Here is a 228,507-nt window from a genome sequence, read left to right as displayed (position 1 = left end):
AGGTGCGCCCGGGCGACGACCTGGCGGGGATGATCGCCGCGGCGGCGAGCGGCGGCGCGGGCACCGAGCTCGCCGACGGCGACGTGGTGGTCGTGACCCAGAAGGTGGTCTCCAAGGCCGAGGGGATGCTCGTCGAGGTCGACCCCGACGACCCGCTGTCGCACAAGCCGCTGGTCGAGCGCGAATCGGTCCGGGTGCTGCGGCGTCGCGGCGACCTCGTCATCAGCGAGACGGCACACGGGTTCATCTGCGCCAACGCGGGGATCGACCTGTCCAACGTCGATCGGGGCTTTGCCGCCCTGTTGCCCAGGGACTCCGACTGGTCGGCCCGGCGCATCCGCGACGGTCTGCGGGCCAGGGCGGGCGTCGAGGTGGCGGTGATCGTGTCCGACACCTTCGGTCGGCCGTGGCGACGGGGGCTGACCGATGTGGCGATCGGCGTGTCGGGCATCCACGCCGTGGTCGATCTGCGCGGCACCGAGGACACCCGAGGACGCGAGCTGGCGGTCACCGAGGTGTGCGTCGCCGACGAGATCGCCGGCGCCGCCGACATGGTGATGGGCAAGGCCTCGGACATCGCCGCGGCGGTGGTCCGCGGCGTCGACCCCGCGTGGTTCGGCGACGGGCACGTGGGGCGACAGGTCTTGCGCCACCCCAGTGAGGACCTCTTCCGGTAGGCCGTGGGCTGGCTCGACGCGCTCTTGCTCATCGGCGGTGGTCTCGTCGCGGGCGCGGTCAACTCGCTGGCGGGCGGCGGCTCGCTGCTCACCGTCCCCCTCCTGGTCTTCACCGGCACGCCGGGCACGATGGCCAACGGGTCGAACCGCATCGGCGTGCTCACCTCGAACATCGCCGCAACCTTGGAGTTCCGCCGCCAGGGGATCCGGTCACTGCCGAACCTGGTGCCGATCCTGACCGCCTCACTGGCCGGCTCGCTCATCGGTGCGGCCCTGGTCAGCCAGCTCGACGACTCGAGCTTCGAGCAGATCTTCGGGTTCTTGATGCTGCCGCTGCTCCTGTTGTCGTTGTACCGACCGAAGGTCGGGCGGGCACGCGAACCGTGGTCCCCGCCGGTCACCGTCGCGGTGTTCTTCGGCATCGGCGTCTACGCAGGGGCGTTCCAGGCGGGCGTCGGGCTCCTGCTCACCGCGGCGCTGCTGGCCAGCGGGTTCGACGTGGTGCGAGCCAACGCGATCAAGGTCATCGTCATCCTGGCGGCTACCGCGATGGTCCTGCCGGTGTTCATCATCTCCGGCGACGTGGCATGGGCCCCCGGCCTCGTCCTCGCCGCCGGGTTCGCCGCTGGCGGCACCCTCGGCGCGCACCTCACCATCCACCGCGGCGAGGTCCTCGTGCGGCCCATCATGGTGATCGCCGTGGTGGCATCGGCCACCAAGCTGCTCGGACTGTGGGGGTGAGCGAACCGCCGGAGCGAGCGCCGGCCGGAGAGGTATCAGCCTCGGTCGACCATCTCGGCCAGGCCGTCGGACAAGGGGGTCCAGGACGACCACCCCAGGTGGATGCGGGCCCGTCCGGGATCGAGGGCGAACCTCAGGGGCCCATCGGGCCCGCCCGTCGGAACGACCGGCACCGGTGCCTGCCCCAGCGCCTCGCCCACCGCCTCCACCAGCGCCTCGATCGAGGTCTCGACACCGGTCCCGATGTTGGCCACCAGCCCGCTTCCCTTGTCGGCGGCCCGGATGAAGGCGTCGACCACGTCGTCGACGTAGACGAGGTCGCAGGTCCGGGTGCCGTCGACGGCGACCTCGACCGGCTCGGCGGCGGCGACCGCCGGCGAGCACCTCAGCGACCAGGCCGTGACGCTGGCGCGGCCCGTACACCTCGGCCAGCACCAGGGTCGTGAACTCGAGGTCGTGACGCTCGCGGTAGGCGACCAGGTAGTCGACCACCGCCTTCTTGGCCACGCCGTGGGGAGTCAGCGGTTGCTGAGGGTGCTTCTCGCGGAGCGGGAGCTGGGCGCCGGTGGCAGGGGCATAGATGCCGGACCCACTCGAGGCGAACACCACCTTGCGGGTGCCGGCCCGGCGGGCACCCTCCAACACGTTGACCGAACCGCCGACGTTGATCTCGGCATCCGCGACCGCCTGGTCGAACGATCCGGTGTCGGCACGGGCAGCCAGGTGGAAGACCACCTCCGGCTCGCGCCGCACCATCAGGTCGGACACGCCCGGATCGCGGACGTCGACCTGGTGGATCGTGAGTCGGCCGGTGCGCGATGCCCGGGCATCGGCGAGGTTGCCGAGCGAGCCCGAGGACAGGTCGTCGATGACGTCGACGTGGTGTCCCCCGTCGACGAGGCGTTCGACCAGGTGCGATCCGATGAAGCCCGCGCCGCCGGTGACGAGCAGCCTCACGACGTCGCGGCGGGCACCCGCGCCTCGTGCAGGACGGCTCCGGGGTCGACCTCGACATCGCTGCCGATGACCGACAGGCCGTTGATCGTGGCGCCGGCACCGACCACCGAGCCGGGTCCGATGATCGACTCGCGCACCTGGGCCCCTTCCTCGACCCGGGCCCCCGGCAGGACCAGGGACCGATCGAGGGTGACCCCCGATCGAACGACCGCGCCGTCGCCCACCCACGAACTGGTGACCGTCGCCGCCGGGTCGACCCGTGCGCTCGGCGAGATGGCGGGATCGGCGCCGGCGGTTCCGTCGAGGTAGGCGAGGCTGATCTGGAGGTAGGTGTCGGGCGTTCCCGCGTCGACCCAGCGACCAGCGCGCTCGAGCGCGTAGAGGGTGCCGTCGGCCACCATGGCGGGGAAGACCTCGCGCTCGATCGAGACCTTGCGCCCGGGCTCGATGCGGGCCAGGACCGAGGGCTCGAGCACGTAGGTGCCCCCGTTGATCCAGTTGGTCGGGGCCTCGCCACGGGGCGGCTTCTCGATGAAGGCCTGGACTCGACCCTCGGCGTCGATGGGGACGACGCCGTAGCGGGACGGGTCGTCGACGGGGGTGAGGTGGATGGTGCCCTCGGCCCCGCGGGAGTGGTGGAAGGCGATCAGCTCGGTGATGTCGAGGTCGTTGAGCACGTCGGCGTTGCAGGCCAGGAAGGTCTCGTCGATGCCGGCCTGGGCGGCGGCGAACCCGATGGCGCCCGCGGTGTCGAGCGGTTCCGGCTCGACGGCATAGACCAGCTCGACCCCGGCGCAGGTGCCGTCGGGGTAGGCCTCGGTGAACCCGTCGGCCTTGTAGCCGAGGGCGAGCACCGCCCGGCTGATCCCGTGTGACGACAGGTGGGTGAGGACCCGTTCCAGCATGGTGGGCCCCGCCACCGGAAGCATCTGCTTGGGCGTGTGGAGGGTGAGCGGGCGCAACCGGGTGCCGAAGCCGCCGACGAGCAGCACCGCGGTCGTGACGGGGCGATCAGTCATGACCCGCCACGGTAGCCCCACCTCGACCGGCCACCCGGCGGTGGGCGGCGACGGTCGCCCGGGCGTTGCGCTCGGGGCTGAAGGCGTCGGCCCGCCGCCGTCCCCGCTCCCCCAACTCGACCCGCAGCGCCTCGTCGCCGAGGAGACGGTCGAGCGCGTCGGCCCACGCATCGACCGCGGCCGGTGGGACGAGCAGGCCACCATCGGCGACGACCTCGGGGATGGCGGTCGCGTCGGCCGCGACCAGGGGCCGACCGAGGCTCATCGCCTCGACCAGCGGCACCCCGAACCCCTCGTAGCGGGAGGGGAACGCCACCACCGTGGCCTCCTCGAGCAGGGTGACCACCTCGGGGAAGGTCACCCGGCCGAGGCGCTTCACCCGGTGGGACAGCCCGAGCGCCGCGATCTCGGTCATCACCTGCTGCTCGGCTGGACCGACACCACCGCTGAGCACGAGCGACACGTCCGGATGGTCTGCCGCCAGCCGGGACATGGCCCGCACGAGGGTGCGGTGATCCTTGTGCGGATAGGTGATGGCGGCGTAGAAGATGAATGGGCCGTCGATCCCGTGTCGTGCTCGCACCTCAGATGCCGGCGCCGGCGGCGGCAGCGGGGGCACCCCGTGATGCACGGTCTGGACCAACGCCGGATCGACCTCGAAGCGGTCGAGCACCGTCCGCCGCACCCAGTCGCTGGGGGTGAGTACGAGCCCTGCCCTGGCCACCGACCGAGGCACGGCCCAGGCCAGCCACGCCCGCTTGAGGGGGTGGAAGTTCTCGGGGTGGTCGAAGGGCTGCAGATCGTGGATCGACAGCACCGACGCGGGTCCCGGGACCAGGGGCATGGTGCCGCCCATGTGGTGCATGGCGTCGACCCCGCGCCGGCGGACACGCTCGGCGAGCCAGGTCTGTTCGGCCCCCACCCGCATTCCCTTGAGGCGGCCCGACAGCGGGAGCGTCTCGATCTCGTAGGACCCGGCCAGCTCGGGATGGGCCTCGACGAAGGGGGCGAGGGCGAACAGCACGTGGTGCAGGTCGTCGGGCGGATCGTCGGCGATGGCGTGCAGGGTGGTGGTCGTGGAGGTCTCCGAGCCTCCGACCACGCCGGGGACGAGCCACAGCAGGTTGATGCCCACGGTGGTGGTCACACCAGCTCCCGATAGGCATCGAGGGTGAGCCCGGCGGTGCGTGCCCACGTGTAGGCCGAGGCGACAGCCCGTCCCTGCTCACCCAACGCCGTGGCCGCCGTCGGATCGTCCAGGACGGAACCGATGGCGGCGGCGATGGCATCGGGGTCGCGAGGCTCGATCGCCACTCCCCCGCCGTCGACGAGCAGCTCCTCGGTGGCGGTTCCGGCCGAGGTCACCACGGGCGTGCCCTGGGCCATGGCCTCGAGCACCGGGAGCCCGAACCCTTCGAGCAGGCTCGGATAGGCGAACACCTCGGCCGCGGCGTAGATCGCGGGAAGGTCGTCGGCCGGCACGAACCCGAGGGGCTGCACCCGGTCGCCCAGCGCCTCGATCCGGCTGCCGAGATCGTCTCCCCACCCGGTCGGTCCGACGAGCACCAGGGGCGGGCCGTCGTCGGCCATCCTGGCGACGGCATCGAGCAGGGTGACCAGATTCTTGCGCGGCTCCATCGTGCCGACGAAGAGCACGAACCGGTCCGGCAGCCGGTACTCGGCCCGGACTCGTGCCACGGCGCCGTCGTCGACCGGCGGCGCGTCCACCCCCAACGGAACGAGGCGGAGGCGCTCGGGGTCGAAGCCGTTGGTGACACAGTCGTCGAGGGTCGCCCGGCTCGAGCACAGGACCAGGTCGGCGCGCTCGCGGGTGTGTTCGATGGCGGCGCGCATGAAGCTCACACCGCGGCGGGTGAAGTGCGACCGGTCGTGGAGCACGGCCAGGTCGTGCACGGTGACCACGAGCGGCACGGTGCGCGGCGGCACAGCGACTCCGGTGGCGTGGATCAGGTCCACCGGGCCGGTCGCCTCCTCGACGTGGGGCCACCCCAGGTGGTGCCAGCCCTCGTACATCAACAAGCGGGGGATGCGCAGCTGCTCGACGGGGATCGGTGGGACCCACGGCTCGGGCGGTGGCGCGCGGTGGCGGGCTGACACCCCGATCAGATCCACCTCACCGGAGGCGTCGACGGCGCGCACCGACTCGATGGCGGCGCGCGCCGTGCCTCCGGGCACGCGGTGCCAGCACTGCTCGAGGGTGACCGCCACTCGCATGGCCCGAGTCTGGCACGGTCCTACACTCTGGCCCCATGTCCCTCAAGGTCCTCGTCACCGGCAGCGCCGGTCTCATCGGTTCCGAAGCGGTCACGTTCTTCGATCGGATGGGCGCGAAGGTCGACGGGGTCGACAACAACATGCGGGCCGACTTCTTCGGGCCGCAGGGTGACGTCACCTGGAACCGGCAGCGCCTCGAGGCCACCTGCACCAACTACACCCACCACACCCTCGACATTCGCGACCGCTCCGAGGTCGACTCGCTGATCGCCCGGCTCGCGCCCGAGGTGATCATCCACACCGCCGCCCAGCCCAGCCACGATCTCGCCGCGTCACGACCCTTCGACGACTTCGACGTGAACGCGGGTGGCACCCTGGCCCTGCTCGAGGCCACCCGCCTGCACGCGCCCGACGCCGTGTTCATCCACATGAGCACCAACAAGGTCTACGGCGACAACCCCAACCGCATCCCCCTCGTCGAGCTCGACACCCGGTTCGACTACGATCCCGATGCCCGGGTGGTCGGCCTCACCGGCGAGGGGATCACCGAGGAGCTCTCGCTCGACCACACCACCCACTCGCTGTTCGGCGTGTCCAAGGTGTCCTCGGACCTCATGGTCCAGGAGTACGGCCGCTACTTCGGGATGAACACCGCCGCGTTCCGGGGCGGCTGTCTCACCGGACCCCACCACTCGGGGGTCGAGCTGCACGGCTTCCTCAGCTACCTGGTCACCCAGGCCCTCGCCGAGGGCGACTACACCATGATCGGCCACAAGGGGAAGCAGGTCCGCGACCAGCTTCACTCCCACGACGTGGTCAGCGCCTTCTGGGCCTTCGCCCAGCAACCCCGGCAGGGCGAGGCCTACAACCTGGGCGGCGGGCGCCACAACGCGGCCAGCAACCTCGAGTGCGTCGAGCTGATCGCCCAGGCCAGCGGAGGCAAACGACCCAAGCTCTCGTTCCGGGACGAGGCGCGCATCGGCGACCACATCGTCTACTACACCGACCAGGCGAAGTTCCGATCGCACTACCCCGACTGGACCCAGGATTATTCGCTCGACGCGATCATCGACCAGATGGTCCACGCGGTCCGCCGGGCCTGATCGCGCCCAGCCGCTCATGCGCCTCACGATCATCAACCAGTTCTTCCCTCCCGACCTGGCACCCACCGCTCACCTCGCCGCGTCGCTCGCCCACCACCGGGCCGAGCTGGGCGACGAGGTCACCGTCATCACCGGGCGATCGAGCTATGTCACCTCGGGTGGCACCGCCAACGGCACCGATGCCGACCACCCGGTCCGGGTCATCAGGGTGGCGACACCCGGCGGCGGCAAGTCGAGCGTGGTCACCCGCCTCGCCGGCTACCTGGGCTTCCACGTGGGGGCGCTGGTTCGGCTGATCGGGCTCCCCCGCCAGGACGTCATCGTCTCGCTCACCACCCCGCCCTACATCGTGGCCGGACCGATGCTGGCCCGGGTGTTCAGCCGGCGCACCCGGGTGATCCTCTGGAGCATGGATGTGTATCCCGACGCAGCCGAGCGCTTCGACCAGGTCGACCCTGCCGGCGCCGTCTCCCACCTGCTGCGGCGTGTCAACCGGTGGATCTACCCGCGTCTCGACCACCTGGTCGCCCTCGACGAACCGATGGCCGAGCTCCTCGTCGACCAGTACGGCAGCAGGGGCAAACCGCTCACGTCGGTGATCCCCAACTGGGAGCCGTCGTCGATGTTCCCGGCCGACGCCACCGTCGAGCCGTGGGCGGGCTATCGCGAGGCCGACCTGGCCGGACGCTCGGTCGTGGCCTACATCGGCAACACCGGCACCGGGCACCGGTTCGACACGGTGGTCGCGGCGGCAGCCCACCTCGATGCCGAGCGTGATGCGTTCCTCTTCGTCGGCGGCGGGGTGAGGTGGGCCGAGCTGGAGGCCGCGGCCATTCCCTTGTCGACCGGTCACGGGGCGCCACTGGTGCTGCACGGCTACCTCGACAAGTCCGAGATACCCGGTGTGCTGGCCGGTGCACGCGCCACGCTCATCACCCTCGACGACGACGCCCTCGGTGTCATGAGCCCCTCGAAGCTCCACGCCAGCCTCGGCATGGGACGGCCCGTGATCTACGTGGGTCCGCCGCGCTCCAACGTCGACGCCGCCATCGAGCGCTTCGACTGCGGGTTCTCGCTCCGCCACGGCGACGTCGACGGGCTGGTCGACGCGGTGCGTCGCCTCCGGGACGACGACTCGCTGCACGCCCGTCTCTCGGCCAACGCCCGGCGCGCCTTCGACGAGGCCCACTCCGACACCGTGGCCCTCCCCCGGTTCGACGGGCTGATCGACCGCTCCTGAACGATCAGGCCTGGCCCAACCGGCGGGCGAACCCCTCGGCGGTGCGAGCGAGCCCGTCGCGCAGGGCGGTCTTGGGCTCCCACCCCAGCACGTCACGGGCAAGGGTGATGTCGGGCCGGCGCTGGACCGGGTCGTCGACCGGCAGCGACTCGAAGACGATCTCGCTGTCGCTGTTGACGACCTCTCGAACCAGCTCGGCCAGCTCGAGGACGGTGAACTCGTCGGGATTGCCGATGTTCATGGGGCCGACGTGGTCGGAGTCGGCCAGTCGGATGAGGCCCTCGACCTCGTCGTCCACGTAGCAGAAGCTGCGGGTCTGGGTGCCCTCGCCGTAGATGGTGAGCGGCCGGCCCTGCAACGCCTGGACGAGGAAGTTCGACACCACGCGACCGTCCTCGAGTCGCATGGCCGGGCCGTAGGTGTTGAAGATGCGGGCGATGCGCACGTCGATGTCGTGGTGGCGGTGGTAGGCCATGGTCATGGCCTCGGCGAAGCGCTTGGCCTCGTCGTACACCCCACGTGGGCCGACCGGGTTGACGTTGCCCCAGTAGGTCTCGGGCTGGGGATGGACCAGGGGATCGCCGTAGACCTCGCTGGTGGAGGCCAGGAAGTAGCGGGCTCCCTTCGCCCTCGCCAGTCCCAACGTGTTGTGGGTGCCGAGACCACCGACCTTCATGATCTGGATGGGCAGCTCACCGAAGTCCTTGGGCGACGCCGGGCTGGCCAGGTGCATCACCATGTCGACCGGACCGTCGATCTCGAAGTGCCTCGATACGTCGTGGCGCACGAACTCGAGCCCTCCCCGGCCCCCCAGTGCGGCGACGTTGTCGTGGGATCCGGTGATGAGGTTGTCGACACACACCACCTCGTCGCCCCGGTCGAGCAGGCGGCGCATGAGGGTGGAGCCGAGCAGACCGGCCCCGCCGGTGACGACCACCCTGGCCATCAGCTGCGGCCGATGCCGTCGTAGGTGAAGCCCCGTCGCTTCAGCGCAGCCGAGTCGAGCAGGTTGCGCCCGTCGACGACCCGGGGTGCGGTCAACAGGTCGGCCACCTTGTCGAAGTCGAGCCAGCGGAACTCGTCCCACTCGGTCAGCACCGCCAGCACGTCTGCTCCGTCGCACGCGGCGTACGGGTCGTCGACCACGGTGATGCCGTCGAGCTGGCGGTGCACCGCGGGGTCGTAGCCCACGATGGTGGCGCCACGGTCCCGCAGCCGGCCGATGATCTCGAGCGACGGGGACTCGCGCAGATCGTCGGTGCGGGCCTTGAACGTGAGCCCCCACACCGCCACCGTCGTGTCGTCGAGGCTCCCGCCGACCAGGCGCTCGATCTTGTCGACCACGCGCTCGAACTGCTCGTCGTTGACCGCCAGCACGCCCTTGAGCAGGTGGAAGTCGTACCCCGCCTCGTCGGCGATGTGGGCCAATGCCCGCGTGTCCTTGGGGAAACAGCTTCCGCCCCAACCGGGGCCGGGCTGGAGGAAGTCCTGGCCGATGCGCTTGTCGTAGCCGATGCCCAACATCACGTCGGCGACATCGGCGCCCACGGCCTCGCAGATCGCGGCCACGGCGTTCACGAACGAGAGCTTGGTGGCCAGGAAGGCGTTGGCGGCGTACTTGATCGTCTCGGCCGAGGCGGGGTCGGTGACCATGATCGGTGCCGGGATGCCCATGTAGAGCGACGCCACACGGATGGCCGCCGCCTGGTGGTCGCTGCCGATCACGACCCGGTCGGGCTTCATGAAGTCGTTGACCGCCGACCCTTCGCGGAGGAACTCGGGATTGGACACCACGAACACGTCGCTGCGGCCCAGCGCCCGTTCGACGACCCGCGTCGATCCGACCGGCACCGTCGACTTGTTGACCACGATCGACTCGGGTTGCAGCACGGGACCGATCTCGGCCGCTGCCGCCTCGATGAACGACAGGTCGGCCGACCCGTCGAGCCCCTGGGGTGTCGGCACGCAGAGGTAGGAGAACTCGCACTCGGCTGCTGCCTTGGCGGCCCCGACGACGAACGAGAGCCGGCCCGCCTTGACGTTCTCGTGGACCAGGCGCTCGAGGCCGTCCTCGACGATCGGGATCTCGCCGTCGTTGAGGCGGCGGATCTTGTCCTCGTCGATGTCGGCGCACACCACCGTGTGCCCCAGAGCGGCGAACGCGGCTCCCGTGGTGAGGCCCACATAGCCCGTTCCGATGACTGCGATGGTTGCCGACATGGGCGCCAAGGTTAGTGCCGCATCAGCACCGGGGAGGCGGAGAGGACTCGTCGGCCGGAGCCTCATCATCGGTGCTGGGAGGAGCGGTCGACGGTGTCGTGGTGGAACTGCTCGACGACGTGCTCGTCGAAGCGGTGCCGCCGCTCCCGGACGACCCCTCTGAATCGCTCTGATCGTCGGGCTCGATGACGCCACGGAAGTCGGTGCCGGTGACCAGCTCGATGGGGACGAACGACAGCGAGCGGTCTTCCACCAGTCGTGGTGAGGTGACCAGGTACCGGGCGAGGAGCTCGGCCGAGGCACGCTGCCCGGGGTGATGGCGGATCTCGGTCCGCGAGATGGTGTCGCCTCTGAGGTTGTCGGTCATCGGGACCCCGAAGCCTGCGGCCCGCAACGACTCGGCCACGTCCCACGCCTGGTCGGGGGCGCCGCTGCCGTTGAGGACCCGGAGCCGCACCGTCTCGGGTGTCGGGTCCAGCCCCTGCTCGCCGCGGAACAGGTCGAGGACGGGGTCGGCTTCGGCTTCGTGCAACACCAGTGCCGACTGTCCCCGGATCATCTGGTCCGACACGTACCCCTGGAGGCTGTAGCTGTTGAGTTCCTCGGGGTTGAACAGGCGGAAGGCGGATGCGATGTCGACGATCTGGCCGGTGGTGAGCTGATCGTCGAGGACGAGGGCGCCGTCGACCGCGTTCAGCAGGGCGTTGAGGGTGACGGGGTTGCGGGCGCCGCGGTCGATCGCCCGGCTGAGCGCTCGGCGCATGAACTCCTGCTGGCGCTGCATTCGCCCGAAATCGGCCTGGCGGTCCGGGACCCAGCGGCCGTCGATCCGGTTCTCGTAGTGGCGGGCACGGGAGTACGCCAGCGCCTGGGCCGGGTCGAGCAGCTGGCATCCGGCTTCGGGCACGAACAGGCCACTGCCCTGGTCGCGGGCGGGGTGCGGGAAGTACACCTCCACCCCGCCGATGGCCGAGACCACCTGCTGGAACCCGGCGAAGTCGACGGCCACGAAGTGGTTCACAGGGATGCCGAGGTAGTCGTCGATCGTCTCGATCAGCGCGCTCGCTCCACCGACCGAGTAGGCGGTGTTGATCTTGTTGGACTGGTCGGTTCCCGCGATCGGCACCCACAGGTCGCGGGGGATCGACAGCAGCGCGGCGTCGTTGGCGGCAGGGTCGATCCGCAGGATCATGATGCTGTCGGTCAGGTCATTGGACTCCGGCCGGCCCTCGAGCACCGGATCATCCGGGTCGAGCCCTTCGGCGGTGTCGGTCCCGACCAACAGCACGTTCATGGCGCCCTCGCCCGAGGAGGCCTCGACCTCGGCCAGCACCCCCGACAGCGCCATCCGCGGGAACCTGCCGGCCTTCTCGTAGCCGTAGCCCAGCAGCGCTGCCGCCCCGAGGGCGACGAGCACCAGGGCCACGTTGACGGCGAGGAGCAGGCGTTGGGGCCATGTTCGTCGCCCGCGCACCCGTGATGGGCTTGACCGCACCGGTCCAGCGTACCAACGAGACCCGCGGCCGCTCACCGCGGCGGCTCCTAGGATCGGGCCATGACCAACTCGACCGACAAGGTGTGGATCAACGGGCAGGTGCTCCCCACCGACGAGGCCAGGATCTCACCGTTCGACCACGGGATGACCGTGGGCGACGGCGTGTTCGAGACGCTCAAGATCGTCGGGACCGTGCCGTTCGCGATGAGCCGCCACCTGCGCCGTCTCGAGCGCTCGGCCACCGCGCTCGGGCTCGAGGTCCCCGACGCCGATCTGGTGCGCGCCGCTGCCGCCGAGGTGATCGAGGCCAACGGCGTCGACGGCGGACGCCTTCGCATCACCCTCACGGGCGGACCCGGGCCGATGGGTTCGAACCGGGGCGACGAGGGCACCACCCTGCTGCTGGCCGTGAGCGAGCTGGCTCACAGCGAGCAGGGCACCGACGTCATGACCGTCGAGTGGACCCGCAACGAGCGCGGAGCCCTCACCGGGTTGAAGACCACGTCCTATGCCGAGAACGTGATGGCCCTGGCCCGTGCCGCCGCGGCGGATGCCAGCGAGGCCATCTTCGCCAACACCGCCGGCAACCTCTGCGAGGGCACCGGGACCAACATCTTCGTCGGGATCGAAGGGCGGCTCGTCACCCCACCGCTGTCGGCCGGTCCCCTGGCCGGCATCACCCGCGACCTCGTCCTCGAGGTCACCGACGCCGTCGAGGAGGACCTGCCCCTCGATGTGCTCTTCGACGCCGACGAGGCGTTCCTCACCTCGTCGACCCGCGACGTGCAGGCCATCGCCTCGGTCGACGGCATCGGGCTGCGCGAGTGCCCCGGGCCGCTCACCGAGGCCGCCGCCGCGGCGCTGTCCGAGCTGATGCGCAGCGACCTCGACCCCTGATCCGGGGCGGTTCAGGTGGCGGGGCGAAGGTGAACGACGTCGCCCGCGGCGACCGGGACCAGCTCGCCGGCAAGCTCGACCAGCAGATGTCCGTCGGGGGTGAGGTCGCTCGCCTGACCGGTGAGCGCCCCCGACGAGAGCTCGACCCGGACCATCCGGCCGAGGGTGCACGACAGGTGGCGGTAGCGGAGCAGCAGCGCCTCGCTCCCCTCGGCGGTGCCGAGCTGGGAGAGCATGGTCTCGAGGCCGCGCAGGTGGGCGACCAACAACTCCTCCCGATCGATCTCGCGACCCGCGTGGTGGTTGAGCGAGGTGGCGATGGAGGCCAGCTCGTCGGGCAGCGCGTCGGGCCAGTTGACGTTGAGCCCCATGCCGACGACCACCGCCGCGACCCCGTCGGCCTTGAGGCTCGACTCGGCGAGGATGCCGGCCACCTTGCGCTCCTCGCCGTCGGATCCCTCGACCATGAGGTCGTTGGGCCACTTGAGGCGGGGCCGCACACCGGCAACGGTGTCGCAAGCGTCGGACGCGGCCATTGCGGTGGCCAGCGAGATCAGCTGCAGCATCGCCACGGGGATGTCGGGACGCAGCAGGATCGAGCACAGCAGCGACGAACCCGGCGGCGCCTCCCAGCTGCGTCCCATCCGGCCACGGCCCGCCGTCTGATGATCGGCCACCAGCACCACCCCGTCGGCGGCACCCTCGGCCGCCAGCGCCAGCAGGTCGGCGTTGGTCGAGCCGGTGGATCCGACCCACCGCAGATCGGCGAACCGAGAACTTTCGAGCGCTCTTTTGGCGTGATCCCCCGGCATAGCTGTAACCATATGGAGGTGCTGTCCAAGATCCTCATCGCCAATCGTGGCGAGATCGCTGTCCGTGTCATCCGTGCCTGCCGTGAGCTCGGCATCGCGACGGTGGCCGTGTACTCCGAGCTCGACCGCGACGCCCTACACGTCCGCCTCGCCGACGAGGCCTACGCCCTCGGAGGCCAGACCGCCACCGAGAGCTACCTCAACACCGAGGCCATCCTCGACGCCATCGAGCGCAGCGGAGCCGACGGGGTGCACCCCGGTTACGGGTTCTTCTCCGAGAACGCCGACTTCGCCCGAGCCATCATCGAGTCCGGCACCACTGCCTGGATCGGCCCGCCGCCCGAGGCCATCGAGGTCATGGGCGACAAGATCTCGGCTCGGCTCGCCGCCGAGAAGGTCGGCGTCGCCGGGGTGCCCGGTACCACCGAGCTGATCACCGAACCGGAGCAGGTTCGGACCTTCGGCACCGAGTCCGGGTGGCCGGTCGCCATCAAGGCTGCCTACGGCGGTGGCGGGCGAGGCATGAAGGTCGTTCGCGGCCCCGACGAGGTCGAGGATGCCCTCGAGTCGGCCAAACGCGAGGCGCTCGCCTACTTCGGTCGCGACGAGTGCTACATGGAGCGGTACCTGACCTGGCCCCGCCACATCGAGATGCAGGTCATCGCCGACACCCACGGCAACTGCGTGTGGATCGGCGAGCGTGACTGCTCGGCCCAGCGGCGCCACCAGAAGCTGGTCGAGGAGTCTCCCGCCCCCGCCTTTCCCCCCGAGATCCGCCAGGCCATGGGCGAGGCCGCGGTCAAGGTCGCCGAGGGCTGCAACTACGTCAACGCCGGCACCGTCGAGTTCCTCTACCAGGACGGCGAGTTCTTCTACCTCGAGATGAACACCCGGCTCCAGGTCGAGCACCCCGTCACCGAGCTGGTGTCAGGCATCGATCTGGTTCGCGAACAGATCCGGGTCGCCTCCGGCGAACCGTTGAGCTTCAGCCAGGCCGACATCGACCTGCGGGGTCACGCCATCGAGTGCCGCATCAACGCCGAGGATCCCACCGGCGGCGCCTTCTCGCCCTCGCCGGGACGCATCACCGCGCTGACGGTCCCCCAGGGGTTCGGGGTTCGCTGGGACGGCGGATACGAGGCCGGCGACGAGATCAGCCAGTACTACGACAACCTCATCGGCAAGCTCGTCGTGTGGGGCTCGGACCGCGAGACGGCACGGCTGCGCATGCTGCGGGCCCTCTCGGAGCTGAACGTTGGAGGCGTGGCCACCACCACCCCCGCGCACGTGGCCATCTTGTCCCACGACGACTTCGCGACGACTGAGCACTCGACCAAGTGGGTCGAGGAGGTCCTCGACCTGTCCGCCACGGCGGCACCGCCAACCCCGGCACCGACCGAGGGTGAGGAGCCCCCCGAGCCCAAGGTGCGCCGCGACGTCGACGTCGAGGTCAACGGCCGACGCTTCTCGGTGGCGGTGTTCGTCCCCGAGAGCCAGATGGCAGCGCCCGGCCGCCTCTGGGAGCCAAGAAGGCCGGGTCCCGGCCCAAGCGGACAGCCAGCGCCCACGGCGGTGGCGGCGCGGCCGACGCGGGCAAGGTCACCGTCCCCATGCAGGGCACGATCGTGAAGGTGCTGGTCGAACAGGGCCAGGAGGTGGAGATCGGCCAGCCGGTCATCGTCCTCGAGGCCATGAAGATGGAGAACAACATCACCGCCGAGAAGGCGGGCACGATCAGCGCCGTGAAGGTCGCCGTCGGCGACTCGGTCGGCGCCGGCGACATCGTCATCGAGATCGACTGACCCCGCCACCGGGTCAGCCCACCAGGCCCTGCAACGCCTCGTCGATCGGGGTGTCGCCGCCGACCACCTCGAAGGTGTGGCCGATGGTGGCCGGCTCGTCGAGCACGGCAGCCAGCACGTGGGCCACGTCGGCTCGGCTGATCTCGGCCCGCTCCACGTGGCGGGCGAGTTGCACCCGGCCGGTGGGCGGATCGTCGGTCAGCCGTCCCGGCCGCACGATCGTGTGGTCGAGGCCCGACCCGCGCAGGGCCTCGTCGGCGTGGGCCTTGGCCCGCAGGTAGACGCTGAAGACGGCATCGTCCTGTGGTGGCTCGTCGGTGCCCATGGCGCTGACCATGACGTAGCGGGCGACACCGTTGCGGCGACACGCCTCGATGGTGCGCACCGCACCACCGAGGTCGACGGTCTCCTTGCGCTCGGCTCCCGACCCCGGTCCCGCCCCGGCGGCGAACACGAGGGCGTCGGCTCCGGCCACCGCGGAGTCGAGCTCGTCGTCGCCCGCTGTCTCGAGGTCGCACTCCACCGGCTCGGCACCGTCGGCCTCGAGGTCGGGCGTGTGACCGGGGTTGCGGATGAGGCCACGGACGCGGTGGCCGTCGCCCGCGAGGCGACGGGTGAGGAGTCTGGCGATCTGTCCGTGCCCACCGGCGATGACGACGTCCATCGTGTGGCGAACGAGGGTCAGCGGTTGCGGACGACGAGGGTGTTCGCGAAGCGGTCGTGGAAGCCCTGGTACCTCGGGTTGGTGACCGCGGAGAAGTACACGATCAACAGGACCGCGAGCTGCAGTCCGGCGATGGGCAGCAGCAGCGCGATGGCGGGGAGGAGCCAGCGGACCAGCGATTTGCTCGGTGGCGGCGCCTGGTCGACCTCTGTGCTGCGGATGCGCAACCCGAGCATGAGCTTGCCGACGGTGCGACCCCCGCTGGCGGTGCCGGTGACCTCGTAGAGGGCCCACACCACCAGCAGGATCAGGATGGCCAGCGTGGGGTTCTGGGAGACCACCTCGTCGTCGACCACCTCGATGAGGCCCGAGACCTGGGCGACCAGCGACCCGGCGAGGCCGACGATGAAGAGGTCGATGACTCGGGCGAGGCCGCGGGCCCAGATGGGGGCGAGAGATCCGGGCCCCGACTCGGGGAGCTCGTCGATCTCCCACTCGGCGTCGTCGGCGGGCGGGTCGTCGGACCAGGTGTCGTCGGGTTCGGGAACATCGGGGTGATCGTCGGTGGCCATGTCCGCCCGAGGCTACCGGGCGTGCGGGTCACGACGTCCAACCACGAGACGATGTAACCGAAGGCCGCCCCAACCGACAAGATGATCGAAGAACCACACACCCACGACCCGACAGAGGCATCCACCCCATGAGCAACACCCCCCGACATCGTTGGTTCATCGCCGTGCTCGCGGCCCTGATGATGCTCCTCGCCGCGTGCGGCAACGACGACGATCCCGCAGCGGTGGGTGCCGGCGACGACGGCACCAGCGAGGCCGACACTGACGACGCCCCCGACACCGACGACGACGAGGACACCGACGACACGACCACCACCACGGCCGAGCCGACGACGACCACCACCGAACCCGAGGTGGCCAGCGGCGCCGAGTGCGTGATCGGCACCTGGGTGAGCGACAACGATGCCTTCGCCGAGACCATGGAGTCGATGGCCGAGGGCCAGATGACCGTCGAGAGCGTGACCGGCCCCGTCACCATCGAGCTCCGTGCCGATGGAAGCGTCACCACCACCTACGACCAGTGGACGATCAACGCCGTGATGACGAACCCATCGGGCGAGGCCACGATCGTCCGCGACGGCGTCGATCACGGCACCTACACCGCCGGCGACGACGGCAGCTTCTCCATGACCGAGGTCGAATCGAACTCCACGGTCGAGGCCACGGCCACGGTGGGCGGCCAGACCATGACCATGCCACCGGTCGAGGGCATGCAGACCGACCTGATGGGCGGCGCCGGCACCTTCGAGTGCGAGGGTGACCGGATGAGCATCCAGGTCGAGGGTGGAACAGCCTGGATGGACCGCGTCGGCTGAGATTCGAGCCGGCCGCCGACCGGACGTAGCATCGAGCCATGAGCGAACAGCCGAGTGTGGACGACTGGGAGGCCCTCGCGGCCAAGGAGCTGCGCGGTCGCGAGCTCGACGAGCTGACCTGGCAGACACCCGAGGGCATCCCGGTCAAGCCGCTCTACACCGGCTCCGACACCGCTGGGCTCGACCACGTCGACACCCTGCCGGGCTTCGAGCCGTTCGTGCGTGGCGTGCGGGCCACGATGTACACCAACCGACCGTGGACCCTCCGCCAGTACGCCGGGTTCTCCACCGCCGAGGAGTCCAACGCCTTCTATCGCCGCAACCTGGCAGCCGGCCAGCAGGGCGTGTCGGTGGCGTTCGACCTGGCCACGCACCGGGGGTACGACTCCGACCACGAGCGGGTGGTGGGCGACGTCGGCAAGGCCGGGGTGGCGATCGACTCGGTGGAGGACATGAAGATCCTCTTCGACGGCATCCCGCTCGACCAGATGAGTGTGTCGATGACCATGAACGGCGCGGTGCTGCCGGTGCTGGCCTCCTACATCGTCGCCGGCGAGGAGCAGGGGGTCGACCACGCCCAGCTCTCGGGGACCATCCAGAACGACATCCTCAAAGAGTTCATGGTCCGCAACACCTACATCTACCCGCCCGAACCCAGCATGCGGATCGTCGCCGACATCATCGGCTACACGGCCGAGCACATGCCCCGGTTCAACTCGATCTCGATCTCGGGCTACCACATGCAGGAGGCCGGGGCGACGGCGGACCAGGAGCTGGCCTTCACCATCGCCGACGGCATGGAGTACGTCCGGACCGCACAGGCCCGCGGGCTCGACGTCGACGCCTTCGCTCCCCGTCTGAGCTTCTTCTTCGCCATCGGCATGAACTTCTTCATGGAGGTGGCCAAGCTTCGGGCGGCCCGGCTGCTGTGGTCCCGGGTGATGTCCGAGTTCGATCCGCAGAACCCGGCGTCGCTCATGCTGCGGACCCACTGTCAGACCTCGGGGGTGTCGCTCACCGAGCAGGATCCGTACAACAACGTGATCCGCACCACCATCGAGGCCATGGCGGGCGTGCTCGGCGGCACCCAGAGCCTGCACACCAACGCCTTCGACGAGGCGCTGGGGCTGCCGACCGACTTCTCGGCCCGCATCGCCCGCAACACCCAGCTCGTCATCGCCGAGGAGTCCGGGATCCCCAACGTGGTCGATCCCCTGGGCGGCTCGTACTACATCGAGGCCCTCACCAACGATCTCGCCGACAAGGCATGGGCGCTCATCGAAGAGGTCGAGGAGCTGGGCGGGATGACCAGGGCCGTCGAGTCGGGCATGCCCAAGCTGCGCATCGAGGAGTCGTCCGCCCGCCGCCAGGCCCGCATCGACCGGGGCGAGGAGGTCGTGGTCGGGGTGAACAGGTACCGACCCGAGAACCCCGAGATGGTCGACGTGCTCGACATCGACAACACCGACGTGCGCCGCCAGCAGCTCGCCAAGCTCGAGAAGGTGCGGGCCACCCGCGACGACGATGCGTGCCGGGCCGCACTGGAACGCCTCACCGAGGGAGCACGGGGCGACGCCAACCTGCTGGCCCTGTGCGTCGAGGCGGCACGGGCCCGGGCCACCGTGGGTGAGATGTCCGACGCCATGGAGTCGGTGTTCGGGCGCCACCGTGCCGAGATCCGTAGCATCTCGGGTGTGTACGGGTCGGCCTACAACGACGACGACGAGGGCTTCACCGCGGTGCAGGCCGACATCGAGGGCTTCGCCACCGACCAGGGCCGCCGGCCCCGCATGATGGTGGTCAAGATGGGCCAGGACGGCCACGACCGCGGCGCCAAGGTGATCGCCACCGCGTTCGCCGACCTCGGCTTCGACGTCGACGTCGGCCCGCTGTTCCAGACCCCCGCCGAGGCCGCCCGCGACGCGGTCGAGAACGACGTGCACGTCATCGGCGTGTCGAGCCAGGCAGCGGGGCACAAGACCCTGGTGCCACAGCTCATCGACGAGCTGAACACGCTCGGTGCGTCCAACGTCCTGGTCGTCTGCGGCGGGGTGATCCCTCCCCAGGACTACGACATGCTCCGGGCCGCCGGTGTCGCCGCGGTGTTCGGTCCCGGCACCAACATCCCCGAGGCGGCCCGCGAGGTCATCCGCCTCATCCGCGAGCAGCCCTCGGCAGCCTGAGTGGGCGAGACCGTCGACCACCTGGCCGGGGAGATCGTGGCGGGCGACCGGCGGGCCCTGGCGCGGGCCATCACGCTGGTCGAATCCACCCGCCCCGACCACCGCGACCGGGCCATCGCCCTGCTCGACGCGCTGCTCCCCCACACGGGCGACGCCACACGCGTGGGCATCAGCGGCAGCCCCGGGGTGGGCAAGTCGACCTTCATCGAGGTGTTGGGGCTGCACGTGGTCGGCCTCGATCACCGGCTGGCGGTGCTGGCCGTCGACCCGTCGAGCCGCCGTTCGGGCGGGTCGATCCTGGGCGACAAGACCCGCATGGTCGACCTGGTTCGCCACGATGCCGCGTTCATCCGCCCCTCCCCCGCCGGAGCCACCCTCGGCGGGGTGGCTCGCCGCACCCGCGAGGCGATGCTGCTGTGCGAGGCCGCCGGCTTCGGGGTGGTCTTCGTCGAGACGGTGGGGGTCGGCCAGTCCGAGACCGCGGTGTCCGACCTGGTCGATGAGTTCCTCCTGCTGGTGGCCCCCGGAGGCGGCGACGACCTGCAGGGCATCAAGCGGGGGATCATGGAGCTGGCCGACCTGGTGGTGGTCAACAAGGCCGACGGCGAGCTCGCCGACGCCGCCAACCGCACCGCCGCCGACTACCGCAACGCCCTCGGGCTCATGCGCCCCCGATGGGACGGCGAGGCGCCCGCGGTGCTCACCGCGTCGGCTCTGGCCAACCACGGGATCGCCGAGGTGTGGGATGCCATCGTGGCGCTGGCCGGCGAGGCCGAGGCCGCGAGCGAACGCACCCGGCGTCGTGCCCGGCAGGCGACCGCGTGGATGTGGGACGAGGTCCGCCAGGAGCTGCACGACCGGCTGCTGGGTGACCCCCGGGTGGCCGCGGCCGTCGAGGCCGCCGAGGCGGCGGTGTCGCGGGGCGAGCTCACCCCGGCCGCCGGTGCCCGCCAGATCCTCGGTCAAGCCGGCATCTGACCGGCAGTAGTCTGTGACGCTGCCCGACCCACCGACGAGATGGCGCCCATGAGCTCGGCCGAGGACCCCGACCTCCGCAACGACATCGAACTGATCGACGAGGTCGCGCGCCGATCGGGCGCCGAGGTCGGCTCGGCGGCCGCCCACCCCCCGATGGGGTCGCTCGGGGTGGCCCAGCAGGGCCTCGACGCCGCCCGCCCGTTCCTGATGATGGGCACCCAGCTTCCTCCCGAGGCCCGGTTGCGGTCGCTGAAGCGGTTGCTGCTGGCGGTGAGCCGGCCGGTGAGCAGCCACCAGGTGCAGTTCAACCTGGGCATGTTCCAGGCCGTCGAAGAGCTGCTGCTGGAACGCGAGCGATCCGCCGCCCGGCTCCAGGCGGCCCTCGCCACCTCCGATGTGACCATCTCCGAACAGGCGGCCGCGATCGACGAGCTGCGCGAAGAGGTCGCGGTGCTGCGCGGCCAGATCGACCGCCTGGCCAGGATCGCCCGCGACGCCGGCTCCGACGACGACGGTGGCGGGGGTGGAGGAGCCCGCGGCAACCAACTCAGCCGCGAGCTCGACGCCAGCCACGACCGGCTGTACCGCGACCTCGAAGCCACCTTTCGTGGCTCGGCGGAGCAGATCCGCGACCTGGTGTCGGCCTACCTGGACGATGTGGCGACCGCCTGTGAGTCGGCCCCGCTGCTCGACATCGGCAGCGGCCGGGGCGAGTGGCTCGACGTGCTGGCCTCACGCGGGATCGAGGCCTACGGCATCGAGATCAACGAGGCGTTCGTGGCCGACTGCAGCGCCCGGGGTCTCGACGTCCGCCGGGGCGACGCGCTGGCCCACCTCCACGACCTGCCCGATGCATCGCTCGGGGCGGTCACCGCCTTCCACGTGGCCGAGCACCTCGATCTCGACACCCTGATCGACCTCATCGACGCCGCGCTGCGGGTCCTGCGACCGGGTGGGGTGCTGCTGCTCGAGACCCCGAACCCCACCAACGTGTCGGTCGGCGCCGCGTCGTTCTACCTCGATCCCACCCACCTGAAGCCGTTGCACCCCCAGTTCCTGGAGTTCCTCGTGGCCAACCGGGGGTTCTCCGAGGTCGAGGTCCGCTACGTGCATCCGTCCGAGCACCGGCCGCTCCCCCACTGGCCCGACGGGGCTTCGTCCGACGACGCCGAAGCCGGGGAGGTCGACGAGTCGCTCGGTCACCTCAACTGGGCGTTGTTCGGTCCACTCGACTACGCGATCGTCGCCCGCCGAGCCGGTGGGTCCGACCGGTGACCGCCGGGTTGCACATCGCCCTGGCCAAGCCCGACTTCGGTGTCCACGGCGGGTTCGAGCGGGTGGTCGACCGGGTCGTCGCCGGCTTGGAGCTCGACGGGCACCGGGTCGAGCGCGTCGGGGTGACCCGGCCCGCCCGGCCCGTCCCCCTCCGGGGCCTCGAGGTCGACCTGCGGCAGTGGGAGCGCAACGCCGAGTTCTGCTCCTACGCCGCCATGCTCGAAGGGTTCGAGCAGCTCGACGCCTCCCGGTACGACCTGGTGATCTCCACCCAGCCGCCGTCGTTCGCCGTGGGCCACGACCGTCACCTCTCGGTGTTCTTCCACCACCAGCGGGTCTGCTACGACCTGGCCGACATCTACGTCGAGGCGGGGTTCGCCGACCCCTTGGTGCACCGGCACATGGTCGCCGCGGTGCGGGCCATGGACCGCCCCCACCTCGCCGGGGTCACCGGCTTCCTCGCCGGGTCCGAGGTCGTCGCCGGGCGCATCCGCCGGTTCCAGGACCGTGACGCGATCGGCATCTTCCACGCCGGCGTCGAGGCCCCCGGCGAACCGGCACCGATCCCCGACCAGCCGGCGGCGCTCTGCATCAGCCGCCAGGAGTTCCCCAAGCGCACCGAGCTGTTCGTGCAGGCCGCGCACCTGCTCGGACGGTCGGGGTCGACCGTCGACGCGCACCTCGTCGGCGGTGGCGGCCGGCTCGGCTGGGTCGACGAGCTCGACCGTCGCCTCGCCGCCGCCCCCGATCCCGGCGCCTTCAGCCCAGCCGATCTGTGGTGCAACCCGGGGATCCCCTCGGGGGCCGGGGGCCCCGATCCGGCAGCGGTGCGTCGACTCACCGTCTGGGGTCGGGTCGACGACGACCGGCTGCGCTCGCTGATGGCCGCCTCGACCTGCACCGTGGCCCCCGCGCTCGACGAGGACTACGGCCTCACCGCCATCGAGTCGATGCTGGCGGGCCGACCGGTGATCGTGTGCGAGGACGGCGGCGGCCTCACCGAGCTGGTGCGCGACGGTGTCGATGGTCTGGTGGTAGCCCCCACCGGGGAGGCCATCGCCGCCGCGGTCGACCAGCTCTGCTCGGACCCCGACTCAGCGGCGGAGATGGGTGCGGCGGGCCGCTCCGCCGCGCTGGCCTACAACTGGGACCGTGCCCTCGACGAGGTGCGGGACGCGATCGCGAAGGTGGCGGCGTGAAGATCACCGTCGTCGCTCCGCAACCCGTGCCGCCCAACTGGGGCGGGGCCGAGCGCGCCACCGAGGGGCTGGTCCACCACCTGGCCGAGCACGCCGGGCACGAGGCCGAGCTGGTGCGCCTCCCCGTGCCCGAGTCGACCCTCCACGAGGTGATCGACGGCTACCGGCGCTTCTCCCGGCTCGACCTGTCGGGCTCCGACGCCGTCATCTCGTGCAAGTACCCGGCGTGGATCACCCCCCACGAGCATCACCGGCTGCTCATGTTCCACCCCCTGCGCGGCCTGTACGACACCTACCGGACCTTCCGCCTGCCCTACACCGTCGACACCGGCGAGCGGGCCGTCCGCCGCCTGGTCGAGCTTGCCGAGGGCGAACCGGACCGCGACCGCCTCGACGAGCTGTTCGGAGCCTACGACGACGCCGTCGCCCAGCTCGGTGCCGATCATCCCTGCTTCTCGCTTCCCGGACCCCTGGCCCGCACGCTGGTCCACCACCTCGATCTGGTGGCGCTGGTGCCCGACTCGATCGAACGCCACCTCACGTTGTCGAGCACGGTGGCTGCCCGTCCGGGGTATCTGCCCCACGGGGTGATGCCGCTGGTCGCGCACCTGCCTTCGGACCTGCCCACCGTCGAGCGTCACGACCCGGTCCACCTCGTCACCGCCAGCCGCCTCGACGGCCCGAAACGCCTCGACCTGTTGATCGCCGCCTTCCGCCGGACCGACGTCGAGGTCCCGCTGGTGATCGCCGGCACCGGACCCCAGGAGACGGCGTTGCGCGACATGGCCGAGGGCGACGAGCGGATCCGCTTCGCCGGCTTCGTCTCCGACGACGAGCTGGCCGAGCTCTACGGCCGTGCCATCGCGGTGCCGTTCGTACCGCTCGACGAGGACCTGGGCCTCATCACCCTCGAGGCGATGGCGGCGGGCGCACCGGTGATCACCTGCACCGACTCGGGTGGGCCCACCGAGCTGGTGGCCGACGGCGCCACCGGGTGGGTGGTGCCGCCGACGGTCGATGCGCTGGCCGCGGCCATCGAGGAGGCGGTCGCCGATCCCGAGCGCACCACCGACCTCGGTGCTCGTGGCCGGCGTCGGGGACGCCTGGTGTCGTGGGACCGGGTCGCCCGACGCCTGCTCGACGGCCTCGAGGAGCCCGCGCCGCCGGCAACCGCCCCACCGGTTGCGCCGTCGACCACGGCGGCGCCGGGCGGGACCCGCCCCAAGGTGGTCGTCGCCACCACCTTCGCCCTCGAGCCGGCGCTGGGGGGCGGCCAGATCCGGGCGAGGAACCTCTACCAGGCGCTCAACGAGTTCGCCGACGTCGAGGTCGTGTGTCTGGCCCCCGCCGACGCCCGCTCGGGCTCGCGGGAGCTGGCGCCGGGCTTCGTCGAGACCGTTGTGCCCCGCTCGTGGGAGCACCAGCGCCGGGAGAACACCTCGTCCCAGGATCTCGGCGTCCCCACCGGCGACGTGATGATCGGCGAGCTGATCGAGTGGACCCCCGCCTACCCCGAGGCGCTGGCACGCGCTGCAGCGGGCGCCGATGCCCTGGTGCTGGCCGAGCCCTACCAGCTTCCCTCGGTCCGGGCCGCCGGCATCGACCTGCCGATCGTCTACGACGCCTACAACGTCGAGGCCGGCTTGAAGCGCTCGGTGTTCCCGCCCACCGCCAAAGGGCGAGAGCTGCTGGCGGCGGTGGAAGACGTCGAGGCGGCGGCGATGCGGGCGGCCACGCTGGTGGTGGCCTGCTCCCCGCAGGACGCCACCGAGCTCGCTGAGCGGTACCCGGACGGGACCGAGCGCAAGGTGCTGGTGGTCGGCAACGGCGTCGACCCCGACCAGACCCCGTTCACCGCGCCTGCTGCCCGCCGGCGGGTCAACCGGGCCTGGCTCGACCGCTTCGCCGCCTTCGCCGATGCGAACCGTCCCCACACCGACACCATGGGGGTGTTCATCGGCAGCCACCATCCGCCCAACCTCGACGCGGTCGATCTGCTGTGCGACGTCGCCGCCGAGCGGCCGCATCTGGTCGTGCTGCTGTGCGGCAGCCACACCCTCGCCCTCTACGGTCGCCGCCTGCCGCCCAACGTGGTCTCGATGGGGGTGGTCACCGCGCCGGTGAAGGCGGCGCTGCTGCGGGCGGCCGACGTGGCCTTCAACCCCATGCGGATCGGGTCGGGCACCAACCTGAAGATCCTCGAGTATCTGGCCGCCGGGGCACCGGTGCTGTCGACACCGTTCGGGGCGCGGGGGCTCGAGGTCGTCGACGGTGAACATCTCGTGCTGGCCGAACCGGGCGACTGGCCCTCCGCGCTCGATCGGATGATGGCCGACACCGACGGGTTGGAGCATCGGGCCCGAGCCGGGCGCGCCCTGATCGAGCAGCGCTACAGCTGGAGCGCGCTGGGGCGGAGCTTCGCCGACGCGGTCGCTCCCCTGGTGGGGGTCGAGGGTCGCTCACCGACCTGAGGTGCCGGACCCGGGGCCCGCCCGAGCCGCGGCGTCCCACCTTGCGCCGACAACAACCAGCGGTCAGGGGCCGACGGGACCGGCGGTCAGGGTGGTGGTCCGCTCGACGGTCTCGTCGGGGCGGCGGGTGAGGGTCTGTTCCACCTCGGGCCCCGATGCCTCGGCCTCGACCGTGGGGGCCACCCCCACCAGACCGAGCGCCTGGGGGCTGCGAGCCACGGCGTAGAGGTCGCGGCCCTCGGCCGACCACTGCTCGGCCAGCCTCTGCCAGCCGTCGGGTCCGATGCCGACCGGGACGACGCTGGTGGGGACACCGCACCAGGCCCGCAACGCGAGGGGTGCGGTGAGACCGAGGTTGTCTTCGGGGATGACGCCGATGGCGGCATCGTCGCCGACCTCCGCACAGATCGAGGAGACGGCGTCGGCGAGGCCGGGGTGGGGCCTGGCGTCGCGGATCGGCCAGGTGGCCAGGGCAGGCGGCAGCACCAACACGACGGAGGCGACGGCCGTCGCGACCGTCGCCCGTGCCGGCACCGGGGCGAGCCTGGTGGCGGCGTCGATGACCCACCCAGCCAGCAGCACCAGCAGGGGCAGGGTGACGACCAGGTAGCGGCGCATGGCCCAGAGGTGATCGGGGCTGATCGACGGGCGCCACAGGTAGAGCACGGTCACCCCGAACCCCGCCGCCACCAGCAGGGTCACCGCCGACGGCTCGAACCGGCGCCCCGCCCGCCACAGCACGAGGGCGATGCCGACGAACCCGAGGGCGACGGCGACCGGGCCCAGGTACCAGCTCAGCCACTCGATGGAGTGCTCGGCGTAGCGCAGGGTGGGGTCGACGACCGAGCCCTCCCGGGCCTGGATGGCGGCGATGAAGTCCGAGTCGTCCCCCCGCACGGTGCTGATGGCGGGCCGCACCAACCACCCGAGCACCGCCCCCAGGCCCACCAGCACCGCGGCGGTCGCGCCCAGCGGGGCGTTCCAGCGGTCGCGGGCGCGGACCCACCACGGCGGTGCCCGGTCGGCCAGCACGACACCGGCGACGGCGAGCATCGCCACCACGACCAGCGTGCCGAGCAGCGCCAGCAGTTCGGGGGTCAGGCGCTCGAGGTAGGAGGGGCTGCGCAGGGCGAGGTCGACGAGCCCGAGCGAGATCGAGACCGCGGCTCCGGCGGCGACCGCGGCGGCGGTCCTCACCATCTCCCGACGGTCGGAGCCGGGCGCGGTCCGCAGCGCCAGCGCGAGCCACATCGGGATCAGCACCAGCAGACCCACGCCGTCGATGCGGGCCTGGAAGGTGGCACCCAGGAGCAGTCCGGCCACCGCGCCGGTGGCGAGGGCCCGGCTCGGGCGCGACAACCTTGGCCGCGACAACGTTGGCCGCGGCGACGCCGGGGACATCGCGTCGAGCAGCAGACCGAGACCGGCGAAGAGCAGGATCTGGGTGAGGGGCTCGGAGTAGGCGTCGCGGCTGAAGAACACCTGGACCGGGCTCACCGCCAGGGCAGCGATCGCGGCAGTCGCGGTCCAGGGGCGCAGCATCCGGGTGGCGAAGCTCCACACCGCGGCCAGGGCCACCGCGCCCAGCAGCGCGGGGACGATCAGCAGTCCGGTGGTCCCGCCGATCCAGTGGCCCCATGCGAGCAGCACCGGCAGCAGGTGGCTGAACTGTGGGGCCCGGGCCGAGCCGGCACGGTCGTCGACGGGGTGGAAGCCGAGGTCGGTGCGCTCCGCGGTCTCGTGGCGGGAGAACGGGTCGTCGGGGGTGGTGACGAGCAGCTGACCCTCGTCGGCCAGCCAGCGGCCGGTCGTGACATAGACCCCCGGGTCGCGGTCGGCGAGCAGGTGCTCGCCGTGGGATGCCACGTTGCTCACCGTCACCAGGCCGATGACCACCAGCGCGGCGGCCGCCGCCAGTCGGGCACTGGTGCCGGACCGGTCTCGGCTCCGGCCTCGGCCGACGGAGGTCTCGGTGGGGGTCCGAACGGCGAGGATCAGCGCGGTGCTCGCCACCACCGCGGCCACGGTGGCCGGCAGTGGGCGGAACCACCCGATGACGGCCAGCACCAGCCCGCTGGACGCGGTGCCGGCGATGGCGAGGACCACCGTGGCCACGGCCCGTCGCAGCCCCGACACCGGGGTCTGGCCATCATCGGTGGCGTTGGGCATCGCAGGCTGGTCGGTGGGCGCGGGCTCGGTCGTGATGGGCCGAGGCTAGTGTCCGCGACCGTGCGCGGAGCCTGTCCATGACCACCAACTCGAAGCATGCGGCCCGGATCTCGACGGTCATCGGCGCGCTCGTCGCGCTCGGCGGGGCGGTGTTCGTCGCCACCCGCATCGCCGGCCAGTGGCCCGAGGCCCGAGAGGCGCTGCGGGGCGCGGCGTGGGGCTGGCTGGTCCCCGCCACCCTCGCCGCCGCCGCGGGCATGACCTGGTTCGCCACCTCGTGGAGGTCCTGCATCCGGGCCCTCGGCGACGACGCCCCCATCCGGACCGTCATCGGCTGGTACTACCTCGGCCAGCTGGGCAAGTACCTGCCGGGGGGCCTGTGGCCACTGCTGGGACGCGGCGAGATGGCCACCCGCAGCGGTCTGGCCCGACCGGTCGCCTACAACAGCGTCGCCCTGTCGATGGCGGTGACCTACCTGGCCGCGGCGGTGGCGGTGGTGGTCCTGTTGCCGGTGAACGCGTCGGCGGGCGAAGGTGGCACCTGGTGGCTGCTGGCGGCGGTCCCGGTGGGCGCCGCGGCGCTGCACCCCAGCGTGCTCGGCCGCCTGCTGCGGATCGCCGAGCGGGTGCTGGGCGACGGCGCCCACCCCCGCATCCCCGCGTGGACGGTCTCGATCCGTCTCATCGCCCGCCACCTGCCGGGGTGGGCGGCGATCGGGCTGGCCACCTGGCTGGTGGCACTGGCCTTCGACCCCGACGCGCCGCTGGTGCCGGTGGTGGCGGCGGGCATCTTCTCGTGGATCGTGGGGTTCGTGGCCATCCCGGTGCCGGGCGGGATCGGTGTTCGGGAGGCCGCGTTCGTGGCCGCGGCCGGGTCGCTGGCCCCGCCGGTGGCGGCCACCGTCGCGGTGGTCTCGCGACTGCTGTTCATGGTGGTCGATGCTGGTGGGGCGGCGGTGGCAGCCGGACCGCTGCGGCCACGAACCGCGGCCCGGGCGGACCTGCGAGCGGACCGCGACGCGGAGGTCAGCGAAAGCCCTTCATCAGCTCCTTCGGCACCTCGCGGCGACGACCGGTGAGGCTCTTGATGCGCAGCACCCGAACGGCGAACCAGCGGATGTAGCGCATGAGGTGGCGGTGCAGCTCGACGGTGGCCTTGCGGACGTACAGGTACCGGTAGCGGCCGGCGCGCTGCAGCGCGAGCTTGCGCACCAGCTCGCGGTGGAACTTGGCGACCTGACGCCGGGGGGCGAGCTGGGCGGCGGGGCGGTTGGGGCCCTGGAGGTCGGGGGTGTGCACGCCGAGCTCGCGGAGGTGGTCGGCGTAGGCGTAGGCGACGTCGCCGTAGACGACGGGCCGCTTCTGGGACTCCTCGACCTCGGCGGTGGTGACGTCGGCGATGACGATCCGCTCGTCGGCGGCGAGTCGGCGGACGGTGGCCTCGGCCTCGGCGTTGCGGCAGGTGAGGAGGCTGATGCCGGTCTTGGAGGTGACCGTCGCCGGGAGCCAGGCGTCGCCGACGACGATGTCGGCGAGGAAGTTGCTGTGGTTGATGCACACGTGGCAGCGGGGCAGGTTGAACGAGCGGTCGAAGGCCACCTGGTAGCCGAAGTCGACCCGGCGGCCGATGGCGTGCTCCTCGTCGCCGGTGCGGATGCGGAGCTTGCCGATGGGACCTTCGCCCCGGTAGGCGATGTCGGTGATCTCGTCGAAGGGGATCTTCTTGAAGTGGCTGATGGCCCGCAGGGCGTGGTGGCTGTACTGCCAGCCGCACAGCAGGCCGACGGTGAACGCGATGCGGTCGCGCAGGTGGGGGGCGTGGGTGAAGACGTACTGGTAGATGCCCTCGAGCTGGCACGGGATGGCCACCACCACGTAGCGGCCCTCGTTGGCCTCGAGCAGGCGAAGGGTCTCGGGCTGGGACAGGTTGTGGTAGATCGAGCCGGGCAGCTCGTCGACACCGTCGGGGTCGGTGACGAGGCGGGGTTGGAAGTCGAGCCCGGCGACGTGGCCGAGGGCGATGACCCCGTCGATGTCGTCGCGGTCCAACAGCTCGAGCAGCAGCTCCTTGATGAGACCGCCCGACGAGGCCCGGCGGTTGCGTTCGAGGTCGGTGCTCTGGGCCAGCATCACGGCCTCGACCACCCCGAACTCGGTCTGCTCGGCGCCGGGGAACAGCTTCTCCTGCAGGCCCGCGTAGTCGACCGCGACCGCGGGGCACACCGCCGCCGCCTCCGGCCCGCCCACCGATTCGGGTTCGAAGATCTGCTTGGTGGGGTGCAGGGTGACCTTGACGGTGGGGTCGGCCAGCTCGCAGGCGCCGCAGCCGATGCACATCGACGAGGCGATGACGCCGCTGAGGTCGTGACGGATGGTGGTCAAGGGGTGCGCTCCTGGACGGGGGCGTCGGGGCTGGTCGGTGGCGGTCGGCGGGGGCGGGAGGTGGTGGCCAGCACCGCTTCGATCTCGTCGAGGTTGCGGGTGGCCGAGGCGACCACCGCAGGCAGGCCGGCGGCGATCGCGTCGGCCCGCTCACCGTGTTCGTCGCGCACCCGCTCGACGCGTTCGGCGATGCCGGCGGCGGTGAGGTCGGCGTAGTCGATGACGACGTCGTGCTGGCCGAAGCGGTCGAGCACCTCGCCGTACTTGTGGCTCCAGCCGACGACCACCACCGGGGTGGCGACGGCCAGGGCCGAGACCATGGCGTGGAACCGGGAGGTGACGAGCAGGTCGCAGCGGGCGATGACGGCCCGCAGCTCGGTTGGCAACAGGTCGAGGTCGACGAAGGTGACCCGGTCGGGGTCGGACACGCGGTCGAGCACGGCCTGGCAGACGGGGCGGTCGTCGAGGCGGGTGGGCAGTGGAGCGGTGCTGGTGGAGTGGGCGAACAGGGCGACGCGGTGATCGCCGACGTCGACGAGCCGGTCGACGAAGGCGGCCAGCTCGCCGACGTAGTCGATGTCGTTGGCGACGCAGAACCCGTCGACCACGGCGCTGGGGGCCACGCCGATCCACGGGTGGTCGCCGTCGGGCAGCAGCTCGGCGGCGCGGGCGGTGGCGGACTCGGGGACCGCCATGAGGAAGGCGAGGTCGTCGGCGGGGGTGTGGGCGATGCCGAACCGGTCGAGGTGGGCGGCGGTCTGGTCGCCACGGGACACGATCGAGTCGATGCGGGGCAGGGCCAACCGGGCGAGCACCCGGTTGAGCGGTGTGCGGAACGGACCCATGGCCTGGGAGGCCTTCACCTGGGGCCGGCCCAACAGCCACGGCACCAGGTTGAGCAGGAAGCCGTAGACACCGAAGGTGACATGGCGCGAGTCGGAGTAGGAGATGCCCGACACGTCGACCACGAGGTCGGCCCGCCGCAGCGATGCCAACGCCGGTGGTCGGCACACCCACCCCCAGGGGAGCCGGGCGAGGCGCAGCACGGCGGCGACCAGGGCCAGGGGAACGACGATCGTGGCCAGCTCGGGTGCCCGCAGCGACACTGCACGGGCCGGGCTCTTCGCCCGGGCCAGCGCGTCGGCGTCGGGTCCGGGGTAGGTGGACAGCACGTCGATCTCGACGTCGTCGAGGCGCGCCGGCAGCTGGTCGACCAGGGCCTGCACCATCGACGCCGCGCCCTTGTTCGCCGAGTAGGCCGCGCCGAGCGTGGCGATCCGCAAGGTCATGGGTGGGTCATCCTACCCCTCGGTGGCGACCCCTCCGGTGCGTGCGCGCTCGGGCCAGGGGTTCTACCCTCCTGTGGTCCCCCGCCCCGAGAGGTCGCCGTGAGTGTCGAGGTCTCTGTCCTGCTGCCCGCCTACAACGAGCGCGACAACCTCCGCGAGCTGATCCCCCGCATCCGTGAGGTGCTCGACCGGATCGACCGCACGTGGGAGATCGTGGTGGTCGACGACGGCAGCACCGACGACACCGCGACCGCGGTGGCGGACTTCGACGATCCCGGAATCCGTGCCGTGCGACTGCGGCGGAACTCGGGCAAGTCCGCCGCCCTCAGCGCCGGGTTCTCCCGTCTCGACGGCGACGTGGTCGTGTTGATGGATGCCGACGGTCAGGACGATCCCGACGAGATCCCCCGTCTGCTCGACGCCCTCGACGGCGGCCTCGACCTGGTCACGGGGCGCCGGGCCCGGCGCAACGACCGGTTCGTCAAGCGCAACACGTCCAAGGTCTACAACTGGGCCACCTCCAAGGTCAGCGGCGTCCCCGGACGTGACTTCAACAGCGGGTTCAAGGCCATGACCCGCGACGTCGCGGTGTCGCTGGAGATCTACGGCGAGCTGCACCGCTACATCCCGGTGCTCGCCCACTGGAACGGGTTCGTGGTCGGCGAGGTCGACGTCGAGCACCACGCCCGCCGACACGGGCGCTCGAAGTTCGGTCGGGCCCGGTTCTGGCGGGGGTTCCTCGACCTGGTCACCGTCAAGTTCCTCACCACCTACACCGCCCGCCCGTTCCACCTCTTCGGCGGGCTGGGGGTGCTGGTCGGCGCAGCCGGCGCCGCGCTGCTCGGGTGGATGCTGGTGCTGCGGATCCAGGGCGAAGCGATCGGTGGCCGGCCGGCACTGCTCACCGGCGTGCTGTTCGTGGTGATCGCGGTGCAGATGGTGTTCTTCGGGCTGCTGGCCGAGCTGATCGTGCACCTCCGGCGCCGCACCCACCTCGACTCTCCCGTCGAGGTGGCCAGGCCCCACGAGTTGGCACCCGACGACCCCGCGGCCTGACCGGCGCCGGGCACCTCACGAACGCGGCTCAGGAGGGCGGCTCGACCTCGAGCGCGTCTCGGGCGGCGGCCACCAGCTCGTCGCGGTCGTAGCCGCTGGTGGCCACCCAGTCGCGCAGGTCGAAGAACACGTAGCGCCCGCTCATCTGCGGGTCACCGACCAGCTCCATCAGTTCTGCCACCAGGGCGTCGCCGTCGTCGGCGAAGCCGGCCCGGTCGACCCAGATGCCGTCGAAGCCCATGCCGGCGATGACCGGAAGGGCGTCGGGCACGGCCATGGCACCCACCGTCTGCTGCCAGTCGGCCTCGGGGCGTCCCTTCACCGCGCCGTAGCTCCAGCGCAGCGACTCGGACTGGAGGTAGCCGGCGAGGTGGTCGTAGTCGACCATGCCGTGCACGGGTGGGTGCTCGGGGAACGGGATCACCGGGTACTGGAAGAGCGCGGCATCGTCGGGGAGCTGGGACTCGATCTCGCGGACGAAGCCGCGGAGCTGTTCGGTCTCGGCGGTGATCGCCTCGTAGTCGGGGCGGGTGACCCGGGCGGTGTCCCACAGGTTGAGCACCAGCAGGGACCCGAGCAGCGCCCACGCGACGACGCGGCCACCGGGACGGGGGCGGGTCCGCAGCCAGGCGACGGCCCGTTCGAGTCCGACGGCCACGATCACCAGCGAGAAGAAGGCGATGAGCACCACGATGCGGTTCCACACCCGGATCTGGGAGAAGCCGGCGATGGCGAGGACGACCGACAGGCCGCCGAGGGTGCCGAACAGCACGGCGATCATCGCGCTGGTGGCCGACACGCCGAGCAGTTGACGCCGGTCGTCGGGGGGTCGGGGGCGACGGACCAGCCCCCAGCCGAGGGCGATCACACCGGCAGCGACGAACCCGGCGGCGCCGAGCAGCCCGAGTGACTGGCCGTTCTCGCTCGGGACGGGGCTGCGGTCGATCGTGAGGCGCCCGTACTCCCCGAGGGTGTCCGAACGGTGGTTGAACTCGGGCAGCAGCACCCGGCTGAGCTTCAACCCGTAGTACTCGCTCTCGGTGACCAGTCGACGGACGCCGTCGTCGTTGGTGCCCTCCGATGCCCAGTGCAGGAACGAGGGAGCGGTCTGGACGGCGAAGACCGCGATCGTGGCCGCGACCACCGCGCCGGCGGCGGCCAGGGGTACCCAGTCGCGTTGGCGGAGGGCGACGACGATGCCGAGCGACGCCAGCACCGAGGCGCCGAAGGCGACCATCATCGTCTCCCAGGACCCGACGACCACGACGAGGATGCCGGCGGCGGCCACCATCCCTGTCCGCAGGTTGTTCCGCAGGCGGGGGTGACCGCGGGGGGTTCTGGCGTCGGGGTCGCGCAGGAACGAGCGGCGGGCGCTGGCGCACCACACGATGAGCAGCGCCATCAGCGCCACGTTGGGATAGACCGAGCGCCACAGGTGCTGTTGGTGGTGGGCGAAGTGGAAGGGAAGGAAGGTGAAGGCGACCGCCACCAGGGCGGCCACCGGCCACGAGAACCCGAGGTGGCGCAACACCAGGTGCGCAACCACCGCCGTGAGCCCGAACCCCACCAGGTAGTAGACGTTGATGGTGAGGCCCACGTCGTTGCCGAGGATCGTGCCCAGCACCTTGAGCGCCAGGAACTGGAGCTGCTCGCCGCCGTGGGGCAGATCGAGGTAGGTGCCGCCGAAGGGGGCGCCCAGGTCGGGGTTGCGGTGCCACCAGCCGTGCTCGAGGGTGTTGCGGACATAGACCTGCACCAGGCGGGCGTCGTTGGTGAGGTAGAACGGCAGCCGCAGGCTGGCCTGCCAGGCCCGGTACAGGTAGATGGCGATGGCGCTGCAGAAGGCGAACAGCCCGGCACTCTCGAGGGCGAGCCACCGTCCCCGGTCGTGCCACCAGCTCCTGGCCCGCTCGGCGGTGCCGCCACGGGGCGACGAGGGTTGCGGTGCTGCGCTCGTCGGACCCGATCGGTCGGGGCTGGAGGGCTCGGTCGAGGTCACGAGGAGGCGCGGGTGCAGCGAGCGGTTCGCTGCGGAGGCTCTACGATAGGCCGGTCCTGCTCGCTCGTCGCAAACGTCTGAGGTCCATGGTCACCCCACTCGAGGACGCTCCGCTGGTCGACGTGTCGACCCGCCCCAGTCTCCCGGCCCGGGTCAGGGCGCTGTGGCGGTCGCGCGAGCTGCTGGCGAACCTGGTCCGCAAGGAGCTCAAGGTCCGCTACAAGGACAGCGTCCTGGGATTTCTGTGGACGTTGCTGAACCCGTTGCTGTACCTGGTGGTGTTCTCGCTCGTGTTCGCCGAGATCATCCGGGTCGACGTGCCGGTCTTCGGGGTCTTCCTGCTGAGCGGGCTGCTCGCCTGGAACCTGCTCAGCGCCGGGGTCAGCGGTGGGGCGGCGTCGATCGTGGCCAACGCCCCGCTGGTGCAGAAGGTGCGCTTCAGCCGCGAGGTGCTGCCCATCGCGGTGGTCGGCGCGGCGGTGGTGAACTTCGGCCTGCAGCTCGTGGTCCTGGTGGCGGGCATGGCCGTGCTGCGTCATCCGCCCGACCTCGCCTACCTGCCGGTGCTGGCGGCGGCCTTCGTGGTGCTGGTGCTGTTGACCACCTCGCTGGCGATCGGGCTCAGCGCCATCAACGTGTCGCTGCGCGACACCGGTCACTTCGTCGAGCTCGGTCTGCTCGCCTGGTTCTGGATGTCGGCCATCGTCTATCCGTACCACCTGGTGGCCGACCGGTTGGGTGATCTCGAGTGGCTCACCCTGCTCAACCCCATGGTTCCGGTCGTCACCGCGTTCCAGCGCACGCTCTACAACCCCGATGCCGCGGGGGTGGTCCCCATCGACGTGAGCGCCTGGTGGTACCTCGCCCGCCTCGGGGTGGTGGTGGTCATCTCGCTGGTGATCCTGGCGGTGTCGGTGTGGGCCTTCGCCCGCCTCGAAGACGACTTCGCCGAGGAGATCTGATGGGTTCGGTCACCATCGAGGTGGATTCGGTCTCCAAGGAGTTCGCCCTCCGCTCCGACCGCTCGAAGTCGCTGAAGGAGCGTTTCATCGGCCGGTCGGGCCCGGTCGAGCGGTTCCTCGCGCTCGACGACGTGTCGTTCTCGGTGGTCGAGGGCGAGACGGTGGGGCTGCTGGGCCACAACGGTTCGGGCAAGTCGACGCTGCTCAAGTGCGTGGCCGGAACCCTGCGGCCCTCGTCGGGCACCATCCGCACCCGTGGCCGGCTGGCGGCGCTGCTCGAGCTGGGGGCCGGGTTCCATCCCGACCTCACCGGCCGCGAGAACATCTACCTCAACGGTTCGATCCTCGGCCTGTCGGCTCGCGAGGTCGACCGGGTCTTCGACGACATCGTCGACTTCAGCGAGCTGGCGCCGTTCATCGACAGCCAGGTCAAGCACTACTCGTCGGGCATGTACGCCCGGCTGGGCTTCGCGGTGGCGACCAACATCGAACCCGACGTGTTGCTCGTCGACGAGGTCCTGGCGGTGGGCGACGAGGCGTTCCAACGCAAGTGCCTCGACCGCATCCGACGGTTCCAGCGCGAGGGGCGCACGATCCTGTTGGTGAGCCACGCCGCCGACGTGATGCGCGAGGTGTGCGACCGGGTGGCGGTGCTCGACGGCGGGTCGCTGGTGACCGTCTCCGACCCGGGCGAGGCGATCCGGGCCTTCCGCGACGCGCTGCGACTCAGAGGGGTCGAGGCCGCCGCCGACCAACCCGCCCGGCCGGGTGAGCACCTGGTCACCCGCGAGGTGTCGTTCACCGAGGTCGCGGTCGAGTACCCCGACGGTGGCGACCACGCCGAACCCGGTGGCCGGGTGCTGGTCCGCGCCGGCTACCACGCCACCCGTCCGGTCGACGACGCGGTGTTCGCGCTCGAGATCTACAACGATCGTGGGCAGCGGCTCACCGGGGTGAACACCGACATCCTCGACGTGGCGATCGACCGGCTCGACGGCGACGGCGAGGTCGTGTTCGAGCTGACCGATGTCCCGCTGCTCGACGGGTCCTATCCGGTCAGCCTGGGGATCCACACCCACGACGGTGGCACCGAGTACGACCACCGCGACCAGCTCGAGCGCATCGCGGTGGTGAACCCCACCCGCGTCCAGGGCCGCGTCTGGTTCCCGCTGCAGGTGACCCACCGGCCCGGCACCCCACGGGGGTGACCCACCGGCCGCGGTCGGTCGGCCATACTGTGTGGGCGGGCGGAGTGCCCCCTCCGGGGTCGTACGCGTTCATCTCTCCCGAGGCACACCATGACCGCTGAACCCTCCTCCCGCCCCGCCGCCGGCACCTCCCGTCGTGCCTTCATCACCGGTGCAGGCACCTCGCTGGCCTGGGTCGCCATCGGGGGCGTCGGCCTCCCCTTCGCCCGCCAGACCCGACCCGGACTCGACGTCGAGTCCATGGCCCTCACCGACGGTGTCACCCCCTTCGCCACCAACGGCACCACACCGATCACGGTCGGTCCCGGGTGGACCACCGCGGTCGACCTGCCGCTGCCCGGCCCGATGATCACCGTGGGCTGGGACGGCGCCAACGACGCCGAGCTACGGATCCGGGGACGGGGCCCCGACGGCTGGTCGCCGTGGGTCCACGCCGTGGCCAACCCCGAGGAGGCCCCCGACCCCGGGTCGGGCGAGGGAAACGGTCGGGCCGGCGTCGGACCCATCTGGGTGGGCGACGGCACCGAGACCGTCGAGATCGAGCTGGTGCGGGGGCAGATGCACTCGGTGCGCCTCGACACCCTGCGCCCCCGCGACCCGTCGCCGGGCTGGTTCGGCCTCGCCGCCGCGGTCGCGGCGCCAGCCGGGCCCGGCATCGTCCGCCGCAGCACCTGGGGCGCGGGCGACTGGGCATCGGAGAACGGCAACTGCGGTCCCGGCCCCCGTCACGCCGACCGGCTCGAACGCCTCATCGTGCACCACACGGTGAACGTGAACGACTACTCGGCGTCGGAGGCCCCGTCGCTCATCCGGGGCATCTACCACCACCACGTCAACAACAACGGCTGGTGCGACATCGCCTACAACTACCTCATCGACCGCTTCGGCACCATCTACGAGGGCCGCACCGGCAGCCTCGACGGGCCGGTCATCGGCGGTCATGCCGCGGGGTTCAACACCGGCAGCGTCGGCATCGCCCTGCTGGGCCAGCACCACCCGGGGGCCAGCCCCCCTGCGGCCACGGTCTCCACCGCCCAGCGCCAGGCCCTCCGCCGGCTGATGGCCTGGATCTGCGGCGAGTACGGCCTCGATGCACGCGCGGCACGCTCGGCGGTGAGCCTGGGGTCGAGCCGCTACCCGGAAGACACCAGAGCGTGGCTGTCGACGGTGTCGGGCCACCGCGACGTGAGCGCCACGTCGTGTCCCGGCGACCACGTGCAGACCCAGCTCGCCTCGCTCCGCGACCAGGTCCAGCACGACGTGATCCACAGCATGCCGTTCCCGCTGCCCAAGTGGCGGCCCGCTCCCGACGAACCGGCGCTGTTCACCCTCGACGCCTACGGCGGCCTGCATCCCGCGGGCGGCCAGGGCGTGCTGCATCCCCGGCAACGCAACTACTGGTCGGGCTGGGAGGTCGCCCGCAGCGCGGTGCGCATGGATGTGGGCGGCTACATCCTCGATGCCTACGGCGGCCTGCACGGCTTCGGGCGGACGCCCGCGGTGCAGCCGTCGTTCTACCGGCCCGGCCACGCCGTCTGTGTCGATGTGGCCCGCGGTCCCGACGACTTCACCGGCTGGGTGCTCGACTGGTCGGGCGGGCTGCACCCCTTCGGCAACGTCCCCGCGGTCGCCCCGTCGGCCACCTGGCCGTTTCGCAACGTCGCCCGGGCCGTGGAGACGATCCGGGCGGGCACCGGCGGCTACGTGCTCGACGCCTTCGGTGCGCTGCATCGCTTCGGCAACGTCCCGGTGCTCGAGGGGTCCGAGCCCCGCTGGCCCAACTGGGACATGGCCCGCGACTTCTGCCTGCGACCCGACGGCACCAGCGGGTGGATCCTCGACGCCTGGGGTGGCCTCCACAGCTTCGGCGGTGCACCGCGGCACTCGTCGCCGGCCTATGAGCGCGACGTCGACCACGCCCGCAGCGTCGTGGCCTCACCCGACGGCAACGGCGGGTGGGTCATGGACCGCGACGGGTTCATCCACGCCTTCGGCGACGCGCCCACGCCGTATCACCGCTCGACCTGGCGCGGCGTCGGCATCGGCCGCGCCATGATCATCCGCCGCGACCGTCCGACCCTCACCGAGACCCAGCCCGAGGCAGAGCCAGACGAGGTGATCCGCAACCAGTAGCCCGTTCTGCCGGCGTGGCTCACCGCGCCCCACCAAACCATGTTCTGCCGGCAGGAAACGACCTCAGGGGGCCGATGGTGCCGGCAGATCCGGCGGGACCGCCCCGCCGTCGAGGCGGGACCGCAGGGCGTCGACCTCGGAGCGCAGCTCGGCGATCTCCTCGACCTGTTCGGCGACGGTGACCTCGAGGGTGGCGAGGCTGGCCCGCAGGCTGCCCACCGCTCGGGTGGCGGCGTCGGCTTCGGCGACGCCGCCGAGGTCGAGCCTGCCGGCCACCCACCTGATGCGCACCACCAGCGGGCGCAGGACGCTGCGGGCGACCGCCGCCAGCTTCCGCTTCGGGCCGCCGCCGTCGGCTGCGGTCACGCGCAGTTCCCGGTGAGGCGCTTGTACTCGGAGGTGTCGGAGAAGACCAGCATGAGCCGGCCCCGCGAGATCGCGCCGGACTCGAGTCGTGGCATCCAGTGCTCACGGCCTTCGCGGTCGGCGGGACGGTTCATGACGCTGGTGTAGACCCGGTCGAGGAAGTCGGCGTCGGAGAGCTCGCCGTAGAGGCGGTTGAACTCCGACGAGGCGGCGAAGTGGCTCGAGATGCGTTCGAGGCCCCAGCCCCGCTCGCGCCGGTCGGCCCAGAAGGCCATGCCGGCGCTGTCGTAGGCACGACCGAAGTAGGCGGTGTAGAGGCGCTGCACCGAACCGAGGCCCTCGGCGGGACAGGACACCGAGCCAGGAGACGGCGACGGGCTCGGGGCGGGTGCGGCCACGACCTGGCCGAGGACGAACCAGTCGGAGTAGAGGCCGGCGTTGCGGCGGAACTGGTTGCCGCTGATCTCGACGTTGCCGCCGCTGAACTCCAGCCGGACCCGGTCGACGCGGCCACCGTCGGGGCCGAGCCCGTTGCGGGACAGCACCGTCACCGCCTGCAGCGACCCCTTGCCGTAGCGGGACTCGAGGGTGCTGACCGGCACGTTGAGGGTCCAGGTGTGGCGGGGCGACACCTTGTCGCCTTCATCGGGCACGGCGGGGAACCAGCCACGCGAGCCGGTGGCCCCCTGGGACTTGGTGTGTCCGCCGGTGGAGGCGGAGTACTGGGAGTAGATGGGTTCGCCGCCGCGGACTCGGATCTCGCCCGCGGTGCTGGCCACGGCCTGGTTGGTGTTGGCGTGCTCGAGGACGGCGGTGGAGCCGTTCTTGCGCTCGGCTCGGCCGCCGTAGACGTGACACGAGGTGGTGTCGCAGGTACGGGCGTAGCTCCAGCGGTTCTCGGCGATGGTGTAGGTGCGGGCGGCCACCGCCTGGGCCCGCAGCGCGTGGATGCCGCCGGGCACGTCGCCCCAGCTGGCGGGGGCCTCGCGGGGCACCACGCCCCGCAGGTAGGACTCGAGGGCCACGGCGTTGACGGTGCGCTGGACGCCGCCAGGGTCGGCCACGGCGCGGATGTCGCCGCGGTACCAACGCATGTTGGACCCACCGGTGCACACGGCGAGGGTCTGGTCGAGGCTGGGGTTGGTGACCTGTGGGGCCTTGATGTGGATCTCGGAGCTGGCGATCTCGAGGCCGTCGACCCGGGTCCAGGGGCCGGCGCAGCTGGGCGCGTGCTCGACGTAGAACCGGTTGGGGGCGAAGCGGCGGAAGCGCATGGCCTTGTCGCGCTGTTGGACCGACTGGCCTTCCTTGGTGGTGATGGTCATGTTGCCCTGGGCCAGATAGGCCGAGGTGTAGCCGTCGGTGTGGGCTTCGAGGCGCACAGTGATGAGCTGGTTGCCGACCGAGCCGGCGGTGGTCTGGCCGTAGAAGTGGTTGAGGATCTGGGTGTAGCTCCACCCGTGGTCGCGGGCGTAGCCGTAGGCGCCCCACTGGCCGAGCCCCACGCCGTGGCCCCAGCCCCTGCCGTCGATGGCCAGGGCGGTGGTGGTGCCGCCGGTGCTGAAGGTGGTGACCTCGCCGTCGGGGGCGGGCGGGGTGTCGGGGATCTCGACGTGGTCGCCGGGGGCGTACTCGGTTTGGGCGCCGGCGGGGCCTGCGGCCACGAGGGTGGCACCCAGCAACGAGAGCAGTCCGGCCACCAGGAGCACGGGGCGCGCGAGGGCGGCGCTGGTGCGGGGAGCCGGGCGGGTCGAAGAGTTCTGCACTGGACAACCTCAAGGTCGGTTAACTGCCGGAGCGGCCTGCGGCCATCTCCACCCGCGCCCTACATGGCCGACACTACTCTGTCATGTCGGCAGTGTGGGGCACACACTTGAGACTTCCGTGGCTGCACCCGTAGCGCACCGGGCAGGCGGGTAGTGTGCCGCCATGCGGCGTCGCACAGCCAGAGCAGCCGCGGCTGCGGCCGCGCTGGTGGCAACCACCTTCGGGGTGGCCGTCGGCGTCGACCTCGGGATGGCCCCGGCACCGCTCCTGGCCCAGCCCACGGTCCAGTCGGGCGACCCCTCCCCCGCCGCCGAGCCGGTGCCCGAGGGCTCGGGCGGGGTCGAGCCGCTGGCCGCCGACGGGTCCGAGCCGGGGGTGGCGTTGCCCCAGCGGGGTTCGGTGTACCGGCTGTACCGGGCGTTCTTCCTCCGCGAACCCGACCTGGCGGGCCTGATCCACTGGGAGACCCGCCACCACCTGGCGGGGGTCGACCTGTGGCGGGTCGCGGAGCGCTTCGCCACCTCGTCGGAGTTCCGGGGCCGCTACGGCGAGCTGACCGACGCCGGGTTCGTCGACCTGGTGTACCACAACGTGTTCGACCGGCCGCCCGACGGTGGCGGCGAGGTCTACTGGCTGGACCGGCTGGCGGGGGGTCTTGGCCGGGGGGCGATGATGGTCGGGTTCTCCGAGTCGACCGAGATGCAGCGCCGCACCCGGTCGGTGGCGGGGCATCTGGTCGCCCCTGCACCGGCGCCACCGGTCGACCCGCTCCCCGACCACGACGACTGGTTGGGCTGGCTCAACCTGCACCGCGACGGCGCCGGGCTCGGCACACTGGCCGAGAACCCGTTGTGGAGCCAGGGGGCCGAGGCCCACGCCCGCTATGCGATCCGCAACCAGGAGCTCACCCACGACCAGGATCCGTTGCTGCCGCTGTCGTCCCCCGAGGGCCAGGCCGCGGCCGAGGCGTCCAACCTGTTCGGCGGGCTGGCGCCGCTGACCAACCAGCAGACCATCTCGGGGTGGTTGAACAGCCCGGGACACGCGGCGTGGATGCTCAACCCCGACTGGTTGGCCACCGGCTTCGGTGAGCACCACCAGCCGACCGAGCCCGGTCCGCTGCGGTGGGTGGCGGTGCTCGACGTGCTGCGGGGCACCGCCGAACCGGCCCAGGTGCCCGACCTGGTGCAGTTCCCCGGGCACGGCCAGACCGTGCACCACCGTCCCAACCACCTGTATGTGATCTTCCCGGTCCCGGTGACCGGCCCCTACGAGGCCGAGGTGCTCGTCGACGGTCAGACGATCCCCGCCGACGCCGAGCGGGTCCAGTTCGGCAACTATCCGGCCAGCACGGTGGCGATCTCGCTCGACCGGCACGTGCCCTCGGGGTCGACGGTGGTGGCCGAGGTGAGCGCCGCGTCCCAGGACACGGCGTGGACCTTCGACGTCGGGGCGACACCGCCCACCGCGCCCACGGTCAGCTCCACGACCACCCCGTCGGGGCTGATCGCCCTACGCCTGGGTCCCGGCGACGACCTCGGCCACGACGACCAGCCCGTGCACCGGGTGGTCGAGCTGTGGCAGGAGGGGGAGCTGGTCGAGCGGGCGGTGGCCGACGCCGACACCGAGCTGGTGTTCCTCCACGGCGGCCCACCGGCGCCGGGGCTCGAGATCCGCACCTGGGCCACCAACGGGGTGGGAACGAGCCCACAGCGGGTCTTCGCCTACTGATCGGCGTCGGGTGGGGGCCGGGCCGAGACGGCCAGGGCCATGACGGCCAGGGCGGGCAGGCCGATGAGGCGGTCGACCGCCGAGCCGATGACCCCGACCGAGGCGGCCAGGCCCACCAGCGGGGCGATGGCGCCGGCCAGAAGCTCGCGGACGCCGAGCCCGCCGGGGAGGATCCCGATGAGCGAGGCGAGGATCCCGGCGACGGCCAGGGCGATGGCCTGGCGGGGTTCGATGGCGAAACCCAGGGCGTGGACGACCAGCAGGTAGCGCCCGGCCCCCACCGCCACCGAGGCGACCTCGACGGCCACCAGGGCGAGCACGGGGCCGACGGGCAGACCGCGGGTGAGGGTCCAGGCCGCCACCGCGGCCCCGGCGACGACGACCACGCCGAGCAGCGTGGCGGTCAGCGCCGCAGCCCGGTGGTCGCCGTCGAGTTGCAGGATCCCGGCGGCGAGCAGGGCGACCCCGACCCACACCGCGCCGGCGACGGCGGTGGCCCACACGGCCCGGCCGGTGGTGGCCCCGCGGCGGCGCAGCGCCTGGGCCCGCACCGCGACCGCTCCGGGGAGGGGCAACAGGTTGGCGGCCGAGGCGAGGATGGCGATGCGGGTGGCTTCGACGGTGCCGACCCGGTAGCCGACGAGGCGGGCGGTGACGGCGTACTCGGCGCCGTTGACCAGGGCGGTGAGCGGCGCGGCGGCCACCACCCCCACCGCGATCAGCCACCAGCGGGGATCCTGGTCGAGGTCGGGTAGGGCGCTCCAGCCGATGAGCGCGGCGGCGACGAACGCGGCCGCGGCCACCAGGTAGAGCACGCGGTGGCCTCCGGCCCTGCGGGCGGTGAGCGCCCGGGTGGCGAGGTCGCGCCACCGGCGGCTCACGGGTGGGTGGTGTGGCCCTCGGCGACCAGGCGCCCGGTGGTGCGACCGAGGAAGGTGGCCATCTGGGCGCGGGTGACCGCCCGGTTGGGGGCGTAGAGGCCGTCGCCGACCCCGAGGGCGATGCCGGCCGCGGTGACCCGGGCGATGGCCGGCTCGTGGGTCGACCCGTCGGTGTCGGTGTAGGTGTGCTCGGCGGTGGGCAGCGGGGTGGTGGCGCGGTAGGTGGCGGTGCGGTCGAGGAAGGTGGCCATCTGAGCGCGGGTGACGGGGTCAGCGGGACCGTAGGTGCCGTCGTCGCGCCCGGCGACGATCCCGGCGGCGGCGAGGCGGTTGATGGCCCCTTCGTGGTCGGCTCCGTCGTCGTCGCCGAAGGCGTCGGGGACCGCGCCCCGGCGGGAGGGGACCCGGCCGTCGGTGGTGGTGATGAGGCGGTCGAGGAAGGTGGCCATCTGGGCGCGGGTGACCGCCCGGTTGGGGGCGTAGAGGCCGTCGCCGACGCCGAGGGCGATGCTCCATGCGGCCACGCAGCCGATGGCGTCGCCGTGGGGGGCGTCGGGGTCGACGTCGTCGAAGCCGGGGGTGGCGAGTCCGGCGGGGCACGCCTGGTCGAGCAGGATGGCGGCCCGTTCGGCGGGGTCGAGACCGGCGAGGGGGATCACCTCGCCGGCGGCGGTGACGGCGTCGAGGGGCTGGACGAGGCCGTGTCCGAACGACTGGTCGGACCCGGTGGGGCCGAGGTCGAGGGCGCTGCGGTAGAGACGGTCGCGCAGCCCGGTCGCCGAGTCGGCGGGATAGCGGGCCCACACCAGCGCGGCGGTGCCGGTGGCGACCGCGGCGGCCATGGAGGTGCCGGACTCCGCGGAGTAGGCCCCGCCGGGGGTGGTGCCGTGGATGTCGACGCCGGGGGCGGCGAGGTCGACCCATGTGGCCTGGGTGGAGAAGGTGGCCCGCTCGTCGAGCCAGGGGTCGCTTCGGGTGGGGCTCGAGGTGGCGGCGATGGCGACGGTCTCGGGCCAGGCTGCGGGGAACACCGGGGCGTTGAGCGTGCCGCCGCAGACGCCGCTGCCGCTGGAGCCGCAGTTGCCCACGGCGGCGAGCACGGCCACGTCGTGGTCGACGGCGTGCTGCACTGCGGCCTGCACGACCGGGTCCTCGCTGGTGGTGCCGAGGCTGAGGTTGATGATGTCGGCGCCCTGGGACACCGCCCACAGGATGCCGGCGGCGAGTTGGGTGTTGGTGCCCTGGCCGGAGTCGTCGAGGACCCGCACCGGCAGGATCGACACGCCGGGCGACATGCCGGCGATGCCGATGTTGTTGTCGGCGACGGCGGCGATGATGCCGGTGACGTGGGTGCCGTGGCCGAGGCCGTCGCTGACGTCGGAGTCGACGGGGGCGACGGGCTCGCCGGCGACGGGGACGAAGCCGACGAAGTTGCCGCCGGTGCGGATCTGTCCGGCCAGGTCGGGGTGGTCGCGGTCGACGCCGCTGTCGACCACGGCGATCAGGATCGGGGAGCCGTTGTCCTGGCGGCGCCCGTCGGCGTGGGTCCACACCGACTCGGCCCCGACCCGGTCGAGCGACCACTGGATGGGCCGCATGATGTCGTTGCTCATCTCGGTGAGGGCCTGGTACGTGACCTCGGGCCCCTGGGCGAGCGTGCCGGGTCGGCCGTTGGGGGTGTGTTCGATCGTGGCGGTGCCGTCGGGGCCGGCGACGAGGGCCACCACCGGACCGGTCTCGGCGGGCGGGGGGCCGGACTGGGCGGTGGCCGGGGCCGACGCGGCGACGGTGGCCAGCACCAGCAGGAGCGCGGTGGTGGCGGCGAGGGCAGTCGTGCGGCGGGTGGGACGGTCGGGGTCAGCCAACGGGCACTCCCAGCGCTCGGGTGAGGAAGCTGGCGAGCTGGCCTCGGGTGACGGTCAGCTCGGGGGCGAAGGTGCCGTCGGCGCGCCCGGTGGAGATGCCGGCGTCCATGATCGCTCCGATGCTGTGGTAATGGGGGTGACTGATGTCCACGTCGGGTACATCGGCGGGCTGGGGGTCCAAGCTGAGGGCTCGCAGCAGGAAGGTGGCCATCTGGCCCCGGTTGACCGCCGCGTCGGGCCCGAAGGTGCCGTCGGCGCGCCCGGAGGTGATGCCGGCGGCGACCACGGCGCCGATGCTGGCGTTGTGGGGGTGGTCGGCGGGCACGTCGTCGAAGTCGGCGGGGGTGGGGGTCAGGCCGAGGGCCCGGGTGAGCACGGTGGCCATCTGGGCCCGGGTGATGGGCTGGTTGGGCCCGTAGGTGCCGTCGGTGCGTCCGGAGGCGATGCCGCGCTCGGCGAGGGCGATGATGGCGTCGGCGTGGGGGGTGCCGACCAGGTCGGAGAAGGTGACGATGCCGGTGACCGAGCCGATCCAGGCGTGCACCGCGCCGGTGGTGAGGTACACCGCGGGGGTCTCGGCGCACCGCAGGGCGGTGCCGAAGCTGACGATGCCGACCTGGCGGGCCCGGCCACGGTCGTCGGTGGTGACGAGCGGACCGCCGCTGTCGCCGGTGCAGGCGTCGGCCGGGGCGTCCTCGTCGGGGGCGGCGGTGCAGCGCATGGTGGCGGGGTCGTAGACGCCGGGGTAGTCGCCCTCGCAGCGCTCGTGGGTCTGGATCGGTCACCGAGGCGGCCTGCAGCCGGGTGGGGAAGCTGGTGGTGGCGGCGTCGAGCGCACCCCAGCCGTAGACGGTGGCGGTGGTGCCGGCGGCGAGCAGGTGGCGCTGGTGGGGCCGGGCGAGGGTGATGGTCGATGCCACGGCGTCGGTGCCGGCCACCCGCAGGAGGGCGGCGTCGACCGGGGCCCGGCACTCGAAGGCTTCGCGGCCTTCGAGGGGTCCGCACTCGGCGGAATCGGGGTGGACCAGCACCTCGTCGACCGCCAGCTCGACCAGCTCGGGGGCGTCGAGGTCGGTGCTGCCGGCGCCGATGGCCACCTGGGCGGGGGCGAGCGCATCCCCGGTGGCGGGGTCGACCACGCAGTGCGAGGCGGTGAGGACCCACCCGGGGGCGACGAGGGTGCCGCCGCACACCTGACGGTCATAGGCGCTGGCCTGCCCGGCGCGCATGACGGCCACGACCCAGGGGGCGGTGTCGGGTTCGGCGTCGGTGCCGCCGACCACCTGGGCGGTGACGGTGTCGCGGTCGGCGTCGGTGGTGGCGGCCGGGGCGACCGCCGCGGTCGCCAGCACCACCAACAGCGCGACCACGGCCGCGGTCAGTGTCCTGGCCAGGGGTCGCATCGACCAATGGTCCCACGATCGGGTCCGGGGTGGCAGGGCGGGGGCGGTCATGGCAGTGCGGTGACCCCTCCGGCGACGAGCTCGGCCATGGACCGGGCGAGGAAGGTGGCCATCTGGTCGCGGCGGACCGGGCTGGCCGGGTCGTAGGCGACGGCGGTGACCCCGGCGGCGATGCCGGCCTGGGCGATGCCGTTGATGTTGCGCTCGTGGGTGTCGAGCGAGTCGTCCTCGAAGAAGTCGGCGTCGGCGGGCAGCGGGGTGCCGAGGCGGTGCTCCCAGGTGCGGGCGATGAACGACGCCATCTGGGCCCGGGTGACGGGGGCGTCGGGGCGGTAGAGGCCGTCGGAGAACCCGCCGACGATGCCCATGGCGGCCAGCCGGTTGATGTTGGGGGCGTGGGAGTGGCCGGCGGCGTCGGGGAAGGCGGCGGGCGCGGTGTCGGGGACGGTGGCCCCGGAGGCTTCGAGGAACCGGACGAGGAAGGTGGCCATCTGGCCGCGGGTGACCACCCCGGTCGGTGCGTAGCGCAGGGGCGTGACCCCCTGGGTGATCTGCCACCAGGCGACGCAGTTGACCGCGGGGGCATGCGGGTTGGCGGTGCCGAGGTCGTCGAAGGTGCTGGCGGGCACCACCGGGTCGGGGCAGGCGGGGTCGATGCTGCGGGCCGCGGCGGTGGAGATGTTGCGCCCCCACTCCGACAGCACGACCACGGCGCCGCCGACGGCCCGTTCACCGCCGGTGGGCCGGTTGCGGACCTGGCCGGCGATCACCATCGTCGAGGAGGCGCCGCCGTCGAGCATGACGCCTTCGATGGCGCCGAGGCGGGCCAGCAGCCGGGCGGCTTCGGGCAGGTTGATGCCGACGCTGTAGCCGGGCCGGTCGCCGTCGACGGTGACGAGCAGCACCTCGCCGGCGGGGGTCCAGCCGATGATGGTGCGGGGCCGGCGGCCTTGGGTGGCCGGCGCGGGGTCTTCCCACGGGAAGTGGTAGCGGCCGTTGCGCAGCAGCACCGGCGAGCCGCCGATGGCGTGGTGGGTGGGGCCGATGTCGACGGTGAGGATCGCCGAGGCGAGCCCGGCGGCGCCGTGGGCCCACATCAGCTCGAGGTCGTGGGTGCGGTCGCCCCTGGCGGCGATGACGACGTGGCCGGCCGGGATGGGGCTGTCGCCGTCGGTGCTGCGGTCGACGATCTCGAGTGGGGCCTGGCCCACCGGATGGTCGGCGCCGTCGGCGAGGCGGGCGGTGACCTCCAGGGTGCCGGCCGGGGTGCCGGTGCTGGGGCCGTAGCGGCTGGTGTAGAGCGCGGTGCCACCGTCGCGGATGCTGCGGTTGATCCGGTCGAGGGTGAGGTCGACCTCGGCGCCGGTCTGGACCCGCACGGTCCAGGTGAGCTCGTCGGTGGTGACGGCGCTGAAGCGGCGGCCGCCGTCGATGAGCACGGCGCCGTGGGTGATGTCGCCGATGCCGAAGCGCAGCTCGCCGCCGGTGACGACGGGCCCGGCGGGGAGCCCGTCGGCGAGGTGGTAGTAGTCGCCGTTGATCGCGGCGACGCAGCGGACCCGGCGACACATCGAGGTGGTGGTCTCGCGGGTGGGGGTGCGGGCCTGGTGGTCCGACGCGGTGACGATCTCGAGGCGGGCCAGCACCGAGGGGGCGAGGCGCAGGGCGTGGACCTCGGCCTGGGGCGAGCCGCGCTGCAGGCGCAGGTACTCGATCCCGGGGGTGGGTTCGGAGCGCGAGGTGACGTGGTAGCCGGTGGCGTGGGGGACCGGGTCGGCGTAGGGCTCGAGCTCGTCGGCGGCGACCGGGGCGAGGGGTGCTCCGGCGGCGACGAGGGCGATGGTGAGGGCCGCGGCGAGGCCGAGGGTGGCGGCCCGGCGGCGAGATCTGGGGGTGGGGGTCATGGTGGGCACGTTCCTCCGTGGAGACACCAGCGGTGCCGGTCGATGGGGAGGTGGCTGCGCCGGGTCGCCGGCCCGCTGCGATCCCGACGCGAGGAGCGGGGGCCAGCTCGTGGCCAGCCCCCGCTCCTCGAGGGTGTTGCTATGCGGTGAAGGTCAGACCTTCACGTTGGTAGCGGTTCCCTTACGGGTTGGTGATGAGGACGAGATCGCCGTCCTGCGGATGCCGTGACGGGATCGGTCTCAAGCTGACCGTCATCCTCGACCATGACAGTGACCGAGGCGCCAGCATCGATCGCGCCTGCGATCTCATCAACCGACGTGATGACGCCGTCGACAAGGATGCCCGCATCAGGCATGGAAACCTCGACCGTGACGACGTCGCCATCGACGAGGATGTCGAAGGATCCGGCGGCTCCACCCAGAGTGCCGTTGGAGGCAGTGCCACCGACGTAGGTGCCGGTGATCGAGCCGGCCTCGGCTTCGTCATCCTCGTCGGCTTCGACGACGGTGAAGGCGAAGTCCTCGACGCCACTAGACCGGGTGTAGGTCACCCGCACGTAGTCGTCTGTGCCCAGGCCGTCGATCGCGTCGTCGAGCCAGGTACCGATGCCTGCCAGGTTGTAGGGGGTCCCGTCGGCGCTGAAGCGCTGGGTCCCGGCAGTGTATTCACCGGAGTCCAACTGGAATGGGCTGGCGCCGGCCAAGTCGTTGCCGACGTTCCACTCGTTGGTCTCGATCGTCATGAGGATCGGATCATCTGTGGCGTCGACCACGTCGGCGCCGCCGCTGATGTCTCCGTTCTGGAGCCGGTAGATGACGTCGGTGTCAGCGTCGCCATCGTCATAGTTCTCGACGGTGAGAGTGTCGCCGAAGCTGATGTTCGCCTCGAACACTGCATAGGTCACCGTGTTGTTGCCGACGCGGTAGACCGGAGCGTCCGCAGCATCGCCGCTGGTGTTGTTGTCCAGCTCAAGCACGGTGGTGCCGGAGGTGTTGTCGTCTGGATCAGCGAGGAATCCCATCTCGACACCCGAATAGGGCTCGATCAGGTTGGTCGTCGGGCCGGTGAGGTCGAGGCCGTAACCGACGGTGAAGCCCGCCGCCAGGACGTCCTGCGGGGTGACGTCGTGGGTGTCGGCGTCCTCGTTGTAGGTGACCATCGCACCAAGCTGGGCGGAGGCGCCGAAGACGGTCTCCGTCGCGGGCACACCGGTCACCATGAAGGTGGGATCGTCGCCGACCTCAACCTCGACGACCTCGTCGCCGGTCGAGAAGATGTAGTTCGGATTCCCTGCGCCAGGCGTGGGATCGTAGGCCTCGATGATGACGCCGCTGACATCGGCGCCGGGGACCTCGAAGCCGTTGTCGACCAGGTGGCGGACGATGAACGCTGCCATCTGCTGGCGGGACACGAAGCCCGACGGCACGTAGTTGCCGGAGGCATCACCCTGGGAGATGCCGACCGAGCCGATGCCGTTGACGGCGAGGCGAGCCTCGGCGTCGAGGGTCGAGATGTCGGGGAACAGGTCGTCGCCGGTGAAGCCGTCGCTGTAGGCGAACCCGGTCAGCTCCTCCTGGAACCGATCGATGAACAGCGCCATCTGGCTACGACGGATGCGGTCCTGGGGCGAGAACTCGGTGGCCGAGGTGCCCTGGACGATGCCGGCGTTGGCCAGCGCGTTGATGGCGTCGACGAAGTCGGCGTCGAGACCGGCGAGGTCGGTGAACCCGGCATCGCTGGTGTCCCAGGTCAGGCCGGCAGCGGTGCCGACGCGGTAGTAGAACAGCGCCATCTGGCTCCGACGCACCTGCACCGCAGGCGAGTAGGTGGTGGCGGTGGTGCCGGTGGTGACTCCGAAGGCGGCGAGACAATCGATCTCGGTCTCGAAGCCGGTACCGGCGGTATCGGTGAACCCGGCATCAGGTGCGTCATCGCAGGTGCTGATGTCGGGGGCGGGTGCCGGCTGCGCACCAGCGGGGCCGGCGAGCGGCACCAGCGTGAGGGCGAGCATGGCCGCCATCACGATCGCGATGCGGCGCCGCAGTGACGTCGCAAATGAGTGTTGACTCAAAGCATTTCTCCTCGTTGTGGTGGGAAACCGGCAAGGGGCTCCGATGTCGGCCGGATCGGCCTGGTCGATGAGCCCTGCCCATCTGACTGCAACGGGAAACACCCGAGCACAGTCGGTGCGAACGTTACAGACCTGCGACAACCAGGATCAAGGACCCTGGCGTCACGGGACCGTCACGCTCGCCGCTCGCCCCACCCGCAGGTGAGGCTCACACGTCCGTAACCGTCACCGGATCGCAACGGGGTACCACCTCGGCCGGAATTTCTCTCGGACGGTTTCAGGGCGCTGAGGTCCAGAGCTCGAAGCGCTCGACCCCGCCGTCGCGGCGGTAGTGGAGCGACAGCCCGTCCGTCGACCAGCTCGCCGATCGTCGAGCCGCCGGTGCCGTTCACCAGGAAGTCCTCGATGTCGGTGTAGTCGTAGGCCGTGCCGTCGACGCTGAACTCCTGTTCACCGGCGTCGTAGGCGGCCTGGCTGAGCACGAACGCGTCACCGCCGGCGAGGTCGTTGCCGCCAACGAACTCGCCGTGGTCGACCTGCACCGCGATCTGGACCCCCGGGTCCGGGGCACCGATGTTCGCCTCGTCGCCGATGAACGCCCTGCTGCTGTGGTTGTTGAGGGTGGCGATGCGCTCACCGCCCTCGTCACCGATGGCCAGGGTGTCGCCGAAGTTGATCTCGTCCAGGAACTCGGACTCGGTGACCGTCGTGGACGCCACCCGGTAGGTGTCGACGTCGCCCCAGCCGAGGTCGGCCGAATCCACCAGCGTGATGCCCGACACCAGCTCGACCAGGCTCGCCTCGATCGGCGACGCCGTCAGGTCCAGGTCGGGGCCGACCACGAACCCGTGGAGGGCGAGCTCCTCGTCGTCGCGAGGGACCACGTCGTGGCTGTCGCTCGCCCCCTCGTGGACGATCTGGTGGCCGAGCCCGGTCGTGCTCGACGACAGCGCGGCCTCGAAGGCGGCCTCGGTCGCCGGTTCCCCGTCGATGAAGAACGCGTCGCCGGGTTCGATGTCGACCTCGACCAGCTTGTTCCAGTCGGAGAAGACATAGCCGCTGCCCGAGGTGTACGCGACGAGGACGCCCCCGACCGGGGCGCCGGGCGCCGCCAGATCGTTCTCGGCCAGGTGGCGGACGATGAACGCCGCCATCTGCTGGCGGGACACGAACCCCGACGGCACGTAGTCGCCGTCGCCGTCACCCTGGGAGATGCCGACCGAACCGATGCCGTTGACCGCCGCCCGGGCCTCGGCGCCCAGGGTCGAGATGTCGGGGAACAGGTCGTCGCCCGCGAAGCCGTCGCTGTAGGCGACGCTCGTCGCGTGCTGCTGGAAGCGGTCGATGAACAACGCCATCTGGCTGCGACGGATGCGGTCCTGGGGCGAGAACTCGGTGGCCGAGGTGCCGTTGACGATGCCGGCGTTGGCCAGCGCGTTGATGGCGTCGACGAACTCGGCGTCGAGTCCGTCGAGGTCGCCGAACCCGGCATCGCTGGTGTCCCAGGGCAGGCCGAACTCGTCACCGACCCGGTGGTAGAACAGCGCCATCTGGCTCCGGCGCACCTGCACCGCAGGCGAGTAGGTGGTGGCGGTGGTGCCGGAGGTGACACCGAAGGCGGCAAGGCAGTCGATGACCGCCTCGAACCCGGTGCCCCCGGTGTCGGTGAAGCCCGCCGATCCCACGTGACCGCAGGCCGGCTCAGTGTCGGGCGGCGCCGCAGGGTCGGCCCCGACCGGCGCGACCCCCACCACCGATGCCGACAGCGACACGACGGCGACCAGGGCCGCCACGATCGGCGCCGTCGTTCTCCGGGCTCGATACCCGCTCATCGTCCCGCTCCCTCACGCGCGTGTCGATGCCCCACCCACGCTAGTGCGCGAGTGGGGGCCGGCCTCGTGGCCGGCCCCCACTCGTGCTCGTGGTCGACCGGGGACCGATCGATCCCCGAGAGTGGCTACGGGTTGGTGATGAGGACGAGATCGCCGTCGGCGTAGACGTCGACCTGCGTCGCGGTGTCGCTGATCTGGCTGTCGTCCTCGACCGAGATGGTCACCGACGCACCCGCATCGACGTCTGTCGGCACTTCGTTGACGGCAGTGATGACACCGTCGACGAGGATGGCGGCCTCGGGCGAGCTCGCGATCACGTCGTAGACATCACCGTCGACCAGGACCTGGAAGTCCACCGAGGTGCCACCGGCAGATCCCGGATAGACGGCGCTGCCAGCGACGAAGGTGCCACTGATGCTGCCGGGCTCGACGGCGGGATCCTCGGCGTCGACCACGGTGAAGACGAACTGCTCGACCCCGCCGGAGCGGCTGTAGGTCAAGCGGATGAAGTCATCGCCCTCGAGGTCGTCGAGTGCCCCGGTGAGCCAGGCGTCGATGCCGTCGTGGTCGTAGGGCGCGCCCTCGGCGGTGAAGCGCTGCTCGCCATCCACGTAGCCCGTGTCGGTCAGGGTGAACCAGGTGTCGGACGTGTCGGGCTCGTTGCCGATGGGCGTCACGCCAGCGGGGCTGACGGCGGCGTACTCGACCCGACCGTCGGTGTCGACGCGGATCTCGATGTCGTTGCTACCGAGACCGGTGATGTAGTCGCCCGTGTCGGCGAAGCCGCCGACGATGCTGTCGTTCTGGAGCCGGTAGATGACCGCCTCATCGGCGTCGTTGTAGTTCTCGACGGTGAGAACGTCGCCGAAGCTGATCTCGGCGGCGAAGGCGTCGTAGTCGGCGACGGTCTGGTTGCCGACCCGATAGATCGGATCGTCCGCGGAATCACCGCTGGTGTTGCGGTCGAGGTCGAGCGAGTCTCCGAAGTCGGTCGGGTCGGTGGGGTCGGTGTTGAACTCCAACGTCGCGCCGGAGTAGGGCTCGATCAGGTTGGTCGAGCCACCACCACCGGCGTGCAGCTCCTCGCCGACGACGAACCCGGCGGTGAGCACGTCCTGCGGGCTGACGTCGTGCGTGTCGGCATCCTCGTTCCAGGTGATCATGTCGCCCACGCCAGCGCTGCCGGCGAACACGGCGGCAGTGGCCGAGACGCCGTCGAGGAAGAACTCGGGATCAGCCCCGACCTCGGCGGTGACGATCTCGTCGCCGGTGGAGATGATGTACTCGTCACCGGTCGCCGCGGCATCGCCGGGACCGAAGTCGTTGGCCTCGATGATCACACCGCTGACGTCGGCGCCGGGGACCTCGAGGCCGTTCTCGGCCAGGTGGCGGACGATGAACGCCGCCATCTGCTGGCGGGACACGAACCCCGACGGCACATAGTTGCCGGAGGCGTCACCCTGGGAGATGCCGACCGAACCGATGCCGTTGACCGCCAGGCGAGCCTCGGCGCTCAGGGTGTCGATGTCGGGGAACAGATCGGAGCCGGTGAAGCCGTCGCTGTAGCCGAACCCGGTCAGCTCCTCCTGGAACCGATCGATGAACAGCGCCATCTGGCTGCGACGGATCCGGTCCTGGGGCGAGAACTCGGTGGCCGAGGTGCCCTGGACGATGCCGGCGTTGGCCAGCGCGTTGACGGCGTCGACGAAGTCGGGCTCGAGACCGGCAAGGTCACCGAACCCGGCATCGCTGGTGTCCCAGGTCAGACCGGCGGCGACGCCGACCCGGTAGTAGAACAGCGCCATCTGGCTGCGGCGCACCTGCACCGCAGGCGAGTAGGTGGTGGCGGTGGTGCCGGTGGTGACACCGAAGCCGGCGAGACAGTCGATCTCGGTCTCGAAACCGGTACCGGCGGTATCGGTGAACCCGGCGCTCTCAGCGTCGGCGCACGCCGCGCTGATGTCGGGGGCGGGTGCCGGCTGCGCACCAGCGGGGCCGGCGAGCGGCACCAGGGCGACGGCGAGCATGGCCGCCATCACCATCGCCGTGCGGCGCCGCCAACGCGCCATCGGGGATCCGTCACTCACTGGACAACTGCTCCTCACTCGAAGATCGTGCGATCACCACGCCCACGACGTGGCTCCCCTACAAGTACCGGACACCTGCCCGAACACCAACGCGGGCACCGCGACGCGTTCAGAACGAGAAGTCGAAGTGCTCGACCCCGCCGGTGCGGTAGTACTCGACCGAGAGGCCGTCATCGATGAGCTCGCCGATCGTCTGGCCCCCGTACCCGTTGACCAGCAGATCCTCGATGTCGTCATAGTCGAAGAGACTGCCGTCCACCGTGTACTCCTGGACACCATCGTCATAGCCGTCGCGGGTCAGCACGAACGAGTCGTCGGCGACCAGGTCGTTGCCCCCGACGAAGGCGCCGAAGTCCACCTGGAACCCGATCTCGACCCCTGGATCGAGGAATCCGATGTTCGTCTCGTCGCCGATGGGCCCCGATACCGCGCCGTTGTTGATCCAGACGGTCCGGTCGCCGCCGACGTAGGCGATCGACACGGTGTCGCCGAAGCTGACCTCGTCGCGGAACTCCGACTCGGTGGCGTCCACCGAGTCCACCCGGTAGGCGTCGATGTCGTCCCAGCCGACCTCAGCCGAGTCCACCATCGTCACCCCCGAGACCGGCTCGTCGATGCTCGCCTCGATCGGCACGACGTTCAGGAAGAGGTCCGAACCGACCACGAACCCGTGGGCGGCCAGCATGTCGTCGTCGAGTGGGGTCACGTCGTGCTCGCCGGTCGCCGAATCGTGGTCCATGACGTGGCCGAGACCCGTCGTGCTCGAGGCGAGCGCCGTCTCGAAGTCGGCCTCCGACACCACCCCGCCCGAGATCGAGAAGGTGTCGCCCGGTTCGATGTCGACGTCGACGAGCTGGTCGCCGTCGGAGACCGTGTAGCTGTCACCGGAGTCGTAGTCGACGAGATTCCCCGAGACCGCGGAACCCGGCGCTGTCAGCCCGATCTCGGCCAGGTGACGCACGACGAACGCCGCCATCTGCTGGCGGGACACAAAGCCCGACGGCCCGTAGCTGCCCGCGCCGTCACCCTGGGTGATGCCGACCGAACCGATCCCGTTGACTGCGCCACGGGCCTCGGCGCCAAGCGACCCGATGTCGTCGAACAGGTCGGACCCGGAGAAACCGTCGCTGTAGGCATACCCGGTCGCGCGGTCCTGGAACCGGTCGATGAACAGCGCCATCTGGCTGCGGCGGATGCGATCCTGGGGCGAGAACTCGCCCGGCGAGGTCCCCTGGACGATCCCCTCGTTGGCCATGGCGTTGATCGCGTCGACGAACGCCGGGTCGAGCCCGTCCAGGTCGCTGAAGCCCGCGTCGCTGGTGTCAAAGACCAGTCCGAGCTCGTCACCGACCCGGTGGTAGAACAGCGCCATCTGGCTTCGGCGCACCTGCACCGCCGGCGAGTACTCGGTGCCCGAGGTGCCGGTGGTGACACCGAAGGCGGCGAGACAGTCGATGACGTCCTCGAACCCGGTGCCCCCGATGTCGGTGAACCCCGCCGAGCCCACGTGCCCGCACGACGGCTCGATGTCGGGCGGCGGCGCCGGCTGCGCACCAGCGGGGCCGGCGAGCGGCACCAGGGCGACGGCGAGCATGGCCGCCATCACCATCGCCGTGCGGCGCCGCCAACGCGCCATCGGGGATCCGTCACTCACTGGACAACTGCTCCTCACTCGAAGATCGTTCGATCACCACGCCCAGGACGTGGCTTCCCCACGGCTACCGGACACCTGCCCGAACACCAACGCGGGTACCGTCGGCGCATCGCCGTCGACGCCAACGCCACCAGAACCGACCACCGACCTCACCAGCCGCGGAGCACCGCCCGATGCGGGTGACCGTCGCGGCCTGGGCCGGTTCGACCAACCTCGGCGACGAGCTCATCCTCGCCGCGCTCGTCGCCCGGTTGCGCGACCACGGTCACGAGCCCGTCGTGCTCTCGGTCGACCCGGCGGCGACCGAATCGACCCACGGGGTGGATGCCGTGGACGCCCACCGGCCCGACGCCCTCGGCGCGCTGCGCCACAGCGAGGCGGTGGTGTTCGGCGGCGGCGGCCTGCTCCAGGACCGCACCAGCGACCTCAACCTCCCCTACCACCTCGCCCGCCTGCTGGCCGCACCCCGCACGATCCCCGCCGTCGGTGTCGGCCTCGGCGCCGGACCCCTCCACACCCACCTCGGCCGCACGCTCGTGCGCCGGGTGCTCCCCCGCCTCGACGCGGTCGCGGTGCGCGACGCGCCCAGCGCCACCGTTCTGCGCGGCCTCGGCCTCCCCCACCCCCGCCTGGGCGCCGACCTGGCCCTCGGCCTCGGACCGCCCACGGGCCCACCCCAGGGGCGACTGGTGGTGTCGCTGCGCCCCTGGACCTCGACCCGGCGCCGCCTGCCCGTGCACCTCCGCCGCCAACAGACACCCGAGCGCGTCATCGACGCCGTGGCCGCCGGGGTCGACGCCGCCGCGGCCAGCACCGGCCTGGCGGTGCACTTCGTGGCCCTCGACCCGGTCCGCGACCACCCACTCCACCAGGCCGTCGCCGCCCGCATGCGCGCACCCGCCACCCTGGCCCGACCCGACGTGCACACCGTGCTCGACGAGATCGCCACCGGCGAGGTGGTCATCGCCATGCGCTACCACGCCGCCATCGGCGCGGTGCTGGCCGGCCGCCCGCTGGTCGCCCTCTCCTATGACCCGAAGGTCGCCGCCCTGACCGGCGAGCTGGGAGCCGGCGCCCGGACACTCGCCTGGGACGACCCCGCCCTGGCCACCGCGCTCCCCGACGCCGCCGCCGCGGTCGCCGGCCACCACGACCAGGTGGCCACGACCCGCCGGCGTCTCCAGGCCCGCCAGCGGGTCAACGACGAGGTGCTCGACCTGCTCCATCCAGCTCGGCCACCAGCTCGTCGACGATCTGATCCGACGGGCTGACCTCGCCGCGCGACCGGGGCGGGCGCCGGTGGCGGTCGGGATCGGCCACGAACCGGGCAGCCACCCCGGGATCGAGGTTCGACAGCACCACGTTGTCGCCCACCCCGTCGGAGCGTTCGGTGCGGCGCCGCCACAACAGCGTGGGCACCCCCAACAGCGCGCACTCCTCCTGGATCGAGCCGCCGTCGGTGATCACCAGCGGAGCGGCCCGCAGCATCTCGACGAACTCGCCGTGGGGCGCCAGATCGACCAGCTCGACCCCGGCGTCGCGCAACGCAACGTCGTGTCCGCCAGACCGCAGCGTGGCCCAGGTGGGGCCGTGCACCACGAAGCGGACGGGACGGTCCGCGGCCAGCCCGACCACCAGCTCGACGAGGGCCTCGACGGTGGCGGCGCGATGGAGGTTCTCGACCCGGTGCATGGTGACGATCGCCGGACCCGACCCCGCTTCGCCGCCGGATGCGGCAGGCGACCGCGTCGGCCGAGGTGTTGCCCGCCAGTGGCACCACCCGACCCCGCACCCCCCGCATGGCCGCCAGGTTGGCGACCGCGGTGTCGTCGGGGGCGAACAGCAGGCCCGACAGCCGCATGACCACCAGCCGCACCGCCTCCTCGGGGAACGGGTCGAACACGCTGCCCGACCGCAGACCGGCCTCGAGGTGGGCCACGGTCAGCCCCGCCCGGCGGGCCAGCAAGGTGGACAGCAGGGTCGAGGGGGTGTCGCCGTGCACCACGCAGATGCCGCCGTCGCCGCCGAAGACCTCGTCGCGCACCCGGCGACCCGACACCAGGCGGGTGGCCATGCGCGCCGCCCAAATCATCGCCTGGGGGATGGAGGTGATGTCACGGTCGCCGCCCAGCAGCAGGTCGGGGTCGCGCACCCCCAGCTCGGAGCGAAGTCCCGCACTGAGCGCGCCATGCTGGCCCGAGTCGATCAACCGGTAGGGCACACCCCGCGCGTCGAGGCGGGCCAGCACCGGCGCGGTCTTGATGTACTGGGCCTTGGTGCCGATGAAGACGTGCAGCCGGCCACCGCCAGCGGTCACGGCTCGGTGGTGTCCGACGTCTCTTCGTCGTCGCCCGAACCCGAGTCGTCGCCCGGTGGCGGCGGCGGGGGCGGCAGCACCTGACCGTGGCCGTCGCCGTCGTTGCCGGTGCCGTCGTCGACCAGGCACTCGCCGGTGGCGGGATCGACCTCGACGCCGTCGGAGCACTCGTCGGCCGGAGGCGGCGGCAGCACCGGCTCGGCGTCGGGGTCGGTGGGCAGCTCGGGCTTGAGCTCGGGGCCGGTGTAGTAGTCGTAGTCGTCGGCCGGCTGGGTGACCGGAGGATCGGTCGGGTCGGGCGCCTCGGTCGGGTCGGGCGCGTCGGTCGGGTCGGGCGCCTCGGTGACCGGAGGCTCGGTGGGAGCAGGAGCGTCGGTGGTGGAGGGCGCCTCGGCCGGCACGGACTCTCCGGTCGTGTTGACCACCACGGCCCGTCCCACCCCGGCTCCGTGATCGAAGCCAGGATCGGGGTCGGCGAACGGGCCCGTGATGTGGTGGAGCAACCCACCGCGGTCGGCGACGTTCATCGGCAGCGGGTCGGCGGCCAGCGGCGCCACGTTGGCGACCATGACCACCGAGGCCACCACCGCCGCCTTGGCCCGGTTCGACACCCGGGGCCGCATGGCGACCACGTTGTCGGCGCGAGGTGAAACAGCCGCCCCGGCGGCGGTGGCCGCCGCCGCGACCGTGGCCGCCTGGCGAGCAGCGGGAACCGGACCCAATGCCAGCTCGGCCGACAGCTCGCGGACCACATCATGCTCGGCACCCTCGCCCCGGCCCTGGCGCGCGCCGTCGACGAGTCGGTCGAGGTCAGCGTCGGTGAGGTGGTCGAGGTTCATCGATGATCCTGCTCGGTCGTTCGCAAGTTGTTACCGACGCGCGAAGCCGCAGGGGTACGTGCCGACGTACCCAATTTGTGGTCGCGGGCACGGATCGCGGCCGCGAGCCCTCGGCGCTGCAACGCCTTGACCGCCCCCGCGGGCTTGTCGAGGGCCTCGGCCACCTCGTCGATGGTGAGTCCGTCGACCAGGCGCAGGCGCAACACCGCCCGTTGGTCGCCGGTGAGCGAATCGATGAGACCGAGGGCGTCGTCGACCATGAGCCGGCTCATGACCTCGGCCTCGACGTCGTGGCCGTGCGAGGCGCCATCGAGGTCGGCGTCTTCGACCGGATCGACCGGGCGGCGGGCGAACCGGCGACGCTCGTCGATCACCCGGTTGTGGGCCACCATGAACATCCACGACCGGAACTGGGCGGCGGTGCCCTCGAAGGCGTGCAGTCGCCGGGCGACGTCGACGAACACCTCGCCGAGCAGGTCGTCGGGCTCGCGGCCGCCCTTGGAGAAGAGATAGCCACGGAGCGGACCGGCGAAGGTGCGGTAGAGCTCGGACCAGGCGCGCTCGTCGCCCGCCTTGGCCCCAGCCAGCACCTCGTCGAAACCCGCCTCGTCGTGACTCACCTGCACAGTCTGCCTCACTTGGGGACCTGGGAGTGGTGAGACGCCCGTCCCCGTCGGGAGCCGGTCCTGCCCCAGAACCATCGGCAGCCTACCCCACCGTCTGGAGTCCCAACCCCAGCGGGGCGAGGAGATGTCAAGCGGTGAGCCGGCGGAACTCCGAGGACTCGGAGAACTCGACCATGAGATCGCCGCGGCTGAGGCCACCACCCATGCGGTTCAGCCAGTACTGGTAGCCACCGGCGTCAGGTGAGCGGTCCATCACGTTGCGGTAGACCAGGTCGATGAAGCCCCGGTTGTCGAGGTGGCCGTAGGTGTTGTTGAACTCCGAGGAGTCGACGAAGCGGTCGGCGATCCCGCCGAGGGCGAACCCTGCCGACACCCGGTCGGTCCAGTAGGTGTGGCCACCGGTCTCGGGCTCACGCTCGAAGAAGGCCAGGTACAGACGCCGGACCTGGGCCGAGGCGACCGAGTAGCTCACCGGGGTGGTGCTCGAGGCGACGGCACCGCTCTCGGGAGCCTTGGCGAAGCGGAAGGTCACATAGATCCGGCTGCCCTCGTAGACGACCCCGACACCGAGGTAGTTGAAGTCGCCGACGATGTTGTCGAAGTGCGCCGGGCTGGCCACGAACATGTCGTGGAGGCGCTCGACCTCGGGGCCGTAGCCCACGTTCTCGCCCGCCCGTCGCCAATCCGGAAGGCGGGCGGCGGTGTCGGCGGCGAGGGTGGTCGTGTGGAAGATCTCGCCCTGGGCCGCCATCACCGACGACCAGTTGCGGGCATCGGCTCGGAGACCGCTGTGGGAGGTCAACGGGGCCAGCCCGCGATCGGACCGCTCGGTGTTGAGCAGCTGCAGGAACTGGGTCTCGGCGGTGGCCGGGTCGGCCGGGCGGTCCTGCGCCTCGACCGGAGCGATCCCGATGGCGGCGACCATCAGCACGGCGACGACACTCGCAAGCAGGCGGACGCCGAGGCGTCCAGTGGTGGTTCCCGCCCGGGTCTCGTCGTGTGTGCGGTCTTCGGTCATCGTGTCCTCCGTTGGATCTACTGGAGGTATCGACACACCGACGACGCCGACTTGAGGACGATGAGACCAACGGCCCCCCTTTCCGGGCCGATGTGACCGATGACCGCGCGTTCAGGCCGTGGAGGGGGCCGAGCTCGCCTGCTGCTCGCGCAGGCGGACCGCCAGCAGCACCGCCAGCAGCACCGCCACCGTGACCGTTCCGGCGACCAGGCCCAGCTCGACCCGCAGGTACAGGTCGCTTCCGGCCGCAGTCACGAGGGCGAACACCGCGACCCCGGCCGCCCAGCCCAGGGCCATGCGGGCCGGAGACGCCAGCGCGATGAGCGACTGGCCGAGCGCCACGGCCAACATGAACACCGCGCTGCTCAACGCCAGCAGGCCCAGATCGCGGTTGCCGAGCACGAACCCCTCACCGAAGGTCAGCCGCACCACGGTCGGCCCGATCGACCACGCCACCAGCGTGGCCACCACCCCCAGACCGCCGACCGCCACCAACAGCTTGCGCAGCGCGGCATGGAAGTCGTCCCAGCGGTGGCCACCGGCGAGCAACGCCAGCTTGGGCAGCAGCGCCGCCTGCACCGCCTGGAACAGGAACAGCGGCACGCGGGCGATCAGCAGCCCGGCGAGGAACCGGCCCGCCTCGGCGGTCTGGCCGTCGGTGGCCAGGATCTCGATGGCGAGGGGCCCCGCGTTGAGCAGCAGGGCGGTGAGCATCGACCCCGCGAGCAGCGCCCCGAGCGACGCCGTCAGCTCGCCGGTGCGGGCCCGTGGTCCGGGGCTGACCAGGCCACGCTGGCGGGCCAAGGCCACCGCCACCGCGATGAACGGCACCAGCCCCACGGTGAGGCCGTAGGGGCCGGCCGTGGCGACCCCGAGGGCGAGGAACCCGACGCCGACCGCCACCCGCAGCGCCCCTTCGGTGGCGAAGTAGGTGGCGTAGCCGTCGAAGCGGCCCTCGCCGGCCAGCACCCCGCGCACCAGATGGGCGATGCAGTAGCCGACCAGCGCGAGGACGAACCCGGCGAGCAGCAACGCCTGCTCGTCGAAGAACAGGTCGTAGATCCACGGGGTGGCGGCCAGGGTGGCAACGCTCACCACGATCAGCAGCGCGCCACCGAGGACCGCGGCCTGGCGAATGACCGCCGACGCCCCCTCGCCGCGTGCCCGGCGGGCGGCGACGGTGCGGCTCACCTCCTGCTCGACGGGAAGGAACAGGCCCGGCGCGGCCAGGAACACCGCCGCCCACAGCACCGCCAGCGCGCTGAACCGCTCCTCGCCCAACCCGCGCGCGGCGAGCACGGTGAAGGCGTAGGCGCCGATGCCGTTGGCCAGCAGCCCGATGCCCACCGAGAAGGTGCCCTCGGGCAGCGGGTTGACGCGGCGGAAACGCTCGAGGAGCGACCCCGCTGACGCATCGGTGGACATGGCCGGCGAGACTAATGGGGGTCGACTAGACCCGCCGGCGCCCCCGACCGCGAGTGACGGGCCGGACGCTCGGCTCGGCTCGGCCGGACCGCTCAGCTCAGGCGGAGGCTCCGACCGGCGCCTGGACGGGGTGCGGAGCGCACAGCTCGTCGTACTCGGCGATGACCAGCTGGTCGGGGTCGACCGAGCACGCCGGGCAGTTGGGGTCGCGGCGCACCTTGAAGGTGCGGAACGACTGCTCGAGCGAGTCGTAGGCCAGGAGGCGCCCGACGAGCGGATCGCCGATGTCGAGGATGATCTTGATGGCCTCGAGCGCCTGGATCGAACCGATGATGCCGGGCAGCACGCCCAACACCCCGGCCTCGGCGCACGACGGCGCCAGCTCGGCCGGAGGCGGCTCGGGGAGCATGCAGCGGTAGCACGGCCCGTCGTGGGGGGCGAACACCGTGACCTGGCCCTCGAACCGGAAGATCGAGCCGTGCACCACGGTGGTGCCGGTCTTCAGCGACGCATCGTTCAGCAGGTAGCGAACGGGGAAGTTGTCGGCACCGTCGATGACGATGTCGTACTGGGACAAGATGTCGACCACGTTGGACGCGTCGAGCCGGGTGTCGTGGGCGATGACGTCGACGTCGGGATTGAGCAGGGTGAGGGTCTTCTTGGCCGAGTCGACCTTGCGCTCGCCGATGCGATCCATGTTGTGCAGGATCTGGCGCTGCAGGTTCGACTGGTCGACCACGTCCATGTCGACGATGCCGATCGTTCCGACGCCCGCAGCCGCCAGGTACATGGCCGCCGGTGAACCGAGGCCGCCCGCGCCGAGCAGCAGCACCTTGGCGCCGAGCAGCTTGAGCTGGCCCTCCTCGCCGACCTCGGGCAGGGTGAGGTGACGCTGGTAGTGGTTGCGCTGCTCGGGGGTGAGCACCTGAGGCGTGACCCACGCGCGGCCCTCGTCCTTCCAGCGGTTGAACCCGCCCATCATCGACGAGACCTCGGTGTAGCCCAGCTCTTCCATGGTCTTGGCGGCGAAGGCCGACCGGGTGCCGCCCGCGCAGTAGATGACCACCGGGGTGTCCTTGTCGGCGATGCGGTGCTCGATGTTGCTCTCGAGCTGGCCGCGGGGGATGTGGGTGGCCCCAGGGATGGCACCCTGCTCGTGCTCGTCGGGCTCGCGGACGTCCAACAGGACGGTGCCCGGGACGGCCCGTTCGAGCTCGGCGGTCTCGGTGTCGACCTCGCGGATCTGGGCCTTGGTCTGGTTCAACAGCTCACGGAAACTCGGCATGGGACAAAGCCTACCGAACAAGTCAGGAATCGGAAACCCGGTCGAGGATGCGGCGCACACGCCGGGCCAGCTCCGCGGGGGCGAAGGGCTTGGCCAGGAACTCGACCTCGGCGGTCGGGACCCCGTGGCGGATCACCGAGTTCTCGGTGTAGCCCGACACGTACAGCACCGCCAGGCCCGGCATCATCTCGTCGGCAGCCACGGCCAGGTCGTGGCCGCTCCCGCCGGGCATCACCACATCGGTCACCAGCAACCGGACCGGTTCGTCGCCGGCACGCAACACCTCGAGGGCCTCGTCCATGTCCGCGGCGGTCTGCACCCGGTAGCCGTGTTCGCGGAGCACCCGGGCGGTGAAGGCCCGCACGCTGTCGTTGTCGTCGACGACCAGCACCGCCTCGTCGCCGCCGATCCCTTCTGCGTGGTCGCCGTCGTCGATCAGCGCCGGGTCGGGCACAACATGCTCGGAGAGCGGAAGGTAGATCCGCACGGTGGTCCCGACCCCCGGTTCGCTGTAGAGCGACACGTGCCCACCGACCTGCATGACCATGCCGTGGACCGACGCCAGACCAAGACCGGTGCCGACACCGGGCGGTTTGGTGGTGAAGAACGGCTCGACCGACCGGGCCAGCACCTCGGGATCCATGCCGATGCCGTCGTCGGAGACCGACACCACCCCGAACCACCCGGGCCCGAGGTCGGGCACCTGGTCGGTGTAGGACTCGGCGAGCTCGGCGGCGGCGATCTCGACGACGAGGTGCCCACCACCGGGCATGGCCTCGACGGCGTTGGCGACCACCCCGGTGAGGGCCTGGTGGAACTCGGCCCGGTCGGCTTCCACCAGGACCGGCTCGGGGCGCCACGACATCGCCAGCTCGACCTCGTCGGGCAGCACCCGACGGATGAGGGGCTCGAGCGAACCGATCAGCTCGTTGAGGTCGACCACCCGCGGCCGGATGATCTGGCGGCGCGAGAAGGTGAGGAGCTGACGGGTGAGCTCGCCCGCGCGCTCCCCCGCATCGCGGATGGCCTCGACGTCGACCCGGTTGGGATGGTCGTCACCCAGATCGTCTGCCAGCAGCGCGCAGTGACCGGCGATGACGGTGAGCAGGTTGTTGAAGTCGTGGGCGATGCCGCCGGCGAGGGTCGCAACACTCTCGACCCGTTGGGCCTGCGACAGGCGCTCCTGGAGCTTGCGCTGGGGGCCGATGTCCTGGAAGAAGACGGTGACGCCCTCGTCGCTGGGATAGGCCCGCACCGCGTACCAGGTGTCGAGCGGTTCCGGGTAGTAGGTGTCGAAGGTGACCGGCACCTGCTCGTCGGCCACCCGCCGGTAGTTGGTCTCGAACTCGGATCCGATCGCGGCGGGGAACGCCTCCCACACCACCCGGTCCAGCAGCTCCTCGCGCTCGTGGCCGAGCACCCGACAGGCCTCGTCGTTGACATAGGCGAAGCGCCAGTCGTGGTCGAGCACGAAGAAGGCGTCGCTGATCGACTCGAGCGTGGCCTCGAGGCGCCGGCGGGCGCGCTGCTCGGCCGCCTCCAGCGCGAGCTGTTCGGTGATGTCGCGAAAGCGCACCGCCAGGTGGTCGCCCACCCGGTTGGCCCGCAGCGCATACGTGCCGCCGAACTGGGGCGACTCCGAGGTGAACTCGACGGTCTGCACCCGGTCGTCGCCCGCGTGGAACACGTCGATGTACCAGTCGAGCAGGCCCGAGGCGCGGTTCTCGGGAATGACCTCGACCAGGCCCCGGTCCCGCCACTGCGACTCGTCACCGAACCCGATCGTGCGGGCACCCGACGGGTTGAGATAGCGGATGAGGAGCTCGTCGATGCTCCCGGCGTCGTCGACGCGAGGCTCGAGGATCATCACGCCGTCGTTGGCGGTGTCGCCGAGCTGCCGGAAGACCTCGGCCACGACGGCAGGCCACTCACCCATCGACGTGCTGACCGATCGGTGCCGGGCGGCCCAGGTGGTACCCCTGACCCAGGTTGATGCCCATGGCCCGCAAGGTGTCGAGCTCGTCGGCGGTCTCGATGCCCTCGGCCACGACGTGGCCGCCGAAGCTCTCGGCGAACCCGGCGATGCCCAGCAGCAGCGCCTGACGGGCGGGGTCGGTGTGGATGGCGCTGATCCACCCGCGGTCTACCTTGACGAAGTGGGGTCGCAGCGCCAGCACGTGGCGGAGGCTGGCCCAGCCCGAACCGGCGTCGTCGACCGACATCCGAACCCCCGGGCCCAGGTTCGCCACGGCCTCGCGCACCAACTCGTAGTCGTCGACACGCTCGTGCTCGGTCACCTCGAGCACCAGGGGCCGCTCGCCCGCCAGACGGACCACCGAGGTGAGGTCGTGGCGGGTGAGCAGCTCGGCCGACACGTTCACCGACAGGTAGCGACCGGGTGCCAACCGGGAGGCCTCCGAGACCGCGGCGTGCAGTGTGGCCAGCTCGAGCTCGATGCCGAGCCCGACACGGATGGCCTCGGCGAAGCGGAGGTCGGGACGGGCACCGTCGGCGAAGCGGGTGAGCGCCTCGTACCCACGCACCTCGCCCGAGGTGAGATCGACGATGGGCTGGTAGACGGGGTGGAAGGCGACCTCGGTGATCACGCTCTGAAGCTCAGCCAGCGCCGCCGCGGTGTCGCCGGACTCGAGGCTGGGCATGAGCACCCGTTCGACCACCGGCGCCAGATCGATCGCCGAGCTGAGGATCCCCCGCAGATCCTCGGTGCGGTCGCGACCGGGGTCGGTGCCCAGCGCCAGCGCCGCGCTGGTCGTCCCGGAGGCGCCGGTGAGCCCCGCCACCACCGCAGCACCGGGAGTCTCGCCGACCAGGTCGCAGCCGGACTCCCCGTCGAGGAACCCGGCCCCGCCGGCCAGCACCTGCGCCAGCTCGGCCGCAGCCCGTGGCTCGACCGGCTGCCCCGGCTGGCGCACCGCAACCCCGTTGTGGTCGAGGCCGGCCAGGAACCGTGCCGAGCCGCCGGGCGCCATGCTGAGGACCGTCGCCGCGCTGACGCCCGGAAGGCGCACCAGCATGCTCGCCACCTCGGTCGCGATGTGCGACGGTGAGCCGCCGGCACCGATGCCGGCGATCGACCCGGCCAGCCGGGCCCGCTCGTGCAACGACTCCTCGACGTGCGAGCGCCACGCATCGCGCCCCCGCAGGTGGGACTGCACCCGCGCCACCAGCTCGTCGAGGTCGACCGGCTTGGCGATGAAGTCGTCGGCGCCCGCTTCGAGCCCCGACACGCGGCGGTCGGGGTCGGAGTGGCCGGTGACGAGCAGGACCGGCAGCGTCGCGGTGTCTGGCACCGCACGGAGCCGGGCCAGCACCGTCGTGCCCGACAGGTCGGGGAGCCCGTCGTCGAGCAGGACGACATCGATGTCGTGACGGTCGATCGTCTCGAGCGCCGTCTGGCCGGTGTCGGCCTCCATGACCTCGAATCCACGCCGTTCGAGCGCGCGAACGAACATGCGCCGAATCGCGGGGTCGTCGTCGACGACGAGGATCGTCGGTTCGTCGACTGAGTTCACGCGCGGTCCTTGCAGAGGGGGTTCTGACGGCGCAGCGCCGACAACATACCCCGTCGCCCACGGCGGAGCGCGGACACGGCTAGCCGTCCAACGCCCCGTGGACGGCGTGCAGCAGCGCATCGTTGCTGAACGGCTTCGGCAACCAGGTGACTCCGTGGCGGTCGCCCGCCCCGTCCATCCCGTCGGCGCCGATCCCACCGCTGGCCACCACGATGGGAAGGTGCTCGTCACGACCACGCATGGCGTCGAGCAACGCCTCGCCCGAGGTGCCGGGGACGTTGAGGTCGGTGAGCACCGCATCGACCGAGTTCGCACCGAGCAGCTCGAGGGCCTCGTCACCGTCGCTCGCCATCAGCACCTCGTATCCCGCCCCCTCGACGACCCGACACACCAGGCGGGCCACCATGGCCTCGTCCTCGACGACGAGCACCGTGGCCACACCGCCCTCGGCCCGGGTCGGCGACGGGGGCCGACCGTTCGAGCGGCCGTCGACGACCACGCCATCGGCGCCATCGACAAGCGGGTGCTCATCGACGATCGCGACCGGCAGGAAGACGTCGAACACGGTGCCCTCGGCCGAGGTGTCGACATCGATGAAGCCACCGTGGGCCTGGACGACCGCCAGCGAGGTGGGAAGACCGAGTCCGGTCCCCTCCCCCGGCGGCTTGGTGGTGAAGAACGGATCGAACAGCTCGTCGACGTGCTGGGGATCGATGCCGGTGCCGGTGTCGGCGACGCGGACCCGCACGTAGGGTCCCTCGTGCTCGGCATCGTCGGGTGGCGCCGCCGGTGAACGCACGTGCTGCGACACCTCGACCACCTCGGACGCCACGCTCAGCCAACCGCCGTCGGGCATGGCATCGCGTGCGTTGACGAACAGGTTCAACAGGACCTGCTGGAGCTGGGTGTGGTCACCGACCACGTTGACCTGCTCGACGGCGGTCGCGACGTCGATGCGGATGGTCGCCGGAAACGTCTCGCGCACCATCGACAGGACCGAGTCGACCAGGGGACCGACCTCGACCTGCTCGCGCCGACCGCCGCCGCCCCGAGCGAAGGTCAGGATCTGCCGGCACATCCGGGTGGCCAACTGGGTGCTGGTGCGGATCTGGGCCACCGCCTGTCGATTCGACCCGTCGAGCTCGGGCTCGAGCTGGTCGGCCAACAACAGGATGGGGGTCAGCACGTTTCCCAGGTTGTGGGCGATGCCGCTGGCGAGGCTCCCGAGCCCTTCGAGGCGCTGGGCCCGAAGCTCACGGTCCTCGACCCGACGCTTGGCTGTGATGTCGGTGATGCCACCGACCATGCGCACCGGCGCGCCCGCGTCGTCGCGAACGACGGTGCCGCGATCGTGCACCCAAATCACCGTGCCGTCACGGTGCAGCATGCGGTACTCGCAGGACCAGGGCGAGTCGACGCGCACGGCTCGGTCCAGCTCGGCGACGACCCGGTCGACGTCGTCGGGGTGGATCAACTCCACCCACGCGTCGATCGTGGGCTCCAGCTCGTCGAGCGGGTAGCCGAAGGTGGTCGACATCCCCTCGCTCCACCACAGGTCGCCACCGACCAGGTCCCAGTCCCACAGCGCGTCGTTGGTGGCGTTGCACAGGAGCCGGAACCGTTCGCCGTCGACTGCCGGGGCAAGCTCGTCGGGATCGTGGATGGTCATCGAGCCTCCTGCTGGCACGAGTGCGAACGGAACAGCACCATTCGTCTCACCGGCAAGGCTAGCGGCAGGCGCCGCCGGGACGTGGCCGATGTCACAAACGTCGCTCAGCCTGCCCCGCGGCCGACGATGGTGGGGAGCACCTCGCTGATCGAGCCCCGGATCGCAGCGTCTGCCACCTGGTCGAAGGCGGTCTCGGAGCCGTTCACGATCACGACCTCGGCCCCGGCCGACTTGGCGACGGGGACGACCTCGGCGATGGGATACACGGTCAGGGTGCTGCCCACGGCCAGCATCACCTCGCACTCCTGGGCCGCGACCTCGGCCCTGGCCAGCGCCCGCTGGTCGAGCGACTGACCGAAGCTGACCGTGGCCGACTTGAGGATGCCGCCACAGCTTCGGCACTCGGGATCGTCCTCACCCGCACGCACCCGGTCGAGCGCACGCTGCATGGGTGCCCGCTCGTCGCAGGACAAACACATCACCTCGTGCAGGGTCCCGTGGATCTCCACCACGCGGTCGGCGCTGTTGCCCGCCTTCTGGTGCAGCCCGTCGACGTTCTGGGTGATGAGGGTGTGCAACCGGCCCTGGGCCTCGAGGTCGGCGAGCGCGAGGTGCCCGGCATTGGGCTCGGCGCCGAAGGAGCGGTTCTCGAGCCGCGAACGCCACGCCCGCCGGCGCACGTCGGGGTCGGAGAGGTAGTGCTGCAACGTGGCCAGCTTCTCGGCCTCGGGGTTCTTGGTCCACACGCCCTGCGGGCCGCGGAAGTCGGGGATGCCGCTGTCGGTGGAGATTCCGGCGCCGGTGAGCACCGTCACCGAGGTGGCCCCGCTCAGGATCCGGCGGGCCCGCTCGACCGCATCGGTGTCGGGGACGAGGTCGCTCATGCCCGCAAGCCTAGCGACGAGCGGCTCCGCATCCCGGTGGGGCTCCGGGCGATGGGAGCCCCTTCAGGCCCACCCGCCGGCGAAGGCCACGAACTGGCCGGTCGCGAACCGGCTGCGGCCGTCGGGGTCTTCGGCCCGGCTCGCACGCAGGAACGCCGGGAAGTCGATGAAGTTGGTGCCGACCGCGTTGACCTGCACGTTGCGGTCGGCGACCTCGGCGGCGACGTTGCGCACCAACATGTTGGCCCCGGCTCGAGCCGACGAGTAGAGCGGGGCGCCCGGGGTCGGTCTGGCTCCGGTAGCGCTGGTGAACACCAGGACCTGGCCGTCGCCCTGCCCGACCATGACCGGGGCGTGCCCGCGGCCGAGCAGCTCGGCCATGTTGGCGTAGTAGAAGCGGTTGCGGGACTCGGCGCGTGCTCGAGGCGCTGCAGGGGCTCCTCGGTGCGGCGGAAGGCGCGCTGGCCGTAGTCGAGGTGGCGCATCCACGAGACGACCCAGCCCGCGCCCTGCTCGATGCTGGCGCCCCGCAACTTGGGGAACCGGTCGAACAGCCCGTCGTACGTGGAGGACGAAGGGGACGTCGGCCTCGGCCAGGGTGTCCCAGACCGGATCGAGCGCCGGGCGGGTGGGGGCGATCCCATCACCGGGCCCCGCGGCCACACGCCGGGCGGGGTGCCACCGACTCCCTTGACACAGGTGAGTACATGAAAGACACTGAAACATACCGACGCTTTCTCCCCGACCTGTCCCGTAACGCCTCAGGAGGCCCGCCGTGCCCGTTCCCGCCAACGCCCAGCCCTTCGACACCCCGACCCTGCAGGTCAGGCCCTGGACCGATCCCGTCGTCGACGAGCTGGGGTTCGATCTCCGCTCGCACTACGTCGAGCGCTACTGGCTGAGCGTGCTCGGCCCCTCGACCACCTTCCTCCTGCGCCGCGTCGCTGCCGGGTTCGACATCGACCCCGACGGCTTCGAGCTCGACCTCGCCGAGACCGCTTGCGGGTTGGGTCTGGCCGCCAGGGGCGGGCGCAACTCACCCTTCATGCGGGCCCTGGCGCGCTCCACCAAGTTCGGACTCGCCCGCCTGCACCACGACACCTTCGACGTCCGCCGCCGCGTCCCACCGCTCAACCTGGGCCAGCTCGCCCGCCTCCCGGAGTCGCTCCAAGCAGAGCACGCGGCCTGGCAGGCCAGCACCATGTCGTCGGGCTCACCCGCCGAAGCCCAGCAACGTGCCCGCCGTCTCGCCCTCGGGCTGCTCGCGAGCGGCGAGGCGCTCGACACCATCGAGCACCGGCTCCACCAGTGCCGGTTCCACCCCGCCATGGCCCACGACGCCCTGCGGTGGGCGGTCGAGCGCCACGACCAGGGCGATGCCGCCTGAGCCCAGGCCTGGCTCGCCTGCCCGGCTCGTGTGCCTTTAAGGATGCTTTCAACGCCCGGTCGACCATGGGCCCATGGTCGACCGAACCGACACCATCGCCTCGAGCACCGCCGATGTCCTCGCCGCTCGCGACGGAGACCGCGACGCCTTCGCCCGACTCGTCACCAGCCACATGGGGCTGCTGCACACCGTCGTGCGCGACCACGTGCACGCTCCCGACGACGTCGCCGACTGCGTGCAGGAGACCACTACTTTCGGGGCGATGTCCACGGGACCCCCGCCGAACGGTGCCAGGAGGCCCTCGACCGGCTGCCCCCGGGCGACAGCGCGCTGCGGGCCCGACTGCTGGCCGACCTGTCGGCCCGGTTGGACACCTCGACCCTGACCGGAGAGAGCCGGCGGCTGGCGACCCAGGCCGTCGACATGGCACGACGCCTCGGCGATCCGGTCGCACTCGGCTACGCCCTCATCGCTCAACAGGCGACAGACCTCGGCCCCCGTACCCTGGCCCGCCGCACCGCGACCGCACGCGAGATCCTGGTGCTCGCCCGGCGCGCCGGCGATCCGACCCTGGCGGTCCAGGGGCGATTCCTGCTGCTCAACGCCCTGCTCGAACGCGGCGACATCCGCGGCCTCGACGCCGGCATCACCGAGTCGCCCGAGGCCGCGGGTCACCTCGTCGACCGCAACCACGCCCGGTTCGCGCTGTGGCTCGCCTGCAGTCGTGCCCTCCTCGCGGGCGACGCCGACCGCGCCGAAGAGGTCGCCGAGCGGTACCTGGCCCTGGCCATCGACCACGGCGAGCCCTACGCCCCACGGGTGTTCGGCGGTCAGCTGGGCGCGATCCGCTGGCTCCAGGGCCGAGTGCTCGAGCTCGAACAGGTGTATGAGGACCAGGCTCGGGCCAATCCCGACGAGGCGATGTGGGCGGCCGTGCTCGCCTCCCTCCGGTCGAGCGACGGTCGATTCGACGCCGCACGCGAGGCGCTGGCAGCGATCGGCGACCTCGGCACCGTGCCCGACGGGATGCACTGGCTCGTGACCATGGCCCTCGGCGCCGCGGTGTGGGGACCGGTCGCGCGCCCCCTGGGCCTGCTGGCCCTGCGCCTCGGCCACACCGAGGAAGCGCTGTCCCACCTCGCCCACGCGATCGAGGTCAGCGCCCGCATCGGCTCGCGTCCCCGGCTCGTCGAAGCCAAACTCGAGCTGGCAGCGGCACTGCTGGAGACCGGAAGGGCCGACGATCACCGGATCGCCGATCTGGTCGCCGAGGCCCGGGCCGACGCCGACGAGCTCGGGCTCACCCAGTTCCTCGAACGGGCCGAGCACCTCATGACCGAGGTCGGGCGCCCATCCTCCCGGGGGGCTCCTTCCCCGCCCCCGCAGCGCCCCACGATCTCGGTACTCGGCACCTTCGAGGTGGCCTCGGCCGACGGGCGGGTGGCGAAGTGGTCGTCCCGCAAGGCGCGGGAGCTGTTGAAGATCCTCGTCGCCCGCCGGGGTACCCCGATCCATCGGGAGGTGCTCATGGACCTGCTCTGGGCCGGTGTCGAGCCCGAGGCGTTGGGAAACCGGCTGTCGGTCGCCCTTTCTACCGTGCGACGGACCGTCGACCCCGACCGGTCGCTCCCACCGGGGGCGTTCATCGCCGCCGACCGCTCGGTGGTGTGGCTGCGACTCGACCGCGTCGACGTCGACGCCGAGCGCTACCTCGGCCTCGCCCACGAGGCCCTCACCGCCCACGCCACCGATCGGGCCGACGCCGCCGATCTGCTGGCGGACGCCGCAGCCGCCCACCGCGGGCCGGCGCTGCCCGACGAGCCCTACGCCGAGTGGGCGTCGGCGCTGCAGAGCGAGGTGACCTTCACCCAGCTTCGGGTGCTCAAGGCGCTGGCCGACCAAGCGCTCGCCGCCGGCGACGATCTGGTGGCCGCCGACGCACTCCAGCGCCTCATCGAGAGCGACCCCCTCGACCACGCCACCCACACGAGTCTGGTCACGGTGCTCGAACGCATCGGGGCGGCAAGCCTGGCCGCCTCCGAACGCCGGCGCTACGACGCGACCCGAACCTCACCCTGACCTCATGGGGGCCACCTCGCCCCAGGCCAGAGGGCCTATGGCTTGGTCAGCTTCTGGACGAACTTGAGGATCTCGATGTGCTTCTTGGTGTCCTGGATCATCAGATCGACCAACAGGGCCAGGAACGGCCATGTCTTGTCCTGCTGCAGCGCCTTCTTGAGCTGACGGAGCTCCTTCGCGTCCTCCCGTTCGAAGGCGAGGAGGCGCTTGGTCTCCTGATGGATTCGGCGATCGGGGTACCGGGCGGCGCTGGGAACGCTCGGCTCGACGTCGACATCCCACACGAAGCTCTGCACCGTGTTGAGCATCTCATCGATCGTGCGGTGGTGGCGCCGCTCGTCCTCGAGGATCAGTCGCATCAGGTAGGCGTGCCCACCGTCCTCGGTCTCCTCCGCCAGGCGCGCATAGCTCGCGAGCGCCTCGCCCTCACGGGGACCGTGCGACTTCAGCATCGAGATCACCCGGTGCTCCAGGTCGTGATCGGGGCCACGATGGCTGTCGGATCGATCGGCGTGGGGCTCCGTGTACATCATCTGTCTCCTCGACTCATGTTGTGACCCCCATCTCAGCATTGCACACCGCATGCCGACAGGGCCGAACGTCCCGTATCCCTGGCGATCGAGCTAGTTGACGGGTTCGAAGCTGTCGAGCAGGTCGAGGAGCAGGCGCACCCCGAAGCCGGTGCCGCCCGGGGTCAGCTCACCCTTGTCGTCGTCGCCGAACGCCGGACCGGCGATGTCGACGTGTGCCCACGGGATGCCCTCGCCCACGAACTCACGCAGGAACAGACCCGCGACGAGCGCGCCGCCGTAGCGTCCGGCGCCGATGTTCTTCAGGTCGGCCACCGTGGAGTCGAGCTGGGGCCGGTAGTCGTCGGGAAGCGGCAGCGACCACACTCGTTCGCCGGTGCGTGCGCTCGCCGCCTCGACCTGGGCGACCCACCCGTCGTGGTTGCCCATCAACCCGGCGATCCCTTTCCCCAACGCAACCATCTGGGCCCCGGTGAGCGTGGCGACGTCGACGATGGCGTCCGGGTCGGCTTCCGAGGCCAGGCACAGCGCGTCGGCCAGCACCAGGCGGCCCTCGGCGTCGGTGTTGAGGACCTCGACGGTGGTTCCGTTGCGGATGGTGAGCACGTCACCGGGCCGCGTGGCATCGGGGCCGGTCATGTTGTCGGTGAGCGGCAGGTAGCCCACCACCTCGACCTGAGGGGCCACGGCGTTGATGGCGGCGAAGGTGCCGAGCACCGCGGCCGCTCCTGCCATGTCGTCCTTCATGGTCGACATGCCGTCAGCGGTCTTGATCGAGAGCCCGCCGGAGTCGAAGGTGATGCCCTTGCCGACCAGGGCCACGGTGCCCCGCGCCGTGCCCGTGGGCGTGTAGGTGAGGGTGATGAACCGCGGCCGCTGCTCGGAACCCCGGTTGACGCCGAGCAGTCCACCCAGCTTCGCGTCGGCGATCGCCCGCTCGTCCATCACCGAGATCTTCAGCTTCTCGCGCCGGGCCATGGCCCGTGCCGCCTTGGCCATCTCGACCGGGGTCATCGTTCCCCCCGGTTCGTTGACCAGGTCGCGGGCCCAGCACACCGCCTCGGCGATCGCCGCTCCCCTGGCCACCGCGTCGCTGACCTTCTTTCCGCCGAGGCCAACGACGGCGACCTTGGTGAGCGCGGAGGGAGCCGGCGCAGCCTGATAGGACCGGAAGCGGTAGCTGGCCAGGGCGACACCCTCGACCACCGCCTGGGCGGTGGCGACCCGCAGCGCATCGTCGTCGACCCCGCCCAGGATGTCGATCGCCGCCGACTCGTGGCGGCTCGCCGCCCTGGCGAGGGCCGCCCCCGCCGCACGTGCCGCCTCGGTGTCCATCTCGCCAGAGGGACCCAGCCCGAGCAGCACCAGGGTCCTGCCGTCGGGGCCGGGCACGACCGTCGACTGGCCACGTCCGCCCGTGAAGCCCCTCGCCTCGAGGTAGCTCGCCGGGACATCGACCCCAGCCTCGGCGAGGGTCTCGAACGCCCCCTCGTGGACACCGACCCCGAGCGCATCGATGCGGCGGGGACGAGACCGGGCATGGGTGAAGGTGATGGTCACGAAGGCAAATTCCTTTCCAGGGTGTCAGGGGTCGAGCGTGGACCGGCTGGTGAGCGACTCGCCCTCCTGCCAGCGGGCCATGGCCCACAACAGGTCGGAGAGCCGGTTCAGGTACGGCACGACCTGCGAATCGTCGGCGCAGGCCGACATGGTGACCCGCTCGGCCCGCCGCACGACGGTGCGGGCCAGATCGAGCTGGGCGGCGACGACGTTCCCACCGGGGATGACGAACTCGGTCGGCATCTCGAAGCGGTCGGAGATGTCGTCGATCCGCACCTCGAGGGCGTGCACCATCTCGGCGGTGACCCGAGTGGTGCCGTCAGTGAGCTTGTGGTGGTTCGCAGGGGCGGTGGCCACCTCGGCCATGAGCACGTACAGATCGCGCCCGAGCCGCACCAGCATCTGGTCGAGCTCGCTGTCGGGTTCGACCTGGGCGCGGGCGACGCCGAGCACCGCCTGGGCCTCGTCGACGGTGCCGTAGGCGGCGGGCAGCTCGGAGTCCTTGCGCACCCGGCCCCCGTAGAGGAGCCCGGTGGTGCCGTCATCGCCGGCTTTCGTGTAGATCTTCACGAGCGTCGAGGCTACCGGCCACGGTTTCGCCCCGGACGCACGATCGACGATCCCAATTGCCAATACCAGAATCTGGTTATAGTCTCAGCTCGAAGAGCCATCCGGCAGCGACCCGCCCGCGTTCGCGCCACCACATCCGCACACAGAGGGGGCCCGATGACCACCGACACCGCCCAGGAGACGGCGACCTCACCAGCACGCCTCGAGTGGCGTGTACCCGACGACCTGCCTGAGCAGGCACGCGCGGGTCTGATGGGCCCCGGTGCGCCCTTCGAGATGGCCCAGCAAGTCGTCGCTGGATACGGGCGCACCGTGTTCCCGAACGCGCCCCGCACGCTTCGTCAGCTCTTCGAGACAACCGTCGCCCGCCAACCCGATGCACCCATGCTGGTCGACGCCGCGACCGGTCGCTCGTGGACCGCGACCGAAGTGCGAGACGAGGTCGACGCCATGGCCCGCTACCTCGCCCGGGAGCACGGCGTCAGTCACGGCGATCGGGTCGGCATCGTGGCCGCCAACTCGCCGGAGTACGGCTTCGTGATGCTCGCCACGCTCTCCCTCGGCGCGATCATCACCAGTCTCAACGGCTGGTGGACCGGCCCGGAGATCGTCTATGGCATCCAGCTCACGTCACCGAAGGTGGTGCTCGGCGACGAGCGCCGCCTCGAGCGACTCGCTGGCGAGACCGAGATCTCCGAGGTCCCTACCGTGCTGTTGACCGCGGCCCACGCCGCCGCCGAAGCCCTCGATGCCGCCGACGTAGACCCGGTGAACGACGCCGACCCCGACGACCCTGCGGTGATCCTCTTCACCAGCGGCACCACCGGGCGACCCAAGGGCGCCACCCTCTCGCACCGCAACATCGTCCACTTCGGCTGGATGAACATGCTGAGCGGAGCAGTGGAGATGATGCGCAACCCATCCCCTTCCGACGACCAGCCCGCCACCCCTCCCGCGTCGATCCTCGCCAGCCCCATGTTCCACGTGTCGGGGATGCTCGGCATGCTCATGACCGCAGCTGGGATGGGCGTCAAGAGCGTGTTCCCCCCGCCAGGGCGCTGGAGCTCCACCGAGCACATCCGCCTCACAGCGAAGCACCGCATCACCACCTGGTCGGGCGTGCCCACCCAGTGGTGGCGCATCCTGCATGACCCAGAGCTCGAAGAGCACGACCTCACCTGTGTCACCAACGCGGGCGGCGGAGGAGCGGTCTTCCCCCCAGAGCTGGTCCGGGAGTTCCAGGAGAAGATGCCCTGGGCCACCCTCGGCAACGGCTACGGAATGAGCGAGACCGTGGGGGCCGGCACCCGCATCGGCGGAGAGCTGATGATCCAGCACCCAGACTCGGTCGGTCCGGCCAATCCGACGATGGAGATCGAGATCCGCGACGGCCTCAGCAATCCTCTTCCCGAGGGTGCGGTAGGCGAGATCCACCTACGAGGCACCCCCGTGTTCCTCGGATACTGGGACAACGGCGAGGCCACCCGAGCCTGCATGGACGGCGAAGGCTGGTATGCCAGCGGCGACTACGGACGGATCGAGAAGGGATTGCTGTATCTCGAGAGCCGCATGCGAGACATGATCCTGCGGGGTGGGGAGAACATCTACCCCATCGAGATCGAGAACCGGCTCGTCGAGCACCCTGACATCGACGACGCCGCGGTGATCGGTGTCGACCACGTCGAACTCGGCCAGGAGGTCAAAGCCTTCGTCCTGTTGCGCGACGGCGCTTCGATGGCAGCCAACGACGTGAAGCAGTGGGTGGCCGAGGGCCTCGCTGCGTTCAAGGTGCCAGCCCACGTCGAGTTCCGAGACTCGCTGCCCTACACCGAGACCGGCAAGGTATTGAAGCACGAGCTCGAGGCCGAGGAGCGCGCCCAGAAGAGCTGAGCGACCATCCGGGCCGGCGAGCCAATGCGTGCGGGGCCTCCGGAAACGCCAGTTACCCTGACGCCAATGGGATTCCTTGACGTCGCACGCGAACGGGTACTCGTCTACGACGGCGGGTTCGGCACCTACATGCAAGCCCAGGCGCTCACCGCCGACGACTTCGGCGGCGAGGCGCTCGAGGGCTGCAACGAGATGCTGGTGCTCACCCGCCCCGACCTGGTGGCCAAGATGCACGACGACTACTTCGCCGTCGGGGTCGACGTGGTCGAGACCGCAACCTTCGGGGCCTTCGCCATCCCCCTCGCCGAGTACGACGCCGGCGATCAGGCCCACGAGATCAACATCGCCGCCGCCCGCATCGCTCGGGAGGTGGCCGACCGCCACTCCACCCCCGATCACCCCCGGTTCGTGGCCGGCTCCATCGGTCCGGGCACCAAGATGCCCACCCTCGGCCACATCCCCTTCGCCGAGCTCCGCGACGCCTACGAGATCCAGTGCCGGGGGCTGCTCGAAGGTGGCGTCGACGTCTTGTTGATCGAGACCCAGTACGACCTGCTCGGCGCCAAGGCCGCCATCATCGCCGCCCGACGGGCCATGGCCGCCACCGGCGTCGAGGTGCCGCTGCAGGTCCAGGTCACCATCGAAGCGACCGGTCGCATGCTGGTCGGCACCGAGATCGGCGCCGCGCTCACGACCCTCGACGCCATGGACGTCGACGTCATCGGCATCAACTGCGCCACCGGCCCCGCCGAGATGAACGAGCACCTACGCCACCTGTCCCAGCACAGCGTCCGTCCCATCTCGGTGCTCCCCAACGCCGGCATGCCCTCGGTCGTCGACGGCGAGATGCACTACGACCTCACCCCGACCAGCTCGCCGAGCACCACGCCTGGTTCATCTCCGAGCTGGGGGTCAACATCGTCGGCGGGTGCTGCGGCACCACCCCCGAGCACCTGCGGGCGGTGGTCGAGCGCGTCCGCGGGCTCGAGCCCGCGCCTCGCGACCCCGTCGACGACCCGGGCCTGGCCTCCATCTACACCCACATGCCCTACGACCAGTCGCCGTCGTTCCTCGTCGTGGGCGAGCGCACCAACGCCAACGGTTCGAAGAAGTTCCGCGAGGCGCTGCTCGATGCCGACTGGGACACCACGGTCGCCATGGCGGTCGAGCAGGTGAAGGAGGGCAGCCACGTCATCGACGTCTGCGTCGACTACGTGGGGCGCGACGGCGTGGTCGACATGGACGAGATCGCCAGCCGGTTCGCCACCCAGTCCACCGTGCCGATCATGGTCGACTCCACCGAGCCGCCGGTGGTCGAGGCCGCCCTGAAGTGGATCGGCGGCAAGCCCATCCTCAACTCGGTCAACCTCGAAGACGGTGCCGAGCCCGGCACCCGACTCGCCCGGTTCCTCGAGCTGGCCAAGGAGTACGGGGCGGCGGTGGTGTGCACCTGCATCGACGAGGAGGGCCAGGCCCGCGACCGCGACTGGAAGCTGCGGGCCGCCCGCTCGATCTACGACCTCGCCACCGAGCGCTACGGCATCGCCCCCAGCGACCTCATGTTCGACCCGCTGGCACTCACCCTCGCCACCGGCATCGAGGAGAGTCGCAAGGACGGCCTCGAGACCCTCGAGGGCATCCGCCTCATCAAGTCCGAACTGCCGGGCGTCCACACGGTGCTCGGGTTGTCCAACATCTCGTTCGGGCTCAAGCCCGCCGCCCGCCACGTGCTCAACTCGGTCTACCTGCACGAGTGCCAGGAGGCGGGGCTCGACGCCGCCATCGTCCACGCGGCCCGCATCATGCCGCTCAACAAGATCCCCCAGGAACAGATCGATGTCTGCCTCGACCTGATCTATGACCGTCGCACCGCCGACTACGACCCGCTCGAGGCGCTCATGGCCGCGTTCGAGAATGTGTCGGCCGCCGCGGTCGAGAAGGAGGACCGGTCCGGCTGGCCCGTCGACCAGCGGCTGAAGCAGCGGATCATCGACGGCGAACGCACCGGCCTCACCGAGGAGCTCGACGAGGCCCTCGCCTCGGGCATGACAGCGCTCGCCATCGTCAACGACGTGCTCCTCGAGGGCATGAAGGTCGTCGGCGAGCTGTTCGGCTCCGGCGAGATGCAGCTTCCGTTCGTGCTCAAGTCCGCCGAGACCATGAAGGCCGCGGTGGCCCACCTCGAACCCCACATGGAAAAGCGCGAGGACGATTCCGGCAAGGGCCGCATCGTGCTGGCCACCGTCTCGGGCGACGTCCACGACATCGGCAAGAACCTGGTCGACATCATCCTCACCAACAACGGCTACGAGGTGCACAACCTCGGCACCAAGGTGGCCATCGGCGACATGGTGTCCACCGCACAAGACATCATGGCCGACGCCATCGGCATGAGCGGGCTGCTGGTCAAGAGCACCCTCATCATGCGCGACAACCTGGAGGAGCTGAACCAGCGCGGCCTGGCCGAGATCCCCGTGCTGCTCGGTGGCGCCGCGCTGACCCGCACCTACGTCGAGAGCGACCTGCGAGGTGTGTACGACGGTCGCCTCTTCTACGGCAAGGACGCCTTCGAGGGCCTGCGGGTGATGGACCGCCTCCTCGAGATCCGCAAGGGCGGACTCGACGATCCCGAGTTCGGACACGAGCCGCCCTCCAGGGTGCTGCCCAAGCGCGAGAAGACCGAGATCGACCCTTCGACCATCCCCGCCCGCTCCCCCGAGGTCGCCACCGACAACCCGATCTTCACACCACCGTTCCTCGGGTCCAAGGTCATCAAGGGCATCGCCATCGACGACATCGCCACCTACATCAACGAGACGGCGCTGTTCCGCAACCAGTGGCAGTTCCGTCCCCAAGGCGGCGAGTCCGACGACGAGTTCAAGGCCAGCATCCGCCCGGTGCTGCGCGAGCAGCTGGCCGCGGCCAAGGCCGACGGCATCCTCGTCCCCCAGGTCGTCTACGGCTACTTCGCGGCCAACGGCGACGGCAACGACCTCGTGATCTGGAAGGACGAGTCGCGCACCAGCGAGTGGGTGCGGTTCTCCTATCCCCGTCAGCAGACCGAGCCGTGGCTGTGCATCGCCGACATGGTGCGGCCGATCGACTCCGGCGAGACCGACTACGTGGCGTTCCACATCGTGACCATGGGCGAGGCGGTCTCGGAGCGCACCGCCGAGCTGTTCGAGGCCAACGAGTACCAGGAGTACCTGCTGGTGCACGGACTCGGGGTCGAGATGGCCGAGGCCCTCGCCGAGCTGTGGCACCGCCGCATCCGCGAGGAGTGGGGCTTCGCCGACGAGGACGGTCCCACCCTCCAGGGCCTGTTCCGCCAGCAGTACCGAGGTGGCCGCTACTCGTGGGGCTACCCCGCGTGCCCTGACCTCGAGGACAACATGGCGGTGGCCGAGCTGTTGGGCGCCGACCGCCTCGGCATCGAGGTCAGCGCCGAGACCGGCTACCAGTACCAGCCCGAGCAGACCACGTCCGCGGTCATCTTCCACCACCCCCGGGCCAAGTACTTCATCGCCAGGTAACGTCACTCGGCGATGAGTTCCCGGCTCGGGGGAGGTCTCAACAGCCATGGACGACACCTCACCCATCCTGCTGGTCGGCACCCGCAAGGGCGCATGGTTGCTGTCGGGTGACGCCGACCGCGACACGTGACCAGTACCGACCCGATGTTCCCCAACACCGTTCGGCTGCACCCGGCAATGCCCGACCGTCTCTACCAGCAGAACCACTGCGGCATCTACCGGCTCGACCGGTCGTCGGACGCCTGGATCCCGCATCGGCGAGAACGCGCCCCGGAGAGTTCGGCGACATCGAGTTCCCCATCGAGGTGCACCCCGCGACCCCGACACCGCATGGGTGTTTCCCATGGACGGCACCGAGGTGTGGCGCCGCGACGAGCTGCTGACCGATCTCGACCGCCGGTACCCGGGGATCCGGTTCCGGATGGTCGACGAGCAGGGTCGACTCCGACCGCACATGTCGATCTTTTCGGCGACGAACGCTGCCGCGACCTGTCGAGCCGACGGCGTCGACGAGGTGGTGATCATGCAGGCCCTGTCCAGTGGCTGAGGGCACGGCCGCCGACGCGTGATGGGGAGAGGCACTCCCCAAGGACGAGATCCTAGTTTCAGCAAGTAGAAGGACGGCCCTTGCCACACACCGGACGAGGTGACTAGAATCTGATTCTGTTGGGTCGGGGCACGGGAACCAGACCGGTTCCCAACGTGAACGCACCCCGCGACATGAAAGAGGACGGCCATGGCTACCCACGTGGACTTTGAGTACTTCGACTGCGACAACCACTTCTACGAGCCGCTCGACGCCTTCACCCGGCACATCGAGCCCGAGTTCAAGAAGCGCACGATGCAATGGGCCGAGAGCGATGGCAAGACTCGTCTTCTCGTCGCCGAGAAGGTCAACCGCTTCATCCCCAATCCCACGTTCGACCCGATCTCCAAACCGGGCGCGCTGGATGAGTACTTCCGGGGCCGCAATCCCAAGGGCTCCGACACCCGTGAGCTCTTCGGCGAGCTCGATCGAATGGAAGACCATCCCGAGTACCGCGATCGCGAGGCCAGGCTCCGGTTGATGGACGAACAGGGCATGCAGGGAGCGATCTTCCTCCCCACTCTCGGTGTGGGCATGGAGCAACCCCTGCTCCACGACCCCGAGGCCCTGGTTGCAGCGTTCCGGGCTTTCAACCGTTGGATGGACGAGGACTGGGGCTTCGCCTACCAGGAGCGCATCTTCGCCGCCCCGCTGCTCACCCTCGTCGACCCTGAGGCCGCGGTCGCCGAGCTCGAGTGGGCGCTCGAACAAGATGCCCGCTTCGTCCTGATGCTGCCCGGGCCTGCCATGACCCCTGCCGGTGGCAGGTCCCCGGCCGGACCCGAGTACGACCGCCTCTGGCAGCTGCTCAACGACTCGGGCGTCACGGTGGTCCTACACGGTGGCGACAGCTGGTACAGCAGCTACATCCGAGATTGGGGCGAGACACGGGAGATGGAGGCCTTCCGGCAGAACCCGTTCCGGTCGCTGGTGTCGAGCAACGCCATCCAGGACACCATGGCCAACTACCTGGCCCAGGGCCTGTTCGAGCGGTTCCCGAACCTGCGGATCGCCTCGATCGAGACCGGATCGGACTGGGTCTTCCACCTGTACGAGAAGCTCACCAAGTCATACGGGCAAACCCCTCAGGCTTATCCGGAGGATCCGCGCGAGACCTTCAAGCGTCACGTCTCGGTGTCGCCGTTCTACGAGGACCAGCTCGACCGGCTCCGCGACCTGATCGGTTCCGAACGCATCCTCATGGGGTCGGACTATCCCCATGCCGAGGGCCTGGCTGAACCCTCTTCCTACATCAAGGATCTGCGGAACTTCAGCTTCCCAGAAGACGAGTGTCAGATGATCATGCGCGACAACGGGATCGCGTTGTCCCAACGGCGTCCCGTCTGACACGACGTCCCCTTCGCCTCGGGTTCAGGGGTGATCGCTTCCCCCACTCACCTCTGAACCCGAGGATGAATCAGGTGCAGCCAGCGAACTCTGAAGGAAACATGGCGACCTCGAACGACCAGCCCACATCGTCGCATGGCTGGGAGGAGTCTCTCGAGGACCTCGACCGGCGTCGGTCGGCGGCTCGGGCCATGGGCGGCCCAGAACGGCTCGAGCGCCACCATGCAGCCGGCAAGCTCGACGCCCGGGCCCGCGTGTGCGAACTGCTCGACCCCGGCACCTTTCGAGAGATCGGAACCCTCGTCGGTGGCGACGTGCCCGCCGACGGGTTCGTGGCAGGAACCGGCACGATCGACGCTCGGCCTGTCATGGTGGGAGCCGAAGACTTCACCACACTGGCGGGCACCATCGCTGGGGGCAGCAATGCAAAGCGGTACCGCATCGCTGAGCTGGCCGTGCAGGAACGAGTGCCGCTGATCATGATGCTCGAGGGCGCCGGGTTCCGACCCACGGACGCGGGTCACGGACGTTCGCCCACCGACCTCGTGATGCAAGCGCAGTGCTCGGGCAAGGTCCCCGTCATCACTGCCGTGATGGGTGCCTCCGCAGGACATGGAGCCTTGGTCGCGCCCATGTCGGACTTCACCATCATGACCCAGCAGGCCTCCATCTTCACCGCTGGGCCGCCGGTGGTGCTCGAGGCCACCGGCGAGCAGATCGACAAGCTCGACCTCGGTGGTCCATCGGTCGCCATCCCGAGCGGTCTGATCCATGCACTCGCCAATGACGATTTCGACGTCCTCGACATCATCGCCCAATACCTCGCCTACTTCCCCTCGAGCGCTTGGTCCTATCCACCCGACTCGGATACTGGCGACACCGAGGAACGAGAGCTTCCGGAGCTGCTGCAGATCATCCCGCGCGACAACCGAAGCGCCTATGACATGAAGCGGGCGATTGAAGCGGTCTTCGACGGCCAGTCGTGGATGGAGGTGCAGGCAGGGTTCGGCGACTCTTTGATCTGCGCCCTGGCGCACCTCGGGGGCCACCCCGTCGCGGTGGTCGCAAACCAACCGCTGATCCTCGCGGGAGCACTCGACAGCGACGCGGCCGACAAGGCCGCCCACTTCATCTCGGTGGCCGACGCCTTCCACCTGCCGATCGTGTTCCTTTCAGACAACCCTGGGATGCTCCCCGGGTCTCGCTCCGAACGAGAGGGGATCCTGCGAAGCGGAGCGCGGATGTACGCCGCGCAGACGCTGGCGGACACCATCAAACTGCACGTGACCTTCCGCAAGGCCTACGGCTTCGGCTCCATGGTGATGGCGATGGGAGCCTTTGAAGGCCAGACCGCCTCGTTCGCCTTCCCCGGTGCGACGCTGGGCGCGATGAGCGCAGCTGCCAGCGGGCGGGCGATGGGTGCCGAGGTCGAGCAAGCTACGGCACTCCGCCAAGCCGAGCTCGAGGCGTCCTACGCCTCGGCCAGCCGTCTCGGCTTCGACGAGCTGATCGATCCACGGGAGACGCGGAACGCGCTGCTCGGTGCCCTGGACCTGGCACTCGCCCGCAGGCAAGCGCCGACCCAGCCGCTCCGTCGTACCGCGATCACCCCATGAGCACAGGTGGACCAGCGCAACCAGCCACCGGGGCGGACCCCCCGCAATGAGTCCACCCCGGTGCTCGGTTCGTCGAGGTTCAGTCCTCAATTCCGAGCACGCGCAGCGCGTTGCCCCGCAGGAACTTGGGCCAGACCTCATCCTTGAACGGCACGTCGTCGAGCTCGGTCGTGATGCGTTCCAGAGAGAGCCCCATGGGGAAGTACCCGGCGTAGATGATCTTGTCCGCGCCTCTCGTGTTGGCATAGTCGATGATCGCCTTGGGGTAGTGCTTGGGGGCGAAGGCGCTGGTCGAATAGTGCAGCCCCGGCCACTTGAGCATCAGCTTGACAGCCAGGTCCTGCCACGGCTCGCAACCGTGTCGGGTCACGAAGATCAGATCGGGGAAGTCGTACATCACCTCGTCGATCAGCTCGACGTGCTGAGGCGCCATGCGTAGACGGGGTCCGGGCACCCCCGCGCAGCAGAAGATGGGTATGCCCAACTCCACGCATTTGGCGTAGATCGGGTACATCTTCTTGTCGTTGATCGGCACCTGCGGAAACGTTCCGGCGGGGAAGGCCCCGATGGCCCGTATCCCATACTCCTCGTGGAGGCGGACCAGATCTCGGATCCCCTCCATCCCCTGGTTCGGGTCACAGCTTGCCGAGGGGATGAAGCGGTCCGGATAGCGCTTGAGTGCCTCACCGCCGGTGCTGTCCTCGGTCGAGACGCCGATGAGCCCCTTCTCGATCCCCCACCGGTCCATCTGCTCGAGGGTGTAGCCGATGGGATCGTCTGCTCCATCCAGCTTGTCCTGAGGTACGTCTTTGAACATGTACTGCGCAGGGAAGCTGAAGCTCTCCTTGGATTCACGGTCCTTGGTCTGCTGTGTGATGAACGCGTATTGCTGGCTGGGGTCAGCGGCAGGGAACCCGATCATCGTGTCGACGATCCCCACCCCGCTCGGCTTGGCCATGCGGTGATTCCTCCTTGATGTCACTTGGGTTGTCAGATCTCGGCACTGGAGCCGAACGATCCGTCGAAGTTCACGAACTGGCCCGGCGCGAGCATCCACCTCGACTCCTGGACCCTTGCCCATCCGAGGAATGGGGCTCCTCGCCCCGAAGCCCAGAGCCGATTCCAAAAACTTACATCGGATTCTAGTTCTGGTCAAGCAAAAGTGACGAGCCGACTTCCGATACGGAAACCGAGCTCTGTACTGGCGCGCCGAGGCCACCAGGTCTCAGACACTTGCTCAGCTCGTGGCCGCAACCCGGCGAACCCGAGGTCAGTCTGGTGCGTGCACCATCCGAGGTGGCGGGCCGAGGACCAGATCGATCGCCCGCTGCATCCGCTCTCGGGCCCCGGTCATCGACAGCTGGCCGAGGGTCCAGAAGCGTCCAACCTCATCGAGCACCGCGTTGATGACCTCCGTCACGGCAGTGACATCGTCGGGATGAAGTCCCTCGAGCGCCTCCCTGAACGTACCGGTGGTGCGCTTGGCGAACTCCGCGTAGACCATCTGAGCATAGATGTCGGAGGTCGTCTGGAGCTGCATCACCACACCGAAGAACTGGGGCCAACGCTCGAACGAGCTCAGCACACGGTTCATCATGTCGCTCAGCCGCTCTTTTGGGTTCGAACCTCTCAAGGGCCGCCGCTTCACCCGATCGCCGAGCTGGCCGCTCCAGTCGACCAGGACCGCCGCGAACAGGTGCTCCTTGGAGGCGAAATACCGATAGACGGTACCGAGCGCCACCGACGCCTCGTCGGCGACATCGCGCATCTGGATCTTCTCGTAGGGCCGCTCCTCGAGGAGGTGGAGCGCCGCCTGGACGATCCGGCGCCGACGGGCCTGCTGACTGGGGATCAGGTTGTCGGGATCAGGCGGTGGGTTCTCGGCTCGGCCATCCACCACTTCCAGGTCATTGCGCACGCTGCTTCTCCACCTTCCGACAGATCCGAACTCGTACCCGATCCTGCGGCGGTTCCAAACTTAGTTGAGCTGGCCGCTACTTCGGCGGATCCTTCAATCCAGGGGAGAGAAGCGGCACAGCCCTTCACCAGCCTCCAGCGCAACCCGACGACCGATGAGGCCATCGTCCTCGAACGACCGCATGAGACTGGCATCGTCGGGTCCGATCGCCACGAACCGGCTCCGATCATTCTCGAAGCGCCCGAGCGCGATGGCCCGCTCGGGCCCACCATCACGAGCGTGTACCACAGTGAACGTCTCGACCACACCCGTGCCGGAGCGGGTCACCGGCTCCATCGGCGCCCGCTCGAACCCGCGTGCGAAGCGACCCGAACGCGTGCTCGACGGTTGGCCACCCTCGAATGGCAGGCCGGACCACACGCTCGCCGCGTGCTTGGTCAGGTAGAACCCGTTGCCGGTGATGAGGGCCTTTGCGTCAGGGCGCTCCCGCAGGCGCTGGTGCATGGTGGCCAGCGAGTGCAGCGGGTAGGCCGATCCTGGCCCACCGGCATAGGGAAGCCCACCAGTGATGGTGAAGTTGCGCGGATCATCCAGTTCCAGATCGAGCATGCGACAGGCCATCTCGACCGCCGAAGGGAAGCACGAGTAGAAGTCGAAGAGGTCGATCTCATCGAGGTCGACCTCTGCGTTGGCGAGGGCACCAGCGTGGCTGTCGAGCATCGACGGGCACGCCGAGAAGTCGGGACGAGTGCTGACGTAGTAGGCCTCTTCCTGGGCGTGATTGCCGCCCCACCAGTGGACCCACCGTTCCTCGGGGATCCCGAGGGCCCGGGCCCGTTCGACCGAGACCATCACCAGGGCCGCGGCCTGATCGGTGTTGAGAATGGCGTTGAGGTACTTGGTGTAGGGGAACGACACCATCCGGTTCGACGGCTTCGGGGTGATCAGCTCCTCGGGGCTGCGCTCGATGGGAAACCAGGCGTAGGGATTGGCGGCAGCAACGCGGGTGAAACGGGAGAAGAGCTCGCCCACCAGCTTCATGTGCTCGTCGATGCCTCGCCCGAAGTGATGCGCCAGCGCGTTCTCGAAGAGTGGGTACATCTGGGGCGGCAAGGACAGGCCGATCGATGCCTCCGAGGTCCTGATCCCCGACATCGCCTCCATCTGGGTCGCCGCGTCGGAGCGCGGTGGCGAGAAGAGGTGCGGACTGCCCTCGGTGTCGTGGGTCCAGTCGATCGTGAGCCCCCGGCGGGCGGCCAGCTCGAGGGTCCGCATGTTGTTGGCCCCGCAGAGCACCGCCACGTCGGACTCACCGTTGACGATCCGCTGGGCCATCCAGTTGATGGCCCGCACGCCGACCTCCCCCCCGTTGCCGGTGTCGACCAACTCGGAGGGAGCCATCCCCAGCCGTGCGGCGAGGGCTCCTGGCGCGTTCTGCGCCTCCCACCCCGCCGGGGGGATGAGTCCTAGGGTGTCGACGGCCGCGAGCGCCGCGAGACCGGCATCGTTCGCGGCGTCGCGCACCACCTGCTCGAGCACATCGATCGGAGCAGGGGCCAGCTCGGGATCCGGGTCGCGGTCGAGCCACTGGGAAGCACCCACCAACACCGGCCGGCGCGAATGTTCGGTCATGGTCCCTCCATCTGTGATCGGTCGCCCGCTGTCAGCGAGTACCGCTCGCCGATCTGGCGACTTCACGGAATGGCCGGTCCTTGTCGACGCGGATGTCACCAGGGAGCCCGAGCACGCGCTCACCAATCACGTTCCGTTGCACCTGGTCGGTACCACCGCCGATGCGGCTGGCCCAGTGACCCAGGAAGTAGTCGTGCCAGCGCTGGACATCCTGATCGCCCTCCGCGAGCATGCCCCAGCTCTGCTGGATCGCCATGGCGAGATTGGCGTAGCGGGCGGAGTTGACCGAGTAGGCAAGTTTCATGACCGAGGTCTCGGGACCCGGGGGCAGACCCTGGCTGAGCGCGGTGCGAGCCCGCATCCCCAGGTAGGACATGATCCGCAGGTGGGTGTAAGCCCGCGCGAGCTCCTGCCGCACGAGACGGTCGTTGGTGCGCCCCCGCCGCTGGGCGGTCGAGTGGAGGTCGGCGAACAGATCATTGCCCCCACCGCCTCCACCGATCAGGGATCGTTCGTTGGTCAGGGTGGTCATGGTGACGCGCCATCCGTCGTCGACCTCGCCGATGACCTGGCCAGCAGGAACCCGCACGTCGGTGAGGAACACCTCGTTGAAGTGCGCGGCTCCAGTGATCTGACGCAGGGGCCGCACCTCGATGCCGGGGGTGCTCATGTCCACGACGAAGTAGGTGATGCCTCGATGCTTCGGAGCATCGGGATTGGTGCGAGCGAGAAGGATGCCCCAGTCGCTGTAGTGGGCCCCGGAGGTCCACACCTTCTGTCCGTTCACGACGAACTCGTCTCCGTCGCGCTCGGCACGGGTCGCGAGCCCCGCCAGGTCCGAGCCGGCACCCGGTTCAGAGAAGAGCTGGCACCACACCTCATCACCGCGCAACATGGGATCGAGGAATCGCTGCTTCTGTGCCTCGGTGCCGTGGGAGATCAAGGTCGGGCCAGCCATGCCGATCCCCACGGCGAAGATGCCAGCAGGCGCAGCGACCTTGGCCTCCTCCTCGGCAAAGATCGCGGCCTCGATCGGGTTTCCCCCACGGCCGCCGAACTCCTTGGGCCAAGTGATTCCCGCCCAACCCGCGTCGTACAGAGTGCGCTGCCAATCCTTGGCCCGCTTGACGTGCTCGGCCTCGTCGTCGGAGAAGGCGTCACTCAAGCCTCCTGTAAGCGATCCCTCAGCTTCCGGCTCTGGAGCGTTCGCTTCGAGCCAGGCACGCACCTCGGCCCGAAAGCGGGCCTCCTCGGGATTCTCGTTGAAGTCCATGACACCCCCCAAGCGACCTGCGTCGCTGGTTCGATCGACAGTTGGGCATATTGCTGGCGAGCTGCGCCCCCCGATGAGGGAGTCGTGCGCCCTTCCTCGAGAGAAGTATAGTCAGAATACGATTCTACTTCAATGTCATGGTCGGCTTCGGGCTCGCCATGTTGCTCACCTCCCCTTGGGGCGGTTGTGATCGCGGACCGCTACTCCAAGCGAGCGATCCTGTCCTGGTGCACGTTCGCTCTCCTCACCACTTCTGCATGGATCGGCGCGGCGATCGTGCTCGGGTGGATCGCCTACTGGATGCTGGTGGTCGCCAGCAGCATCCAGGCGGCAGCCTTCGCCTACGGACCGGCCCGCATGGCCCTGACCGCCGACCTCGTCGACAAGGAGTCGCTCAACAACGCCATCGTCCTCGGACGGATGAGCATGGAGAGCACCCGCATCGCCGGCCCAGCAGCCGCAGGCGTGCTCATCAGCGTGGCCCGGTTCGGTGCCGGTGCCGTGTTGCTGGCCGGCGCGGCCCTCTGCGCGGTCAGCATCGCGCTGACGCTGCGCCTCCCCCGCCCTCGTTCCCGAACCAGCGGGATGACGCCATCTGCACTGAGCGAAGGTCGCCGCCGGTCTCGCCACCGTGCGCGCCAGGGAACGCTCAGGCTAGGGCCACCGTGATGCTCGGCTACAGCGGCTTCGGCCTCGCAGCACTGTCCATTGGAATGCTCGCCGATGCCATCGGCCTTCCCGCCACCATGCTCGGGATGGGCACGGTGATCGTCGTGACGATGTGCGGCTTCGCGATGGGCCACCGGACTGTTTCGGCGCGAAGTGCGGTGAGCGCTGCCGAGATCGGAGCGACAGGCTGGTGGCGGGCCCGTCAAGCGCCACCGCGCACCGAGCCGTCCCGCTGAGCGAGGAACGGCGCGGTGAAGAGCACCTGACCGGTCAGCTCGGGCTCGCACGTCACCAGCAGGCGCGTGGCCCTGGCCATGAGATCAGGCGGCTCGGCACCGGGCGAACCGGGATCGATCACTCCCCGGGCCACTGCACCTGGAGTGGCGACACCAGCGACAGGCGAGAGCGAGTTGACCACGATGCCTTCGCCCCGCAGTTCTGTAGCCGCACCGGTCGTGAGTCGGTCGAGCGCCGCCTTGGTGAGACCATAGGCAGTGAGCGGCAGGGAGGAAGGCCCATCACCGGTGTCGGGCACCTTGGCGGTGACTGACGAGACGTTGACGATCCATCCACGGCCGCGCTCCCGCATGAGCCGGACGGCTTGGCTGAGCAGCTCGAAGGGCGCCGCCACGTTGAGCTCGAGAAGCAGGTTCAACCGCTTGGGAAACAGATCGCTCACCGGCTCGTAGTAGGCGACGGCGGCGTTGTTGACCAGCGCCTCCACCGGCCCCATCGATGCCTCGATGCGATCGATCAGACCGGCCCGTTGGTCGGGTGCAGCGAGGTCCGCGACCACTACTTCGGCCTGCCCACCGAGGGCCCGTATGGATGCCACCGTCTCGGCGAGGGAACCATCTGCGCGCTCGGTCGACTCTGCGGTCCTGGCAACCGCGGCAACACTGAACCCGGCATCAGCTAGCTCGAGCGCGATGGCGGCACCGATGCCGCGGCTGGCACCGGTCACCACAGCAACTCCCCGGTCGACGGGGGACTCCCCTTGCGAAGGGTGGTGCTCGGTTCTCATCCTCGGCTCTCCGGTTGGGGACGAACCCGCATCGCCGCATCGGCTTCGCTGCCGTCGAGCACCACGTACCGGACACCGGTGCGCTCGATCGACAGGTCATCGACCACCCCCAGGAGCTGGTCCACCTCCGGGATGGCACCACCCGAGGGAGCGAAGCAGAGGTGGTCGACACCCGGCCCCTCGAGATGTCGGACACCCATGTCGAGGAAGAGCAGCCGTCGACCGCGCTCCCAGGTCATGATGGACCAGCCACGTCCGGACGCCAGGCGGGTGCCTGAGACCGTGCGTCCGAAGAACGCGGTGGCGAGGTCCAGGTCGGGCACCGCCAACGCGACCCAGACCAGTTCCATGGGCTCGCCGGTGGGCAGTGGGATGTCGGGCGGATGGGACTGGGCCTCGTCGTAGCGTTCGTCGCTCTCGATCGCCTGCACAAGGGTTCCGAAGCCGCTCACCTTGGGATGAACGAACGCCTCCCTTCGCCCAGGAAGGTCGAGATGGTCCGGCATGACCTCGAGTCCGAGGAGGTCGCAACCCGCGATGAAGTCGTCCAGATCGGGAACGTGCCAGGTGAGGTGGTGGGCACCAGGACCCTGCCGTTCCAGGAACCGCTCGACGAACCCCTCGACCTCTCCCGGCTGGAGCAGCTCCACCTTCATGTCATCGACGAAGGCGAACTGGCAGGGCGCGAAATCACCTGCGGCCCCTCCCCGACACCAGCGACCGCCGAGACGGTCGACCAGCATGGAGAACCCGTCTCTCCAGCTATCGACCACGATCGCCACGTGATCGAAGAGGGGTCGCTCAACCACTTCCCACCTCCTAGAATCAAAACTGTATTCTGACTCTAGCCCGTGCCATGAGCGGATGGAGCGATGAGACCTCGGGTGATTCAGGTCGTCTTGACGATCAGCACCGAGCACGGGGCATGGTGGGCGACGGCGCTGCCCACGCTGCCGAGCAGGCGCCCCGGCCCCTGCATGCGCACGTTGCCAACCACGATGAGGTCGGCGTCGAGACGCTCGGCCTCCGCGATCAACACGTCGGCGGGCTTCCCCTCGAACACGCCGACGGTGTAGTCGACCTTGTCGGACAGGGTCACCATGAAGTTGCGCACCGCCTCCTCGGCCTGGTCGAGGGTGCGGATCTCCCAGTGATCGGTTCCGATGTCGACCACGGTTGTGGCGTCTTCGTCGATGGCGGTGACGATGTGCATCGATGCACCCGTCTGGGCTGCGAGCTCGGCCGCCTCGCGAACCACTTGGCGAGCCGTGTCGACGTCGGCGAACCCGACGACCATCTGATGCATGCTGGCTTCCTCCTGCCACATCGACGGGACCTCGCCGCAGCCTACGCCGCTTCGAGCCGTCGCGTGCCGATCAGGGCGCGAGGATCGCCCGGGCCACCAGATCCTGGCCGAAGGCGGTCAAGATCGCGAGGTACAGCAGGCCGGTGGCGGCCATGACCGCCGAGTACTGCCGCTCGCGCAGCGCCGCCCTGGTCACCAACACCAAACCGATGGTGGTCGCCGCGCACGCCACCCAGAACCACGACAGCAACCCGTTGTAGCCGTCGTCGATGTCGCCGGCGACGGCCGACATCATGCCGGTGGGCCAGAGGAAGGCCACCAGGTGCACCGGCCAGATCCCCGCGGTCCACCAGACCAGCTCGAGCAGCGGGCCGCGAGCCAACCCCGGCTGCACCAGGTACCAGTGGCCGAGAAGCATGGCGTCGGACACCGCGCCGAGGAAGGCCGCCCCCGCGACGATCCGAGCGATCGACAGGGCGACCGGTTCGCCGGCAGCAACGCCACCGGCGACCAGGCCGACCAGGCCGATGGCAGGCGCGACGAGGTCGAGCATCGGCGGGAACTCGGGTGCCTCCGCGTCCTTGTCGGCTTCGGCCCGTTCGATGCCGGTCATGGTCGCGACCCGTGCCGATCGCTGCTCGGCGAGCTGACGCTGACCCGATACCCCGGCCGTGCGGCGCTGCACCGACACCACCAGCGCGACGCCGGTCGCCAGAACGACAAGGGCCGACGAGATGTCCCGCACGGGGGCGTCACCGCCGAAGCGCACACCGATGCCCAGCGCGGCGAGGGCCATCAGCCCATAGGTGCTCCGCATCAACCAGCCGTACCCGATGCCCACCTCGCGGCGGCGGGTGGTGATCCAGAGGAAGAAGAGGCCCCCCACCGCCCACTGCAACAAGACGGTGGCCGCGTCGAGTGCGATCACCGCGCCCGCACCACCCGAGGCGTCATGCCTCCACCACGGCGAGGTCGTGGCTGGCCTGGTTCAACGCCGTGGGACCATCGGGAGCGGCCACCACGATGTCCTCGATCCGGGCACCCCATCGTTCGGGTACATAGATCCCCGGCTCGATCGAGAACGCGTTGCCGGCCACCAGCGGCGCCTCGTTGCCGTCGACCAGGTACGGATCTTCGTGCTCCTCGACACCGATGCCGTGGCCGAGCCGGTGGATGAAGTAGCCGTCGTACCCGCCGGCGGCGATGAGGTCGCGGGCGACGGCGTCGACCGCGCCGGCAGGGGTGCCCACCGTGGCGGCCTCCACCGCCTTGGCCTGGGCGGCCTGCAACACCGAGTACAGCTCGGCGAACTGGGGCGGGGGTTCGCCGGTGAACACGCACCGGGAGATGTCGGAGCAGTAGCCGACCCCGTCGTCTTCGACAAGAGTGCCGCCGAAGTCGCAGAGGATGCCCTCGCCCGGGCCGATGACCCGCGACCCGGGGTGGTGGTGGGGGCTGGACGCGTTGTCGCCCGCGGCCACGATGGCGAAGTTCACCCGCTCGTGGCCCTCGTCGATGATGCGGCGCCCCAGCTCGGCGGAGATCTCGGCCTCGGTGCGACCGATGAGGGGGATGTCGCCGCCCGCCAGCGCGACGGCCACCCGATCGACCGCTTCGGCCGCTCGGCGCAGCGCGTCGACCTCGGCGGGCTCCTTCACCGCCCGCAGCGGGCCGATCACCTCGCTGGCCCGCCGCCACGCGGCCTGTGGCATCAGCGGCAACAGCTCGACCAGGAACCGCGCCCAGGTCTGATCGCCGACAGCGACGGTGCGGGCGGGTCCGGCCAGGCGGGCGGTGGCCTCGATCGGGTCGTCGGTCTCGTCCCAGCCGACCACGGTGAACACCTCGGGCCGCTCGACCACCCGCGGCACCTCCAAGCGGGGAACGAGCATGGTCGGCTGGCCGTCCACGGGCACCACCAGCATGGTGAGCCGTTCGAGGGGCATGGCGTGGTAGCCGGTGAGCCACGGAAGGTCGGCGCCCACCGACAGCATCAGGACATCGACGCCCTGGTCGATCATCGCCGACCGCACCCGGTCGAGTCGATTGGCGAACATCGCGTCGGCGCGCTGGCTGACCATCCCACCAGCGTAGATGGCGGCGCCACCCACCGGGACCGGCGGCACCGGCGCCCGTCGGAGTACCCCTTGGGGTATCATGGGCGGATGGAGCTCACCACCTCGCCCCGACCGATCGAACCGGTCGATCTCGAGAAGCGGGGCCGCCTGTGGCTGTTGGTGTCCTTCCTCGCCTGCCCGTGCCACCTTCCGCTCACCCTCGGCATCCTCGCCGTCGTGCTCGGAGGCACCGCAGTGGGGGCTGTGCTCCGCGACCACGCGGTACTCGCCGGAATCATCATCGCCTCGGTCTGGGTCGCCGGCACCGGACGGGGCCTGTGGCTCATCCGGCAGGCCGAGCGCAACGACGGCGCCTGCACGGTCCCCTCGCGCCGGACCTGACCCGTCGCCCACCCGAGGTCGGGTAGGTTCCGGCCACCGATGGACCCGACCGCGCCGCCACCTGCCCCACGCGCTCCACAGCTCCACGGCTGGCTCGATGCCCCCGTGCTCAGCCTGGCGTTGGTGGCCGCCGCCGCGGGGTTCGGACAGTTCGGAGTGGTCGCTGCGCTGGCCGACGTGGCCGCCGAGTTCGGCACCGTCACCGACGGCGACGACCTCTCCCTGGCCGAGCAGGCGGGACTCTCGGGCACCGTGCTCGGTATCGGTCTGGCCATCATCCGGTCGGCGTCGATCCTCAGCCTCCCCCTCGCCGGGATCGCCGACCGCGCCGGGAGGCGTCGCACCCTGATCGGCTTCGCCGCCGTCGGCCTCTCGATCGTCGGATTGGCGGCGCTCAGCCCCGGCTACTGGTGGTTCGTCGCCCTCTTCGCGCTGAGCCGCCCACTCCTCACCGCCGCCAACGCCGTGGCCGCAACCAGCGCGGCGGAACAGACCAGCTCCGAGCACCGCACCCGTGCCATCGCCCTGCTGGCTGCGGGGTTCGGGATCGGTGCCGGCCTGTTCGCGGTGCTCCGCGGCCTCCTCGGCGACGACGTCAGCTTCCGGCCGGTGTTCGCCCTGGCCCTGGTGGCCATGGTGCTGGTGGTCGCGGCCAGCCGCTGGGTCAGCGAACCGGACCGCTTCCAGATCGCCACGGTCGAGGCCGAACATGCCCTGCCGGTGCTGGGTGCGGTGCAACGTCGGTTCCGTGGGCGCCTGCTGCCGGTGCTCGGCGTGGGCTTCGGCATCGCCGTGGTGACCGGACCGGCCAACAGCTTCGTGTTCCTCTACGCCGAGGGCATCCTGGAACTGTCGACGGTGGTGACCGCCGGACTGGTCGTGGGTGCCGGGTTCACCGGTCTGGCGGGCCTCTTGCTCGGCCGGTGGGGGGCCGACCGGTACGGTCGGAGACCGACCGCCGGCGTGGGACTGGTCGGTGTGGCGGTGGCGGGCATGGTCACCTACAGCGGCACCGCGCCCGCAGCAGCAGGTGGCTACCTCCTCGCGGTGCTCGCCGGATCGGTGTTCGCCCCCGCCGCGGGGGCCCTGCACGCCGAGCTGTTCCCCACCTCGATCCGGGCGACCGTCGCCGGCTGGACCGTGGCCGCCGGGGTGTCGGGCGCGGTCGTGGGACTGCTGGCCTTCGGGGCGATCGCCGACCGGTTCGACCGGTTCGATCTCGCCGCGGTGGTCGTCTTCGTGCCCGCCGCGCTCATGGCCGGGCTGCTCGCCCTGCTCCCCGAGACCCGAGGCCACGAACTGGAAGACACCGCCGACCGCCGGTGAGCGACGGTGGTGCTGCCCAGGCCAGGGGCGATCTCGAGGGTCAGGCCTCGGCCAGGTGCGCCTCGACGCTCAACCCGGCGCTGGCGGCCGCAGCCTTGGCGTGGTGGCTCGACCGGGTGAGCGGGGTGGCCTCGACGTGGGCGATGCCCAGACGCTCGCCCTCGACCGCCAGGGCGTCGAACTCGTCGGGGGTCCACCACCGGGCCACCGGCAGGTGGTTGGCGGTGGGTCGCAGGTACTGGCCGGCGGTGACGATGTCGACGCCGACCGCCGCCAGATCGGCGAGGGTGGCGACGACCTCGTCGAAGGTCTCGCCCATGCCCAGCACCAGGCCCGACTTGGTGGTGAACCCGGCAGCCTTCGCCCGGGCGAGCACGGCCAGGCTGCGGGCGTAGGACGCCGAGGGGCGGGCCACCCGCTGGAGTCGGGGGACGGTCTCGACGTTGTGGTTGACCACGTCGGGCCGGGCATCGAGGACGATCTGCAACGAGGCGGGGTCGCCCTTGAGGTCGGAGATGAGCACCTCGACGATGGCCTCGGGCCGCCGGGACCGAATCGCCCCGATCGTGGCCGCGAACTGGCCCGCTCCTCCGTCGTCGAGATCGTCGCGGGCGACGGTGGTGAGCACCACGTAGTCGAGGCCCATGCGCTCGACCGCCTCGGCGACGTGCTCGGGCTCGGACGGGTCCGGCGGCGCGGGCTTGCGGGTGTCGACCAGGCAGAACCCGCAGGCCCGGGTGCAGCGCTCGCCGTTGATCATGAAGGTGGCGGTGCCGTCGTCCCAACACTCGTAGATGTTGGGACAGCCCGCCTCCTCGCACACGGTCACCAGGTCGAGCTCGCGCATGGTGGACTTGAGCCGCAGGTAGTCGGGACTGGTGCGCAGCTGGACCCGCATCCAGTCGGGCTTGCGCTCGTCGATGGCCACCCGGTCGGTGACCCCGGCCTCGGCGAGGCGGCCCGACAGTCGCACCGACGTCTCGGGGGGCCCGCTCCCGGCACCCCGACTGAACGGCGTGAGGTCCTCGGGCCGCTCGCGCCACACCACGTCGGCGCGCTCCCAGCCGCTGCTCCCCCACCGTTCGACGGCGCGGGGCACGAGGGCCTCGACCACGTCGCGAAGCTCGCCGTCGAAGCCTTCCTCCGCCAGCGACGTGACCTCCATGGCGTCGAGCCCACAGGGGACGATGTGGTCGAACATGGCCATGTCGGGGTTGATGTTGAGCGCGAACCCGTGCATCGACCGACCACGTGAGAGTCGCACCCCGATGGCCGCCACCTTGCGAGGACGGTCGGAGTCGGGACCGAACCAGATCCCGGGATAGCCCGGCAGCCGGCCCACGTCGGCAAAGCCGAGGTCGGTGAGGGTGTCGATCAGGAGCTGTTCGACCGAGGTGACGTAAGCGACGGTGTCGGCCATACCCCCACCCCGCACGCCGGGAACCGACACGATGGGGTACCCGACCAGCTGGCCGGGCCCGTGATAGGTGACGTCGCCGCCCCGGTCGGCATCGACCAGCTCGGCGCCCACCGTGGCCGGATCGACCAGCACGTGTGAACGATCGGCGCGGGCCCCGAGGGTGTAGACGTGGGGGTGTTCGAGTAGCAGCAGGTGATCGTCGGACGATCGCTCGAACAGCCCGTGCTGGAGCGCGTGGGCGTCGCGGTAGGCGACCCGCCCGAGCCAGCGGACCCGCAGCACTACAGCTCGGCCTCCCAGTCGCGGGTCTGGATGACCTCGCGCACGCGGTCGAGGAACGCGGCCACGTAGGCGCCGTCGAAAGCCCGGTGGTCCCAGGCCAAGGCGAGCACGCCCACCGAGTGGATGGCGATCGACTCGTCGCCGTGCTCGTCGGTGACCACCACCGGCTTGCGGCTGATGCCGTCGGTGGAGAGGATCGCCACCTGGGGCTGGTTGATGATCGGGAACTGCATCATCGTGCCGTACTGGCCGGGGTTGGTGATGGTGATGGTCCCGCCCGCCAGATCGTCGGGCGAGAGCTGCTTGGAACGGGTCCGGTTGGCGAGATCGACGATCTCTCGGGCGATGGCCCGCAGCCGCTTGGTCTCGGCGTCGCGCAGCACCGGGGCCAGCAGACCCTCGAAGTCGATGTCGACCGCGATCCCCAGGTTCACGTAGTCGTGGACGATCAGTTCGCCCTCGCCGACCGAGGCGTTGACGTGGGGAAAGTCGCGGATGGCATCGACCAGGGCCCGGGCGATGAAGGGCAGGTAGGTGAGCGAGTAGCCCTCCTGGGCCTTCCACTCGGCGCCGTGGGCCCGACGCATCCGCTCGACCGACTCGAAGTCGACCTCGACGGCGGTGAGCACGTGCGGTGAGGTCGCCTTGGACATCACCATGTGCTCGCCGGTGCGCTTTCGGATGTTGTTGAGCGGCACCGAGACGTCGCGCTCACCGGTGCGGACCAACGGCCTGGGCGCCGCCCGCGACGGGGCCGCAGCGGCGGGCGCGGGTGCCGATGCGGCGGCAGGCGCGGTGTCGGAAGGGGTGGCGGGGGTGGGCTCGCCGGTGCGGGCGGTGCCGTTCTCGATCGCCTTCTGCACATCGGAGCGGGTGATGCGGCCCCCCGGTCCGGTGCCCTCGACCTGGGAGGGGTCGATCTGGTGCTCGTTGACCAGGCGACGAACCACCGGCGACAACAGCAGGCCGTCGCCCGAGGGCTTGGTCGCGGGCGCAGGTGCCGGTGCTGGTGCCGGTGCCGGTGCCGGTGCTGCTGGCTCGGGCTCTTCGGCTGGAGCAGGCTCGGGCTCGGCCTCGGCGGTGTCGCCGGCGGGTTCGGGCTCGGCCTCGGCGGTGTCGCCGGCGGGAGCGGAACCGTCCGGCGGCGCATCGCTGAGCACCGCCAGCACGGTGCCGACATCGACGGTCTCGCCCTCGGGCACCTTGATCTCGGCCAGGTAGCCGGCCTCGGGGGACGGCACCTCGGAGTCGACCTTGTCGGTCGAGACCTCGAAGAGCACCTCGTCGACCGCGACCTGCTCGCCGACCTGCTTGAACCACTTGGTGATGGTGCCCTCGGTGACGGTCTCACCGAGCTGGGGCATCGTGACCTCGGACATGGGGGGAGAGTCCTCCGGTTGAGGGTTCGGGGGCTAGTGCAGCGAGCGACCGGTGAGCGACATCATCGTCTCGCCGAACGCCTCGCCGAGCGTGGGGTGGGGCTGGATGAAGTGGGCGACCTCGGCGACGGTGGCCTCCCAGTTGACCGACAGGTACGCCTGGCCGAGCAGCTCGGTGGCCCAGGGGCCGACCAGGTGCACGCCGAGGACCTGGCCGCCGGTGCCGTCATCGTTCTTCTCGGCGATGACCTTCACCATGCCCTCGGCCTCGCCGACGATCATCGCCCGACCGTTGCCTCCGAAGCGATGCTTGGCCACCACCACGTCGTGGCCGGCCTCCTTGGCGGCATCCTCGGAGAGTCCGGAGAAGGCGACCTCGGGGTGGCAGTAGATGCACCACGGCACCCGGTCGTAGTCGATGGGCTGGGGATCCTCGCCGAGGATGTCGCGGATGGCGACCATGCCCTCGGCGAAGCCGATGTGGGCGAGCTGGGGGGTGGCGATGAGGTCGCCGACCGCCCACACGCCCTCGACCGAGGTGCGGCAGTTCTCGTCGACCTCGACGAAGCCACGATCCGACACCGACACCTCGGTCTGGTCGAGTCCCAACAAGTCGGGATACGGGCGCCGTCCGACCGAGACGACGACCAGGTCGGCGTCGACCGACTCGCCGTCGCCGAACTCGACGCTGGTGCCCGACTCGCCCGGGGTGTGGCCGGTGACCTTGACATCGGTGCGGACCTCGACCTTGCGCTTCTTGAACGAGCGCTCGACCACCTTGGTGATGTCGGAGTCGAGACCGGGCAGGATCTTGGGCAGCGCCTCGAGCACGGTGACCTTCGAACCCAGATCGGACAGCAGGGATGCGAACTCGCACCCGATGGCGCCGCCACCGATCACGACCGCCCTCTCGGGAAGGTCGCGGATCTCGAGCACCTCGTCGGAGGTCACGACCAACTCGCCGTCGATGTCGAAGCCGGGGATGGTGCGCGGCACCGAGCCGGCAGCGAGGATCACCGAGTCGCCGGTGATGGCGACATCGCCCGACTCGCCACCGCTGACCTGCACGGTGCGATGGTCGGCATCGAGGCTGCCGGTGCCGTCGAACAGGGTGACGGAGCGGTTCTCGAGCAACCCGACGAGCCCGCCGGCCAGCTTGTCGACGATCCCCTGCTTGCGGTCCTGGGTGACACCAAGGTCCACCCCCGACGACTCGGCGAGCACACCGAAGTCCTTGGCGTGGTCGGTGGTTCGCAGCACCGTCGCGGTCTCGAGCAGCGCCTTGGCCGGGATGCAGCCGACGTGCAGACAGGTGCCGCCGATCTTGTTGCGCTCGATCATCGCGATGTTCAGTCCCGCCGACGCGCCATAGAGCGCCGAGGCGTAACCACCGGGGCCCCCGCCGATGATCACCACATCGAAGTGCTCCGACCCGGTGCCGGACTCGGGGTTCTCGTTCTCAGCCGTAGGGACCACCTCCAACGATGCGTTCGACCGTGGAGCCTACCGCCGAACCTTCCCGCTCTGACCGGGTGCGCCGGACCACTCGACCCCCTGGCACCGATCTGTGAAGAGTTTCCGACCTGGGTGGCGCTTTTCGCTTCACAGAAAGGTGTCGGCGACGGATCGACTAGCCCTATCCCCGCTGCTGCTGTTGCTGTTGCTGGGCGAGCTGCCACTGCGGGCCGACCGCCGCGACCCGGCGAATCTCCACCGCGGCATCGACGCCGTGCTCGGCCGTACCGGCGACAGTGCCCCGCAGCGGGGGCACGTCGTCGTAGTCGCGGCCGTGACCGATCTTGACGTGGCGCAACCCGACCTCGCGCTGGTTGGTCGGGTCGAGCGCCAACCACCCGAACCCCGGGATCGCCGCCTCGAACCAGGCGTGGGTCGCCACCTCGACCACCTCGGCGTCGGCGTCGGCCCCGGTAGCATCGTCGGCGGCGAAGAAGTACCCCGACACATACCGTGCGGGCACACCGACCGTCCGGCACAGCGCCACCGCCAGGTGTGCGAAGTCCTGGCACACGCCCTGGCCCGCGGCGAGGATCTCCTCGACGTCGACGCCGATGGCGGTCGACCCGGACGTGTAGGTGATCGATGCCCCGGCCAAGCGGTGCAGGGCCAGCACCAGGCTCACGACGTCGGTGCCCACGTAGTCGCGCTGGCGGGCCGCCGCGGCGGCGACGGCGTCGCCCCAATGGGTGTGGCCGGACGGTTGCAGGTACTCCCAGTGGGTGTCGACGAACTGCTCGTCGGCCAACGCATCGAGCCGGGGGGCGGTGGTGACCATCGGGCCCTGGCTGGTCTCGACCGCGGCTTCGGCCACGACCTCGAGCGACAGGTGCGGGGCCCTGATGCCGAAGGCGTCGACGCGGGTGCCCCAGTAGTCGAACGACGACGCCACCCGAGCCGACGGGTTGGTGGTGACGCGGTAGCCGATGAGCTGCTGACGGTCGTCCGAGGTGGGGCAGGCCCGCAGCTCGTTCTGGGACTCGCGCACCAACCCCTCGTAGGTGAAGGTGGAGCGGTAGCGGATGTCGAACCTCATGATCGACCTCCGGTGGGAACCGGCCCGGTGGGCACGAAGGGCGCGAACTCGTGCGAGTTGCGGAAGTACTCGGTGGCGACCGACTCGCCCACCCACCGGATGCCGCCTTCGACATCGACCAGGTAGAGCCGCAGGTCGCTCTGGAGCAGCTCGTGGATGTCGGTGAACTCGAGTCCGGCGCGGATCCGACCCAGCAGCCGTTGGGGTCGGGTGATCCGGCCGAACTGGGCGCCGAGGATGTCGAGCTCGGCTTCGGCCTGGCGCAACGAGAAGAACACGCTGCGGGGAAACACCGGCGACAACAGGAGGAACTCGATGACGTCGGTGGGGTCCTGCGAGCCGCGATAGGCCTTGCGGAACGCCTCGGCCGCCGACGCCGACTTGAGGGCGGCGAGCCACTGGTGGAACGACACGTCGCTCAGGTTCTGATAGCGGATGGCGAGGAGCCGGCACATCATCTGGGCTCGTTCGAGGTACCGGCCGATGGTCACGAACCGCCAGCCGTCGTCGCGGGCCATGGTGTCGGCCAGCACCCCGGTGATGGTCTGGCACCGTTGCTTGACCATCTCGTAGAGGTCGTAGGGCTGCTCGGTTAGGTCGGTGGCCACGTCTCGGGAGTGCAAGGCGAGGTAGAACGAGTTGAGCGACTGCCACAGCTCGGTGGGGATCAGCTCGCGCACGCTGCGGGCGTTCTCGCGAGCCCGCTCGATGCACGCGACCACGCTGTCGGCATTGGAGCGCTGGACCATCACGAACCGGTTGACCGCCTCGGAGGTGGCGGGCCGGCCGAGCTCGTCGAACGATGATTCCGAGCGCAGCACCTGGAGCAGGTCGCGCCAGGCCCGCTCGGACTCCCACGCCGCCGACTCGAGCAGGCTGTGGTAGGTGACGTCGAGCATCCGCGTCGAGTACTCGGCCCGCTCGAGATGGCGGCCGAGCCAGAACAGGCTCTCGGCGTGGCGGGACAGCATCATGGCTGAACACCTCCGGGGGTGTGCTCGGTCTGGTCGCCGTCGACCCCAACCGCCGGCATCTGGGTGGTCTCACGCCGATCGTCGCCCTCGACCCGTTCGAGCTCGGCACCCTCGGCCCGATCGCCGGGCCGCTTCAGGTCGCGGTCGGGGGCCAGGACCCAGGTGTCCTTCGATCCGCCACCCTGGGACGAGTTGACCACCAGCGAGCCGCGCCGCAACGCCACCCGGGTGAGCCCGCCGGGGATGACTTCGATCTTCTCGCCCGAGATGACGAAGGGCCGTAGATCGACGTGACGACCTTCGAGGTGATCGTCGATGAGCGTCGGGTGCCGCGACAGCGACACCACCTCCTGGGCGATGTACCCGCGGGGGTCGGCTTCGAGCTTGTGACGGAACGCCTCGATCTCGGCGTCGGAGGCGGCGGGACCGATGAGCATGCCGTAGCCGCCCGACTCGGCGACCGGCTTCACGACCAGGTCGCCGAGACGGTCGAGCACCTCGGCCCGGTGGTCGGGCTCGTCGAGCAGGTAGGTGGGAACACTGGCGAGGATGGGGTCCTCGCCGAGGTAGTAGCGGATGATCTCGGGCACGAAGGCGTAGATGGCCTTGTCGTCGGCGACGCCGTTCCCCGCGGCGTTGGCGATGGTGACGGTGCCGGCCCTGGCCGCGGCCATGAGCCCCGGCACCCCGAGCTGGGAGTCGGGGCGGAACACCACCGGATCGAGGAAGTCGTCATCGATGCGTCGGTAGATCACGTCGACCCGGCGCAGGCCGTGGGTGGTGCGCATCGAGACCACGTGGTCGTCGACCACGAGGTCGCGGCCCTCGACCAGCTCGACGCCCATCTGGCGGGCCAGGAAGGCGTGCTCGAAGTAGGCCGAGTTGTAGACACCGGGGGTGAGCACGACCACGGTGGGATCGTCACCCGCGGCGGGGGGCGCAACGTGCCGCAGCGCCCCGAGCAGCATCGCGCCGTAGTGGTCGACCGACCTCACCCGATGATCGGTGAAGGCCAGCGACAGCACACGGGTCATCGCCGCCCGGTTCTCGAGCACGTAGGAGATGCCGCTGGGATTGCGAAGGTTGTCCTCGAGCACCCGGTAGGTGCCATCGGCGTCGCGCACCAGGTCGATGCCGGCCACGACACACCGCGACGAGTGGGGGACGGCGAGGCCCGCGGCCTGGCGCTCGAACCCGTCGGAGGAGAGCACCATCCAGCGCGGGACGATGCCGTCGCGGATGATGGCCTGCTCGCCGACGTAGAGGTCGTCGAGGAACCGGTTGAGCGCGTCGACGCGCTGCACCAGACCGCGCTCGACCTCGGCCCACTCGTCGGGCGGGATGATCCGGGGGATGAGATCCATGGGGAAGGTCCGCTCGACGTCTTCCTCCTCGCCGTAGACGGTGAAGGTGATGCCCTGGGTTCGAAAGGCGGCATCGCGGAGCCGCTCGCGACGAGCCAGCTCGTCGGCGCTGAAGAGGCCGAGGCGCGCCACCAGTGCCCGGTAGTGCGGGCGAACCTCGCCGTCGGCGGTGAAGACCTCGTCGAAGAAGCCATCGTGGTCGTATCCGGCGAACAGTCCCCCGGTCATGGCCTCACCGTATCCACCGGCTGTGAACGCAACGTTTCGCCGCGCATCAGGTCGCGATCAGCACCTGGATGGTGAACGCCACCAGGATGGCGAGCCCGCACAACAGGGCGGCAACGATGAGACGGCGGGTGCTCATGGCTGCCAGGTTAGGACGCCGGTGTGACCCCGGCGTCGGGCAGGCTGGGGTCGCGTCGATTCAGCGCCGCCGACGTCGGCGGATGAACCCTGCGACCTCGGTGAGCACCAGGGTCACCAGCGCGGTGGCGAGGAGGATCAGCCACATCGGGGCGGTCACCTCCCAGAGATAGATGCTCACCGGCTGGTCGTCGGTGTTCTGGAAGATGAACACCGCCAACAGCACCGCCACCAGGGTGAGGCCCACGAGGCCGGCGCTGATCTGGAGCCCACCATCGTTCTCTTCATCTGCCACTGCGTCGTCCTCCCCGCTCGGTCACCACCGAGACCGTAGCCGTTCGTCCCCGGCCCCGATCGTGTCTCGGGGCCGAGCTGGCGGCAGACTGTCAGCACCGACCAGCAGAGGAGCCCAGATGGACGTCGTGATCTCAGGGGCCAGCGGCCTGGTCGGCACCGCGTTGCAGGCCGGCCTGCGCGAGCGGGGCCATACCCCCATCCCCCTCGTCCGCCGCGAGGTGCGCGACGGCGAGCGAGCCATCGAATGGGATCCCGACGGCGGCACGATCGACCACCGGAGCCTCGACGGGGTCGACGCGGTGGTGCACCTGGCCGGCGAGAACATCGGCGCCCGGCGCTGGACCGACGAGCAGAAGGCCAGGATCTTGAACAGCCGGACCCGTGGCACCACGTTGTTGGCCGAGGCGCTGGTCGGCCTCGACCAGCGGCCGGGCGTGTTCATCAGCGCGTCGGCGATCGGCTACTACGGCGATCGAGGCGACGAGGTGCTCACCGAGGCGAGCGGCCCGGGCGACGACTTCGTCGCCGAGGTCTGTGTGAAGTGGGAAGCGTCGTCGCAGCTGGCCGCGGCCGCCGGGATCCGCACCGTCAACACCCGGACCGGTGTCGTTCTGGCCACCGAGGAAGGCGCACTCGCCCGCCAGCTGCTCCCCTTCAAGCTCGGCGTCGGTGGCCGGTTGGGTTCGGGGCGTCAGTGGCAGAGCTGGGTCTCCCTCGCCGACGAGGTCGGCGCCATCTGTCACCTGCTCGAGGCCGACGTCGAGGGCCCGGTCAACCTCACCGCCCCGAACCCGGTCACCAACGGCGAGTTCACCAAGACCCTCGGTCGGGTGCTCAGACGACCGACGCTGTTGCCCATCCCGATCTTCGCCCCCGCACTGCTGTACGGACGGGAGCTGGTCGAGACCCTGCTGCTGGTGAGCCAGCGGGCTATCCCCAGCGTGCTCGAAGCCAGCGGCTACGAGTTCACCCACGCCAGCCTCGAGCCGGCGCTGCGCGACATCCTCGACCGGCCCGCCTGATCCATCCACCCAGGAGTCCAGATGCCAGAGCCTGAAGTGCGCGAACAACGTGTGGTGTCGGTCAGCCGCCTCATTCCGGCGCCGGCACGCGACATCTTCTCCATCCTCTCGGATGCGTCGAGGCATGCCCTGATCGACGGGTCGGGAACGGTGCGCGGCACGCGTGATGCCAAACCCGAACCGCTCGAGCTCGGCGCGAAGTTCGGCATGCGGATGAAGATGGGGGTGCCGTACCCGATCACCAACACCGTCGTGGAGTACGAGCAGGACCGACTGATCGCCTGGCGACACTTCGGTCGTCACATATGGCGCTACGAGCTCACGCCCGTCGAGGGCGGCACCGAGGTGGTCGAGAGCTTCGACTGGTCAAAGGCGCTGTGGCCGAAGGGAATCGAACTGGCCGGCTACCCGACGAAACACCCGCCAGCGATGGAGCGCACCCTCGAGCGCCTCGAAGAGGTGGTGTCCACCTCGTCGACCGGCTGACCTTGGCTGGAGCAATCGGAGACGGGCGGCGACGGATGCGCCGCCCGGCCTGATCACTTGGGCTGGAAGCGAAGCCCTCCGTCGACCCGCACCAGCTCGGCGTTCATGTAGTCGTTGGTGAGCAGCTCGAGCGCCATCGACGCGAACTCCTCGGCCGAACCCAAACGGTCGGGGAACAGGACGTCGCGCTTGAGCTTGGACTTGAACTCGTCCGAGCCCGGCCCCGACCCGTAGATCGGGGTGTCGATCAGGCCGGGGGCGATGCAGTTCACCCGGATGCCGGCCACCGAGAGGTCGCGCGCCATCGGCAGGGTCATGCCGATCACGCCGCCCTTGGAGGCCGAGTAGGACACCTGGCCGATCTGGCCCTCGATGCCCGCCACCGAGGTGACGGTGACGATCGCTCCCCGCTGGCCGTCGGCGTCGATGGGCTCGGTCTGGGACATGGCGGTGGCGGCCAGCCGGGCGGTGTTGAACGTGCCGACGAGGTTGACCGACAGGACCTTGTTGAACGCACCGAGGTCGTGGGCCGACTCGTAGGTGCCGTCGCGCCCGATGGTGCGGCTGGCGAACCCGATGCCGGCGGCGGTGACCACCGCACGCAGCGGGCCGAGCTCCTTGGCCGCTTCGACAGCAGCGATGACCTGATCGGTGTCGGCCACGTCGGCCTGGGCGAAGACGCCACCGATGTCGTTGGCGACCGCCTCACCCGCCTCGGCGTTCATGTCGACGATCACCACTCGTGCGCCCCGGTCGGCGAGACGCCGGGCCGTGGACTCACCGAGTCCGGATGCGCCGCCGGTGACCAGTGCTGATGCTCCGTTCAGATCCATGGCCGCAGGCTAGCCAGGCGCACCCCGGCGCTGTCACATCCGGCCCCGCTGTCTCGTCAGTTCGTCATACCCCGACACACAGGACAGGAGACGTGAGATGGAGCGCCATGACGTGGCGGTCATCGGCGGTGGGCTCGCCGGCTGGGCCGCAGCAGCGACCGCAGCTCGGGCGGGATCGACGGTGGTCGTGGTCGACCGCGACGGCGTCGGAGGCAGGGCCGCAACCGACCGCGTGGGGCGGTTCCTCTTCAACCGGGGGGCGCACGCGCTGTACGACCGCGGCCCGGGAGCGGCCGTCCTTCGCTCACTCGGGATCGAGCCCCGGGGTGGTCGGCCACCGGTGCGCGGCTGGCACGCGAGGGGGGCGTTCGTCGTCCACGTGATGCGGTACCTCCGAAGCGACGAGACATCGAGCCCCGACCGAGGTCGCCGCGCGCTCGAGGAGCACCTCGGGCTCGCAGGGGTGGCTCCAGAGACGATCGCCGAGGCCCGCTACCTCCACCGGATGACGGTCACCTCGTCCATGCCGGTGCCCGAGAACGGCGGGATGGCGGGCCGACCGTCCATCACCTCCACCGGCGACGACCGGATCCTGGTCGCCGGCGACTGGATCGGCCCGGAGGGCAACCTGGCCGATGCGTCGCTGACCAGCGGGGCAGCGGCCGGCCACCTCGCCGCGCGCCGTGCTTCCCCAACGGTGGCGAGCTGACGGTGCCCGAGCGAGCAACACTTGGCTCCATGGACTCACCAGAGGTCCTCTTCGCCTCCGAGCGTGCCCGTCTCGTCGGCCTCGCCTACCGCATCCTCGGCTCCCGGCTCGACGCCGAGGACGTGGTCCAAGAGGCGTGGTTCCGTCTGCAGCGGTCGGACCTAGAGTCCGGCCTGGTCGTGCTCGTTCGACCGGCAGCCGTTCCTCGCGGCGTCGTTCACGGTGGTCGACGGCCAGGTCAGCCGCGTGCACCTGATGCGCAACCCCTCGAAGCTGGCCGCGCTGGCTCTCGAGGGGGAGCTGGCCTAGCCGTAGAGCTTGGTGTCGAGCTCGCGGACCCTGGCGGCGAGGGCGGTCGCCACCTTCACCGCGATGGCGGGGATGGCCATCATCAGGCCCTTGAACTCGCGGGGGTCGAGGACCAACAGCTTCATCGGGGAGTCGGCGGTGACGGTGGCGCTGCGCAACCCCTTGTCGAGCAGCGACATCTCGCCGATGGTGTCGCCGGGACCGAGGTGGGCCACCTCCTTGCCGTCGACGGTGACCGTGGCCTCGCCCTCGACCACGATGAACGCCTCGCGCCCGGTCTCGCCCTGGCGCACCAGCACGGTGCCGGCATCGACGGTGTGCTCGGTGGTGGCCTTGGAGATCTCGACCAGCTCCTTGTGGTCGGCACCGGCGAACAGCGAGACCTTGCCGAGGTGTTCCAGGTAATCAGCCATGGCAGCGGAGGCTACTCGGCGCTCGAACCTGCGTCATCCGGGCCGACGCGCCGGCGCCCCGGCGCTGGGCCGGGGCACCGACTGTGGGTGATGTGCTCAGGTGCCAGGCTGGGACACCGCGGGCTGGGTGCCGAGGTTCACTCCTCGTCCTCGACGACCGGGTGGACGTGCACCTTCTCGGCAAGGGTCGGGATGACCAGGGAGGCCATGGCCACACCGAGCCCGCCGACGGCGACGCCCATCACCACGATCATCAGACCCAGGCCGATCACCAGATTGCCGACCTCGAACGCCATGACCGAGGTGTAGAGGCTGGTGCGCAGGTTGGCGGCGTTGAGCGCGGTGCCTCGGGCCGGGTCGTCGCGATCCATCTCCGCGTAGGTCAGTCCGCCGGTCGCCTCCATCGCGTGCACTTGGATGATGTCGGCCATCGCCTGGGCGGTGTCGATGTCCTTGACCTGGGTGTTGGGGATCCGAGCATCGCCAGGGGTGACGATGTTCTGGGCCTGCAGCTCTTCTCTGACCTGATCCTTGGCGTCGAGGCCGCGGTAGACGGTGTAGAGACCGGCCGCGCCGAACACGACACCGAGCACGATGAGAGCGATCGGAAATGCCTTCTTCATCATTGGGGGTTCACCTCGTTCCAAGTGAGCCGAATCTCGGCTTGCACTTGGAGGCCATTCTGTTCACAGTTGTACCAATCCGTCCCGGGGCCTTGTCCTCGAATGGTGGAGGACGAAGGTCCCGTCTGTCTCGGGAACCCTTGCCCGCGACCGTCAGCTCAGCCAGGTGCGCACCAGGTCGCGCAGGGGGTCGAGCCCGCTGCCCTTGGTGGCGCTCACCCACACCACATCGCCCGGGTCGAGGTCGCACCGCTCGGCCAGCTCGCGTTGACGCTTGCCGCGGACCGAGGCCTTGACCTTGTCGGCCTTGGTGGCGATGACGGTGTGGGGCAACCCATGGGACCGCAGCCAGTCGAGCATCTGGCGGTCGAGCTTGGTGGGACCGATCTCGCCGTCGATGAGCACCATGATCATGTCGAGCTGCTCACGCTCGACCAGGTAGCGCTCCATCATCTGCTGCCACTTGGCCTGCACCGCCTTGGGGGCCGAGGCATAGCCGTAGCCGGGACAGTCGACCAGGGCGGTGCCGTCGTCGAGCGCGAACACGTTGAGCAGGCGGGTGCGTCCCGGGCTCTTGGAGGTCTGAGCCAGGTTCTTGCGGTTGGCCAAGGCGTTGAGCAGCGAGGACTTGCCGACGTTCGACCGCCCGACCACGGCCACCTCGGCGCGGGTGTCGGGGAGCTGGTCGATCCGCGGGGCGGAGGTCACGAACTGCAGCCGCAGCGGCGCGCTCACCCGATCAGCCTCCCGTCGAACGCCAGCGGTCGAGCTGGCGGCGCTCGCGCTTGGTAGGTCGGCCCGCACCCCGGTCGCGCACCAGCGTGGGGGTGCGGTCGGTCTCGGGCACCGGCGGCGAGTGGTCGAGGTAGCAGCCGGCGGCGACCGAGGCACCGACCCGCTTGTCGATCACCTCGACCACCTCGACCACACGATCACGGCCGTGGATCCGGGCCGAGACGGTGTCGCCCACCCTGACCGGCGAGGCGGGCTTGGCCGGCCGGTCGTTGAGCTGGACATGGCCGCCGCGGCACAAGGTGGTGGCGTCGGAGCGGGTCTTGCACAGACGGATGGCCCACAGCCAGCGGTCGATGCGGGTGGACTCCATGGCCCCGATAGTACGTTCGGGGCATGCTGAGCCTCGACCGGCACGGCGACCACGTGATCCTGGCCGACGCGGCGTCGCTTCTCCCCGCCCTCGCCGACGAGAGCTTCCAGCTCATCTACATCGACCCGCCGTTCAACACCGGCACGGCGCAGCAGCGCTCGACGTTGCGGACCGAACGCTCCGCCAGCGGCGACCGCGTCGGGTTCGGGGGACACAGCTACGCCACCACCGAGCTCTCGCGCATCGGGTATCTCGACGCCTACGACGACTACCTCGGGTTCATCGGGCCACTGCTCGAGCACGCCCACCGACTGCTGCGCCGAGACGGCACCCTCTACCTCCACCTCGACCAGCGGGAGGCGCACTACTGCAAGGTCGCACTCGACTCGATCTTCGGCCGCCAGAACTTCCTCAACGAGGTGATCTGGGCCTACGACTACGGGGGCCGGGCCAAGGACCGTTGGCCCCAGAAGCACGACACGCTCCTCGTCTATGTGAAGGAGCGCGGCGCCCACCACTTCGACCAGGACGCGATCGAACGGATCCCCTACATGGCGCCCGGGCTCGTCAGCACCGACAAGCGCGAGCGGGGCAAGCTCCCCACCGACGTGTGGTGGCACACCATCGTCCCCACCAACGGCAACGAGAAGACCGGCTACCCGAACCAGAAGCCCGAGGGGATCCTCCGCCGAGTCATCTCGGCATCGTCAGCCCCTGGCGAGCCGGTGCTCGACTTCTTCGCCGGCTCCGGCACCACCGGTGCCGTCGCCCGTGAGCTCGGTCGGCGTTTCGTCCTCGTGGACCAGAACCCCGAGGCGATCGACGTGATGCGCAAACGCTTGGGCAGCGACACGGTCCGCTACCTCGACGCTGATGGTTCCGAGCTCGAGCTGCCGATCGCCTGACCCCGGCTCGACGAGGACGAGCGAGGCAGGCCTCAGGTGGCCGGTCAACGGCGAATGACGGTGACCGTGCACCGAGGTCCTGGAGCGCGAGCAAGTCGACCATCAGCGGTGACGAGCGGCGCCTCCAGCGCCTCCGCGACCGCGACGTAGGTGGCGTCGTAGGCACCGACGTTGTCGCGCAGCTCCCACATGCGAGCGAGCAGACCCGTGACACCAACACGCTCGATGCCGAGGCGCCGCCACACCTCGACGGCTCGAGTGGCATCGGTCGCGTTGACCTCGCCCCGCAAGACCTGGGCGCGGAGCGCCTGGACCACCTCCGAGTCGGCCAGGTGAGGACAGACGACCGAGGCCTCACGGAGCATCGCTCTGGCGTCGCCATCGTTGAGCAGACCGAGCACTGCCGCCGAGGCGTCGATCACGATCACCGCTCGCCGCGACCAGCCTCGACATCGCCGACGGTGACCGCCGCATCCACACCCAGGTCGGGAAGGTCCGCAAGCAGGGCGGGATTGTCGGCCCGGCGGGCGACGACGGCCAGCTCGCGGGTCGCGAACGCGGAGACCGACAGCCCCTCACGGGCAGCCAATCGTTCGAGCCGCTCGCCGACCTCATCCGGGACGTTTCGAAGGTAGAGGATCTTCATGTCGCAAAACGCTAGCGCGCTCGCTGCACTTTGCAATCACACTGGCTCGCGAACACGAACCGGTCGAGCCGAGCAGGCTCCCCGTCTCGGGTGCCCTGAACTCGGATGGCTCACCGACCGAGACCACGATCCACAGCAGCAGTGCACCGCTGAGGACGATCCCCCCGATGACGAGGCCGACGAAGCGAGCCAACCAACCGCTGTTGCGTCGCCGGTGGTCGCTCCGTGTCGAGTCAGCTGGCTCCTCGCGCGGCCGGTCGGAGTCTCCACCAGGGTCCTCGACGATGGTGTCGGCCACAAACCTTTGTCAACATGGTTCGCCAGAGCCGGTGACGGACCGGCTGTGCTCAACCGAACGTCTCTACCGACACACCCAGGAGGCGGTAGGTGCTCAGCGCGCGTCGATCCCGGCTTGCGAGCGGAACGCCCGCCGACAGCGCAGCAAGGGCGACCAACCCGTCGTAGGTGGCTCCGCCTGCGACGCCGGCACCGGCAAGGACGGCTGGGGCCGAGCGAACCGACTTGGCATCGAGGAGCGCCGCCGGCTCGAATCGCTCCCGCAGGAGACGGACAGCGTCCGCCGGGGCGACACGTGCGTCGCCCGGTAGCCGAGTGAGGACCGCGTACGTCTCGTGCAAGGCATGCCCGGCGAGCGCGGCCGACCGATCGCCGAGCGACGCACCGACAGCTCGGTGAGCGACATGCGAGGTCACGAGCAACGGGACAGCCACGCTGGTGTCCAGGACCACCTCGGTCATCGACGGCCGGCGTCGACCAGCGCCAACACGTCGTCATCGGTGACAGGTGTTTCCGCGACGGCAACGAGGCGCCCATCGCGATCCTCGAGTCGAGCAGTACGGCTCACTGGAGTGATGTGCAGCCCGTCCCCGTATTCGCTGACATCGACCTTCATGCCTGGCGTGAGCCGCAGCCTGTCTCGCAAGGCCTTGGGGACCACGATCCGACCGACCTCGTCAACGGTAGCTTCCATTGGGATGAGCCTACCAGCCTGCTCCCAGTTGGCGTAGAGCCGCACGACTCGTTCGGACGGTCAGAGATCGCCAGACCGCACTGATGGGCCCCACCCGCCGCCGCCGGGCGTCAGCATTCGCAGCACGTCGCCAGTCGCGAGGCGGAGCGTGCACTTGTCGGGCAGGCGCTCGGCTCGGGCCTCGTCACCCCCAGGCAGTAGCCAGTTCTCCCCCACCGCACCGGGCTCGCCCCCAGCGAGACCCCACGGCTGGCTGACACGGCGCTCGGTGATCAGGCTCACGGTCACGTCCTCCAGCATCTGCAGATCGCGCTCGATGCCCTCCCCGCCCGGAGACCATCCGGTACCGCCGCTCCCCCGGCGCAGTCGATAGCGCAGCACTCTCATGGGGAACGCCCGTTCCAGTGCCTCGATCGGTGTGTTCTTCGTATTTGTCATGCACGTATGAATTCCCGACTGGCCAGGCACGCCCACCACCGACTGGTGTCCTTCGTCGACAGCGTTGGTCATGCACGTGTGAATTCCCGACTGGCCAGGAACTCCCGCCACCAATCAGCAGTCAACTTGATCTGCGTCGGCCATTGCGGTGTGGATCCAGGTACTACCTGCAGCTGAACCAGCCATGGCTCGACGCACGCGTCGACTGAGTGCAATGCGTGAGGCGGACACTTGTCTACGGCCAGGGTCAGCGGCTCACGCCACTGTGTCGGGCATCATCGACGTGGCCATGCGGCTGCGAGCTGGAGCGAGCGATGACGGATTCGGACGACAAACGACTGGTGCGGCCCACGCTCCGATGTCTGGTCGACGACCTTGCGCTGGAGGTAGGGCCGGACGAGCTTCGAGTGGCGCTTCGGACGGTCGTCGAGGACATGGGCGCCGACCCCACGCATCTCCTACCTTGCTCCCTGGTGGACGCGGAGCACCCTGTCCTCGACAAGGCGAACCTGATCGCCAGCGACGACGCGGCACCTCGAGAGCGGATCGTGGCCATCACAGACCGTCACGTGATCAAGGTGAAGACCGGCGACCGCCGTGCCGCGCTGTGGCAAGACGACGACGGTATCTGGTGGCTCCTCGCCGCCGGTCGGCGCAAGGACGACGGGTCCGGTGACTTCTACCGGGATCTCGAGCGGTTCGCGACGGACTCGTCGCCCATCGCCCCAACCGAGGCCGACGAACGCTACCGCCGACTCGAAGAGGCCTACGAGGTCGAGTGTGGAGTCGAACGGGAGGCGCACGGCCAGGTCCTGGGTGCTCTCCTTGCCGCCGCCCGATCCCGTGGATCAACGGTCGACGCCGAGGTGTTTGGTGCCACGCTGTCGATGAGAGTCATGCCCGACGAGGGCGGCATGGCCGTGCTGGAGCTGAGCTGGGAGTTCGCTCAGTTCGAACACCAGGATCGCTTTCCCATGGACGTGCTTGCCATGGTGCCCGGACGCGAGAGCATCGATGACTGGGACTACCTCCCGCCGCGCAGGAATGACGACTCACCGCACTCCTGGTTCACCTATGTGACCGAGGAGTGGGTCGAGCACATGGCCACCTCCGCCGAGCTCGACGATCTGCTGACCAACGGCGACGCCTGGACACCGGTCAACCCATTGAGCGACGGCTCCGAGCACTTCAGCCACCTCGCGAAGGGGTCCACAGTGACCTTGGCGTACGCGACCGGCATCGAGATCGTCGCCATCTGCGGTGCCAGCGTCGTTGCCCACCGGGACTACGAGAAGTTCCCCATTTGTCCGAGTTGCCAGGAGAACCTCGACCTACTCCGACGTCTCAAGGGCTCATCCGAGTCCTGACCTGCCAGGACTACTGGAGGCCGGCTGCGCGTGCGGCTCGGGCGCGACGACGATCGTCGGCGGTGGCCACAGCCTCACGGGCCTGCGTCTTGGCTCGGCCCCGTTCGGTCAAGATGCGCATGACCTCGTCGGCAGGGACACGCACTGCGTTGCCAACGGGGAAGCTCTCGATGCGGCCTTCTTCGCAGAGGCGTGTCAGATGGGTGCGTGACACGCCGAGCAGCTTCGCTGCCTCGTTCGAGGTCAGGGGCTTGCCGGTGGCGACTGCCGCGACGGATTCGCCACGCGAGTAGGCAGCAACCGCAAACAGAAGCTGGGCTCGTACGGCCTCAGGGAGCGACTCAAGATCGATCTTGCCGCTGGTCGCAGCATCCTCGGCGACGTGACGAAGCTTCTCGCGCTCGTCATCAGCAAGGTCGGCGGGGTCGACAACGTTCACGGGTGAGTTTCGCATGAGTCCGTTCTCCTGGGGCAGGACTTAATAAATGCCACAAGTGACATACCTGCGTCAAGAGCTACGATACAAGCCGTGCCTGGATATCCCCAGGTCGAATGTCACACCCCGCCCGCATACTGACACCCGAGGCAAACCACACGCCTGTAATCCGATGACCGCCTGAAGGACCTGCTGATGTCCAAGATTCATGACCTGCTCGATCAGATCCGCGACGACGTCGCTCCGAGCGACACCACTCTGAACACTGCCCGCGAGCACCGGGACGCTGTCTTGTCTTCAGCCGGGTCCTTCGACGGAGCGCTTCGCACCTATCGCTCCGGCTCGATCGCCCACGGAACGGCCAACGACGACACTGATGCCGACTGTGGGGTCGTGCTCGACAGGCGAGTCTGGAGTGCGCTCGGACCGGACGGCGACGACGACGGCCCAGGCCACGCTGTGGAGCAGGTCCGCAGCAAGGTTCGCTCCGACCTCAACGACGACGGATGGGATGTGTCGACGCGGCTGACGAAGCGAGCGATCGAAGTGAAGTTCCCTGACGGGCCGAGCGTCGACCTCATCGTCGGGCTCACCCGGAAGAACGCTGTCGGTCTCTGGATCCCGAACCTCCATGCGGGCAGCTGGGATGCCTCTCATCCTGAACGGCACACCGAGCTGCTCACCGACGGCCCGAAGGCGCTCCGGGTGACCCGGGCACGAGCGATTCGCTTGGCCAAGACGTGGAACAAGCAGCCGACGCAGCCGGGCCTGTGCAGCTTCAACCTCGAGGCACTCGCTCTCTCGGCCGTCGAGTCCGGCATGGGTGTCCCGGAGGCCCTTCATGCCATCGCCGACTACGGGGCGACCGACCTGGCCAAGCGCCTCACGCCCGACCCGGCCGATGTGTCGCCGCCAATCAAGCTGCTCATCGATCGAGCCATCGTGGTCAGCCGGCTGACCGCTCTCGCTTCCTCATTGGCCAAGGCGCTCGAATCGGACGACGACGACGAGGTGCAGGACCTCATCGCCGCTGCCTTTCCGAACTACCTGGAGCCGGCCGACCGCCAGTCCCAGGCATCGATCTCCGCTTCACTCCGAGGCGGAAACGAAGGTGCTCGCTACACGGCGAGCGGGATCGCCGTAGGTGCTGGCAGCCAGGTCAAGACCACTCGGTCGTTCGGGGGATGAGGAAGCGCTACCACGGGCCGTGGTTCGGTAACGACACCGAACGGGCTCGGTTCGAACTGGCCGCACGAGCACGTCGCCTGCCCTTCCATCGGCATCGTAGCGGCGAGGGCATCGAGTACATCGTTCCAATCGTCCTCGGCCACTTCGAGGATCGGACGGCGACAATCAGCTTTCGGGCCGATGCTCCGACCTTCGTCCGCGTCGAGGTCGACGGCCCCAACGAGTCCCCGCATCGCTACCCGGACGACCATCTGTGCATGTGGCATCCCGATGATGCCGAGACGAACCGGTGGGTGTTCGGCGACGGGCTGGGCGACCTCATCGACCACATCGCCCTCCACCTCTACAGAGAAGCCCATTGGCGAGAGACCGGCGAGTGGTTGGGTCCCGAAGCGGCGCACAGCCCGAAGGTCGCAGCATGAACCCGGCGTACGTCCCGGCCCTCATCGCAGGTGGGTTCGCGCTCCTCGTTGCTCTCCTCAGCCCAGCATTCACCGCTGCGGCGGAACGACGACTGCGCAAGCGTGAGGTACTGGCGAAGGCCGTAGGTGCCCTCGCCTCCTACCGCGAGTACCCCTACGTCATCCGCCGCCGGGACGAGTCCAACCCAGAAGCGGAGCGACGTCGGATCTCGACCGAGGTAATGGCAATCCAACGCGAACTGACCGAGGCCTCGATCTGGATCGGGGCCGAAGCCCCGAAGCTCTACGACGGGTATCGGACCGCCGTCGAAGACCACCGTCGAATTGCTGGCAGGCTGATGAACGAAGCGTGGGGCCAACCCGCAATGTCCGACGACGCTGGAATGAACATCGCTGACCTTCACGACGAGCTTGCGCCGCTGCGCGACCACGATGCCTTCCTCGCTGAGCTGATCCGTGACGAGGTGACCTTCAGGTGGAACCCGTTCCGGTAGCCCTCCCCCAGCCGCCTCCGCCCGGCGTCAGCATTCGCAGCACGTCGCCAGTCGCGAGGCGGAGCGTGCACTTGTCGGGGAGGCGCTCGGCTCGGGCCTCGTCACCCCCAGGCAGCAGCCAGTTCTCCCCCACCGCACCTGGCTCGCCCCCAGCGAGACCCCACGGCTGGCTGACACGGCGCTCGGTGATCAGGCTCACGGTCACATCCTCCAGCATCTGCAGATCGCGCTCGATGCCCTCCCCGCCCGGAGACCATCCGGTACCGCCGCTTCCCCGGCGCAGTCGATAGCGCAGCACTCTCATGGGGAACGCCCGTTCCAGTGCCTCGATCGGTGTGTTCTTCGTATTAGTCATCGCGGTGTGGACACCGCTCATCCCCGGACCCGACGGGCCACCACCCTGGCCGCCGCCGACGGTCTCGTAGTACACCCACCCGGCGCCGCCGATCAGCACGTTGTTCATCGTTCCCTGCGAGGCTGCCGGGACCCGGTCGGGCACCACCTGGGCGAGCGCGCCGAAGCACACATCGGCCACCCGCTGGCTGACCTCCACGTTGCCGGCCCCGACCGCCGCTGGTGAGAGCGCGGCCACGATGCTGCCTGCGACGGTGACCACCTCGACCGCTCGGAACGCTCCCCCGTTCGCGGGAATCGTGGGATCGAGAACCGCCCGGAGCGCGAACGCCACCGACGACACGGTCACAGCTTCGACGGCGTTGACGTTTCCCCGTCGCTGAGGATCGGTCCCGGTGAAGTCGAAGCGCACCCGGTCGCCGACCACCTCCACGGCGACCACGATGCGGGCGGGCCTCTGCTGGTCGGCAGCGGCCCCGGTCGAGTCGACGACGTCGCTGAACCTCCACGTGCCGTCGGGCAGCTCGGCCAGCGCCGCCCGCATCCGCCGTTCGCCGTAGTCGATCACCTCGTCGAGCGGAGCGTCGGCGAACCGCGCCAGGCGCTCGACGCCCAAGACGTTGGCCCCCACCTGGGCGTCCAGATCGCCGGCCCGCTCCATGGGAGTCCGCGAGTTGGCCAGCAGCAGACCACGCAGACCCTCGTCGAGGCGAGTGGGCGGGATGCGCAACCCCTCCTGGTAGATCTCGGTGGCATCGGCGGGGATCGACCCGGGGGCCGAACCTCCGACATCGGCGTGATGGGCACGGTTGGCGGCGAAACCGACCAGGCGCCCGTCCACGAAGCAGGGGGCCACCACGGTGATGTCGTTGAGATGGGTCCCACCCGCGAACGGATCGTTGAGCACGATCTGGTCCCCGGGTGAGAGCTGATCGCCGAACGCGTCGATCGCCGCCTGCACACTCGCCGGCATCGAGCCCAGGTGGACGGGGATGTGCTCGGCCTGGACCAGCAGCGCGCCGTCGGCGGTGAAGAGGGCGGCCGAGCAGTCGGCCCGCTCCTTGATGTTGGGGCTGAACGCCGATCGACGCAGCACCGCGCCCATCTCCTCGGCCACGCCGGTGAGGCGCGAGATCAGGACCTGGAGCGCCGCGGGATCGAGCGTCACCGCGACCGCCGGGTCAGCACCAGCGCACCGTCGAGTCCTGGCTCGGCCTGCCAGCGGTCCGGGACCCACGTCGTGGAGTCGGGATCGGCGATGGTGGCCGGTCCCACGACGATGTGTGCGGGCCGCTCCACCGGTGCCAGGTCCTCGATCGACACCGGGGAGGGACGGACTGCGGTGGCCCTGATGGCGATCACCTCGACCGGATCACCGGCACGGCTGTAGCCGTTGCGACGCCGGTGTTCGTCCTCGAACGCGTCGACCGACGCCACGGTGATCTCGTGGCTCTGGCCCAGGTAGCGACAGTCGACCGTCGTGGTGGCGACCGCCCCCTGGCCCACCAGCGCGGTGGCCTCGGCCGCCAGCGCATCCAATGCCTCGTCCAGGCCGGCATGGCCGGTCGGGGTCGGCCACGACTGCACCAGATCACGTTGAACGGGCGAGGTCAGGATGCCCACCGCCGACAGCACGCCGGCCCGCGCCGGGACGATCACGGTGGCGATGCCCAACGCATCGGCCAGCTCGGCCGCGTGGAGCGGACCTGCCCCACCGAAGGCAACCAAGGCGAGCGAACGGGGGTCGACCCCCCGTTCGACGGTGGCCGCACGCAAGGCGCGCTCCATGTTGGCGTTCACCACCGCCAGCACCCCCTCGGCGCCGACACCCGCTCGCTCGAGCGCCTCCGCTGCTCGCCGATCGTCGAGGCTGATGCCGCCGAAGGTCGCCCCAGCGGGGATGCGCCCCGCGGCCACGTTGGCGTCGGTGACGGTGGGCTCATCACCACCTCGGCCATAGCAGGCGGGGCCGGGGCGGGCGCCTGCGCTGCGGGGGCCGACCACCAGCGCGCCCCCGGGGTCGATCGACGCGATGGACCCGCCCCCGGCGCCGATGGTGAACACGTCGAGCGCGGGAAACCGCACCGTGAAGCCCGCGACCTCCCGCTGGGCCGCGGGGGCGGGTGCCCCGTCGAGCACGAGGCACACGTCGGTGCTGGTCCCGCCCATGTCGAGGGTCACCGCGTCGGCGAATCCGTGGGCCGCCGCGACCGCGGCACCCGCCCGCACCCCGCCCGCAGGCCCGGACAGCAGCAACGAGGCGGGGAGCTCGCTCGCAGTGCGGGCCGGGACCAGCCCACCCGCCGAGGTCATGACCATCACCTCGTGGGCGGTGCCGGCCAGATCGGTGAGGTACTCGCGCAGGATCGGACGCAGCGCGGCGTTCACGACCGTGGTGACCGTGCGCTCGTACTCGCGGACCTCCGGCGACACGTCGTGGGAGCAGCACACGTCGCGACCGCCTGCGCCGAGCAGTTCCGCGACCACGTCCTCGTGTCCGGGTTCGAGGTCGGCGTGGAGGAAGCAGATCGCCACCGCATCCGCATCGATCACGGCCGGCACGTCACCCAACTGCACCGGCTCCAGCTCGGTTCCATCGGCCGCCATCCGCCCGCGCACCTCGAACCGCAATGCGCGAGCGACGAGGGGCACCGGCCGTCGCACCGTCGGGTCATAGAGCGAGGGGCGGTCCTGGCGGGCGATCTCGATCACGTCGGCCAGGCCGACGGTGGTGACCAGCGCGACCGACGCAACCCGGCCCTCGAGGAGCGCGTTGGTGGCAACGGTGGTGCCGTGGGCAAGGGTCAGGTCGTCGGAGGAACCGAGCTCGGCCACACCCTCGGCCACGGCGACGCCGGGGTCCTGAGGGGTCGACAGGACCTTCGCGATGCGACCGTCGGCGGCGACCAGATCGGTGAAGGTACCGCCGGTGTCCGAACCGATCCGCATGGCGGTCACGGTAGCTGGGACCTGCACCCGGATCCCCCGGCCACCCATCCCCCCGAGAATGAGCCGATCGACCCGCTGCACCGCCCCACCGATCGCTCTAGCATTGCGGTCGACGGCGGGGCCGACCCCCGTCGGGATGCCACGAACCAGATGCCCGAAGACGAGCTCTCGCCTCGATCCGCCCGGCGGATCCGTGCCTTCGGGCGACGTCGCGCCCGGAATGAGGCGGACGACTCGGTCCAGATGGACGACGACACCGGTCACGCCTGGTGGGCCCAACGGGACACCCTCGACAACCTGGTCGACCCGAAGCCCCATGGCCAGGCCGCCCGGGCGCGACGTCTGGCCGACGCCGCCTTCGCCCCGGAGGGCTCCACCGCCCCTCGCCGGCCACCATCACCGTCCTCCGATCCGACCCGCCCCAACCCACCACGGTCCAGCTGGGCTCCCGAGGACGTCTTTGCGTGGGCGGCTCCGCCGGAACCCGAGCCGGTCGACCAGAACGGGCACACCCCCTGGGATGTCCTCGGCCTGACATCGGATGCATCGTGGCCCGAGGTCGCCCGGCGCCACCGCCAGCTGGCCAAGCAGCACCATCCCGACCGCCACGGCAGCAGCGACCTGACCGCCCGTGCCCGTGCCGAGAGCACGATGTCGCAGATCAACGCCGCGTTCAGCGACCTCCGTCGGATCTACCGACTGACCAACGACCTCTGAGCAGATCCCCGCTGCATATCTTGACCCGGATTGGGGTATCACTGATGGGTGACTCGCGATCCTGCATCTGATCCGGGTGCCGGCGATCTGCCCCTTGGCACCCATCCGCTGCCGTTCATGCTCCTCCTGGCCATCGTGGCCGTCGCCGCGGTGGTGGCCAGCACCTCGTTGGCGGGCCTGGTCGGGGCCGGAATCCTGGAAGGAGGCCCGACCCTGGTCGAGGTGCCCGACCTCGTCGGCGACGACGAGCAGCAGGCGCGCACGGAGCTGCAGGAAGCAGGGCTGGTCCCGGTGATCATCACCGCCCAGAACGTGCAGGTCCCACCCGGCGAGGTCACCGCCCAGGAACCATCGGCCGGTGAGAGCGTCCCGAACGGAACCTCGGTCGAGGTGAGAGTCAGCGTCGGCGACGAGTTTGCCCGCGCCCCCGACCTGCGCGGCTCACCCAGCCACGAGCTGTTCCTGCTCCTCGCTGCCTACGGGCTGTCGGTCGGCGAGGTCAGCTACCAGCAGAGCGACGCCGCCGCCGACGAGGTGCTCAGCCAGGATCCCGCTCCCGGCAAGCTGATCGAGCGCGGCAGCACCATCGACGTCGTGCTGTCCACGGGTCCGCCGATGATCGACATCCCCGACGTGCGGCGCGAGCCTGAACGAGACGCGGTCCGGATCCTCGAGGACGCCGGGTTCGAGGTCCACATCCTCGACCGCTACTCCGGTTGGGTCAGCAGGGGCAGCGCGGTGTCGACCGAACCCGAAGCCGACGAACAGGCACCGCGCGGCTCACGGCTCATCCTCTACATCTCCCGCGGCGCGCCCCCCACCACCACCACGTCGACGACGACCCCGCCGTCGACGACCACGACCGCACCTCCGACCACGTCGACGACCTCCACCACCACCCCCGGCGAATCCGACCCCTCGAACCCGGCCGACGAGATCATCACCCCCGGCGGATCCGGCTCCTCGAGCCCGGCCGACGAGATCATCGTCCCCTGACGGTGAGCGCCTGAGTCCCTCTCACGCCGGTTCCAGGTACCACACCTCGGCACCCAGATGGTCCTCGAGGCTCGACGCCAGCCGCGACAAGCTCGGGTCCTGGCGGTCCCAGACGAGGATCGCCGACGCGACGTTGCGGGCCAGCCAGGCGTCGCGACGAGCCAGCGATGCACCGGCCGCCTGGGCCGTCGCGGGGACCTTCCGTTCGAGGGTGACGGTCTCGGCGGCAGCCTCGAGCAGTTCGGCGAAGTGCCGGCGAGCAGCAGGTGGCCAACGTGAGTCCGGGTCGGGGTGGGGAAGCACGGCCACCAGGGGGAGGCCGACCTCGATCGCCGCTTCGGCACCGAGCTGTTCGGCTCCCAGACGCAGGCCCGACACCACGACCAGGTCGGGATCGAGCTCACGGCGGGCCGCGAGGATCTCCGCCAGCGAGTGCCGGACCCCCCGAGCGACGGGGTTGTCGTCGTAGCCCCCGAGCGCAGGAGGCCGGTGGCCGAACACCGCCACGCCGTGCTCGGCGATCGCCAGGTCGGGCAGGCGGTGGTCGCGCCGCGCCCCCGCGAGGGGGGCCCCGGCGGCCCCGGTCGCGTCGGTGGGCAGCTTCGACACGTCGGGCAGGGTCGCCCCCGACCGCCCCCGCTGCTCGGCGGCGGCGGCCACCGCCAACCGGTCGGCCATGTCGTTGAGCGGATCGCCGCCGTGGCCCTTCACCCACCGGAAGCTGACATCGCCCCGCTCGAGGACGAGGTCGATGAACGGCTCCCACAGGTCCCGGTTGGCGACCGGCTCCTTCTTCGAGTTGGTCCACCCCCGCCGCAGCCAACCCTCCCACCACCGGTCGCGGAAGCAGTTCACGACATAGGTCGAGTCCGACACGATCTCGATCGGACCCTTCGCCGCCCGCACGGCTTCGAACGCGGCGGTGATCTCCATGCGCTGGTTCGTGGAGCGCCGCTCTGCGCCGCTGGCCCAGGGGCCATCGGGTCGGACCCACGCCCACCCTCCCGGTCCGGGGTTCCCGCTGCAGGCACCGTCGGTGTAGGCCACGAGCGTCATCGCCGACGAGCATGCCACAGGCCGCGATGCCCGCCGTCGGTGTGCGTGCAGGCTCGGTATGGTGAACGGACCTGCGCTTCGCGACCCCCGAGTGAAGGATGCCCCAGCAGTGATCATCGACGGCTTCGTCCACCAGCTCCCAGACATCGACCCCACCGAGACCGAAGAGTGGTTGGACTCGCTCGACGCGGTCGTCGGGACCCGCGGATCCTCACGCGCCCGCTACCTGCTCTCCAAGTTGCTCGTCCGTGCCCGAGAGCTGCAGGTCGGGGTGCCGGCCAGCGTCTCGACCCCCTACGTCAACACCATCCCCAGCGAGGAAGAACCGTGGTTCCCCGGCGACGAGGACGTCGAACGTCGCATCCGGCGCTTCATCCGGTGGAACGCGGCCGTCATGGTCATCAAGGCCAACGAGGCCGCCGACGGGATCGGTGGCCACCTGTCCACCTTCGCCTCGTCGGCGTCGCTCTACGAGGTGGGGTTCAACCACTTCTTCCGGGGCAAGGACAGCGGCCTCGCCGGCGACCAGGTGTACATCCAGGGCCACGCCGCTCCGGGCATCTACGCGCGGGCGTACCTCGAGGGCCGCCTCACCGAGTCCGAGCTCGACCGGTTCCGCCGCGAGATCGGCGGGGGCGGCCTGTCGAGCTACCCCCACCCCCGGCTGATGCCCAACTTCTGGGAGTTCCCCACCGTGTCGATGGGGCTGGGTCCCATCAACTCGATCTACCAGGCGCGGTTCAACCGCTACCTGCATCACCGCCGGGTCGACGACACCAGCCAGAGCCGGGTGTGGTGCTTCCTCGGCGACGGTGAGGTCGACGAGCCCGAGACCCTCGGATCGATCTCGCTCGCCGCGCGTGAGCGCCTCGACAACCTGGTGTGGGTCGTCAACTGCAACCTCCAGCGCCTCGACGGTCCGGTGCGGGGCAACGGCAAGATCATCCAGGAGCTCGAAGCGATCTTCCGGGGTGCGGGCTGGAACGTCATCAAGGTCGTGTGGGGCTCGCGCTGGGACGAGCTGCTCGCCCGCGACGTCGACGGCGTGCTGCTCAACAAGATGAACGACACCGTCGACGGCGAGTTCCAACGCTATGCCGTCGAGTCCGGCGCATACATCCGCGAGCACTTCTTCGGTCCCGATCCCCGGCTGCGCCAGCTCGTCGACCACCTCTCCGACGAGGATCTGCGGGCGCTGCCCCGCGGGGGCCACGACCACCGCAAGCTCTACGCGGCGTACCGCATGGCGACCGAGCAGGAGGGTGCCCCCACCGTCATCCTCGCCAAGACCGTCAAGGGCTGGACCCTCGGTCCCGACGTCGAGGGTCGCAACGCCACCCACCAGATCAAGAAGATGACGATGCAGCAGTTGCGGAACCTGCGCGACCGGCTGCATCTCCACGACGACATCGCCGAGGATGCTCTGGCCGACGACGCCGATCCGCCCTATGTGCGCTTCGACACCGACTCGGTCGAGTACCAGTACCTGATGGACCGTCGCAAGGCGTTCGACGGCCCCGTGCCCCAACGGGTGGTGCGCGAGCGTCGGGCCCTCACCATGGCCACCGACGGTCCGTTCGAGGAGCTCTACTCGGGATCCGGCGACCAGGAGGTGTCCACCACCACCGCCTTCACCCGGGTGCTCCGCAACCTCATGCGCGACGGCGAGTTCGGGCCCCGGGTGGTGCCGATCATCCCCGACGAGGCACGCACCTTCGGCATGGACGCCATGTTCCGCGAGTTCAAGATCTACGCCTCGCAGGGCCAGCTCTACGAACCGGTCGACGCCCAGTTGCTGCTGTCCTACACCGAGGGCCAGGACGGCCAGATCCTCGAGGAGGGCATCACCGAAGCCGGCTCGATGGCCAGCTTCACCGCCGCCGGCACCTCGTACTCGGTGCACGGCGTACCGATGGTGCCGTTCTTCACCTTCTACTCGATGTTCGGGTTCCAGCGGGTGGGCGACCTCATCTGGGCCGCGGCCGACGCCCGGGCCAAGGGCTTCCTCTGCGGCGCGACCGCGGGCCGCACCACGCTGTTGGGCGAGGGTCTGCAGCACCAGGACGGTCACAGCCACGTGCTGGCCGCGACGGTCCCCACCATCCGGGCCTATGACCCCGCGTTCGCCTACGAGATGGCGGTCATCGTCCGCGAGGGCATCGCCCGCATGTACGGCGACGGTGAGGAGGTCATGTACTACCTCACCCTCTACAACGAGAACTACCAGATGCCCGAGCGGCCCGACGGCGTCGACGACGGCATCATCGAGGGCCTCTACCGGTGGGCACCGGCACCCGAAGGCGCCGAACACGGCGCCGCCATCCTGTTCTCGGGCAGCATGCAGGGTGGCGCCCGAGCAGCCCAGGCCGAGCTGGCCGAGCACTACGGGGTCGGCGCCGAGCTGTGGAGTGCCACGAGCTACAAGGGCCTCCGCGACCAGGCGATGAGCACCGAGCGGTGGAACCGGCTCCATCCCGGCGAGCAGGGACGCATCCCCCGGGTGACCGAGCTGCTCGGCGAGGGATCGGGTCCGGTGGTGGCGGTCACCGACCACATGACCCTCGTCCCCGACCAGATCGGTCGCTGGGTGCCGCGCACCTTCGTACCCCTCGGCACCGACGGGTTCGGCCGCAGCGACACCCGCGAGGCCATGCGCCGCTTCTTCGAGATCGACACCGGCCACATCGTGGTGGCGACGCTGTGGGGTCTCGCACGCGACGGTGTCATCGAAGCTGAACTGGTCGACGATGCCATCCGCCGCTATGACATCGACCCTGACGCCACCGATCCCAAGGTGACCTGGCCCGAGGACTGATCCCCACCATGTCGACGCCCACCATCCCCATCACCGGAGATCCCGACTCCGATTCACTGCTCGTGACCGACCCGCTCGCACTGGTCATCGGGATGCTCCTCGACCAGCAGGTCTCGATGGAGCTGGCCTTCTCCGGGCCCGCCAAGTTGCGCGACCGTCTGGGCGAGCGGTTCACCGCCGAGGCCATCGCCACCATGGACCCCGACGAGTTCGAGGCGGTGTGCCGACAGAAGCCGGCGATCCACCGGTTCCCGGCGTCGATGGCCGGCCGGATCCAGGATCTGTGTGCCCATCTGGTCGAGCACTACGGCGGCGACGCGGCCAAGGTGTGGTCGCGCACCCGCACCGGCGCCGGCCTCCACGAACGGGTCTCGGCGCTTCCCGGCTTCGGCGAGGAGAAGACCAAGATCTTCATCGCGGTGCTGGCCAAGCGGCTGGGCAAGCGGCCGGCCGGGTGGGAGGAGGTGGCCGCCCCGTTCTCCGACGCCGTGCCCCGCTCGGTCGCCGACGTCGACTCGGCCGAGTCGCTGCAGAAGGTGCGCGAGTGGAAGAAGGCACAGAAGGCCAAGGGCAGGTCCAAACAGGACTGACCCCCTCCGTTTGCCGATCCACCGGTTCGGGTACATGTTCGCCCATGGGACGTCCACAAGAACCTGAACTGCAGCGCAGCGGCAACACCCCGCTCGACCCCGATCACATGCAGACCGAGGTGTCGACCCAGCCGACGGCGCCCCGCGACGAGCCCGGCAGTGGTCCGGTACCCGCCGAGAACCAGCCTGGCCACCATCCCGCCGACGAGCAGGACAAGCCAGACCTCGACGAGTTCGCCGAAGCGCTGGGGGTGCACGACGACACCGACGGCTCCGAAGCCGGCCTACCCGCCCAGCTCCGCTCGGTCGTGTCGAGCGCCCGTGACCTCGCCGAACCCGTGGCCCAGAAGGTCCAGACCAAGGTGACGAAGGCGACCCAGACACTCGACGAGTGGCGCCATCTGGTCGAGCGGGTCGACCAGCTCGAGCGCGAGGTGGCCGACCTGCGCGATCAGGTGGAGCGCGGCAAGGCATAGGGCCCCTTCAGCCGCTCACGGGCTGGCTCGCTCCGACGCAAGGGGGGCCACGGCCGCGCCGGCCGCCGAGACCAGGGCGCGAGGCTCGGCGCTGAACACGTGGCGAGGTGTTCCGGCTGCGGCCCACACCACGTCGTGGCCCAACAGGTCCTCGTCGCAGAACACCCGCAGGGGTGCGAGGTGGCCGACCGGCGGGACCCCGCCGATCGGGTAGCCCGTCGCCGCCCGTACGGTGTCGGCCCCCACCCGCCCCACCTCGATGCCGCCAGCCGCAGCAGCCAGCTTGTCCTCGTCGAGCCGGTTCGCTCCGCTCACCAGGGCGAGCACGACCTCGTCGTCGACCGAGAACACCAGCGACTTCACGATCTGGCCGACCGAGGCCCCGATGGCCGTTGCCGCGTCGTCGGCGGTGCGGGTGCCCTCGGGGAACTCGCGGATCTCGACCTCGAGTCCGAGGGCGCGCGCGGCGTGGGCGACCCGGTCGGCGTTGGGGTGGCTCATGGTGCACCTTGGAGGTGTCGTTGACGGTCGAGCCAGCCGAGCAGCACGGCGATGGCTCGTGGGTCGTGGCGAAGCTGGTGGCCCGCACCCTGGATGATGCGCAGGTCGGCCGCGCCGTGCGCGTCTCCGGTGACACGGGCGTCGAACACCGGAACCGACTCGTCCTCGGATCCGTGCACGAGCAGCAGTGCCCGTGGTGCGAGCTCCGCTGCCGACGCCACCGCTCGGATCCGGCGCAGGTCACGTGACCACTGCTCGATCGAGGGCGGGTAGTTCGACGTGGTGATGGCGTCCTGTTCGCGGGCGTGATCGAGCAAGCGGCGAGGGTGGCTGGCCCAGTCGTCGAAGTCGGCGGGGGCGGCCATGGCCGCCACTCCGGCGATACGTTCGTCGATCGCCGCCGCGCAGATGCACAGCGCTCCCCCGGTGCCGAACCCGACCGCCCACACCTGGTCGACCCGTGGGTGCTGGTGCAGCTGTTCGAACGCGCCGAGGGTGTCGCGGAGCCACCCGCCGAGCGAGAAGTCTCCCTGGGAGGTGCCACACCCCCGGTAGGTGAAGCACAGCGCGGCCCAGCCCATCTCGTTGGCCAGGCGGTCGGCCAGCTCGGGGTAGGTCCTGGCCGAGTTGGCGCCACCGCCGGTGCCGGCGGGGAACCCGTGGCAGATCACCACCCCGGGCAGCGCACGGGTGCCGCTCCCGGGCGGGAGCGCGAGGTGGCCCACCAGCTCGTTGCCGTCGACGGTGAAGCGGTGTTCGGTCACGCGTCGGCGGTCTGGCGCCCTTCCTGGTGACCGCGCCAGAGGCGGTAGCCCCGGTTGCGGGCCTCGGCGAGGGTGTCGGGTCCGAAGCAGATGTAGCGCCGGGACCTCATCAGTTCGTCGATCTGGTCGGGATCGACATCGTCGGCGTCGAGGTCGTAGACGACCTGTGACCGCTTGTCGCCGACGAACCGGTGGTCCTCGAAGCGAGTGGGGCGTTCCATGCCGTCAGCTTAGAAGCCCACGACCGGCGTGGTGGCCGGCGCGCGAGAAGGGGAGGCCCGCAGGCCTCCCCTTCCCACTTCGTACTGGATGAACCCGGACGACGTTTGCTACCAGGCGGGACCAGTTCCCGGCCGTCGGCTCCGAGGGTGGATGGCGGAGATTCGCCAGGGGTCCAGCGGGCCGTCTAGCGGCCAGCCACCTCCGAGGTCCCAGAAATCATGTGACTACTCAGCTGGACCACCTCCTTTCTTCGGTACCCGACACAGTAGCGAACGCGGCGCCACGAGTGCGATCACCTTTTCGGTGAGCCTCCAGGATCGTCGGGGCCCTCGACGGGACCACCCACCGCGCCGATGGCCTCGAAGTAGGCCAGTTGGGCCTCGATCACGGCGTCGACCGCGGCGCGACTGATGGCGAAGCCGACCAGAGCCGCCCGCTCGAGGACGTAGTCGGTTGCGGTGTCGGGATCGATCACCGCCGCGGGAGACTCGACGACGGCATCACCTGCGGTGGTGGCGACACCATGGGAGTGCAGGTAGTCGTGGAAGAGCCGCAACACCCGGCTCACGTCGCCGTAGCTCAGCTCGGCGGTGAGATCGGTGGGCAGGGCCTCGGCCACGAAGTCGAGCGATTGCTCGGGTTCGTAGACGGCCCGCTCGGGCGTCCGTGCCAGGTTGGAGGTGACCTGGCCGACCGCCACCGCCGCGATGGCGAACACGATCGCGCCCCCGATCACGATGATGGCCACGGTCAGCACGGGGGCGATCGTACCGGCTCACCCCACCCCCGGACGCCGGTGGCGCAGCCACGAGGACTGCGCCACCGGGTCCGGCCCGAGCCAAAGGAGCCGTCTGTCAGATGCCGATGCGCTGGGCGAGCAGCTCGCGGTGGTAGGCCGGATCGCCGAAGAGCAGCTCGGAGGACTTGGCCCGCTTGAAGTAGAGGTGGGCCGGGTGCTCCCAGGTGAAGCCGATGCCACCGTGGATCTGGATGTTCTCGGCCGAGGCGTGGAAGTAGGCCTCGGAGCAGTAGGCCTTGGCCAAGCTGGCGACGGCGGGAAGCTCGTCGTTGAGCTCGGAGGCGCACCAGCCGGCGTAGTAGGCGGCCGAGCGGGCCGACTCGACCTCGAGGAGCATGTCGGCGCACTTGTGCTTGATGGCCTGGAACGAACCGATGGGCCGGCCGAACTGCACGCGGTCCTTGGCGTACTGGACCGCCATGTCGAGGCACTCCTGAGCGCCGCCGACCTGCTCGGCGGCGAGGGCCACCGCGGCGAGGTCGAGGATCTGGGCGATGGCGTCCCAGCCCAGGTCGTCGGCCGACACGAGGGTGGCCGGGGTGTTGTCGAAGGTGAGCTTGGCCTGCTTGCGGGTCTGGTCCATGGTGGCCAGCGGGGTGCGGGTGAGGCCCGAGGCGTCGCCGTCGACGGCGTAGATGCCGAGGCCCTTGCCGGTCTTGGCGACGACGAGGATGAGGTTGGCGGTGTGGCCGTCGAGGACGAACATCTTCTCGCCGGTGAGGGTGTCGCCGGAGGCTTCGAGGGTGATGCCCTCCTCGTCCCACCGGCCGTTGCTCTCGGTGAGGGCGAGGGTGGCGATGGTCTCGCCCGCGGCGATGCCGGGCAGGTGGGACTTCTTGGCGTCGTCGGTGCCGGCCTGGAGGAGCGCGTTGGTCGCGAGGGCGACGGTGGAGAAGTAGGGGGCGCACAGCAGCCGCTTGCCCATCTCCTCGAGCACGACGATGAGCTCGACGTAGCTGTAGCCCTGGCCGCCGTGCTCCTCGGGGATGATGAGGCCCTGCAGGCCCATCTCCTGGCCCATCTGGGTCCAGACCTTGGGGTCGTAGCCGTCCTCGGTCTCCATCAGCTCTCGAACGGTGGCCTCGGGAGACTTGTTCTCGAGCCACTGCCGGGTGATGCGCCGGAGCTCTTCCTGCTCCTCGCTGAATGCGAAGTTCACGTGCTCCCCCTTCTGGGATCTGTCGTGCCGGGCGATCTCCCGGTTCGGTGCACAAGCTACAGAGCTCGGCCACCGTGTGCCACCCAAGTTGTGTACACCGGTGCTACGCTCCAGCACCGTGGACGCCGCTGCCGAACACGCCCGCGATCGCATCGCCATCCGCGAGCTCCGCAACCAGGTGGCGGCGGTGGTGCGCCGTGCCGGTGCGGGCGAACGCATCGTGATCACCGTCGACGGCCGACCCGTCGCCCAGCTCGGCCCGCTCAGCACCGACGACACACCGACCCTCGACGATCTCGTCGCCGCGGGGCTGGCCCGGGCGCCGCGGCGCCACGACCGCCCCGAACCACCCGAGCCGATCGACCCGCCGATCGACGCCCGCACCGGCACGGTGCTCGAAGAGCTGCGGGGCAGCTGAGCGATGACGCTCGCCGTCGATGCATCGGCGCTGATCAAGCGGTACCTGCGCGAACCGGGGCGTGACCTGGTGCTCGACGCGATGGCCCAGGATCCGGTGTGGTGCGCGTCGGCCATGGCCCGGACCGAGGCCATGGTGGCGCTGCACCGCGTGGCGATGGGGCGCCATCAGCAGCGGCAGCTGTGGGCGGCGCTGCGCGAGGACTGGGATGGGTTCGTGGTGGTGCCGGTCGACGAGCAGTGCCTGGCTCGGGCCGTCGAGATCGGCGCCGCCTACGGCGTCCGCAGCGTCGACTCGGTGCACCTGGCCGCGGCCGACCGCCTCCCCCGCCCGGTGCGCTACCTCACCTTCGACCGCCAGCAGATCCCCGCCGCGGCGTCGCTCGGCCTCGAGGTCATCTCCCCCGTCAGTCCCTGACGCCCGGCCGCGACGACCCCGGTCCCTGCTCCCATGCTGCGCGGTTCACGCGCCCATGGGCGCGTGGACCGTCAGGAGGGAGGCTTCGCGAGGAGGCGTCGGCTTCGGGGCCCGGTCGGGGCACACTGAGTGACATGAGCGACACCCTGCACTGGTCCGACGAGCGGGCCGAGATCCACAAGGTCGTCGTCGGCCCCATGGACAACAACGTGTTCGTGCTGCGCTGCACCGAGACCGGCGACGCGGTGCTGCTCGACGCCGCCAACGAGCACGACCTGTTGCTCGACCTCTGTCGGCGGCTGAACGTGCGCACCGTCCTGGAGACCCACGGGCACTGGGACCACATCCAGGCCGTCCCCGCGGTTCGCGACGCCGGCTACCTGGTCGGGGTCACCGCCGAGGACTCGTCGATGCTCGACTCCTACGACTACATCCTCGAGCCCGAGTCCCAGCTGCAGGTGGGACGGTTGCGACTCGAGACGATCTTCACCCCCGGCCACACGCCGGGTTCGATGTCGTTCAAGCTGGTCGACTCGCCCGTGCTGTTCAGCGGCGACACCTTGTTCCCCGGCGGTCCGGGCAACACCAGCTTCCCCGGTGGCGACTTCGACACCATCATCACCTCGATCGACGAGAAGCTCCTCTCCCGGCTCGACCCAGACGTCATCGTCATGCCCGGCCACGGCGACGACACCACGATCGGCGACGAGCGCCCCCACCTCCAGGAGTGGGTCGACCGTGGCTGGTGACGGTCGATCGCCGGGCTCTGCCCTTCCCGCCGACGAGCGCCCGGTCGACCACACCCCGGTCCACACCGCGGACCTGCCGGCCACACCGATCCGCGACCGCAACATCCCCGCCGAGGCGTGGATCGAGGCCCCCGACGAACTGCTCCACCTGGGCGACGACATCGACCAGCCCCTCATCACCTACAAGCGCCGGCTGGGCGACTGGCTGCTGTGGCGCGCCGGCCCCGCCGCCAGGGCCGACGCCCGCTACCTGGTCGTCGATGCCCGTGACCTCTCGCGGACCTACTCGTTCCGGCTCCACCCCGACGGCACCGGCGAGGGGGCCGGCCCCAGCGGAGCGACCCACACCCGCTTCCGCTCCTGGAAGGAAGACCTCCGCGATCACGACTGACTCACCCGGGATTAGCACTATGCAGGTAGTGCAAATTCGATGGTGTGCCTAGAATCGAGCCCATGGCTGCTCCCCTGTTCGAGATCGAGGACCTCCACGTCACCGTCGACGATCAAGAGATCCTGCGCGGCGTCAACCTCTCGGTCGGTGCCGGCGAGGTGCACGCCCTCATGGGTCCCAACGGCTCGGGCAAGTCCACCTTGGCCAACGTGCTGCTGGGCAGTCCCGACTTCGAGATCACCAAGGGCTCGATCCGCTTCAAGGGCGACGACATCACCGACTGGAGCCCCGACGTGCGGGGCAAGGCCGGTATCTTCCTGGCCTTCCAGTATCCCCAGGAGATCGCGGGGGTGTCGGTCATCAACTTCTTGCGTCAGGCCCTGTCGGCCCGCAAGGGCATCGATCTGTCGGTGCTCGAGCTGCGCCTGGCGATCATGGAGTGGATGGAGCGCCTCGACATGGATCCGTCCTTCGCCGACCGCTACCTCAACGAGGGGTTCTCCGGTGGCGAGAAGAAGCGCAACGAGATCCTGCAGATGGCCATCCTCGAGCCTGAGTTCGCGGTCTTGGACGAGACCGACTCGGGGCTCGACATCGACGCCTTGAAGGTGGTGGCCAACGGGGTGCAGGAAGTCCGCACCGACCGGCCCGACCTCGGCGTGCTGGCCATCACCCACTACCAGCGCCTCCTCGACCACCTCGCCCCCGACCGGGTGCACATCCTGGTCGAGGGTCGTGTCGTCGAATCCGGCGGACCCGATCTGGCCTCACGGCTCGAGGCCGAGGGCTACGAGGCCTTCCGGTGAGCGTGCTCGACGTGGCCAAGATCAAGGCCGACTTCCCGATCCTGGAGCGCGAGGTCAACGGGCGGCGTCTGGTCTATCTCGACTCGGCCGCCTCGTCCCAGAAGCCTCGGCAGGTGCTCGAGGCCATGGACACCTACTACGAGACCACCCACGCCAACGTGCACCGGGGTGTGTACCAGATCGCGGCCGACGCCACCCACCAGTTCGAAGGGGCGCGGGCGGCCCTCGCCCGCTTCATCGGTGCCGACTCTCCCCACGAGATCGTCTTCACCAAGAACGTGACCGAGGCCATCAACCTGGTGGCTCACTCCTGGGGGCGAGCCAACCTCGCCGAAGGCGATGCCGTGCTGCTCAGCGAGATCGAGCACCACGCCAACATCGTGCCGTGGCTGCAGCTCCAGGCCGAGCGCGGCATCGAGCTTCGATACCTTCCCGTCGGCGACGACTACGAGCTCGACCTCAGCGACCTCGATCGCCTCATCGACGGCGTGAAGCTGGTCGGCATCACGGCCATGTCCAACGTGTTGGGCACGATCCCACCGTTGCGGCGCATCATCGACGCCGCTCACGGTGCCGGTGCGCTGGTCCTCGTCGATGGTGCCCAATGGGTGCCACACCTGCCGACCGACGTCGGCGAGCTCGGCTGCGACTTCTTCGGGTTCACCGGCCACAAAATGCTGGGCCCCACCGGCATCGGTGGCCTCTGGGCCCGGGCCGAGCTGCTCGAAGCCATGCCGCCGTTCATGGGCGGCGGAGAGATGATCCGCGACGTCCGCCTCGACGGCTTCACGCCCAACGAAGTGCCCTGGCGCTTCGAGGCGGGCACACCTCCCATCGCCGAGGCCATCGGCCTGCACGCCGCGGTCGACTACCTCGACCAGCTGGGCATGGACGCCATCCGCCAGCACGAGGTCGGGCTCACCGCCTACGCCATGCGAACCCTCGGTGACCGCTTCGGCGACGACCTCACCATCCACGGACCGCCCGAACCCGCCTCGCGCGGCGGCGTCCTGTCGTTCGCGTTCAGCGATCTGCACCCCCACGACATCTCCCAGGTGCTCGACCAGGAAGCCGTGTGCGTGCGTGCCGGCCACCACTGCGCCAAGCCACTCATGCGTAGGATGGGCGTCGGCGCCACCGCGCGGGCGTCGCTCTACCTCTACAACGACGAGTCCGATGTCGACGCCCTCGGCGATGCGCTCGAATCGGCATCGGACTTCTTCTCCATCTGACCCGACATGACCATCGACCGCACCCTGGACTGCTGATGCCCGGCCTCGAAGACCTCTACCGCGAGATCATCCTCGACCACTACCGCAGCCCCCGCAACCGCGGCGAGCTCGAATCGCCCCCTGCCCACCGGGCCGAGGGCTTCAACCCGTTGTGCGGCGACGAGATCGTGGTCACCCTGCTCCTCGACGACGGGGTGGTGTCCGACGTCAAGATCGGCGGCCAGGGCTGTTCCATCAGCCAGTCGTCAGCCTCGATGATGAGCGCCGCGGTGAAGGGCAAGACGGTGTCCGAGGCGCGCGACCTGATCAAGGCGTTCAAGGCCATGATGTCGATCCACGAGCAGGAGCTCGACGCCGACGCCGAGCCCGAGGAGACCTTCGGCGACGGCGAGCCCGGCACCGAGCTCGGCGACCTCGAGGCACTGCGCGGGGTGGTGAAGTTCCCGGTGCGCATCAAGTGCGCCACGCTGTCCTGGAACACCCTGGCCAACGCCCTCGACGAGGCAGAGGAGTAGGGCGTCAGGGGCCCCAGTCGGGGAAGCTGTCGCTGTCCCCATCGGTGAGCCGCGCGACGTCGCCGGTGTCGACCTCGACCAGGTAGACGTTCGTTCGGGTTCTGACCTCGCCAGTGTCGTCACGGTCGCTGTCGAAGGCGACGTGGCGCCCGTCGGGAGACCATGTCGGGAACTGGTCGTTGCCAGGACCACTGGTCAAGGCGGTGACCTCACCGGTGTCGATGTCGAGCACGAACAGGTCGTAGGCGCCTTCGCCGCCATCGCGATCGGACTGGAAGACGAGTTGCTGGCCATCCGGCGACCAGTCAGCGCTCTTGTCGTTCTCCGGCCCGTCGAGCAGAGCACGGCGGTTGTCGCCGTCGGCGTCCATGATCCACAGGTCCCAGTCGTCTGAACCAGAGCGTGTGCTGTAGACCGCCGAGGTGCCATCCGGCGACCACACCGGCCCCCCGTTGCTCCGGTTCTCCTCGGTGATCTGACGAGCCGAAGACCCGTCGGGGTCGGCGAAGTAGATGTGCATCTCTCCACTGGCGTCGCTCGCGAAGCTGAGTGTCGAGCCGTCGGGGGTCAGGCTCGGGCCGGAGTTGTAGGTACGGCTGCCAAGGAGGTGAGTCACCTCGTCGGTGTCCAGATCGAACCGGTACAGGCCGTAGCTCCTCAACCCGGTCGGCGAGTCGGGTCCGGCGACTCGATCGGATTGGAACAGCACCGCGGTGGCGTCGGGGACGAACGTCGGGTCCCGGTCCCATCTCTCGTCGGTCGTGAGCTGACGCGGGTCGTCGCTGCCCGCCTCGAGGAGCCACAGATCGAGGTTGCCGGAGCGGTCGGAGCTGAACACCAGCCGTCCGCTCGGAACCTCCACCACCGGCGTGGCCTCGTGTTCGTCACCGCCATCGCTCCGGGGCTTCGAGGAAAGGCCGGGCTTGTCGCCATCCGAACCATCGCCGTCCGCATCATTCGCGGCTGCACCGTCTGCCTCCGCTCCAGCGTCTGTCATGGTGGCGAAGAAGTCGTCGGACCGAGACTTGCTCGCCACCGATGAGTCATCGCCCCCGCAGGCACCACAGGCGACAGCGATCGACACGGCGATCATCGTCACACCGGTTCTGAGCCGCACGACGGCCCTCCTTCGCCCAAGACCTTGCGTGCGACTCTACGCGATGTGGTGTCTCCAGGTCGGCCCGAGCGAACCTTGGGTTCCGATCAGCCCACGACGCGGTCGGCCGCGGCCGCCCAGTCGAGGTCGCGCTGGGTGATCCCACCGGCGTCGTGGCTCGACAGGTTCACCGTGACCGTGTTGTAGGTGTTGGCCCAGTCGGGGTGGTGGTCGGCCTTCTCGGAGACGAGGGCCATGTGGGCCATGAACCCGAAGGCCTCCTTGAAGTCGGAGAACCGGAACTGCTTGTGGATCGCAGCTCCGTCGCGCTCCCAGCCATCGAGGTCGGCCAGAGCGGCGTCGACCGCAGCATCGTCGAGTGGTTCGGGCATGGTCGAACCTCACAGAGGTAGGGGTCAGGCCAACGGATCGGCAAAGGGATCCGCGAACGGATCACTACCCGCCTTGGCCGCCGATGACTCATCCTCGCCCTCGGGCAGGTAGGCGGCGTAGCCGGTCTCCTCGAGCTCGCCCGCCAGCTCGGGGCCACCCTCGGCGACGATGCGACCCTTGACCAGGATGTGCACCCGGTCGGGTTTGAGCTCGTGCAGCAGACGGCTGTAGTGGGTGATGGCCAGCACACCGAGGTTGCGCTCCTTGGTGGCGGCCTCGATGCGACGACTGACGATCTGCAGCGCGTCGACGTCGAGCCCCGAGTCGAGCTCGTCGAGGATGGCGAACGTGGGGTCGAGCACACCCATCTGCAGGGTCTCGTTGCGCTTCTTCTCTCCGCCGGAGAGGTCGACGTTGAGCGGCCGGGACAGGAACCGCTCGTCGAACCCGATGCGTTCGGCCTCGGCGACCATGGCGGCCCGCACCTCGGTGGAGGGGCGCCCCGCCGCGACCAACGACTCGTACATGACATCTTCGAGGGCGACGCCCGGCACCTCGGTGGGGTATTGCATGGCGAGGAACAGCCCGGCCCTGGCCCGCTTCCATGCCGGCATCGCCAGCAGGTCGGCGCCGTCGATGGTGACCGAGCCGGCGGTGACCTCGTAGCCGGGCCGACCGGCGATGACATGGGACAGGGTGGACTTACCCGACCCGTTGGGACCCATGACCGCATGGACCTCGCCGGAGCGGACGACCAGGTCGATGCCGTTGAGGATGTCGAGGCCGGCCACCGAGGCGCAGAGGCCCTCGATGCGCAGCTCGTGGATCTCGTCGGTCATGGTCGGGCCTCCAGGTAGACATCGCCGTCGGACACCGACACCTCGTACACCGGCGTGGGCTTGGTGGCGGGCAGGGAGGTGGGCTCGCCGGTGGTGAGCGAGAAGGCACTGCCGTGCTTCCAGCACTCGAGGGTCATCTCGTCGGCATCGACATCGCCCTCGGACAGCGAGACGTTCTGATGGGTGCAACGGTCGCCGATGGCATAGACATCGTCGTCGATGCGGACCAATGCGACGGCGGTCCCGTCGAACTCGACGCGGTGGGTGCCCCCGGGCTCGATGTCGTCGAGGGCGCAGACACGGGTGGCGGTCACTGCTGCACCTCCTCGACCCAGGTGTGCTCGCTCAGGGCGGCGACGATCCGCTCGCGGATGAACGGTTCGGCAGCCCGGACCGGGAGGCCATCGATCACCTCGTCGAAGAACCCGCCGACGATGAGGCGTTCGGCGACCTGAGGCGGGACTCCACGACTCTGCAGGTAGAACTCCTGCTCTTCGTCGATGGGTCCCACCGTGGAGGCGTGGCTGCACCGCACGTCGTTGTTCTCGATCTGGAGGTTGGGGACCGACTCGGCCCAGGCGTCGGGTGACAGCTTGACGTTGCGGTTGGTCTGAAAGGCGTTCGTGCCGGTGGCGTGGGGTCGAACCTGGATGAGACCGGTGTAGACCGCCTTGGAGCGATCGTCGAGCGCGCCCTTGAACAACAGGTTGCTGGTGGTGTCGGGGGCGGTGTGGTCCTGGAAGGTGCGGAAGTCGAGGGTCTGGTCGCCGGTGCCGAAGTAGACGGCGAAGAGGTCGCCGGTGGAGCCCCGGCCGGCGAGCCGACAGTCGGTGCGGAGCCGGGCGTAGTCGCCACCGAACGCCGCGGTGAAGGAGCGGAGGGTGGCCTGGGCTCCCACGACCGACGATTGGCTGCCGATCTGCCAGGTGCGGTCGCCCAGCACCTGCACGTTGCAGTAGCCGACCCGGGCGGCATCGCCGACGGTGAGCTCGGTGAGCGGCACCGACAGCGCCTCGACACCATCGGGTGATCCGACCCAGTCGAGCACCTGCACCTCGCTGTCGGCGCCAGTCGAGACGATGGTGCGGGGCACCACCAGCAGGCCGGGCTCGTCGATCCACTGCACCACCACGATGGGGGCGTCGAGCGCAACCCCCGCGGGGACCGACACGACCACCGGCTGGACGCTGAAGGCGTCGTTGAGCGCGGCAAAGGCGTCGGCCTCGGCGGGGGCGGCACCGAAGGCAGCCGGATCGAGGTCGACCTGGTCGAGGCCGCCGACGGCGACTCCCTTGGCCACCCACCGCTCGTCGAGCTCGGCTGCGACCACATGGCCGTTGTGCACCACCACCGACCCGGCACGGTCCGTGACCCGGTCCAGCACCTCGACCACCGGCGACGGCAGCCCGCCCGTCGGGGCGTCGGTGCCGAGGTGGAACCGGTCGAGGTCGACCTCGTCGACACGGCTGTAGCGCCACACCTCCTCGTCGGGGGTGGGCAGCTCGGCGGCGACGAAACGCTCGGCGGCGGCGATGCGGCGCTCGCGGAGCCAATCGGGACCGTCGAGGGATGCGGCCTGGTCAGGGGTCAAGGTGCTCACTGAGGGGTCACGCTCCAGCGGGGAAGGGTGGCGAGACGGGTGGGGCTAGTCGCCGCGGGGACGACGGAAGATGCGCCGCCACAGCGGCTGGCTACGGGTCCGTTCGGCCTCGACCTCGTCGAGGATGTCGGGCGCAGCCGCGTTGACGATGTCCTGGGCGGCACCCAACAGATCGGCGATGCTCTCGTCCTCGCCCAGGCTGTCGGGCGCATCGGGGGTCGGTGGGACGACGAGGCTGCCGTGGCGCCAGTCGACGTCGGCCAACCTCGGCGTGTACTTCGGACAGTGCTCGGGGCACCGCCAGGGAGCCTCGGGCGCCAGGTTGAGATCGCACTTCCTGACCGTGTCACCGGTGGGATAGGTGCGGGACTCGAAGTACTTGCAGTCCTGTCGCATGGGCATGGCGGTACCTGGAACAGAGGTGGGTGATCGGCACTACCCGACCGATCCCTCCATCTGGAGCTCGATGAGGCGGCTCCACTCGACCGCGTACTCCATGGGAAGGGTGCGGGTGACCGGTTCGACGAAGCCGTTGACGATCATACCCATCGCCTGCTCCTCGGAGAGACCGCGGCTCATGAGGTAGAAGAGCTGCTCGTCGGCGACACGCGACACGGTGGCCTCGTGACCGATGACCGCGTCCTTGGACCCGACCTCCATGTAGGGGTAGGTGTCGGAGATGGAGTGCTCGTCGAGCAGCAGCGCGTCGCACTGCACGTAGCTCTTGGAGCCGTAGGCGTCGTCGTCGACGTGGACCAAGCCGCGGTAGCTGGTGCGGCCACCGTCCTTGGAGATCGACTTGGAGATGATCTTCGATGTGGTCTCCGGAGCGGCGTGGACCATCTTCGCCCCGGCGTCCTGGTGCATGCCCTGGCCGGCGTAGGCCACCGACAGGACCTCGCCCGAGGCCTTCGGACCCACCATGTAGACCGCCGGGTACTTCATGGTGAGGCGGCTGCCGATGTTGCCGTCGATCCATTCCATGTGGCCCTCGGCCTCGACCTTGGCCCGCTTGGTGACCAGGTTGAACACGTTGTTCGACCAGTTCTGGATCGTGGTGTAGGTGACTCGCGCTGACGGCTTCACGATGATCTCGACCACCGCCGAGTGCAGCGAGTCGGTGGTGTAGGTGGGCGCCGAGCAACCCTCGATGTAGTGCACCTTGGAGCCCTCGTCGGCGATGATGAGGGTGCGCTCGAACTGACCCATGTTCTCGGCGTTGATCCGGAAGTAGGCCTGCAGCGGCATCTCGACCTCGACCCCGGGCGGCACGTAGATGAACGACCCGCCGGACCACACCGCGGTGTTGAGCGCAGCGAACTTGTTGTCGTTCTTGGGGATGACGGTGCCGAAGTAGGCCCGCACGATCTCGGGGTACTCGCGCAGCGCGGTGTCCATGTCGCAGAAGATGACGCCCTGCTGCTCGAGATCCTCACGGTTGCGGTGGTAGACGACCTCGGACTCGTACTGGGCGGTGACGCCCGCGAGGTACTTGCGCTCGGCCTCGGGGATGCCCAGCTTCTCGTAGGTCTCCTTCACCGAGTCGGGCAGCTCGTCCCAGGCGTCGACCTGATGGTCGGTGGGCTTGATGTAGTAGAAGATGTCGTCGAAGTAGATCTCGGACATGTCGCCGCCCCAGTTGGGCATCGGCCGCTTCAGGAAGTGGGCATAGGACTTCAGCCGGTTCTGACGCATCCAGTCCGGCTCCCCCTTCATCCACGACATCTCCTGGATGATGTCCTCGTTGAGGCCCCGCTTGGGCTTGAAGACGTAGTCTTCGGCGTCGCTCCAACCGAGCTTGTAGCGCCCGAGGTCGACTGCGAGATCTGTGGTGGCCATCGGGAGTCTCTCCGTGGTGACGGCGGCGGGAATTTCTCCTACGCCGATAGTAACAACTCCGACCGCAGACTCCACGCCCCGATCGCACCTCCGAGGACGAAATCTCGAGGTTGCCATCGAATCGGGCCCCGAACTGCCGACCGAGGGGAGGAGGACCGAGCCTGGCCACGACCGGGGCAGTGTGATGCAGTCGGGACACCACCCAACACCCGAGGGCGGCGAGCACACGCCCCAACCGGCGCGCCCGAGCCCCTCCCTGCTGCACCGTGCCGACCTCGCGATGTACGAGGCCAAGCGCAGTGGTCGCTGACGTGCCGGTGGACGGCCACCCCCTGATCGACCTCGCCCCGGTGGGACTGTCCTACTCCGACGGGGCGGGCCGGGTCCTCTACGCGAACCGGCGGTGGCGAGAGATCTCCGGATGCTGGGATCGGTTCCCCATCGCTCTCGAGCGGGTCCAGGCGCTCATCCACCCCGACGACCGACCGGTCGCAGCGGCTGCGCTCACCACCCTCGCAGAAGGCGACGAGGCGACGGTGCGGATCCGGCTCGCCGACACACGGGACCGGGCGCTCGCCCTCACCGTTCGCAGCCTGGACCAGCCGATGGAAGACGGGATCCGGTTCGTCAGCACCCTGAGCGACGTCAGCGAGCTCACCACCGTGATCGAGGAGCTGCAACGCAGCGAATCCCGCTTCCGGTCGGTCACCTCGGCCCTGCCCATCGGGGTCTTCCGCACCGATCGTGACGGCACCCTGTTCTGGGCCAACCGCCGGATGGAGGAGATCGCGGGGTACGAGATCGGCGAGAGCACCGGGCAGTCGGTCTTCCGATTCGTCCACCCCGAAGATCAGGAGGTGGTGTACACGCGGGCCCAGGAGGCACTGCTCCGGCGCGAGCCGTTCGAATCCACCCACCGGATGCTGACCCGCGACGGAACCCTGCGGTGGGTGATGGCACGATCCCAACCGATCGCCGCCCCGGACGGGCGGATCCTCGAACACGTCGGATCGATCGAGGACATCACCGAGCTCCACCTCCGCTCCGAAGGTCTCGCTCACCGCGCCGCCCACGACCCGCTGACTGGACTACCCAACCGCCACAGTCTCGAACGGATCACCCGCGACCTGTGCGAGCGCAGTCCGGGACGCAGCGACATCGGGGCGGTGTTCATCGACCTCGACGACTTCAAGGCCGTGAACGACACCTACGGCCACCAGGCAGGCGACCACGTGCTCGTGGCGGTGGCACAGCGTGTGGCTTCGGTCATCCGGGCCGAGGACGTCGTGGGACGCTACGGCGGCGACGAGTTCGTGGTGATCTGTCCCCGGCTCACCGATCCCGCGGTGCTGACCGCTGTCGCTCAGCGGGTCACTCACGCCATCGCCGACACCGCGATCGTCGATGACGCCCACGAGTACCGTGTCGGCGCCAGCGTCGGCACCAGCCTGGGGCCCGGCGAGGACACGGCCGAGCAGTTTCTGCATCGTGCCGACCTCGCCATGTACAAGGCCAAGCGCAGCGGTCGCTGACATGCCGGTAGAAGACGACCCCCTGGTCTACCTCGCGCCGGTGGGGCATCCACCCAGACTCAGCCGACGGTGAGGGTGCCCTCCATGCCGGCGTCGAAGTGTCCATCGATGGCGCAGATCACCTGGTACGTGCCGGCATCCTCGACGGTGAACGACTCGGTCACCGACTCACCGGCCGGGATCGCCTCGACCTCGAACAGGACCTTGTCCTCGGCGAAGTCGTCCTCGGACTCGATGTCCTCACCCTCCTTGAGCACTGCCCACTCGTGCTCGACGGAGCCGGAGTTGGTGAACTCGATGGTGAACTCCTCACCTGCGGACACCGACCAGGCGTCCGGATCGAACTTGAACTCCGTCGCCTCGGTCTCGATCTCCGTCGAGGTCGCGGCGTCGTCGTCGCCGCCACATGCACCGAGCAACAGGGCAGTGGCGCCGACCGCGACCACAACACCCTTCCTCCAATGGATCATGGATGCTTTCCCTTCGTTGTCGATTCCCCACGGTATCTCTCCAAGGGGCGGCTGAATTGGATCGAAGGCCACTTCGCCTCACTCCGCGCTGCTGGACAGGCCCCCGACCCAGGTGGCATAGAGACCCGCGTAGTGGCCACCGGCGGCCACCAGCTCGTCGTGGGTGCCGAGCTCGCGCAGGGTCCCCTCGGTGACCACGCCCACCCGATCGGCTCGCTCGGAGGTGGACAGGCGGTGGGCGATGACGATGACCGTGCGACCTCGCATCAGCACCTCCATGGCCTGCTCGACGAGCGCTTCGGTGCCGGGGTCGAGGCTGGAGGTGGCCTCGTCGAGCACCAGCACCGCCGGGTCGACCAGGGCTGCCCGCGCCAGGGACACGAGCTGCTTCTCACCCGCGGACAGACGTGAGCCGCGTTCGTTGACCTCGGTGTCGAGACCCTCGGGGAAGGCCTCGAACCGCTCGCGGACACCGAGCGCCTCCAGGGCGGCCAGCACCTCGGCGCCGCTCGCCTCGGGCCGCGCGAGCCGCACGTTGTCGAGCACCGTGCCGTGGAACAGGAACCCCTCCTGGGGTACCACCACGATCTGCTCGCGCAGCGACCGCAGCGTCGCGTCGCGCAGGTCGACCCCGCCCATGCGGATCGAGCCGCCGACCGGATCGTACATGCGGGCGATGAGCTTGGCGAGGGTCGACTTGCCGGCACCGGTCGGGCCCACCAGGGCCAGGCGCTCGCCGGCGGAGATGGTGAGGTCGACGTCGGCGAGGACCTCTTCGCCGTCGGGGCTGTAGCGGAACGACACGCCATCGACCTCGATGTCGCCGCGCTCGGGCAGGTCGATCGCACCGGGCCGTTCCTCGACGTCGACGTCGGTGTCGAGGAGCTGGAACAGCTTCTGCAGCGCGGCCCCCGACGATTGGAGCTGGTTGAACAGCTGGCTGAGCTGCTGGATCGGCTCGAACAGGTTCGACAATGTGAGGACGAAGAACGCCACCACGCCGATGGTGACGATGTCCTCGGTGACCATCCAGCCACCGACACCCAACGCGATGGCGGTGGTGAAGTAGCCGGCGAACTCGATGATCGGCACGTACCAGGCCTGAACCTTGACCGACTCCATGTGAGCGTCGTAGAGCTCGCGGTTGTCGGAGGCGAAGCGCCCGGCCTCGACCTCTTGACGGCCGTAGGCCTGGATGACCCGGACCCCGGCGATGCCCTCCTGGAGGCGCGAGAGGGTGTTGCCGATCCGGTCACGGACGGTCAGGTACGCCCGGTTGGAGTCGCGCTGGAACTTCACGCTGGCGATCACCACGAACGGGACGGCGACAACACAGACCAGCATCAGCTGCCACGAGGTGACGGTCAGCCACACCAGGGCGATGCCGAGCAACATGATCGCCGACACGAAGTGGAGCAGGCCCACCTGCACCAGCTCCTGCATGGCGTCGACGTCAGAGGTCATGCGGGAGATGATCACGCCCGCCTTCTCGCGGTCGTAGAACGGCATCGAGAGGCGCTGCAGGTGAGCGAACACCCGCACGCGGATGTCGCGCAGGAAGCTCTCGCCCACCGTGGCCAGGCTCACGATCGCATTGCGTTGGGCCAGGTAGTGGACGATGGCCACCAGGACATAGAGCACGATCGCCGTGTTGAGCACCCCGGTGTCGCGCGGGGTGATCCCGGAGTCGATCGCCCAGCCGACCAGGCGAGGCCCGAGCAGGATGCAGGTGGTGTAGGTGCCGATCAGCGCGATCGCGATCCACAGCCGCCGCCGATAGGGGCCCATCATCGCCAGGGCCCGGCGGATCACGTGCTTGGCCTGCTCGGCGTCGAGCTTGTCGGCCTCGTCGATGCCTGCGGGAACGCCCCTCACTGCTGGGGCTCCCCGGTCAGCTCGCCAGGTGCCTCGATGGCGGCGAGGACCTCGCGGTAGCGCGCGCTGGAGCGGAGGAGCTCGTCGTGGGACCCCTCGGCGATGATGCGGCCACCGTCGAGGAGCACGACCCGATCGGCCAGGGCGATGGTGGCAGGACGGTGGGCGATCACGACCGTGGTGCGCCCGGCCATCACCTCGCCGAGGGCGTCGCGGATCTCGTGCTCCTTGGTGGGATCGACCGAGGAGGTGGCGTCGTCGAGGATCAGCACCCGGGGGTCGGCGAGGATCGCCCGGGCGATGGCGATGCGTTGGCGCTGGCCCCCGGACAGCGAGAAGCCCCGCTCGCCGATCTCGGTGAGGTACCCGAAGGGAAGCTCGGTGATGAAGTCGTGGGCACCCGACAGGCGCGCCGCCCGCTCGATCTGCTCCTCGGGAGCATCGGGGTCGGCGAAGGCGATGTTGGCGGCGATGGTGTCGGAGAACAGGAAGGTCTCCTCGAAGACGATGCCAACGGCGCGTCGCAGCTCGGCCAGCGGCACGTCGCGGACGTCGACGCCGTCGATGAGGACACAACCCTCCTCGACGTCGTAGAAGCGGGGGATGAGCCGGGCGATGGTGCTCTTGCCGGCACCCGTTGGCCCGACCAGCGCCACCGACTCCCCCGCCTCGATCTGCAGGTCGAGCCCGTCGAGCACCCGTTCACCGCTCGCGTACGAGAACCCGACCCGGTCGAAGGTCACGGCACCGAGATGGGGCCCGGCCGAGGGCAACGAGGTCGGATGGGCGGGATCGACGATGCGCGGGGCGGTGGAGAGCACCTCGGCCACGCGGGCACCCGCGGCTGCGGCCCGCTGGGCCTGGGCGATGATCATCCCCAACATCCGCAACGGCTGGATCAGCAGCACGACATAGAGGTTGAACTGCAGCAGGGTTCCGATGGTGAGATCGCCGTTGAGCACCTGGTGGCCGCCATAGGCGAGCACGGCGATGAGGCCGACGTTGGGCATCAGCTCGATCGCGGGGAGGTACCTGGCCCGCACCCTCGACGCGTCCATCGCCGCGTCGAAGACATCGCCGGCCTCGGTCCCCAGCCGCTGGGACTGGGCCCGCTCGGCACCGAAGCCCTTCACGACCCGTATCCCCTGCACGGTCTCGTCGACGACCGAGGCCAGCTGCGCCGACTCCTCCTGGATGCGCATGACGTTGGGGAACAGGTTGGTGGAGAACTTGCGACCGAGGATGTTCACCAGCGGCAACGCCCCCAGGGCGAACAGGGTGAGGATCGGGTCGATGACGAAGAGGATCACGGTCACCGCGCTGACGGTGAGGGCATTGGAGATCGTGATGGGGATCATCACGACGACCTGCTGGACCTGTTGCAGGTCGGTGTTGCCCCGGCTCATCAGCTGACCGGCCTGGGTGTGGTCGTGGTAGGCGAAGTGCAGCCGCTGGATGTGGGCGTACACCTGGTCGCGCAGCGCCGCCTCGGTGCGGCGAGCCTCGCGGAACGCCTGGTACCGCCGCGCCCCGGCGAAGACGGCCGAGGTCCCCCCGGCCACCAGCACCATCAGCGCCCAGAAGCGGATCTGGTCCAAGTCGGGAGGTTCGGCTTCGATGCCCCGGTCGACGCCCTGCTGGACCACCCACGGGACCGTCACCTTGCCGATGGTCCAGAAGACCCCGATGACCACGCCGAGGGCGATGCCCCGCTTCTGGATCCTGACCCGCTCGGCGAGCAGCGACCACCCCGCTCGGGTGGTCAGTGGTTCCGCGGTCGTGATGAGTTCGTCCCCTCGTTGATCGTCCGCCCCGGCAGCAATTGCTTCCAGAGTCTAATGATCAGGCCCCGGGCACGAACAATCGAGTTCGTGCCGGCCGCCGATGCCCTCGGGCCGGGCCGGGTTGGCGCTCAGCCGAGCAGCGCTGGGGAGAGCCGCCGCCAGGCGTCCATCGGCAACGCGGTCGCATCGCTGTCGATCACCTGGATGCACACGTGGTCGGCCCCGGCCTCGTGGTGGGCCCGGACCCGCTCGCCGATGGCATCGACATCGCCCCATGCCACGATGGCGTCCACGAGACGATCGCTGCCACCACCGGCGAGGTCGTCTTCGGTGAACCCCATCCGCAACAGATTCCTCGCGTAGTTGGGAAGCTGGAGGTAGCCGGCCATGTGTGAGCGGGCGAGGGTGCGGGCCGTGTCGGCATCGGTCTCGAGCAACACGGCCTGTTCCGGAGCGAGCACGGGCCCCGGTCCCAGGTGTTCGCGGGCGAAGGCCGTGTGCTCGACGGGCACAAAGTACGGGTGCGCACCGAGTGCGCGTTCGCGCGCCAGATCGAGCATCCGAGGTCCGAGCGCGGCCAGCATCCGCGACGGCGGCACCGCCGGCTGGGCGGCGAAGAACACCGCCTCGTCCATGGCGTCGAGGTAGGCGCGCATCCGCTCGAGCGGTCGGTCCCACCGCTGGCCCAGCATCTGGTCGACCGACGGTGCATGGCTCACGCCCAACCCCATCAGGAAGCGCCCGCCGTAGGCCTCGTTCAGGGTCCTCCACCCCGCGGCCGCAGCCATGGGGTGACGCATCCAGATGCTGGCGATGCCGGTGGCGATGATCGCCCGTTCGGTCGCCGAGAGGAGCAGCGCGGCGTTGGCCAGCGCTTCGCGCCCGACCGCCTCGGGCACCCAGATCGTGCCGTAGCCCAGCGACTCGAGCTCGGCGACCGCCTCCGCGCTCTCCGACGCGGGCTGCAGGTCGAGCGCAAAGGTCCAGATCCCCACCCGTCCGAGTTCCATGGTGTGACGGTACCCCGCCACGGTCGATCCGCCGGTACGGTGGTCCCGTGGTGACACCGCCTGCCGACACCGGGGGCCTGGCCGGGGTCGGGCTGGAGCGGACCTGGCTCGACGGGTCGGCCTGGGTCGATCTGGCACGGGGTTGGCTGGCCGAGCCCGATGAGGTGTACGAAGCGGTCCGCGAGTCGGTGCCCTGGCGCCAGGGCCGGCTCTGGCGCTACGAACGGTGGGTCGATGAGCCGCGCCTGGGAGGTCGCTTCGCCGAGGGGACCCAGGTCCACCCGGCGATCGCCGCCACCCAGCGCACCCTGCAGCACCACTATCGGGTCCAGTTCGGCCGGCCGGGACTGGCCTACTACCGCCATGGTGACGACATGATGGCGTTCCACCGCGACCGCGACATGCGGTGGCTCGACGACACCGTGATCGCGCTGTTGGTGCTCGGCGCCCGACGGCCGTTCCACCTCCGACCACGACCCAACCGGTGGGACCACGAGGCAGCGGCGAAGGGCGCCATCGTCGACCTCTCCCCCGGCCGAGGCGACCTCATCGTCATGGGCGGGGCCTGCCAGGCCCGCTGGGAGCACTCGGTGCCCGCCGCCCTCGGTGTGGCCGACGGCCGGATCTCGGTGCAGTGGCGGTGGACCTCGCGCCGTGGTCGCCCCGAGATCGGCAGCTCGTACCGGGCCCCGCGCGTCTACAGCCGCTGACCTTCGCCAGCCGATCCGTTCCGTGAAGCGAATCCAACCCATGCGGTTGGAAACCCTTCACAGTTCGGCGACGGGTGGACGTGCTCAGTCGAGACGTCGCAGGTCGGCGGCGTAGCGCGTGGCGCGAGCGACGTAGGACTCGACGCCACGGCTGATCTGGCTCGGCTCGACCGAGTCGGGGCGGATCTTGGCCGGGACGCCGAGCGCCATGGCACCTGCCGGCACCTCCATGTCGTTGGGGACCACCGCGTTGGCGCCGACGAGCGCGCCCGAGCGGACGATCGCCCGGTGCAGCACGACCGATCCGGAACCCACCAGCGCACCGTCTTCGATCGTGCACCCCTCGAGGTGGACGATGTGGCCGATCACACAGTCCGAGCCGACCCTGGTCGGAGCCTCGGCGGTGGTGTGGAGCACCGAGTTGTCCTGGATCGAGGTGCGGTCGCCGATGACGATGCCCCCGTCGTCGCCACGCAGCACCGCCCCGGGCCACACCGACGACTCGGCCCCGATGGTGACATCGCCGATCACCACGGCCTCGGGATGGACATAGGCGGTCGGGTCGATCCGGGGTTCCTGGGCGCCGAGGGCGTAGAGGGCCATGGGTCAGTCCACCGGACGGAACGAGCCGTAGCCACCCCGAAAGAACACCAGGGGATCGGCCTCGCGCTCGATCGACAGGTCGACGACCCTGCCGATGACGATCCAGTGATCGCCCGAATCGACGGTCTGCTCGGTGACGCAATCGACCCAGCCGATCACGTTGTCGAGCAGCGGTGACCCAGTGCTCGCCGGCCGCCAGGCGACGTCGGTGAACTTGTCGTAGATGCGACTGGCGAAGTGGTTGCTCACCCCGGCCTGGTCGTCGGCCAGGAAGTTCACCGCGAAGCAGTTGGCGGGAGCGATCCGCGGCCACGAGCTCGAACCCTTGTCGGCACACAGCCCGACCAACGGCGGGTCGAGCGACACCGAGAAGAACGACCCCACCGTCATGCCCGTCGGCTCGCCGTCGGGGGCAGCGGTCACGACGGTCACCCCGGTGGGGAAGTTGCCGAAGGCGCGGCGCAGGTCGAGTGGGTCGAACGACACGGGATCGTCGGTGGTCACGGACAACGGCTCCGATCAGCTGAGTGAGATGGTGAGGCCCTCGTAGGCCGAGACGACCTCGAGGTCGGGCGCAGCCAGTCTGCGCGCGGCACCCAGGAGGCAGTCGAGCCAGCCGTCGTCGTGCATGGGATCGTGGTGGAACAGCGCCAGGCGGCGGGCACCGCACTGGTTCGCGACGTGCACCGCGTAGTCGACGGTGCAGTGGCCCCAGTCGCACTTGGCGGCGTACTCATCGGCGGTGTACTGGGCATCGTGGATCAACAGGTCGACGTCGCGGCACAGGTCGAGCACGCCCTGGTCGACCTCGAAGGACTGGCCGTCGGGCTGCTGGTGATCGCTGACGTAGGCGACCGACGCCCCCGCCCAGTCGAGCCGGTAGCCGTTGGTGACTCCCACATGGGGAACCGGCGCGGCGGTGATGGTGGCGTCACCGACCGAGACGGTGCCGGAGGCGAAGTCGTGGAACGAGATGTCGCCCTTGAGGTCGGCGATGGTGACCGGGAAGTACGGCGGACGCATGAACCCCGCGAACGACTCGCTGAGGCTGGTTCCCGGCTCGGCCCGAGGACCGTAGATGTCGAGCATGCCACCGGAGCGGAGGGTGGGGAGGAAGAACGGCAGGCCCTGGACGTGGTCCCAGTGCAGGTGGGTGACGAAGGCCGAACCTCGGAAATCGACGTCGGCGGCCACGGTCTCGCCGTAGGCACGCAAGCCGGTTCCGATGTCGAAGATGATCGGTTGCGACCCGTGCTCGGCGTCGCGCCCGCCACCGGGCCGGTCGACCACGATGCAGGCGGTGTTGCCGCCATAGCGCGCGTTCGCGGGACTCGGACACGGTGTGGATCCACGTACTCCGAAGAACGTCACATTGACCACAGACTCCCCCTTCGGGGGCGAGCGTAACGGAACGTCCCGCCCGGGCTCACAACGTGTGACTGAAGTCTCAGTCTCCGCGGGTCGGGCCGCTCCCCTAGAGTCGCGCACCATGACGATCAGCCACGGTCAGGTGTCGGCCAACGGGGTCAACTTCGCCTATCTCGACGCGGGCGAGGGACCCCTCGCTCTGTGCCTGCACGGTTTCCCCGACTGTGCGTGGACGTGGCGCCACCTCCTTCCCGAGCTGGCCGAAGCGGGCTACCGGGCGGTGGCTCCGTTCATGCGCGGGTACGCACCCACCTCGGTCCCCGACGACGGCGTCTACCAGACCGGCGCGCTGGCTGCCGACGCCTGTGCCCTGCACGAGGCGCTCGGGGGCGATGCCGATTCGGTGATCATCGGCCACGACTGGGGTGCGGTGGCCACCTACGGGGCTGCGAGCCTCGAACCCGATCGCTGGTCCAAGGTGGTCGGTGCGGCGGTTCCCCCGGGGGGAGCGCTGGCCAACGCCTTCCTCGACTACGACCAGCTGCGGTTGTCCTGGTACATGTTCTTCTTCCAGCACGGTTTGGCCGACGTGGTCGTTCCCATGAACGACCTGGCCTTCATCGACCGGCTCTGGGCCGACTGGTCACCGGGCTACGACGCGTCCGACGACCTCCCCCGGGTCAAAGACGCCATGCGCGATCCCGCGAACCTCGCTGCCGCGCTCGGCTACTACCGGGCGACCCTCGGCGATGGGCCACGGTCGCCCACCTACGACGCCGCCCAGCAAGCCACCGGCCAGATGCCGTCACAGCCCACCCTCTACCTTCACGGGCTCGACGACGGCTGCATCGCCCCCAGCGTGGCCGAGGGGATCCAGGGGTCCCTCGCCGGCTCGGACTCACAGGTGGTGGTGGTCGAGCGTGCGGGGCACTTCCTGCACCTCGAACGTCCTGAGCTGGCCAACGGGGTGATCCTGGAGTTCCTCGGCGAGACCTGACCGACAGCGCGGAGCGACCGACGGCGCCCGGGGTTCGGGGTCCACCGCCGGTCAGGGGAGGCGAAGCGCGCCGTCGGCGTCGCGCTCGATCAAACCATCGGCGACCAGGGATCGGGCGACTCGTTCCGCTCTGGCCGGGTCCGAGGGGAGCCCGGCGGCGCCGCCGACGTCACCGGCAGACACCGTGCCACCGGCGACCGCCGCCAGGAGGCGACCGCGGGCCTGGCGGTCCGAACCGGCGAAGGGGGCCTGGCGGCCGCTCACCAGCGCCGAGCCGCTGGCCGGGTCCGGGGGCGGGTTGCCGGCAGAGCGCCAGGCGCAGCACGGCTCGGCCGGGCACTCGTCGCACCGGGGCTCCCTCGGGCGACACACGGTCGATCCCAGCTGCATCAGCGTCTGGTTCCACCACCAGCCGTGCCCGTCCGGGACCGCGGCCGCCGATGCCGCTCGCGCCTCGGTCGCGGTCAGTCGACGTCCGTGCCAACGGGCGAGGACCCTGGCGATGTTGGTGTCGACCACCCCAACGTCGTGCTCGAACGCGAACGCCAGCACCGCGCTCGCCGTGTACGGGCCGACACCGGGCAACGCCAGCAACGCCTCGTGATCCTCGGGAACCGCTCCCCCGTGCCGGCCGACGATCACCCCGGCGGCCCGATGCAGGTGCCGGGCCCGGCGCGGGTAGCCGAGGCCGGACCACAGCTCGACCACCTCACCGAGGCGTGCGGTCGCACAGGATGCGGGATCGGGCCAACGGGCCAGGAACGATGCCCATTTCGGGACGACGCGGGCGACCTGGGTCTGCTGGGCCATCACCTCCGACACCAACACCGCCCACGGGTCACGGGTCCGCCGCCATGGCAGGTCGCTGAGGTGCCGGTGACCCCAGTCGATGACCCGTTGCTGGTCGGGGGTCACCTGGCCACCGCCGGAGACGTCACTCCCAGATGTCGTCACCGTAGGGCCGCTGGCGCGCGGGAGCGTGCTCACGCTTCCAGACCATCACCTTGCGGCGGAAGTAGCAGACCTCTTCGCCCCGCTGGTTGAGGCCCTTGGTCTCGACGCTGACGATCCCGCGGTCGGGCTTGGAGGACGACTCCTTCACCTCCAGCACCCTCGTCTCGGCATAGATGGTGTCGCCGTGGAACGTCGGCTTCTTGTGCGACAGGGTCTCGACCTCGAGGTTGGCGATCGCCGCGCCGCTCACATCAGGAACGCTCATGCCCAGCACCAGCGAGTAGACGAGGTTACCGACCACCACGTTCTTTCCGTGCACCGTCTCGTTCTCGGCGAACCAGGAGTTGGTGTGCAGCGGGTGATGGTTCATCGTGATCATGCAGAACAGGTGATCGTCGGCCTCGGTGATCGTCTTGCCCGGCCAGTGACGGTAGATGTCGCCCACCTGGAAGTCCTCGAGGTAGCGGCCGAACGGGCGGTCATGGGTCGTCACGGGTGTTCCTCCGAGGCAGGGATGGCCGGCGGGCGCCGCCGACCCCATGGTGTGCGGTCGCCCCGATCGTAGGGATGCGGCTCCCCCCATCACCAAGTCCCACCGCCCGGATATGAGCCCGCCGCTACCGATCGGTACTGTTGGGCCCCATGACCACGCCTGATCTGGATGCCGCTGCCGCTGCCATCGATGCCGCCGACCGAGTCGTCGCCGCCGCCACCACGAGGCTCGCCAACGGGTCGGTCGACGACGACCAGGTGCTGGCCTACGACCTCGCCCATGCCGCATCGGCGATGGCGACGGGTCGGGCCATGCTCGACTACGGCAACAACGGCGAGCTGGAGGCCAAACTGACCTGTGCCTTCGTCGCCGACGCCGTGGCCGACCTGGCCACCAAGGTCTTCGGGCGCGAAGCGTTGTGGGGTGTCGAACCCGATGCGCTCGACACCACCCGGGAGCTGGTCGGCACCTACCGCGACCCCGAGTTCCTGGCCGGCCTGGCCGGCCAGGCCGGTCCCCGCCACCTCGACGACGACTTCGAGATGGTCCAGGACACGTTCCGACGCTTCGCCGAGAACGAGATCCGCCCGGTCGCCGAGCACATCCACCGTCACAACGAGGACATCCCCGAACGGATCATCGCGGGGCTGGCCGAGATGGGCGGCTTCGCCATGTCGGTGCCCGAGGCCTACGGCGGCTTCGCCAGCGGCACCGAGAGCGACTACATGGGCATGGTCGTGGCCACCGAGGAGCTCTCACGCGGTTCGCTCGGTGCCGGCGGGTCCTTGATCACCCGCCCCGAGATCCTCACCCGAGCCCTCGAAGCCGGCGGGACCGAGGCCCAGAAGGAGTACTGGCTGCCCAAGCTGGCCTCGGCCGAGGCGATGGCCGCGGTGGCGGTCACCGAGCCGGACTACGGCTCCGACGTGGCCAACATCAAGGTCACCGCCGCCAAGACCGATGGCGGGTGGCTGGTCAACGGGGTGAAGACCTGGTGCACCTTCGGGGCCCGTGCCGACGTGCTCATGTTGCTGGCCCGCACCGACACCGACCGGTCGAAGACCCACAAGGGCCTCACGCTGTTCTGCGTGCCCAAGGAGCGCGGCGACGGTCACGGCTTCGAGCTCACCCAGGAGGCCGGGGCCGACGGGGGCGCACCCGGGGGCGCGAAGATGGAGGGCCGTCCGATCGACACGATCGGCTACCGGGGCATGCACTCCTATGAGATCGCGTTCGACAACTGGTTCGTGTCCGACGACAACCAGGTCGGGGGCGAGGACGGTCTTGGCCGCGGCTTCTACTACCAGATGTCGGGGTTCGAGAACGGTCGACTTCAGACCGCGGCCCGCGCCGTTGGCGTCATGCAGGCCGCCTACGAGGAGGCGGTCCGCTACGCCGAGGACCGCAAGGTGTTCGGCCAGCCCATCTCCGAGTACCAGCTCACCCAAACCAAGCTCGCCCGCATGGCCTTCACGATCCAGGCCGCACGTCAGTTCTCGTACCTCGTCGCCAACCTGATGGCCAAGGGCGAGGGTTCGCTCGAGGCATCGATGGTCAAGGCCTATGTGTGTCGGGCCGCCGAGTGGGTCACCCGCGAGGCCATGCAGATCCACGGCGGCTTCGGCTACGCCGAGGAGTACCCGGTCAGCCGGTACTTCGTCGATGCGAGGGTGCTGTCGATCTTCGAGGGTGCCGACGAGACGCTCTGCCTGAAGGTGATCGCCCGCAAGCTCGTCGCCCAGCACACCGGCTGAGCAAGAGGTCGGATCGGCGCTGGCCCGGTCTCCTCAGAGCTGGGTGAACAGCTCCGGCGCGATCGGGCAGTCGGTGCGCGCGAGCGCGTCGGCCACGGGCTCGGGGCCCTGCGGGCCGGCCACCTGATCGACCAGCTCGAGTGGCACCACCTCATCGTCGGCGTCCCACGGATCGTCCACCTCCACCCTCGACACGAGGGCGTCCCACATCCGTCGCGGCAGGAGCCGGCCGGCGCCACCCACGAGCCACACGGGTACCCCTGCGTGGCGGGCCGTGGCCGCCGCGGCCCGCGACCCCGCCACCCCGAGGAAGGCGTCGGGGCCGATCGCCGATGCCTCCAACAACACCAGGTCGGAGTCGGCCGCGGCAGCGCCGAGCCCGATCGAGGGGACGTCGACCGCGTCGATGTCGCTCAGGATCAACCGGTGCACCAGCCCGGACCCCTCGCCCAGCGCGTCGACCACCAGTGCCACGACATCGCCACGTCGGATCAGGGCCTCGGCAACGGTGTCGGGCCAGCCCAACAGGCAGACGGTGGCATCGTCGGGCAGGGCGTACGACAGCTCGCGGGCCGTGCGATCGGCGTCCATCTCCTCGACCGCCGCCCACGCTTCGCGGAGCGGATCGGGAGCGGTCAGCACCCGGGCCGCGAGCCACCACATCGGACCCGAGGAGGGCTGGCGGGCGACCACCCGGCGACAGGCCGTGATCAGCCCCGAGGGGTCCGAACCGAAGGATCCGAGCGCGGCTGCGGTCTCGCGGACCAGCAGCGCGTGGGGCGCGCCTGAGGCCCTGGCCACGTAGCGAAGCCGCTCGATCGGGTGCACGGAGACGACGCTACCGGGGTGCGACGGAGGCGAGTCGGGTCAGACGCCCGGCTTCCAGACCATGATGATCAGCATCAGCACCAGCAGCAGGTGGAGGATCCCGCCGAACATGGCGGCCTTCTTGTAGGCGGCCTCGTCGCCCGGCTCCCGCGCCACCGACCGCTCGGCGGGGATCAGGACGAGGAACAGCACCGCCAGCATCGCGAACCAGATCGCGAACGCGGCCGAGATCCACGGGTCGCTGAACTCATAGGCGCTGTCGGACATCGGGATCATGGCCACGCCGAGCACGCCGGCAAGCGCCAGCGCAGGGAAGTGGATCTTGACCGACCCGTCGACGATGGTCTGGTTGAGGGCCCTGGCGGCATCGCCCGGCAGCCGCTTGGCCAGACCGCCGAGGCGGGGATGCACGAAGGCCGAGGCGAAGGCCACGATGACCGCGGCGATGTGGAGCAGGTAGACGAGCTGGTAGGCGAAGTTGTCCTGGCGCAAGACGGCGAACACGAGTGCTCCTCTGTCGGATCGGTTACTCGGCCAGGGCCGCGATGGCCTCGGCCACGGCCAGGCTACGACGTGCGTTGTCGACGTGGAGGTTCTCGATCATGCGCCCGTCGACGGTGACCACCCCCTTGCCGTCGGCCTGGGCCGCCTCGAAGGCCTCGATCACCTTGCGGGCGTCGGCGATCTGGTCCTCGGTGGGGGCCCAGATCCGGTTGGCGGGCTCGACCTGGTCGGGGTGCACCAGGGTCTTGCCATCGAAGCCCATCTCGAAGCCCTGACGGGCCTCGGCCTCGAAGCCCTCGGGGTCTCGCACGTCGTTGTAGACGCCGTCGACGATCGCCGTGCCGGCCTCGCGGGCGGCGAGCAGCGCGGTGGCCAGGTGCGGTACCAGCGGCGCGCGCCCCGGTACCAGCTCGGCCCGCAGCTCCTTGGCCAGGTCGTTGGTGCCCATGACCAGCACGGCGACCCGCTCGAAGGCGGCGATCTCGCGAGCGTTGAAGATGGCCTCGGGGGTCTCGACCATGGCCCAGATGCGGGTGTGGTCGGGTGCTCCGGCGGCCTCGAGGCGACCCGCCACCTCGGCGAGGGCGGCGGCTCCGGACACCTTGGGGATCACGACCGCGGCCGGCGCTGCCTTGGCCGCGGCGGCCAGATCGTCGGCTCCCCAGGGGGTGTCGAGCCCGTTGCAGCGGATCGTCAGCTCGCGACGGCCATAGTCGCCGGAGGCGGCCGCGGCGCAGGCCTGGTCGCGGGCGGTCTCCTTGGAGTCGGGGGCGACGGCGTCCTCGAGGTCGAAGATCAGGGCGTCGGCGGCGATGGTCTTGGCCTTCTCCAGCGCCCGAGCGTTGGCCGCCGGCATGTAGAGCACCGAGCGGCGGGGGCGCAGCGATTCGTCGGTCATCAGGTCGATCTCCTTCAGAAGCCGTAGGTCTCGGCCAGTTCGGGGTCGCGCTCGGCCAGCTCCCGGGCCAGGCCGAGGATGACCTGGCACTGCTTCACCGAGGCGTCGTCCTCCATCTTGCCGTCGAGCATGAGGGCGCCGGTGCCGTCGCCCATGGCCTCGACCACCCGCGCCGCGTGGGCGACGTCGGCGGGGTCGGGGCTGAACACCTTCTTGGCGATGGGGATCTGGGCGGGGTGCAGGCTCCAGGCCCCGACACAGCCGAGCAGGTAGGCGTTGCGGAACTGGTCCTCGCAGGCGGTGGTGTCGGCGATGTCGCCGAACGGTCCGTAGTAGGGAAGGATGCCGTGCATGACACAGGCGTCGACCATGCGGGCGATGGTGTAGTGCCAGAGGTCCTGCTGGTAGGTGGTGCGCGGCTGCTCGGCGTCATCGGGATCGGGATCCTGGCGCACGAGATAGCCGGGGTGGCCGCCACCGACACGAGTGGTCTTCATGCGTCGGTTGGCGGCGAGGTCGGCTGGACCGAGCGACAGGCCCTGCATGCGGGGTGATGCACCACAGATCTCCTCCACGCGAGCCACACCCTGAGCGGTCTCGAGGATGGCGTGGATGAGGATCGGACGGTCGAGGCCGGCCTTGGCTTCGAGCTGGGCGACGAGCCGGTCGACGTAGTGGATGTCCTCGGGACCTTCGACCTTGGGGACCATGATGACGTCGAGGGCGTGGCCCACCTCGGTGACCGCGGCGATCAGGTCGTCGAGACCCCAGGGCGAGTCGAGCGAGTTGACCCGGGTCCACAGCTGGGTGTCGGAGCTGTTCCAGGATTTGGCGACCTCGATGAGCCCGGTGCGAGCCGCGTCCTTGTCGCCGGCCGGCACGCCGTCCTCCAGGTTGGCCAGCAGCACGTCGACCTGGCCGGCCATGTCCGGCGCCTTGGTCCGCATCTTCTCGTTGTTGGCCGGGAAGAAGTGGATCATCCTCGACGGACGAACCGGGATCTCCCGTACCGGATCAGGTGCGCCGACCGCCAACGGCTTGAAGAAGTCCTTCGCGCTGCGCATGGTTGATGCTCCCCTGGGTTCGAGGACCAGCAGGTCCTGACGATCGCACCGAGACGATACGAGTCCCGGATCCCTCGGGTCGAGCCGGGAGCCCGGGGCGCGCTAGGTTGTCGGCCCGTGAGCGACCAGGTACCACTCGATCTTCCACTCAACCCCGTCGACCACGACGAGCGCACCCTCGGCGAGTGGCTGACCACCTTCCACATGGCCGCGGTCGTCCTCGACCCCTACACCTACGAGAGCGCCTGGATCCTCGACCCCGCCCGCCGGATCCTCCGCCACTTTCGCGAGGCCGACTGCCGGGTGGCGTTCATCGTCACCGGCACCGACGACGAAGCCAAGTCGTTCCTCGGGCCGATCACCGACGAGGTGCTCACCCTGTGCGATCCCGACCGGGCGCTGGTGAAGGCCGTGGGGCTCGAGCACCTGCCCGCGTTCGTGCATCTCGCCCCCACCGGGCTGGTGGCGGCCAAGGCCGAGGGATGGGATCCTGCCGCGTGGCGCGAGGTCGCCAAGGCCCTGGCCAAGCGCATGAGCTGGAGCTACCCGTTGATCCCCGCCGCCGGAGATCCGGTCGCCTTCCCCGGCAGCCCCGCGTCGGGCGCCGCCTGAGCCACCCAGCGGGCGATCAGCGGATGATGCCGCCCCTGGTCATCGCCATGATGTCGAGTGCGCGGTCGAGCTCGTCGTCGGTCATCAGCCCCCACTCGACCACGACCTCGCGGATGGTGCGACCGCTGGCACCGGCCTCCTTGATCACCTGGGCCGCCTGCTCGTAGCCGATGTAGGGGTTCAGCGAGGTGCCGATCGACGGAGACGACTCGGCATAGGCCAGGCAGGTGTCCTCGTTGGCCTCGATGCCGTCGATCATCCGCGAGGCGAACACCGCGGACACGTTGGCCAGCAAGCTGCCGGACTCCAAGAGGTTGCGGGCCATCATCGGCATGTAGACGTTGAGCTCGAACGCACCCTGGCTCCCACCGAAGGCGATGGCGGTGTCGTTGCCGATGACCTGGGCCGACACCTGGGTGACCGCCTCGGCGATCACCGGGTTGACCTTCCCCGGCATGATCGACGAACCGGGCTGCAGATCGGGGATCGAGATCTCGGCCAGACCCGTACGGGGTCCGGATCCCATCCAGCGCAGATCGTTGGCGATCTTGACCAGCGCCACCGCCGCGGTGCGGTAGTGGCTCGACACCTCGACCAGGGCGTCCCGCGACGACTGCGCGGCGAAGCTGTCGCGGGCGGGAAGGAGTGGCAGCGATGTGCGTTCGGCGAGTCGCTTGATGACCGACCGGCCGAAGGTCTTCGGCGCGTTGATGCCGGTGCCGACCGCGGTCCCCCCGAGCGGGAGACGCCCGACCCGGGCGATGGCGTCCCACAACCGCTCGGCGCACTCCTCCACCTGGGCGGCGTAGCCCCCGAACTCCTGACCGAGGGTGACCGGCGTCGCGTCCATGAGGTGGGTGCGACCCGCCTTGACCACCTTGCGGAACTGACCCTGCTTGCGGCGCAGGCTCGACGACAGGTTCTCGAACGCGGGGATGACCTCGTTGGCGATCGCGTCGGTGACCGCGAGGTGGATGGCGGTCGGGAACACGTCGTTGGAGGACTGCGAGGCGTTGACGTGGTCGTTGGGGTGGACGGTGTCGTCGGCCCCGAGCTCCTCGTTGGCCAGGTGGGCCAGGACCTCGTTCATGTTCATGTTCGACGAGGTGCCGGAACCGGTTTGGAACACGTCGACGGGGAACTGGTCGTCCCACTCCCCCGCGGCCACGTCTTCGGCCGCGGTGGCGATCGCCTTGGCGATCCTGCTGGTGACCGCCGGAACGTCCTTGGAGCGGGCGTTCACCAACGCCGCGTCGGCCTTGACCAGGGCGAGCGCCCGGATCAGGCGCCGGTCGATCGTCATCCCCGAGATCGGGAAGTTCTGGACCGCACGCTGGGTCTGTGCCCCCCACTTGGCATCGATCGGGACACGCACCTCCCCCATGGAGTCGTGCTCGATGCGCCACTGCTCGGTCATGGGGAGTCCTCCCTCGTCGGAACCGCGTGCCACCCTATGCGTTCACCGACCTGGCGATGACCGAAGCCCGCTCCCGCCATTGGTCCACTGGCAGCATTCCTCTCCCACAGGGGGAGCAAACTGCTGCCATGTGCGATTGTGGACGGGAGCTAGCGTCGGGTGGCGTGCGAGTGGTCGAGCTGTGGCGCTACCCGGTCAAGTCCATGCAGGGCGAGCAGCTCGACTCCTGCGAGGTCGGTGAGCACGGGATCATCGGCGATCGCCAATGGGGAGTCGTCGACACCTCGACCGGATACGTTCTCACGGCGCGGCGAGTGCCCGAACTCCTGCTGGCCTCGGTCCTCTACCGCAGCCCCGACGAGGTCGAGGTGAGGCTCCCCGACGGAACCGATGTGAGCGACGACGCGGCGCTATCCGAGTGGCTCGGGCGACCGGTCGCCCTGCGCTCGGCACTCGACCACGGTGCCGGCACCTACGAGAACCCGCTGGTGGTCGAGGACCACGTCGAGTCCGAGTGGGCGGCATGGGAGGGACCATCGGGCGTGTTCCACGACTCGGGTCGCACCCAGGTGTCGATCTGCTCCATCACTGCGCTCGGTGAATGGGACCGTCGCCGCTTCCGGTTCAACGTGATCGTCGACGGCTCGGGCGAGGACGATCTGGTGGGCCGGTCGATCCGCCTCGGCGAGGTCCGACTCGACGTGCGGAAGGCGATCGGCCGCTGCGTCATGGTGACCCGCCCCCAGCCCGACGGCATCGAGCGCGACACGTCGGTGCTCAAGACCATCAACCGCGAGCGCGACGGCACGCTCGGCATCGGCGCCGTTGTCACCCGGCCCGGCCCGGTCGCCGTCGGCGACGAGCTGGTGATCCCCTGAGCTGGTGATCCCCTGAGAGCAGTCGGTACCGTTCAGTACGTGGCTGACTTCTCCTACACCGACCTGTTGCCTCTCGGACCTGCCGATGTCGACTACCGGCTGCTGACCACCGAGGGGGTGTCGACGGTCGAGGCCGCGGGACGCACCTTCCTCGAGGTCGACCTCGAGGCGATCCGACTCCTCACCGCCGAGGCCATGCGCGACATCGCACACCTGCTGCGGCCCGGGCACCTTGCCCAGCTGGCGTCGATCCTCGATGACCCCGAGGCGTCGGCCAACGACCGGTTCGTGGCGCTCGACCTGCTGAAGAACGCCAACATCGCCGCGGGCTACATCCTGCCGTCGTGCCAGGACACCGGCACCGCCATCGTCATGGGCAAGAAGGGCGAGCTGGTGCTCACCGGCGGCGGCGACGAAGAAGCCATCGCCCATGGCATCTACGACACCTACACCACCTCGAACCTGCGCTACTCGCAGATGGCCCCGCTCACCATGTGGGACGAGAAGAACACCGGCACCAACCTCCCCGCCCAGATCGAGATCTACGCCACGCCGGGGGACTCCTACTCGTTCCTGTTCATGGCCAAGGGCGGCGGGTCGGCCAACAAGAGCTACCTGTACCAGGAGACCAAGGCGGTCCTGAACCCCACCCGGCTGATGAGCTTCCTCGACGAGAAGATCCGCAGCCTCGGGACCGCCGCCTGTCCTCCGTACCACCTGGCCGTGGTGATCGGCGGAACCTCGGCCGAGCACACCATGAAGACCGCCAAGCTTGCCTCGGCCCGCTACCTCGACACGCTGCCCACCAGCGGAAGCGAGTCGGGCCACGGGTTCCGTGACCTGGAGCTCGAGGCAGAGGTCCTGAAGCTCAGCCAGGAGACCGGCATCGGGGCCCAGTTCGGCGGCAAGTACTTCTGTCACGACGTGCGGGTCATCCGCCTCCCCCGCCACGGCGCATCGCTGCCGGTCGGCATCGCCGTGTCGTGCTCGGCCGACCGCCAGGCGCTCGGCAAGATCACCGCCGAGGGCGTGTTCCTCGAACAGCTCGAGCGGAACCCGGCCCGGTACCTGCCCGATGTCACCGACGAGCACCTCGACGACACCCAAGTGGTCGAGATCGACCTCAACCGGCCCATGGACGAGATCCGTGCCGAGCTGTCGAAGTACCCGGTGAAGACCCGCCTGTCGCTCACCGGTCCCATGGTCGTGGCCCGCGACATCGCCCACGCCAAGATCAAAGATCGCCTCGACGCCGGTGAGTCGATCCCTCAGTACCTGCGCGACCATCCCGTCTACTACGCCGGCCCGGCCAAGACACCCGAGGGATATGCGTCGGGCTCGTTCGGCCCCACAACCGCCGGTCGCATGGATGCCTATGTCGACCAGTTCCAGGCCGCGGGCGGCAGCTTCGTGATGCTCGCCAAGGGCAACCGGTCCAAGGCCGTCACCGATGCCTGCCGCCGCCACGGCGGCTTCTACCTCGGGTCGATCGGCGGTCCGGCCGCCCGCCTGGCCCAGGACTGCATCACCAGTGTCGAGACCCTCGAGTACCCCGAGCTCGGCATGGAGGCGGTGTGGAAGATCGAGGTGCACGACTTCCCTGCGTTCATCGTCGTCGACGACAAGGGCAACGACTTCTTCGCCGACATCAACCGCCCGGTCGACATCCCCACCAAGCGCTGATAGCCCACTCGACCCACCCTCACCGAAATCGCGCGGATCTGTCGCGCCTGGCGCGACAGATCCGCGCGATTTCGTCGGGTGGGTCAACTGGCGAGGCCGGCGAGGCGGGCGAGGCGCAGCATGGCGTCGTCGAACCAGGCGTCGCGGTCGGCGATCACGTTCTGGTAGTGACCGAAGAGCTCGAAGCTGACCACGCCGAAGAGCCAGGTCCAAGCCAGGACCCCGGCCACCGCATGGGCGGGATCGGTGCCGAGTTGGTCACCCAGCCCGGGTTCGAGCAGGCCGTCGGCGGGGTCCGGGCCCGGCACCGGACCGAGAGCACCGGTCTCGGTCGCATCGGCCAGGATGCCCGCGAGCAGCAGCCCGACCCGACCGGCGGGGTCGATCGTGTCGGTGGGCGCGGCGTAGCCCGGCACCGGCGACCCGTAGATGAGGGCGTACTCGTGGGGATGGGCCAGCGCCCAGGTCCGGACCGCACGGGTGGTGGCGCGCCAGCGGCCCATCAGATCGTCGCGCTCGACCGTCGCCTCAGCCGACTCGGCGGCCTCGCCCACTGCGTCGTAGGCCGCGACGATGAGCGCGGTGAGCAACGCGTCGCGGCTGGGGAAGTAGCGGTACAGGGCCGACGACGCCATGCCCAGGTCGCGGGAGATGGCGCGCAGGGACAGGTCGGTGGGGCCGACCTCGGCAAGCTGGCGCCGTGCAGCTTCGGTGATCTCGGCGGTGAGTTCAGCGCGGGCCCGCTCGCGAGCGGTGCGGGGTGCGTTCACGCGCTCGATCCTAGCTCGAACTCGCGATCGCTGCACTGTTCCGAGAGCACCGCTCTTGACAACGGGGCCACCCTCGGCACCGACGAACGGGCGTGGGGCAGGGCCTGGCACGTCCCGACCAACCCACCGAGGACCTACCGGCAGATGGCCGAGCTGATGGCCGTCGAGGCCGGTGCCCCGGCGCCGAAGGTGTCGGCCATCCCCCACTGGCTCCAGCGTGGGCTCGGGGTGGCCATGCCGATGGTGCGCGAACTGGAGGAGACCCGCCACCAGTTCGCCAACCCGTGGGTCCTCGACTCGTCGGCGGTCACCGAGGTCTTCGGACTCGAGCCCACCCCGATGGACCGGGCCGTGCCAACGCCGCCGCCTGCGCGGTCAGGCCATGGCGCGAACCGCTGCCATGAACGGTTGCCGCCCATGGCGCGCCAACGGTTGCGATCAGGACAGCTCGACCAGCTCGATCAGGTCGTCGCGCCAGTAGTCGAGCTGGGCCTCGGGCATCATCAGCACCCGCTCGGGCGCCAGCTCGCGGACGAAGTCGGGATCGTGGCTGACGATCACCATGGTCCCCGGCCAGGCCGCCAGCGAGTTGGCGGTGGCGGTGCGAGAGCCCGGATCGAGGTTGTTGGTCGGCTCGTCGAGCAGCAACACGTTGTGGCGACCGGCCACGAGCTGGGCCAGCGCGAGCTTGGTCTTCTCGCCCCCCGAGAGGGTGCCGGCGTCCTGGAAGGCCTTGTCGCCGGACAGGCCGAACATGCCCATGAGGCGGCGTAGCTCCTCGTCGTCGAGCCCCGCTTGCTCGCGCATGTGGTCGAGCAGGTTGCGACCCTCGTCGATGCCTTCGTGTTCCTGGGCGTAGTAGCCGACCGAGGTGTTGTGGCCCCACTTGACGGTACCGAGGTCGGCCTCGGTGACCCCGGCGAGGATGCGCAACAGGCTGGTCTTGCCCGCGCCGTTGAGGCCCATCACCAGGATGCGCTCGCCCCGGCCGAGGTCGAAGGAGACGTCGACGAAGACGGTGAGGTCGCCATAGGACTTGGCCAGCCCGTCGACCTCGACGACGGTGCGGCCCGACGACGGGGGCATGGGGAAGCGCACGTTCATGGTGCGGCGCTTCTGGGGGCCCTCGACCTTGTGGTCCTCGAGCTTGGAGACCCTGGTGTCGAGCGACTTGGCCGCCTTGGCCCGCTTGGCGGTCTGGCCCCGCATCGAGTCGGCGAGGGTGGACAGGCGGCGGATCTCGGCCTCCTGGCGCGACGCCACCTTGCGCAGGCGCTCCTCGTCGGCCTCGCGGGCCTTGAGGTACTGGCTGTAGGTGCCCTTGTACTCGGCGGCGGTGCCGAGCGCGTCCTCGCCTTCGCGGTCGAGGTGGATGACCCGGGTGATGGCCTCGTCGAGCAGTTCGAGGTCGTGGCTGATGACCAGCAGCGCGCCGCTATAGGTGCGGAGGAAGTTGAGCAGCCAGTCCTTGGCGTCGGCATCGAGGTGGTTGGTGGGCTCGTCGAGCAGCAGCACGTCGCTGCCGGCGAAGAGGATGCGGGCCAGCTCGACCCGGCGGCGCTGCCCACCCGACAGCACCCCGATCGGCATGTCGAGGCGATCGTCTTCGAGGCCGAGACCGGCGGCGATGCGGCGCACCTCGGAGTCGGCCGCGTAGCCGCCGTCCATCTCGAAGCGTTCCTGCAGCTTCGAGTAGCGGGCCACGTTCTCCTCGGTGGGGTACTCCTCGATGCGCACCCTGGCCTTCTCGAGCCGCACCGCAGCCTCGTCGAGACCGCGCCCGGACAGCACGTGGGTGAGCGCCGGGGTGTCGGGCGGCACCGAGTCGACCCGTGGGTCCTGGGAGAGGTAGCCGAGACCGCCGACGATCTTGATCTCACCCGCCTTGGGAGCGATGGTGCCGCCGATGGTCTTGAACAGCGAGGTCTTGCCCGCGCCGTTGCGGCCGGTGAGCCCGACCTTGTCCTTGGCGCGCACGTCGAAGCTGATGCCTTCGGCGAGCAGCTTGCCTCCGACCTCGACGGCGACGTCACGGACCTGGATCACCGGGACAGTCTCGCAGCGATCTGGCTCGACACCGCACCGACTTCACCCAACACGACCACATCAGAACCCGAGCGGGGCTTGCGTGCGGGGTTCGCTCTCCATAGAATTAGATTCTAGGCACATACAGGGGGCCTTCGAAAGACCCGACGAGAGGACAGACGACCATGAGTGCAACCGTCGTTGACGACCGATACACGATCATCACCGCTGACAGTCACGCTGGCGCGAGCCACGCCCAGTACCGCGAGTACCTGGAGTCGAAGTACCACGAGGACTTCGACGCGTGGCGTGCCAAGTACCGCAATCCCTTCAAGGATCTGAAGGACGACCGGCGAGAACGCAACTGGGACACTGAGCGACGCTTCGCCGAGCAGGAAGCCGACGGGATCGTTGGAGAGGTTGTCTTTCCGAACACCGTCCCTCCGTTCTTCCCGAGTTTCGTCCTCTTTGCCCCGCAGCCGCGCCCCGAGGACTACCAGCACCGCCTGGCCGGCATCCGCGCCCACAACCGCTGGCTGGTGGACTTCGTCGCCGAAGCCCCCGAGCGTCGTGCTGGGATCGGCCAGATCTTTCTCAACGACATCGACGACGCAATCACCGACGCCGCCTACATCAAGGACAACGGTCTGCGGGGCGGGGTCCTGCTGCCCAACATCCCGCCCGACGCGACCTGGATGACGCCGCTCTATGACCCCGAGTACGACCGGCTCTGGACGTTCCTCGAGGACAACGAGATCCCGGTCAACGTCCACGGTGGGACCGGGGCTCCCGACTACGGCAAGTACGACTTCTCGATGCTCCTCTACATCAACGAGGTGAGCTTCTTCTCCCAGCGTCCCTTCGTTCACATGCTGCTTGGCGGTGTCTTCGAGCGATTCCCGAACCTGAAGTTCGTCATGACCGAGACCGGTTGTGCATGGGTCCCACCGCTGCTGGAGCGCCTCGACAAGATGATCATCCAGATCCGCGACACCGGTGCCACCGGCGAGATCCGCTACACCGAGGGCAACAAGCGCACGATGACCGCCAGCGAGGTGTTCGAGCAGAACGTGTGGATGGGCGTCAGCCAGCCCGGCCCAGAAGATGCCGCAGCGCGGCACGTCCTCGGCGAGGACCGCTTCATGTGGGGCTCGGACTACCCCCACGACGAAGGCACCTACCCCTTCACCCGGGAGCACCTCCGCCAGATCTTCCACGATGTCGAGCGTGAGGAGATGGAACGGATCCTCTCAGCCAACGCCGCAAAGCTCTACGGCTTCGACCTCGAGGCGCTCGCCCCGTACACGGCAGCGGTCGGCCCGAGTGTGAGCGAGCTCGCCGAGCCGCTCACCGAGTTGCCCGAGAACCCCAACGATGCCCTGCTCAAGGGCGTCACAGCCGCCTGACCCAAGCCGGAGTGGGGCTTCGCCGTCGCCTCACCTCGTCGCGACGGCGAAGCCCTCCCGCACCGAACCGCCGGCCATGAGCCAGACCGGGTGGCACCCACCGCTGCAATGAGTGCCACCCCCACCGATCTCAGGACGAGCGGTCGAGGCCAAAGACCCGGATGGCGTTCTCCCGCAGGAACTTGGGCCACACCTCGTCCTTGAACGGGACGTTGGGCATGTCGCGGAACTGGCGCTCGAGCGTGAGCCCGGCGGGAAGTACCCGCAGTACATGATCTTGTCCGAACCTCGGGTGTTGGCGTAGTTGATGATGTCCTTCGGGTAGTGCTTGGGGGCAAAGGCGCTCGTCATGTAGTGCAGCCCCGGCCACTTCAACATCAACTTCACAGCCAGGGCGGTCCACGGCTCCGCGCCGTGCATCATGACCATGACCAACTCGGGGAAGTCGTAGAGAACCTCGTCGAAGTGCTCGACCTTCTGCGGCCAGCTCGGCATCCGGGGGCCGACGATGCCTCCGTTGATGCAGATCGGGATCCCGAGTTCGACGCACTTGGAGTAGATCGGGTACATCTTCTTGTCGTTCACCGCCACCTGCGGAAACGTTCCACTCGGGAAGCAGGAGACGGACACGATGTCGTGCTCCGCCTTTGCGCGCTCCATGCGTTCGAGGGTCTCCATGCCTTCGTTCGGATCCACGCGCCCACTCAGGAAGAACCGGCCCGGGTACTCCTTCTTGGCGCGGATGCCGTTCTCGGAGAGCCCGGTGACGGCCTTCTCGATGTTGAAGGCGTCCATCTTCGCGACGATCCACTCGACCGGATCTTCGTCGGGATCGATGACGTCGGGAACATCCTTGAACATGTATTGAGCCGGGAACTCGAACTCCTCGATGCTCTGGCGGTCCTTCAGCAACGGGCGGAAGAAGTCGTAGGTGGACATCTTCTCCTCGATGCTCTGATGTGGGAAACCGATGCCGAGGTCGACGATCCCGATGTCGGTTGGATATGCCATGTAGTAGCTCCTTTGGTGGTGTCGAGCGCTTCGCGCAGATGGACCGATCAGAGGTTGGCGACCATCGGGACGGACAACGACCTCATGAGGGCTCGGCGGGGTCCGCCTGATGCAGGGCGCCGGATCCGAGGAGGCGCTCCACCTCGTCTGGGGACAGCCCGAGCTCGCGCTCGGCGATCTCGCGCGTGTGCTCACCGAGGAGGGGCGCGGGGGTGGTGATCGGCCCGGACAGGTCTGAGCCCCGAAACGATGGTCCGTCGAGCAACATCGGCCCGTGTCCTGGTTGGTCGATCTCGAGGATGTAGCCCCGGTCGAGGAGATGTGGGTCCTTCGCCTGCTCGCTGACGTACATCATCCGGCCGGCCGGCACCCCATCAGCCTGTAGGAGCTCCATGACCTCTTGGCTGCTGCGGAGGCGCGTCCACGTGCTGATGCGCTCGTCGAGCTCGTCATGGCCGCATCGACGGCCCTCTACGGCCTCGAGGTCGGCATCGGCGGCCCACTCCGGCTCACCCATCGCCCGGCGCAGCGATCTCCACTCCTCGTCGGAGCGGCACGTGATGACACACCACTGCTGATCCCCTGCGCACGGGTAGACACCCCACGGGCCCCTCGCTCAGAGCGGTTGCCCCGCGGCCCGACCGAACCAGGTTCGAGCGACTCCTTCAGGAAGAGATCGGCGAGGATGTTGAGGCACACCTCGGCCTGGGCGATCTCGACGTGGACCCCTCGGCCCGATCGCTCTCGACCGATCAGGTACGCGGTCGCGGCGACGGCTCCCAGCCGCCCCACGACGTGGTCGGGGAAGGCCACGTTCGAAGCCACCGGCTCGTCGTGGTCGGGAAGGCTCCACAGGGCGGTCATCCCACCCACGGGCTGGGTGTTGGCTCCATAGCCGCGCCACTCCCGCCATGGGCCACGCAGGCCCATGGTCTGGCTGCTGATCACCAACAGGTTGGGGTTGGCTGCTCGCATGACCTCGGGACCCAAGCCCCATCGCGCCAGGGTGTCGGGGGGAAGGTTCTCCACCACGACATCGGCGGAACCCACGAGCTCCATGACCGCCTCCACCCCCTCCGGCTCCGTGAAGTCCACACCGAAGCTGCGCTTCGTGCGGTTGGAGGACGCGAAGACGGCGCTGACTCCCGAGGGGCCACCGAGCTGACGGAACAGGTCCGGGCGACGCGGGCTCTCGATCCGGATGACGTCGGCCCCGTACTCGCCCAAGAGGCGGGCGATCTCGGGGGCGGCCCCCGCCACGCCGAAATCGAGGACCCGCAGACCGCTGAAGGGCCCTGCATCACCATCTCGGGACGGACTGACAACGACTGGTTCGGCGCGGCTCTGCCACTGCGGCGAGTCATCGCGCGATGCAGGAGCGGGAGCCGGCTCGCGCACCCCCACGCGTTCGCCGTCGACGAGATAGAAGCCGCTGGCGATCCGACCTCGGTCACCCGATCCGATCTCGATGTCGACGAACGACTCCAGTGCCCTGTACTGTGGTGCCTCGAGCACACGGTTGGGCGGAAGCAGGGGCGTCACGGGGATCCGGCGTCGCTGACCCTCCTCACACGCCTCGATCATCGAAAGTTGGCTGAAGAACCGCTCGTAGATCGGACGAAGGACGGTCTCGAAGGCCATGTAGCGACCCGTCGTCGTGTCGAAGCTCTCGTCCTGGAGCTCCTCGGGTTCGCCGAGCCACGCCCGCAACTTGCGCCACTCGGCCACGGTGACCACGGACGGGCGGATCCACCCGTCGGCACATCGGACGATCGGATAGATCGGACCGGCGCCGTTGCGCACCTCGCTCATGGCAGGGGGCGCACCGGAGGGGCTCACGTTGGCGAGGCCCCAGTCGGTCGTCTGCGCGACCGACTCCATGACCGAGAGGTCGATGCATTGACCGCGGCCGCTGTGGAGTCGCTGCCGGTATCCTGCCAGCGCCGCGAACGCACCCGTGATGCCGGCGATGTCGTAGGCGAGGGCGCCTGGTGGCAGCACGGGTGGCAGCTCGGGCACGCCGGCCTTGAACAACATCCATGAGAGCGAGACCAAGACAGGGTCGGTGCCGCTCATGTCCCTGTAGGGTCCCGTCGCTCCGAAGTCGGAGATCGAGGTGATGACCAGCTGGGGGAAGCGGCGGGACAGCTCGGGGGGATCCAGGCCGATGGCGGCCCATTCGCCCGGGCGGCTCGTCTCGAGCCAGATGTCTGCGCCTTCCAGCAGCCCGAGCAGCCTCTCGCGACCGGTCTCGGAGTGCGGGTCGATCTCGACGGATCGCTTGTTGGTGTTGCGGACGGCGAAGTACAGGCTCTCCTCGCCGTGAAACGGCGGAAGGCGGCGCGAGACGGCACCGCCCGGCGGCTCCACGCGGATGACGTCGGCCCCGAGGTCGGCCAACAGCCGACCGGCCATCTCCGCCTTCTCGTCGGCGGAGTCGACCACCCGTAGACCCTCCAGCGGGAGCGTACCGTTCACCTGATCGATGCTCTCCATGTCGACTCGGCCTCAGCTGTCCGTCTTCAGGACTCGCGCGGCGTTGTCGTGCAGGAACTTGGGCCAGACCTCGTCCTTGAACGAGACGTTGGGCATGTCCCCCATGATTCGGTCGAGTGAGAGGCCCATCGGGTAGTACCCGGCGTAGATGATCTTGTCGGCGCCGCGGGTGTTGGCGTAGTCGATGATGGCCTTCGGGTAGTGCTTGGGGGCGAACGCGCTGGTGGAGTAGTAGAGGTTGGGCCACTTCAGCATCAGCTTCACCGCCAGGTCCGCCCACGGCTCGCAGCCATGGCGAGTGACGAAGACCAGATCCGGGAAGTCGTACATGACCTCGTCGATGAGCTCGACGTGCTGCGGAGCGAACCTCAGCCGGGGTCCGGGGATCCCCGCGCAGACGAACACCGCGATACCCAGCTCGGAGCACTTGGCGTAGATGGGGTACATCTTCTTGTCGTTGATGGGCACCTGGGGCAGAAAGCCCGCAGGGAACATCGACACCGCGCGGACATCCCACTGCTCGTGGGCCTCCTCGATCTTGCGCACCGCGTCCATGCCCTCGTTCGGATCCGCACCCATCGACGGGATGAACCGGTCGGGGTGCTCCTGCAGCGCCCGCTCGCCGTCCTCGCCCCCGATGCCGATCATGCCCTTCTGGATACCGTGCTTGTCCATCTCGGCGAGTGTGACGGCGACGGGGTCGTCACCTTCGTTGTTCTCCTCGGGTACGTCCTTGAACATGTACTGCGCCGGGAACGTGAACTCCCCCTTCGATTCGGCATCCTTGGTCTGCCGAGTGATGAAGCTGTAGGTGTCCCGCTTGTCGCGCATCGGGAACCCGATCATCGTGTCGATGATCGGGATGCTGCCGGGCATGGTCATGGGGTCCCCTCCGAGATCGCAGGTGCGGGTTCGACGCTTGCATCATAGCTTATAGTAGAATCAGAATCCGATCCTTGTTGCCTGGTCAGGAGATGGAGGATCGACGCTCCCCAGCCACATCGTCCTCCTCGCTGGGAAGACCGCTCAGACCCTGCTCCCGGGAACCGAAGGCTCGGCGACGTCCCCATCTGGTAGCGGCAGCGGGTGGTGGCACGCCAAGAAGTGACCCTCGCCGACCTCTTGCATCGACGGCTCCTCCTCCGCGCAGATCTCGGTGGCTGCCGGGCAGCGCGTCCGGAACCGGCACCCCGAGGGTGGATCCATCGGCGACGGCATCTCGGACTTCGCCACGGGATCGACCTGATCGTCGCCCATGGCGGGGATGGAGTTGAGAAGGAGCTTGGTGTAGTGGTGCCTGGGCCCGTCGTAGAGTTCCTGGGGCGCGCCGATCTCGCAGAGCTTGCCGAGATACATCACCGCGACGCGGTCGCTGATGTTGCGCACCACGGCAAGGTCGTGCGCGATGAACACGAGCGTCAGCGCGTAGCGTTCCTTCATGTCCTCGAGCAGGTTCAAGATCTGCGCCTGGATCGACACGTCGAGCGCCGAGACCGGCTCGTCGCAGATGATGATCTCGGGCTCGACGACCAACGCGCGAGCAATGGAGATGCGCTGGCACTGCCCGCCCGAGAACTGGTGCGGGTGGCGATCGCCGGCCTGGTCGACATCGAGACCGACCGCGTCGAGCACCTCCGCCACCTTCGCGCGTGTGTCCGCCTTCTTCTCTCCCCAGACCACGAGGGGATCGGCGACGATGTCGAGGACTCGGCGACGCGGGTTCAGCGACGAGATCGGGTCCTGAAAGATCATCTGTACCTTGCGCCGCACCGACCGCAGCTCCGAGGAGGACAGCGACGTGAGGTCTCGTCCGGCGAATCGGATCGACCCCGAGGTCGGCGGAGGCAGCTGCATCACCGACCGCCCGGTGGTCGACTTGCCACAGCCCGACTCTCCGACCAGACCCAGGGTTTCGCCGCGCTTGACGTCGAAGCTGATCCCGGACACGGCGTGCACGGTCCGCTTCCCTTCCGTTGGGAACTCCACCACGAGATCCTCGACCCGCAGCACGATGTCCTCACCGTCGCGCAGATGGGCGATTCCAGCGCCGGCCATCAGACCACCATCTCCTTCTCCATCGGATTTCCCGTGGCGGTCTTGCCGCGACGCAGGTTCACTTCCAACGCCTCCTTGCCCTCGAGCGATCCGACGGGATACCAGCACGCCGACTGGTGGGTGGGATCCTCCTGAGCCAGCAGCGGGGGTGTCTCGACCAGGCAGCGATCCTGGGCATAGGGACACCGCGGGTTGAACGGACAACCTTCCGGAGGATGGACGAGGTCCGGGGGCGCCCCGGGATCGCCCTCAATCGGGCGTGTGTAGGGCCCGAGAGCGGAGGCAATGCGCCGATGAGTGCCTCGGTGTAGGGCATCCGGGTCGAGGTGAACAGCGTCGCTGTGGGCGCCGTCTCGACGATCCTCCCCGCGTACATCACCGCGATCCGATCGCTGCGTCCGCGAACGACGGCGAGGTCGTGAGTGACGAGGATCAGGCCCATGTTGCGATCGACCTGCTGCTGTTTCAGGAGGTCGAGGATCTGTGCTTGCACCGTGACATCGAGCGCCGTCGTTGGCTCATCACCGAAGAGGAGCCGTGGACTGCAGGCCAGCGCGATGCCGATGGTCACCCGCTGGCGCATCCCGCCGGAAAGCTCGTGGGGGTATCGCCGGATCATGCCCTCTGGCCCTGGGATCCCCACCGATCTCAACACCTCGATCGCCTGCTCGGTCGCTTCCTTGCGGCCCATGTCGAGGTGGTGGCGGAGCGATTCGGTGAACTGGGCACCAATCCGCTTCACCGGGTTCAGCGAGGTCATCGGATCCTGGAAGACCATCGCCATCTCGGTGCCCCAGTAGTTGCGCAGCTCCCGGCTCGACAGGTCTGAGAGCTCCAGCCCGTCGAATCGCACCGAGCCAGATCTGTGGTTCGGACCACCCTCGGCGATCAGACCCATGATCGCCCGGGAGAGCACCGACTTGCCGGATCCGCTCTCGCCCACGATGCCGAGTGTTTCGCCCTGGGCAAGGCTCAACGACACGCCGTTCACAGCACGAACACGTCCAGCCGCCGTGTCGAAGTGGACCCTGAGATCGTCGACCTCCAGGAGCGGCTGGTCGTCGCTCCTGAAACCGTTCCCACTCAGCCTCACAGCGAGCTCTCCTTCACGTCGAACTTCTTCCTGAGCCGCTCACCGATGAAGTTGAACGACAGCACAGTCAGGAACATGACGAGGCTGGGGCTCAACGCGATGTGCGGCGTCTCGGTCAAGGAGATCCGCCCCCCGGCGATCATGCCGCCCCAGCTTGGCGTGGGCGGGGGCACACCGAGGCCGAGGAAGCTCAACGACCCCTCGGCAACGATGACCACACCGATGATGATGAACGAGTACGCGGCAACGGGGGGCACGACGTTGGGAAGGATCTCCCGCAGCATCACCCGTACCGCCCGCGAGCCGTAGGAGCGCGACGCCATCACGAACTCCCGCTGGGAGACCACCAGCGTGCTCGCGCGTGTGAGGCGGATGAACGTGGGGATGCTCAGAATGGCGAGGCCGAGCACGATGTTCCGCAAGCTCTGGCCGAGCACCGCGGCGATGGTCAGTAGCAGGACCAGGGCCGGGAGGGCGAGAAGCGCGTCGGTCATGGTCATGATCACTCGCTCGGTCCGGCCACGAAGGTAGCCCGCCCCCAGTCCGAAGAGTCCGCCGATGACGAGCCCGAGCAGTACCGAGGAGATGCCGACGACGAGTGAGACTCGAGCGCCGAACACCGATCGAGAGAGGATGTCTCGGCCGACCTCATCGGTGCCCAAGGGGTGATCCAGCGACGGCGGCTGAGCGAGGACGGTGAAGTCCGACTCGATCGGATCCGGAAGTGGCAGGAGGTCGGCGAACACCGCGGCGGCGAGTACCAGGACCACCCAACCCACAGCGAGCCAGTAGGCGATGGCGAGCGGCTTCCGCCGCACCGCCGGATCGTCGTCGGGGGCTGGCGGCAACGCATCCTCCCCGAGGTCTCGGGGGGTGCGAGCGCCGGTCTCCGCAGCTTGGTCCTCCAAGGGATGGATCTCTTGAACTCGGTCGGCGGGATCGGTCGGGACCGACTCCACCTTGGCGGCTGGATTCTGGTCGTCAGGCACTTTTCACCCTCGGGTCGAGGAAGGTGTACATGATGTCCACGATCATGTTGACGAGGACATAGGCGGCGGCGACGAAGAGCAGGGCGCCCTGAAGAACGATGAAGTCGCGGTTGTAGATCGACTGCACGAGCATCTGCCCGATGCCCGGGATGCCGAAGATGACCTCGACGATCACCGACCCGCCGATGAGCCGTCCCACGTTCACGCCGGTGAGCGTGAGCAGTGAGAACGACGACGGGCGCAGCGCGTGGCGGATGAGCACGTGCCACGTCGGCAATCCCTTGGACTTGGCCATGAGTACGTGGTCCGACTGCAGCGTCGCGATCATATCGGAGCGCAGCAGCTGGTGGTAGATGGCCACCTGGCTCAGCGCGAGGGTCATGGTTGGCAGGATCAGCGAGCGGAGGTTGCCCAGTGGATCGTTGCTCCATCGCGTGAAGCCGGTGGCGGGTAGGAGGTTGAGCTGACCCGCGAAGAGCAGGATGAGCAACATCGCGAGGATGAACGGAGCCAAGGAGACGAGACCGAAGCCGATGGCCATCGTCGTCTTGTCGAAGTTCCTGCCGGGCCGGTACGCCGTGTAGATGCCGAGCGGCATGGCGATCAAGAGCGCGACGGCCTGGGCCAAGACCATGAGCTCGAGCGACACCGGTACCCGGTTGGCGAGGTTGGTGAGGACGGGCTGGTTCGTCCGATACGACTCCCCGAAGTCACCCGTGACGACGCCCCCAGCCATCTCACATAGCGGACGGGGAGAGGATCATCGAGTCCCAGGTCGTCGCGAACCCTCTCGATCTGTTCGGGTTGCGCCGTTTCGCCGAGCAACGCTGCTGCGGGATCGCCCGGTAGGAGGTCGATGAGCAGAAACGTTCCCACCGTCACGATGAGCAGGACGATCAGTAGGTGGCGGGCTCGTCGGAAAGCACTGCGCACGGCTTGGTGCAACTCCTTCAGTCGGGGGGACGGGTGCCGCCCGGCGCGTTCAGAACGGGTTCAGCTGCCGGGGTTGGCGCCCAGGGCGGCGGCCGCGGGGTCGGTGCGGCGCTGACGCCGCACCGACCCCGGCACCGGTGCCGGTGGTCGCTACTGCTCGATCCAGAGCGTCGCTGGCCACAGGGTGTTGTCCGGGTACTTGTCGACGCCGTGGACGTCGTCCTGGGTGATGAGTGCCGACGGAGGACGTCCGTAGGTGGCGAAGGGGATCTTCTCGGCGACGAGGACCTGAACTTCCTTCCACGCCTCGACTTGAGCAGCTTCGTCGGTAGCCGAGACGGCACGTTCGAGTGCGGCGTCGACCTCGGCATCCTCGAAGTGCGCCCAGTTGGAGAGCCCGGTGCTGTGGTAGGCGTTCCACATCTGTGGGTACTCACCGATGAAGGCGGGATAGGACATGATGGCGGCCTCGAAGTCGCCGGTCTGGAGGATGCCGGTCACGAACTCGGAGATGTCGAGGAACTCCATCTCCACGTCCCAGTCGACATCACGGAAGAACTGGCCGGCCATCTCGGCGAACGCTCGCCTGTCGGGCGTGTTGGGGAGGACGAAGGTGAAGCTGGCGTCGTTCCCCTCGGACTCGTAGTCCTCGATGAGGCTCCTCGCTCGGTCGGGGTCGAAGTCCGGCCAGACATCGTGCTTGGTCTCGTTGTACACCGGCGAGTCCGGAGCGATGAGCCCGACGGTCCCTGCCCAGTCGCGCTGACCGCCGAGGCGGACGTCGGCGATCACGTCGAGGTTCAGCGACGCGACGAACGCCTCGCGAATTCGTGGATCGTCGAACGGCGGACGGTTGTCGTTGAGGACGATGCCCTCACCGCCGTTCGCCTGCTCCGAGAGCACCTGGAGGTTGCCTTGCTCCTGGGCATCGAGGATCTCGCGTGCGGTGATCATGTAGGTGAGGTCGACGTCACCGTTGAGGATCGCCTGCTGGCGGGTCTGGGTGTCGGCGATCGGACGGTAGATCATCTCATCGAGGTAGGGCAGGCCCTCCTGCCAGTAATCCTCGTTCTTCTCGAGGACGAGCCGGTCATCGGGGATCCACTCCACGAACTTGAATGGACCGGCACCGACCGGGTTGAGGTTGAAGTCGTCACCGAGCTCTTCCACTGCTGTCGGCGACGGGATCAGACCAATGCCATTGGCCTGGGCGAACGACGCCGCGAACGGCGCGAACGGCCGGCTCAGCGTGAACTCGATGGTGAGGTCGTCGATCGCCTCCATCGATTCGATCGGCTCGGCGAGGGCGAATGCACCCGAGGCGTTGTCGGGGTCGAGGTGTCGCTCGATGCTGAAGATCACCGCCTCGGCGTCCAGCGGCGTGCCATCGTGGAAGTTGATGCCCTCGCGGAGCGTCATCGTCCAGGTGATGTTGTCCTCGGTCTCCATGGACTCGGCCATGTAGGGCTCGACGTTGCCCTCGTCGTCGAAGCGCATCAACGAGTCGTAGATCGCCGGGTTGGCATAGGTCGTGCTGCGCTTGATCGGGTCGTAGCCAGTGGATTCGGCATAGATGCCGTAGGTGAGAGTTCCACCCGCAACCGGCTCACCGGCCTCATCCTCCCCGTTCTGGTCCCCGCCGTCTTGGTCGTCCGGTGACTGCTCCTCGTCGGGATCGTCGCCGGCCCCCGCAGCGGGTTCGCCGTCATCTCCGCTCCCACAGGCCGCCAAGACCAGGAGCGCGGCGATCAGGCACAAACGCAGCTTCCGCATACAGTTACTTCCCTCCGTCTAGTGGAACTGAACGAGTTCTAGAACCCGGTTCATCTAAGTCCAGGCCATGCCGCGTGTCAAACGCCACTGCTCTGGTGAACCGAATTCTAGATCTACGTCCGACCGTGTCAAGGCAGGTTCGAACCCGCCAGCGACCAGTGGCGCGCCCAGGCCATGTCACAGCTCGGCCACACGACGGTTGCCGGCCACCAAGCCGATGGTGAGGATCACGACCAGCGTTCCCGATGCACCGATCACCACCGACACGCTGAGGAGGTCCGCCAACGAGCCCGCGGTGAGCGTGCCAACGATGTTGGCGCCCCAGGTCAGCATGAGAAGCCCGAGTACGCGCCCGTGGTACGCCGCATCCACGATCCGCAGGAGAAGCGTCCGCGACAGGATGGTCTGCATCCCGAAACCGACGCCGCCGACGAACAGTGCGATCAGGGAGAGGGGCAGCGAACGGGAGGCGCCGAAGACGATGATGCCCGCGCCCCAGACCAGCAGGGACGCGATGTAGATGCGCCCCTCACCCGCGACGCGGTTCCGGAGCGAGAGGAGGAGGGCTCCGGGGATCGAGCCCAGGCCCACCGCCATGCTGAGCGATCCGAGCACCACCGCATCGCCATCGAGCACGTCGCGCGCCATCACCGGCATCAGCGCGAGATAGACCCAGCCCACCGTGCCGGTGAACACGCTCATCATCACGATCGTGGCGGCATCGCGGTGCCGTCTCAGGTACCCGAGGCCATCGACCAGCTCGGTTCGCATCCGGCGGCGCTCACGGGTCGGTGCCGTCCCAGGGGTGCGGATCCGGAGGAAGAACACGACGAACAACAGGTTCGAGACCGCAAACATCGCGTAACCGCCGGAGTCGCCGAACCTGTCGATGAACCATCCCGCCATCAACGGCCCCACGACCCGGGCCACCCCGCCTTGGAACGAGGTGAGGGCGGTGGCGTTGGTGAGCCGGTCGGGCGTGACGATCTGAGCGATGTACGCCTGGCGCGAGGCCAGCTCCCCGATGACCGAGAGACCGACGAGGAACGAGAGGACCAGGAGCCACGTGAAGCTCAGAGCAGCGGTGCCGGCGAGAAGCGCGAGGGCGACGGCGACCAGCCCACCACCTGCGCGGACGACGATCGCCGTCCACCGACGGTCCCACACGTCGGCGAGCACGCCGGCGGGGAGTGCGAACACGAACATCGGCAAGAAGTACACGACGTTCGTCAGGCTCACCGCGAAGGCGGAGTCGGTGAGCTCGAGCGCCGTCCATCCCATCGCGGTCAAGAACGCCCAGATCCCGATTCCGAACACGGCGGACCCGTACCAGTAGTTGCGGAAGTCCCGCATGCCGAACAGGGTGCGGACGCCGTCCGCTCTCCTCCTGCCGGTGGCCGCACCCGAGGCGTCGGACGCGCCAACACCGCCCTCTGCGCTGGGTGGCCCTCCGGTCTCGTTGTCGACCTCACGAGGTCCCGAGTCCAGCACCGGCTTCTGCACCAAGAACCTCCACGTCCTCACTGGGCCCCCGGGATACTGCCGGGATATCTAGAATCTAGATCTAGACCGCCAGCACGGCAAGGAGACGTCTTGGCGCCCCCTCATGCATGCCGACGGCGGGCGGGGCTCGGCGATGCGCGATCGGCCGGCGAAGCGGTCAGTGCTGCGCCGGTGACCCCGAAGCGCTGGACTAGGGACCGTCCGAGCCAACTTCGAAGGCGCGCTCAACGCTCGACGGCGTCTCCGCCCCTCGACAGAGGACGCCGATGGCCTTCTCCAGTTCGCCAGCGACCTCGTCGAGGCTGCGCCGGCCCGACACCCATGAGATGAGCGACGAGTACCAGACGTGGCCCAGAACCGAGACGATGCCTCGGCACACCTCAGGCTGGTAGTGACCGTCGAGCACCGCTGTCACGGTGGCCGTCACATCTGCGTTCAGCCTTGCTACCGACCTGGCGACCCCCGTATCGGTGGATGCCAGTGCCGTGACCATCGCCGAGGTGAGGGCAGGCTCGCTCGCGAGCGCGTGACAGGCACGGGTGTAGTAGTTGCTCAGCTGTTCCGCAGCCGTGGAGCCCTTGAGCGGTCGGGTGTCGATACGACCAGAGAGCTGCTCTGCCCACGCGGCCATGGCCTCGGCCAAGAGGTGGTCCTTGGACGAGAAGTAGTGGTAGGGGGTGCCCAGAGCAACGTTCGCCTCGCTGGCCACCTCGCGCATCTGAACGGCCGCGTAGCCTCCCTTGCGCCCGAGCTCGAGGGCTGCCTCGACCACATCGGTACGCCGAGACTGCTGCTTCGGCGACAGCACCCGTACGCCCGCCTTCCGGGCACCACTGAACACCTCCCCGCCACCAGGCGCAGCACTGCCCAGGTCCAGGTCGGCGTCGTCTGCGGTCAACAGGCCACCCGAGCGCATCCAGCCTCCGCTCGCAACGGTTGCCGCGACGGATCGGCCACTTCCGAGACGTTGCACGCTTCCATAACTCCACCGCAATCCCTGGGTAGCCATCGATGGGGATGCCATCGGTGACGCGCTCACGTCCTGCGAACTCACCGATCCAACCGGTTCGGCACCATATCACTCGGCCGACTTCGCAGCCCGGAAGCCCAGCCACGCCGAATCCAGCTGGCAACTATAGTTAGATTATACTTCCATTTCGGCTGGCGGCAGAACGGAGAACTTCCCATGGTCGACATCCTCGAAGGTTGCAGAGCGATCGTCACCGGTGGGTCACGTGGCCTCGGACGAGGCATCGCTCTCGAGCTCGCGCGGGCCGGCGCCGACGTCGGCCTCGTCTACCGCAAGCGTGCGGACGAGGCGAAGGAGGTAGCGGCCGAGATCGAGGCACTCGGCCGGCATGCACCGATCGCCCAAGCCGACGTCGCGGTGTGGGAGGACGTGGAGACCGCCGTGAACTCGCTGGTGCGCGAGCTCGGGGGACTCGAGATCGTGATAGGGAACGCTGGCATCGCCAGCCCGAACCTCGCGATCGCCGATCTCCCGGTCGACCGGTGGAGAAAGATCCTCAGCGTCGACCTGGACGGCGCCTTCCACACGGCGAAGGCCACCATCAACCATCTCGTCGACAGCGGGGGGCACGGCTCCATGGTCTTCGTCTCTACCGTCGGGAGTCTCAGGGGAACTGCGACCCAGGGCGCGTACAGCGCCAGCAAGGCGGCGGTGAACTCGTTGACCAGGACACTCGCCCTCGAGCTAGCCCCCCACGGCGTGCGCGTGAACGCGGTCGCTCCTGGCATCTTCGAGACCGACATGACCCGGTTCGTCCTCGAGTCCCAAGGGGAGGACGGCCTCCGCGCCACGGTGCCGCTCGGGAGGGCTGCTCAACCCGCCGAACTGGGCAGGACCGTGGCCTGGCTGTGCGCCGATGCCTCATCGTATGTGACCGGCGAGATCATCCGCGTCGACGGCGGGCTGGGCGCCTAGAACCCGACCAGGAACCGAACAGCACGCTCCGGGCGCCTATGGCATCGCCCGACGTGAGCGGGACAGCATCGCCCAAAGACCAGGGTACGGGCAGGGCTGCACCCGGCGGTGTGAAGAGGAGGTGATCCACGCCGAGGGCTCCCCCGTTTCGACCGATGGATCGAGCTGCCATGGGGCCCAGCACCAGCAGGCGCCGCCCGGGTTCCCACTCCACGAGGGCCCAGCTGCCCCGGTCGGTGGAGCCGTCGATCGTGACCCGACCGCCGAGCACCCGCCCGAACAGCTTCAGCGCGGCGGCGAGGTCGCGGACCGACAAGCCAACCCACGCCAACGCGTGCGCTGGACCCTCGGGTATCGGGAAACCAACCGGAGCAGACGTCGTCCGGTCGAAGCTCTCGTCGGCCTGGATCGCCTGTAGCAAGGTCCCCAACCCGCTGGCCTTGGGGTGGACGAAGGCCTCACGGCGATCCGGCACGTCGATGTGATCGGGGAGCAACTCGAGGCCGAGCTCGCTGCAGCCTCGGATGAACGCGTCGAGCTCGGGCACCTTGAAGGTGATGTGGTGCGGCCCCGGACCTCGTCCGTCCAGGAACCTGGCCACGAAACCGCCACCGTCGGCGGGGGGCTCCAGCAGCTCCACCTTCATGCCGTGCTCGAAGGCGAGCTGGCACGGAGCAAAGTCGACCGCCACACCACCACGGCACCAACCGCCGCCGAGCTCTTCGATGAAGGTCGGGAACCCATCGGACCAGTGGTGCACCGCCACCGCCACGTGGTCGAAGACCGGTCGATCAACCATCGGAACGAAGCCTGCGAGCAGGGGGCGCCGAAACGATCACGTCCCGTGCCCTGTTCGATAGTCGCCGAACTGGCCGTCGCGCTGGTTGAGCGCGCCCACGAGCCCGCCGGAGTCGCGGGCCTCCATGAAGGCCTGAAAGCCCTCGGTGTGAACGGCGAGTGCACTGAGCTCGGTTCCGCCGCGGATCGCGTCGGGCATCCCCATCACCGCCATCGCCCGGTGGACGGTGCGCTTGTTGATCTGCACCACGTCGCTCGGGATGTGCGAGATACGGGTGGCAACATCGAGCACCCGCTCCTCGAGCTCCTCAGCAGGGAAGGACCGGGTCGCGAACCCATGCTCGGCCGCTTCCTTCCCACTGATCGAGTCACCTGTGAGCATCAGCTCCATGCCGCGCCGCATCCCGAGCAACCACGCGTGGTACTGCATGTCGGGCGTTCCGAAGCGAACGGCGGGATACCCGATCTGCGCATCGTCCGCCGCGTAGACCAGATCGCATCCCGTGGCCAGCTCCGAGCCACCGGCGAGGCAGTAGCCGTGCACCTGGGCGATCACCGGCTTTGCGAGGTCCCAGATGCTCATCCATCCCTCGGTGACCTCACGCTGGAAGCTGCCGACACCACCGCCTCTCGGGTAGCCGTCGCCAGCCTCGTCGGGTCCGGGATTGAGGTCGTAGCCAGCGGAGAAGCAGGATCCCGCGCCCCGGACGATGGTGAGCGATACATCAGGGTCCGCGTCGTGCTCGCCCAAGGTGTCGAGGATCGCCCTGCGCAGCGATGCGTTGAGGGCGTTGCGCTTCTCGGGACGGTTGAGCGTGACGCGACGCACACGTTCGACCGGCTCGTCTACCAGCACCAGGGACTCGCTCATCTCAACCTCCGCGGACGACTCAGACTGTAACCAGACTCTAGTATCGTTTCCGTGGTGGTGTCGCCAGGCCGGGGCAGGCCTCAGTTGACCTGTCGGTCGTGGCCCTCCCAGAACGGCTCGCGGAGCTTGAACTTCTGGAGCTTGCCGGTGGCGGTGCGGGCCAGCTCGGCGCGCAGCTCGACCGAGGTCGGGCACTTGTAGTGCGCCAACCGCTCGCGGCAGTGGTCGATGAGATCGCGCTCGGTCGCCTCCTGCCCTGCCGCCAGCACGACCAGCGCCTTCACCGTCTCGCCCCACTTGTCGTCGGGCACACCGATGACGGCGACCTCGGCCACCGCGGGGTGGGAGAACAGCGCGTCCTCGACCTCGATCGACGACACGTTCTCACCACCCGAGATGATCACGTCCTTCTTGCGGTCGGAGATGGTGAGGTACCCCTCGTCGTCGAGGTAACCACCATCGCCGGTGTGGAACCAGCCGTCGACGACGGCTGCGTCGGTGGCCTCGGGCTGTTCCCAGTAGCCCTCGAGCACGTGGTTGCTGCGTGCGGCCACCTCGCCCTGGCCGGTGATCCTCAGGCGGACGCCGAGCGCCGGGGCGCCGGCCCTCGACAGCTTGGCGGCCTGCTCGGCAGCGGGCAGGTCGTCCCACTCGGCGCGCATGCGGTTCATGGTGAGCAGCGGCGAGGTCTCGGTGAGGCCGTAGATCTGGATGAACTCCCACCCCAGCTCGGTCATGGCCCGCTCGATGGTCCGGGTGGGTGGCGGGGCGCCGGCGACGATCATGCGCACGCGGTCGCGCCCGGGGATCGGCCCGTCCCAGTCCACGGCGGCGTCGAGGATGGCGTTGAGCACCGCCGGGGCACCGTTCAACAGGGTGACCCCGTGGGCCTCGATGCGGCGCAGGATCTCGGCCCCGTCGACCTTGCGCAACACGATCTGGCGGGCACCCATGCCGCAGAGGCCGAAGGGCATGCCCCAGCCGTTCACGTGGAACATGGGCAGGGTGTGGAGGTAGACGTCGCGGTCGTTGACCCCGGCCTGCCAGCCGAAGGTGGTCGAGTTGAGCCACGTGCTGCGGTGGGTGAGCTGGACGCCCTTGGGTCGGGCGGTGGTGCCACTGGTGTAGTTGATGAACGCGGTGGCGTCCTCGTCGGGCTCCCAGGGACGCGGTTCGGCGTTCCAGTCGTGCAGCGCCTCGTCGGACTCGGCGCCGAGCACATAGCGGTGCCGCGCACCCACCCCGGCCAGCGCCTCGTCCAGCTCGGGGTCGACGAGCAGCACCGATGCCCCGCAGTGGTCGACGATGTAGCCCACCTCGGCGGCGCTGAGCCGGAAGTTGATCGGCACGTAGATGCGTCCGGATCCGGCGACGCCGAACATGGAGGCGGCGACGCGGGCGGCGTTGTGGGACACGATCGCGACCCGTTCGCCCACCCCGACGCCGAGCTCGTCGAGCGCGGCCGCCTGGGCGCGGGCCCTGGCGGCCAGGTCGCCGAAGGTGAGGTCCGGCAGTGGCGGTGCCGGCTGGTCGGGTTCATCGACCAGCGCCACACGGTCCCGGTAGACCGTCGCACCCCGGTCGAGGAAGTCCATCACGCTGAGAGCGACCTTCACCCTGTCCCCCTTGTCGAGTCGGCCAACGTGTCGGTCACGCTAGCGACCCCGGCCGCGCCGGTCGCCACGTGACAGGATCGGGACATGAAGATCCGCATCGGCTTCGGTCTCGGGACCCGCAGCCAGACCACCGACCCCGATCGCTTCGTCTCCCTGGTGCAGGACCTCGAACGCCTGGGGTTCGACTCGTTGTGGGTGTCTGACCGTCTCAGCGGTGAGGCTCCCGACCCGGTGGTGGCCATGACCATGGCCGCGGCCAACACCACCCGCCTGAAGTTCGGCATGAGCGTGATGGTGCTGCCGGGACGCAACCCGGTGGTGGTGGCCAAGCAGCTCGCCAGCCTCGATCGCATGTCGAATGGCCGGTTGCTCCCCGCCTTCGGGTTGGGAGCGGCCGAGGCGGTCGAGCACCAGGCCTTCGGGGTCACGCGCGAGGAGCGAGCCAAGATCTTCGACGAGGCGCTGCCGCTCATCCGCCGGCTCTGGTCGGGCGAACCCGTCGACCACGACGGCGAGCGCTTCCAACTCGAAGGGGTGCGGGTGCTACCGCGACCGGTGCAGGACCCCCTCGAGGTGTGGATGGGAGGGGTGGCCCCCTCGGAGCTGCGTCGCGTGGGGAGGCTGGGCGACGGCTGGCTCCCCTCGTTCTGCACCCCGTCCGAGGTCGGCGAGGGGATCACCACCATCCGCCAGGTGGCGGCCGACCACGAGCGCGAGATCGAGGAGGAGCACTACGGGGTGTTGTTGGCCTACGCCCACGGCGAGCTCCCCTCCGCGATCGCGGCGTTCCTCCAGCGACGCCGCCCCGAGCTCGATCCGTCCGAGATCATCCCCGTCGGCTTCGACGCTCTGGCCGATCGGATCCGGGCCTTCACCGAGGTCGGCGCATCGAAGTTCGTGATGCTGCCCCTGGTCGAGCCGGCCACCTGGGGCGACGAGCTCGCGGCCCTGGCCGAGGCCGTGCTCCCCCTCGAGAACTGAACCACACGGGCAGCGCCGGTGGGTGGCTGGAGCCCTATCGCTCGGGGGCGGGGTCGGGCTCTTTCTCCCGCCAGGCGTTGATGGCGGCCCACAAGCCGTCGGTGGCGAAGCGGAGGAACTCGGGATCGTCGGCCGGGTCGCCTTCGTCGAGCCACAGAAGCACCGACGACACGATCAGCGACAGGGTCTGGCGCACCGCCCAGCGACGCTTGGCCTCGTCCTCGATCCGGCCCTCGAACAGGCGGGCGGTCGAACGCAGCGACCGTTCCTGGAAGTCCTCGACGTAGTCGGCGAAGCGGGGCTCGCGCGGCGAGTGCTCCCACAGCAGGCGGTAGCCGTCGGGGTCCTCGCGGGCCACGGTGAGGTGGGTGTAGATGGTGACACCGCTCTGGGGCGCGGCGAGGCGGCGCTGGAACTCCTCGCCGAGTCGCTCGCTGACGTCGAGAAGGACTGCGCGGTAGAGCGCCTCCTTGGAGTCGAAGTGGCGGTAGACGATGGCGCGGGTGATGCCGGCCTCGGTGGCGACGTCGTCGATCGAGGTGGAGACGAACCCCTCGCGGGCGAAGGCGCGGGCGGCGGTTCGCTGGATCTGCCGGCGGCGCTCGTCGCGGCCCATGAGGCGCCGGGGGCCGTCGTGATCGGTGGCGATGTCGGTGGTGTCGTCGATGGCCATCGTGCCGCTGGTCTCCCCCGGGTGAGCGGAACGTGCTCGGTGGTCAGTGTGGCAACGTCGCGCTTGTGCAGTGTACACACCTGTGTCTACACTGTTCGGTATCAGGGGGAGCGCTCCGGACCGGTCGGCGAGTCGGTTTCGAACCATCGCCGGCCGGTCGGGAGACATCTGAGGCAGACATCAGAGGCAGACATCTGAGGCATCGGATCACCGACCAGGAGCCCAGGTCTCAGTAGCCCAGATCGATGTCCACCACGCCGAGCAGTTCGTCCCCGGCGGCGAAGCGGCGCACGTTCTCGGTCACCCGCGCCGCCAGCAGCGGGACCCCCATCTCGGGTGTGTTGCCCACGTGCGGGGTGATGAGCACGTTGGGCAACGACCACAGGGGGTGCTCGGATGGCAACGGTTCGGGGTCGGTGACGTCGAGGCCGGCGCCCCCGATCGCGCCCTCGCTCAGGGCGGCGACGAGTTCGTCGGTGACGACGTGGCGCCCGCGGGCCACGTTGACGAGCCACGCGTGATCGGCCATGAGCTCGAGCTCGGCCGCACCGATGATGCCGGTGGTCTCGGGGGTGAGCGCCAGTGCCAGCACCACGACGTCGGCTCCGGGGAGCACGTCGGGCAACCGGTCGGGGCCGACGGTGCGGGTGGCGCCCGGTACCGCTTCGTCGCGGTTGCGCACCACCGTGGTGGTGCAGCCGAACGGGTCGAGCAAGCCGAGCAGGACGCGGGTGATCTCGCCGCCACCGAGGATCACCACCTCGGCCCCCAACAGGTTCTGGCCGGCGGGACCCTCCCACCGCGTCGCCCGGCCATAGCCCACGAGGTGCCGCAGTCCGGCGAGGGTCATGGCCAGGGCGTGTTCGGCGACCGGTGGTGCGTAGACGCCCTTGCCGCAGGTCCATGTCCGCTCGCGGTCCAGCAGGTCGACGAAGTTCTCGATCCCGGCGAAGGGAAGCTGCACCCACCGCAGCCGGGGTGCCGACGCCAGCACGTCTGGCAGCAGGTCGGGTCGCGCGGCGTCGGCCCACACCAGGGCATCGGCCTCGGTCGGGTCCACGACCACTCCCCCGCCCTGCTCGACCGCGGCCACCAACGACTCGTAGCGTCCGGATCGTGGCGCCACGGCCACCTTCGGCGCGCTCACCGTCCACCGTCCGGACTCGCACCGACGAGCGTCTCGAACATGGGGCGTGACCTCCCTATCCGCCGCCCTCCACGGCGGCGATCTGCGTGATCGACGACTCTAGAGCAACGCTCACGACGGCAACCTCGGACCGGAGGTGGTTGAGGAGCGGGCTTGACATGCCGATGGACCAAGGCGGAGGTTGATGTCGATGACGATGCACCAACGGGGGGACGAGGGCTTGCGGATCGGGATCATCGGGTGTGGCGACGCGGCCCGGCGGGTGCATCTGCCACGGCTCGAGGAGGCGGGCGCGCAGGTGATCCGCTTCGCCAGCAAGCCGCTGGCCGATGCCGAAGCCGCGGCTGCCCAGTCCAGCAGTGAGGCGATGGCCACCGACGACTGGCGCCAGCTGGTGGCGTCGCCCCACATCGACGCGGTCGACGTCGCCACGCCGAACCATCTCCACGCCGAGATGGCGATGGCCGCCCTCGAGGCGGGCAAACACGTGCTGGTCGAGTCGCCCATGGCCATCACGGTCAAGGAGGCCGATGCGCTGCTGAAGGCGGCGGCCCGCAAGGGCAAGATGCTGGTGCCTGCCCACAGCGTCCGGTTCATCGGTCCGTACGCGGCGCTGGCCGATGCGGCCCGCTCGGGCAAGGTCGGTCCGATCACCCGGGCCCGGGTGGAGCTCGGGCACCGGGGCCCCGACCACCTCTACCCCGCCGCTTCCTGGTACCTCGAACGATCCAAGTCGGGGGGTGGTGCGCTCATGGACCTCGGGGTTCCGATCATCGACCTGCTGCGGCTGGCGATCGGGGCCGAGGTGGTAGAGGTGACCGCGGCGGTCGCCGGGGAGCGGGGCGATGTCGAGACCCGTGCCGAAGCCCGCCTGCGATTCGGTTCGGGGGCGATCGCCGAGGTGGTGGCGAGCTGGGAGGGACCGGCCAACGTGGTGCAGCTCTCGGGCGACGACGCGTCGCTGCGGCTCGACTCCACGGGGCCGCCCCGCCTGATCCGCTCCGACGGCACCGAGGAGCGGCTGCGGTCACCCGAACAGGCGACGCCGGGGATCGAGTCGGTGTTCGTCGAGGCGGTCACCGGCGGCACCCCGACCGTCAACGCGGCCGACGGCCGAGCGGCGGTGGCGGTGATCGTCGCGGCCTACGAGTCGGCGACCTCGGGCCGTCCCGTCGAGGTGTCAGCCCCCGCCTGGTGACGCGTCTGGGGAGCGGTCCACCAGCAGGGCCGCGCCGAGACCGATCAGGAGCACGGCCAGCAGGTGCGGGAGCTGGACCTCCCACACGTCGAGCTCTTGGAGCAGGAACGCCACCCCGACGACGACGAAGACCATGCCGGCCACCAGCGCTCCGTGTTCGACCCTTGGGTTCATCGCCGCACCTCGATCTGTCCGAGCCCGACCGACAGGTCGAGCGTGAGCGTCACCGGATCCGTGCTCGCTGCCTCGTCGGAGGGTGGGAACGAGGCGGTGAGGCCGACACCGACCCCGTCGTTCGACCGGTCGAGCACCTGGGCGTCGCCGGCGCCGACCGAGGCGTCGACCTCGAGCCCCACGTCGGGCGGGACCAACACCACCAGCTCGCCCATGCCGACGCTCGCCCCGAGCGACCGGTCGCCGTCGAGGTCGAGGCCACGCAGGTCGATGGTGAGGGTCCCCATGCCCAAGGCGTAGTCGTCGGCCAGGTCGGCAATGGTCTGGGGACGCTGGGTGCGCTCCCCGACCGAGACGCTGAGATGGGTGGGGAGCACGCTGGCCGCGGCCACCACGAAGGCGAGCACGATGCCCCAGCCGACCAGGGCTCCGGAGCGGCCGCGCCAGGCGAGGACCATGGTGGCGATCCCGACGACGATGAGCGTGGCGGGCAGCACCACCCGCCAGTTGAGCTCGGCCGCACCTGAGAGGTCGACCAGCCACAGGCCGCCACCGAGGATCAGCAGCGCGCCGAGCACGATGCGGCCCGGCCGGTCATCCGGTGCCGTGGCGGCGTCGTGGTCCGTGTCGGCGACAGCGGGGCGCGACGGGGGGTCGGTTCCCGGTGCCGGGGGCGGGTGCAGCACCACGGGCTGGTCGAGCTCGGCGTCGTCCTCGGCGTCGGGGCCGTGGTGGCTCCGGCGCGACGGGCGGCGGTCGGTGGCGAGCAGCAGCACGCCGAGACCGGCGGCGATGAGCAGCAACGGCCCGACCAGAGAGCGAAGGGACGGGACGAACTGGTCCACCAGGGTGAAGATGCCGACGCCGATGAGCACCGCGCCGAGGGCGACGCGCCAGGTGCCCGCTGTGTCGAGGATGGATTCGGCGGGCCCAGCCTCGCCTTCGGGTTCGGAGGGGATGACGATCCAGCCGATCAGGTAGAGGAGGAGGCCGGAACCGCCGAAGACCACCAGGACCACCATGACGATCCGGGTGAGGACGGGGTCGAGGCCGAGGTGGTGGGCGACACCACCGCACACCCCGGCGATCACCCGGTCGGTCCGGCTCCGGCGCAGTTGGGGCTGCGGTCCCGGCGAAGTGGCGTGGGGTTCCATGCCCCCAGTTTGCCTACGCGATCAGTGATGAGAACAGGGACGAAGGTCATCCGCGATGGCACAAGCGGCGCTTATTGCAACTCGATGACAGACAAGCGGTGCTTGTACTGTGGCCGCCGCATCCCCTGTCCCCGTTCAGAAGGTGCTCCAGTGATCGACGAGAAGCTCGAAGACGTCTACGACGAGGTGTTGCATCGCAACCCCGGCGAGGACGAGTTCCACCAGGCCGTGCGCGAGGTGATCGACTGCCTCGGTCCGTCCATCTCCAAGCACCCCGAGTTCGCCCGGCGCAAGATCATCCAGCGGATCTGCGAACCGGAGCGCCAGATCATCTTCCGGGTCCCCTGGGAGGACGACAGAGGCGAGGTGCACATCAACCGTGGGTTCCGGGTCGAGTTCAACTCGGCGCTCGGTCCCTACAAGGGCGGGCTGCGGTTCCATCCCTCGGTGAACCTCGGGATCGTCAAGTTCCTCGGGTTCGAGCAGATCTTCAAGAACGCGCTCACCAACCTGCCGATCGGCGGCGCCAAGGGCGGGTCGGACTTCGACCCCAAGGGCCGGTCGGATCAGGAGATCATGCGGTTCTGTCAGAGCTTCATGACCGAGCTGTATCGCCACCTGGGCGAGTACACCGACGTGCCGGCGGGCGACATCGGCGTCGGCACGCGCGAGATCGGCCTGCTGTTCGGCCAGTACAAGCGGATCACCAACCGGTGGGAATCCGGCGTGCTCACCGGCAAGGGCATCGAGTGGGGCGGTTCGCTCGTGCGGACCGAGGCCACCGGCTACGGCACGGTGTTCTTCCTCCAGGAGATGCTCGCCGTCAAGGGCATGGATCTCGAGGGCCGGACCTGTGTGGTGTCGGGCTCGGGCAACGTGGCGATCTACGCCATCGAGAAGCTGATCGAGGACGGCGCCACGGTGGTGGCCTGCTCGGACTCCGACGGCGTGATCCACGACCCGGCGGGCATCGACCTGGCGCTGCTCAAGCAGGTGAAGGAGGTCGACCGGGCCCGCATCAGCGAGTACGCCATGCGCAGACCGGGGGCGGCCTACAAGGACCACGCGGTCATCTGGGAGATCGCCTGTGAGGTGGCGCTGCCGTGCGCGACCCAGAACGAGCTCACCGGCCGCGACGCGGAGAAGCTGATCGCCAACGGCTGTGTCGCGGTGGCCGAGGGTGCCAACATGCCCTGCACCCCCGAGGCCGTCCGGGCCTTCCAGCAGGCAGGGGTCGCGTTCGGCCCGGGCAAGGCCGCCAACGCAGGCGGGGTCGCCACCTCGGCGCTGGAGATGCAGCAGAACGCCAGCCGCGACGCGTGGAGCTTCGACTACACCGAGGACCGGTTGCAGGACATCATGAAGAGCATCCACGCGTCGTGCTACGAGACCGCCGCCGAGTACGGCCAGGAGGGCAACTACGTGATCGGCGCCAACATCGCCGGGTTCGAGCGGGTGGCCCGGGCCATGGTGGCGCTCGGACTGGTGTAGGCGGGGCCGCGACGCCGCCGGGCCACGGTGGCTAGTCGGCGACGACCCAGAACAGCCGGGCAGGGTCTCGCCGCAGGTTCTCCCACCTGTGTATCGGGACCCGGTTGACCATCAGGGCGTCGCCCGCCCGCAACACCGGGGTCTGGTCGCCGAGGTCGATCAAGACCAGGCCATCGGCCACGAGGATCAGCTCGATGCCCTTGTGGGCGAAGGTGGGAGCGCCCGACTCGTCGGGGTCGAGGACGGTGAGAAAGGCCCGCACCGACATGGTCGGGTCGTCGAAGAGGGGCACCACCCCGGTGCCGCGGCCGGTGGCGTCGTCGCGCCTGCGGTCGTGGCGGACCAACTGATGGTCGATCCGTCCCTGGCCGCCGAGCAGCTCGTCGACGGTGACCCTGAGGACCTCGCACAGCGGCACGACGGTGTCGAGGGAGAGGCCGCGCCTGCCGGTCTCGGCCTGGGAGATGGCGGCCGGGGTGATGCCGGCAAGGGCGGCGAGCTGGCCCTGGGTGAGGTTGCGGTCGTTGCGGATGCGGCGCAGGCCTTCGCCGAGGCGCCCGACGGCGTGCTCGCGTCCGACCCGGAGCGAGCCGGTGTCGGGATCGGCGGCGAAGTCGACCAGCATGCCCTGGACCCGATTGGGGCGGCCCTCGGCCTTGGTGATCCGGAGCCGGTCGTCGCGCCGTTCGAGCACGCACTGTGCGATCTTGGACACGCCACCGATGACCGCGGGACTCAGCTGGCCGCGGGTGCCGGTCCAGTAGGCGATGGCGCCGAGGTCGAGCAGCCGGGGACACATCCGCCGGTAGAAGGCGACGGTGGCGTCGGCACCGAGATGGGTGAGCAGCTCGTCGAGCCCGTCGATGACGAGCCGGGTACCGTCGACGATGTGGTGGCCGACGAGCAACGCTTCGAGGTCGGCGAGGCTGGTGGTGGCCAGATCGATTCGGTGGACCGCGACACCACCGGCCACGTCGATGGCGCGCGGGCCGAGCGAGACGAGGTGTCGGTCCGCATCGTCGGGTCCGAGGAACGCGGCCGCCGCGCCATCGACGTCGGAGCGGGCCTCACCCAGCCAGACCACGTTGTCGCCCAGCACCAGCCCGCCCCCGAGGAGGTCATCGAGGCTGGGGATCCCGCTGGTCCGATGCTGCATGCCACCAGTTAAGCACAGCTAAAGATTCCCCACATGGCCAATAGCGCTGGTATGGTCAGGGCGGATCGCCCCACCCAGGTTTCGTGGGCGCCGGCGCCAACGCAACGGGGCGTCGGGCGCCGGCGCCCGCGAGTCGCTGCACCGACGCTACCTGCGGCGGATGCCCGGCGTTGCTATGGTCCAGCACCATTGCGGTGAGAAGCCGCGCTGGGGGTGGACAGTGGCCGACATCGAGACCGACTACCTGGTGATCGGAGGCGGCGCGGCGGGCTTGGCCTTCGTCGACGAGCTGATCGCCCACAGCGACGCCGACGTGGTGATGGTCGAACGGCGCCAGCAACCGGGCGGGCACTGGAACGACGTCTACCCCTTCGTCCGCCTCCACCTCCCGTCGGCCAACTACGGGGTGAGCTCGCGAAGCCTGGGCACCGACACCATCGACGCGTCGGGCCCCAACGCCGGGCTGTACGAGCGCGCCACCGGCGAGGAGATCAACGCCTACTACCGGGACGTGCTGGCCGAGACGTTGCTCGGCTCGGGGCGGGTGCGCTTCTACGGCGGTTGCGAGTACCTGGGGCCGGGCCCTCACGGTCACCGGTTCGTCTCGCTGTCCGACGGCGAGGAAACCACGGTCCGATCGCGGCGGCGCGTGGTCGACGCCACTTGGTTCGAGACCCCGGTTCCCGCCACCCACACCCCGACCTTCGACATCGACCCCGAGGTTCGGTTCATCCCGATCAACGAGCTCGCCGAGCTCGACGGCCCGGCCGGCGGTTACACGATCGTCGGCGCGGGCAAGACCGGCATCGACGCCTGCATCTGGCTCCTCGAGAACGGGGTCGGCCCCGACCGCATCCGCTGGATCAAACCACGCGACGCCTGGTTCCTCGACCGAGCCTCGTTTCAACCCCTCGAGCTGCTCCCGGGCCTGATCGAGGGCCAGGCTCAGCAGATGGAGGCCGCTGCCGGCGCCGAGACCGTGGAGGAGCTGTTCGACCGGCTCGAAGCGGCGGGGCAGCTCCTGCGACTCAATCCCGACGTCGAGCCGAGCACGTTCCGGTGCGCCATGCTCAGTGCCTACGAACTCGACCAGCTGCGGCGGATCGAGAACGTGGTGCGCCGGGGTCGGGTGCAACACATCGGCACCGAGCAGATCACCCTGGACGAAGGGTCCATCCCCACCGACACCAGCACCGTGCACGTCGACTGCAGCGCGCCGGGTCTGCGCGCCACCACAGCACGCCCGATCTTCGAGCCGGGGCGGATCACCCTGCAACAGGTCCGCATGTGCCAGCCGACCTTCAACGCGGCGCTGGTCGGGTTCCTCGAGACCTCCGAGCGCGACGACGCCGACCGCAACCGGCTCGCACCACCGAACCCGTACCCCAATGACGCCGTCGACTGGATCCCCAACACCTACCTGTCCAACCTGGCCCAGTCCCGTTGGGGAGGAGCCCCCGACCTGGCGGCATGGCTCGAGTCGACGCGGCTCAACCTGGGCCGCGGCATCGGCGACCACGCCGACGACCCGACGATGCAGTCGGCGCTCACCCGGCTGATCACCAACGCCGAACCGGCGCTGGTGAACCTCGAGCAGCTCTGGTCCCAGCGTTGAGCCGCGCCAGGCGCTGAGCCGGCGACGAGCGCATGGCTCGGGGCTCGGTGTCGGCGGTGCGGTTCAGCGAGCGGCGAGGAACGTCTCGATGGGGGCGGCCGGGGAGAACAGGTGCCCCTGGCCGAGCTCGATGCCGAGCTCCACGAGCGCGTCGCGCTGTTCGCTCGACTCGATCCCCTTGGCCACCACGCTCGCACCGAGGCGAGCGGCGAGGTCGATGGCGGCCCCGGCGATGCCGGCGGCGATGGGGTCGGTGGTGGTCGAACAGGTGACGGAGGGGGCGAGCTTCAGCCAGGTCGGTGTGGCGGCCCGCAGGAGCTCCAGGGGCGCCCAACCCTCGCCGAAGTCGTCGATCGCGAGCTCCACCCCCGCGGCGCGCAGCTCGGACAGGGCCGAGGTCATTCGCTCGAGCTGGTCTGGGCCGACGTCGCAGCGGAAGTCGACGACCACCGAGCGGTGAGCCAGTCCCGATCGGTCGATCGTGTCGAGGATCGACTCGACGGCTCCGGGCATCTGCAGCTCCCGGGCCGAGAGGTTGCAGAACCAGCGGTCGGCATCGCCCACCCGCCCGCTGTGGCGTGCCGCGGTGCACATGAGCTCGTCGCGTGCGGCCAGCCCCAGCTCGTGGATGAGTCCGGTGTCCTCGGCCATGGCGATGAACGCCGAGGCGGCGATGCTGTCGCCGTCGGGTCCGGCCCAGTGGACGAGGCCCTCGTAGCCGATGGTGTCGCCGGCGGCCAGGCGCACGATCGGTTGGAAGCGCACGTGCAGGTCGCCTCGTTCGATCGCCTGGTGCAGGGCGTGCTCCTCGCCCAGGTTGGGGTGTTCCTGTCGCCGCAGCACCTCGGAGTAGGGCACGGCGCGACCGGTGCCCCGACGCTTCGACTCGTACATGGCGGCGTCGGAGCGGGCGACCAGCTCGTCGGCGGAGTGGCCTCCGCTTCCCGACCACTCCACCCCGACACTGGCTCGCAGTTCGATCACTCCGCAGTCGAGGGTGACCTCACGGGACATGGAGGCGGCGACGTGCTCGGCGATGGCGATCGCCTCTTCCTTGTTCACCACCTCGCGGCACACGGCGAGGAACTCGTCACCGCCGAGGCGGCCGATGATGTCACCGGGTCGGACCGCACGGCGGAGGCGCTCGGCGGCCAGGACGAGCAGTTCGTCGCCTGCCGCGTGGCCCAGCTCGTCGTTGATGGCCTTGAAGCGGTCGAGATCGAGGAACACCACCGCGATCGACTCGTCGGGGCCGGCCACGCAGGTCTCGAGCGAGTGCATCACCGTGGCCCGGTTGAAGCAGCCGGTGAGCGCGTCGACGGTGGTGACTCCCTTTCCATCGCGGGCCGCGTGAAGGACGCCGGGACCCGCCCATCGTCGGTTGTGGAACCGCCCCGCACAAGGGTCGGTGGTCCCCTCTGGGCCGGGTCGCGGTCCCCACACCTCCCCCGGTGGTCCCCACACCGACTCCAAGCCTGGGCGGGGTGGTGCCTTCAGGGTGGGATACATGCAGATCACCCGCTCGCTCAGCCCCCAGCACGGCGTGGACCGCCACGCCGACGTCGTGGTCGTCGGTGCACGGTGCGCGGGCGCGGCCACGGCGCTGCTGCTCGCCCGTGCCGGCCACGACGTGGTCGTCGTCGACCGGAGCGACCTCGCCGGCGACACGCTCTCCACCCACGCCCTCGCCCGCGGCGGGGTCGTCCAGCTGACCCGGTGGGGTCTGCTCGACGAGGTGGTGTCCGGCGGCGCCCCACCGATCCGCCAAGTGCTGCGGGGTGCGGGGAGCGGCGAACAGGTTCGCGAGATCGACGCCAAGGGCGGCGTGGATCATCTCCTCGCGCCGCGGCGGCAGGTGTTCGATCCACTGCTGGCCGCGGCGGCGGCCGCCGCGGGAGCCGAACTGCGGTTGAGGACCCGGGTCACCTCGCTGGATCGTGACGACACGGGGCGGGTCACGGGGGTGACCACGCTCGACCCCGACGGTGGGGAGCAGCGGATCTCGGCCGAGGTCGTGATCGGCGCCGACGGGCTCCGATCCCGTGTCGCGCGTGCCGTCGAGGCACCGATCGTCGAGCAGCGACCCTCGGCCAGCTCATGTCACTACGCCTACTACGAGGGCTTCGACCCTCACCGCTTCGAGTTCCACGTGGGCGACGCGGGCTTCGCCGGCGTCTTCCCCACCAACGATGACCTCGCCAACGTGTGGGTGTGCGTGCCCGCCGAGCGCGCCGACCGGGTGCTCGCCGCGGGACGCCGCCAGCGCGCCGCCAGCCACGAGACGCTGCTCGACGAGGTGTCCCCAGCGCTGGCTGGCCGCGCCCGCCACCGCCGCCGCGCCACCGGTGTGCGCGGCGGTGTTCGCTTCCCGATCCAGGTCCGTCGCGCCGCCGGCCAGGGCTGGGCCCTCGTCGGCGACGCCGCGTTCCACCAGGACCCGATGACCGGTCACGGCATGACCGACGCGCTCCGCGACGCCGAGCTGCTCGCGGGGGCGGTCCACGGGGCGCTGACCGGTCGGGCGGACCTCGACGAGGCCCTCGCCTGCTACGACCGGGACCGGCGCGAGGCCTCGGCGCCGTTCCTCGAGCTGGCCGCCGCACTCACCACACATCCGCCGGCGGAGGAGTTCATGGCGCTGCTGAAGCGCCTCGGCAAGGAGAACGACCGCGAGGCCGAGTGGCTCGCTTCCCGGCCATCGCTGCCCCAGCTCGCCCCGGCGGGAGCCTGACGCCAGCTCGGAGCTCTCGATCAGCACGACCCACCAGAGAGACACGACCCACGAGAAAGGGAGGACCACCATGACCACCACCGACCCGACACCATCGACCCGCAACGGCGTGGACACCGCCACGCTGTTCGCAACCCTCGACGCGGTCCGCGAGTCGCCGGAGGCGGCCCGGTTCCAGTTCCGGGCCCACAACCGGTGGGTCTCGGGCGTGCACAGCCAGACCACCGTCGTCGATTACTTCGGCGTCGGCGAGGAGCGCGACCACCAGCGGACGTTCCACTTCGACGCCGACCACCCCCTGCCCTTGGTGGGGACCGACCAGGGCCCGAGCCCGACCGAGATGGTCCTCGTCGCCCTGGCCTCGTGTCTGACCGCGGGAATCGGCAACATCGCCGCCGCCCGAGGCGTCACCCTCCACGAGGTGGGGTCCACGGTCGTCGGCGACATCGACCTCAACGGCGTGCTCGGCCTGGACCCCGAGGTTCGCAACGGGTTCGGCAACATCGAGGTGCGCTTCGAGATCCGGGGCGACGCGCCAGCGGAGACCCTCGAGGAGATCGTCGAGGCATCCCGGAAGCGTTCGGCGGTGTTCGACATCGTCACCGGGTCGGTCCCGGTGAGCATCTCGACGACCACGGGGTGAGCCGTGGTGTGGTCGCCGGCCCGCAGCGGGTCGGCGGCCACACCGCGTCACCCCGACCCGACCGGGAGCGCATTGGTACCATCGGCGTACGGGCTGGACCCGACGCCGAGATCGGAGCGGTGGTGTGATCTGGCGATTCGGCCAACGGGAGATCGACGCCGAGCGGTTCGAGCTGCGGTGCTCGGGCACGGCGGTGGCCGTCGAGCCCCAGGTGCTCGACGTGTTGATCCACCTCGCCGCGCACCACGATCGGGTGGTCACCAAAGAGGAACTCCTCGACGAGGTGTGGGGCGATCGGTTCGTGAGCGAAGCCACCCTGACCAGCCGGATCAAGGACGCCCGTCGGGCGGTCGAGGACGACGGCAGGCGCCAGGAGGTGATCCGCACCGTCCATGGCCGTGGCTACCAGTTCGTCGCCCCGCTCGAGCCTCGTCCCAGCCGGTCGGTCGATGCCGCACCCTCGCCGGCGGGGTCCTCCGCCGGAGCGGAGCCGACGGGCGCTCCCCCGGCGGTGCAGTACACCCGCAGCGGCGGGTACGACATCGCCTTCCAGGTGGTTGGCGACGGCCCGGGCGACATCGTCCTCATCCCGGGGTTCGTGTCGAACCTCGACCTGAGGTGGGAGCTGCCGCCCCTCGCCGAGTTCTCGCGCCGCCTGGCGGAGCTCGGACGCCTGATCGTGTTCGACAAGCGGGGCACCGGGTTGTCCGAGCGTACGGCGCCCAGCCGCCTGCCCACCCTCGAGGAGCGGATGGACGACGTGGGAGCGGTGATGGACGCCGCGGGATCGTCGCGCGCAACCCTGTTCGGGATCTCCGAGGGAGGGCCGCTCGCGCTGCTGTTCGCCGCCTCGCAACCCCAGCGGGTCGACCGGCTCGTCATCTACGGCTCGTTCACCCACGACCCGTTCGTCGGCGCCGACGAGATGGCCGAGTTCGTGAACGAACGCTGGGGAACCGGTGAGACGTTCCAGATGCTGGCGCCGACCTGGGAGCTCGACGAGCGGGGGATGGCCCAGGTGGCGCGCTACGAGCGGCTGTCGGCCAACCCCGACTCAGCCGCCCGGTTGGTGCAGCTCGCCACCGAGATCGACGCCCGGCCGGCGCTGCCGGCGATCGGCGCCCCGACGCTGGTTATCCACCGCACCAACGATCCGATCATCCCCATCGACCGGGGCCGGAGCCTGGCGGCGGGCGTCGCCGGAGCCCGCTTCGTCGAGCAGGAGGGTGCCGATCACCTGCCCTACCGCGACAGCGGCCCGGTCCTCGATCTGGTCGCCGAGTTCGTCACCGGCGTCCCCGCGATGACCGGAGCCGACCGGGTGCTCGCCACGATGCTCTTCGTCGAGGTGGCCGGCGTCCCCGCTCAAGGGGCGGCCGAGACCTCACGCGGGCAGGTCGAACGGCTGCTGAACCGGACCGAGCGCGAGGTCGGACGTCTCGGCGGCACCATCGTACGGGCCACCGGGCAGCGGCTTTTGGTGACCCTCGACGGCCCGGCGCGGGCGGTGCGCTGTGGGCAGCGCCTGGCGCGGATCGCCGAGGACCTCGACCTGGCGGTGTGCTGCGGCGTCCACACCTCGGAGGTGGAGCGCCGCGGCGACGAGCTCGAAGGGATCGGGGTTCTGGTGGGGGCCGGGGTCGCCCGGCTCGCCGACGACGGCGAGGTGTGGGTCACCCGAACGGTGCGGGACCTGGTTGCGGGCTCGGGCCTGCGCTTCGAGCCACGAGGCGCCAACGCGCTCGACGACGTACCCGGCACCTGGGAGCTCTACGCCGCGGTCTGAGGACGTGCTGTCTGTCAGATCTCGAATGTCTCCGACGGCTCGATCGTATTCTCCAATGAGGCGCCCTCGTTCGGCTCCACCACCACCGCAGTGCCGTAGGCGTAGAGCTCGGCCGCCGACCCCGCCACCTGGGAGGTCGTGAAGCGGACGTTCAGCACCGCGTTGGCACCCAGGCTCGTCGCCTGATCGACCATGCGCCCGACCGCTTCGCCTCGGGCCTCGGTCATCAGGTCGGTGTAGGTGCGCAGCTCCCCGCCCACCAGGTTCTTCAAGCCGGCCCCGATGTCTCGCCCGAGGTGTTTGGCGCGGATGGTGTTGAGGCGAGCCGACCACCCACGCTGGATGTCACGACAGATCGCTAGCATGGCGACACGCCGTGGAAGCGGCACTCGGAGCCTGTGCTCCCTCGCGACCGCCACTCCCGGGAGCCCGAACCATGGCAACCACCGAGCACGCACGTCACCAGTTGTACCAACGGCTCAACGAGACCATCGGAATCGACGAAGCGGACACGCTCATGGAGCTACTACCTCCAGTTGGTTGGGCCGACGTCGCCACCAAGGCCGATCTCGCCCACCTCGCCGACCGCATGGACGCACGCTTCGAAGAGATCGACCAGCGCTTCGACCAGATCGACCAACGCTTCGGACAGACCGCCGACAACTTCGACCTCAAGCTCGACACCTGCCAGGCGAACCTGCGGACCGAGATCGCCGACCTGCGCATCGAGCTCCACCGCTCGCTGCGCACCAACATGATCGTCACCGTCGGCGTCCTCGGCACCCTCACCACCACCGTCGGTCTGCTGACCTCGATCACCTGACCCATGGAGCTGGCCGACGAGCACGCCAGCTACCAGGTGCTCGACGAGGACGAGCAGGACCGGCTCCAGCGACCCGGATCAGTAGATGGCGGCGGCGATCACCACGTCGTCGGCCACTTCGAAGTTCACGCGGTCGTCGCGGATGTCCATGGTGACGGCGAAGCACTCACCGTCGCGTCCGACGACACGGACCTGCAGGCCGTCATCCTCGGCCCGCTCGGTGGCCTCGGCCTCGCCCAATCCGACGTACTCGGGGACCGGATCCTCGACGTTCTCGATGCACACCGGCTCGGGCAGGTCGTCGGGACCCGACCCCACCGCGTCATCGCCGTCGTCGCCACAGGAAGCGGCGAGCAGGACCGCCACGCACAGGAGTGTGATCATTCTCAGCATGTCTGTATGACGTCCCTGGGGCCGGATTGGTTCCATTTGTCATGACCACACTCGCGCACGACGCTCACCGGGGCGGTGCAGTGCTGTCGCGAACGACGAGCCGAGTGGGGAGCTGCTCGTGGCGGGGCGGTCGGCGCCGGCCGTCGCGACGGTCGTCGATCGCGGCGGTCAACAGCTCGGCCGCGAGGCGTCCCTTGGAGGCGATGTCCTGGTGGACCGTGGTCAGCGCGGGCTCGATCCGCTGGGCGACGGGGCTGTCATCGAAGCCCACCACCGACAGGTCACCGGGCACCACCAGCCCCTCGCGGTGCGCGGCCTGCACCAGGGCCACCGCCAGCAGATCCGAGAAGCACAGCACCGCCGTGGGGCGGGGATCGAGCGCCAACACCCGGCCGGCGGCTCTGGTCGCGTCGGTGTCGTTGTGGCCTGCGGCCTCGATCACGGGTACGGGTCCCGCCCCCGCCTCGTCCAGCACCTCGGTCCACCCGGCCAGGCGCTCGCGTTGGGGGTGGGGCACCGCCGGTTCGTCATCGAGATCGAGGGGAGCGACGGTCACCACGGCGATCTGGCGGTGCCCGAGCTCGACCAGGTGTCGGGCCGCGGCCTGGGCCCCGCCCCGGTCGTCGACGTTGACGCTCGGAACCTCCGGCGCCGGATCCTGATCGACCTGCACCAGCGGGAGCCCTCGGCGCTCGAGCCACCCACGGGCACTCGAGCGGGGGCGACACGAGTACACCACCGCCCCGTCGATGGCGACGTCACGAGCGGGCACGGCCTCGCCCTGAGGCTCGGAGGCCAGCAGGGTCAGGGCGAGCCCGGTTGGTGCCAGCTGGTCGACCATGGCCCCGAGAAAGCCGGTTGCCACCTCGTCGGCGAAGGCTTCACCGAGGGAGTCGGTGAGCAAGACCCCGACCGCGCCCGAGGTCCCCCGGACCAGAGCACGGCCTCGCGGGTCGGGCCCGACGTAGCCCAGCTCGTCTGCCACCGCCAGGATCTGGTCGCGCAGCTCGGACGAGAGCTGGTCGGGACGCGAGAAGGCGTTCGACACCGTCATCCGGCTGACCCCGACTTGGTCGGCGATGGTCTGCAGGGTCACTCGAGCCATGGGTGGCAGTGTGCCCGATCCCCAGCGTCGACCTCGGCTGGGGTCGGGCACCGTGGGTCGCCAGGGACGGGCCGCGGTGCTTCAGCTGGGGTCGGCTGCGGTGGTGACGACAGGGACGGGTCGGGTTCGACCGACGCCGCGACGACTGGCCACGGCCTGCACCCAGGAGGCCGAGCGCTGCATGGCGCGGGTGGCACGGCGCAGGCGCGGGTCGGGTCCGTGAGGCCGAACGGGGGCATCGGGCAGCGCGCTGTGGCCCAGTTGCGAGGACGAGGGTCGGCTGACCAGCTCGGGGAGGAGGGCGGGAGGATGCATGGTGGTTCTCCATCTGGGTCGAGGGGGGTGGGCCCAGGAGTTCTATATCGGTACAGACCCTAGATTAGGGGCAGAGTGACGCCGATCGGCTCCACCACGGCTGTGATCTCTGACACCTCCTCCCCCGCTGCTCCAGAGGGAACCGAGTCGCGGCGTCGATACCCCCACTCAACGCGCAACCACCGATCAGGGATCGATCAGGGGAGGCACCATGAGCTCCATCGACGAGATGAACGACTGGAACGCCAAGGTCATCGCCGAGTTCCGAGAGAACGGCGGCAAGGTCGGCGGCCCCTTCGAGGGCGCACCCATGGTGCTGGTGCACCACACCGGCGCCAAGACCGGCACCGAGCGGATCAATCCGCTGATGTGTCGGATCGAGGGCGACCGCGTCTACATCTTCGCCTCCAAGGCCGGGGCGCCCGACAACCCCGACTGGTACCACAACCTGCTCGCCCACCCCGAGACCACCATCGAGATCGGTGACGAGTCCGATGTGGCGGTGCGGGTCACCGAGCTGGCCGGCGCCGAGCGCGACCGGGTGTGGGAGCAGCAGAAGGCGGCGTTCCCACAGTTCGCCGACTACGAGGCGAACACCGACCGCACCATCCCTGTCCTCGCCCTCGACCGCGTCTGACCGGGGTCACTCGCGGGGCGAACCGGCTCCGACGCTCTCCTCGGCTCGGTCCTGTTGGTGCTGCAGGGCTTGGCGGCGCCCCGGGAGGAACACCGCCGCCACCACCGTGGCGAACAGGAAGAACCACGATGCGACCACGAACACGCGGTTGTAGGCGGCCTGGGTCTCCTCCACGGGAAGGCCGACCGGGCTCACGTCGCCCACGCTGGCGACGATCACCGCGCTGAGCACCGCGACTCCCAGCGCTCCTCCGAGCTGACGGACCAGGTTGTTCACTGCGGCGGCCTGCGCGACGAACCGCGAAGGGAGAGAGTTCATGGCCGCCAAGGTGGTCGGCATGAACACCAGGCCCATTCCGATGCCCTGGACCAGCAGGATCTCGACGATCCGCCGCTGGGACAGGTCCGGGCTGAGATGTGCGAGCTGCCACATCATGACCGTGGTGATCGCCAGCCCGACAGTCGCAGGCAGCTTCGAACCAACGCGATCGGCGAGCCAGCCGGCGATCGGCATCGTCATCGCCACCCCGATCGCCCCCGGAGCGAGCAGCAGGCCCACCCGTTGGGCGTCGAGCTCGCGCACCACCTGCAGCTCGATCGGCAGGAACGTGAGCCGCGCGAACTGGCCGATGCTCATCAGCGCGATCACGACCATCGCCATGGCGAAGGTGGGTACCCCGAACATGTCGAGATCGATGATCGGGTCGGTGCGACGACGCGCCCAGAAGACGACCCCGACGAGACAGATCACCGCCACCCCCATCACCGCCCACGTGATCAGCGAATCCCAGCCCCACTCAGTGCCCTGGCGGGAGCCGAGCACGATCAACACGACGCCGACCGCCAACAGGATCCATCCGATCGGGTCGAGCCGGCGTCGCTCCTGATGGCCGACGTCGGGAAGCCAACGGACGGCAAGGGCAACCGCCAGCGCCGACACCACGACGAACACGCCGAAGATCCACCGCCATCCGACGGTGGAGACCATCAATCCGCCCAGCGGCGGGCCCGCTGCGGGTGCAGCCATGATGCCGATCCCCCAGATGCCCATGGCGGTGCCACGACGGTGGGGTGGGAACAGGTCATAGACCATCGCCATGCCGACCGGCATCAGGGCGCCGCCACCGAAGCCCTGGAGCAGCCGGCCAGCCACGAGCACCAACATGTTGGGTGCGACCGCACAGAGCGCGGCTCCCGCGCCGAACGCGACGAGACTGAGGATGTACAACACCCGGCGTCCGAGTCGGTCGGCGAGCCAGCCCGTGAGCGGCAGGACCAGCACCACTCCCGTCAGGAAGATCGTGACCACCCAGTCGACCGACAGCGAGTCGGCACTGCCGAAGGTCTGGTCGATGCTCGGCAGCGCGACGCCGACGACGGTGATGTTGAGCACCGCGGCGTAGTTGCCGACGAGGATCACCAGCACCGCGATCCACGGCGACCGCGGCGGTGGGAGGGACTCGGGGGACCCAGACTCGCTTGCGGGCGGGTCCCGCTCGACCTCTTCGTCGATGCTCACGTGGTGCGGATCGACGCTCGGCTACGTCGGTCGCCTTTCACCAAAGCTGCCATCCTCCCGGTCGACGTCGGTTCCGGGACCGCAGCCTCCGGACCCAAATAGTGTAACCGTGTTCTATTCGAGAACCCGCGACTCGTGAGGCCGCAACCCGAATCTGTGGTGGGCGAGGGGGAGTCGAACTCTGGAGAACGGGGTGTCGTCACGTACCAGCGAGTGTCGTTCCGTACCGTCTGACCAGGGGTTTCGCGACCTGGCCGTCCAGCCCGTACCAGCCAGTTCACCCCCGTATGTACCCGTCCGGTAGAGATCCGGTAGAGATCGGCAGCTCCAAACTGGTAGCTGCGAGCAGTTGGTCCGGCCGGCCAGTGATCTGGAAGCCGGCGAAGGCGCGAGCGAGCTGGCCAGTGCGCAACGAAAGCTGCCTGAGGGATGCGAGGTGTTCCTCGGTTCGCCCAGGCGTGCACGAGATGGTCGCGAAGTTGATGGACTCCGCGGCCGCTTTGCCTCGGACTGGCAGGTAGAGGTCGACGCCCGGTGGTTCCGGTGGGGAGGTCAGGGCGTCGACTCGAAAGGTCCGGTCCGCTGGCGATGCCTCATGGAAGAGGAGGCGCAGTCCGTGACGGAATGAGTTGTCGACCGCACGCAGGCTCTGCGGCTGCCGGTTTGCACCGGGAATCGGCTCCGGAGCCTCGACCATCTCACGGAGCTGACCGATGTTGGTCACCACGAGGTCCACCAGCTCCCCCGCGCGAAGCACGAGGTTGTCGAACGCCTGGTCGTCGATGATTCGCTCTGGCACCTCGATCCCGCCGATGTTCACCGTCGCCACATCCGCCGGATCGAGGGACGGGACGGCCTCCGAATCGGGCGGCCGCACGGCATCGGACGGGTCCCCGACGAGGGCGAGGAGCGTTGTACGGTCGACGCCTGTCACGTCGCCGATGATCGTCTGCAGATTGGTCGGCGATGCGACGAACGATTCGAAGAAACTGTCCGAGCCACGTTCGTGCCTGCGCATCGCGTAGAGGAGCGTCCCGAACTGCTCCGCGACGGCGTATAGGTACGCCTGTACCTGCAAATCGACGACACCGGCCATGTGTGGACCTACCTCGATGAAGCCGAGGATCCCCAGCGCGTCGCGCCCGGGAACGTGATCGTGGCTGGCGACGCCGACGACCCGTTCCTCGCCCGCGTGATCGACATCCAACCCGGCAGTTCCGCACGCGAAATCGTCCACCTCGAAGCGGTCGGCACCCCCGCTGAGATCATCGGTGCACTCCGCGACGCCGGTCTACTTCCTGAGTGAATCCGCACCCAGCACGATGACTGCTTGGAAAGTATCGGGATAGGTGATACTATCGAAGCAATGAAGACGTCTGAGGCGCTCCGAGTGCTGGCCGAGCTGTCGGCATCCCAATGGGGGATGGTGACGACGGCTCAGGCTGCCGCGCACGGGGTCCAGCGACTCGATCTCTCCCGTCTGACAAAGGCCGGTCACCTCGAACGGCTGGCACACGGGGTGTATCGCGACGCCGGCGCCCCTTCTGACGAATTCGAGAGCCTGCGCGCAGCATGGCTGGCCGCTGATCCTTCGGACGCCGCCGAAACCCGCCTTCGGGACCTCGTAGGTGGCGTGGTGGTCATGGGTGAGTCAGCCGCATCGCTGCACGGCGTGGGCGACCTGCCTGCCGATCGGCACGAGCTCAGCTCCCCCGTCCGTCGTCAGACCCAGCGGCCAGAGATCAGGTACCGCCAGCAGCAGCTCGAGCCCGGCGACGTGACGATCGCTCATGGCCTGCCGGTGACCACCATCGAACGAACCATCGCCGACCTGGTCGGGGCTCGGACCGATCTGAGTCTGGTCGCCGACGTGCTGCGCGACGCTGCCCGTGTCCGCCAACTCGACACCGACCGGCTGATCGAGCTGCTCGGCCCGCTCGCCGCCCGCAACGGCGTAGGCAAGGGCAACGGCGCCGCGCTGCTCGACCGTCTCACAGCCCTCGCTGGCCTCGACACCGCCTCACTCGCTGAGACGATCGCGACGTCGAGCACGCTGGCCGACCTGGTCGCCGCCACCAGCCTGGCGCGCTTCGCCCATACCGATCTCGCCGAGGCCGTCAGGGGTTCCGCGATGGAGCAGGCGCTCCGCGGGCTGAACGAATCGATCGCTCAGTCGGTGACGCAAGCGATCGCCCCAGCGCTGGAGCACTTCGCAGCATCCATGGAGATGCCACCGATGTCCGGCATACATGCGACTCTCGCCGAGCTGGCCGAGCAGGTTTCGCTGAACCTCCCGACACAGGACCTCCTCGGGTTCTTCGGCGAGGAATGGGCGAAGATACTCATGACTGAGGCACCTACCTCTCGAATCGATCTCGTTCTGGTGCAGGCATGAACACGCGTCTCTTGATCCTCGACGACTCGGGCAAGCCCGACGCCGGCCACGCCTCAGGAGCGGTGGTCATCGCCGGACTGTCGATCGACACGCTCCGCTACCCGGCCCTGTCGCGACGAGTCCTCGGAGCGAAGGCTCGCTTCTACCCAGGTCGCGGCGTCCCGCAGGGCTGGGAGGTCAAGTCGAGCGGACTCGTGAAGCCCAACCCTTGGAACCGTGCGAACAACCGCAACTTCGCCCATGAGCTGGCCCGAATCGTCAGCGACCTGGGAGGCACCTTCTACGCGGCGACCATCACCAAGGCCAACCTCCACCACCCGATGACGCTGGCCACGACGATGCCACTGCAGCTCCAATGCCTGGTCGAACATTTTGAGGTGGAGTGCCGAGCGACCAACTCGCTCGGCATGGTCATCGCCGACTGGTCGACCCACCAGTTCGATCAGCACGCGAGCCGGTGTGTGGCGAGCTTCGCGGCCTCCCGCAAGCTCCGAGTCCACCCGGGCGTCTACTACGCGAGCTCTCATGGAAACGAGGGCGTGCAAGTCGCCGATGTGGTCGCAGCCGTTCGGCGGCGGGCTGTGGAGGGCGATACCGCCATGGCGGCGTTCGACGCCCACCTCGCGTCGATCCGCCCGGCCAAGGTCCTCTCCAACACGTGCACGGGACGGTCATTCACGAACTACGTGACGGTGATCTGATCCACTGGTACCATGGCGAGTGCCGCAGGTTCGGTTAGTAGGCGTCAGCCGAATGCAACCGAAGCACCTGCGGTATTTGGGCCCCGGAACTCACGGGGCCCTTTTCATTTTTGTTGTGATGCGCCTCGGTCATCGAGATGGCCGCAGCCGGCCGGGAGCCGCGCCGCACGACCTGGACCGGTCCGGCGATCTGCGCCGCAGGTTGTTCAATCTTCAACGGTAGAGATCCGGTAGAGATCGGCCGATCAGTCGTCCTCGAAACCCCTGTTGACCAGGGATTTCTTGGTGGGCGAGGGGGGATTCGAACCCCCACGGGCTCGAGAGCCCTGCCGGGTTTAAGCCAGCTGCGTCTACCGATTTCGCCACTCGCCCGGCGGTCGGGCCACGCTACCCCGACGAGCCGGGGGCTACGCGGCGTCGGCCTCGTGGTCGTCGTCGAGCGCGGCCCACAGGGCGGTACGCACCCGCATGGCGTCGGCTCCGTCGAGGCCGTTGGCCACCACCACGCCCTCGATCATGTCGGCCAGCACCGCGGGCCACGGCCGGTCCTTCAGGTGAATGGCGATGGTGCTCCCGCCATCGCGGCGACGGCGGATGGTGCGGTCGACCCCGCCGAGCCGGGGCGGGCTGCGAAACGCCGGCACCGTGAGCGATCTGGCCCTCGCCGCCTCGCCCAGGGCACGGGCGGCGGCGGCGAAGCGCACCGCGGTGCCGGCGGAGCCGGACTGGCCGCAACGTGAGGTCGTGTCCTTCATCCCGACCATCTTCCCCACCCCGTGTGACACCGAAGCGTCCGGTGCGCCGTGAGCGAGGGCCGGTACCGTGGGGCCGTGTCGACCGACGGGCTCGCCCCACCAGCGCTGAACCCCGCCCAGCAGCAGGTCCTCGACCTGCTGGGCGCCCCCGCCGACGAGCGACCCACCTTCGACCCCACCCTCCGCGACGAGCTGCGAGCCGAGCTCGACTCCCAGCTCGCCCACCTCGCCGGCGACCTCGACCCCGACGACACCTTCTTCGTGTCCAAGCACAAGCTCGGGTCGGTGCACGGCTGCGAGGTCCGGATGCTGGCCGAGGACGACGCGGGGTTCGAGTGGTCGGTCCCCACCGCCCGCGGCACCGTCGCCCACAAGGCCATCGAGCTGTCGGTCCACTGGCGGGGACGCCCCACCCCCACCGAGCTGGTCGACGAGTCCATGGCCCGACTCGCCAACGACGGCGGCACCCTGGCCGAGTTCCTCCAGCGGGCCGGCGAGGTCGACCTGGCCGAGCTGCGGGGCGAGGCCCTCGACCGGGTCACCAAGTTCCTCGAGAGCTTTCCTCCCCTGCAGTCCCGATGGCGTCCCGTCACCGAGTCCCGTGCCCGGGTCGACCTGCTCGAGGGCCGTCTGGCGCTCTCGGGCAAGGTCGACCTCAGCCTCGGCCAGGCTCGCGGCACCACCGCCGGCAAGGTCCTCATCGACCTCAAGACCGGCGGGTTCGCCCCCGTGCACCTCGACGACCTGCGGTTCTACGCCCTGCTCGAGACGATCCGCCTCGGCGTGCCGCCCCGACTCGTCGCCACCTACTACCTCGACAGCGGCACACCCCGAGCCGAAGCGGTCACCGTCGGGCTCCTCGAAGCCACCGTGGCCCGCGTCGCCGACGGCGTCGACCGGTTGGTCAACCTCGCCCACGGCACCGTCGAACCTCAGCTGCGGCCGGGCCCCGCGTGCCGGTGGTGCATCGTGCTCGCCGACTGCGACGCCGGTCGCGCCCACCTCGAGCTCGACGACCTCGCCTGAGGGTGCCGAACCGCACCCGGTACCATCGCGACATGGTCCCCCGTCCCGAGACCGCCAGCGGCGAGCCCAGCACCGCCCTGGTCCAGCTCCCGCCGCTGGCCGACGAGGACCCGCGCCCCGACGCCGACCCCGACCGACTCGGCGACGTCGACGAGTGGGGCCGCTCCGAGCACTGGCGCGAGCTGGCCCGCCGCGTCTACGACCCGGTCTACCGCAAGTGGTTCCGGGTCGAGTGGGAGGGCCTCGACCGCATCCCCACATCCGGCGGCGCCCTGCTGGTGGCCAACCACGCCGGTGCGATCCCCTCCGACGCCCCGGTCATCATGCACGGCATCGAATCCGAGCTCGGCCGACCCGTCTACGGCCTGGCCGACCACATGTTCCGCAACCTCCCCGTCGTCGGGACCCTGTGGTCCCGCCTCGGGGGCGTGGTCGCCCACCCCGACAACGCCTACCGGCTGCTGCGCGAGCAGAACCAGCTCGTGCTCGTGTTCCCCGAGGGCGAGAAGGGCCCGGCCAAGACCTACCGCACCCGCTACCGCCTCCGGCGCTTCGGTCGGGGCGGGTTCGTCGAGATCGCCATGCGGGCCGGGGTCCCGATCGTGCCCATCGCGGTGGTCGGCGCCGAGGAGTCGATGCCGATCGTGGCCCGGTCCACCTCCCTGGGCCGGGCCCTGGGCCTCCCCTACCTGCCCGTCACCGCCAACCACCTGGTGCTCGGCCCGGTGCTCGGCACCATCGGCTACTTCCCCGCCAAGTTCCGGCTCCGGGTCCTCGACCCCATCTCCTTCGACGTGGCACCCGACCAGGACCGCTACTCGCGCAGCCGGGTCCTCGAAGAGTCCGAGGCCATCCGCCAACAGATCCAGTCGGCGCTCTACGACATGTTGAGCACCCGCCAGTCGATCTGGTTCGGGTGAGGAGCACCCGCTGATGGGACGCCGTGTCCTCATCACCGGCATCGGATCGTTCTGGGGCGCGCGGGTCGCCCAGGCTCTCGAACGCGACCCCGATGTAGAGCTCATCGTCGGGCTCGGCGTCGACACCCCCAAGGTCCCGCTCGAGCGCACCGAGTACGTGCGGGCCGACGCCAGCTACTCGATCCTGTCGAGGTTGGTCCGAGCCACCCAGGTCGACACCATCGTCCACACCCACCTCGTGGTCGATGCCAGCCAGCTCCCCCAGCGCGAGATCCACGAGATCAACGTCATCGGCACCATGAACCTCATGGCCGCTGCCTCCGCACCCGCATCGACCGTGCGGAACCTGGTGGTGAAGTCGTCCACGATGGTCTACGGCGCCTCGTCGTCGGACCCCACCTGGTTCCGCGAGGACGCACCACCACACGGCCCGCCCTCCACCCGCATCCAGCAGTCGCTGGATGAGGTCGAGGGCTACGTCCGCGACTTCGCCGCCGACAACCCACACGTCGACCTCGCCCTCCTGCGGTTCTGCAAGGTGCTGGGCGACGAGCTGGTCACCCCCATCAGCCGGGCCCTGCAGCTGCCACTCGTACCCAAGATCGCCGGGTTCGACCCGCGCTTCCAGTTCGTGCACGAACACGACGTCATCCGGGCCATCGTGTTCGCCCTCCGCCACCACCTCAGCGGCGTGTACAACGTCGCCGGCGACGGCGTCATGCCCTGGAGCGAGGTGGTCGCGCTGTGCGGCAAGCGCACCGCGCCCATCAGCCCGTGGGGCACCGGCATCGTGGGGCGGGCCCTGCGACCGGTCGGCATCGACCTGCCCGACGAGCTGCTGTCGCTGCTGCGCTATGGCCGCGGCGTCGACAACCAGCGGCTCAAGGACCTGGGCTTCGAGTACGAGTACACCACCGCCGCCACGGTCAAGGCCTTCGCCGAGGCCATGCGGCTGCACGACACGGTCGGCCCGCGCCGCCCCGAGTTCCGCTACGAGCGCGACGTCGAGACGTTCTTCCGCCACTCCCCCGCCGTGGTCCGCGAACCCGAGTCGACCTCATCCGATCAGGACTGACTGCCACCATCAGTTGAGCCAGTCGCGGGCCAGGGTCTCGCCCCGCTCCTGCCACTCCTCGGCGGTGATGGCATAGCGGAGGTGGTCCTCCCAGACCCCGTTGATCTCCAGGTAGCGCTGGGCCAGCCCCTCACACCGCAGGTCGAGCTTCTCGACGACACGACGGCTCGCCATGTTGCGGGGGATGATCGAGATCTGGAGGCGGTGCAGGTTCAGGTCCTCGAACGCGAACCGCATGATGGTCACCACCGCCTCGGGCATGTAGCCGTGACCGGCGTGGCGCTCATCGATCCAGTAGCCCACATAGGCGCTCTGGAACGGGCCGCGCTGCACCGACGACACGTTGATCTCCCCGGCGAAGTCCCCGTCGATGAAGATGGCGAACCCATAGGCGGTGCCGAGCTGGCGCTCTCGCTGGCGGGCGCTGCAGCGCACGGCGAAGGCGTCTCGATCCTCGATCGGGTCGGGGTGACCGGGCACGCGCTGGGGTTCCCACTTGGTGAGCCACTCGTGGTTGTGGCGCCGCACCTCGCGCCACTGCTCGAAGTCGCCGAGGGTGAGCGGACGCAGCAGGATGCGCCTGCCGAACAGGGGGCTCATCGACCCAGGATCTCGCCCAGGGCCGCGAGCAGCAGGGTGACGTTGCGGGGGCGGGCCGTGTGGCCCATGAGACCGATCCGCCACACCCGCCCCGCGAACTCGCCGATCCCCCCGCCGATCTCGATCCCGTAGCGGTCGAGCAGCCGACGGCGGATCTCGGCGTCGTCGAGGCCCGCCGGCAGATCGTCGGGGACCCACACGGTGGTGAGCTCGGGCAACCGGTGACCGTCGGCCGCGAACAACGACAGACCCATGGCCTCGAGCCCGTCCTGGAGCGCCTGACCGCACCCATCGTGGCGCGCCCACGACGCCTCGAGCCCCTCGTCGAGCAGGCACCCCAACCCGGCGTGGAGCGCATAGATCATCGAGATCGGCGCCGTGTGGTGGTAGGCCCTGGCCCCCTCGCCGGCCACGTAGCGGGCGATCATGTTGAGGTCGAGGTACCACGACCGGGGACGCTCGACCACCCGCTCGACCCCGGCGGGCGACACGGTGAGCGGCGCCAGACCCGGGGGCACGCCCAGGCACTTCTGGGTACCGGAGTAGGCGAGGTCGGCCCGCCACCGGTCGACCTCGACGGGGATGCCGCCCAGCGAGGTGACGCAATCGACCACGAGCAGGGTGCCCTCGGGTCGCTCGGCCAGCGGGGCCACGTCGTTGCGGACCCCGGTGGAGGTCTCGGCGTGGACCACGGCGATGACCGCCGGCGCCGGGTGGGCGTCGAGCAGGGCCTGAGGATCGATCGGCTGCCCCCACGGTGCCTCGACCCGGATCACCTCGGCGCCGCAGCGGGCAGCTACGTCGCACAGCCGCTCGCCGAACACCCCGTTGACCCCGACCACGACCGGGTCGCCGTCACGGACCACGTTCACCAACGCCGCCTCCATGCCCGCCGACCCGGTGCCGCTCACGGGGAAGGTGAGCGGGTTGGAGGTGCGCCACACCTGCCGCAGCCGCTCGTTGGTCTCGTCGAGCAGCTCGAGGAACTCGGGGTCGAGGTGGCCGAGCACCGGTCGAACCATCGCCTCGACGACCTCGGGGTAGGGATTTCCGGGCCCGGGGCCCATGAGGACTCGATCGCTATGGGGCATCGGATCCGACATTACCGACCAGCAGGCCCGCCGCGAGCCCGTCGAGCAGGTCGCGCTCGGAGACCACCAGCGGATCGATGCCGAAGTAGCGCATGATGGCGACCACGATCGCGCTGCCGCCCACGATCACCTCGGCCCGTTCGCGCTGCAACCCGGGGTTGTGGACCCGATCGTCGAAGGCCTCGGTGACCAGCGTTCGGTACACGTCCTCGGCCGCGGGCCTGGTGAGCTCGAACCGGTGGATGCGCTCGGGGTCGTAGGTGATGAGTCCGATCTCGACCGCGGCCATGGTGGTGATGGTGCCGGCCACCCCGATGAAGGTGCGGGTCTCGGCGATGTCGGGCATCTCGCGCACCACGTCGGTGAGGTGGGCCTCGGCCACCGACAGACAGGCCACCAGCTCCTCGGGCCGGGGCGGGTCGTGCTCGACGTAGCGCTCGGTGAAGCGCACCGATCCCATGTCGAGCGACAGGACCTGGTCGAGCGAGGTGGAGCCGATGGCGAACTCGGTGGAGCCGCCACCCAGGTCGATCACGCAGAACGGACCGTCGGACGCGTCGAGGTCGGCGGTGGCCCCACCGAACGCGGCCTCGGCCTCCTGTTCGCCGGTGAGCAGCTCGGGGGTCGCACCGATGGCGGTCTCGGCCCGGGTGAAGAACTCGTCGCGGTTGGCGGCGTCGCGCGAGGCCGAGGTGGCGATCACCCGCACCGCGTCGACACCGTGGTGGTCGAGCAGCGTCCGGTAGGTCTCGAGCACTTCGACGGTGCGGTCGATGCCGGCCGGATCAAGGCGACCGGTGCGGTCGACCCCGCCGCCGAGACGGGTGATGGTGGCCTGGCGTTCGAGGTCGCTCGCCCCGTCGGTGACGAGCAGGCGGATGCTGTTGGTGCCGCAGTCGACGACACCGACCGGGCGACTCACCGTCGCACCTCCTCGACCGGGTCCGCGGGATCGATCTCGGCCAGCCGGTTCGCCACCCAACGACCGACCGGATCGTCACCGCCGGCCAGGTACCAGGCGTAGTGGGCGTGCAGGCACTTGACACCCCGGCGGGTACCGCCGACACCGCCGGAGGGGCGGGGTCCGTCGTGGTCGTCGCCGAGCGCAGCGTCGCGCTCGATGGCGTAGCGCTCGTGAGCGGCCGCCAGTTCGTCGGGTGCCACCGCGGCTTCGGCGCGGCGGACCCCACCGTCGGCTTCGAGGCGACCGACCAGCACCCGTTCGCGTTCGCCGACCAGCCAGTAGCGGGTCGGCATGGGGGTGCCGTCGTCGAGGAGCGGCGCGTTGCAGATCACCACCGGTGAGCCCTCGTCGTCGCGGACGGCCACCTCGTAGAGTCCCCGGGGAACCCGCCCGAGCAGGGCTTCGACGGCGTCGTGATCGGCGGTGGTCACCGGTCGTTGAGCCACCGCCACAGGATGAGCAGGATCACCAGCGCGGCGACCGCGGGCACGACCCGCTTGGCGACCGGCGCCCCGGCGGTGCTCATCAGATCGACCGGTTCGGCTCTGGCCTGATCGATGCGGCGCACCCCGTCCTCGGATGGCGTGCCGACGCTGGCCGAGGTGGTCTCCTCCTCGGCGGCCTCGACCACGTGCTCGTCGCCTGCGCCCGATGAACCGGTGCCCGACGAGCCGGTTCCGGACGAACCGGTGTCGCCGGCCAGGACGGTGGTCTCGAGGTTCTCGACGAACTGGTCGAACAGCTTGGCGCTCACGTCGGCCATGACCCCGCGCCCGAACTGGGCGACCTTGCCGGTGACGGTGAGATCGGTGTGGACGCTGACCTTGGTGCCCTCGCCCGCTGACTCGAGCCGGGCGGTGATGAGCGCATTGGCGTTCCCCTGCCCGCGGGTGTCGCGGCCATCGGCCTTGAGCACCGCCACGTGCTGGGCGTCGTCCTTCTCCTGGAAGGTGGCCTTGCCCTTGTACTGGGCGGTGATGGGCCCGACCTTGACCTTGACGATGCCGCGGTACTCCTCGCCCTCGACCTCCTGGAGCTCGGCCCCGGGCATGCACGGCGCGATGCGCTCGATGTCGGTGAGCACGGACCAGGCCTCTTCGACCGGCACCGCAACTTCGAAATCGTTCGTCAGTTCCATCGCTCGAGATCCTCCAGCGTGTCGATGTCGGCGGGCTCGCCCACGCACGGTACCTCGCCCACGAGGTCACTCCGTACTCGGAACAGGACCCGCGCCCCCTCGTCGCCGGCAGTCGGCAGCAACGGCCACACCTCACGGTGCAGCCGGACGGGGTTGCGGCGCCGTCCGTGGTAGGTGGCGACGGCGATGGGACTGGTGGCGGCGGCCACCGCCCGCCACGGCTCGGGGCCGAGCCCGGGCTGATCGCCGAGGCCGACGACCACGGCGTCGTGTCCCGCCCCCTCAGCAGCGGCGATGCCGGCCTGCAACGAGGTGGCCATCCCCTCGGCCCACTCGGGGTTGTGCACCACCCGGACACCAGGCGGGAGGTAGGGGGCGACATCGACCGCTCCGGTCACCACGATCACCTCGTCGAGCCCGGCGGCGAGCGCGGCGTCGACGGCGTGACGAACCAGGGCCCGGCCGTCGAGGTCGGCCAACAGCTTGTTGGCCGTGCCCCGGAACCGGGTGCCGCCCCCCGCGGCGAGCACCACCGCGGCGGTGGTCGCGCCCTCAGCGGTGGATGTCACCGCTGGTGTCGCGCAGCGACGGCGCGTCGCGGCCGGTCCGCGCGGCGATGATCTCGGCCACGATCGACACCGCGGTCTCCTCCGGGGTGCGAGCACCGATGTCGAGACCGATGGGACCCATGATGCGGGCGATCTCGCCCTCGGTGACCCCTTCCTCGCGCAGGCGCTCGCAGCGGTCGGCGTGGGTGCGGCGCGACCCCATGGCCCCCAGGTAGCCGACCGCGGTGGGCAGCGCCGCCACGATGGCGGGCACGTCGAACTTGGCGTCGTGGGTGAGCACGCAGATGGCGTCGCGGGGGCCGAGCTCGTGGCCGCGCTCGGCGATCAGGTCGTTGGGCCAGGCCACGACCACCTCGTCGGCCATCGGGAACCGCTGCGGGGTGGCGAACACCGACCGCGCGTCGCAGACCACCACCCGGTAGCCGAGCACCTTGGCCACCTTGGCCAGGGCAGCGGTGAAGTCGACCGCGCCGAAGATCCACATCTGCGGCGGCGGAGCGAACGACTCGATGAACACCCACACCTCGTCCTCGCGGGCTTCGCCGTGGGGGCCGTAGTGGCGGACCCCGGTCCGGCCCGACTCCAGTTCGCCGAGGGCGTCACGGACGACCACCCGGTCGAGGTCGGCATCGCCGAGGCTGCCGATCGGGTCTCGTCCGGGGCCGACCAGCAGCTTCGCGCCGGTGTCGGGTCCCTGCACCACGGTGGCCAGGGCCACGGGCTCCTCGACATCGAGGGCGGCGTGGAGCGTGTCGTAGATGGCCGAATCGGGCACGACTACCAGTCCAGGGGCTCGATGAACAGGTGCACGGTGCCGCCACAGGTGAGCCCGACGGCGAAGGCGTCGTCGTCGCTGTAGCCGAAGGTGACGATCCGCCGTTCGGCCCCCTCGAGGATCTCGAGCGCCTCGGTCACCACCGCCCCCTCGACGCAGCCGCCCGACACCGAACCGGCGACCTCTCCGTCCTCGTTGACCGCCATGGCGGCCCCGGGCAGGCGGGGGCCCGACCCGTCGATGTCGACGACTCGGGCGATGGCCACCTTCTTGCCGGCGGTCCGCCAGCGGTCGATGTCGGCGAGGATCTCCTTCATGCGGCGATCTCCTTGGCGAGGTGTTCCAGGGCGGCGAGGGAGTGGCCCTCGATGAAGCGGTCGACGTAGGGCAGCGCAGCGGCCATGCCCCTGGCCAGGGGCTCGTAGCCGGGGGTCGCCTTCAGCGGGTTGACCCACACCACCCGGTAGGCGACCCGCGACAGGCGCTGCATCTGCTCGGCCAGCTGGTCGGGCTCGCCGCGGTCCCAGCCGTCGGAGAGGATCACGACCACCGCACCCCGGGCCATGCCCCGAACCCCCCAGCGGTCGTTGAACTCGGCCAGCATGTCGCCCAAGCGGGTGCCGCCCGCCCAGTCGTCGACCGCGGATCCGACCCGCTCGAGCGCGGCGTCGGGGTCGCGGGTGGACAGCTCGCGGGTGAGGCGGGTGAGGCGGGTCCCGAGGGCGAACGCCTCGACACGGGTGCGCCCGGTGGCGGCGGCGTGCACGAACCGCAGCAGCGAGCGGGAGTAGGGCTCCATCGACCCGCTGATGTCGGCCAGCAGCACCAACCGGCGGGGTCGGTCGCTCGGACTGGTGTGGGCCCGGCGGAGGGTCTCGCCGCCGGTGCGCATGCTCTGGCGGACGGTGCGGCGAAGGTCGGGGCGGCCGTGGCGGGCGGTGGTGGGACGGTGCCGGCGCGACGGCCGGCGGGCGACACCGAGGCCCATCAGCGACATGAGGCGGTGCGCCTCGGCCAGCTCCTCCTCGCTGCACTCGGCGAAGTCGCGGTGGCGCAGCACCTCGGCCGGGCTGTAGCGCACCGCCTGGATCTCCTCGGACTCGTCGTCGTCACCGTCGTCGGTCGGTGGTTCGGATGCGTCGTCGGTATCGTCGAGGACCAACGTGGTGGGGGTGGGCGCCGACGCCGACCGCAGCAGCGCGGCGGGGCCCTCGCCCCAGAAGGCGGCGAAGACCTGGTCGTAGGGCTCGATGTCTTCGGGCCGGGTGACCAGCGTGGCCCGACCGGCCCAGTAGACGGCGTTGCGGTCGGTGGCGCCGACCTCGGCGAGCGCCTCGGAGAAGGTGACCGTGCTGTCAACGGGGATGGCGACCCCCGCTCGGCGCAGGGCGGCGACGAAGGCGACGACCACCGGTTCGGGGGTCGGGTCGCTCGCGGGGCCACCCTCGCGACCAGCGGCGACGGTGGCGTCGAGCTCAGCCATGGCGGGCCATGGCCTCGGTGACCAGGACCTCGAGTCCGTGGGTGCGGACCCGTTCCTGGTCCTCGCGGTACTTGAGCACGGTGCCGAGCGTGGCGTCGATCGTGTCGGCGGTGAGCTCACCCCGGCCGAGCAGCGCCAGCGCCGAGGCCCAGTCGATCGTCTCGGCCACCCCCGGCGGCTTGTAGAGCCCCAGGTCCCGGATGGTGGCGGTGGCGGACGCGACCTGGCGGGCGAGGCGGTCGGGCACCTCGGGGGCGCGGAGTCCAACGATCGCGACCTCGCGGTCGAAGTCGGGGTGCTCGACCCAGTGGTAGAGGCAACGGCGCTTGAGGGCATCGTGCAGGTCGCGGGTGCGGTTGGAGGTGATCACCACGATCGGCGGCACCGCGGCCGCGAACCGGCCCAGCTCGGGCACGGTGATGGCGTAGTCCGAGAGGATCTCGAGCAGGAAGGCCTCGAACTCGTCGTCGGCGCGGTCGAGCTCGTCGATCAACAGCACCGGGGGCGGTCCATCGCCGTGATCGAGCGCGCGGAGCAGGGCCCGGCGGACCAGGAACCGTTCGTGGTACAGCTCGTCCTCGAGCGCGTCGGTCGACGCGGAAGAGGCCGCCCCGGTCGCCTCGGCGGTGCGCAGGTGCAGCAGCTGCCGCGAGTAGTCCCACTCGTAGGCGGCCTGGGCGAGGTCGATGCCCTCGTAGCACTGCAGCCGGATCAGCTCGCCGCCGCTCCAGCGGGCCAGGGTCTTGGCCACCTCGGTCTTGCCGACACCGGCCTCGCCCTCGAGCAGCAACGGGCGATGCAGGCGCAACGACAAGAACACTGCGGTGGCCAGACCCTCGTCGGCAAGGTAGTCGTTGTCGGCCAGAGCGTGGACGACCTCGTCGACCGAGTCGGGGACGCCCCAAGTCGAGGTGGCGGTGGTGTCGGGATCGTTGCTCATCTCACCGCCAGCGTAGAGCGCAACCGCACGAACCTACGCCGTCACCCAGATCAGTGTCTCGGCTCCGTCGGGGCCACCGGTGAGCTCGACCGGTCCGGCCGCCGTGAGGCGGGCGGCCGCTCCCCGCGACATCTCCCGGCCGTCCAGCGCGGCCGAACCCATGGCCACGAAGAGGTGCACATGGTCGCCGCCGGGCACCGTCAGCGACTCGTCCGGGCCCAGCCTGGCCGCCGGTCTTCGGGGGCGCGGATCGTGATCGTGTCGGTGGCGTCCATCGGTCCTCCATGGCTGGTACAGAGTTCAACCACCGGGGAGGCGCCGCTGTTCCCGCCACGTGGTGACGGCGCGATCAGCCCGACGCGTCCTCGAGAGCCCGCCGCACCAGCACCCGGGCCAGGTGCCGGCGGTACTCCTCCGACGCGTTGAGATCGGCCGAGGGCTCGGTGCCCTCGTCGGCCATGGCGGCGGCGTCGGTCACGCTGGCACCGTCGCGCAGCGCCGCCTCGGTGGCGGCAGCCCGCAACGGGGTCGACCCCATGTTGACCAGGCCGATGCCGGTGCGGCCCTCGCCGTGCACCGCGGCGACCCCGACGATGGCCCAATCCTGGGCGCGCCGGTTGAACTTCTGGAACGACCAGCCGACACCGGCCAGCTTCGGCACCCGGATCTCGGTGAGCAGCTCGTCGTCGCCCAGCGCGCTCTCGAAGTAGCCGGTGAAGAAGTCGGCGGCGGCGATCTCGCGAGTGGACCCACCGGGGCCGGCGGCCACCAGGGTGGCGTCGAGGGCCAGGAGCACGGCGGGCAGATCGGCGGCGGGATCGGAGTGGGCGAGCGACCCGCCGATGGTGCCCCGATGGCGCACCTGGGGATCGCCGACATGGTGGGCGGCGTTGGCCAGCAGCGGCACCTCGGTGTGCAACAGCTCGTTGGTCTCGAGATCGTGGTGGCGGGTGAGCGCACCGACGGCCACGTGGTCGCCGGCGTCGCGCACATAGGACAGGTCGGCCAGACGCCCGATGTCGACCAGCACGGCGGGCACGGCCAGCCGCAGCTTCATCATGGGGATGAGCGAGTGGCCCCCGGCCAGCAGCTTGGCCTCGTCGCCGTGCTCGGCCAGGGCCGCGACCGCAGCCTCGGCGGAGTCGGCCCGGACGTAGTCGAAGGTGGCGGGGATCACGAGCCACCCCCGGCGGTGAGATCGACCGGGGTGAACGACGGCTCCGACGACGGGTCGCCCGACGCCGCCGCCAGCACGGCCTTGACGATGTTGTGGTAGCCGGTGCAGCGGCACAGGTTGCCCTCGAGGCCGACCCTGACCTCGCGCTCGGTCGGGTCGGGGTTCTCGTCGAGCAGCGACACCGCGGCCATGACCATGCCCGGCGTGCAGTAGCCGCACTGCAGGCCGTGGTGCTGGCGGAACGCCTCTTGCATGGGGTGCAGCGTTCCGTCGGCGTCGGCGAGACCTTCGATGGTGGTGATGTCGGCATCGTCGGCCTGGGCGGCGAACACGGTGCAGGACTTCACCGACTCGCCATCGACCAGCACCGTGCAGGCCCCACACGACGACGTGTCGCAGCCGATGTTGGTGCCGGTCAGCCGAAGCTGATCGCGAATGAACTGGACGAGCAGCGTGCGAGGTTCGACCTCGGCGCTGTGCTGGGTGCCGTTGACGGTGATGGTGACGTTCATGTAGCCCTCCGACGGCGAGTGTAGGCGCGAGCCAACACCTCGGCGCTCACGGGAAGAGGCGGCGGAACTGACGGGCCGCGAAGGCGCCGAGGGCGACGACCGCCAGCGCCAAGGCGACCAGCGCGGGCCAGGTGTCGGCCCAGCTCAGGTCGCCGATGAACCCCTGGCGGGCGAAGCGCAACACGTTGGTCATGGGGTTGACCCGGGCGACGGTGTGCAGCCAGCCCTCCATCACCTCCAGCGGTGCCTGCCCGATCGACAGGAACATCACCGAGAAGATGCCGAGCTGCACGATGGCGCCCGCCCGCTGGGACTGGAACCGATAGGCGATGCCGAGCCCCCAGAGCCCGGCAACCGTACCGACCCCCACACACCCGAGCGCGAGCGGCACCAGCGCCACCGGCCCGGCGGGAACCGAGATGCCCGCGACGAGAGCGACCGGCACCACCACCACGAACGGGATCAGGGCCCGCAGCCCGGCGAAGATCATCGGACCCAGCACCAGCGCCCACCGGCGCGTCGGGGCGAGCAGCAGGCGGTTGTAGAAGCCGTCCTCGATGTCGCGGGCGGTGCTGAACGCGGTGCCCATGCCGGCAAAGGAGGCACCCTGCAAGATGGCGAAGGGCACCATCCAGCTCAAGATGTTCTCGGTGGGGAACCCCCGGATGCCGGTGATCGCGCTGAACGCCCCGCTGAAGGCCACCACGAAGAACATGGGCATGGCCACGGTGGGGACCAGGGCCGCGGGGATCCGGACCGTGTTGCGGGTGCCCCGCAGCGCGATCTGCAACGCCACCAGCAGCGGGTTCGCCACCCGTCCCTCGCGGGGCGGTGCGGCGGCGCCCTCGCCGGTGACCTCGCCGGTGGTGAGCCGCTCGGTCATGCCGCGACCGCCAACCGCCGCTGCAGCATCCGCGTCGCCAGCCAGAACGACACGACGATGAGTGAGAGCGCCACGGCCAGGCTGGCCGCCGCCTCGCCCACATCGAAGCCGACGATGACCTGGTGGCGGGCACCGTCGATCATCACGGTGAGGGGGTTGCGCTCGGCCACGGTGCGGTACCAGCCCGACATGAGCTCGACCGGGAAGAACGCGGAGGAGATGAACAACAAGATGAACACCAGCGGGAACGAGTTGCCAACCGCCTCGGCCTTGCCGGTGCGCAACCCGACGGCACAGGCGAGCCCGCCGATGGCCACCGCCAGCAATCCCGCCAGGGCCATGAGCAGCACCATGGCCGGCACTCCACCCTCGACCCGGGCCCCGAAGACCGAGAAGATGCCGATGTAGAGCAGGGCCTGCAACGACGCCAAGGTGGCGGCCCCCGCCATGCGACCGAGCAGGATGGCGATGCGCGACGTGGGCGCCGCGACCAGCCGGTCGAAGAAGCCGTTCTCGATGTCGAGGGCCAGGTCGGTGCCGGCGTTGATGCTCCCGAAGAGCACCACCTGCACGATCGTGGCCGGCAGCACGAACTGCAGGAACGAGTCGACCTCGGGGAACCCGGGCAGGTCGATCGCCCGCGAGAACGCCGATGCCTGCACCGCCGCGATCAGCAGCGGGAACAGCGTTCCCATCGCCCAGATGTTGGGTTGGCGCCACAAGCCGAGCACCGCCCGGCGCGACAGCACCAGCACGTGCGAAGCCCCCACCACCGGACCGCGCCTGGCGGGTGGAGCCGCCGGCAGGGTCATCCGTCGGCTCCTTCGAGCCGGCGGCCGGTGGCTTCGGCGAACACGTCGTCGAGGCTCGGCGAGTCGAGCTGCACGTGGTCCAGGGCGATGCCGGCCTCGTCGAAGGCCCGGACGACCGCGGCCATGTCGCGCGCCCCGCCCGCGAGTCCGATGGCCACCACCGGCGGGGTCGCGGGGCGGGGATCGCCGAACCGGGTCAGGATCTCGGTGGCGGTGCCGGCATGGTCGGGGTCGACCTCGACGGTGAGGGTCGGGGCCCCGACCGCGGCCTTGAGCTGCTTGGGGGTCCCCTCGCGCACGATCCGGCCGTCGTCGATGATGGCGATGCGTCCTGCCAGCTCGTCGGCCTCTTCGAGGTACTGGGTGGTGAGGAACACCGTGGTGCCGTGCTCCTGGTTGAGCCGGCGCACCTCCTCCCACAGCGCCATGCGGCTGGTGGGGTCGAGCCCGGTGGTGGGCTCGTCGAGGAACAGCACGATCGGCTCGTGCACCAGCGACAAGGCCAGATCGAGGCGCCGGCGCATCCCGCCCGAGTAGGTGCCGACCCGCCGGTTGGCCGCGGCGGTGAGTCCGACCCGTTCGAGCAGATCGCCGCTGCGCTCCTCGGCGACGCGGCGCGGCACCCCGTGCAACACCGACTGGAGGTGCAGCAGCTCGCTTCCGGTCATGAGCGGATCGATCGCCGCGTCCTGCAGGGCGACACCGATCGAGCGCCGCACCGCGGCCGCGTCGCGCCGGATGTCGTGGCCGGCAACTCGGGCGACACCGCCGGTGGGGCGCAGCAGCGTGGTGAGCATGCGCACCAGGGTGGACTTGCCCGCCCCGTTCGGTCCGAGGAAGCCGAACACCTCGCCCTGCTCGACGAACAGGTCGATGCCGTCGACCGCGACCAGGTCGCCGAAGCGGCGGACCAGCCCCTCGACCTCGATGGGATGGCTCACGGGCACACCGACAAGACGCGGACCATCACGGTCAGTCGGTGGCCGGTGGAGCCGGGGTGAAGGGCCAACCGGGAGGGACCTCGAGCGGCGGCAGGGCCGCGGGCAGGATGCCGTATGGCTCCTCGCCCGGACGCACCATGTTGTAGCGCTCGCGGGCCAGGCGCTCGATCTCGCCGGGCGTGTCCAACGCCTCGACCCGGGCCTGAAGCGCCGTGACCTGCTCGTCGAGCTCGGCGAGCTCGGCCTCGGAGGAGGCGATGGCGTCGCGCTGGTCGAACAGGGTGCGCAGCGGGAACGCCGACAGCGACAACGCGCCGACGATCACCACGACGGCCACCAGGGGCCAGGCGAGGCGGCGAAAGCGGCGCACCGCGCTCAGGACCCCCGCCTCGGCGCCAGTGCGGCCCGACCCCAGAACGCGGCCGACTCGCCCAGGTCCTCCTCGATGCGGAGGAGCTGGTTGTACTTGGCCACCCGGTCGCTGCGTGCCGGGGCACCGGTCTTGATCTGGCCGCAGTTGGTGGCCACCGCCAGGTCGGCGATGGTCGCGTCCTCGGTCTCGCCCGAACGGTGTGACATCACTGCTGTGTATCCGGTGCGGGTGGCAAGTGCAACGGTGTCGAGGGTTTCGGTGAGGGTGCCGATCTGGTTGACCTTGACCAGGATCGAGTTGGCGACCCCGGCGTCGATGCCCCGTTGCAGACGTTCGGAGTTGGTGACGAACAGGTCGTCGCCGACGAGCTGGACCCGGCCACCCAGCTCGCGGGTGGCGGCGGCCCACCCGTCCCAGTCCTCTTCGGCCAGGGCGTCCTCGATCGACAGGATCGGGTAGCGGTCGCACCAGTCGGCCCAGAACGCCACCATCTCCTCGGCGTCGAGGGTGCGGCCCTCACCCGCGAGCACGTAGGCACCGTCGCGGTAGATCTCGGTGACCGCCGGGTCGAGGGCGATGCCGATGTCGTCGCCGGGCGTGAACCCCGCGGCTTCGATGGCGTCGATCAGCAGCTGCACCGCCGCCTCGTTGGTGGCCAGGTCGGGGGCGAAGCCGCCCTCGTCGCCGACCCCGGTGGACAGGCCCTTGTCGGCCAGCACCCGCTTGAGGGTGTGGTAGGTCTGTGCCCCCCAGCGCAGGGCCTCGGAGAAGGAGGCCGCGCCCACCGGCATGAGCATGAACTCCTGGAAGTCGACGTTGTTGTCGGCGTGCTCGCCGCCGTTCAACACGTTGAGCATCGGCACCGGCAGCACGTGGGCGTTCGCCCCGCCGACGTGGCGATACAGGGGGATCACCAGCTCGTCGGCCGCGGCCTTGGCCACCGCCAGCGACACGCCGAGCATGGCGTTGGCCCCCAGGCGCGACTTGTTGGGGGTGGCGTCGAGGTCGATGAGGGTGGTGTCGACCAGGCGCTGGTCGAGGGCGTCGTAGCCGTCGATGGCCTCGAAGATCTCGCCGTTGACGTTGCCGACCGCGGTGAGCACACCCTTGCCGCCGAAGCGGTCGCCGCCGTCGCGCAGCTCGACCGCTTCGAACTGGCCGGTGGAGGCACCCGAGGGAACCATGGCCCGCCCCCGGGCGCCCGACTCGAGCACGACCTCGACCTCGACGGTCGGGTTGCCCCGCGAGTCGAGGACCTCGCGGCCCACGACGTGGTCGATCGCGCTCATCGTGTGGTGGTGCTCCTGCTGGTAGGCCGATTCGGGCGTCCAACGATTCTGACACGCTCCACCGTCAGCCAGGAAGATCCCCCGGCGCGGGAGCGGACCCTTCCGCCAGCTCGTCGGCCATGTAGTGCGACCGTCGGCGGTCGGCGGCGAGGCGCAACGCCTCCTCGGGATCGACACCCCCGCGGCGGGCGCGGGTCACCAGGCCATAGAGCAGCTCGCCGACCTCGCCGACACCGAGTGCCGGCTCGCCGGCGACACCGACCTCCTCCACCAACCCCAGCCGTTCGGCCTTGGACTCGACCTTGGCCGCGAACGACAGCGCCGGCAGCGACCGCGGGATCCCGTCGAAGATGCTGTCACGCCCCTTCTCGGCCGCCTTGAGCTGCTCCCAGTTGCCGAGCACCTCGTCCGCGGTGGCGGCCTCGACCTCGCCGAAGACGTGGGGGTGACGACCGACGAGCTTGTCGTGGATGCGCCGGGCGACGTCGGCGAGGGTGAACTGGCCGGCCTCGCTCGCCAACCGAGTGTGGAAGCAGATCTGGAACAACAGGTCGCCCAGCTCCTCTTCGAGCTGGTCGTAGCGCAGGCTCGCCTCGGCGTCGTGGTCGGGCGGCTCGCCGAAGGTGCCCGCCGCCGGGGGGAACCCGTCGAGCACCTCGAGGACCTCGTGGGCCTCCTCGAGCAGGTGCCGGGACAGGCTGCGATGGGTCTGGTCGCGGTCCCACGGGCACTCGACCCGGAGCCGAGCCACCAGCTCGTCGAAGCGAGCCACCTCGCCGGCCACCGGGGCGCAGAGCTCGGGGATCCACAGCGAGGTCAGGTGGTCGGCCTCGACCAGGCGATCGAGATCGTCCCACGCCACCTCGGTGAGCGATTCGTCCGGCGAGCCCAACCGGGCCAGCACCGTGACCGCCAGCTCCGGCGGATCGTCGACCGCGAGCTTGATGTCGGAGAGCACGTTGGCGCGATCACACTGGGCCACCAGCAGCGGGCCCCGCTCCCCCGCGGCCTCGACCGCGAATCGGTGCCCGTCGACGACCCGTGCGCCCACCGCGACCGGATCGACCCCGAGGCGCACCCACGCCAGGTCGAGGAACGACAGGGCGGGCACCACCTCGACGTCGAGATCGTCCTCGATCAACAGCAGCTCGACGGTGTGCTCGGCGACGGCGGGCGACCCGGGCACCGCGTAGAGCACCTCATCATGGGTGCGCGCGGCCGAGCACAGCTCGTCCACGATGCCCGCGTACACCTCGTCCAACGACCCGGACCGCTCGTAGAGGTGGTCGAAGGTGATGGCGTCGGGGACGACGGTGGCCGACGGGTGCCGCGACGTGCGCAGGTAACGGTGGGCGACGCGCTCGATGGCCGCTCGGGTTCCGTCGGTGACCAGGTCGGGGCCCGCGGGCCCGAGGCCCACGACCACGACCCGGGGGCTCACGGCTCGGGCACCCCGAGCGGATCGCCCGCGCCGGGAGCGGGCGTGGTGGTGGTGGGACCGTCGGGCGGTTCGACCGACTGGGTGGTGGGGTTCCAGGTGCCGTACCGCGAGCTCACCTCGACGTCGGCGGTGGCGGTCAGGCGCTGGATCTCCAGGTTCAACAGCTGCTGGCCGTCGCGAGATTCGGGCGACTCGAGAAAGGCACGGATGTCGGGTTCGAGCTCGTCGAAGCTCGGCAGGCCCCTGCTGTCGACCAGGATCACGTGGAACCCGAACTGGGTCTCGATCGGCCCCTGCAGCTCACCGATCGGACCCTCCCACACCGCCTCCTCGAACTCGGCGACGTACTGTCCCCGTCCGGTGCACCCCAGGTCGCCGGCATTGGCTTCGGCGGAGGGATCGACCGAGCGCTCGCTTGCCACCTCGCCGAAGTCCGCGCCGTCGTCGAGGTCGGCGATCACCTCCTCGGCCTCGGCCTCGGTGTCGAGGAGCACGTGACGGGCACAGGCCTCCTCGGTGGTGAAGATGGCCCGGTACTGGTCGTAGAACGCCTCGACCTCGGCATCGGTGACCTCGTCGGACCGCTCGGCGGCGTCGGCCTCCAGCGCCTCACGCAGGCTGATGAGCTGGGCGTTCCAGGTGCGGAACCGGTCGTGGTAGTCGTCGGGGAGCTCGTCGAGCAGCACCCGGAGCTCATCCATGAAGGTGTCGTCGGCCGCTTCGAGGTCGTCCTCGGTGACCTCGAGACCCCGGTCGCTGTGGGCCTGGTCGACCAGCTCGATGAGGATCCGAAGGCGCAGCACCTCGGCCGCGAAGGCGGTGTCGACGGTGTTGGCGTCGCTGGGCACGGTGGCACCGAACACGGCCTGGGCGAACTCGGGATGCTCGCTCAACAGGTCGAGCTCGTCGCGGAAGGCACTGTCGTCGACGTCGACACCGTTGACCGACACCGCTGCCGCCGAGGTGCCCCCGCAGGAGCCGAGGAGCAGGACGGTGGCCACGAGCGCGGCGAGGAGAGAGGAGATGGAACGAAGGTGGGTCACGAGGAGTGCATGCTAGGGACCGGGGACCGGCCGCGACCAGTCACCCGCCGACGGGCTCGTCGACGCGGTCCTCGACCGGGATGATCGTGCGCAGGAACAGCACCAGCGCCTCGATGAGGTCGGTGCCGCCCTTGATCCCCACCTGCACCTGCGAGAGGTCCTCCTTGTACACCGAGTTGGGGAACAGCCGCTTGAGGCGCAGCTGCTGGCTGAGCAACAGCGGTAACGGGCTGAGCTTGGCGGTGTGCTTGGGTCCGCCGAACCCCGACCCGCTCGTGACCGAGACCTCGGTCACGCCGGTGCGCACGCACTCGGCGCGCAGCGTTGCGACCGCGAGCAGGTTGAGCGCCGGTTGGGGCACCGGCCCGTAGCGGTCCTCCCACTCGGCACGGATGTCGTCGACCTCGGCCTCGGTGGTGACCGCCGCCAGGCGCCGGTAGGCCTCGAGTCGCAGCTGCTCCTTGGCGACGTAGTCGGCGGGCAACGAGGCCGGCACCGGCAGGTCGATGGTGATCTCGACCGGTTCGTCCGGGGTCTCGCCCTTCAGCTCGGCGACCGCTTCGGTGACCATCTGGCAGTACAGGTCGTAGCCGACTGCGGCGATGTGGCCCGACTGGCCGGTGCCGAGGAGGTTGCCCGCACCTCGGATCTCGAGGTCGCGCATGGCGATCTTGAAGCCCGCCCCCAGGTCGGTCGACTCGCCGATGGTCTTGAGCCGCTCGTAGGCCTCTTCGGTGAGCGACCGGTCCTTGGGGCTGAAGAGGTAGGCGTAGGCCCGCGAGCCGGCGCGTCCCACCCGGCCACGGAGCTGGTGGAGCTGGCCGAGGCCAAGCAGGTCGGCCCGGTCGACCACCAGCGTGTTCACGGTCGGCATGTCGATGCCGGACTCGATGATGGTGGTGCAGACCAGCACGTCGTAGTCGCCTTCCCAGAAGTCGATCACGACCTGTTCGAGGGTGCCCTCGTCGAGCTGGCCGTGCGCGACCGCCACCCGCGCCTCGGGGACCAGCTCGCGTACCTCGGCGGCAGCCTGTTCGATGTCGCGCACCCGGTTGTGCACGAAGAAGACCTGACCCTCACGCAGGAGTTCGCGGCGGATGGCCTCGGCGACGGCACGCTCGTCGTACTCGCCGACATAGGTGAGGATGGGTTGACGCTCCGCCGGCGGGGTGTGGAGCAGGGTGAGGTCGCGGATGCCGGTGAGGCTCATCTCCAGGGTGCGTGGGATCGGGGTCGCGGTGAGGGTCAACACGTCGACCCCGGTCTCGAGGGTCTTGATCCGCTCCTTGTGGGTGACCCCGAACCGCTGCTCCTCGTCGACCACGAGCAGGCCCAGGTCCTTGAACTCGAGGTCTTCGGCCAGGAGCCGGTGGGTGCCGATCACGACATCGACCTCGCCGCTGCGGATCCCCTCGACGACCTTCTTGGCCTGGGCGTTGGTGAGAAAGCGCGACAGCATCTCGACCCGGATCGGGAACCCGGCGTAGCGCTCGCTGAAGGTCTGGAAGTGCTGCTGGGCCAACAGGGTGGTCGGCACCAGCACCGCGGCCTGCTTGTTGTCCTGCACCGCCTTGAACACCGCCCGGATGGCCACCTCGGTCTTGCCGAACCCGACGTCGCCGCACACGAGGCGGTCCATCGGCTGGTCGGCCTCCATGTCGGCCTTCACGTCGGTGATCGCCTGGAGCTGGTCGGGGGTCTCCTGGAAGGGGAAGGCGTCCTCGAGCTCGGCCTGCCACGGACTGTCGGGGTCGAAGCCGTGACCGGGGGTGTTGATCCGCTTCTGGTAGAGCACGACCAGCTCCTGGGCGATCTCCTGCACCGCGGACCGGACCCGGGCCTTGGTCTTGGTCCACTCGCCCCCACCGAGGCGGCTCAGGGTCGGACTGTCCCCACCGGTGTAGTGGCGCACGACGTCGATCTGCTCGGACGGCACATACACCTTGTCGTTGCCGCGGTACTCGAGCAGCAGGTAGTCGCGCTCGACACCGCCGATCGCCCGCTTGACCATCCCGCCGTAGCGGGCGACTCCGTGCTGGTGGTGGACGACGTGGTCGCCCGGGGCGAGATCGTCGAAGAAGCGGGCCGCGTCGGTGCGTCGCTTGCGGGCGACGCGATGGGCACGCCGGCGCCCGGTGAGGTCGCGCTCGGACAGCACCGCGACCCGCAGCTCCGGCAGGATGAAGCCCCGTTCGAGCGGAGCGACCGCCAGGTACCCAC

At 69.7% G+C, this 228,507-nt stretch carries 219 protein-coding genes, 1 tRNA gene and 2 pseudogenes (2 of these 222 running past the window's edge); 78 read left to right on the top strand and 144 right to left on the bottom strand.

Annotation, left to right across the window (positions count from 1 at the left end):
- Together cofD and U5K29_09005 are read left to right on the top strand one after the other, a co-directional pair.
- Positions 1–677, top strand: the final stretch of a protein-coding gene (gene cofD, locus U5K29_09010) for a 2-phospho-L-lactate transferase (protein ID MDZ7678680.1). The gene continues 970 nt to the left of window position 1, outside the view; the window shows 677 of its 1,647 coding nt (coding positions 971–1,647); its start codon lies beyond the left edge, outside the window; the stop codon is at positions 675–677.
- A gap of 3 nt (positions 678–680) precedes the next feature.
- Positions 681–1,418 carry a TSUP family transporter gene (locus U5K29_09005; GenBank protein ID MDZ7678679.1) on the top strand — a complete coding sequence of 246 codons (738 nt, stop codon included), beginning with the start codon at positions 681–683 and terminating at the stop codon, positions 1,416–1,418.
- A gap of 35 nt (positions 1,419–1,453) precedes the next feature.
- Here U5K29_09005 and U5K29_09000 read toward each other — a convergent pair whose 3' ends face one another.
- From U5K29_09000 to U5K29_08985, 4 genes are all read right to left on the bottom strand, one after another.
- The gene (locus U5K29_09000; protein ID MDZ7678678.1) at positions 1,454–1,717 is read right to left on the bottom strand and encodes a hypothetical protein; all 264 of its coding nucleotides are present in this window, start codon (positions 1,715–1,717) and stop codon (positions 1,454–1,456) included.
- Positions 1,718–2,371: 654 nt separating this feature from the next.
- Positions 2,372–3,394 carry an NDP-sugar synthase gene (locus U5K29_08995; protein MDZ7678677.1) on the bottom strand — a complete coding sequence of 341 codons (1,023 nt, stop codon included), beginning with the start codon at positions 3,392–3,394 and terminating at the stop codon, positions 2,372–2,374.
- Positions 3,387–4,541 carry a glycosyltransferase family 1 protein gene (locus U5K29_08990; protein MDZ7678676.1) on the bottom strand — a complete coding sequence of 385 codons (1,155 nt, stop codon included), beginning with the start codon at positions 4,539–4,541 and terminating at the stop codon, positions 3,387–3,389. The genes U5K29_08995 and U5K29_08990 overlap by 8 nt, the downstream gene beginning before the upstream one ends.
- A complete protein-coding gene (locus U5K29_08985) occupies positions 4,538–5,629 on the bottom strand; it encodes a glycosyltransferase family 1 protein (GenBank protein MDZ7678675.1) in 1,092 nt (363 codons plus the stop codon). The genes U5K29_08990 and U5K29_08985 overlap by 4 nt, the downstream gene beginning before the upstream one ends.
- Positions 5,630–5,664: 35 nt before the next feature.
- On the opposite strand from U5K29_08985, the gene U5K29_08980 reads away from it, so the two are divergent.
- Both U5K29_08980 and U5K29_08975 read left to right on the top strand, forming a co-directional pair.
- Positions 5,665–6,732 (top strand): NAD-dependent epimerase/dehydratase family protein, encoded by a 1,068-nt coding sequence (locus U5K29_08980; protein MDZ7678674.1) that lies wholly within the window; start codon positions 5,665–5,667, stop codon positions 6,730–6,732.
- A 16-nt stretch (positions 6,733–6,748) separates the two neighbouring features.
- Positions 6,749–7,972, top strand: coding sequence for a glycosyltransferase family 4 protein (locus tag U5K29_08975; protein MDZ7678673.1), 1,224 nt, complete (start codon positions 6,749–6,751; stop codon positions 7,970–7,972).
- A gap of 4 nt (positions 7,973–7,976) precedes the next feature.
- On the opposite strand, the gene U5K29_08970 is transcribed toward U5K29_08975, so the two are convergent.
- Genes U5K29_08970 through U5K29_08960 form a run of 3 tightly spaced genes read right to left on the bottom strand, consistent with a single transcriptional unit; the run spans position 7,977 to position 11,687 of the window.
- Positions 7,977–8,918: a UDP-glucuronic acid decarboxylase family protein gene (locus U5K29_08970; protein MDZ7678672.1), complete on the bottom strand. Its 942-nt coding sequence runs from the start codon at positions 8,916–8,918 to the stop codon at positions 7,977–7,979.
- Entirely contained in the window at positions 8,918–10,192 is a 1,275-nt protein-coding gene (locus tag U5K29_08965; GenBank protein MDZ7678671.1) for a UDP-glucose/GDP-mannose dehydrogenase family protein, read from the bottom strand. The genes U5K29_08970 and U5K29_08965 overlap by 1 nt, the downstream gene beginning before the upstream one ends.
- Positions 10,193–10,214: 22 nt before the next feature.
- The gene (locus U5K29_08960; GenBank protein ID MDZ7678670.1) at positions 10,215–11,687 is read right to left on the bottom strand and encodes an LCP family protein; all 1,473 of its coding nucleotides are present in this window, start codon (positions 11,685–11,687) and stop codon (positions 10,215–10,217) included.
- A 60-nt stretch (positions 11,688–11,747) separates the two neighbouring features.
- On the opposite strand from U5K29_08960, the gene U5K29_08955 reads away from it, so the two are divergent.
- On the top strand, positions 11,748–12,584 hold the full coding sequence (locus tag U5K29_08955; protein MDZ7678669.1) for an aminotransferase class IV: 837 nt from the start codon (positions 11,748–11,750) through the stop codon (positions 12,582–12,584).
- 11 nt (positions 12,585–12,595) lie between these two features.
- Here U5K29_08955 and U5K29_08950 read toward each other — a convergent pair whose 3' ends face one another.
- Complete coding sequence (locus U5K29_08950) at positions 12,596–13,396, bottom strand: biotin--[acetyl-CoA-carboxylase] ligase (protein MDZ7678668.1); 801 nt, start codon at positions 13,394–13,396, stop codon at positions 12,596–12,598.
- A 12-nt stretch (positions 13,397–13,408) separates the two neighbouring features.
- Here U5K29_08950 and U5K29_08945 point away from each other — a divergent pair, with 12 nt between their 5' ends.
- Both U5K29_08945 and U5K29_08940 read left to right on the top strand, forming a co-directional pair.
- A complete protein-coding gene (locus U5K29_08945) occupies positions 13,409–15,025 on the top strand; it encodes an acetyl-CoA carboxylase biotin carboxylase subunit (protein MDZ7678667.1) in 1,617 nt (538 codons plus the stop codon).
- The gene (locus U5K29_08940) at positions 15,007–15,198 is read left to right on the top strand and encodes a biotin/lipoyl-containing protein (GenBank protein MDZ7678666.1); all 192 of its coding nucleotides are present in this window, start codon (positions 15,007–15,009) and stop codon (positions 15,196–15,198) included. Before U5K29_08945 ends, U5K29_08940 begins: the two co-directional genes overlap by 19 nt.
- A 13-nt stretch (positions 15,199–15,211) precedes the next feature.
- Here U5K29_08940 and U5K29_08935 read toward each other — a convergent pair whose 3' ends face one another.
- Positions 15,212–15,862 (bottom strand): SDR family oxidoreductase, encoded by a 651-nt coding sequence (locus tag U5K29_08935; GenBank protein ID MDZ7678665.1) that lies wholly within the window; start codon positions 15,860–15,862, stop codon positions 15,212–15,214.
- A gap of 17 nt (positions 15,863–15,879) precedes the next feature.
- Positions 15,880–16,434: an RDD family protein gene (locus tag U5K29_08930; GenBank protein ID MDZ7678664.1), complete on the bottom strand. Its 555-nt coding sequence runs from the start codon at positions 16,432–16,434 to the stop codon at positions 15,880–15,882.
- 128 nt (positions 16,435–16,562) lie between these two features.
- On the opposite strand from U5K29_08930, the gene U5K29_08925 reads away from it, so the two are divergent.
- From U5K29_08925 to U5K29_08900, 6 genes are read left to right on the top strand one after another with little or no spacing between them, the layout of a single operon-like run.
- Entirely contained in the window at positions 16,563–17,249 is a 687-nt protein-coding gene (locus U5K29_08925) for a hypothetical protein (GenBank protein MDZ7678663.1), read from the top strand.
- A gap of 38 nt (positions 17,250–17,287) precedes the next feature.
- Positions 17,288–19,432, top strand: coding sequence for a methylmalonyl-CoA mutase (scpA, locus tag U5K29_08920; GenBank protein ID MDZ7678662.1), 2,145 nt, complete (start codon positions 17,288–17,290; stop codon positions 19,430–19,432).
- Complete coding sequence (gene meaB, locus U5K29_08915) at positions 19,433–20,410, top strand: methylmalonyl Co-A mutase-associated GTPase MeaB (protein MDZ7678661.1); 978 nt, start codon at positions 19,433–19,435, stop codon at positions 20,408–20,410. It abuts the gene before it with no gap.
- A 48-nt stretch (positions 20,411–20,458) separates the two neighbouring features.
- Positions 20,459–21,685 (top strand): class I SAM-dependent methyltransferase, encoded by a 1,227-nt coding sequence (locus tag U5K29_08910; GenBank protein MDZ7678660.1) that lies wholly within the window; start codon positions 20,459–20,461, stop codon positions 21,683–21,685.
- A complete protein-coding gene (locus tag U5K29_08905) occupies positions 21,682–22,884 on the top strand; it encodes a glycosyltransferase family 4 protein (protein MDZ7678659.1) in 1,203 nt (400 codons plus the stop codon). The genes U5K29_08910 and U5K29_08905 overlap by 4 nt, the downstream gene beginning before the upstream one ends.
- Positions 22,881–25,355, top strand: a complete 2,475-nt coding sequence (locus U5K29_08900; protein ID MDZ7678658.1) for a glycosyltransferase family 4 protein — start codon at positions 22,881–22,883, stop codon at positions 25,353–25,355. Before U5K29_08905 ends, U5K29_08900 begins: the two co-directional genes overlap by 4 nt.
- 63 nt (positions 25,356–25,418) lie before the next feature.
- Here the strand turns inward: U5K29_08900 and U5K29_08895 are convergent, their stop codons facing one another.
- Positions 25,419–27,524 carry a hypothetical protein gene (locus U5K29_08895; GenBank protein ID MDZ7678657.1) on the bottom strand — a complete coding sequence of 702 codons (2,106 nt, stop codon included), beginning with the start codon at positions 27,522–27,524 and terminating at the stop codon, positions 25,419–25,421.
- 77 nt (positions 27,525–27,601) lie between these two features.
- On the opposite strand from U5K29_08895, the gene U5K29_08890 reads away from it, so the two are divergent.
- On the top strand, positions 27,602–28,603 hold the full coding sequence (locus U5K29_08890; GenBank protein ID MDZ7678656.1) for a lysylphosphatidylglycerol synthase transmembrane domain-containing protein: 1,002 nt from the start codon (positions 27,602–27,604) through the stop codon (positions 28,601–28,603).
- Here the strand turns inward: U5K29_08890 and U5K29_08885 are convergent.
- Entirely contained in the window at positions 28,551–29,906 is a 1,356-nt protein-coding gene (locus U5K29_08885; protein MDZ7678655.1) for a Coenzyme F420 hydrogenase/dehydrogenase, beta subunit C-terminal domain, read from the bottom strand. The two genes, U5K29_08890 and U5K29_08885, sit on opposite strands and share 53 nt — an antisense overlap.
- Positions 29,903–31,195, bottom strand: a complete 1,293-nt coding sequence (locus U5K29_08880; protein ID MDZ7678654.1) for a polysaccharide pyruvyl transferase family protein — start codon at positions 31,193–31,195, stop codon at positions 29,903–29,905. Before U5K29_08880 ends, U5K29_08885 begins: the two co-directional genes overlap by 4 nt.
- 99 nt (positions 31,196–31,294) lie before the next feature.
- Between U5K29_08880 and U5K29_08875 the strand changes: the two genes are divergently transcribed.
- Positions 31,295–32,251 carry a glycosyltransferase family 2 protein gene (locus tag U5K29_08875; GenBank protein MDZ7678653.1) on the top strand — a complete coding sequence of 319 codons (957 nt, stop codon included), beginning with the start codon at positions 31,295–31,297 and terminating at the stop codon, positions 32,249–32,251.
- A 28-nt stretch (positions 32,252–32,279) separates the two neighbouring features.
- Here the strand turns inward: U5K29_08875 and U5K29_08870 are convergent, their stop codons facing one another.
- Complete coding sequence (locus U5K29_08870; GenBank protein MDZ7678652.1) at positions 32,280–34,250, bottom strand: hypothetical protein; 1,971 nt, start codon at positions 34,248–34,250, stop codon at positions 32,280–32,282.
- Positions 34,251–34,336: 86 nt separating this feature from the next.
- On the opposite strand from U5K29_08870, the gene U5K29_08865 reads away from it, so the two are divergent.
- From U5K29_08865 to U5K29_08855, 3 genes are all read left to right on the top strand, one after another.
- A complete protein-coding gene (locus U5K29_08865; protein ID MDZ7678651.1) occupies positions 34,337–35,212 on the top strand; it encodes an ABC transporter permease in 876 nt (291 codons plus the stop codon).
- Positions 35,212–36,420, top strand: coding sequence for an ABC transporter ATP-binding protein (locus U5K29_08860; protein ID MDZ7678650.1), 1,209 nt, complete (start codon positions 35,212–35,214; stop codon positions 36,418–36,420). The genes U5K29_08865 and U5K29_08860 overlap by 1 nt, the downstream gene beginning before the upstream one ends.
- Before the next feature lie 90 nt (positions 36,421–36,510).
- Positions 36,511–38,553, top strand: coding sequence for an N-acetylmuramoyl-L-alanine amidase (locus U5K29_08855; protein MDZ7678649.1), 2,043 nt, complete (start codon positions 36,511–36,513; stop codon positions 38,551–38,553).
- A 63-nt stretch (positions 38,554–38,616) separates the two neighbouring features.
- Here U5K29_08855 and U5K29_08850 read toward each other — a convergent pair whose 3' ends face one another.
- Together U5K29_08850 and U5K29_08845 are read right to left on the bottom strand one after the other, a co-directional pair.
- Complete coding sequence (locus tag U5K29_08850; GenBank protein ID MDZ7678648.1) at positions 38,617–38,919, bottom strand: hypothetical protein; 303 nt, start codon at positions 38,917–38,919, stop codon at positions 38,617–38,619.
- On the bottom strand, positions 38,916–40,685 hold the full coding sequence (locus tag U5K29_08845; protein MDZ7678647.1) for a SpoIID/LytB domain-containing protein: 1,770 nt from the start codon (positions 40,683–40,685) through the stop codon (positions 38,916–38,918). Before U5K29_08845 ends, U5K29_08850 begins: the two co-directional genes overlap by 4 nt.
- A 163-nt stretch (positions 40,686–40,848) precedes the next feature.
- On the opposite strand from U5K29_08845, the gene U5K29_08840 reads away from it, so the two are divergent.
- Positions 40,849–42,417, top strand: coding sequence for a DUF4214 domain-containing protein (locus U5K29_08840; protein MDZ7678646.1), 1,569 nt, complete (start codon positions 40,849–40,851; stop codon positions 42,415–42,417).
- Here the strand turns inward: U5K29_08840 and U5K29_08835 are convergent.
- From U5K29_08835 to U5K29_08825, 3 genes are read right to left on the bottom strand one after another with little or no spacing between them, the layout of a single operon-like run.
- Positions 42,411–43,298: a hypothetical protein gene (locus U5K29_08835; protein MDZ7678645.1), complete on the bottom strand. Its 888-nt coding sequence runs from the start codon at positions 43,296–43,298 to the stop codon at positions 42,411–42,413. The genes U5K29_08840 and U5K29_08835 overlap by 7 nt on opposite strands.
- Positions 43,295–45,163 carry a S8 family serine peptidase gene (locus tag U5K29_08830; GenBank protein MDZ7678644.1) on the bottom strand — a complete coding sequence of 623 codons (1,869 nt, stop codon included), beginning with the start codon at positions 45,161–45,163 and terminating at the stop codon, positions 43,295–43,297. Before U5K29_08830 ends, U5K29_08835 begins: the two co-directional genes overlap by 4 nt.
- A complete protein-coding gene (locus U5K29_08825; protein ID MDZ7678643.1) occupies positions 45,156–45,941 on the bottom strand; it encodes an S-layer homology domain-containing protein in 786 nt (261 codons plus the stop codon). The genes U5K29_08830 and U5K29_08825 overlap by 8 nt, the downstream gene beginning before the upstream one ends.
- A gap of 449 nt (positions 45,942–46,390) precedes the next feature.
- On the opposite strand from U5K29_08825, the gene U5K29_08820 reads away from it, so the two are divergent.
- Complete coding sequence (locus U5K29_08820; GenBank protein ID MDZ7678642.1) at positions 46,391–46,630, top strand: hypothetical protein; 240 nt, start codon at positions 46,391–46,393, stop codon at positions 46,628–46,630.
- Here U5K29_08820 and U5K29_08815 read toward each other — a convergent pair.
- From U5K29_08815 to U5K29_08795, 5 genes are all read right to left on the bottom strand, one after another.
- Positions 46,614–48,470 carry a phosphodiester glycosidase family protein gene (locus tag U5K29_08815; GenBank protein MDZ7678641.1) on the bottom strand — a complete coding sequence of 619 codons (1,857 nt, stop codon included), beginning with the start codon at positions 48,468–48,470 and terminating at the stop codon, positions 46,614–46,616. The genes U5K29_08820 and U5K29_08815 overlap by 17 nt on opposite strands.
- Positions 48,471–48,631: 161 nt before the next feature.
- Positions 48,632–50,542, bottom strand: coding sequence for an S-layer homology domain-containing protein (locus U5K29_08810; protein MDZ7678640.1), 1,911 nt, complete (start codon positions 50,540–50,542; stop codon positions 48,632–48,634).
- Positions 50,543–50,715: 173 nt separating this feature from the next.
- Positions 50,716–52,374, bottom strand: a complete 1,659-nt coding sequence (locus U5K29_08805) for an S-layer homology domain-containing protein (GenBank protein MDZ7678639.1) — start codon at positions 52,372–52,374, stop codon at positions 50,716–50,718.
- 125 nt (positions 52,375–52,499) lie between these two features.
- Positions 52,500–54,461 carry an S-layer homology domain-containing protein gene (locus U5K29_08800; GenBank protein ID MDZ7678638.1) on the bottom strand — a complete coding sequence of 654 codons (1,962 nt, stop codon included), beginning with the start codon at positions 54,459–54,461 and terminating at the stop codon, positions 52,500–52,502.
- A gap of 109 nt (positions 54,462–54,570) precedes the next feature.
- The gene (locus U5K29_08795) at positions 54,571–56,115 is read right to left on the bottom strand and encodes an S-layer homology domain-containing protein (protein MDZ7678637.1); all 1,545 of its coding nucleotides are present in this window, start codon (positions 56,113–56,115) and stop codon (positions 54,571–54,573) included.
- Positions 56,116–56,288: 173 nt separating this feature from the next.
- Here U5K29_08795 and U5K29_08790 point away from each other — a divergent pair, with 173 nt between their 5' ends.
- Positions 56,289–57,386, top strand: coding sequence for a polysaccharide pyruvyl transferase family protein (locus tag U5K29_08790; protein ID MDZ7678636.1), 1,098 nt, complete (start codon positions 56,289–56,291; stop codon positions 57,384–57,386).
- Here U5K29_08790 and U5K29_08785 read toward each other — a convergent pair.
- The 11 genes from U5K29_08785 to U5K29_08735 form a co-directional block, all read right to left on the bottom strand.
- On the bottom strand, positions 57,313–57,816 hold the full coding sequence (locus U5K29_08785; GenBank protein MDZ7678635.1) for a UDP-N-acetylglucosamine 2-epimerase: 504 nt from the start codon (positions 57,814–57,816) through the stop codon (positions 57,313–57,315). The genes U5K29_08790 and U5K29_08785 overlap by 74 nt on opposite strands.
- A gap of 612 nt (positions 57,817–58,428) precedes the next feature.
- The gene (locus U5K29_08780) at positions 58,429–59,271 is read right to left on the bottom strand and encodes a hypothetical protein (protein MDZ7678634.1); all 843 of its coding nucleotides are present in this window, start codon (positions 59,269–59,271) and stop codon (positions 58,429–58,431) included.
- Entirely contained in the window at positions 59,268–59,891 is a 624-nt protein-coding gene (locus tag U5K29_08775; protein MDZ7678633.1) for an RNA polymerase sigma factor, read from the bottom strand. Before U5K29_08775 ends, U5K29_08780 begins: the two co-directional genes overlap by 4 nt.
- Before the next feature lie 133 nt (positions 59,892–60,024).
- Positions 60,025–60,915, bottom strand: coding sequence for a DUF4214 domain-containing protein (locus U5K29_08770; GenBank protein ID MDZ7678632.1), 891 nt, complete (start codon positions 60,913–60,915; stop codon positions 60,025–60,027).
- Positions 60,916–61,026: 111 nt separating this feature from the next.
- On the bottom strand, positions 61,027–62,340 hold the full coding sequence (locus U5K29_08765; protein MDZ7678631.1) for a hypothetical protein: 1,314 nt from the start codon (positions 62,338–62,340) through the stop codon (positions 61,027–61,029).
- Between the two features lie 97 nt (positions 62,341–62,437).
- Entirely contained in the window at positions 62,438–63,625 is a 1,188-nt protein-coding gene (gene moeB, locus U5K29_08760; GenBank protein MDZ7678630.1) for a molybdopterin-synthase adenylyltransferase MoeB, read from the bottom strand.
- A 22-nt stretch (positions 63,626–63,647) separates the two neighbouring features.
- A complete protein-coding gene (locus tag U5K29_08755; protein ID MDZ7678629.1) occupies positions 63,648–65,540 on the bottom strand; it encodes a PAS domain-containing protein in 1,893 nt (630 codons plus the stop codon).
- A 13-nt stretch (positions 65,541–65,553) separates the two neighbouring features.
- Positions 65,554–67,158: an EAL domain-containing protein gene (locus U5K29_08750; protein MDZ7678628.1), complete on the bottom strand. Its 1,605-nt coding sequence runs from the start codon at positions 67,156–67,158 to the stop codon at positions 65,554–65,556.
- A gap of 79 nt (positions 67,159–67,237) precedes the next feature.
- The gene (locus U5K29_08745; protein MDZ7678627.1) at positions 67,238–68,827 is read right to left on the bottom strand and encodes a PAS domain-containing protein; all 1,590 of its coding nucleotides are present in this window, start codon (positions 68,825–68,827) and stop codon (positions 67,238–67,240) included.
- 104 nt (positions 68,828–68,931) lie between these two features.
- Complete coding sequence (locus tag U5K29_08740) at positions 68,932–69,711, bottom strand: NAD-dependent protein deacylase (protein MDZ7678626.1); 780 nt, start codon at positions 69,709–69,711, stop codon at positions 68,932–68,934.
- Between the two features lie 63 nt (positions 69,712–69,774).
- Entirely contained in the window at positions 69,775–70,092 is a 318-nt protein-coding gene (locus U5K29_08735) for an SDR family NAD(P)-dependent oxidoreductase (GenBank protein ID MDZ7678625.1), read from the bottom strand.
- A 394-nt stretch (positions 70,093–70,486) separates the two neighbouring features.
- On the opposite strand from U5K29_08735, the gene U5K29_08730 reads away from it, so the two are divergent.
- The 3 genes from U5K29_08730 (at position 70,487) to U5K29_08720 (ending at position 73,177) form a co-directional block, all read left to right on the top strand.
- Complete coding sequence (locus tag U5K29_08730; GenBank protein ID MDZ7678624.1) at positions 70,487–71,098, top strand: hypothetical protein; 612 nt, start codon at positions 70,487–70,489, stop codon at positions 71,096–71,098.
- A gap of 73 nt (positions 71,099–71,171) precedes the next feature.
- Positions 71,172–71,483, top strand: coding sequence for a hypothetical protein (locus U5K29_08725; protein MDZ7678623.1), 312 nt, complete (start codon positions 71,172–71,174; stop codon positions 71,481–71,483).
- 38 nt (positions 71,484–71,521) lie between these two features.
- Positions 71,522–73,177 carry a BTAD domain-containing putative transcriptional regulator gene (locus tag U5K29_08720; GenBank protein MDZ7678622.1) on the top strand — a complete coding sequence of 552 codons (1,656 nt, stop codon included), beginning with the start codon at positions 71,522–71,524 and terminating at the stop codon, positions 73,175–73,177.
- A gap of 35 nt (positions 73,178–73,212) precedes the next feature.
- Here the strand turns inward: U5K29_08720 and U5K29_08715 are convergent, their stop codons facing one another.
- From U5K29_08715 to U5K29_08705, 3 genes are all read right to left on the bottom strand, one after another.
- A complete protein-coding gene (locus U5K29_08715; GenBank protein ID MDZ7678621.1) occupies positions 73,213–73,710 on the bottom strand; it encodes a hypothetical protein in 498 nt (165 codons plus the stop codon).
- A gap of 90 nt (positions 73,711–73,800) precedes the next feature.
- Positions 73,801–75,267: a leucyl aminopeptidase gene (locus U5K29_08710; GenBank protein MDZ7678620.1), complete on the bottom strand. Its 1,467-nt coding sequence runs from the start codon at positions 75,265–75,267 to the stop codon at positions 73,801–73,803.
- A 24-nt stretch (positions 75,268–75,291) separates the two neighbouring features.
- Entirely contained in the window at positions 75,292–75,837 is a 546-nt protein-coding gene (locus U5K29_08705) for a cob(I)yrinic acid a,c-diamide adenosyltransferase (protein MDZ7678619.1), read from the bottom strand.
- Between the two features lie 156 nt (positions 75,838–75,993).
- Between U5K29_08705 and U5K29_08700 the strand changes: the two genes are divergently transcribed.
- The 7 genes and pseudogenes from U5K29_08700 (at position 75,994) to U5K29_08670 (ending at position 84,809) form a co-directional block, all read left to right on the top strand.
- Positions 75,994–77,727 carry a class I adenylate-forming enzyme family protein gene (locus tag U5K29_08700; GenBank protein ID MDZ7678618.1) on the top strand — a complete coding sequence of 578 codons (1,734 nt, stop codon included), beginning with the start codon at positions 75,994–75,996 and terminating at the stop codon, positions 77,725–77,727.
- A 24-nt stretch (positions 77,728–77,751) separates the two neighbouring features.
- Positions 77,752–78,537, top strand: a pseudogene (locus tag U5K29_08695) (homocysteine S-methyltransferase family protein).
- Positions 78,459–78,649: pseudogene (locus tag U5K29_08690) on the top strand (hypothetical protein). The pseudogenes U5K29_08695 and U5K29_08690 overlap by 79 nt, the downstream one beginning before the upstream one ends.
- Positions 78,650–78,770: 121 nt before the next feature.
- Entirely contained in the window at positions 78,771–81,260 is a 2,490-nt protein-coding gene (locus tag U5K29_08685) for a dihydropteroate synthase (GenBank protein ID MDZ7678617.1), read from the top strand.
- Positions 81,261–81,603: 343 nt separating this feature from the next.
- Positions 81,604–81,807, top strand: coding sequence for a hypothetical protein (locus tag U5K29_08680; protein MDZ7678616.1), 204 nt, complete (start codon positions 81,604–81,606; stop codon positions 81,805–81,807).
- Between the two features lie 189 nt (positions 81,808–81,996).
- The gene (locus U5K29_08675) at positions 81,997–83,193 is read left to right on the top strand and encodes an amidohydrolase family protein (GenBank protein MDZ7678615.1); all 1,197 of its coding nucleotides are present in this window, start codon (positions 81,997–81,999) and stop codon (positions 83,191–83,193) included.
- Positions 83,194–83,294: 101 nt separating this feature from the next.
- On the top strand, positions 83,295–84,809 hold the full coding sequence (locus tag U5K29_08670) for a carboxyl transferase domain-containing protein (protein MDZ7678614.1): 1,515 nt from the start codon (positions 83,295–83,297) through the stop codon (positions 84,807–84,809).
- Between the two features lie 79 nt (positions 84,810–84,888).
- On the opposite strand, the gene U5K29_08665 is transcribed toward U5K29_08670, so the two are convergent.
- From U5K29_08665 to U5K29_08650, 4 genes are all read right to left on the bottom strand, one after another.
- Positions 84,889–85,767, bottom strand: coding sequence for an amidohydrolase family protein (locus U5K29_08665; GenBank protein ID MDZ7678613.1), 879 nt, complete (start codon positions 85,765–85,767; stop codon positions 84,889–84,891).
- Positions 85,768–86,079: 312 nt separating this feature from the next.
- Entirely contained in the window at positions 86,080–86,727 is a 648-nt protein-coding gene (locus U5K29_08660) for a TetR family transcriptional regulator (GenBank protein MDZ7678612.1), read from the bottom strand.
- Positions 86,728–86,820: 93 nt separating this feature from the next.
- The gene (locus U5K29_08655) at positions 86,821–88,359 is read right to left on the bottom strand and encodes a hypothetical protein (protein MDZ7678611.1); all 1,539 of its coding nucleotides are present in this window, start codon (positions 88,357–88,359) and stop codon (positions 86,821–86,823) included.
- A 31-nt stretch (positions 88,360–88,390) separates the two neighbouring features.
- Complete coding sequence (locus U5K29_08650) at positions 88,391–89,632, bottom strand: acyl-CoA dehydrogenase family protein (GenBank protein MDZ7678610.1); 1,242 nt, start codon at positions 89,630–89,632, stop codon at positions 88,391–88,393.
- 132 nt (positions 89,633–89,764) lie between these two features.
- Here U5K29_08650 and U5K29_08645 point away from each other — a divergent pair, with 132 nt between their 5' ends.
- Positions 89,765–90,301, top strand: a complete 537-nt coding sequence (locus U5K29_08645; protein MDZ7678609.1) for an MFS transporter — start codon at positions 89,765–89,767, stop codon at positions 90,299–90,301.
- Complete coding sequence (locus U5K29_08640) at positions 90,301–90,537, top strand: hypothetical protein (GenBank protein MDZ7678608.1); 237 nt, start codon at positions 90,301–90,303, stop codon at positions 90,535–90,537. Before U5K29_08645 ends, U5K29_08640 begins: the two co-directional genes overlap by 1 nt.
- Here the strand turns inward: U5K29_08640 and U5K29_08635 are convergent.
- From U5K29_08635 to U5K29_08615, 5 genes are all read right to left on the bottom strand, one after another.
- Complete coding sequence (locus U5K29_08635) at positions 90,504–91,265, bottom strand: SDR family NAD(P)-dependent oxidoreductase (GenBank protein ID MDZ7678607.1); 762 nt, start codon at positions 91,263–91,265, stop codon at positions 90,504–90,506. The two genes, U5K29_08640 and U5K29_08635, sit on opposite strands and share 34 nt — an antisense overlap.
- A 56-nt stretch (positions 91,266–91,321) precedes the next feature.
- The gene (locus tag U5K29_08630) at positions 91,322–92,134 is read right to left on the bottom strand and encodes a VOC family protein (protein ID MDZ7678606.1); all 813 of its coding nucleotides are present in this window, start codon (positions 92,132–92,134) and stop codon (positions 91,322–91,324) included.
- A gap of 80 nt (positions 92,135–92,214) precedes the next feature.
- The gene (locus U5K29_08625) at positions 92,215–92,631 is read right to left on the bottom strand and encodes a universal stress protein (GenBank protein MDZ7678605.1); all 417 of its coding nucleotides are present in this window, start codon (positions 92,629–92,631) and stop codon (positions 92,215–92,217) included.
- A 70-nt stretch (positions 92,632–92,701) separates the two neighbouring features.
- Complete coding sequence (locus U5K29_08620; protein ID MDZ7678604.1) at positions 92,702–93,559, bottom strand: hypothetical protein; 858 nt, start codon at positions 93,557–93,559, stop codon at positions 92,702–92,704.
- 22 nt (positions 93,560–93,581) lie between these two features.
- The gene (locus tag U5K29_08615; GenBank protein ID MDZ7678603.1) at positions 93,582–94,712 is read right to left on the bottom strand and encodes a Xaa-Pro peptidase family protein; all 1,131 of its coding nucleotides are present in this window, start codon (positions 94,710–94,712) and stop codon (positions 93,582–93,584) included.
- Positions 94,713–94,796: 84 nt separating this feature from the next.
- On the opposite strand from U5K29_08615, the gene U5K29_08610 reads away from it, so the two are divergent.
- Positions 94,797–95,090: a hypothetical protein gene (locus U5K29_08610; GenBank protein MDZ7678602.1), complete on the top strand. Its 294-nt coding sequence runs from the start codon at positions 94,797–94,799 to the stop codon at positions 95,088–95,090.
- Between the two features lie 39 nt (positions 95,091–95,129).
- A complete protein-coding gene (locus tag U5K29_08605) occupies positions 95,130–96,416 on the top strand; it encodes an MFS transporter (GenBank protein MDZ7678601.1) in 1,287 nt (428 codons plus the stop codon).
- Positions 96,417–96,456: 40 nt separating this feature from the next.
- Here U5K29_08605 and lipA read toward each other — a convergent pair whose 3' ends face one another.
- The 7 genes from lipA to U5K29_08570 all read right to left on the bottom strand — a co-directional run bounded on the left by lipA (position 96,457) and on the right by U5K29_08570 (position 105,044).
- Complete coding sequence (gene lipA, locus U5K29_08600; GenBank protein ID MDZ7678600.1) at positions 96,457–98,118, bottom strand: lipoyl synthase; 1,662 nt, start codon at positions 98,116–98,118, stop codon at positions 96,457–96,459.
- Positions 98,118–99,497 carry a dihydrolipoamide acetyltransferase family protein gene (locus U5K29_08595; GenBank protein ID MDZ7678599.1) on the bottom strand — a complete coding sequence of 460 codons (1,380 nt, stop codon included), beginning with the start codon at positions 99,495–99,497 and terminating at the stop codon, positions 98,118–98,120. The genes lipA and U5K29_08595 overlap by 1 nt, the downstream gene beginning before the upstream one ends.
- Positions 99,498–99,530: 33 nt before the next feature.
- Complete coding sequence (gene lpdA / locus U5K29_08590; protein MDZ7678598.1) at positions 99,531–100,973, bottom strand: dihydrolipoyl dehydrogenase; 1,443 nt, start codon at positions 100,971–100,973, stop codon at positions 99,531–99,533.
- 160 nt (positions 100,974–101,133) lie between these two features.
- Positions 101,134–102,048 carry a transglutaminase family protein gene (locus U5K29_08585; GenBank protein ID MDZ7678597.1) on the bottom strand — a complete coding sequence of 305 codons (915 nt, stop codon included), beginning with the start codon at positions 102,046–102,048 and terminating at the stop codon, positions 101,134–101,136.
- Positions 102,045–103,022 (bottom strand): alpha-E domain-containing protein, encoded by a 978-nt coding sequence (locus U5K29_08580; GenBank protein ID MDZ7678596.1) that lies wholly within the window; start codon positions 103,020–103,022, stop codon positions 102,045–102,047. The genes U5K29_08585 and U5K29_08580 overlap by 4 nt, the downstream gene beginning before the upstream one ends.
- Positions 103,019–104,614, bottom strand: coding sequence for a circularly permuted type 2 ATP-grasp protein (locus U5K29_08575; protein MDZ7678595.1), 1,596 nt, complete (start codon positions 104,612–104,614; stop codon positions 103,019–103,021). The genes U5K29_08580 and U5K29_08575 overlap by 4 nt, the downstream gene beginning before the upstream one ends.
- A gap of 196 nt (positions 104,615–104,810) precedes the next feature.
- Entirely contained in the window at positions 104,811–105,044 is a 234-nt protein-coding gene (locus U5K29_08570; protein ID MDZ7678594.1) for a hypothetical protein, read from the bottom strand.
- 118 nt (positions 105,045–105,162) lie between these two features.
- Between U5K29_08570 and U5K29_08565 the strand changes: the two genes are divergently transcribed.
- Together U5K29_08565 and U5K29_08560 are read left to right on the top strand one after the other, a co-directional pair.
- Positions 105,163–106,068: a TIGR01777 family oxidoreductase gene (locus U5K29_08565; GenBank protein ID MDZ7678593.1), complete on the top strand. Its 906-nt coding sequence runs from the start codon at positions 105,163–105,165 to the stop codon at positions 106,066–106,068.
- A 21-nt stretch (positions 106,069–106,089) separates the two neighbouring features.
- Positions 106,090–106,554, top strand: coding sequence for an SRPBCC family protein (locus U5K29_08560; GenBank protein ID MDZ7678592.1), 465 nt, complete (start codon positions 106,090–106,092; stop codon positions 106,552–106,554).
- A gap of 53 nt (positions 106,555–106,607) precedes the next feature.
- Here the strand turns inward: U5K29_08560 and U5K29_08555 are convergent, their stop codons facing one another.
- On the bottom strand, positions 106,608–107,387 hold the full coding sequence (locus tag U5K29_08555) for an SDR family NAD(P)-dependent oxidoreductase (GenBank protein ID MDZ7678591.1): 780 nt from the start codon (positions 107,385–107,387) through the stop codon (positions 106,608–106,610).
- A 97-nt stretch (positions 107,388–107,484) separates the two neighbouring features.
- On the opposite strand from U5K29_08555, the gene U5K29_08550 reads away from it, so the two are divergent.
- On the top strand, positions 107,485–108,096 hold the full coding sequence (locus U5K29_08550) for an NAD(P)-binding protein (GenBank protein ID MDZ7678590.1): 612 nt from the start codon (positions 107,485–107,487) through the stop codon (positions 108,094–108,096).
- A 305-nt stretch (positions 108,097–108,401) separates the two neighbouring features.
- Here the strand turns inward: U5K29_08550 and U5K29_08545 are convergent, their stop codons facing one another.
- The 4 genes from U5K29_08545 to U5K29_08530 form a co-directional block, all read right to left on the bottom strand.
- On the bottom strand, positions 108,402–108,818 hold the full coding sequence (locus tag U5K29_08545; protein ID MDZ7678589.1) for a cyclic nucleotide-binding domain-containing protein: 417 nt from the start codon (positions 108,816–108,818) through the stop codon (positions 108,402–108,404).
- Between the two features lie 137 nt (positions 108,819–108,955).
- Complete coding sequence (locus tag U5K29_08540) at positions 108,956–109,441, bottom strand: hypothetical protein (protein MDZ7678588.1); 486 nt, start codon at positions 109,439–109,441, stop codon at positions 108,956–108,958.
- Between the two features lie 153 nt (positions 109,442–109,594).
- Positions 109,595–110,176: a ribosome biogenesis GTP-binding protein YihA/YsxC gene (gene yihA, locus U5K29_08535; protein MDZ7678587.1), complete on the bottom strand. Its 582-nt coding sequence runs from the start codon at positions 110,174–110,176 to the stop codon at positions 109,595–109,597.
- Between the two features lie 4 nt (positions 110,177–110,180).
- Positions 110,181–110,546, bottom strand: a complete 366-nt coding sequence (locus tag U5K29_08530; protein ID MDZ7678586.1) for an RNA-binding S4 domain-containing protein — start codon at positions 110,544–110,546, stop codon at positions 110,181–110,183.
- A gap of 23 nt (positions 110,547–110,569) precedes the next feature.
- Here U5K29_08530 and U5K29_08525 point away from each other — a divergent pair, with 23 nt between their 5' ends.
- The gene (locus U5K29_08525; protein ID MDZ7678585.1) at positions 110,570–111,451 is read left to right on the top strand and encodes a DNA methyltransferase; all 882 of its coding nucleotides are present in this window, start codon (positions 110,570–110,572) and stop codon (positions 111,449–111,451) included.
- A gap of 44 nt (positions 111,452–111,495) precedes the next feature.
- On the opposite strand, the gene U5K29_08520 is transcribed toward U5K29_08525, so the two are convergent.
- From U5K29_08520 to U5K29_08505, 4 genes are all read right to left on the bottom strand, one after another.
- Positions 111,496–111,879, bottom strand: coding sequence for a type II toxin-antitoxin system VapC family toxin (locus U5K29_08520; protein ID MDZ7678584.1), 384 nt, complete (start codon positions 111,877–111,879; stop codon positions 111,496–111,498).
- On the bottom strand, positions 111,876–112,097 hold the full coding sequence (locus U5K29_08515; protein ID MDZ7678583.1) for a hypothetical protein: 222 nt from the start codon (positions 112,095–112,097) through the stop codon (positions 111,876–111,878). Before U5K29_08515 ends, U5K29_08520 begins: the two co-directional genes overlap by 4 nt.
- Before the next feature lie 754 nt (positions 112,098–112,851).
- On the bottom strand, positions 112,852–113,133 hold the full coding sequence (locus U5K29_08510) for an AbrB/MazE/SpoVT family DNA-binding domain-containing protein (protein MDZ7678582.1): 282 nt from the start codon (positions 113,131–113,133) through the stop codon (positions 112,852–112,854).
- Between the two features lie 15 nt (positions 113,134–113,148).
- On the bottom strand, positions 113,149–113,598 hold the full coding sequence (locus U5K29_08505; GenBank protein ID MDZ7678581.1) for a hydantoinase B/oxoprolinase family protein: 450 nt from the start codon (positions 113,596–113,598) through the stop codon (positions 113,149–113,151).
- Between the two features lie 401 nt (positions 113,599–113,999).
- On the opposite strand from U5K29_08505, the gene U5K29_08500 reads away from it, so the two are divergent.
- On the top strand, positions 114,000–114,893 hold the full coding sequence (locus U5K29_08500) for a DUF3039 domain-containing protein (GenBank protein MDZ7678580.1): 894 nt from the start codon (positions 114,000–114,002) through the stop codon (positions 114,891–114,893).
- Positions 114,894–114,903: 10 nt separating this feature from the next.
- On the opposite strand, the gene U5K29_08495 is transcribed toward U5K29_08500, so the two are convergent.
- The gene (locus U5K29_08495) at positions 114,904–115,347 is read right to left on the bottom strand and encodes a helix-turn-helix domain-containing protein (protein MDZ7678579.1); all 444 of its coding nucleotides are present in this window, start codon (positions 115,345–115,347) and stop codon (positions 114,904–114,906) included.
- A gap of 177 nt (positions 115,348–115,524) precedes the next feature.
- On the opposite strand from U5K29_08495, the gene U5K29_08490 reads away from it, so the two are divergent.
- Genes U5K29_08490 through U5K29_08480 form a run of 3 tightly spaced genes read left to right on the top strand, consistent with a single transcriptional unit; the run spans position 115,525 to position 117,433 of the window.
- Complete coding sequence (locus tag U5K29_08490; protein MDZ7678578.1) at positions 115,525–116,517, top strand: hypothetical protein; 993 nt, start codon at positions 115,525–115,527, stop codon at positions 116,515–116,517.
- Entirely contained in the window at positions 116,514–116,939 is a 426-nt protein-coding gene (locus U5K29_08485; GenBank protein MDZ7678577.1) for a hypothetical protein, read from the top strand. The genes U5K29_08490 and U5K29_08485 overlap by 4 nt, the downstream gene beginning before the upstream one ends.
- Positions 116,936–117,433: a hypothetical protein gene (locus U5K29_08480; protein ID MDZ7678576.1), complete on the top strand. Its 498-nt coding sequence runs from the start codon at positions 116,936–116,938 to the stop codon at positions 117,431–117,433. The genes U5K29_08485 and U5K29_08480 overlap by 4 nt, the downstream gene beginning before the upstream one ends.
- Here U5K29_08480 and U5K29_08475 read toward each other — a convergent pair.
- Together U5K29_08475 and U5K29_08470 are read right to left on the bottom strand one after the other, a co-directional pair.
- Positions 117,411–118,955: a hydantoinase B/oxoprolinase family protein gene (locus U5K29_08475; protein ID MDZ7678575.1), complete on the bottom strand. Its 1,545-nt coding sequence runs from the start codon at positions 118,953–118,955 to the stop codon at positions 117,411–117,413. The genes U5K29_08480 and U5K29_08475 overlap by 23 nt on opposite strands.
- Positions 118,952–120,736, bottom strand: coding sequence for a hydantoinase/oxoprolinase family protein (locus U5K29_08470; protein ID MDZ7678574.1), 1,785 nt, complete (start codon positions 120,734–120,736; stop codon positions 118,952–118,954). Before U5K29_08470 ends, U5K29_08475 begins: the two co-directional genes overlap by 4 nt.
- 150 nt (positions 120,737–120,886) lie before the next feature.
- Here U5K29_08470 and U5K29_08465 point away from each other — a divergent pair, with 150 nt between their 5' ends.
- Together U5K29_08465 and U5K29_08460 are read left to right on the top strand one after the other, a co-directional pair.
- The gene (locus tag U5K29_08465; protein MDZ7678573.1) at positions 120,887–121,453 is read left to right on the top strand and encodes a J domain-containing protein; all 567 of its coding nucleotides are present in this window, start codon (positions 120,887–120,889) and stop codon (positions 121,451–121,453) included.
- A 48-nt stretch (positions 121,454–121,501) separates the two neighbouring features.
- Positions 121,502–122,449, top strand: coding sequence for a PASTA domain-containing protein (locus tag U5K29_08460; protein MDZ7678572.1), 948 nt, complete (start codon positions 121,502–121,504; stop codon positions 122,447–122,449).
- A 21-nt stretch (positions 122,450–122,470) separates the two neighbouring features.
- Here the strand turns inward: U5K29_08460 and U5K29_08455 are convergent, their stop codons facing one another.
- Positions 122,471–123,505 carry an RNase H family protein gene (locus tag U5K29_08455; GenBank protein ID MDZ7678571.1) on the bottom strand — a complete coding sequence of 345 codons (1,035 nt, stop codon included), beginning with the start codon at positions 123,503–123,505 and terminating at the stop codon, positions 122,471–122,473.
- A gap of 115 nt (positions 123,506–123,620) precedes the next feature.
- Between U5K29_08455 and aceE the strand changes: the two genes are divergently transcribed.
- Genes aceE through U5K29_08440 form a run of 3 tightly spaced genes read left to right on the top strand, consistent with a single transcriptional unit; the run spans position 123,621 to position 127,386 of the window.
- Entirely contained in the window at positions 123,621–126,320 is a 2,700-nt protein-coding gene (aceE, locus tag U5K29_08450; GenBank protein ID MDZ7678570.1) for a pyruvate dehydrogenase (acetyl-transferring), homodimeric type, read from the top strand.
- An 8-nt stretch (positions 126,321–126,328) separates the two neighbouring features.
- Positions 126,329–126,910 (top strand): HhH-GPD-type base excision DNA repair protein, encoded by a 582-nt coding sequence (locus tag U5K29_08445; protein MDZ7678569.1) that lies wholly within the window; start codon positions 126,329–126,331, stop codon positions 126,908–126,910.
- Between the two features lie 44 nt (positions 126,911–126,954).
- Entirely contained in the window at positions 126,955–127,386 is a 432-nt protein-coding gene (locus U5K29_08440; protein MDZ7678568.1) for a hypothetical protein, read from the top strand.
- Positions 127,387–127,401: 15 nt separating this feature from the next.
- Here the strand turns inward: U5K29_08440 and U5K29_08435 are convergent, their stop codons facing one another.
- From U5K29_08435 to U5K29_08415, 5 genes are all read right to left on the bottom strand, one after another.
- Positions 127,402–127,887, bottom strand: a complete 486-nt coding sequence (locus tag U5K29_08435; GenBank protein MDZ7678567.1) for a YbaK/EbsC family protein — start codon at positions 127,885–127,887, stop codon at positions 127,402–127,404.
- Complete coding sequence (locus U5K29_08430) at positions 127,884–128,651, bottom strand: alpha/beta hydrolase (GenBank protein ID MDZ7678566.1); 768 nt, start codon at positions 128,649–128,651, stop codon at positions 127,884–127,886. Before U5K29_08430 ends, U5K29_08435 begins: the two co-directional genes overlap by 4 nt.
- Complete coding sequence (locus tag U5K29_08425; protein MDZ7678565.1) at positions 128,648–128,872, bottom strand: hypothetical protein; 225 nt, start codon at positions 128,870–128,872, stop codon at positions 128,648–128,650. The genes U5K29_08430 and U5K29_08425 overlap by 4 nt, the downstream gene beginning before the upstream one ends.
- A 293-nt stretch (positions 128,873–129,165) precedes the next feature.
- Positions 129,166–129,630: a hypothetical protein gene (locus tag U5K29_08420; GenBank protein ID MDZ7678564.1), complete on the bottom strand. Its 465-nt coding sequence runs from the start codon at positions 129,628–129,630 to the stop codon at positions 129,166–129,168.
- Between the two features lie 97 nt (positions 129,631–129,727).
- Entirely contained in the window at positions 129,728–130,831 is a 1,104-nt protein-coding gene (locus tag U5K29_08415; GenBank protein MDZ7678563.1) for an acyl-CoA dehydrogenase family protein, read from the bottom strand.
- A 118-nt stretch (positions 130,832–130,949) separates the two neighbouring features.
- Here U5K29_08415 and U5K29_08410 point away from each other — a divergent pair, with 118 nt between their 5' ends.
- From U5K29_08410 to U5K29_08380, 7 genes are all read left to right on the top strand, one after another.
- Complete coding sequence (locus U5K29_08410; GenBank protein ID MDZ7678562.1) at positions 130,950–131,249, top strand: type II toxin-antitoxin system prevent-host-death family antitoxin; 300 nt, start codon at positions 130,950–130,952, stop codon at positions 131,247–131,249.
- 3 nt (positions 131,250–131,252) lie between these two features.
- Positions 131,253–131,666: a type II toxin-antitoxin system VapC family toxin gene (locus U5K29_08405; GenBank protein ID MDZ7678561.1), complete on the top strand. Its 414-nt coding sequence runs from the start codon at positions 131,253–131,255 to the stop codon at positions 131,664–131,666.
- 134 nt (positions 131,667–131,800) lie between these two features.
- Positions 131,801–132,415 carry an MBL fold metallo-hydrolase gene (locus U5K29_08400; GenBank protein MDZ7678560.1) on the top strand — a complete coding sequence of 205 codons (615 nt, stop codon included), beginning with the start codon at positions 131,801–131,803 and terminating at the stop codon, positions 132,413–132,415.
- Positions 132,405–132,806, top strand: coding sequence for a hypothetical protein (locus tag U5K29_08395; protein MDZ7678559.1), 402 nt, complete (start codon positions 132,405–132,407; stop codon positions 132,804–132,806). The genes U5K29_08400 and U5K29_08395 overlap by 11 nt, the downstream gene beginning before the upstream one ends.
- A 62-nt stretch (positions 132,807–132,868) precedes the next feature.
- On the top strand, positions 132,869–133,612 hold the full coding sequence (gene sufC / locus U5K29_08390) for a Fe-S cluster assembly ATPase SufC (protein ID MDZ7678558.1): 744 nt from the start codon (positions 132,869–132,871) through the stop codon (positions 133,610–133,612).
- Positions 133,609–134,844 carry a SufS family cysteine desulfurase gene (locus U5K29_08385; protein ID MDZ7678557.1) on the top strand — a complete coding sequence of 412 codons (1,236 nt, stop codon included), beginning with the start codon at positions 133,609–133,611 and terminating at the stop codon, positions 134,842–134,844. The genes sufC (U5K29_08390) and U5K29_08385 overlap by 4 nt, the downstream gene beginning before the upstream one ends.
- Before the next feature lie 35 nt (positions 134,845–134,879).
- Positions 134,880–135,359 (top strand): SUF system NifU family Fe-S cluster assembly protein, encoded by a 480-nt coding sequence (locus U5K29_08380; protein MDZ7678556.1) that lies wholly within the window; start codon positions 134,880–134,882, stop codon positions 135,357–135,359.
- Between the two features lie 4 nt (positions 135,360–135,363).
- On the opposite strand, the gene U5K29_08375 is transcribed toward U5K29_08380, so the two are convergent.
- From U5K29_08375 to sufB, 7 genes are all read right to left on the bottom strand, one after another.
- Entirely contained in the window at positions 135,364–136,221 is an 858-nt protein-coding gene (locus U5K29_08375) for a DPP IV N-terminal domain-containing protein (protein ID MDZ7678555.1), read from the bottom strand.
- A 341-nt stretch (positions 136,222–136,562) separates the two neighbouring features.
- On the bottom strand, positions 136,563–136,847 hold the full coding sequence (locus tag U5K29_08370) for a 4a-hydroxytetrahydrobiopterin dehydratase (protein MDZ7678554.1): 285 nt from the start codon (positions 136,845–136,847) through the stop codon (positions 136,563–136,565).
- A 24-nt stretch (positions 136,848–136,871) separates the two neighbouring features.
- Positions 136,872–137,687: a Fe-S cluster assembly ATPase SufC gene (gene sufC, locus U5K29_08365; GenBank protein ID MDZ7678553.1), complete on the bottom strand. Its 816-nt coding sequence runs from the start codon at positions 137,685–137,687 to the stop codon at positions 136,872–136,874.
- The gene (locus tag U5K29_08360) at positions 137,684–138,001 is read right to left on the bottom strand and encodes a non-heme iron oxygenase ferredoxin subunit (GenBank protein MDZ7678552.1); all 318 of its coding nucleotides are present in this window, start codon (positions 137,999–138,001) and stop codon (positions 137,684–137,686) included. The genes sufC (U5K29_08365) and U5K29_08360 overlap by 4 nt, the downstream gene beginning before the upstream one ends.
- Entirely contained in the window at positions 137,998–139,278 is a 1,281-nt protein-coding gene (locus tag U5K29_08355) for a SufD family Fe-S cluster assembly protein (GenBank protein MDZ7678551.1), read from the bottom strand. The genes U5K29_08360 and U5K29_08355 overlap by 4 nt, the downstream gene beginning before the upstream one ends.
- A gap of 54 nt (positions 139,279–139,332) precedes the next feature.
- Positions 139,333–139,689, bottom strand: a complete 357-nt coding sequence (locus U5K29_08350; protein ID MDZ7678550.1) for a hypothetical protein — start codon at positions 139,687–139,689, stop codon at positions 139,333–139,335.
- Positions 139,690–139,722: 33 nt separating this feature from the next.
- Positions 139,723–141,126, bottom strand: a complete 1,404-nt coding sequence (gene sufB, locus U5K29_08345) for a Fe-S cluster assembly protein SufB (GenBank protein MDZ7678549.1) — start codon at positions 141,124–141,126, stop codon at positions 139,723–139,725.
- 317 nt (positions 141,127–141,443) lie between these two features.
- On the opposite strand from sufB, the gene U5K29_08340 reads away from it, so the two are divergent.
- Entirely contained in the window at positions 141,444–142,658 is a 1,215-nt protein-coding gene (locus U5K29_08340) for a diguanylate cyclase (protein ID MDZ7678548.1), read from the top strand.
- 59 nt (positions 142,659–142,717) lie between these two features.
- Here the strand turns inward: U5K29_08340 and U5K29_08335 are convergent, their stop codons facing one another.
- The 4 genes from U5K29_08335 to U5K29_08320 form a co-directional block, all read right to left on the bottom strand.
- A complete protein-coding gene (locus tag U5K29_08335; GenBank protein ID MDZ7678547.1) occupies positions 142,718–143,128 on the bottom strand; it encodes a cupredoxin domain-containing protein in 411 nt (136 codons plus the stop codon).
- 78 nt (positions 143,129–143,206) lie between these two features.
- On the bottom strand, positions 143,207–145,003 hold the full coding sequence (locus tag U5K29_08330; protein MDZ7678546.1) for an ABC transporter ATP-binding protein: 1,797 nt from the start codon (positions 145,001–145,003) through the stop codon (positions 143,207–143,209).
- Positions 145,000–146,697 carry an ABC transporter ATP-binding protein gene (locus U5K29_08325; protein ID MDZ7678545.1) on the bottom strand — a complete coding sequence of 566 codons (1,698 nt, stop codon included), beginning with the start codon at positions 146,695–146,697 and terminating at the stop codon, positions 145,000–145,002. Before U5K29_08325 ends, U5K29_08330 begins: the two co-directional genes overlap by 4 nt.
- Positions 146,698–146,915: 218 nt before the next feature.
- A complete protein-coding gene (locus U5K29_08320; protein ID MDZ7678544.1) occupies positions 146,916–147,797 on the bottom strand; it encodes an LLM class F420-dependent oxidoreductase in 882 nt (293 codons plus the stop codon).
- Between the two features lie 47 nt (positions 147,798–147,844).
- Here U5K29_08320 and U5K29_08315 point away from each other — a divergent pair, with 47 nt between their 5' ends.
- The gene (locus U5K29_08315; GenBank protein ID MDZ7678543.1) at positions 147,845–148,507 is read left to right on the top strand and encodes an alpha-ketoglutarate-dependent dioxygenase AlkB; all 663 of its coding nucleotides are present in this window, start codon (positions 147,845–147,847) and stop codon (positions 148,505–148,507) included.
- 84 nt (positions 148,508–148,591) lie between these two features.
- On the opposite strand, the gene U5K29_08310 is transcribed toward U5K29_08315, so the two are convergent.
- From U5K29_08310 to U5K29_08300, 3 genes are read right to left on the bottom strand one after another with little or no spacing between them, the layout of a single operon-like run.
- Positions 148,592–149,110 (bottom strand): gamma carbonic anhydrase family protein, encoded by a 519-nt coding sequence (locus U5K29_08310; protein ID MDZ7678542.1) that lies wholly within the window; start codon positions 149,108–149,110, stop codon positions 148,592–148,594.
- Positions 149,111–149,113: 3 nt separating this feature from the next.
- On the bottom strand, positions 149,114–149,614 hold the full coding sequence (locus U5K29_08305; protein ID MDZ7678541.1) for a flavin reductase family protein: 501 nt from the start codon (positions 149,612–149,614) through the stop codon (positions 149,114–149,116).
- Positions 149,615–149,629: 15 nt separating this feature from the next.
- Entirely contained in the window at positions 149,630–150,400 is a 771-nt protein-coding gene (locus tag U5K29_08300) for an MBL fold metallo-hydrolase (protein ID MDZ7678540.1), read from the bottom strand.
- A 199-nt stretch (positions 150,401–150,599) separates the two neighbouring features.
- On the opposite strand from U5K29_08300, the gene U5K29_08295 reads away from it, so the two are divergent.
- The gene (locus U5K29_08295; GenBank protein MDZ7678539.1) at positions 150,600–151,475 is read left to right on the top strand and encodes an alpha/beta hydrolase; all 876 of its coding nucleotides are present in this window, start codon (positions 150,600–150,602) and stop codon (positions 151,473–151,475) included.
- A gap of 51 nt (positions 151,476–151,526) precedes the next feature.
- On the opposite strand, the gene U5K29_08290 is transcribed toward U5K29_08295, so the two are convergent.
- Together U5K29_08290 and U5K29_08285 are read right to left on the bottom strand one after the other, a co-directional pair.
- Positions 151,527–152,390, bottom strand: a complete 864-nt coding sequence (locus tag U5K29_08290; protein MDZ7678538.1) for an A/G-specific adenine glycosylase — start codon at positions 152,388–152,390, stop codon at positions 151,527–151,529.
- Between the two features lie 19 nt (positions 152,391–152,409).
- A complete protein-coding gene (locus U5K29_08285) occupies positions 152,410–152,922 on the bottom strand; it encodes a MaoC family dehydratase (protein MDZ7678537.1) in 513 nt (170 codons plus the stop codon).
- Positions 152,923–153,071: 149 nt separating this feature from the next.
- Here U5K29_08285 and U5K29_08280 point away from each other — a divergent pair, with 149 nt between their 5' ends.
- Entirely contained in the window at positions 153,072–154,676 is a 1,605-nt protein-coding gene (locus U5K29_08280) for an acyl-CoA dehydrogenase family protein (GenBank protein ID MDZ7678536.1), read from the top strand.
- Between the two features lie 33 nt (positions 154,677–154,709).
- On the opposite strand, the gene U5K29_08275 is transcribed toward U5K29_08280, so the two are convergent.
- From U5K29_08275 to U5K29_08260, 4 genes are read right to left on the bottom strand one after another with little or no spacing between them, the layout of a single operon-like run.
- Positions 154,710–155,504 (bottom strand): hypothetical protein, encoded by a 795-nt coding sequence (locus U5K29_08275; GenBank protein ID MDZ7678535.1) that lies wholly within the window; start codon positions 155,502–155,504, stop codon positions 154,710–154,712.
- 39 nt (positions 155,505–155,543) lie between these two features.
- Positions 155,544–156,008: a hypothetical protein gene (locus tag U5K29_08270; protein ID MDZ7678534.1), complete on the bottom strand. Its 465-nt coding sequence runs from the start codon at positions 156,006–156,008 to the stop codon at positions 155,544–155,546.
- 22 nt (positions 156,009–156,030) lie between these two features.
- On the bottom strand, positions 156,031–156,906 hold the full coding sequence (locus U5K29_08265) for a CoA ester lyase (protein MDZ7678533.1): 876 nt from the start codon (positions 156,904–156,906) through the stop codon (positions 156,031–156,033).
- A 14-nt stretch (positions 156,907–156,920) separates the two neighbouring features.
- The gene (locus U5K29_08260) at positions 156,921–157,970 is read right to left on the bottom strand and encodes a CoA ester lyase (GenBank protein ID MDZ7678532.1); all 1,050 of its coding nucleotides are present in this window, start codon (positions 157,968–157,970) and stop codon (positions 156,921–156,923) included.
- Between the two features lie 117 nt (positions 157,971–158,087).
- Here U5K29_08260 and U5K29_08255 point away from each other — a divergent pair, with 117 nt between their 5' ends.
- The gene (locus U5K29_08255) at positions 158,088–158,582 is read left to right on the top strand and encodes a hypothetical protein (GenBank protein ID MDZ7678531.1); all 495 of its coding nucleotides are present in this window, start codon (positions 158,088–158,090) and stop codon (positions 158,580–158,582) included.
- A gap of 16 nt (positions 158,583–158,598) precedes the next feature.
- Here U5K29_08255 and U5K29_08250 read toward each other — a convergent pair whose 3' ends face one another.
- Entirely contained in the window at positions 158,599–159,999 is a 1,401-nt protein-coding gene (locus U5K29_08250) for a class II fumarate hydratase (protein ID MDZ7678530.1), read from the bottom strand.
- 164 nt (positions 160,000–160,163) lie between these two features.
- Between U5K29_08250 and U5K29_08245 the strand changes: the two genes are divergently transcribed.
- Both U5K29_08245 and U5K29_08240 read left to right on the top strand, forming a co-directional pair.
- The gene (locus U5K29_08245) at positions 160,164–160,877 is read left to right on the top strand and encodes an MOSC N-terminal beta barrel domain-containing protein (GenBank protein ID MDZ7678529.1); all 714 of its coding nucleotides are present in this window, start codon (positions 160,164–160,166) and stop codon (positions 160,875–160,877) included.
- A gap of 39 nt (positions 160,878–160,916) precedes the next feature.
- The gene (locus U5K29_08240; protein MDZ7678528.1) at positions 160,917–162,560 is read left to right on the top strand and encodes a fumarate hydratase; all 1,644 of its coding nucleotides are present in this window, start codon (positions 160,917–160,919) and stop codon (positions 162,558–162,560) included.
- 83 nt (positions 162,561–162,643) lie between these two features.
- Here the strand turns inward: U5K29_08240 and U5K29_08235 are convergent, their stop codons facing one another.
- The 3 genes from U5K29_08235 to U5K29_08225 form a co-directional block, all read right to left on the bottom strand.
- Positions 162,644–163,330 (bottom strand): TetR/AcrR family transcriptional regulator, encoded by a 687-nt coding sequence (locus U5K29_08235; GenBank protein MDZ7678527.1) that lies wholly within the window; start codon positions 163,328–163,330, stop codon positions 162,644–162,646.
- A gap of 134 nt (positions 163,331–163,464) precedes the next feature.
- The gene (locus U5K29_08230) at positions 163,465–163,665 is read right to left on the bottom strand and encodes a hypothetical protein (GenBank protein ID MDZ7678526.1); all 201 of its coding nucleotides are present in this window, start codon (positions 163,663–163,665) and stop codon (positions 163,465–163,467) included.
- A gap of 103 nt (positions 163,666–163,768) precedes the next feature.
- On the bottom strand, positions 163,769–165,376 hold the full coding sequence (locus U5K29_08225) for an ABC-F family ATP-binding cassette domain-containing protein (GenBank protein ID MDZ7678525.1): 1,608 nt from the start codon (positions 165,374–165,376) through the stop codon (positions 163,769–163,771).
- Between the two features lie 164 nt (positions 165,377–165,540).
- Here U5K29_08225 and U5K29_08220 point away from each other — a divergent pair, with 164 nt between their 5' ends.
- On the top strand, positions 165,541–166,761 hold the full coding sequence (locus tag U5K29_08220) for an amidohydrolase family protein (protein MDZ7678524.1): 1,221 nt from the start codon (positions 165,541–165,543) through the stop codon (positions 166,759–166,761).
- A gap of 30 nt (positions 166,762–166,791) precedes the next feature.
- Here U5K29_08220 and U5K29_08215 read toward each other — a convergent pair whose 3' ends face one another.
- From U5K29_08215 to U5K29_08165, 11 genes are all read right to left on the bottom strand, one after another.
- Positions 166,792–167,772: an amidohydrolase family protein gene (locus U5K29_08215; protein ID MDZ7678523.1), complete on the bottom strand. Its 981-nt coding sequence runs from the start codon at positions 167,770–167,772 to the stop codon at positions 166,792–166,794.
- 82 nt (positions 167,773–167,854) lie between these two features.
- A complete protein-coding gene (locus tag U5K29_08210) occupies positions 167,855–168,334 on the bottom strand; it encodes a CoA transferase (GenBank protein ID MDZ7678522.1) in 480 nt (159 codons plus the stop codon).
- On the bottom strand, positions 168,244–170,250 hold the full coding sequence (locus tag U5K29_08205) for a CoA transferase (protein ID MDZ7678521.1): 2,007 nt from the start codon (positions 170,248–170,250) through the stop codon (positions 168,244–168,246). The genes U5K29_08210 and U5K29_08205 overlap by 91 nt, the downstream gene beginning before the upstream one ends.
- A gap of 30 nt (positions 170,251–170,280) precedes the next feature.
- The gene (locus tag U5K29_08200) at positions 170,281–171,150 is read right to left on the bottom strand and encodes an amidohydrolase family protein (protein ID MDZ7678520.1); all 870 of its coding nucleotides are present in this window, start codon (positions 171,148–171,150) and stop codon (positions 170,281–170,283) included.
- A gap of 144 nt (positions 171,151–171,294) precedes the next feature.
- Entirely contained in the window at positions 171,295–172,323 is a 1,029-nt protein-coding gene (locus tag U5K29_08195; protein ID MDZ7678519.1) for an ABC transporter ATP-binding protein, read from the bottom strand.
- Between the two features lie 58 nt (positions 172,324–172,381).
- Positions 172,382–173,266, bottom strand: coding sequence for an ABC transporter ATP-binding protein (locus U5K29_08190; GenBank protein ID MDZ7678518.1), 885 nt, complete (start codon positions 173,264–173,266; stop codon positions 172,382–172,384).
- Positions 173,267–173,412: 146 nt separating this feature from the next.
- On the bottom strand, positions 173,413–174,405 hold the full coding sequence (locus U5K29_08185) for an ABC transporter permease (protein ID MDZ7678517.1): 993 nt from the start codon (positions 174,403–174,405) through the stop codon (positions 173,413–173,415).
- Positions 174,398–175,141 carry an ABC transporter permease gene (locus U5K29_08180; GenBank protein MDZ7678516.1) on the bottom strand — a complete coding sequence of 248 codons (744 nt, stop codon included), beginning with the start codon at positions 175,139–175,141 and terminating at the stop codon, positions 174,398–174,400. Before U5K29_08180 ends, U5K29_08185 begins: the two co-directional genes overlap by 8 nt.
- A gap of 347 nt (positions 175,142–175,488) precedes the next feature.
- Positions 175,489–177,111, bottom strand: coding sequence for an ABC transporter substrate-binding protein (locus tag U5K29_08175; GenBank protein MDZ7678515.1), 1,623 nt, complete (start codon positions 177,109–177,111; stop codon positions 175,489–175,491).
- Between the two features lie 177 nt (positions 177,112–177,288).
- Entirely contained in the window at positions 177,289–178,614 is a 1,326-nt protein-coding gene (locus U5K29_08170; GenBank protein MDZ7678514.1) for an MFS transporter, read from the bottom strand.
- A gap of 190 nt (positions 178,615–178,804) precedes the next feature.
- Entirely contained in the window at positions 178,805–179,512 is a 708-nt protein-coding gene (locus U5K29_08165) for a TetR/AcrR family transcriptional regulator (protein ID MDZ7678513.1), read from the bottom strand.
- A 288-nt stretch (positions 179,513–179,800) separates the two neighbouring features.
- Here U5K29_08165 and U5K29_08160 point away from each other — a divergent pair, with 288 nt between their 5' ends.
- A complete protein-coding gene (locus tag U5K29_08160; protein ID MDZ7678512.1) occupies positions 179,801–180,559 on the top strand; it encodes an SDR family NAD(P)-dependent oxidoreductase in 759 nt (252 codons plus the stop codon).
- Here U5K29_08160 and U5K29_08155 read toward each other — a convergent pair.
- The 3 genes from U5K29_08155 to U5K29_08145 all read right to left on the bottom strand — a co-directional run bounded on the left by U5K29_08155 (position 180,528) and on the right by U5K29_08145 (position 183,844).
- Complete coding sequence (locus U5K29_08155) at positions 180,528–181,358, bottom strand: VOC family protein (GenBank protein ID MDZ7678511.1); 831 nt, start codon at positions 181,356–181,358, stop codon at positions 180,528–180,530. The genes U5K29_08160 and U5K29_08155 overlap by 32 nt on opposite strands.
- A 36-nt stretch (positions 181,359–181,394) precedes the next feature.
- Positions 181,395–182,228 carry an enoyl-CoA hydratase-related protein gene (locus tag U5K29_08150; protein ID MDZ7678510.1) on the bottom strand — a complete coding sequence of 278 codons (834 nt, stop codon included), beginning with the start codon at positions 182,226–182,228 and terminating at the stop codon, positions 181,395–181,397.
- An 80-nt stretch (positions 182,229–182,308) separates the two neighbouring features.
- Complete coding sequence (locus tag U5K29_08145; protein ID MDZ7678509.1) at positions 182,309–183,844, bottom strand: AMP-binding protein; 1,536 nt, start codon at positions 183,842–183,844, stop codon at positions 182,309–182,311.
- A gap of 84 nt (positions 183,845–183,928) precedes the next feature.
- On the opposite strand from U5K29_08145, the gene U5K29_08140 reads away from it, so the two are divergent.
- On the top strand, positions 183,929–184,825 hold the full coding sequence (locus U5K29_08140; protein ID MDZ7678508.1) for an LLM class flavin-dependent oxidoreductase: 897 nt from the start codon (positions 183,929–183,931) through the stop codon (positions 184,823–184,825).
- Between the two features lie 34 nt (positions 184,826–184,859).
- Here U5K29_08140 and U5K29_08135 read toward each other — a convergent pair whose 3' ends face one another.
- Positions 184,860–185,498: a TetR/AcrR family transcriptional regulator gene (locus U5K29_08135; GenBank protein ID MDZ7678507.1), complete on the bottom strand. Its 639-nt coding sequence runs from the start codon at positions 185,496–185,498 to the stop codon at positions 184,860–184,862.
- Between the two features lie 229 nt (positions 185,499–185,727).
- Positions 185,728–186,645, bottom strand: a complete 918-nt coding sequence (locus tag U5K29_08130) for a D-isomer specific 2-hydroxyacid dehydrogenase family protein (protein MDZ7678506.1) — start codon at positions 186,643–186,645, stop codon at positions 185,728–185,730.
- Positions 186,646–186,835: 190 nt separating this feature from the next.
- Between U5K29_08130 and U5K29_08125 the strand changes: the two genes are divergently transcribed.
- Positions 186,836–187,843, top strand: coding sequence for a Gfo/Idh/MocA family oxidoreductase (locus U5K29_08125; protein MDZ7678505.1), 1,008 nt, complete (start codon positions 186,836–186,838; stop codon positions 187,841–187,843).
- Here the strand turns inward: U5K29_08125 and U5K29_08120 are convergent.
- Both U5K29_08120 and U5K29_08115 read right to left on the bottom strand, forming a co-directional pair.
- A complete protein-coding gene (locus U5K29_08120) occupies positions 187,826–188,017 on the bottom strand; it encodes a DUF5668 domain-containing protein (GenBank protein MDZ7678504.1) in 192 nt (63 codons plus the stop codon). The two genes, U5K29_08125 and U5K29_08120, sit on opposite strands and share 18 nt — an antisense overlap.
- Positions 188,014–189,171, bottom strand: coding sequence for a PspC domain-containing protein (locus tag U5K29_08115; GenBank protein MDZ7678503.1), 1,158 nt, complete (start codon positions 189,169–189,171; stop codon positions 188,014–188,016). Before U5K29_08115 ends, U5K29_08120 begins: the two co-directional genes overlap by 4 nt.
- A gap of 150 nt (positions 189,172–189,321) precedes the next feature.
- On the opposite strand from U5K29_08115, the gene gdhA reads away from it, so the two are divergent.
- Entirely contained in the window at positions 189,322–190,662 is a 1,341-nt protein-coding gene (gdhA, locus tag U5K29_08110) for an NADP-specific glutamate dehydrogenase (protein ID MDZ7678502.1), read from the top strand.
- A gap of 31 nt (positions 190,663–190,693) precedes the next feature.
- Here gdhA and U5K29_08105 read toward each other — a convergent pair whose 3' ends face one another.
- Positions 190,694–191,818 carry an XRE family transcriptional regulator gene (locus U5K29_08105; GenBank protein ID MDZ7678501.1) on the bottom strand — a complete coding sequence of 375 codons (1,125 nt, stop codon included), beginning with the start codon at positions 191,816–191,818 and terminating at the stop codon, positions 190,694–190,696.
- Between the two features lie 220 nt (positions 191,819–192,038).
- Between U5K29_08105 and U5K29_08100 the strand changes: the two genes are divergently transcribed.
- Positions 192,039–193,433, top strand: coding sequence for an NAD(P)-binding protein (locus U5K29_08100; protein ID MDZ7678500.1), 1,395 nt, complete (start codon positions 192,039–192,041; stop codon positions 193,431–193,433).
- Between the two features lie 63 nt (positions 193,434–193,496).
- On the opposite strand, the gene U5K29_08095 is transcribed toward U5K29_08100, so the two are convergent.
- Positions 193,497–194,942, bottom strand: coding sequence for a bifunctional diguanylate cyclase/phosphodiesterase (locus tag U5K29_08095; protein ID MDZ7678499.1), 1,446 nt, complete (start codon positions 194,940–194,942; stop codon positions 193,497–193,499).
- Here U5K29_08095 and U5K29_08090 point away from each other — a divergent pair.
- From U5K29_08090 to U5K29_08080, 3 genes are all read left to right on the top strand, one after another.
- Positions 194,941–196,164 (top strand): NAD(P)/FAD-dependent oxidoreductase, encoded by a 1,224-nt coding sequence (locus U5K29_08090; GenBank protein ID MDZ7678498.1) that lies wholly within the window; start codon positions 194,941–194,943, stop codon positions 196,162–196,164. The two genes, U5K29_08095 and U5K29_08090, sit on opposite strands and share 2 nt — an antisense overlap.
- Positions 196,165–196,234: 70 nt before the next feature.
- On the top strand, positions 196,235–196,807 hold the full coding sequence (locus tag U5K29_08085; GenBank protein MDZ7678497.1) for an OsmC family protein: 573 nt from the start codon (positions 196,235–196,237) through the stop codon (positions 196,805–196,807).
- A gap of 124 nt (positions 196,808–196,931) precedes the next feature.
- Positions 196,932–198,593: an alpha/beta fold hydrolase gene (locus tag U5K29_08080; GenBank protein MDZ7678496.1), complete on the top strand. Its 1,662-nt coding sequence runs from the start codon at positions 196,932–196,934 to the stop codon at positions 198,591–198,593.
- Between the two features lie 14 nt (positions 198,594–198,607).
- Here the strand turns inward: U5K29_08080 and U5K29_08075 are convergent, their stop codons facing one another.
- Entirely contained in the window at positions 198,608–198,958 is a 351-nt protein-coding gene (locus U5K29_08075) for a YbjQ family protein (GenBank protein ID MDZ7678495.1), read from the bottom strand.
- A 71-nt stretch (positions 198,959–199,029) separates the two neighbouring features.
- Here U5K29_08075 and U5K29_08070 point away from each other — a divergent pair, with 71 nt between their 5' ends.
- Positions 199,030–199,416 (top strand): hypothetical protein, encoded by a 387-nt coding sequence (locus tag U5K29_08070; protein MDZ7678494.1) that lies wholly within the window; start codon positions 199,030–199,032, stop codon positions 199,414–199,416.
- Positions 199,417–199,494: 78 nt separating this feature from the next.
- Here the strand turns inward: U5K29_08070 and U5K29_08065 are convergent, their stop codons facing one another.
- Complete coding sequence (locus U5K29_08065) at positions 199,495–199,800, bottom strand: hypothetical protein (GenBank protein MDZ7678493.1); 306 nt, start codon at positions 199,798–199,800, stop codon at positions 199,495–199,497.
- Between the two features lie 73 nt (positions 199,801–199,873).
- Positions 199,874–200,914, bottom strand: coding sequence for a LacI family DNA-binding transcriptional regulator (locus tag U5K29_08060; protein MDZ7678492.1), 1,041 nt, complete (start codon positions 200,912–200,914; stop codon positions 199,874–199,876).
- 526 nt (positions 200,915–201,440) lie between these two features.
- On the opposite strand from U5K29_08060, the gene U5K29_08055 reads away from it, so the two are divergent.
- A complete protein-coding gene (locus U5K29_08055; protein MDZ7678491.1) occupies positions 201,441–201,866 on the top strand; it encodes a nitroreductase family deazaflavin-dependent oxidoreductase in 426 nt (141 codons plus the stop codon).
- A 6-nt stretch (positions 201,867–201,872) separates the two neighbouring features.
- On the opposite strand, the gene U5K29_08050 is transcribed toward U5K29_08055, so the two are convergent.
- Positions 201,873–203,384: a DHA2 family efflux MFS transporter permease subunit gene (locus tag U5K29_08050; GenBank protein MDZ7678490.1), complete on the bottom strand. Its 1,512-nt coding sequence runs from the start codon at positions 203,382–203,384 to the stop codon at positions 201,873–201,875.
- Positions 203,385–203,661: 277 nt separating this feature from the next.
- Positions 203,662–204,621 (bottom strand): hypothetical protein, encoded by a 960-nt coding sequence (locus U5K29_08045; protein MDZ7678489.1) that lies wholly within the window; start codon positions 204,619–204,621, stop codon positions 203,662–203,664.
- Positions 204,622–204,774: 153 nt separating this feature from the next.
- Here U5K29_08045 and U5K29_08040 point away from each other — a divergent pair, with 153 nt between their 5' ends.
- Together U5K29_08040 and U5K29_08035 are read left to right on the top strand one after the other, a co-directional pair.
- Positions 204,775–205,779, top strand: a complete 1,005-nt coding sequence (locus U5K29_08040) for a type IV toxin-antitoxin system AbiEi family antitoxin domain-containing protein (protein MDZ7678488.1) — start codon at positions 204,775–204,777, stop codon at positions 205,777–205,779.
- Positions 205,776–206,480 carry a hypothetical protein gene (locus tag U5K29_08035; GenBank protein ID MDZ7678487.1) on the top strand — a complete coding sequence of 235 codons (705 nt, stop codon included), beginning with the start codon at positions 205,776–205,778 and terminating at the stop codon, positions 206,478–206,480. The genes U5K29_08040 and U5K29_08035 overlap by 4 nt, the downstream gene beginning before the upstream one ends.
- A gap of 283 nt (positions 206,481–206,763) precedes the next feature.
- Here the strand turns inward: U5K29_08035 and U5K29_08030 are convergent.
- A tRNA-Leu gene (locus U5K29_08030) sits at positions 206,764–206,852 on the bottom strand.
- 35 nt (positions 206,853–206,887) lie between these two features.
- Positions 206,888–207,235 (bottom strand): hypothetical protein, encoded by a 348-nt coding sequence (locus U5K29_08025; GenBank protein MDZ7678486.1) that lies wholly within the window; start codon positions 207,233–207,235, stop codon positions 206,888–206,890.
- A 75-nt stretch (positions 207,236–207,310) separates the two neighbouring features.
- Here U5K29_08025 and U5K29_08020 point away from each other — a divergent pair, with 75 nt between their 5' ends.
- Genes U5K29_08020 through U5K29_08010 form a run of 3 tightly spaced genes read left to right on the top strand, consistent with a single transcriptional unit; the run spans position 207,311 to position 210,256 of the window.
- Complete coding sequence (locus tag U5K29_08020; protein ID MDZ7678485.1) at positions 207,311–208,261, top strand: PD-(D/E)XK nuclease family protein; 951 nt, start codon at positions 207,311–207,313, stop codon at positions 208,259–208,261.
- Between the two features lie 32 nt (positions 208,262–208,293).
- The gene (locus tag U5K29_08015; GenBank protein ID MDZ7678484.1) at positions 208,294–209,181 is read left to right on the top strand and encodes a lysophospholipid acyltransferase family protein; all 888 of its coding nucleotides are present in this window, start codon (positions 208,294–208,296) and stop codon (positions 209,179–209,181) included.
- Positions 209,182–209,194: 13 nt separating this feature from the next.
- The gene (locus U5K29_08010) at positions 209,195–210,256 is read left to right on the top strand and encodes an NAD-dependent epimerase/dehydratase family protein (GenBank protein ID MDZ7678483.1); all 1,062 of its coding nucleotides are present in this window, start codon (positions 209,195–209,197) and stop codon (positions 210,254–210,256) included.
- 9 nt (positions 210,257–210,265) lie between these two features.
- Here U5K29_08010 and U5K29_08005 read toward each other — a convergent pair whose 3' ends face one another.
- The 21 genes from U5K29_08005 to mfd form a co-directional block, all read right to left on the bottom strand.
- Complete coding sequence (locus tag U5K29_08005) at positions 210,266–210,856, bottom strand: GNAT family protein (protein ID MDZ7678482.1); 591 nt, start codon at positions 210,854–210,856, stop codon at positions 210,266–210,268.
- On the bottom strand, positions 210,853–211,947 hold the full coding sequence (locus tag U5K29_08000; protein ID MDZ7678481.1) for an alanine--glyoxylate aminotransferase family protein: 1,095 nt from the start codon (positions 211,945–211,947) through the stop codon (positions 210,853–210,855). Before U5K29_08000 ends, U5K29_08005 begins: the two co-directional genes overlap by 4 nt.
- Positions 211,937–212,869 (bottom strand): Ppx/GppA phosphatase family protein, encoded by a 933-nt coding sequence (locus U5K29_07995; GenBank protein ID MDZ7678480.1) that lies wholly within the window; start codon positions 212,867–212,869, stop codon positions 211,937–211,939. Before U5K29_07995 ends, U5K29_08000 begins: the two co-directional genes overlap by 11 nt.
- Positions 212,866–213,357, bottom strand: coding sequence for a DUF501 domain-containing protein (locus U5K29_07990; GenBank protein MDZ7678479.1), 492 nt, complete (start codon positions 213,355–213,357; stop codon positions 212,866–212,868). The genes U5K29_07995 and U5K29_07990 overlap by 4 nt, the downstream gene beginning before the upstream one ends.
- Positions 213,339–214,049, bottom strand: a complete 711-nt coding sequence (locus U5K29_07985) for an SRPBCC family protein (protein MDZ7678478.1) — start codon at positions 214,047–214,049, stop codon at positions 213,339–213,341. Before U5K29_07985 ends, U5K29_07990 begins: the two co-directional genes overlap by 19 nt.
- On the bottom strand, positions 214,040–214,618 hold the full coding sequence (locus tag U5K29_07980; GenBank protein MDZ7678477.1) for a nucleotidyltransferase family protein: 579 nt from the start codon (positions 214,616–214,618) through the stop codon (positions 214,040–214,042). The genes U5K29_07985 and U5K29_07980 overlap by 10 nt, the downstream gene beginning before the upstream one ends.
- Positions 214,602–215,393: an XdhC/CoxI family protein gene (locus tag U5K29_07975; protein ID MDZ7678476.1), complete on the bottom strand. Its 792-nt coding sequence runs from the start codon at positions 215,391–215,393 to the stop codon at positions 214,602–214,604. The genes U5K29_07980 and U5K29_07975 overlap by 17 nt, the downstream gene beginning before the upstream one ends.
- Positions 215,394–215,395: 2 nt before the next feature.
- A complete protein-coding gene (locus U5K29_07970) occupies positions 215,396–215,710 on the bottom strand; it encodes an XdhC family protein (GenBank protein MDZ7678475.1) in 315 nt (104 codons plus the stop codon).
- On the bottom strand, positions 215,707–216,876 hold the full coding sequence (locus tag U5K29_07965; protein ID MDZ7678474.1) for a VWA domain-containing protein: 1,170 nt from the start codon (positions 216,874–216,876) through the stop codon (positions 215,707–215,709). The genes U5K29_07970 and U5K29_07965 overlap by 4 nt, the downstream gene beginning before the upstream one ends.
- Positions 216,869–217,816, bottom strand: coding sequence for a MoxR family ATPase (locus U5K29_07960; GenBank protein ID MDZ7678473.1), 948 nt, complete (start codon positions 217,814–217,816; stop codon positions 216,869–216,871). The genes U5K29_07965 and U5K29_07960 overlap by 8 nt, the downstream gene beginning before the upstream one ends.
- A 33-nt stretch (positions 217,817–217,849) precedes the next feature.
- Positions 217,850–218,014, bottom strand: a complete 165-nt coding sequence (locus U5K29_07955) for a hypothetical protein (GenBank protein ID MDZ7678472.1) — start codon at positions 218,012–218,014, stop codon at positions 217,850–217,852.
- 151 nt (positions 218,015–218,165) lie between these two features.
- Positions 218,166–218,993, bottom strand: a complete 828-nt coding sequence (locus U5K29_07950; GenBank protein MDZ7678471.1) for a xanthine dehydrogenase family protein subunit M — start codon at positions 218,991–218,993, stop codon at positions 218,166–218,168.
- Positions 218,990–219,505: a (2Fe-2S)-binding protein gene (locus U5K29_07945; GenBank protein ID MDZ7678470.1), complete on the bottom strand. Its 516-nt coding sequence runs from the start codon at positions 219,503–219,505 to the stop codon at positions 218,990–218,992. The genes U5K29_07950 and U5K29_07945 overlap by 4 nt, the downstream gene beginning before the upstream one ends.
- Positions 219,506–219,551: 46 nt before the next feature.
- Positions 219,552–220,388, bottom strand: a complete 837-nt coding sequence (locus U5K29_07940; protein MDZ7678469.1) for an ABC transporter permease — start codon at positions 220,386–220,388, stop codon at positions 219,552–219,554.
- Complete coding sequence (locus tag U5K29_07935; protein ID MDZ7678468.1) at positions 220,385–221,200, bottom strand: ABC transporter permease; 816 nt, start codon at positions 221,198–221,200, stop codon at positions 220,385–220,387. Before U5K29_07935 ends, U5K29_07940 begins: the two co-directional genes overlap by 4 nt.
- Positions 221,197–222,141, bottom strand: a complete 945-nt coding sequence (locus U5K29_07930; GenBank protein ID MDZ7678467.1) for an ATP-binding cassette domain-containing protein — start codon at positions 222,139–222,141, stop codon at positions 221,197–221,199. The genes U5K29_07935 and U5K29_07930 overlap by 4 nt, the downstream gene beginning before the upstream one ends.
- A gap of 31 nt (positions 222,142–222,172) precedes the next feature.
- Positions 222,173–222,511 (bottom strand): septum formation initiator family protein, encoded by a 339-nt coding sequence (locus U5K29_07925; GenBank protein ID MDZ7678466.1) that lies wholly within the window; start codon positions 222,509–222,511, stop codon positions 222,173–222,175.
- Positions 222,512–222,516: 5 nt separating this feature from the next.
- On the bottom strand, positions 222,517–223,803 hold the full coding sequence (eno, locus tag U5K29_07920; GenBank protein MDZ7678465.1) for a phosphopyruvate hydratase: 1,287 nt from the start codon (positions 223,801–223,803) through the stop codon (positions 222,517–222,519).
- A 64-nt stretch (positions 223,804–223,867) separates the two neighbouring features.
- Entirely contained in the window at positions 223,868–225,244 is a 1,377-nt protein-coding gene (locus tag U5K29_07915; GenBank protein MDZ7678464.1) for a MazG nucleotide pyrophosphohydrolase domain-containing protein, read from the bottom strand.
- Complete coding sequence (locus U5K29_07910; protein MDZ7678463.1) at positions 225,241–226,287, bottom strand: peptidylprolyl isomerase; 1,047 nt, start codon at positions 226,285–226,287, stop codon at positions 225,241–225,243. The genes U5K29_07915 and U5K29_07910 overlap by 4 nt, the downstream gene beginning before the upstream one ends.
- Positions 226,288–226,327: 40 nt before the next feature.
- A protein-coding gene (mfd, locus tag U5K29_07905) for a transcription-repair coupling factor (protein ID MDZ7678462.1) crosses the window boundary here: on the bottom strand, positions 226,328–228,507 show its 3' portion. The gene runs 1,288 nt beyond the window's last position; only the last 2,180 of its 3,468 coding nucleotides appear in the window; its start codon lies off the right edge, out of view; its stop codon occupies positions 226,328–226,330.

Source organism: Acidimicrobiales bacterium (assembly GCA_034521975.1).
Lineage (GTDB): Bacteria > Actinomycetota > Acidimicrobiia > Acidimicrobiales > SKKL01 > SKKL01.
This window is presented reverse-complemented; position numbering and strand designations above follow the sequence as displayed.

What these genes read in the sequence shown, in the direction of transcription:
- U5K29_08995 (MDZ7678677.1), bottom strand. Translation starts at nt 3,394, where the DNA reads ATGACTGATCGCCCCGTCACGACCGCGGTGCTGCTCGTCGGCGGCTTC.
- U5K29_08985 (MDZ7678675.1), bottom strand. Translation starts at nt 5,629, where the DNA reads ATGCGAGTGGCGGTCACCCTCGAGCAGTGCTGGCACCGCGTGCCCGGA.
- U5K29_08980 (MDZ7678674.1), top strand. Translation starts at nt 5,665, where the DNA reads ATGTCCCTCAAGGTCCTCGTCACCGGCAGCGCCGGTCTCATCGGTTCC.
- U5K29_08975 (MDZ7678673.1), top strand. Translation starts at nt 6,749, where the DNA reads ATGCGCCTCACGATCATCAACCAGTTCTTCCCTCCCGACCTGGCACCC.
- U5K29_08970 (MDZ7678672.1), bottom strand. Translation starts at nt 8,918, where the DNA reads ATGGCCAGGGTGGTCGTCACCGGCGGGGCCGGTCTGCTCGGCTCCACC.
- U5K29_08965 (MDZ7678671.1), bottom strand. Translation starts at nt 10,192, where the DNA reads ATGTCGGCAACCATCGCAGTCATCGGAACGGGCTATGTGGGCCTCACC.
- U5K29_08955 (MDZ7678669.1), top strand. Translation starts at nt 11,748, where the DNA reads ATGACCAACTCGACCGACAAGGTGTGGATCAACGGGCAGGTGCTCCCC.
- U5K29_08950 (MDZ7678668.1), bottom strand. Translation starts at nt 13,396, where the DNA reads ATGCCGGGGGATCACGCCAAAAGAGCGCTCGAAAGTTCTCGGTTCGCC.
- U5K29_08945 (MDZ7678667.1), top strand. Translation starts at nt 13,409, where the DNA reads ATGGAGGTGCTGTCCAAGATCCTCATCGCCAATCGTGGCGAGATCGCT.
- U5K29_08940 (MDZ7678666.1), top strand. Translation starts at nt 15,007, where the DNA reads ATGCAGGGCACGATCGTGAAGGTGCTGGTCGAACAGGGCCAGGAGGTG.
- U5K29_08935 (MDZ7678665.1), bottom strand. Translation starts at nt 15,862, where the DNA reads ATGGACGTCGTCATCGCCGGTGGGCACGGACAGATCGCCAGACTCCTC.
- U5K29_08930 (MDZ7678664.1), bottom strand. Translation starts at nt 16,434, where the DNA reads ATGGCCACCGACGATCACCCCGATGTTCCCGAACCCGACGACACCTGG.
- U5K29_08925 (MDZ7678663.1), top strand. Translation starts at nt 16,563, where the DNA reads ATGAGCAACACCCCCCGACATCGTTGGTTCATCGCCGTGCTCGCGGCC.
- scpA (MDZ7678662.1), top strand. Translation starts at nt 17,288, where the DNA reads ATGAGCGAACAGCCGAGTGTGGACGACTGGGAGGCCCTCGCGGCCAAG.
- U5K29_08910 (MDZ7678660.1), top strand. Translation starts at nt 20,459, where the DNA reads ATGAGCTCGGCCGAGGACCCCGACCTCCGCAACGACATCGAACTGATC.
- U5K29_08895 (MDZ7678657.1), bottom strand. Translation starts at nt 27,524, where the DNA reads ATGCCCAACGCCACCGATGATGGCCAGACCCCGGTGTCGGGGCTGCGA.
- U5K29_08890 (MDZ7678656.1), top strand. Translation starts at nt 27,602, where the DNA reads ATGACCACCAACTCGAAGCATGCGGCCCGGATCTCGACGGTCATCGGC.
- U5K29_08880 (MDZ7678654.1), bottom strand. Translation starts at nt 31,195, where the DNA reads ATGACCTTGCGGATCGCCACGCTCGGCGCGGCCTACTCGGCGAACAAG.
- U5K29_08865 (MDZ7678651.1), top strand. Translation starts at nt 34,337, where the DNA reads ATGGTCACCCCACTCGAGGACGCTCCGCTGGTCGACGTGTCGACCCGC.
- U5K29_08860 (MDZ7678650.1), top strand. Translation starts at nt 35,212, where the DNA reads ATGGGTTCGGTCACCATCGAGGTGGATTCGGTCTCCAAGGAGTTCGCC.
- U5K29_08855 (MDZ7678649.1), top strand. Translation starts at nt 36,511, where the DNA reads ATGACCGCTGAACCCTCCTCCCGCCCCGCCGCCGGCACCTCCCGTCGT.
- U5K29_08840 (MDZ7678646.1), top strand. Translation starts at nt 40,849, where the DNA reads ATGCGGCGTCGCACAGCCAGAGCAGCCGCGGCTGCGGCCGCGCTGGTG.
- U5K29_08820 (MDZ7678642.1), top strand. Translation starts at nt 46,391, where the DNA reads ATGACGGCCACGACCCAGGGGGCGGTGTCGGGTTCGGCGTCGGTGCCG.
- U5K29_08815 (MDZ7678641.1), bottom strand. Translation starts at nt 48,470, where the DNA reads ATGACCCCCACCCCCAGATCTCGCCGCCGGGCCGCCACCCTCGGCCTC.
- U5K29_08805 (MDZ7678639.1), bottom strand. Translation starts at nt 52,374, where the DNA reads ATGAGCGGGTATCGAGCCCGGAGAACGACGGCGCCGATCGTGGCGGCC.
- U5K29_08790 (MDZ7678636.1), top strand. Translation starts at nt 56,289, where the DNA reads ATGCGGGTGACCGTCGCGGCCTGGGCCGGTTCGACCAACCTCGGCGAC.
- U5K29_08780 (MDZ7678634.1), bottom strand. Translation starts at nt 59,271, where the DNA reads ATGAACCTCGACCACCTCACCGACGCTGACCTCGACCGACTCGTCGAC.
- U5K29_08770 (MDZ7678632.1), bottom strand. Translation starts at nt 60,915, where the DNA reads ATGACCGAAGACCGCACACACGACGAGACCCGGGCGGGAACCACCACT.
- U5K29_08765 (MDZ7678631.1), bottom strand. Translation starts at nt 62,340, where the DNA reads ATGTCCACCGATGCGTCAGCGGGGTCGCTCCTCGAGCGTTTCCGCCGC.
- moeB (MDZ7678630.1), bottom strand. Translation starts at nt 63,625, where the DNA reads ATGCCGAGTTTCCGTGAGCTGTTGAACCAGACCAAGGCCCAGATCCGC.
- U5K29_08745 (MDZ7678627.1), bottom strand. Translation starts at nt 68,827, where the DNA reads ATGACCATCCACGATCCCGACGAGCTTGCCCCGGCAGTCGACGGCGAA.
- U5K29_08740 (MDZ7678626.1), bottom strand. Translation starts at nt 69,711, where the DNA reads ATGAGCGACCTCGTCCCCGACACCGATGCGGTCGAGCGGGCCCGCCGG.
- U5K29_08735 (MDZ7678625.1), bottom strand. Translation starts at nt 70,092, where the DNA reads ATGGCCGAGCTGCTCGGCCGCGGGCACGCCCCGGTCATGGTCGGGCAG.
- U5K29_08725 (MDZ7678623.1), top strand. Translation starts at nt 71,172, where the DNA reads ATGGTCGACCGAACCGACACCATCGCCTCGAGCACCGCCGATGTCCTC.
- U5K29_08720 (MDZ7678622.1), top strand. Translation starts at nt 71,522, where the DNA reads ATGGCACGACGCCTCGGCGATCCGGTCGCACTCGGCTACGCCCTCATC.
- U5K29_08715 (MDZ7678621.1), bottom strand. Translation starts at nt 73,710, where the DNA reads ATGATGTACACGGAGCCCCACGCCGATCGATCCGACAGCCATCGTGGC.
- U5K29_08700 (MDZ7678618.1), top strand. Translation starts at nt 75,994, where the DNA reads ATGACCACCGACACCGCCCAGGAGACGGCGACCTCACCAGCACGCCTC.
- U5K29_08685 (MDZ7678617.1), top strand. Translation starts at nt 78,771, where the DNA reads ATGCCCTACGACCAGTCGCCGTCGTTCCTCGTCGTGGGCGAGCGCACC.
- U5K29_08680 (MDZ7678616.1), top strand. Translation starts at nt 81,604, where the DNA reads ATGGACGGCACCGAGGTGTGGCGCCGCGACGAGCTGCTGACCGATCTC.
- U5K29_08675 (MDZ7678615.1), top strand. Translation starts at nt 81,997, where the DNA reads ATGGCTACCCACGTGGACTTTGAGTACTTCGACTGCGACAACCACTTC.
- U5K29_08670 (MDZ7678614.1), top strand. Translation starts at nt 83,295, where the DNA reads ATGGCGACCTCGAACGACCAGCCCACATCGTCGCATGGCTGGGAGGAG.
- U5K29_08665 (MDZ7678613.1), bottom strand. Translation starts at nt 85,767, where the DNA reads ATGGCCAAGCCGAGCGGGGTGGGGATCGTCGACACGATGATCGGGTTC.
- U5K29_08655 (MDZ7678611.1), bottom strand. Translation starts at nt 88,359, where the DNA reads ATGACCGAACATTCGCGCCGGCCGGTGTTGGTGGGTGCTTCCCAGTGG.
- U5K29_08650 (MDZ7678610.1), bottom strand. Translation starts at nt 89,632, where the DNA reads ATGGACTTCAACGAGAATCCCGAGGAGGCCCGCTTTCGGGCCGAGGTG.
- U5K29_08645 (MDZ7678609.1), top strand. Translation starts at nt 89,765, where the DNA reads ATGTCATGGTCGGCTTCGGGCTCGCCATGTTGCTCACCTCCCCTTGGG.
- U5K29_08640 (MDZ7678608.1), top strand. Translation starts at nt 90,301, where the DNA reads ATGCTCGGCTACAGCGGCTTCGGCCTCGCAGCACTGTCCATTGGAATG.
- U5K29_08625 (MDZ7678605.1), bottom strand. Translation starts at nt 92,631, where the DNA reads ATGCATCAGATGGTCGTCGGGTTCGCCGACGTCGACACGGCTCGCCAA.
- U5K29_08615 (MDZ7678603.1), bottom strand. Translation starts at nt 94,712, where the DNA reads ATGGTCAGCCAGCGCGCCGACGCGATGTTCGCCAATCGACTCGACCGG.
- U5K29_08610 (MDZ7678602.1), top strand. Translation starts at nt 94,797, where the DNA reads ATGGAGCTCACCACCTCGCCCCGACCGATCGAACCGGTCGATCTCGAG.
- U5K29_08605 (MDZ7678601.1), top strand. Translation starts at nt 95,130, where the DNA reads ATGGACCCGACCGCGCCGCCACCTGCCCCACGCGCTCCACAGCTCCAC.
- U5K29_08595 (MDZ7678599.1), bottom strand. Translation starts at nt 99,497, where the DNA reads ATGTCCGAGGTCACGATGCCCCAGCTCGGTGAGACCGTCACCGAGGGC.
- U5K29_08585 (MDZ7678597.1), bottom strand. Translation starts at nt 102,048, where the DNA reads ATGAGGTTCGACATCCGCTACCGCTCCACCTTCACCTACGAGGGGTTG.
- U5K29_08580 (MDZ7678596.1), bottom strand. Translation starts at nt 103,022, where the DNA reads ATGATGCTGTCCCGCCACGCCGAGAGCCTGTTCTGGCTCGGCCGCCAT.
- U5K29_08575 (MDZ7678595.1), bottom strand. Translation starts at nt 104,614, where the DNA reads ATGACCGGGGGACTGTTCGCCGGATACGACCACGATGGCTTCTTCGAC.
- U5K29_08565 (MDZ7678593.1), top strand. Translation starts at nt 105,163, where the DNA reads ATGGACGTCGTGATCTCAGGGGCCAGCGGCCTGGTCGGCACCGCGTTG.
- U5K29_08560 (MDZ7678592.1), top strand. Translation starts at nt 106,090, where the DNA reads ATGCCAGAGCCTGAAGTGCGCGAACAACGTGTGGTGTCGGTCAGCCGC.
- U5K29_08555 (MDZ7678591.1), bottom strand. Translation starts at nt 107,387, where the DNA reads ATGGATCTGAACGGAGCATCAGCACTGGTCACCGGCGGCGCATCCGGA.
- U5K29_08550 (MDZ7678590.1), top strand. Translation starts at nt 107,485, where the DNA reads ATGGAGCGCCATGACGTGGCGGTCATCGGCGGTGGGCTCGCCGGCTGG.
- U5K29_08545 (MDZ7678589.1), bottom strand. Translation starts at nt 108,818, where the DNA reads ATGGCTGATTACCTGGAACACCTCGGCAAGGTCTCGCTGTTCGCCGGT.
- U5K29_08540 (MDZ7678588.1), bottom strand. Translation starts at nt 109,441, where the DNA reads ATGAAGAAGGCATTTCCGATCGCTCTCATCGTGCTCGGTGTCGTGTTC.
- U5K29_08530 (MDZ7678586.1), bottom strand. Translation starts at nt 110,546, where the DNA reads ATGGAGTCCACCCGCATCGACCGCTGGCTGTGGGCCATCCGTCTGTGC.
- U5K29_08525 (MDZ7678585.1), top strand. Translation starts at nt 110,570, where the DNA reads ATGCTGAGCCTCGACCGGCACGGCGACCACGTGATCCTGGCCGACGCG.
- U5K29_08515 (MDZ7678583.1), bottom strand. Translation starts at nt 112,097, where the DNA reads ATGAAGATCCTCTACCTTCGAAACGTCCCGGATGAGGTCGGCGAGCGG.
- U5K29_08505 (MDZ7678581.1), bottom strand. Translation starts at nt 113,598, where the DNA reads ATGACCAACGCTGTCGACGAAGGACACCAGTCGGTGGTGGGCGTGCCT.
- U5K29_08495 (MDZ7678579.1), bottom strand. Translation starts at nt 115,347, where the DNA reads ATGCGAAACTCACCCGTGAACGTTGTCGACCCCGCCGACCTTGCTGAT.
- U5K29_08490 (MDZ7678578.1), top strand. Translation starts at nt 115,525, where the DNA reads ATGTCCAAGATTCATGACCTGCTCGATCAGATCCGCGACGACGTCGCT.
- U5K29_08485 (MDZ7678577.1), top strand. Translation starts at nt 116,514, where the DNA reads ATGAGGAAGCGCTACCACGGGCCGTGGTTCGGTAACGACACCGAACGG.
- U5K29_08480 (MDZ7678576.1), top strand. Translation starts at nt 116,936, where the DNA reads ATGAACCCGGCGTACGTCCCGGCCCTCATCGCAGGTGGGTTCGCGCTC.
- U5K29_08470 (MDZ7678574.1), bottom strand. Translation starts at nt 120,736, where the DNA reads ATGCGGATCGGTTCGGACACCGGCGGTACCTTCACCGATCTGGTCGCC.
- U5K29_08465 (MDZ7678573.1), top strand. Translation starts at nt 120,887, where the DNA reads ATGCCCGAAGACGAGCTCTCGCCTCGATCCGCCCGGCGGATCCGTGCC.
- U5K29_08455 (MDZ7678571.1), bottom strand. Translation starts at nt 123,505, where the DNA reads ATGACGCTCGTGGCCTACACCGACGGTGCCTGCAGCGGGAACCCCGGA.
- U5K29_08445 (MDZ7678569.1), top strand. Translation starts at nt 126,329, where the DNA reads ATGTCGACGCCCACCATCCCCATCACCGGAGATCCCGACTCCGATTCA.
- U5K29_08440 (MDZ7678568.1), top strand. Translation starts at nt 126,955, where the DNA reads ATGGGACGTCCACAAGAACCTGAACTGCAGCGCAGCGGCAACACCCCG.
- U5K29_08435 (MDZ7678567.1), bottom strand. Translation starts at nt 127,887, where the DNA reads ATGAGCCACCCCAACGCCGACCGGGTCGCCCACGCCGCGCGCGCCCTC.
- U5K29_08425 (MDZ7678565.1), bottom strand. Translation starts at nt 128,872, where the DNA reads ATGGAACGCCCCACTCGCTTCGAGGACCACCGGTTCGTCGGCGACAAG.
- U5K29_08405 (MDZ7678561.1), top strand. Translation starts at nt 131,253, where the DNA reads ATGACGCTCGCCGTCGATGCATCGGCGCTGATCAAGCGGTACCTGCGC.
- U5K29_08400 (MDZ7678560.1), top strand. Translation starts at nt 131,801, where the DNA reads ATGAGCGACACCCTGCACTGGTCCGACGAGCGGGCCGAGATCCACAAG.
- sufC (MDZ7678558.1), top strand. Translation starts at nt 132,869, where the DNA reads ATGGCTGCTCCCCTGTTCGAGATCGAGGACCTCCACGTCACCGTCGAC.
- U5K29_08380 (MDZ7678556.1), top strand. Translation starts at nt 134,880, where the DNA reads ATGCCCGGCCTCGAAGACCTCTACCGCGAGATCATCCTCGACCACTAC.
- U5K29_08370 (MDZ7678554.1), bottom strand. Translation starts at nt 136,847, where the DNA reads ATGCCCGAACCACTCGACGATGCTGCGGTCGACGCCGCTCTGGCCGAC.
- sufC (MDZ7678553.1), bottom strand. Translation starts at nt 137,687, where the DNA reads ATGACCGACGAGATCCACGAGCTGCGCATCGAGGGCCTCTGCGCCTCG.
- U5K29_08350 (MDZ7678550.1), bottom strand. Translation starts at nt 139,689, where the DNA reads ATGCCCATGCGACAGGACTGCAAGTACTTCGAGTCCCGCACCTATCCC.
- sufB (MDZ7678549.1), bottom strand. Translation starts at nt 141,126, where the DNA reads ATGGCCACCACAGATCTCGCAGTCGACCTCGGGCGCTACAAGCTCGGT.
- U5K29_08335 (MDZ7678547.1), bottom strand. Translation starts at nt 143,128, where the DNA reads ATGATCCATTGGAGGAAGGGTGTTGTGGTCGCGGTCGGCGCCACTGCC.
- U5K29_08320 (MDZ7678544.1), bottom strand. Translation starts at nt 147,797, where the DNA reads ATGGAACTCGGACGGGTGGGGATCTGGACCTTTGCGCTCGACCTGCAG.
- U5K29_08310 (MDZ7678542.1), bottom strand. Translation starts at nt 149,110, where the DNA reads ATGGCCCTCTACGCCCTCGGCGCCCAGGAACCCCGGATCGACCCGACC.
- U5K29_08295 (MDZ7678539.1), top strand. Translation starts at nt 150,600, where the DNA reads ATGACGATCAGCCACGGTCAGGTGTCGGCCAACGGGGTCAACTTCGCC.
- U5K29_08280 (MDZ7678536.1), top strand. Translation starts at nt 153,072, where the DNA reads ATGACCACGCCTGATCTGGATGCCGCTGCCGCTGCCATCGATGCCGCC.
- U5K29_08265 (MDZ7678533.1), bottom strand. Translation starts at nt 156,906, where the DNA reads ATGACCGACGAATCGCTGCGCCCCCGCCGCTCGGTGCTCTACATGCCG.
- U5K29_08260 (MDZ7678532.1), bottom strand. Translation starts at nt 157,970, where the DNA reads ATGCGCAGCGCGAAGGACTTCTTCAAGCCGTTGGCGGTCGGCGCACCT.
- U5K29_08250 (MDZ7678530.1), bottom strand. Translation starts at nt 159,999, where the DNA reads ATGACCGAGCAGTGGCGCATCGAGCACGACTCCATGGGGGAGGTGCGT.
- U5K29_08220 (MDZ7678524.1), top strand. Translation starts at nt 165,541, where the DNA reads ATGAGTGCAACCGTCGTTGACGACCGATACACGATCATCACCGCTGAC.
- U5K29_08215 (MDZ7678523.1), bottom strand. Translation starts at nt 167,772, where the DNA reads ATGGCATATCCAACCGACATCGGGATCGTCGACCTCGGCATCGGTTTC.
- U5K29_08200 (MDZ7678520.1), bottom strand. Translation starts at nt 171,150, where the DNA reads ATGACCATGCCCGGCAGCATCCCGATCATCGACACGATGATCGGGTTC.
- U5K29_08195 (MDZ7678519.1), bottom strand. Translation starts at nt 172,323, where the DNA reads ATGGCCGGCGCTGGAATCGCCCATCTGCGCGACGGTGAGGACATCGTG.
- U5K29_08180 (MDZ7678516.1), bottom strand. Translation starts at nt 175,141, where the DNA reads ATGGCTGGGGGCGTCGTCACGGGTGACTTCGGGGAGTCGTATCGGACG.
- U5K29_08175 (MDZ7678515.1), bottom strand. Translation starts at nt 177,111, where the DNA reads ATGCGGAAGCTGCGTTTGTGCCTGATCGCCGCGCTCCTGGTCTTGGCG.
- U5K29_08160 (MDZ7678512.1), top strand. Translation starts at nt 179,801, where the DNA reads ATGGTCGACATCCTCGAAGGTTGCAGAGCGATCGTCACCGGTGGGTCA.
- U5K29_08155 (MDZ7678511.1), bottom strand. Translation starts at nt 181,358, where the DNA reads ATGGTTGATCGACCGGTCTTCGACCACGTGGCGGTGGCGGTGCACCAC.
- U5K29_08150 (MDZ7678510.1), bottom strand. Translation starts at nt 182,228, where the DNA reads ATGAGCGAGTCCCTGGTGCTGGTAGACGAGCCGGTCGAACGTGTGCGT.
- U5K29_08140 (MDZ7678508.1), top strand. Translation starts at nt 183,929, where the DNA reads ATGAAGATCCGCATCGGCTTCGGTCTCGGGACCCGCAGCCAGACCACC.
- U5K29_08135 (MDZ7678507.1), bottom strand. Translation starts at nt 185,498, where the DNA reads ATGGCCATCGACGACACCACCGACATCGCCACCGATCACGACGGCCCC.
- U5K29_08125 (MDZ7678505.1), top strand. Translation starts at nt 186,836, where the DNA reads ATGACGATGCACCAACGGGGGGACGAGGGCTTGCGGATCGGGATCATC.
- U5K29_08120 (MDZ7678504.1), bottom strand. Translation starts at nt 188,017, where the DNA reads ATGAACCCAAGGGTCGAACACGGAGCGCTGGTGGCCGGCATGGTCTTC.
- U5K29_08115 (MDZ7678503.1), bottom strand. Translation starts at nt 189,171, where the DNA reads ATGGAACCCCACGCCACTTCGCCGGGACCGCAGCCCCAACTGCGCCGG.
- U5K29_08105 (MDZ7678501.1), bottom strand. Translation starts at nt 191,818, where the DNA reads ATGCAGCATCGGACCAGCGGGATCCCCAGCCTCGATGACCTCCTCGGG.
- U5K29_08090 (MDZ7678498.1), top strand. Translation starts at nt 194,941, where the DNA reads ATGCAGATCACCCGCTCGCTCAGCCCCCAGCACGGCGTGGACCGCCAC.
- U5K29_08095 (MDZ7678499.1), bottom strand. Translation starts at nt 194,942, where the DNA reads ATGTATCCCACCCTGAAGGCACCACCCCGCCCAGGCTTGGAGTCGGTG.
- U5K29_08085 (MDZ7678497.1), top strand. Translation starts at nt 196,235, where the DNA reads ATGACCACCACCGACCCGACACCATCGACCCGCAACGGCGTGGACACC.
- U5K29_08075 (MDZ7678495.1), bottom strand. Translation starts at nt 198,958, where the DNA reads ATGCTAGCGATCTGTCGTGACATCCAGCGTGGGTGGTCGGCTCGCCTC.
- U5K29_08070 (MDZ7678494.1), top strand. Translation starts at nt 199,030, where the DNA reads ATGGCAACCACCGAGCACGCACGTCACCAGTTGTACCAACGGCTCAAC.
- U5K29_08065 (MDZ7678493.1), bottom strand. Translation starts at nt 199,800, where the DNA reads ATGATCACACTCCTGTGCGTGGCGGTCCTGCTCGCCGCTTCCTGTGGC.
- U5K29_08060 (MDZ7678492.1), bottom strand. Translation starts at nt 200,914, where the DNA reads ATGGCTCGAGTGACCCTGCAGACCATCGCCGACCAAGTCGGGGTCAGC.
- U5K29_08055 (MDZ7678491.1), top strand. Translation starts at nt 201,441, where the DNA reads ATGAGCTCCATCGACGAGATGAACGACTGGAACGCCAAGGTCATCGCC.
- U5K29_08035 (MDZ7678487.1), top strand. Translation starts at nt 205,776, where the DNA reads ATGAACACGCGTCTCTTGATCCTCGACGACTCGGGCAAGCCCGACGCC.
- U5K29_08025 (MDZ7678486.1), bottom strand. Translation starts at nt 207,235, where the DNA reads ATGAAGGACACGACCTCACGTTGCGGCCAGTCCGGCTCCGCCGGCACC.
- U5K29_08015 (MDZ7678484.1), top strand. Translation starts at nt 208,294, where the DNA reads ATGGTCCCCCGTCCCGAGACCGCCAGCGGCGAGCCCAGCACCGCCCTG.
- U5K29_08010 (MDZ7678483.1), top strand. Translation starts at nt 209,195, where the DNA reads ATGGGACGCCGTGTCCTCATCACCGGCATCGGATCGTTCTGGGGCGCG.
- U5K29_08005 (MDZ7678482.1), bottom strand. Translation starts at nt 210,856, where the DNA reads ATGAGCCCCCTGTTCGGCAGGCGCATCCTGCTGCGTCCGCTCACCCTC.
- U5K29_08000 (MDZ7678481.1), bottom strand. Translation starts at nt 211,947, where the DNA reads ATGCCCCATAGCGATCGAGTCCTCATGGGCCCCGGGCCCGGAAATCCC.
- U5K29_07985 (MDZ7678478.1), bottom strand. Translation starts at nt 214,049, where the DNA reads ATGGAACTGACGAACGATTTCGAAGTTGCGGTGCCGGTCGAAGAGGCC.
- U5K29_07970 (MDZ7678475.1), bottom strand. Translation starts at nt 215,710, where the DNA reads ATGAAGGAGATCCTCGCCGACATCGACCGCTGGCGGACCGCCGGCAAG.
- U5K29_07965 (MDZ7678474.1), bottom strand. Translation starts at nt 216,876, where the DNA reads ATGGCTGAGCTCGACGCCACCGTCGCCGCTGGTCGCGAGGGTGGCCCC.
- U5K29_07960 (MDZ7678473.1), bottom strand. Translation starts at nt 217,816, where the DNA reads ATGAGCAACGATCCCGACACCACCGCCACCTCGACTTGGGGCGTCCCC.
- U5K29_07945 (MDZ7678470.1), bottom strand. Translation starts at nt 219,505, where the DNA reads ATGAACGTCACCATCACCGTCAACGGCACCCAGCACAGCGCCGAGGTC.
- U5K29_07940 (MDZ7678469.1), bottom strand. Translation starts at nt 220,388, where the DNA reads ATGACCGAGCGGCTCACCACCGGCGAGGTCACCGGCGAGGGCGCCGCC.
- U5K29_07935 (MDZ7678468.1), bottom strand. Translation starts at nt 221,200, where the DNA reads ATGACCCTGCCGGCGGCTCCACCCGCCAGGCGCGGTCCGGTGGTGGGG.
- eno (MDZ7678465.1), bottom strand. Translation starts at nt 223,803, where the DNA reads ATGAGCGCGATCGACCACGTCGTGGGCCGCGAGGTCCTCGACTCGCGG.